Here is a 187554-nt window from a genome sequence, read left to right on the forward strand (position 1 = left end):
CACCCTTGGCACGGAAGCCTTCGAGTTGCGGGCTTTTCGCCGCCTGTTCGGCGTCGGCGCCGGAAATATAGTAGATCGCGTCCTGGCCTTCCTTCATGCGCTCGATGTAGTCCTTGAGCGACGTCCAACCGTCCTGGGCTGAAGACTTGAAGCGCGCGAGCTCAAGCAACCGGTCGCGGTTCTCGAAATCCTCATGGATGCCTTCTTTCAGCACCATGCCGAAGGTGTCCCAGAATTCCGCGTACTCTTCGGGCTTCTTGTCCGCTTTCTTCTTCAACTCACCGAGAATCCGTTTAACCAGTGCCTTGCGGATTTTCGCCACCGCCGGATTGTGTTGCAGCATTTCCCGGCTGACGTTGAGGTCGATGTCCTCGCTGTCGACAATGCCTTTGACGAAGCGCAGGTATCCCGGGATCAGTGCATCGCAATCATCGGTGATGAAGACCCGGTTCACATAGAGCTTCAAATGCCCCTTTCGTTCCGGATGGAACAGGTCGAACGGACGGCTCGACGGGACAAACAGAAGATTGGTGTAGCTGATCACCCCTTCGGCTTTGTTGTGCAGCGTCAACCACGGCTCATCGAAAGCCATGCCGACGTGGTGATAAAATTCGTTGTATTGTTCGTCGCTGATGTCTTTCTTGTCGCGGGTCCAAAGCGCTGATGCGCTGTTCAGCGTCTTGTCCTCATCGCCGTCCTTTGCCGCCTTCAAGACGACCGGTTGCGCGATATGGTCGGAATAGGTTTTCACGACGTTTTCAACGCGCGCCGCTTCCAGGAATTCCTTGGCATCTTTCTTAATGTGCACGATGACGTCCGTGCCGTGACCTTCGTGTTCGGCTTCTTCTATTTCAAATGCGCCGTGTCCATCGGACGTCCACCGCCAGGCTGCTTTTTCGCCGGCCTTGAGGCTGACAACCTCGACCTTGTCGGCAACCATGAACGAGGAATAAAAGCCGACGCCGAACTGACCGATCAGGGCCATCTTCGCGTCATCGCCACCTGCCTGGGCTTCCTTAAGACCTTCCATGAACGCTTGCGTGCCGGATTTGGCGATGGTGCCGAGCGAGTCGATCATGTCGTCCTTGCTCATGCCGATGCCGTTATCCGATACCGTAAGGGTCTTGGCTTTGGCGTCGATACGGATCGCAATCTCAAAGCCGTCACCTGACATCAGGTTCGGCTCGGTCAGCGCCCGGTAGCGCAGCTTGTCACAGGCATCGGATGCGTTCGAGATCAGCTCGCGCAGGAACACCTCTTTCTGGCTGTAAAGGGAATGGGCCACGATATCGAGAATCTTCCCGACTTCGGCCTGAAATGAATAGGTCTCTTTGCTCATGCTCTTAATCACCCCGTCTTAAAATTACCCGGTGCCACGCCGCCTCTCCCCCGAGACACACAGTCAAGACACCTGCCCCGATATGTGTCGGTTTTTTCGGCTTCGCAACCCCTTAAAAGGCTAAAATCCGGGCTTCAGGCGTCCTCGGGCGGCGCTGGATCGCCAACTTCGCGGACAGCTTTCATCAAGGCATCGATATCCAGGGGCTTTGTAAAGCCGCCGTTCGCACCGATCTTGACGGCGGCCCGGATGGCGTCCTCGCCGGGCATATTCCCCATGCCGGCTGAGACCGCGAAAATGATGCACTCCGAATTTTGCTCGCGAATTCTTTGAATGGCCTGAATACCGCCGATCCCTGGCATGAAAATATCCATGATGACAACGGCAAAATCGCCGTGCTCGGCAGCTTTCAGCACCTGCTCGGCGCGCATTGCCTCGACAACGTCATACCCTGCCTGGCGCAACGACCGGGCCATGGCGAGAAGTGAAAAATGGTCGTCGTCGACGACAAGAATACGCATGCCGTTCGTTCCCCTTTGAGCGCAGGTATCTTAACGTTCTCATCGTTCGCTGCAATCATCCTTAAACAAAACATCTGTCGGTGATCCGGGCTTGAAATCCGCCCCGCATCGCGCCAGTGTCGATACATGTCTACGGCTCTGCATGAACCGGGGTGGATCAGTGCCGTACTTGGCCCGACCAACACCGGGAAAACCCATTTTGCGATGGAGCGGATGCTTGGCCACGCGTCGGGCATCATCGGCTTCCCTCTCCGGCTTCTGGCGCGAGAAAACTACGACCGGGCCATCTCCATAAAAGGCAAGGATCGGGTCGCCTTGATCACCGGCGAGGAGAAAATCCTGCCGAAAAATGCCAAATGGTTTTTATGCACGGTCGAATCGATGCCGCTTGACCACGACGTCGCCTTTGTCGGCATAGATGAAATCCAGATGTGCGCTGACCCCGACCGGGGGCATATATTCACCGACAGACTGCTGCACGCACGCGGGCGCGAAGAAACCATGTTCATGGGCGCGGAAACCATCCGCCCGCTGCTCAGGTATCTTGTGCCCGAGGCCGAAATCGTCACCCGGCCCCGCTTTTCCGTCCTGACCCATGTCGGTCCTGCGAAGATCAACCGTCTGCCGGCACGCTCAGCCGTGGTCTCGTTTACCGCCTCGAATGTATATGCCATCGCCGAGTTGATCCGCCGCCAGCGCGGCGGCGCCGCCGTGGTGCTGGGCGCACTCAGCCCACGCACCCGCAATGCGCAAGTGGGCATGTATCAGTCCGGCGAGGTGGATTACCTTGTCGCCACGGACGCCATCGGCATGGGCCTGAATATGGACGTGGATCACGTCGCCTTTGCCGCGCTCAAGAAATTCGATGGCCGGCGGGTGCGCCATTTGACGGCCTCAGAACTGGCACAGGCAGCGGGCCGTGCCGGGCGCCATATGAATGACGGCACCTTCGGCACGACGGCGGATGCCGGCATCCTTGCAGACGAAATCGCCGAAAAGATCGAGGAACACCGCTTCGATGCGCTAGAGCATATATACTGGCGAAACACGGAACTTGATACATCATCTCTTGCCGCACTCAAGAACACTCTTAACCAGCGGCCGAACAAATCAGGCCTGCAACGGACCAGAACCGCCGATGACGAACTGATTTTCGACCGCCTGCGCAAGGAAGAAGACATTGCCGCCAAGGCCAAAGGCCACAAACGCGTGGCGCTGTTATGGGACGTCTGCCAGATTCCCGATTTCCGCGGCGTCATGAGCGATGCCCACGCCAGCCTCGCCATGTCGATCTACCGGCATCTGACATCGGGGGCCGAACGCCTGCCGCCGGACTGGATCGCCGCCAATGTCAAACGGCTGGAACGGACCGACGGGGATATCGATACGCTGATCGGGCGCATCGCCGGCATCCGGACCTGGACCTATGTCTCATTCCGCAATGACTGGGTGCTGGATGCCCAGCACTGGCAGGCCCGCACGCGTGCCATCGAGGACAAGCTTTCGGACGCCCTGCATGAACGCCTTACGCATCGCTTTGTCGACCGCAAAACCTCGGTTCTGATCGCCAAACTGAAAGACAATCCGGACCTTGTTGCCGCCGTGCGGAACAATGGCGAGGTGCTGATCGAAGGCGAACCTGTCGGGCGCCTACAAGGGTTGCGCTTTTATTTCGACGCCTTGATCGAAGGTGATGCCGGGCGCGCTGTCGCCAATGCGGCACACCGCGCAATCCGCCGCGAAATGACCCGTAAGGCCGCGACCATTATCGCTGCGGCCAACGACGCTTTTTCGCTGGAAGAGCCGGAAGACAATCATCTGCCGCGGATACTGTGCGAAGGTGATGAAATCGCGCGGCTGGTGAAAGGCAAATCCGATCTTCGCCCGGAACTGGTGGTCATCGCCGATGACGTGCTGGAAGCATCGGACCGCTCGGCCATTGAGCGCCGCCTACAGGATTGGCTGGACGGCGAAATCGCACAGGTATTTGCCCCCCTCTTCGCCATGCAGTCCGATCTGCTTAAGGGGGCGGCCCGTGGCCTGGGTTTCCAGTTGATGGAGGGGTTGGGCTCACTCAGGCGCAGCGATGCGGCTGAACAGATCGACGCCCTGGGCCGGGCCGACCGTAAGGTGTTGCGCGAACTCGGCGTCCGTATCGGCCGGGACATGGCGTATATCCCGGCACTTTTGAAACCCAATGCCATCCGCTGGCGCGCCCTGCTCTGGGCGTTGTCGAACGGATACCGCCATATTCCGCCGATCCCTCAGCCGGGACGCGCGTCTGTGCCGCTCCAGCGGCGCGACAATCGCGATTTCCTGGAAGCCTGTGGTTACCGGCCGCTGGGACCGCTTGCCGTCCGCATCGATATGGCCGAACGATTGACCTCGAAGGCCTGGTTGCTGGCGAAATCCGGCGCATTCGCTCCGACACCGGAATTGATCTCGCTGATCGGGGCCAATCTTGAACAGTTCCCGTCCGTGATGCAGGCAATCGGCTTCAAACGCACACAACGCAAGGCCGAAGACGGCTCCCCGGCGGACCTCTATCGCCCCATACGCGCCCGTGAAAGCGGCCGCAAGACACAGAAGCGCAAACCGAAAACAGACAAGCCATTGCCTGTGGCCGATCCGCACTCGCCGTTCGCCAAGCTTAAAGACCTTTCTTTCGGGAGCTGACATTGTCCGGAGGAACCATCCGCATCGACAAATGGCTATGGCATGCCCGTTTTTTCAAGACGCGGACCCTGGCGCAGAACTTCGTCACCGGCGGCAATGTCCGGGTCAATTCACAGCGGGTCGAAAAAGCCAATTACAGCGTCAAGCCGGGGGACGTGCTGACGTTCGTGCGTGGCTTTGTCCGGGTCGTCGAGATCGTTGCCCTGGCGGACAAGCGCGGTCCCGCAAGTGCCGCGCAAGCACTCTATAACGACATGTCGCCGCCACCGCCCAAAAAGGACGACCCGGACAGACCGGCCCCGGTCGCCAAGCGCGATAGCGGGGCCGGCCGGCCGACAAAACGAGAACGGCGTGATATCGACCGGCTCAGGGGAACCTAGGCAGTGACGTGATCAGGCGGCCTGATGCAGCCAGCGCACCTTCGTCATCTCAAACCTGAGAAACCCCGCGACATCGCGGAAACTGCCTTCCGTCTGCAGGAAACCCGCGCGTTCAAGAACTTTCACGGAGCGTATATTATGGTTCATGGCGATGGCCTGAACCTTGTCCAGCCCCTGCGTGTTGAATGCATCATCGAGCACAGCACGGACGGCCTCGATGCTGTAGCCGAGGTTCCAGTGCGTTTTACGAATGGTATAGCGGAGCGTATATCCCCCCGCATCCTCGCGGAACCATAGACCGCATTCACCGACGTCCTGATCGCCATCCGTCAGACGGACGTTCAGCATGCCGAATCCATCCTTGGCAAAAGTCGCCATATAACCATCGAAAAGATCCCGCGCCTGCAACCGGTTCATGGCCTTGGCATGGGTATTGGCCTTCAACAAAGGATCGCCGTGCATTTTCGCAAATGCCTCAAAGTCCGCTTCGCTATAGGGCCGAAGCGTCAACCGCTCCGTCATTAAGTTCGTCATTTCAATCGTCCTGCACTAGCGCCCGGGATTGTTCCCAGGCTGGTCGGGTTACGTCGAAGCGCAGCAGGCCTTCTATGCCCATATGCGCTGTTTCGCTTACGTACCCGCCTAATCGTCGCAGGATCGCCACAGCCCCCTTGTTTCTGGACTGCGTCACCGCCCAGAAAGACTTCACGTCCGTTTCCGTAAACAGCCAGGCTGTCACGGCTTCGTTCATTTCCGTACCGAACCCTTGGCCCCAGTATGACTGATGCAACAGAAACCGCATGGATACACCGGGCTTGTCGGGCCGATGCCAGAAACCACATTCGCCGACAAACGCGCCCGCCGACTTCTGCCGGACTGCAAAAAGGCTATGCCCGTCATTTTGCCACCCCTGCAGATACCGCTGGAAGGTTTCCGCCGCTTCTGACGCATTCAAGGGTTTCGAACCCTTCATGAAATCCATGACCACTGGATCGCTGTGTAATGCTGCCATCATTGGCGCATCCGTGGCGACATATGGTTTTAGTTCAAGGCGTTGCGTGCGGATTTCGACCATCATCATTCTCAAAACAAAAAACGCGGCGCCTACAAGCGCCGCGTTTCTAATGAAACCAGTTCGCCGAAGGCCTTAGCGGCCCCGTTCCACGTATTCGATGGCCGCCATCATTTCCTCGGCAAGATTAAGGTGCTTTCGCGCTTCCTCAATCTCATGTTCCGTGGCCGAGGCTACTTTTTCCTTGGCTTGTCGGAGTCGCTCTTCAGCATCCTGCCGATTGAGATCGTTAACGAGAACCGCCTCTTCCGCAAGCACGGTGCAACGTTCCGGCGAAACCTCGCAGAAACCACCAGCAACGAAGATTTCCTCGGTTACCTTGCCGCCCTCAAACACCTTGATGACACCCGGACGGACCGAGCAGATCAAAGGTGAGTGGTTCGGCAGGATACCGACGTCGCCTTCGGCGCCCGGCACGACAACCATCTCCACCGGCTCCGATTTAAGGAGCCGTGACGGTGAGACAAGTTCAAATTCGACCATTTCGGCCATTTGTCGCTCCTTCGGAAACGATTAAGCGGCTTCGGCAGCCATCTTTTTGGCTTTTTCGACGGCTTCTTCGATGGTGCCGACCATGTAGAAAGCCGATTCCGGCAGATGGTCGTAATCCCCTTCGACGATACCCTTAAAGCCTTTGATGGTGTCTTCGAGCGATACCAGAACACCCGGCGTACCGGTGAACACTTCGGCAACGTGGAACGGCTGCGACATGAAGCGCTGAATCTTGCGCGCCCGTGCAACGGTCAGTTTGTCGTCTTCCGAAAGTTCATCCATACCCAGAATGGCGATGATGTCCTGCAGGTTCTTGTAGGACTGCAGCGTTTGCTGAACCCTGGTCGCAACACCATAGTGCTCGTCACCGATGACCCGCGGGTCAAGGATACGCGAGTTACTATCCAAGGGATCAACCGCCGGATAGATGCCAAGCTCGGCAATCTGACGGCTAAGAACCGTGGTCGCATCAAGGTGCGCAAAGGACGTCGCCGGGGCCGGATCGGTCAAATCATCGGCCGGCACGTAAATGGCCTGCACGGACGTGATCGAACCCTTGTTGGTCGACGTGATCCGTTCCTGCATGTTCCCCATGTCGGTCGCCAGCGTAGGCTGATAACCCACAGCCGACGGGATGCGGCCGAGAAGCGCCGAAACCTCGGAACCAGCCTGGGTAAAGCGGAAGATGTTATCGACGAAGAACAGCACGTCCTGGCCTTCTTCATCGCGGAAATATTCGGCCTGGGTAAGACCGGTCAGCGCGACACGGGCACGGGCACCGGGCGGTTCGTTCATCTGACCGTAAACCAGCGCGGCCTTGGAGCCGTCACCTTCGAGGTCGATAACGCCGGATTCGATCATTTCGTGATAAAGGTCGTTCCCTTCGCGGGTACGTTCGCCAACGCCGGCAAACACGGAGTAACCACCGTGGCCTTTGGCGACGTTGTTGATCAATTCCATGATCAGAACCGTCTTGCCGACACCGGCACCACCGAACAGGCCGATCTTACCGCCCTTAGCGTAAGGTGCGATCAGGTCGACGACCTTGATGCCCGTGGTCAGAATTTCGGTTTCCGTCGACTGGTCGACAAACGCCGGGGCTTGAGCGTGGATCGGAGCCCGCTTTTTCGTTTTGACTTCACCGCGTTCGTCGATCGGCTCGCCGATGACGTTGATGATACGGCCGAGGCATTCCGGTCCGACCGGTACCGAGATCGCTTCACCGGTGTCGGTCGCTTCAAGGCCGCGCTGCAGACCTTCGGTCGAGTCCATTGCAATGGTACGAACCATGCTCTCACCAAGGTGCTGAGCCACTTCCAGAACCAGCAGCTTATCCTGGTTCTGGACGTGAAGCGCGTTCAGGATCGCCGGCAGTTCGCCTTCGAACTGCACGTCCACAACCGCGCCCATGACTTGGGTAATTTTACCGACGTTGTTTGCCATCGTTTAGCTCCGTTGCCTTACGGCCTCTGGGTTATCAGAGCGCTTCCGCGCCCGAGATGATTTCAATAAGTTCCTTGGTAATCACAGCCTGACGGGTCCGGTTATAGGTCATCGTCAGGTTATCGATCATATCGCCCGCATTTCGCGTTGCATTGTCCATAGCGGTCATTCGTGCGCCGTGTTCGGATGCCGAGCTCTCAAGAAGCGCCTGGAAGATCTGCGTCGCAATATTCCGCGGCAGCAGGTCTGCGAGGATTTCCTCTTCTTCAGGCTCGAAGATATAGACGGCACGTGCGCCACCAGCCTGCTTTTCTTCCTCACCCTCGTCGCCATTGTCTTCCATGGCGAACGGGATCAGTTGCTGCGGCGTAACGATCTGACTGATCGCCGACTTGAATTTGTTGAAGATGACGGTGCAGACGTCGAATTCATCCGCGTCGAACAGCTCCGTGATTTTTTCGGCAACTTCAACAGCTTCGTCGAATTCAACACCGCGACGGCCGATATCGGTGAAGCTCGCGATGATCTTATCGTCGAACTCACGACGCAGAAGGTCGCGGCTCTTGCGGCCGATTGTGATGATCTTGAATTCAGTACCGTTCCGAGCACATTCGCGCAGACGCCGACGCGTTTCACGGACGATTGTACCGTTGAAACCGCCGCACAGCCCGCGGTCGGATGCGCAAACCACATAGAGCTGACGGTTGCCACCGGTGCCCGCCAGTAATTTCGGCGCGCCTTCGGTATCACCGACGCTTTTTGCGATGGAAGTAAGAATGCGATGCATGCGCTCGGCATAGGGACGCGCCTGTTCGGCACCTTCCTGGGCACGGCGCAGCTTGGCAGCCGCAACCATCTTCATCGCGCTCGTGATCTTCTGCGTCTTCTTAACGCTCGAGATCCGGCCTTTCAGGTCCTTCAGATTAGCCATGTGGCGTCTACCCGGTCCTTATTCGTCAGCTTACGAGAAGTTCTTCGTGAACTCGTCGAGCATCTTGCTCAGTTTGTCCTTGGTATCATCGGAAAGCGCGCCTTCTTCACGGATCGCTTTCAGGATATCCTTACCCTTGTCACGGATTTCGTCGAGCCAGCGCTGTTCGAAATCGGTCACCTGGTTCAGATTGATACCATCGAGATAGCCTTCCACACCGGCGAAGATCGCAACAACCTGCTCTTCAACCGGCAGCGGCTGGTACTGGCGCTGCTTGAGAAGTTCGGTCAGACGCGAGCCACGCGCCAGAAGCTTCTGCGTCGATGCATCCAGATCGGAGGCGAACTGCGCGAAGGCTTCCATTTCACGGTACTGTGCCAGTTCAAGCTTGATCGAGCCGGCAACCTGCTTCATCGCCTTGATCTGTGCTGCAGAACCAACACGTGACACCGACAGACCGACGTTCACCGCCGGGCGGATGCCTTTGAAGAACAAGTCCGTTTCCAGGAAGATCTGACCATCGGTAATCGAGATAACGTTGGTCGGAATGTATGCCGACACGTCACCGGCCTGGGTTTCAATCACAGGCAGCGCCGTCAGAGAACCGGCACCGGCCGCATCGCCCATCTTAGCCGCGCGCTCGAGAAGGCGCGAGTGAAGATAGAAGACGTCGCCCGGATAAGCTTCACGACCCGGCGGACGGCGAAGCAAAAGCGACATCTGACGATAGGCAACCGCCTGTTTCGACAGATCGTCATAGAAGATAACCGCGTGCATGCCGTTGTCGCGGAAGTACTCACCCATGGCGCAACCGGCATACGGCGCCAGGAACTGCAACGGGGCCGGATCGGATGCTGTCGCGGCAACGACAACCGAGTATTCGAGAGCACCGAAGTCGGACAGCGTCTTGACCAGCTGAGCAACGGTCGAGCGCTTCTGACCAACGGCCACATAGATGCAGAAAAGTTTCTTGGAATCATCATCCGTCGCGTCGTTGATCGACTTTTGGTTCAGAATGGTGTCGATAATGACGGCGGTTTTACCGGTCTGGCGGTCCCCGATGATCAACTCGCGCTGACCACGACCGACCGGGATCAGCGAATCGATGGCTTTGAGGCCCGTCTGCATCGGTTCGTGCACCGACTTACGCGGGATGATGCCCGGCGCCTTGACTTCGACCAGTGCGCGCTCGGTGGAGTCGATTTCACCCTTGCCGTCGATCGGGTTGCCGAGTGCGTCGACAACACGGCCCAACAGGCCTTTGCCAACCGGCACGTCGACGATGTCGCCGGTCCGTTTGACGGTATCGCCTTCCTTGATCGTACGGTCATCGCCGAAAATAACGATACCGACGTTGTCGGTTTCGAGGTTCAGGGCCATCCCCTTGATGCCGCCAGGGAACTCGACGAGCTCGCCGGCCTGCACTTTGTCGAGACCATAAACGCGGGCGATGCCATCACCGACGGTCAGAACCTGACCGACTTCGGCGACTTCGGCTTCGTTCCCGAAGTCCTTGATCTGCTTCTTGAGGATATTGGAAATCTCTGCGGCTTTGATTTGCATCAGCCAATCCCTTTCATGGCGAGGCGCATTTTCTGCAGTTTGGTTTTTAATGAATTATCGACCATTCGCGATCCGACCCGGACAACAAGACCGCCAAGCAGTGTCTCGTCGACACGTTGATCAACCTGTACTTTGGAGCCGATCGCTTTCTTAAGCGCGTCTTCGATGCCGGTAAGCTGAGCTTCGGTCAAAGCCTTGGCGGAAACCACCTCGGCATTCACTTCACCCCGGCTTTCGGCCAGCAATGTCTGATACGCCTTGATCATGCCGGCAAGCGCGAACAAACGGCGGTTTTCCGCCACCACGCCGACAAAATTCTTCGTTAATGTCGAGAAGCCGGCCTGTTCGCATATCGCGTCCATGGCCTGGATCTGATTGTCACGAGAAATAACCGGCGATTTGATAAGACGGGCAAGATCGTCACTATCGTCGATCATCGCACGCAATTGCTGAAGATCATTAGCGACTTCATCGAGTTGCTTGTCGTATTCGGCCAACTCAAAGAGCGCCGTCGCATACCGACCTGACAACCCGGTCGCGCCCGAACTATCCGATGCCACCTGGGAAATCCCTCTCGTTAGGCCTTGTTTGGCCTGTTGTTTAGTGCTTCTGACGCGCCGTAGACCCGGCGTACGCCAATCCCACGACAATCCCCGGTTCCGCAAGGCAACCCTGCGAAAGCGGGGAACAGGTATCATACTGATTAAGGCTGCGCAACCCGGCTAAATACGGTTTTTTGCAGTGCAAAACCACTATTGTTTTCAATTGCTTATTATCTAAATTCCACAGCCGGTCCGGAAAAAATGCCGGGGGGACTAAAAAACCCGGAAATGCCCCTAGAAGAATGATACCGGATCGACGTCAATCTGGACACGTACTTTCCTTGCAATAGGCGCCCTATGCACCCAGTCACGGACCAAAGCCTGCGGATTGGCCCCTTTGGGCGCAGACAGCAAAAGGCGCCGCCGATGACGTCCGCGCAACAAGGCCAGAGGTGCCGGCGCGGGGCCCAGAACCCGAACCCCCTCTCCCCGTGGTGCGGCTCTGGCGAGATTCGCCGCCGACTGATCGACATCGGCTTCGTCGCGGCCGGAAACGATAAGCGCCACCAACCGGCCAAACGGCGGCATGTGCGCCGCTTCACGCGCGGCACTTTCGGCATCGATGAAGGCATCTCGATCGCCACAGGCCATCGCTTTCATGACCGCATGGTCCGGCATATAGGTCTGCAGAAACACCCGGCCTGGCCGTTCGCCGCGCCCGGCCCGCCCGGCAACCTGATAAAGCAGTTGAAAGGTTTTTTCAGCAGCCCGGAACTCGCCGCCGGAAAGACCAAGATCGGCATCGACAACGCCGACCAGCGTCAGCCCCGGAAAGTGATATCCTTTGGCAACGATCTGTGTGCCGATCACCAGATCTATATCCTTCTCTTCTATCAGGCGCACCAGTTCAGCCGCCTGTTTGGGTCCGTGCACCATATCGCTGGCGGCGATCACGGTCCGCACCTCGGGAAACAACAGTTGAATTTCTTCGGCTAGTCTCTCGACGCCCGGCCCGCAAGGCACCAGCGATTCCTTGTCCTCGCAGTTGGGGCAGGTTTCCGGGGGCTTGGTCTGGAATCCGCAATGATGACATTGCAACCGGCCGACCAGGCGGTGCTCGACCAGCCATGCCGTGCACCGCGGGCATTGCAGCCGATGCCCGCAGGTCCGGCACAGCGTCAGAGGTGCATAGCCGCGCCGGTTCAAAAACAGCATCGCCTGATCGCCTGCCTCGAAAGTCTCCGCCAGCGCCTCGGCCAGCATCGGCGACAACCAGCGGCCGCGTGCCGGGCCGTCCTTGCGCATATCGATCACCGAAACGCCGGCGAGTTCGGCGCCGCCATGCCGGGCGGGCAGGGTCACTTCCGAATACCGTCCGCGCTTGACGTTGGTGACGCTTTCGAGCGACGGCGTCGCCGATACCAGCACAATCGGAATATTTTCCAACTGCGCACGGACCACGGCCATGTCACGGGCATGATAGACGACGCCCTCTTCCTGCTTGAACGATGCGTCATGTTCCTCGTCGACGACGATCAGACCCAGTTCATGAAATGGCAGAAACAGTGCCGAGCGTGCGCCAACGACAACGCGGATATGCCCCTCGGCAACGGCGCGCCAGGTATCGCGGCGTTTCGCCATGGTCAGTTCCGAATGCCACATCGCAGGCGCGGTGCCGAAGCGGGCCTCGAAACGGGCCAGCCACTGCGCCCCCAATGCGATTTCGGGCAGCATCACAAGGACCTGCCTGCCCTGCGTCAGCGCCTTGGCCACGGCTTCGAAATAGACTTCCGTCTTGCCCGACCCCGGGACACCGTCGATCAGTGTGACGCCAAACCCGTCGCCGACGCCATCGCAGAGTGTCTGCGCCGCCGACGTCTGCTTTTCGCTGAGATCAACCCCCCGGCGCGCGGGTTGCGGGGTCGGCCAGTCACTGTCCGGGCTGACCTTGAGGGTCGCCAGTACACCCGCATCAGCAAGCCCCTTGATGACGGAAGCGCCGCAGCCCGCTTCGCGCGCAATATCGCCGACGGCGAGCGGCGGGCTTTCTTTCAGAAACGCGATCACCCGCTCGCGCGCCTTGGTCGTGCGGTATTCAGGTACGTGTGCCGCCAGGGCATACACCGTCGCGGGCTTTGGCGGGTCAAATGCATCGGGGACGCTTAAGGCCATTCTGAGCACCGCGCCTTGCGGATAGAGTGTGTATCTGGAAACCCAATCGACGAGTTGAACCAATGCCGGCGGCAACGGGGCCACATCGCGCCTGGCGATGACTTCACGTAGCTTGGCCGGATCGACATCACCGGTCCCCGCCCCCCAAATGACGCCGGTCGCCCGTCTTGATGCCAGTGGCACGTCAACGATGTCCCCGACCCGATAGACTTCGTCTTTGCTCACCAGATAGTCATATGGTCCGGCCAAAGGCAGTGGCAGCAGGACTGCAACCCTGGCCCCGCCTGCGAATTCAGCCGGCTCAATAATGCCGTCATTAACTTCTATGAAACGTTCATCGTGCATTCCTTATGTATTAAGGCGAAAGCAGCTATAATGAAACGATTCGCGTGTTAACGGCTTTCACTGGGAGAAGGCTATGAGTGTAAAGATCACCGACGTCCTGGATTCTGACGAAAGCGGCGTTGCGGCAATAAGCCCCGACGATGTCGCTTTATATCTGATGCACAATCCGACTTTCTTTATTGAGCATCCGGATGTTCTGGATTGCGTCGAACTGCCGGACAGGTTTGTCGCCGGTGGCGTGGTCGATTTTCAGCGCTATCAACTGCAGCGCCGCGAAAGCGAAATCGACGAACTCAGGACATGCGCACAGGATGTGATCGAAACCAGCCGATCCAACATGTCGATCCAGACACGAACCCATGCCTCCATCCTGGCCCTGCTTCACGCAAGCACCCTGGATCAGCTTTACCGCATTGTTTCCGACGACTTGCCCATACTGCTCGACGTCGATGTCGCCGCCGTCGGCTTCGAGCCATCTACACACGCCAATGTAACGGTTCTCAGTGAACATCTACGCACTCTGCCGCCGGGCACGGTCGACGCCATCGTTGGCGCCGATCAGGACGTCCAGTTGTATCGCGAGTTCTGGGACGACGGCGTCGTCTTCGGCAACGCAGCCGGCCTTGTGAAATCAGCCGCCATTGCACGGATCAAGCCGTCCGTCGCCATGCCGAACGGACTAATCGCGCTGGGCGCACGCGACAACACATTTGCCCCCGGTCAGGGGACCGAACTGTTTTCCTTCCTGGCGCGCATCATTGAAGCATCTGTGATGCGGCTTTCCGGCGATAAACCTTGATCGGACTGCCGGTCCAACCCGCCGTAGCGACGGTGCTTGAGGACTGGGTTTCGTGGCTGCGTCATGAACGCCGGCTGTCCGAACGCACGGTCGAAAGCTACAGCCACGACATCACGATTTTCATGCGATTCCTTGATCGTCATTTCGGCTATGCCCCCGGCATCGACGATCTGCGGGAAATGGGCCGCAGCGAGCTTTGGGCTTTTCAGGCCGAACGCCAGGCGGACGGGTTGACCCCGGTTTCCATGGCACGCGCCTTAAGCGCAATGAAAAGCCTGTTTTCGTTTCTCGACAAACGCGGCATCTGCACGAATACAGCCATCACCAATGCCGAGGCGCCAAGATTGCCGAAATCGGTACCGAAACCGATGAGCGTCGAAGATGCTTTTGAAACCCTGGACGCCGCCGAGGATATTGCCCGCGAACCATGGTACGGTAAACGTGACCGCGCCTTGTTCGCGCTGCTTTACGGGTGCGGACTACGGATCGGCGAGGCGATCTCGCTGAACCGGCGCGACGTCGCCGGACTGGAACGGATCGTCATCACCGGCAAGGGCAATAAACAGCGCGTTGTCCCGATGCTGAAAAGTGTCTCGCGCGAGATCGAAGCTTATCTTGCCATCTGCCCCCATGATGTCGGCGAGGACGGACCGTTGTTCGTCGGCGCACGCGGCAAACGGTTAAACCCGGCATTGGCGCAACGCACAATGCGCGGGGTGCGGGCTCTTCTTGGCCTGACGGAAACAGCGACACCGCATGCGCTCAGGCATAGCTTTGCAACGCACTTGCTGTCGGGCGGCGGCGACTTGCGCACCATTCAGGAACTGCTGGGGCATGCTTCGCTGTCGACAACGCAGCGCTATACGGAAGTCGACGGTGAGCGGCTATTGGAAGTGCACGCAGCGGCCCACCCCAGGGCGCGTCGCCGGACCTAGGACGCGAAGCGGAGCGCCGAGCGGTATAAAACAAGCCCGCTGCAGGCCAGACCGATCACCACCAGGATCGCCAGATCGTAACCGCCGGCTTCCCAAAGCAGGGACCCGGCGACCGGCGCCATCGCCCAGGACAGCAGATATGGCACCGCCATGGCCCCGCTGATCGCACCGAAGTTCCGAGATCCGAGAATTTCCCTGGTGATCACCGGGCGCATGATGCTGGTCACCCCATGGCCGCTGCCTTGCAGGATCACGAAGGCAACAACCAGCGCCGGAAAAGCCTGCGAGAAATAAAGCGCGGTGCCGGCACAGGCGACACCGACGAAGCACGCCGTTGTAATGCCGTGGCTTGAGACACGCCGTTCCGCCGCCATCATGGCGAGCCGGCCCGCAACCTGCATCGGCCCGATCATGGACGCCGTGATCACGGCGGCGTCCGCGGAAAGCCCGCGATCGGTCAGGATCGGCAGAATGTGATTGATGATTACCCCGTGGTTCCCGCCCAGAATGGCAAAACCGATAGCCAGCAGCCAGAATGCCGGTTTCCTGAGGACGTTACGGATGCTGAAAACGGGTTTCTCGACCCCGTCGTCATTTGCCGTCAGTACGGCATGTTCTTTTTGATATTCATTTTCCAGGAAGCGCGCCGCCGTCCAAACCAAAGGCACACCCACAAAGACCACAAGTCCCGCCAATGTCCATGCTGCGGCGTGCCAGCCGAAAGCATCGGCAATCGAATTGCTGAGCGGAAAGGACAGTGTGCCGGCAAGCCCGGCGACCAACGTGACGAGGGTAATATCACGGCGCGCCCTGTCACCCCTGGTTCGGGTAATCAACGAGAAGCAGGTCTCGTAAAGGCAACCGCCCAGACACGCCCCGACGCCGAGCCATATCAATCCGAAGACCCAGACCGAATTGGTGAACGGCAACAACGCAACCAGCATCGCGGCTGTCAGCGCAGCAAATGTCAGAACATGCGGGCCGCGTCCTTGATCGACAAGCCGTCCGGCAATCGGTGCGAACACGGCGGCCATCAGGATAGCGCCGGTAAAAGCTGCCGTGATCGACGTCTTCGGCCAGGCTTCGGCCGCTTCCCACTGCACCAGCAGCGCCGCAAAGATATAATATAAACCGGCCCAATAGATGGTTTCGCCGATCGCCAGGAAAATGATGGCGCGCCGCGCGGTCATCGCGATCTCCGTTCAGGGATTAGACGACGAGAAACTGATATCCGACACCCGCCAACGTACCGCCGCACAGTGCCAAGGCAATATAGAGGACAAAAACCGGACGTTTGACCAGCGCAAACACGGCGATGGCCGCAGGGATGCTGGTGATACCGCCCGACACGAGAAATGCCATCCCGGCACCCGGGCTGACGCCCATACCGAGCAATCCGTCAACCAGCGGCAGTGCGGCATAGCCGTTCAGGTACGCCGGAATGCCGACCAGAACCGCACTTGGAATAGCCCAGACACTTCCCGTACCGAGCACGCTTGCAATGGATTCGCCCGGAACATATGCCAGCATAAGGCTTTCAATAAAGAATGCGATGGTCAGCCATTTACCGAGAAACAGGCTTGTCGCGAGGCTTTCTTTGCCGAACGTTTTTGACCGGGCCGGTTCCGACCAGAACTTCCACACCACTTCCTTAGGCGAGCGCACGCTGGACGCACCACAACCGCCGTTACCAACACCGTCGCGTAACGGATTCGCCAGCCAACCGTTGCTTTGCAGACCCCAGGTCACATACCCGCCGATCAGGCCGATACCGACCGCAGCCGCCGTTTTGGCAATCGCGAAGGGTGTCCCCAGTGTCGCGGCGGTCAGAACGAACATCGACGGATCCATGACCGGCGATGCGAGCCAGAATGCCATCACGGCCGGCAACGGCACGCCCATCGACAGCAGCGCCGCGATCAGCGGGATAACACCGCACGAACAGAACGGCGACAGACCGCCAAAGAGTGCGGCAAAAACAATCATCACCCCGAGGTTTCCGGAAAAGACGTGCGCGATCAACCCATCCGCACCGCTCGCCTTGGCATAGGCCGCAAGCCCGATAGCGAGCGCCAGGAACGGGGCGATCTCAATCAGGGCCGACATCACGAACTTAAGCGTCGCGGGCACCTGTGCCGTATCCAAAAACGTGAGGGCGACGAACGCCAAACCGGCGACCGTCCACGCCATGTTGTTCTTGATCGCCGTCCGCGCACGCTCGAACGGTGACGCATCGGCTTTCGCCTTGGCGGGACCGCAGCACGATGCGGCGGGTTTGTTTTCTTCGATGTTGATTGCGCTGCTCTCGTTCATGCTGCGTCGTCCTTAGCCAAAGCGCCGCCAAGACCCTGGCAACAGTTATCCGTCAGAAAATCAACCAGTTCCCGCATCTGCCCGTAATCGGCCTTCGTCGTCAGAACACGGCCATCACGTTGCTGCTGCACCAACCCGGCGCGGGTCAGGGTTTGGATGTGGTGCGTCAGGGTCGAACCCGGCACACCGAGCGTCTCCTGCAACGCACCCACCGGCGCGCCCGCATCACCGGCACGCACCAAGGCGCGAAAGATCGCAAGGCGCGTTTCGTGCCCAAGGGCGGCAAAACAGTCAGCGGCGGTTGTTTCTTTCATGTCTGTCTTGTAGCACCAGCCAAACGCAAAAACAACTATATTTCTAGAATTATCGAAATATAATTTACATAAACAGGACTCACCCCCGTTACGGGTCGGACTCCAAGGATATAGGCAAATACGTACGGATTCCGGCATTCGCCGGCTTGACCTGTCCCGTCCTAAATATGAATAGACCGGCCGTCGACACCCATGGCCGCTTCCTTGACGGCTTCGGGCAGGCCCGGGTGACCGTGGCAAATCCGCGCGATGTCCTCGGCGGAACCGCCGAATTCCATGACGTTGACCACTTCCTGAATAAGGTCGCCGCCCTGCGGGCCGATGATGTGGCAGCCGAGCACACGGTCGGTCTTCGCATCGGCAAGGATCTTCACAAAGCCGTCCGCATCGCCGTTGCTGCGTGCGCGGGAGTTGGCTGAGAACGGAAACTTGCCGGATTTGTAGTCGACACCGTCATTTTTAAGCTGCTCTTCGGTCTTGCCGACGGCGGCCACTTCCGGATGCGTATAGACGATCCCTGGAATCGAGCCGTAATCGATATGCCCGGTCTGGCCTGACATGATCTCGGCGCAGACAACCCCTTCGTCCTCGGCCTTGTGCGCCAGCATGGCACCGCCGATGACATCGCCGATGGCGTAGATGCCTGGAACATTGGTCTGGAAATCCTCGTCGACCTTGACGAAACCGCGGTCGGTCATTTCGACGCCGACCTTGTCGAGACCGAGGCCTTCGACATATGGGCGGCGGCCGATAGCAACCAGCACGATATCCGCTTTCAGCGTTTCCTTTTTACCGCCTTCTGCCGGTTCCATGGTCAAGGTCACACCCGTCTTGTCTTTTTTGGCGCCGGTGACTTTGGTCTTGAACTTGAATTTGAGGCCCTGCTTTTCGAGGATGCGTTTCATCTGCTTGGACACTTCGCCGTCCATGCCCGGCAGCGCGACATCGAGGAACTCAACAACGGTCACTTCGGCACCGAGACGGCGCCAGACGGACCCAAGCTCGAGACCGATTACACCCGCGCCGATGACAACCATCGACTTCGGCACTTTTGGAAGCTCCAGCGCACCGGTCGAAGACACGATCTGCTTTTCGTCGATGTCCACGCCCTTGAGCGGCGTCGTTTCCGACCCGGTCGCGACGATGATGTTCTTCGTCGCCAGGGTCTGTTTCTTGGCGCCCTTGCCGGACGGTGTGACCGTCACTTCTCCGGCCTTGGTGATGACACCCGCGCCGACGATATAATCGATCTTGTTCTTCTTCATCAGGAACTCGATGCCGCCGGTCAGGTCGTCGACGACCTTGTCCTTGCGTGCCAGCATGGTTTTCAGATCGAGCGAGACCTGCGCCTTGATGCCGTGCGCGGCGAATTCGTGGCCCGCCATTTCGTAGTGATGCGAGGACTGCAACAGCGCCTTTGAAGGGATGCAGCCGACATTGAGGCACGTGCCGCCGAGCTTGCCGCGTTTCTCAACAACGGCCGTTTTCAAGCCGAGCTGCGCGGCGCGGATCGCCGCCACATAACCACCCGGCCCGCCACCGACGATCACTACGTCATAGGTATCGCTCATTTAACTACCCTCCAATTGGGTCTTTCAGCACAGCATTCTCAGCCGAAGCAGGTTCTGCACAAAAGGCTTAAACGTCCAGCATGATCCGCTGCGGATCCTCGATCAGATCCTTCATGCGAACCAGGAACGAGACCGCCTCACGACCGTCGACGATACGGTGATCGTAGCTCAGCGCCAGATACATCATCGGCCGGATTTCGATCTTGTCGCCGACCGCCATCGGGCGCTTCTGGATCTTATGCATCCCCAAAATCGCCGACTGCGGCACGTTGAGGATCGGCATCGAATTGAGCGATCCGAACACGCCGCCGTTGGAGATGGTGAACGTACCGCCCATCATATCGTCCATGCCGAGCTTGCCGTCACGCGCGCGGCGCCCGAAATCGGAAATCGTGCCTTCGATTTCGGCAAAGCGCATTTCGTCGGCGTTCTTGAGCACCGGCACGACAAGGCCCTGCGGCGTGCCGACGGCGACACCGATGTTGTAATAGTTCTTGTAGATCAGCTCTTCGCCGTAAATCTCGGCGTTGATCGCCGGCCATTCCTTGAGCGCGATACACGCGGCGCGGACGAAGAACGACATGAAACCGAGGCGAACGCCGTGCTTCTTCTCGAAGTTGTCCTTGTATTCGGCACGCAGTTCCATGGCGGCGCCCATGTCGACCTCGTTCCAGGTCGTCAGCATGGCGGCGGTGTTCTGTGCCTGCTTCAAGCGGCCGGCAATGACTTTGCGGAGCTTGGTCATGCGGACGCGTTCCTCGCGCGGGTCATCCGGACGCGGCGGCAGTTCGGATGACGGCGTGAAACCGAGGGACGATTGAGCCGCGCCACCCGCTGCCGGGGCGGCGCGACGCTTGGCGGTCCCAGCCGCAATCGCATCCATCACATCGCCCTTGGTCAGGCGGCCATCCGGGCCGGTCCCCTTGATCAGGGCCGGGTCGAGTTCGTTGTCGTCGACAAGCTTGCGCACCGCAGGTGACAGTGGCGGCCGGGCGGCCTGTGCAGGCGCGGGTGCCGGTGCAGGTGCAGGTGCAGGTGCGGCAGCGGGCGGCGGCGGCGATGCCGCAGGGGCAGCCTCCTTCGGTGCCGCGGCGGGTGCTTCCTGTTTCTTTTCCGGCTCAGGCGGCGGTGAAGCGGCAGCACCGGCAGCCCCTTCATCCAGGGTCCCCAGCACGGCGCCGACACCGACATCGGCGCCTTCCGCGGCAACGATGTCCTTGAGTGCACCGGCGGCGGGCGAGTTGACCTCGATCGTCACCTTGTCGGTTTCAAGTTCGCAGACGGCTTCGTCCTGCGCCACGGCATCACCCGGCTGCTTGAACCACTTGGCAACGGTTGCTTCGGTCACGGATTCACCGAGCGTCGGGACTTTGATTTCAACGGTCATGTGTCTTTTCCTTGATGCTTGATCCTGGATGTCCGCCTAGCGCTCAGCGCCGCGATTTGGATTTGGCCTGCGGTTTCTTAGCCACTGTTTTTTTAGCCTGTGGCTTCTTCGCCTGGGGTTTCTTCGCTTGGGGTTTCTTCGCCACCTTCGCCTTGGGCGCGGCTTTCTTTGCCGCAGTTTTTTTCGTCGCTGGCAGAGCCGATGACTTGACCTTGCGGCTGACGGCAACCCCGGGGGTGCCACGTTCAACCGTAATGGCCTCATCGACGAGGGCCGCCTGTTGTGCCAGGTGCTTTTTCGCAAGACCGGTTGCAGGGGCTGCGGCCGCCGTGCGTCCGGCATAACGGACAGTCGTCTCGCCGTGGCCCATTTTCACCAGATGCTCTTCCAGCGGTTCACGGATAAAGGTCCAGCTGCCCATATTCCGAGGCTCTTCCTGACACCATACTATTTTCGCATTCGGGAAACGTCTCAGCTCTTTTTCCAGCGCCTTTTCCGGATACGGATAAAGCTGCTCGACGCGCAGAACATATACATCCTTGATGCCACGCTTGTCGCGCTCTTCTGCGATGTCGTAGTAGACCTTGCCCGAACACAGCACGACCTGACGGATCTTGCTGTCGGCAACGAAGTCGCCTTCATCCCAAAGCACGCGATGGAAACTCGTCCCCTCACCCATTTCCGAAAGCTTGGAGACGGCGCTTTTGTGGCGCAGCAACGATTTCGGCGTCATCAACACAAGCGGTTTGCGGAAGTCACGATGAATCTGACGGCGCAACACGTGGAAATAGTTTGCCGGTGTCGTGCAGTTGCAGACCTGCATATTGTCCTCGGCGCAGAGCTGCAAATACCGCTCAAGACGAGCCGAGGAGTGTTCCGGCCCCTGCCCTTCATAACCGTGCGGCAGCAGCATGACGAGACCCGACATACGCAGCCACTTGGCTTCACCAGAACAAATGAACTGATCGATGATGACCTGTGCGCCGTTGGCGAAATCGCCGAACTGTGCTTCCCATAAAACCAGCATCCCCGGCTCGGCCAGCGAGTAGCCGTACTCAAAACCGAGCACGCCGGCTTCAGACAGCGGGCTGTTAAGTACCTCGTAAGGGGCTTGGCCGAAACGCAGATTGTTCAACGGCGTATGACGATCTTCATTCATTTGATCAATCAGCACGGAATGGCGCTGTGAGAACGTACCCCGCTCGCAATCCTGCCCCGACAAACGCACCGGATGACCTTCGAGCAGCAACGTACCGAAAGCCATTGCCTCGCCCGTTGCCCAGTCGATCCCTTCGCCGGTGTCGATCATTTTCTTCTTGGATTCGAGTTGGCGTGCGATCTTCGGATTCAGGTGAAAATTGTCCGGGACTCTGGTCAACCCGGCACCGACTTCGAGCAAACGGTCCAGCGGCACACCCGTTACGCCACGGCGGTCTTCACCCGATGCCACCGACATCCCGGCCCATGCACCGTCAAGCCAGTCGGCCTTATTGGCCTTGTAGCCGTTGGCGACCTCGAAATCTTCTTCCAGATGACTCTGGAAACCCGAAATTTCATTGTCGACTTCTTCCTGGGTCATGATGTTTTCACGAACCAGTTTCTGCGCATAGATTTCCCGTGTCGTCGGATGTGCGGCGATCTTCTTGTACATCAACGGCTGCGTGAACATCGGCTCATCGCCTTCGTTATGCCCGTGACGGCGATAACAGATCATGTCGATGACCGCGTCTTTCTTGAACTTCTGGCGGTATTCCGTCGCGATGCGGGCGACGTGAACGACGGCTTCGACATCGTCCGCATTAACATGGAAAATCGGTGCGGCGACGGTTTTTGCCACGTCCGAACAGTACGGCGACGAACGGGAGTGTTTCGGGTTCGTGGTGAAACCGATCTGGTTATTGATTACGATGTGAATGGTGCCGCCGGTCTTGTAACCACGCAGGTTTGAAAGATCGAGCGCTTCCGGCACCAGGCCCTGACCGGCAAAAGCCGCGTCCCCATGCAAAAGAAGCGCCATAACTTTTTCGCGTTCGCTGTCGTTTTTCTGGCGCTGCTTGGCCCGCACCTTCCCAAGGCAAACCGTATTTACACATTCAAGGTGCGACGGGTTGGCGGTCAGCGAAAGATGCACGGAACGACCATCGAAGACGCGGTCCGATGACGAACCCAAGTGATACTTCACATCGCCCGAACCTCCGACATCTTCTGGCTTGGTCGAGCCGCCCTGAAACTCGTGGAAAATCGCCTGAAACGGTTTCGACATGACGTTGGCAAGTACATTGAGACGACCGCGATGCGCCATCCCCAACACGATTTCCTCGATCCCGAGTTGAGAGCCGCGTTTGAAAATCTGCTCCATCGCGGGGACCAGGCTTTCGCCGCCATCGAGACCGAAACGCTTGGTTCCGGTGAATTTCTTGTCGAGGAATTTCTCGAAACCCTCTGTCTCGATGAGGCGGTTGAGGATCGCCTTTTTGCCCATCACGGTGAATTCCGGCTGATTGCGGATGCGCTCGATACGCTCCTGAATCCAGGATTTCTCATCGGGGTCTTGAATGTGCATGAACTCGACACCGATCGAGCCGCAGTAGGTTTGCTCCAGCACGGTCATGATGTCGCGCATGCTTGCCTGTTCGAGGCCGAGCACATAATTAATAAAAATCGGGCGGTCGAGATCCTTGTCCTGGAACCCGTAGGATTTAGGATCCAGTTCTGAATGCTCTTCGCGATCCTGCAATCCGAGCGGGTCAAGATTTGCACGGAGGTGGCCACGCACCCGATAGGCGCGGATCAACATGAGAGCACGGATACTATCGAGCGTGGCGTCGCGAACCTGACGACCGCTGGCCTGAGGCTGTGCCTGCTGCACTCGCTCGCCAGCGATTTGCTGACCGGCGCTCATTTGTTCGGAAAGGGTTTCCAGATCGCCGCGATTGAGGACACCGGAATCTGAAGGCGCCCAGGAAGCGCCGCGGCGTTCCGCCATCAGATCGCGGGCATCGTCTTCCAGCGACGCGAAAAAGTCCTGCCAGCTATGATCGACCGAGTGCGGATCGTCGAGATAGCGCTCGTATAGTTCAGCTACATAAACCTGATTGCCGGAAAAGAGAAACTGTGTCGGATCCATACCGTCCATGATGACTACGCCCGAAGGCGCCTCCCTTAAAGTTATCCCTTGGGTGGCAGACTGTTTTCCCGCCAGTGGTCCGTCGGCTGCGGCGTCATTGTCATAACCTCGACGCCATCCACCGCTTCGAAGCGATGCCAGCAATTGCGAGGCACGATGACAAACATACCGGCTTTCATTTCGAGGATATTCTCCTCGTCTTCCTGCAACACCGTCACCTGTGCGCTGCCCTTGACGATCTGTACCAATTCGTCACCGTTGGGGTGCCGCTCCCATGCGCTTGTTCCCTGAAAGCTGGCCGCGAAGACGCCACCTGTTTCCGTTTTCGCCAACGTATCGAAAGCCGCTTCGAAGGCCGGCCCCGAACTGGTCGGGGTCCGGTCCTTCATAACCGTCAGCGGCGCAAACGCCGCTTCGATATCGATGGCGTTCAACGGCATGCCAGCGTCATTTCCCGAGGGCTTTCAGCATCGTCTCCCCGATGCCCGCCGGGCTGTCGGTGACATGAATGCCGGCGGACTTCATGGCTTCGATCTTGTCGCCAGCGCCACCCTTGCCGCCAGAGATGATTGCACCGGCATGGCCCATACGGCGGCCCGGCGGCGCCGTAAGACCGGCGATGAAACCGACGACCGGCTTTTTGACCTTGCTGTCTTTCAGCAATTGCGCGCCGTCTTCCTCGGCGGAACCGCCGATTTCGCCGATCATGACAATGCTCTCGGTCTCGTCATCAGCCAGGAACAATTCCAGACAGTCGATAAAGTTAGTGCCGTTGACCGGATCACCGCCGATACCGATACACGTCGTCTGACCAAGTCCGACGGCTGTCGTCTGTGCGACCGCTTCATAGGTCAGCGTCCCAGAACGCGAAACGATGCCGACCGAACCCTTGCGGTGAATGTGCCCCGGCATAATGCCGATCTTGCATTCCTCGGGCGTAATGATACCCGGGCAGTTGGGACCGATCAGGCGCGTCGACGAATTCAACAGCGCGCGTTTGACACGCACCATGTCGAGAACCGGTATACCTTCCGTGATGCAGACGGCAAGCTCGACACCGGCATCTATGGCTTCGAGGATCGCATCAGCCGCAAACGGTGGCGGCACATAAATGACGGATACGTTCGCGCCCGTGGTATCCACGGCTTCGGCAACGGTATCGAAGACCGGCAGGTCAAGGTGCTTGGAACCGCCTTTACCCGGCGTAACACCGCCAACCATTTTCGTGCCGTAGGCAATCGCCTGTTCGGAGTGGAACGTCCCCTGTGCACCGGTGAAGCCCTGGCAGATGACCTTGGTTTGTTTATTGACGAGAACGGACATCAGGAGGCCTCCTTCACGGCTTTGACAATTTTCTCGGCAGCATCGCTGAGATTGTCGCCGGAGATGATGGGCAGGCCGCTGTCGGCCATGATCTGCTTACCCTTCTCGACGTTGGTGCCTTCGAGGCGAACGACGAGCGGCACCGATATATTGACTTCCTTGGCCGCCGCGACGACGCCTTCGGCGATCACGTCACAACGCATGATTCCGCCGAAGATGTTGACCAGAATGCCTTCGACGTTCGGATCGGCAAGAATGATCTTGAAGGCTTCGGTCACGCGTTCCTTGGTGGCACCACCGCCGACATCCAGGAAGTTGGCCGGCGAGCCGCCATAAAGCTGAATGATATCCATCGTCGCCATGGCCAGCCCGGCACCGTTGACCATGCAGCCGATGGTGCCGTCGAGCTTGATGTAGTTGAGCTCGTGCTTGGCCGCTTCCAGTTCGGCCGGGTCTTCCTCGTCCTCATCGCGCATATCGGCGACATCGGGATGACGATACAAAGCATTGTCATCGAAATTGACCTTGGCATCGAGGGCGATGACATCGCCAGACCCGGTCACGACCAGTGGGTTGATTTCAACCATCGAGCAGTCGAGGTCATTGAACGCCTGATACAGCGCCATGATGAACTTCGAAGCCGACTTGATCTGCGAACCTTCAAGGCCTAGGCCGAAAGCCAATTTGCGTGCATGGAACGGCATGATGCCCGTTGCCGGATCAACCGAAACCTTGATGATTTTCTCAGGCGTTGCATGGGCAACTTCTTCGATTTCCATGCCGCCTTCGGTCGACGCCATGATGGTCAGGCGCGATGTGTCACGGTCCAGCAGCATGCCCAGGTAAAGTTCACGAGCAATATCACAGCCTTCTTCAACATAAAGGCGCTTCACTTCCTTACCGGCCGGGCCTGTCTGTTTAGTTACAAGGACATGGCCCAGCATTTCTTCGGCATTGGCGCGAACTTCGTCAACGGATTTGGAAACGCGAACGCCGCCCTTGCCGTCGGGGTTGTCCTGAAACCGGCCTGCACCCCGACCGCCTGCGTGAATCTGCGATTTAACGACGCAAATACCACCACCCAGTTCTTCCGCCGCCTTGGCCGCCTCGTCAGCGGTATAGGCGACATGTCCCTTGGGCACGGCAACACCGTACTTGGCGAGTAATTGCTTACCCTGATACTCGTGAATATTCATTATTTATCCCCGGCTGATCCGCTCCCGGATCACTGGGAGCGGTGTTTCCTTTATGATCAGATTATTTCTTTTTTGCCGCTTTTTTGGCATCGGCTTTGATCTTTTTGACGACCGCAGCCAAATCCTCGACAGCCTTAACCGATTTCTTGAACATCGCCTTTTCAGACGCGTCCAGATTAATCTCAACGATGCGCTCGACCCCCTTGGCGCCGATCACCACCGGCACGCCGACGTAGATCCCCTTTACGCCGTATTCGCCCCTGAGGTATGCGGCACATGGCATCACACGTTTTTTGTCCTTGAGGTAGCTTTCCGCCATGGCAATCGCCGAAGACGCCGGTGCATAGAACGCGGAACCGGTTTTCAGCAACGCTACGATTTCACCGCCGCCCATACGGGTGCGCTGAACAATGTCGTCCACCTGCTTCTGCGTGATCCACTTCATCTTAATAAGATCAGGCAGCGGAATACCTGCAACGGTCGAATAGCGTATCGAAGGCACCATGGTATCGCCGTGGCCGCCCAGAACGAAGGCGGTGACATCTTCGACGGAAACGTTCATCGCTTCGGCAAGGAAATACTGGAACCGCGCACTGTCGAGAACGCCGGCCATGCCGACGACCTTGTTGTGCGGCAGCCCGCATGCATCACGCAGTACGCCGACCATGACGTCGAGCGGGTTGGTGATGCAAATGACGAATGCATTCGGTGCATACTTCTTGATACCGGCACCAACCTGTTCCATGACGCTGGTGTTGATTCCGATCAGATCGTCGCGGCTCATTCCCGGTTTGCGCGCGATACCGGCGGTAACGATGATGACATCGGCCCCCTTGATCGCAGAATAGTTCTTGGAACCCGACATCGCGCAGTCGAAGCCTTCAACCGGCGAACTTTCGGCAAGATCGAGAGCTTTGCCCTGCGGGATGCCATCGGCAATGTCGAATAGAACAACGTCACCAAGTTCCTTGAGCCCGACCAGATGTGCGAGCGTACCACCAATATTTCCCGCACCGATAAGTGCGATTTTATTTCTTGCCATGAATTCGTTCCCGTAGCTTTGCAAATGAGGTGAAACTGCCGCTTAGCGCGACCATTCCTAGGATTCGTAACGCCTTTACGGAAACAGGGCAAGGATAGAGCCGAATTTCGGACTTATCGGTCCATAATCAGGCAAAAGCTTTGTACTCGTATTGCTCGCCGACGAGAAATCTAATGAGCCTTCTTGACGTCCGATCGGGACAACCTTAGCCCGTAGCCCCGAGATGCCCCAAGGCGATATACTCCGGGGACTGCATTTCCATCAGTCGCGATACCGTGCGTTCAAATTCGAACGCGCCGTCGCCTTCGGTATAGAGTTCCGCCGGGGGCACGGCAGCCGAGCAGATAAAATTGACCTTGGCCTCATAAAGCGAATCGATCAGGGTCACGAAACGCTTGGCCTCATTCCGGTTCGACGGCCCCAGCTTCGGCACGTTGCGTAACAGCACAGTATGGAACCGCGATGCTATGGCCAAAAAATCCCCCGGCCCGAGCGGTTTCGCGCAAAGCTCGTCAAAATCGACAAAGGCAACACCTTCGGCTGTTTTGGAAATCTCGACGTCGCGCCCGTTAACATCCAGCGTGACGGGTCCCGCCTGGAAACCGACGGTCAGGCACTCGAAGTCCTGCTCAAGTTTCATATCGGCGACCGGCCCCGCGGGCGATAGGTAGGCATCCATCTTTTGCAGCCGCTCAAGCCGATAATCACGGGCTGCCTGCACTTCCAGAACATTCATCTTGTCGAGCAGGATATCGATAAACGGCAGAAAGCGATCACGCTGCAGGCCATCCTTGTAAAGGTCCTTCGGGTGGCGGTTCGACGTCGCAACAATAACCACGCCTTCGGCGAACAAGGCCTCGAACAGGCGGCCCAGTATCATCGCGTCGGCAATGTCGGTAACGTGAAATTCGTCGAAACAGAGCAGCCAGGCGCGTTCCGCAATAACCCGCGCCAACGGCGGCAGCGGATCCTTGGCATCCGAAACCTTCCCCGCCTTCTGAGCTTCGCGGAATGCATGAATACGCCGGTGCACCTCCTGCATGAAGGCATGGAAATGCACGCGTTGTTTGTTTGCGATGGAAACGTGATCGAAGAACAGATCCATGACCATCGACTTGCCGCGCCCGACTCCGCCCCACAGATAAAGTCCCTTGGGCGGTTTCTGTTTCTTGGCCCCGATTCCGAGTCGGGCGGCCCAGCCCTGCTTGCCCATCTGCTCGCTGTAACTGAGAAGATCCTCGCCAAGTGTGCTGAGCAGCGCCATGGCTCGGGCCTGAGCCGGGTCTGCATTGATCTTTCCGGACGAGACAAGATCCTGATAAGCACGCTGCGGTGATGTCATTGGCCGCTCGCCCCCCGCGCTTTTCTCAGGCGGCGCCGAGGGCGCTGGCGGGAGAGGCGTCAACAAACGCCTTTTCCATCTCGCGGCGAACCCGATAGGCCACACTGTCCTTTGGGGTTTCCACATCCGACCAGCAGATGACCGCATCTTTCGGTAACGGATGCTTGAGCGCGACCCCATGCGCCAATCCAATCGGCACGGCGTCCGCGGCACGGGAATCCGCCGCCGTCATCAAGCGGCCCCAGACCGTAAAACCGCCTTCGCCGTCGAGCATTTCGCCGCCATCCAGGTCACGCTTGGCAACGGCGACCACATCCCCTTTCCAATCGCGCGGCGCGCCGGTCGGCATATTCAATAGTCCCGCCCAGGCAACACTGACACCGAGTTCAAGCCCGATCAGGTGATACGGCCGGTACAGCGCCGAATATTTACCGCTTTGATCGGTCACCAGCCCATAGTCGGAGAAGCATCGCTGGACATAATCACTCGGCGCTTCGAACGTCACATAGACCCCCCAGCGGAGGTCATCGGGAATATCGATGCCTTCACGCGTGCGGCTGGAGACGACTTCAACCGTCCCCTTACGGTCAAGCACGCCGCCGGCACTGGACGGAATCAATTTGGCGGCCAGTTGCGCACGGCTGCACGGCGGGAACGTCAACCCACCTGCCGGCGCTTCCAGTTCACATGCGTTGGCAACGGCAGCCATCTCAATGGCCGATTTTGTGCCGTCCAGAAACGAATTGAACATTTTCGCATTCATCCCGCTGGCAGCGGCGCGTTCCGGCGTCAGGCCGTAATAGTCCCAGACCGTATCCGGCGTCGAAGCATGGAATTCCGGCATGTAAAGCGTGCCCTTGCCGGCACAGACCACCTCCAGACCGATTGAGCGTGCCCAGTCGACCTGCTCGGCAATCAACGACGGCTGATCGCCATACGCCAGTGAATAAACCACGCCGGCGGCATCGGCCTTGCGCTTCAGGAGCGGCCCTGCCAGCACATCGGCCTCGACATTGACCATGACGACATGGCGTCCGCGTTCGAATGCCGCCAGGGCATGCTTTATCCCAGCTTCCGGAACACCCGTCGCTTCGATCACGACATCCAACCCGCCGGCATTGATCAGCGCATCGCTGTCATCCGTCAGCCAGGTACTCCCCTTGGCTAGCGCCTTGGCGGCGGACGTTGCGTCAATCTGTTCTTTCGGCCAGCCGGTTTCGATTAAAGCCGCTTCGGCCCGCTTCAAATCAAGATCGGCGACCGCCATCAAATGCATGCCGGGCGTCAGCCTGACCTGTGACAGGAACATCGTGCCGAACTTACCGGCACCGATCAGGCCGACACGTAGCGGGCGGTCTTGTTGGACACGGACTTGCAACAAATGACTGAGATTCATCCGGCTCTCCTATGCGGGCGCAGACTGTAACATCCGATTTCACGGCTTGAAACACCGACAATACAGGGCCACCTTCGTTGTAATCGAACAAGGCGACGCCATGCATCAGATACTGTCAAACGAAGGAGTCATCCGGATCGGCGTTTTTGCCGGTGTTTTGATCGTCATGATGCTGCTGGAAGCCGTATTGCCCCGCCGCAACCGGACACTTGGCAGAAGCGTGCGCTGGCCCGCGAACCTCGGGATTGTCGTCGTAGATACGCTGATTGCCCGCCTGCTTATCCCGTTACCGCCTGCCGCCGTCGCACTTTGGGCCACGGAAAACGGCATCGGTCTGTTCAACATGACGGCGCTGCCGGCACTCCCGGTCATCGCTGTCTGCATCGTCTTTCTGGACTTCGCCATCTATGTCCAGCACGTCGTGTTTCATAAAGTGCCGATGTTGTGGCGCCTGCACCGCATGCATCACGCCGATACGGATTTTGATGTAACAACGGGAATCCGCTTTCACCCGATCGAAATAATCCTCTCACTGCTGATCAAGATTGCGCTCGTACTCGCGCTCGGCATACCGGCGGTGGCCGTGATTGTTTTCGAGGTTGTGCTGAACGCATCCGCGATGTTCAATCACGCCAACATGAAACTGCCGCTGTGGCTCGACCGCGCACTCAGAATCGTAATCGTCACTCCCGACATGCACCGCGTGCATCATTCCTGGCACCCCGAAGAAACCGACAGCAATTACGGCTTCTGCCTGTCGATCTGGGACCGGTTGTTCGCGACCTATACGCCTCAGCCGCGTGACGGCCATGACGGGATGGTCATCGGGCTGCATGGTTTCCGTGAAGACAGAGATCGTGGTTTGCTGGGGCTTTTAACGATACCGTTTCGCGGCTGAACCTGCTCAGCCGGCATTAAGAGCCCGCATCATCTTCGCCGTCTGCACATCGTCCTGATTTCCACTTTTTTCCAGTGCGCCGACAACCCCGGCGATGTCATCTGGCGAACGGTTCTGACTCATTTTGAGTTTGCACTCGGTCCGCAAGACCGGCATCTCGAATGCAATAATCCCCTTGATCTGACGGCCCAGCACACCCTCAGGCAATCTGCCCGTCGACCAGTTGCCGGTGGTATCATTTTCGAATGTCTCGACCAGCGTATCCAGTATCTCAATCGCGCCGGCATCATCGACCGCTTTCGGCATGCCGTGAAGATGCACGGCCGCGTAATTCCATGTCGGCACCAGCGCTTCGTTCGCATACCAGTTTGGCGAGATGTAGGCGTGCGGTCCGGAAAAGACGGCAACCGATGCCGTCCGGCCGTCGAAGCGCGCACCGTGCGGGTTGGCCTTGGCAACATGCCCGATAAGTCGTCCATACTCTCCACCGCCTTCGATCCACAGCATCGGCAGGTGCGATATATCCATATCGCCACCACCCGGTACTGCCGGCAGGGTTATCAGCATCCCGAAGGCATGCTCACCAGCAACCCGCTGTGCCAGTGCACTGTCGTCACTGGCAAAAAACCTGGGGATATACATCGCCGATACTCCAATCCGTCCCGATCCGACATTGCCCGCAATGCCGCTTGTACCTATATATGACAGCAGGACAGACAGCATCTAAAGCAGTTAAATGGTTCACGACAGGTCCGTTATCGGGTATCGACGGGGAGCCATTTCCAAGCAGGGGAGAACATTATGGACGAAGAAGTATTCAACATGCAGTTGAGGAAGTTCCTCAAGAATGTCGGCGTCACCTCGCAGCGCGAGATCGAGACCGCCGTACGTGCCGCCGTTGAAAACGGCACGCTTTCCGGCGATGAAGCCGTCGACGCGAAAGTAACCCTCTCCATCGAGAGTCTGGGCCTCTCGACCGATATAACGGGAAAAATCGAACTCAAGTAAGCCCACGAAAAATGGCGCCGAAATCCATCAGCGCCATTTCACCTTTTCCCGGCCTTAAGCGCCTGATCAGCGGCGCTGTACGAGGGCCTTTTTAATTTCCGCAATAGCCTTGCCCGGATTCAGATTTTTCGGACAGGTGTTGGTGCAGTTCATAATCGTGTGGCAACGGAAGAGCCGGTATGGATCGTCGAGATTGTCGAGACGCTTACCGGTCGCTTCGTCGCGCGAGTCCGCGATCCAGCGATAAGCCTGCAACAGGATCGCCGGGCCGAGGTAGCGGTCGCCATTCCACCAGTAGCTTGGGCAGGATGTCTGGCAGCAGAAACAGAGAATGCATTCCCACAGCCCGTCGAGCTTGTCGCGTTCTTCTGGGCTCTGCAGACGTTCGGTCGTCGGTGCCTGGGTATCGGCCTGCAACCAGGGCTCGATAGAACGATACTGCGCATATGGCACGTTGAGGTCGGGGACAAGATCCTTGACCACCGGCATATGCGGCAATGGATAGACTTTAACGTCGCCCTTGATTTCGTCGATCGATTTGGTGCACGCCAGCGTATTGGTGCCATCGATATTGAACGCGCACGATCCGCACACGCCTTCGCGGCAAGAACGCCGGAACGTCAGCGTCGGATCGATCTCGTTCTTGATCTTGATCAGCGCATCGAGAACCATCGGCCCGCATTTGTCGAGATCGACTTCATACGTGTCGATACGCGGCGTGGCATCGCCATCCGGATCCCAGCGATAGACACGGAAGGATTTGATGTTGGTTCCGCCGGAAGATTTGAAGGTCTTACCTTCGGTGATCTTCGAATTGGCCGGAAGTGTGAATTCAACCATATCTCAACCCTTCCTCAGTAGACCCGCGCCTTGGGCACGATATATTCAACTTCATCGGTCAGCGTATATTCATGGACCGGGCGATAGCTCAGTTTGCAGCCGCCGTCCTCGTCGATCCACGCCAGTGAATGCTTCATCCATTCCTTGTCGTCGCGATCCGGATGGTCCTCGTGTGCATGCGCACCGCGGCTTTCATGCCGTGCCTCGGCGCAATACATGGTCGAAACCGCATTCGGGACGAGGTTCGTCAGTTCCAGCGTTTCCACCAGATCGGAGTTCCAGATCAACGAGCGGTCGTGCACCTTGATGTCGGACAATTTCGCGGTCACGGCATCGAGCTTTTCGACCCCTTCCTTGAGCACCTCGGCCGTGCGGAACACGGCAGCATTGTTTTGCATGACACGTTGCAGTTCGTCGCGAATTTTCGCGGTCGGCGTATCGCCATCGGCATGACGCAACTTGTCGAATCGCGCTAGCGCCTTGTCCGCCGATGCCATGTTAAGTGGCGGCAACGTTCCGCCCGGCTTGACGATTTCCGCCGCGCGGATCGCCGCCGCACGACCGAACACGACCAGATCGAGGAGAGAGTTCGTCCCCAGGCGGTTAGCCCCGTGCACCGATGCCGACGCACATTCACCAATCGCCATGATCCCCGGATTGACCCGGTCCGGATCATCGTCGGTCGGTGAAACCACTTCGCCGCGATAGTTCGTCGGCACCCCGCCCATGTTGTAATGCACGGTCGGCAGCACCGGTATGGGATCCTTCGTCGCATCGACGCCCGAGAAGATCCGTGCCGTTTCGGTGATCCCCGGCAGGCGCTTGTTCAAAACATCGCCGCCCAGATGCTCGAGGTGCAGGAAGATGTGATCCGTCTGATCGCCGACACCGCGGCCTTCACGGATTTCAACGGTCATGGCACGGCTGACCACATCACGCGACGCCAGATCCTTGGCAGTCGGCGCATATCGCTCCATGAAACGTTCGCCCTTGGAATTTGTCAGGTACCCGCCTTCACCGCGCGCGCCTTCGGTAATCAGACAGCCGGCGCCGTAAATGCCGGTCGGATGGAACTGCACGAATTCCTGATCCTGCAGTGGAATGCCGGCACGCGCCGCCATGGCGTTACCGTCGCCGGTGCAGGTATGCGCCGACGTCGCCGAGAAGTAGGCACGGCCGTAACCGCCCGTCGCCAATACCGTCATGTGCGCCTGGAAACGGTGCATCTTCCCGTCATCGAGATTCCACGCCAAAACACCCTGGCAGGTGCCTTCTTCGTCCATGATCAGGTCGATGGCGAAATACTCGACAAAGAATTCAGCGTCGTTCTTGAGGGACTGTTGATACAGCGTGTGCAGGATGGCATGGCCGGTCCGGTCGGCAGCAGCACAGGCGCGCTGCACAGGCTTTTCACCGAAATTGGCCATGTGGCCGCCGAACGGGCGCTGGTAAATCTTGCCCTCATCCGTTCTGGAAAAAGGTACGCCGAAATGTTCCAACTCATAGATCGCCGGCACGGCTTCGCGGCACATATATTCGATAGCGTCCTGATCACCGAGCCAGTCGGCCCCCTTGACGGTGTCGTACATGTGCCATTTCCAGTTATCCTCGGCCATATTGCCAAGTGATGCACTGATGCCGCCCTGTGCCGCCACGGTATGCGAACGTGTCGGAAAGACCTTGGTGATGCACGCCGTCTTCAGGCCGGCAGCCGCCATGCCCAGCGTTGCGCGCAATCCCGCACCGCCGGCGCCGACGACGATAACGTCGTATTTGTGATCTACGATCTCGTATGATTGAGGCATCCGGACTAGCTCCCGAAGGTCAGGCGTATTACGGCGAACACGGCGCACGCGCCGATCAGATAAATGGCAAACTTGACGAGGATCAGCGAGGTCAGCTTGGCGGCTTCGCCATGCACGTAGTCCTCGATAATGACCTGCAATCCAAGTTGTGCGTGATAAAACATGGTGACGATCAGCAGGATCAGAAGCACCGGATTGTAGTGGCTGCCGACCCATGCCGTGAAGGTCGCAAGATCAGCGCCAACCACGCTCGATGCCGACAGCACGAACCAGATCACCAAAGGTACAAGTGCCATACCACTGACACGCTGCACCCAGAAATGGTGCGCCCCTTCGTGTGAAGCGCCGAGGCCGCGAACCCGGCTCAGTTGCGAACGCAGTTCCATGATCAGCCCCCCACGTAATAGGCAAGACAGAATGTGGCCAACGTCAGGATCACCGAAACGGCGATCACGGCAATGCCACTCATTTTCAGCTTATCAAGCTCGAATCCCCAGCCGGCATCCCATGCCAGATGGCGGATACCGTTTGCCAGATGATACCAAAGTGAAAAAACCACACCAAACAGAACCAGCCTGCCGAACCATGATCCCAGGATCGCCTGTGCGTTCGCAAATGCGTCCGGTCCATATGTCGCGGCCATCAACCAGTAGGTCAACAGCACAGCGCCACCGCACAGGGCAACCCCGGTGAGACGGTGGGTGATGGACAAAATGGAAGTGATCTGCGGCTTGTATACTTGAAGGTGCGGAGAAACGGGACGATTCCGGGTAGTCATTATGAATGCCTTTCTTTCGGCAGCGCGCACATCCGCGAGTTTTCAACCGGTTATTAAGTGGTACCTGCCACCTTCCGGCAAGTCAACTTTTCACGGTGCAATGCAGCATGTATTTGGTATTCCAATAAGGTGTCAGGGGGGTCAGAACCCGCCATTCCGGCAAAGAATGATAACTGTGTGGACAAACTGTGGATAGTTTGGGGAAAAAGCAGCATGTTTTACACAGGAATCTGACTTTACCCCCAACATTCCACGTAGCGATAGAAATCGATACGGCGCATTCTTAGCATGCACGCGAGTACATCGTCGCGATGCTGCCGGTTCGCCGGGAGTATCGGTCGCGGCAAAGGCGGGGGAACATCTGGTCCCGCGCCGGCGTCACGACGCCACTTGCTGCCTGCGGTCGGGCTTCGGTCCGCCGCTCCGTCCGTTCGCTGCCCAGGTGGGCGGATGGTGCGCAGATTGGTGACGTAGTGTCCGTTTGCAATCGGGATGCGCAAGCTTTCCGGGCGCGAGCGCGTAGAACGAGGCCGATCTCTGCCCAGGGTGCGGCCCCGCTTGAAGCGAGGACACGGTGTCTCATGGGCGAACGGAGCCTGGCCGGCTCCAAGAGGCGTCAGGTGCACTGATCCAGCAGTGCCGGGTGGAGGTTTCCCAGGACCGATACCGCTGACGCCTCTTTTATTATGTTCGCGTTTCTTCAGATGAAATCAGCCAGAAAAATCAGCCAGAAAAAATCAACGGGGCATCAGCACCCAGTAATCCAGATCGAGCACAACATGCGGCATGTACTTGCCGTCATCGCTCTTGAGCGGGAAATCGGCAGCCGGATGATCCTTGGTCGCCACGGTTCTGAGCCGCAACGCGCCAACATCGCTGCGCCCTTTGCATTCCGCCTTGTCCAGCACCTCGGACCAGGCAAACACCGTATCGCCTGCAAAGATCGGATTGGCATGTGAGCCGGCATTGATTGCGGCAATATGGAATGCATTGGCGAGACCATTGAAAGACAGGCCACGCGCGATGGATATCACATGTCCGCCGTAGACCAACCGCTTTCCGAACCGCCCCTGTGCCTGCGCATGCTGATTGAAGTGTACTTTGGCCGTGTTCTGATACAGCCGCGTCGCCAGCATATGCTCGGCATCCTCAACGGTATTGCCGTCAACATGATCGATCTTCTCGCCGACTTCATAAGCGCCCCAGAGATCGGCACTGCCGGAAAGCATCGTGTCATAGGCGCTGAAATCCGTCGCTGCCGGGACGACCAGATCAGCCGGCGCGACCTTATCGCTTAATTCGGGCACAACAGCACCCGGCGCCGGGCTTGCGGCATCGCGTTTGTTGACCATAACCCAGCGCTTGTAATCGACGACCGTGTCGCCGCGCTGGTTTGTAGCCACCGAACGCACATAAACAACACCGGTCTTGCCGTTCGAATTCTCTTTGAGGCCGATGACTTCCGAAGTGGTCTGGATTGTGTCACCTGCGTAAACCGGGACGCCGAATATACCTTCCGCGTAACCGAGGTTGGCAACTGCGTTCAGCGAAACCTCGGGCACCGTTTTGCCGAAGGCGATATGAAACGCCAGCAGATCGTCAACCGGCTGTGATGCATAACCCAGACTTCTTGCGAATTCTGCCGACGACTGAACCGCAAAACGTCCGCCGTAGAGACCTGTATAAAGTGCAATGTCCCCGTCCGTCACCGTGCGGGGGGTGGCATGTTCGAATATCCGCCCGATGCTGAAATCTTCGAAGAAATTTCCAGGGTTGGTTTTTCCGGCCATGTCAGGCATTCCCGCTGGCAATGGCATCGGCCAAGCTCAGCAAACGCTTGGCATCAGCGACGTGCAGATTTTCGATCAACTTCCCGTCGACAACAACAAGGCCCTTACCTTCCTTGGCGGCTTCGGCGTGCGCATCGATGATCTTGCGCGCCCAGGCGACTTCGGCTTCGGATGGCGCGAAAACTTCGTTCGCGGCTTCGATGGTTTTAGGGTGAATGAGTGTTTTCCCATCCATGCCCAGATCGCGTCCTTGTTCGCATGAAGCGCGAAAACCGGCATCGTCTGAAAGATCAAGGTGCACGCCGTCCAGGATCGCAATCCCGGCAGCCCGCGCCGCCAGCAGACAGTGCTCAAGTGAATACAGAAACGGCAGACGGTCCGGTGTATGTCGGCAGTTCAGATCCTTGGCAAGATCGGAGGTCCCCATGACAAGACAGCCGACACGCGCATGCGCGAAGGCTACTTCCTTGGCATTCAGGATGCCGAGCGGCGTTTCCATCATGCACCATATCGCCATGTCCGCGGGCGCGCCGGCCGCTTCGAGAATCTGGACCGCTTCCAGCACCATGGCTGCGGTTTCGACTTTCGGCAAAACCACCGCGTGGCATTTCATCGCCGCAACGGCAGCCACGTCATCCCTGCCCCATTCGGTATCGAACCCATTGGTGCGGACACAGATTTCCCGGCTGCCATAGCCACCTTCATCCAGCGCCGCCTTGATCAGACCCCTCGCATCGGCCTTGGATTCAGGGGCAACGGAATCCTCCAGGTCGAGGATCAGGCCATCTGCGGGAAGCTCCCGGCCTTTCTGCATGGCACGGGTATTGGACCCCGGCATATAAAGAACGGATCGTCTGGGACGGGTGGTTTTTTCAGTACTCACGGCGGTCTCCGGCATCGGTTATTGTGCAGCGCAATAAACTACAATTGTCCCAACTATAAAAGTCCTTCGCGCTGTGGCAAGCTCACCCGATGGATGTCATATCGCTTCAATCATGCGTTACAAGCGGCTATGTCGGTAATGCCGCCGCGATACCAACACTGGAAGCCACCGGGGTCACACCATGGGCCGTGGACAGTGTCCGCTATGCCCATCATCCCGGACATGGTCCCGTCACCCCCGAAGTACCGGCAACTTCCGCGCTCTCACGATCCCTCGCAGAGGCGATAAGCCATTGCACTCCCCCGGCATGCCTTTTGAGCGGATATCTGGTCAACGCGGAACAGGGGCGCATGCTCCTCGCGCAACTGCGCGAGGCACGGCACGACAACCGACTCGATGCCTATTATCTGGATCCGGTTTTCGGCGACGATGCCGAAGGCACTTACGTCGATCCGGCATTGATTTCTTTTTTCAGGGATGAAGCCTTACCGGAAAGCACCGTCTTGCTACCGAACCGTTACGAGCTTGTATCGCTTAGCGGTATGCCCGTCGATAACATTGATGAAGCGGTGAAAGCGGCCAGATCCCTCATCGAACGGGGTCCCGAACTGGTCTTTGTGTCCTCGATCCCGGCTCCGGACAGACAAGCTTGCAGGGCTTTGGCCAATGTTCTTGTCAACGGGAGAGAAGCCTGGTCCGTCACCGTTAAGAATCTTCCGCTCCACGCAAAAGGTACCGGCGACATGCTGAGCGCCGCTTTTTGCGGGCTGCATGCGCAAGGCCTCTCTCCTAGCCTGGCCATGACCAAGGCGGTGTCCATCGTCGACGCTGCGGCAACAGACGCGGCCAACCAAGGCACCATTGAGCTTGATCTACCCAAAATACTGAAATCATTTGCATTATCGGCAAAAGTGTCGCCCCCCGCATCCCCTCATCGAATCGCTTGAACAGTGATCCGCAAAATGGAAGCATACGTATGCTTGAGGGTATAAACAGAAACAGGCTAAAGCGTGTCGGACTATCTTCGTGATGTATCCATCATGTTGGCTGAAGATCAGGAATTTTCCGCTAATCTGATGCGTAAGATGCTGAGGGTCATCGGCTGTACGGATGTGCACGTTTTCGAAAACGGCGAAGATGCTTGGGAATATTACAAAAGTAATTCCGTCGATCTGGTCATCACGGACTGGCAGATGGCACCGATAAACGGGATCAAACTGACCCAGTTAATCCGCAAGAGCGAAGAAACCCCAAACCCCTTCGTTCCCATCATCATGGTCACCGCCTACCGTGAACGGGAGCATGTATTCAAGGCGCGCGACACAGGCGTTACCGAATACGTCGTCAAACCGGTTTCCCCAAAAGGCCTTTTCAGCCGGATTGAAGCCGTTATCGAACGGCCGCGCCGTTTTGTTCGTGTCGGCGAATTCTTCGGCCCCGACCGCCGCCGCCACAATAAGGAATTCGATGGAGAAGACCGTCGCGGGCATGACGCAAAACCCAAGGCAAAACCGGATGCCACGCCAGGCGGAACGGAAAAGAAACGTGACATGGAGCAGGATGAAATCAATCGGGCTTTCAATCCGAATGATGATTCCCGGACCGACGCCGACTGAACCTGGTGTTCACGTATGCTCAACGACCGTCTGAGCGATGCTTTCTCTGTTCTGGGCACCTGTAATGTCTGCTTTCGCGATCGCTTGATCACGAAGTGACAAAATGAAAGCATATGCGGGAACGGAGGGCGCGACAGTGTCTGAATTGAACGACTTGAACTCTTCGGACTATCTTCACGATGTATCCGTGATGATTGTCGACGATCAGAAATTTACCGCAAATATGCTGCGGCAAATGATCCGGGTGCTTGGGTGTATGGATATCCAGGTGTTTTCAAATGCCGACTCTGCCTGGACATTTTACAAACACAATAAGATCGACCTAATCATACTTGATTGGGAAATGTCGCCGGGCAACGGGTTAAAAATGACAAAACTGGTCCGCAGAAGCCCGGAAACGCCGAATGCCTTCGTGCCCATCATCATGGTCACTTCGTACCGCGACAAGGATCATGTTTTCAAAGCGCGCGACGCCGGAGTGACCGAATACGTCGTTAAGCCGGTGTCGCCGAAGGCCCTTTTCAGCCGCATCGAAGCCGTCATCGAACGCCCCCGGCGCTTTGTCCGCGTCGGTGAGTATTTCGGCCCCGACCGCCGTCGACACCATACTGCATATGACGGCGATGACCGCCGCGGGAAAGGGCCTCCACCGGATGCAGAAGCACAGGCGGTCGAAAAAAAACGCGACATGCAGCAAGATGAAATCAACAAGACCTTCAATCCGGACGACGATGTGCCCGACAAGACCCCGGATAGCGAGCCTGAAGAAAACTGACCGCACAGCAAAAACGCCCGCCGCAATCAGCGACAGGCGTTTTCCGCTTCGATATACCCTGCAATAAAAACTTACGCGGCGTCTTCCATATAGTGGCCGACCAGGGTCTCTGCGATCTGTACCGTGTTGAGTGCCGCACCCTTGCGCAGGTTGTCGGAAACAACCCACATGGAAAGCCCGTTATCGATCGTCGGGTCCATGCGGATACGGCTGACGTAAACATCGTCCTCGCCGGCACATTCCTGCGGCGTCACATAACCGCCGTCGACACGCTCGTCGAATACCGTCACGCCCGGCGCGGATTGCAGGGCGCGACGCGCTTCGGCCTCGTCGATCGGGCTATCGAATTCCAGATTCACGGCTTCACCATGACCGATAAACGACGGCACACGAACGCAGGTCGCATGCACACGGATGGAGGGATCGAGAATTTTCTTGGTCTCGACCACCATCTTCCACTCTTCCTTAGTCGACCCGTCATCCATGAACTTGTCGATATGCGGAATGCAGTTAAAGGCGATCTGCTTGGTGAATTTCTGGCGGTGCTGTTCAGCCGGCTGGTTCGTGTAGATGCCCTTGGTCTGGTTGAACAGTTCATCCATCCCAGCCTTGCCGGCGCCCGAAACCGACTGATAGGTCGACACTACGCAACGCGTGATATGCGCCAGATCGTGCAGCGGCTTCATCGCCGTTACCATCTGGATCGTCGAGCAGTTCGGGTTGGCGATAATGCCCTTGCGGACATAACCGGCGATGGCCTCAGGGTTCACTTCAGGCACGACCAGCGGCACATCTGGGTCCATGCGCCAATACGACGTATTGTCGATAACGACAGCACCGGCGGCGGCGGCTTTCGGGCTGTATTCAGCAGATACCGATGCCCCCGGCGACGACAGCACGATGTCCGTGCCCTTGAAGTCGAACTTGGCAAGGTCCTGACATTTGAGGACATCGTCCTCGCCGTAGCTGATCTCCGTTCCAACCGAACGCGATGACGCAAGCGCCACAACCTCGTCCGCCGGGAAACGGCGTTCCGCCATGATCTCCAGTAAGGCGCGGCCGACATTTCCGGTGGCACCGACAACTGCAACTTTGTAACCCATCTCGTTTTCTCCTTTGGGGTCTTCGTTTACCCCGCCAACAATCTCTTGGGTGCCGTCCACATAAGACTTCGGCCCGCGAGCGTTTCAGCGGGCCGTTTCATCAAAACACGAAAAAACCGCCCGCTAGTGCAGGGTTTTGGTCTTCTTCGTGGTGGTCTTCGCAAACAGCATTTAAAATTCCTCGTTCCGCCGGACATGCAATGCATAATCGCCTGTTGCTACCGGCCGAAATCGCGCGGAACATAACGCGAAGTAATGAATTACGCAAGTAGCATACTCTAATCCGGCAATAAGGATTGCTTATGATCATCCGATTTCTTGCTCTGATCCTGATCTGCCAATTGATCGGCGAAACCGTCAATGTCGCCACGGGAATCCCGGTGCCGGGGCCGGTGATCGGCATGGCAATCCTGTTTGCCGGGCTCCTGGTCCGCCGCGGCCTGCCGCAGGGTTTGAACGATACCGCAGGCGGACTGCTCAAGCATCTGGCTCTGCTGTTCGTGCCCGCCGGGGTCGGCGTGATGCTTCATGTGCCCAGGCTGGCCGACGAATGGTGGCCGGTGTTTCTGGCCATCGTACCGGGCACCCTGATCGCCATCGTCATTACGGCGCTGGTCATGGAGCGTCTCGGCCGTGCCACGTTGCGCCCGGAGGACAAGGTATGACCGCCCCCGACCTCGCCGAGATCTGGGTCTATCTGGCGCAGAAACCGCTGACCGGGCTGACCCTGACATTGTGTGCCTACGTCGCCGGGGATTGGCTGTATGAAAAAAGCGGCCGCCATCCACTTTTGAACCCGGTGCCCATCGCCATCGCCCTGATCGCGGCGCTGCTGTGGGCGACAGATATTCCCTACCGTGACTATTTCGAGGGTGCGCAGTTCGTTCATTTCCTGCTCGGCCCGGCAACGGTGGCGCTGGCGGTGCCGCTGTATCAGCAACTGGAAACCCTGAAAAAATCCGGTGCGGCCTTATTGGCCGGCGTGCTGATCGGCTCGGGCACCGCCGCGGGCTGCGCTTACGGTTTCGCCTGGATCGGCGGTGCCAGCATGGAAACGCTGCTCTCCATCGCGCCGAAATCCGTAACCGCACCGATCGCCATGGGCATTGCCGAGCAGCTGGGCGGCCTGCCGTCGCTGACGGCAGTGCTGGTCATTCTGACCGGGATTACCGGCGCCGTGCTGGGGCCACTGGTGCTGAACCTTGCAAGGATCAAGGACTGGCGCGCACGCGGACTCGCCATGGGGGTTGCCGCGCACGGCATCGGCACGTCGCGTGCGTTACAGGTTAACGCCGTCGCCGGGGCATTCGCCGGTCTCGCCATGGGGCTCAACGGTCTTGCCACGGCGATTCTGATCCCATTGATTTTTGCGTTGGTGTTCTGAAGCTTCAACCACCCTGAGCAAAACCGGCAAGTTCGTCCAGCCACAACGGGTCGGGCGCATAGAACAATTTGTGGCCGCCGTGGCCGGCCGGCAGCACCTTGTTCCTGTAAACCGCCTTGCCCACTTTCATGGCGTCATCGCAATCGCCGGCAACGGTGTCATCTTCAGCCCAGGCAATCAAAAACGTGCCTTCAACATCTTCGGCGTCGGTCTTAATGAACCTCTTGAGCCCGCGACGATGTTCCGACCCTGCCTTGCCGCAGCCCGCGAGCACCGCATAGTTGATGCCGGGCTCACCCAGCAGGGCTGACGTCAAAAGCGTGATCATGCCGCCCTTGGAATGTCCGGCAACGGTAATCTGATACGACGGCACGCCGGCACTCAGCAGGGTCTGCACCTGCTGCGCCAGACCTTTGGCGTAGCGCCCGGCGTTGGCGTGCTTCCGGGCCTCGCCGATGACGACAAAGCCCCGGGACTCCAACTCATCTAGAATGTCGTAATAGTGATAGGCCTCATAGGGACCCTGCCGCTCCACGTACAAGCCGTGCAGATAGAACATATAGCGCTTGGCCGGGTCGATCATGTCAGGCATGGGGCGGTCGGCGGCCTGAGCTGACGTGCTCATGCACACCAGCGCAACGCACAGCATACCGAACAAAAGACGCAACAGCATCGAAATCGTTCCTATCCAGAGTATGTGGAGATTATACGTCCGTTTCGGACTGCACAAAACACGCAAAGAAAAACCGGGGCATATCGGCCCCGGTTCATATTCTGGAGAGTTACAGAAATATTTAAGCCGCCAGCTTGTCCAGCTCATCGCAGATTTTTTCGCCCATCTGCTGCGTCGAGACCAGGGTCTTGCCGTCCTGCATGATGTCGCCGGTGCGATACCCCTGATCGAGCACATTGGCGCAGGCCTTCTCGACCATGTCCGCGTCCTCGCCCATGTCGAACGAATAGCGCAGGCACATCGCGAACGACAGCACCGTCGCCAGCGGGTTGGCCTTGCTTTCGCCGGCGATGTCGGGTGCGGAGCCGTGGACCGGTTCGTACAGCGCCTTGCGGCGACCGCTTTCATCGGCGGCACCGAGCGATGCCGACGGCAGCATGCCGAGCGAACCGGTCAGCATCGCCGCGCAATCGCTGAGCACATCGCCGAACAGGTTGTCGGTAACGATGACATCGAACTGCTTCGGGGCGCGCACGAGCTGCATGGCGCAGTTGTCGGCGTACATGTGCTCAAGCTCCACGCCCGGATAGTCCTTGCCGACCTCGGTCGCGATCTTGCGCCAGAACACACCGGTTTCCATGACGTTGGCTTTTTCGACCGAGTGCAGCTTTTTGCCGCGCTTCATGGCCAGGTCGAAGGCGGCGCGCACCACGCGCTCAACCTCGTCATGCGTATACGCGGTGGTATCGACGCAACGCTCGACGCCTTCATAGGTCTGCATGCCCTTGGGCTGGCCGAAGTAGGTGCCGGCCGTCAGTTCGCGGACGATCATGATGTCGAGACCGGCGACCAGTTCGTTCTTCAGCGACGACGCATCGGCCAGTGCCGGCATGCAGGTCGCGGGACGCAGGTTGGCGAACAGGTCCATTTCTTTTCTAAGGCGCAGCAGGCCCGCTTCAGGGCGCGCATCGCGTTCGACGTTGTCCCATTTCGGACCGCCGACGGCGCCCAGCATCACGGCATCGACATTCATGGCTTTGTCCATGGTGGCGTCGGCGAGCGCGGATTTATGCACATCGTAGGCGGCGCCACCAACCAGATCGTCCTCGATGTCGAACGAGACGTGACGGCGCTTGTCCATCCAGTCGACGACGCGCTTCACCTCACCCATCACCTCGGGACCGATCCCGTCGCCGGGCAGCATCAGCAGTTTCTTGTTGGCGGCCATTTTGTTTCCTCTTCCCTCTTTAACTTTACCTGTCATTCCCGCGCACGCGGGAACCGATGGCACCCGGCACGTCGTTCAGAACGGAGTCCCCACTTTTGCGGGGGATAATTACTCGGCAGCGGTCATGGCGCTGTTGAGCCATGCCTGACTGGTTTCTTTTTCTTTTTCATAGGTATCTATCTTGTCGCCGTTCTGCATGGTCAGACCGACATCGTCGAGGCCTTCGAGCAGGCATTTCTTCTTGAACGGATCAATTTCGAAATGAACCTCGCCACCATCAGGCCCGGTGATGACCTGGTTTTCCAGATCGACGGTGAGGGTCGCGTTGGCGCCGCGCTTGGCGTCGTCCATGACCTTTTCCCAATCTTCCTTGGGCAGCTTGATCGGCAGGATGCCGTTCTTGAAGCAGTTGTTATAGAAGATATCGGCAAAGCTCGGCGCGATGACGCACTTGATGCCGAAATCCAGGATCGCCCACGGCGCGTGTTCGCGTGACGACCCGCAGCCGAAGTTCTCATCGGCTACCAGGATCTGCGCCTTGCGGTACGCCGGCTGGTTAAGGACGAAATCCTCGACCTCGTTACCATCGTCGTCGTAACGCATTTCGTGGAACAGATGCTTGCCGAGACCACTGCGCTTGATGGTCTTCAGGAACTGCTTCGGGATCACCATGTCGGTGTCGATGTTGATCATGTCCATCGGCGCGGCAACGCTGGTCAGTTTATCGAACTTGTCCATTTTCGTTATCCTCTTCCCTAATCAGTCCAACTCGCGAACGTCGGTCAGATGACCGGTGATCGCGGCAGCGGCGGCCATCGCCGGGCTTACCAGATGAGTGCGGCCTTTCGGGCCCTGACGGCCCTTGAAGTTGCGGTTCGACGTCGACGCGCAACGCTCGCCCGGCTCCAGTTTGTCGGCGTTCATCGCCAGACACATGGAGCACCCCGGCTCACGCCATTCCCAACCGGCTTCGATGAGAATCTTGTCGAGACCTTCTTCCTCGGCCTGATCCTTAACCAACCCCGAGCCCGGTACCATCAGCGCGGTGACGCCATCGGCGACCTTGCGGCCCTTGGAAATGGCGGCGGCGGCACGGATGTCTTCGATCCGGCCGTTGGTGCAGGAACCGACGAAGACCTTGTCGACCTTGATGTCGGTGATCTTCATGCCGCCTTCGAGACCCATGTATTCAAGCGCCAGCTTGGCGGATTCCTGTTTCGCCGGATTTTCGAAATCTTCCGGACGCGGCACGGTGCCGGTGATCGGCGCGACGTCTTCCGGGCTGGTGCCCCAGGTAACCTGCGGCACGATTTCCGAAACGTCCAGTTCGACTTCCTTGTCGTAGACGGCGCCTTCGTCGCTGGGCAGCGTCTTCCAGTAAGAGACGGCAGCTTCCCAGGCGGCGCCTTTCGGCGACATCGGACGGCCCTTGAGGTATTCGAACGTGGTTTCGTCGGGAGCCACCAGACCGGCACGCGCGCCGCCTTCGATGGTCATGTTGCAGACCGTCATGCGGCCTTCCATCGACAGGTCGCGAATGGCCTGACCGGCGTATTCGATCACGTAACCCGTTCCGCCGGCGGTACCGATCTTGCCGATGATCGCCAACACCAGATCCTTCGCCGTGCAACCTTCGGGCAGCGCGCCGGTAACGGTGATGCGCATGTTTTTCAGCGGGCTTTGCAAAAGCGTCTGCGTCGCCAGCACGTGCTCGACTTCCGATGTCCCGATCCCGAACGCCAGCGCGCCGAAAGCGCCGTGCGTCGCGGTATGGCTGTCGCCGCAGACGACCGTGGTGCCGGGCAGGGTAAAGCCCTGTTCCGGACCGATGATGTGGACGATGCCCTGACGAACATCTGTTACGTCGAACAGCGGCACACCGAATTCCTTGCAGTTTTTCTGCAGGGTTTCGATCTGGATGCGGCTTTCCTCGTCCGCAATGTAGCCGCCGCGTTCCGTCGTCGACACGTTATGATCGGGAACCGCCAGCGTCAGGTCCGGACGGCGGACCTTGCGGCCGGTCGCGCGAAGGCCTTCGAACGCCTGCGGGCTGGTGACCTCGTGAGTCAGGTGCCTGTCGATATATAAAAGGCAGGTGCCGTCGTCCTGGACGTTGACCAGGTGACTATCCCAAATCTTGTCAAACAGCGTTCTCGGCTGCGCCATTGCTTCCTCCACATCGGTTCTGCCGCCGCCGGGAGACCCCGGCGGCAAAGGTGTCAGGGACCTTTAGGCCCCGGTTTCTTATTCGTCGCTGGTTGCAGGTGCTGCTGCGGCTTCGTCCTTGGCTTTTTTCGCTTCACGGGCCAGGGCGTCACGTGCGCTTTTCTCTTCCTTGGCGATCCGCTTTTCTTCGGCGGTCAGCTTGGCGGAGAAACCGTCGGTTTTCTCGGCGATACGTGCCGATTTACCCTGACGACCGCGCAGATAGTAAAGCTTGGCGCGGCGCACGTCACCACGGCGCACGACATCAATGCTGTCGATGCTGGGCGAATAGACCGGGAATACCCGCTCCACACCTTCGCCGTACGAAATCTTGCGGACCGTGAACGATTCGTTGAGGCCGCTGCCGTTACGCGCGATGCAGACCCCTTCGAACGCCTGTACACGCTCGCGCGTGCCTTCGACGACCTTCACGTTGACGCGGAGCGTATCGCCGGGGGCGAATGCCGGGACCTTACGGTCGGCGGCAAGACGGTCCTGCTGCTCCTTCTCGAGTTGTTCAATGATATTCATAGTTTGGTTTCCTTCTTGGCTTAAATATTGCCGCGCTCGTAGCGTTCCCACAAGTCGGGACGCCGCTCGCGCGTGATTTCCTCGGCCTGGGCATGACGCCAGGCGCGAACATTCTCATGATGACCGGACAGCAGGACGTCCGGGACACCCAGACCGCGCCAATCGCGCGGACGAGTGTAGTGCGGATATTCCAGCAAGCCGGTCTCGAAACTTTCCTCGTGAAGAGATTCCTCGGCGCCGATGACACCCGGCAGCAGCCGGACGCAGGCGTCAATCAGGGTCATCGCCGGCAACTCACCGCCGGACAGGACAAAATCACCGAGCGAGACTTCCTCGCCCGGATAGGCGTCCATGATGCGCGCATCGAACCCTTCAAAGCGCCCGGCAACGGCGATCAGGCCCGGACCTTCGGCAAGCGCGCGAACCCGTTCCTGAGTCAGCGGCCGGCCCCTCGGCGTCAGATAGACGAGCGCAAGGTCTTCATGTCCCTGCCGGGCGGCCTCGATGGCGCGGCCAAGCACATCGGCCCGCATCACCATTCCCGGTCCACCCCCGAACGGCACGTCATCGACGCTGGCGTGCTTGTCCTCGGCAAAGCTTCGGATATCAACCGCGTCCAGCGACCACAGACCCCGGTTCAGCGCCTGCCCTGTCAGGGACACGCCGAGCGGCCCCGGAAACATGTCCGGGAAGATGGTCAGCACGCGGGCGCGCCACATCTTATCTGCCTGTTGGTCGTTCACGTCGTTTCGTCCTCTACGCTTTCTTCTTCCTTGCCCGGCGGATCAAACAATCCATCCGGGGGATCGATCACCATCTTGCCGCCTTCGATGTCCACTTCCGGCACGGCTGCCCGTGTAAACGGGACCATGACATTGCCGGAAATCTCAACCACCGGACCGGCACCGAAATCGAAAACACCGATCACCTTTCCGATCACATCGCCAGAAACACTGACCGCTTTCAGCCCTTCCATGTCCGAGTGATAAAACTCGTCCTCGTCAGGCGCCGGCAGTTGATCTCGCTCGATGAACAGTTCCGTTCGTTTGAGCGCTTCCGCTGCCGTGCGGTCGTTGATCCCGTCGACCCTGGCCAGAACAACACCCTTTTGTGTGCCCGTGACCTTAAGATCGAACCGCCGTTCGCCCGTTTTATCGTAGAGCGGGCTGTATGCGCCGATTGCGGCCGGATCATCGGTGAAGCTCTTGATACGAACTTCGCCTTTGATGCCCCTGACCCCGACGATGATGCCGAGGCGGACGGGATTTTCCAGGCGCTGGTGCATGGCGGACGACATGGACCGGATCTGCGATCAGGCCTCCTCTTTCTTCTCTTCTTCAGCCGGGGCTTCCTCAGCAGCGGCTTCTTCAGCCGGGGCTTCCTCAGCCGCAGCTTCTTCAGCCGGGGCTTCTTCGGCGGCAGCTTCTTCAGCCGGCGCTTCCTCGGCGGCGACTTCAGCTTCCGTCGGCGCTTCGGCGGCAGCGGCAGCTTCAGCGGCAGCAGCTTTCTTGGCTTCGGCTTCGGCCATACGTTCTTGCGCTTTGGCTTTCGGCAGATGCTTTTTGGTCTGCTCGTGGATTACCGGGCGCTCGCCCATGTCCAGCACGGCCAGAAAGCGGGCAACACGGTCCGACGGCGTGGCGCCGACACCGAGCCAGTACTTTGCGCGGTCCTGATCCAGCTTGATCCGGTCCGGATGGTCCTTGGCCAGCATCGGGTTGTAGGAGCCGATACGCTCGATGAAGCGGCCGTCACGCGCACGGCGGGAATCGGCGACAACGATGCGGTAGTAAGGGCGCTTTTTTGCCCCGCCGCGGGAAAGTCGAATTTTCAATGACATGTGCTGTTTTGTCCTTCTCAGTAGTCGTTCAAATCGTCTGTTAAAAGTTTCGGTTATCGTTTCAACGGCGAAACCCCATCGGGAGCCTCGGCGTTATCTCATGCCGGGGGGCAGTCCGCCCCCCATCGGAGGAAAGCCGCCGCCGGGCAAGCCGCGCATCATGCCCGCCTTCCCCATCTTGCCGACCTTCTTCATCATCTGTGACATCTGCTTGTGCTGCTTCAGCACGCGGTTCACTTCCTGCACCGTGGTGCCGGAACCGGTGGCAATGCGCCGGCGGCGTGATCCGTTGAGAATTTTCGGATTGCGGCGTTCCTTCGGCGTCATCGCCAGAATGATTGCTTCCTGGTGCGCCAGCATCTTGTCGTCGACGTTGGCGGCTGCCATCTGCTGCTTAGCCTTGGCCGCCCCCGGCAACATACCGAGAATACCGTCGAGACTGCCCATCTGGCGGATCTTGCGGAACTGATCGACCATGTCTTCCAGCGTGAACTCGCCTTTCATCATCTTCTTGGCGAGCTTCTCGGCCTCTTCTTCCTCAACGACCTGCTGTGCTTTCTCGACCAGGCCGACAACATCGCCCATCCCGAGGATCGAGCCCGCGACACGGTTCGCATCAAAGGCATCGAGCGCATCCATTTTTTCGCCGGTACCCAGCAGCTTGATCGGCTTGCCGGTCACGGCACGCATCGACAGCGCTGCGCCACCGCGTGCATCGCCGTCGACACGGGTCAGCACGATACCGGAAATGCCGACTTTCTCGTCGAATTCGCTGGCCAGATTGACTGCGTCCTGACCGGTCATCGCATCAACGACCAAAAGCGTTTCCGCCGGCTTGGCCACATCACGGACCTGGCTTACTTCGCGCATCAATTCCTGATCGATATGCAGGCGGCCCGCGGTATCGAGAATGACGACGTCGTAACCTTCGGTACGCCCGGTATGCATTGCCCGCTTGGCAATGGCGACCGGTTGCTCACCAAAGATCGGTGACAACACGGTGACGTCGGTCTGCTGACCCAATTGCTGCAATTGCTGTTGCGCCGCCGGGCGGTAGATATCCAACGACGCCATCAGGACTTTCTTTTTGTCACGGTTGGTCAGCCTGAGGCCGATCTTCGCCGACGTGGTCGTTTTACCCGAGCCCTGCAAACCAACCATAAGAATACAGGCCGGCGGGCTGACATCGATCCTGAGTGCTTCCGGAACGGTGCCGCCCAGCATCTCGACCATATGGTCGTTGACAATTTTGACGACTTGTTGACCCGGCTGCACCGAGCGCAGAACTTCCTGCCCGACGGCCTTTTCACGGACACCGTCGATGAACGTCTTGACGACGGAAAGCGCGACGTCGGCTTCGAGCAGCGCGACACGAATGTCACGCAGTGCGGCATCAACGTCGGCTTCCTTCAACGCGCCCCGTTTTTTGAGGCCGTCGAATATGTCGCCAAGCTTGCTTTGCAGTCCGTCAAACATCGCAAAATTCCATAACTTGCGGATCGGCCAAAAGCCCACAACAGGTTACGCGCCAGTGCGCGAAACTCGCGGATTGGCGGCGCCCCTCAAGGCGTGGGTTTGGAATGACCCTGAAAACGGCGGCAAAATATGTGCAGGCGGCACGGAAGTCAAGCGTTCCGGCAGCCACCCGGTATCGCTTTCGTCAAAGCTCGGAGAACAGGATTCTGAGCTGATCCCGCTCTTTACCGTATTCTTCGGCTGACAGAATCTTGTCTATTGTCTTTCCGTTCGATGACAAAGGCAGCCGCAAGGCAATATAAAACGTACTATAGCCTTCGGCCAGCGGCACTTCGGTAAGGAAAGTATGCGGCTGCTTCGATGAAAAAACCTTGTTGTACTGATCCCAAATACACTGTGCGTATTCCGGCGGCGTCAAATCCATAACGGATTTACCGGAGAGATCGTAATGATGCAGGTTTGTGATCGCCGTCCCCCAGTATCTGTATATGAAATTAAGCGGCTCGTGCTGAACATCGACAACACAGATTCTGGGCAGCAGTTCAGGGGGTAATTCAAGCATATTGAATTCCGACCATGACGGCGCAATACCACCCGACTCGGACTTTTTCATCGACCAGTAATTACACGTTTTGCGTAAATCTATAAAAGAATGATCGTTTAAATCGAGTATTTTAAATTTGATATCCTGCAAGGATTCCAGACCCCGTTTACTGGCCGTCATGGCTTGGAGAAATAATCGCGATATTGGTCAACTAAAGCGAAGCTATATTAGAAGAACCTTATGATCCGTTAACTCGAGCGACCCTTTGACTTATGTTGACCATTGCTAGGCTTCATTGCACGTTTCAACGATGATTATCGAGCAACTCGACGATATCCTCCGGCCATTCGGTCTTTCTACCCGAGGTGCCCTTCATGCCGAAGCCCGCGAATCTATTCCGTCCAATATGGCCACATTGATCCTGATCGGCAACAAAGGACCTGATATGTGGCGCAGCTTTTCCGCGAATATACCGGAAGACCCCAACCCATTAGACACATGGACAAAACAAATACTCGTACAGGTTGCCAATAGCTTTGATGCCTTGGCGATCTATCCGTTCGAAGGTCCCCCGCATTATCCCTTTCAACGCTGGGCAATGATGGCCGACGACGTCGCGCAATCGCCGATCGGTCCATTGATCCATCCCGTTTACGGCATGTGGCATGCCTATCGCGCCGCATTCCTGTTCAAGGAGAGACTGGATATACCGGATGTCGCGCACACACCGTCCCCCTGCACAACCTGCGCTGACCAGCCATGCCTGAAAACCTGCCCGGTATCCGCCTTTCGCCCCGGCCAGTACGATGTCGCAGCTTGCCGGGACCATATAGCCAGTGAAGCCGGGCGGTCATGCCTTGAGAACGCCTGCCTGGCGCGCCGCGCCTGCCCGGTGGGGCGGGAGTACATATATCAACCGGCACAGGCCGCATTTCACATGCAGCATTTCCTGCGTGCCGGACAAAGCAGCGAATAACCAAAATCACCTTCGCTATGGACTTCAGGGGCCTGTCGGACCTATGTAAGGCCCTGAACACAAGCTTGAGCACAACCATGAACACGGAATTGCCATTTACGAAGATGCACGGTCTCGGGAACGACTTTGTCGTTATCGACGCGCGTGCGCGTGCCGTATCGTTCAATGATGCCCAGGCAAAACGAATTGCCGACCGTCACACCGGCGTCGGCTGCGACCAGTTCATCGTGCTGGAACCCGCCAGCAACGCCGATGCCGACGTCTTCATGCGTATCCGCAATCATGACGGCGGCGAGGTCGGTGCATGCGGCAATGCGACCCGCTGCATCGCCGATCAGTTGATGAATGAGATGGGGACGGACAAAGCCATCATCGAGACGCTGGCCGGCAATCTGCAGACCTGGCGCGCCGACGGCGGCCTTGTCACCGTCGACATGGGGCCGGTCAACACGGACTGGGGCGACATACCGCTGGCGCGCGAGATGGACACCCTGCATGTGGACCTGACGCAGGGCCCGCTCAACGATCCGGCCTGCGTCAACGTCGGCAACCCGCACACCAGCTTTTTCGTCGACGATGTGGATGCTGTCGATCTGCAAAAGCTCGGCCCCCTGATTGAGAGCGATCCGCTGTTTCCCGAACGCACGAACGTGCAGGTCGTACAGGTTCTGTCGGAAAGCAAGATCCGCGTCCGGGTCTGGGAGCGCGGCGCCGGCATGACACTGGCCAGCGGATCGAGCGCGTGTGCCACCGGCGTCAACGCGCACCGGCGCGGCCTGACCGGGCCGCGTGTCGAGGTCGAGCTTCTGGGCGGCACGCTCGTTGTCGAGCACACCGCCGAAGGCCGCGTTACACAGACCGGGCCGTTTGCAACCAGCTTCCAGGGCGTGATCTCGGCCGAATTGCTGGGAGATGCCTTATGAGCGGCGCCGAAGTCATCAGCATGGGCTGCCGCCTGAATGCATTCGAAAGCGAAGTGATCCGCGATCATGCCGGGCGCGCGCATCTGGACGATGCCATAATCGTCAACACCTGTGCCGTCACCGCCGAGGCCGAACGCCAGGCGCGGCAAACCATCCGCCGTGCCTATCGCAAGAATCCCGGCAAGAAGATCATCGTCACCGGTTGTGCCGCCCAGCTTGATCCTGCCGGGTTCGCCGCGATGCCCGAGGTCGCCCACGTGATCGGCAACGAGGAAAAGATGAAGGCCGAGACGTTTGCCGGCCTGAACGGCCATCCCGAAGTCCGTGTCGCCGACATCATGACGGTACGCGAAACGGCTTCGCATCTCGTCAAGGGCTTCGATGGACGTGCGCGCGCCTTCGTGCAGATTCAACAGGGCTGCGATCACCGCTGCACGTTCTGCATCATCCCGTTTGCACGCGGCAACAACCGCTCAGTGCCGCTGGGGGCCATCGTCGAGCAGACGCGGACGCTGGTGCGCGAAGGCTTCCGCGAAATTGTCCTGACCGGCGTCGACATCTGCTCGTATGGAAGCGACCTGCCGGGACAGCCGCGCCTCGGCGAAATCGTCAAGAGGCTACTGGTACAGGTGCCCGAACTGGAACGCCTGCGGCTCAGCTCGCTCGATCCCGCCGCCATGGATGATACACTGTTCGATGTGCTGGCGTCCGACCCCCGTCTGATGCCGCATCTGCACCTGAGTTTGCAGGCGATGGACGACATGGTGCTGAAACGCATGAAGCGCCGGCATTCCCGTGACGATGCCCTGCGCATTGCCGAGCGGGCGCGCAAAGCCCGTACCGATGTCGTGTTGGGCGGCGATTTTATCGCCGGCTTCCCGACCGAGACCGAAACCATGTTCGATAACACGCTCTGTGCGGTTCAGGACATGGGGCTGACACACCTGCATGTGTTTCCCTATTCGGAGCGCGACGGCACACCGGCGGCAAAAATGCCAGCAGTGCCAACCGGCGAACGCAAGGCCCGCGCCGAGCAACTGCGCCGCGTGGGAGAGACGCAGTTGGCCGAATTCCTGAAGATGCAGATCGGCCAGGAAGCGCAGGTTCTTGTTGAAAAGGACGGCCGCGGCCACACGCAACATTACGTCGCAGCCGCGATTATCGACGGCGCACAACCCGGCGAGATCGTCTCAGGGCGGGTTACCGGCGTGCACGAGAACGCGCTTCAGGTACAGCGTCTGTCATGAGCGACGGCGAACAGACAGGCTGGCTCGGCAGACTGCGCCGGGGCCTCGGCAAATCATCCGACAAAATCGCCGGTTCGATCACGTCCATCTTCCGCGCCCGGAAACTGGACCAGGCCGCACTCGACGAGTTGGAAGAAGCACTGATCACCGCGGATATCGGCGTTACCACGTCGGCCAAGCTGGTCAATGCCCTGGCAAAATCGAAATTCGACAAGGACGTCACCGACGAAGAAGTCCGCGAAGCGCTGGCCGAGGAAATGTCGGCAATCCTGGATCCCGTCGCCCGGCCGCTTGAAATAAATACCCAGCACCGACCGCACGTCATACTGGTCTGCGGCGTCAACGGCTCGGGCAAGACCACGACCATCGGCAAGCTCGCCAATCGCTTCAAGGCCGAAGGCAAGTCGGTGATGCTGGTCGCCGGGGATACCTTCCGCGCCGCCGCCGTCGAGCAACTCCAGATCTGGGGCGAACGTTCCGGCTGCCCCGTCATTTCCGGCAATCACGGCGCCGATGCCGCCGGTCTTGCCTATGGCGCACTGGAACAAGCCAAGGCGGACAATATCGAGGTCGTTTTGATCGATACGGCAGGCCGTCTGCAGAACCGCAAGGATCTGATGGCGGAGCTTGAAAAGATCATTCGCGTCATCAAGAAAATCGACGAAACGGCGCCGCACACCACCCTTCTAGTCATGGACAGCACCATCGGCCAGAACGCGCACAGCCAGGTCGAGACCTTCAAGGACATGGTCGATGTTTCTGGGCTGGTGATGACCAAACTCGACGGATCGGCCAAGGGCGGCGTCGTGATCGGTCTGGCCGAGAAATTTACCCTCCCCGTACATGCGGTCGGCGTCGGCGAGGGGATCGACGATCTGCGCCCGTTTGAGGCTCGCGCTTTTGCCCGCGCACTGATGGGGCTCTCCTGAAGGCATCCATTAGGGGGCGCTTGATTTCCACGCCAATGCCACCAACATGACGAACCGGGGCAAACGCCCATCCACATCCAGGGGGAGACACCAATATGCTATACGAGCTTCGCATCTATCATTGCGCACCGGGCCGCATGCCTGCGCTTCTGAACCGCTTCGAGGAAACGACGTTGGCCAAATGGGAACAGCATGGCATCCGTCAGGCCGGATTCTGGGTCCCCGAAATCGGCGACAACAATCACGATCTTTACTACATGCTGGCATGGGAATCGCTGGCCGAGCGCGAAGAAAAATGGAACGCCTTTATGACCGATCCTGAATGGATTGCTGCGCGTGCTGCAAGCGAGAAGGACGGGCCTATCCTCACAGGAATCTCCAACCACATCCTGAAGCCGACGGCATTTTCCTCGGTAAAGTAACGCCGCTTCAGGCGTCCGCGATTTCCGGATAGACGAACAGCGCCGGCGTGCCGCCGGTGTGCAAAAACACCACGGCACCCGCGCTGTCGAGCTTTCCCGACCGTGCATAATCGATCAGCCCGGCCATTGCCTTTCCGGTATAGACCGGATCGAGAAAAATCCCTTCCGATTGGGCCAGCAGGCGGACGGCATCCGCCATTTCCGGCGTCTCGGCACCATAGCCCGGCCCGACATAAGCCCCGTCACAGTTGACGTCAATGACATCGGCAAGGTCCGGTCTGTCGATAAAGCTGCAGACATCCGCAACAAGGGCGGCGACCTTTGCTTTCTGCGCCGCAGCCGCACGGCTGACACACATGCCAAGAACCGGAATTTCCAACCCGGCCAGCGCCAATCCTACCAGCAAACCGGCCTGCGTTCCGGCGCTGCCGCTGGCATGCACGATAAGCCCCGGATGGACACTCTGCGCCCTGAGTTGCGCCGCTAGTTCGAAGGCGCAGGCAACATAGCCGAGCGACCCCAGTGCGTTGGAGCCGCCGACCGGCACCACATACACCGTCTCGCCCGCTTGCGTCAGTTCATCCGCAAGTGTCGCCATGGCCGCATCCATGTCGGCGTCCTTGTCGATAAACCGCGGCACCACGCCAAACAGATGATCCAGCAATGCGTTGCCGTTGGTTTCATACAGTTCGTCGCTGCGCACGCGCTCAAGCACGCAGTGGCAGGCCATGCCGAGCCGACTTGCAGCGGCCGCTGTCTGACGCACATGATTGGACTGCGTACCGCCTGCCGTGACGATGACCGTGGCTTTCTTGGCGACTGCATCGGCCATCAGAAATTCGAGTTTTCGGACCTTGTTGCCGCCCAGCGCAAAGCCCGTGCAGTCGTCGCGCTTGATCCAGATATCGGGCCCGCCGAGGGACGCCGTTAAATTCGCAAGATGCTCCAGCGGTGTCGGCGCAAAGGCCAGCGGGACACGCGGATATTTGTCCAGAAGATCCCCCATCAGGGCGCTGTAACCGGCATATCGATGGGGCCTTCGGCACGGCTGTGCACGAATTGATCCACATAGTCATTGCCGCTGCCCATCATTTTACCGGCATCGCCATGCCAGATGATGCGTCCTTCATGCAGCATTGCGACCTTATCCCCAAGCCGCCCCGCGCCCGCCATATCGCTGTCGATGGAAATTGCCGTGCAGCCGATCTGGCGCACCAGGTCGAGAATAAGATCGTTGATAACGTTTGACATGATTGGATCGAGACCGGCCGTCGGCTCATCTAGCAGCAACAGCTCTGGGTCACCGAAAATGGCGCGGGCGATACCGACCCGCTTTTGCATGCCGCCGGACAGTTCCGCCGGCGACAAATCGGCGACGTCGGGGTCCAGCCCAACCATGACAAGCTTGTCGATGGCGGCGCTCTTGATCTCGGCGCGCTCGGTATCGCCGGCCTGCAAAGCCCGAAAGCCGATGTTTTCCCACGTTGTTAAACTGTCAAACAGGCCCGAGCGTTGAAACAACATGCCGGTCCGGGCAATGAAAGCATCACGCGCGGCGCCCCGGTAGCGTGCCGTGTCCTCTCCGCCGACGATGACCTTACCGGCATCGATGGGAATCAGCCCGAGGATACATTTCAGAAGCAATGTTTTCCCGGAACCGGACGTGCCGATCAGCACCAGGGATTCGCCCTGGGTGACGCTCATGTCGACGCCCTTCAGCACATGCTTGGGACCGAAGCTTTTCGTCAGGCCGGCAACGTCGATAAACGGCTGCGTCATACGATGCTTTCCCATTGGCCCGGATCGGGGGCCGTTTTAAACCATTCGGTTTCGCGTTCATAGGCCCGCCCGACCCGGTACAGCGTTGCTTCGTCAAACGGCCGCCCTATAAACTGCACGGATGACGGCAGTCCGGCTGCGGTGAAGCCGGTCGGCACGCTGAGCCCCGGCAGACCCAGGAAATTCACCGGTCGAGAACAGTGCCCGACCCGCTGCAACATGGCGGCGGCGTTCGGGCCGTCCTTCATGTCCGTTTCGGCAATGCTCGGCACGTCCATGACCATCATCGGCGTCATCAGGACATCAACCTTGCCGAATACCAATTCATTGAAATCCGCCAGCGCCCGGGTGCGCAGATTCAGCGCCTGAACGTATCGCGTCGCCGGCGTTGCAAAACCACCCGCGAACCGTGCGAATGTCTGTTTGCCATACTCATTCCCGCGCGTTTCCATCCACTGCTGATGCAAGGCCGCACCCTCGGTCGCTGTGATCAGACTTGTCAGGGCATTGGTATATTGAATGATGTCCGGCAGATCGACGTCGACGAACTCGGTGCCTGCCTTCTTCAACACTTCGACCGTGTCGGCGAAACGGCTGGACGGTTCCTCGTCCATGCCGTCCATGAAGTGGCTGTTCGGCAAGCCGATCTTCAAACCGGCGACGCCGTCTTCGATACCGGCGAGATAATCCGCTACCGGCACGTCTGCCGAAGACGCATCGTCCTGGTCGTATCCGGCGATCACGGAGAGCATCAGAGCGTTATCCGTCACTGTACGCGTCAGCGGTCCAATGGTATCGAGCGTATGCGACAACGGCATGGCACCGAAGCGACTGACGCGGCCCATGGTCACTTTCATACCGACGACGCCGCAACACGCAGCCGGAAGTCGCACTGAACCGCCGGTATCCGACCCAAGCGCTGCGAATGTCGCCCGTGCGGCAACGGACGCGCCGGACCCGCTCGACGAACCGCCGGTGACATGCGCCGGATTCCAGGGATTGCGTACATTCCCGGTTATTTCATTATGGCCCGTCACACCAAGCGCGAACTCGACCATATTGAGCCGCGCGATATCAAGCGCGCCGGCCTGATCCAGCCTGCTCAACGCCCCCGACAATACGTCCGGCATGAACCCCTTGCGAATGGCCGAGCCGCATTCGCTAAGCCGCCCCGGCCGGTAGAACATATCCTTGTGCGCCAGCGGCACGCCCCAAAGCGGCGTCGTCGCCGGATTGGCATCGGCCTCGGCGGCCTGTTTTAATGCTGCGTCCTCATCCATCCCTGCGACTAGGTTCAAAGGTTTGCCGCGCGCATGAAACCGCGCAATGGAGGCTTCCGTAACCTCGCGTGATGATACCTTGCCGGATTTCAAGGCGGCGGCGACATCAACCAAGGTCGCATCGCAGGGATTGGACGGGAAATCAGTCACAGTTCAGTTGCCGGGTCTGATCGCTGAGATTTCTTTGAGAAGCTTATAGTACTGCGCCGGTTCCGTATCGAACTCAAGGCCACCACCCGCTTTACGGAGTGTGTCCCCGATCGACGTGCCGGATCGTGACGGGTCCATGATCTCGCGGTCACCAAGGTCGACTGCCTGCACATTCTCCATCCAATAGCGGAACGCATCTTTATCGTTCATGGCTTCCTGATCCAGTTTCCCGATGCATCCTGAACATATTCGCCGGATGGCGCTCTGTTGATTGCCTTATCCGCGGCAAGTTTCTCAACGGTGTTGAGTGGGATGTTGTTCTTGCGGGCGATATCACGGTAAAGCTGACGGCGTTGAAGGTTCACGTCATTGACCAGTTGCGCAACACCGGGGGCGTTCTGCACGATGCCGATATAACCATCCAGTTTCTCGCCCACGTAACCCTGCGCTTGTGCCTGCTGAAGCGTCAGCGACTGCGCGGCGGCAGGTTCCGGGGCAAAAAGCCCAAGGACAAGCCCCGATAACAGGGCAAAGACGGCAATCATTCGATGTAATCTGTTCATGTCGATCACTTCCTAGAACAGGGCCGGATTGCTCGATAGAGCCTTATCCAGATCCTTTTCGACGCGGACCCGGACCTCGTGTTCGATCTTCACATTGAGATTGATGACAATGGGCTTGTCCGGGGCTTCAACCTTGACCCGGGGTTCACAGGCAATAAGCGGAAATGTGATTGATACCGTAGCGAGTACAGCACAAAGTTTACGGTACGACATCGGTCGCTCTCCGTCTGTTGGCTCCTCCTACGGCTTTCCGGAAGGACGCTGCACACGGTCCCGGATGTTTTCCGGAAGGTCTTGAATAACGCTAGCGCTTTGCAGCAAATCCCGCAAGGCTCCTTGCAAGGTGACATTCAACTCGATCCGCTTGCCGTCATACAGCGCCGGATTTGCGCCATTGATTTTAGCTTTTGCCGTGATGTCCCCGGACAGCGGCCCATCCAGCGACATCTGCAGATCGCTGTAGCGGAAATCCGATAGGGCACGCGACAACAGCTCAGCCATTTCACCACTCTGATGGAGGCTTTCAAGCGCCACTGCAGAGCGGAATTTGAGCACTCCGTTCCGGTCCGACCAGACCCGTGCATCGTCGATTACCGGGCCGTCTTCGCTGATACGGACCGGGATGCTACCGGCGAGCTTGCCTTCCGCCTCTAGTCCTTCGATAGCGATGCTACGGGCGAGATCCCCGGCATCGATGTTCTTAAGATTGGCGACAATGATATCCGGTGGACTGCTGAACGGAATGTCGAGGCCCTTGACCTCAAGCGACCCCCCGGCAACCGGCCAGACGGCATGATCGATGTGCAGCACGTCATTGCCCGGCAGGTCGAAACCGATCGTGCCGCCTGTGAGCGGCAAGCCCGCATCCAGCAGACCGACCGTGAGGGTTTGCAGGCCTTCGGTTCTGAGACCGGTCAAATCGGCAAACGCAATTTCACCATTGAGGCCGGCAATCTCCGCCGGTGCCGTGCCGAAGGCAATATCCTCAAGCGCAACTTTCGCCGTCGACGTCATTCGCGCACCGCTCCAGCCGAACCGGGCCTCGGCGCCAATCTTGCCGGCCACATCTGTGACCAGTCCCTTCAATACAGGAAATAACGCCTGCGGTTGCCGACCGTTTCGTGTGATTTCCCAAGCCGGGATATTCACCTGCACAGCGCCACGTTTATCCGCCATCCGATAACGAGCATCGATGTTCGCCCTCGGCCCGTCCATATAGCCTGCGTCTGCGGTGAGCGTAACGGCCGAAGGCTGGTATTGCCCCTTGCCCTCGAAGCCGACAGGCAGAAAGCGAATAGGGCGATGATGATCGACAAGATGCGCCGAGCCGATATCGACACGTGCGCCGAGCAGTCTATCCTTACCTTCAAGGCTGAGCGTTCCCGTAATGTCGGCAACGGCGATATCAGGCCCGTCTATTCTGACATCGCCCCCCATTGAGGCGAGCTTCGCCCACCAGGTGCCACGGCGCGCATCGAAGCTCGCGGTGCCTTCGAGCCGCGGCAGCGTCCCATTGATCGGATACGGACCGGCACCTTCAAGCGTGATCTCTGTGCTTTTGAGGACCGCGGCAAGATCAATTCGCCCGATGCCATCTTCGCCCAATGCCGCATGCAGCATTGGCATATTTCCGCCACGAGGACAAACCAGCATCGGTCCCGGTCTGAGCCTGGCGGCAAAAGCATCGATACGGGACGCGCGAAGCTCGATACAACTGTCCGGGTACAGGCGGAAACCATCCGCACCGAAACCGACATTCCCGGCTAACGAAACCTGCCCACCATCAATCGCTATATCGTCCTTCAGTTTACCGGCGAAACGCGCGTCGACCGAGGCTTCCATCTCCAGTTCCCGGAAGGGTCCGGATAAATGCACGCCAATCTGATCGGTAACGACCTCCAGCCCATCCAGGCGCAACTGCCAAGGATCGAAACGAAGCGCCAGATCCTCGAAAACGACGCCATCCGTGGTTGCCGGCCAGACTGTGCCGCCGGCATCGCCCGAAAACGGCAGCCAGTTATTATATATGCCGTCGAAGACAGCGCCCAGGCGCAACGGGTCTGCCGCAGTCGGCCCACCCGCCAGAAATGGAATGTCAGAGAGATTGCCGAGCGTGAGATCAAGCCGCCGCGCGCCCCCTTTATCCGGCAGGCCAAGATCAAAATGCATTCCCGCGACCGGGCGCAAACGCCAACCTTGTGTATCGATCCCAAGATCAAGCTTGCCGTCCAATGTCACGTTCACCCCGCCAGGCGAAGCCAACCCAAGATGCGTCAGATCGATCACACCTGAAACGCCATCTGTCGCCCGCACAGCACCGATGGAGAACTGTTCGGGCAATACCTGCATATCCCGCCTTGAACCCGTCACGTTGAAGCTCAGCGCACCGACAACATCAAGGGCAATCGGCAGCTTGTACGGCCCCTTGAGGCCATCGGTCGCGGCATCGCCGGAAATCAACAGTTTCGCTTCGGGATCGAAAATATCCTCCGTTTGGGCGCGAAGCTGCATGGTCAAACCCGTTCCCATGCCGCCGAGAAGAAAATCGACGGATGCCGCCTTGCCGTTGACCTCCCCTGTCAGATCGACATTGCCGATGTCGATACCGTCGATCCGTGCGCTCTGCACCGACAACGATCCGCCACCTACGAGCGCTCCTGCGATTTGCCCTCTGATATTGACCGCCCCCTGCATTTCCGCGAACGCCAGGCGGGCATCGCTCGACGCATTCTGAATATCGAGGATCAACTGAAGTTGATCCGCAGCGTCCAGAATCCCCCGCATGCGCCCACTGACCCGCGCTTCAGGATGCTGCAGGGCAAACTGGATGTTGGCATCAGTGCCGATCCCGTCGGTGACAAGCACCAGCCCCTCGACGGCGGCATCCACAGCACCTAGCGGCGTCGTTACCTTGAGCAAACCGGCGGACACCGCCACCGGCCCGAGGACACGGATTTTCTTTCCCTCGGTCGAAGTACGATCTTCGCTGAGGAACCTGTTGAGCACGCCTGCATCGACACCCCCGGCGCTCACCGAAAGCGGCAATTCCGGCTGGTCGATACTCAACCCGTCAATGATGCCCTGAACAAGCCGGCCCGGCGAATAGTCGATGCTGATTTTCCGCACGCGTATATTGCTGTCCGAACCGAGGTCAACACCGCCAATCACCGCCTGCGTCAGACCGACGGATTCAATGTTAAGTTTAGCCGCGGGAAATCCCTCGTCCGCCAGATAGCTGCGCGCCGCCCAGCCCACCAGCCAAGGCAGCGTCAAATACGACGCGGCGATAACAGCAGCGACAAAGGCAACGAAAATCAGTGACAGAGCGGCCCGGCTCATGTGTTCCGGCACTCACGTGCGATAAACGGCATCCGCCACCACCCCGTCAGAAGATGGATAGGTTGATCAAGCATTCGCGCATGCTCGTGGTAACTTTGCAGGCGGTCAAGCGTGAGGACTTTCAGATCTGAGATCAGATGCCTATGTATACTCTATGAACGAAGAAAATAGCATGCAGCATGTAACGCAAGCGGTGTTCGCATACTGGTTCGGCGGGCTTGATGAGGCCGCGGCTGAAACCGCTCAGCCGTTTTGGTTCAAATCGACGCCCGAAATCGATACTGAGATTCGCGCCCGGTTTCAGGATTTCCATCTCCGGGCGAAGCAGGGCGGATTCGACAACGACGCCGAAAGCGCGGATGATTTTCTCGCCATTATCATCATGCTGGATCAATTCCCCCGCAATATGTATCGCGGCACTGCACAGGCATTTGAAACCGACCCGCTGGCCAGGCAATGGGCCGCACGGGCTCTCGAAAAAGGCATGGATCAGCAGCAACCGGCGCCCAACCGGCGCATGTTCTTTTATCTGCCGTTTGAACATGCCGAAAACATGGCCGATCAGAACGAAGCTGTTCGGTTATTCGAGAAAATGGGTTACGATGAACTCACGGGTTATGCCAAGGCGCATCGCGATATAATCACAACGTATGGGCGGTTTCCGCACCGAAATGCCGTGCTTGGCCGCACATCGACCCCAGACGAGGAAGTCTACCTGAGCCAACCGGGGGCCGGCTTTTAAGTAAAGGAAGTTCAGAATATGCCCTCACTCAAGATCCTCAGAATATTTTGCGCAATCTCTTTTACGGCCACTCTTGGTGCGTGCACGTACAGTAAAATCGATACCGGCGTCTTCACGCAACCTGCCGAGCAGAACGGCCGCGTCATTGTCGAGACCTCCGCGTTTCAGAATATCGCACCGACACGGGTGAATTACGCGGATTCGCGCATCACCGAGGAATATGTACTTTATCGCGCCGCTGGCGGTCAGGCGGAAATCCTGTTCTCAGAAACCCTGCCCCGATTTAAAAACAGAACGGTGCTCGATTTCGACAAGCTGATCTCTAGCTCGGTCAAGATGTGGCGCTTTAATCAGGGGCAGCCGCTCGAATTCAGCGAAAGCTTCACCGTCGACAACGATTTTGCATCGTTCTGGGTGCAGCCGTACCGGCAAACCAAAACTGGACGTAACTGCGCCGGATTTTCGGCACGGTGGGATATCCGCATGGACGATCGCGATCTCCGGCCCAGCAAGATCATGTTCGGGTTCCATTGCGCCCCCAAGGGAACAGCTTTTGGCGCCGATGAAGCCCGGAAGCTCGTGCAAGCCATTCAGGTCCGGGGTATTTCGGTCCCGTTGCGGGTCGAATCCGTTTACGAACTCAACAGGAAGACACCGCCGCCATCAATAGACATCCAGACCATCAACCTTGTGTTGGCCCAGGATGGCGCCGGCGGCGGTATTGCCGGACTGCCGGAATTCCCTTTGCTTTTTTCCAGGGTCTATAACGACTTTGACGGTGGTGACTGCATAAACTGCTGAGTCGAGGCGATTAGTTGCCGAGGTCGATCCGTATCCGGATTTCGGGTTCCGCAACCCTGAACGCAGCTTCATTGAAAGATGGCGGACCGAAGAAGACCTTGGCGTCGTTAGAGAATCCGTAGTCTTCCAACGGGATGCCGAACAGGCCCTGATCGAAGTCATGGTTGCCGTTTTCATCGTGATAGACGGCAATTGCATAACGCCCGGGCTGCAGATCTCTAAACGAGACCTCAGCCCTGAGACCGGCAATACCGACCTGGGTCTCGGCCCGCATGCCGTCGGAATCGGGAAAAGCATCGGGATTGTCGTACAACGCGATATGCACATCGCCATTGTTGCTGGCGAGTCCCAGAATTTCGACATTCAGGGTCGCGGCGATGGCCGCATACGGCAACAAAGCTGTCAGGATAAATATCGGAATGCAGAGCCGTCCCATGACGGCGGCCCTCAAACGCGGATGTTCAGATAATAACCGCGCGGCGCACGCTGATCGAGCGGCAGCCCCTGATTGAGAAGGCCATTGAGGCGTTGCAGCCCGGCCTGCTCCTGCGGTGTCTGATTGTGTTCGAGAAAACGGGCACGTGACTGCACTTCCCGAACTTCCTCGGATTGATAATGCGAGCGTGCGGGCTTTGCTGCCCCCAGACCGCCACCACTTAGATTGATCCCATCCGTCATAGGATGGACGCTAGCGGGAAAAGGGTTAACGAGCGGTAAACTATGCGGCCTGACTTGGGAAAATCTGTGGATACTCCAGAAAAACCGGCTTTCCCGGATTACGGATGGCGCATGACCTCGAATTTCGGGCCGCCGCCTTCACGGTAGACATTCAGGGCCCATGTGATGCTGGGGAAAGCGATCTCGTCCCAGGGGATATCTGCCCAATCGAATAAGGCCGCCTCGATGCTTTCCGGGCCCGGGTCCAGTTCGGGGCTGATCATGGCCGCTTGATAGACCATGTATATCTGCGAAATCCTGGGAATTTCGAACATGCCCAGAAACGCACCGATATCGACATTTGCACCGGATTCCTCCATAACTTCGCGCCGCGCACCTTCATCAGTCGTTTCATTCAGTTCGAGATAACCGGCCGGTATCGTCCAGTATCCGATCCGCGGTGCAATAGCGCGGCGGCACAGGAGAATTTTGTCCTGCCAGGTGCAAACCGCCCCAGCGACGATGCGTGGATTATCGTAATGAATGAACCCGCAATCGACACAAACCATGCGTTCACGGTCATCGCCTTCGGGGATCTGACGGACCACCGGCCCCTGGGCCGCCGTAGCGGATATATTGTTGCTGTCTTGTGTATCGCTCATTGTTTTACCGGAAATTCCGCTGCCTGCCGATTATTCGTATGATATTTCGTCCAAATCGGGCGTCGACCCGGATCATACCGCGGGGCATATTGTCAGGAATAACAAATAGCTGCAAATGCGGCTGCGAAACCGGCATACGGGTGATATAAACGAGGTCCGAGACATTTTCACCGGTGTATTTCGCCCGTGAATAAGTGGATATGAAAGTTAACAATGGCGATCCACGCTGAGCGCGAAGACGAGGCAGATTTCGATACCGCCGCCAGCGGCTTGGGTGACCGCACGTTTTTGGGCGGCCTCAGTCTCGGTGCCCGCTCCTGGCTGTATTTCCTGGCTTGCCTCATCGCCGCCGCCGCCTTCGGTGCGCTCTATTATCATGTCGACCAGCGTCTCGATCAGGCGCTGCAAAATCTGCAGCGTGCTTCGCGGATTGATGAACTTTCCAATACCGTGGAACGCGGCACCTACAGCCTGCAGGCGCGACAGCGGAAATTCCTGCTGACCCGGGACACTGAAATCGCCGACGGATTCTCGGTCGACCTTGCTGATGTCTCTGCGGCGCTGGACGAGTTATTCAGCTTCCCCGAAGCGCAACCGCTGGCGCAACACGTAACCACCATCCGCGACGGCCTGGTGCAGTATGACCAGCAATTTCAGACATTCCTCAATGCCGAACGGGCAATCGGCAGCGATTCCGAAACGGGCCTCAGTGCGCAGCTGCGGCGCACATCTTCCGCGTTGCGCGCCGCGTTTCGCGAAAGCGGCAAAGCCAACCTGATCAACCAGGTTGAACGGATCGATCAACAAGGCGAGGAAACGATCCTGTCGGGATCCGTAAAAGGCGTCGATGAAATCCGCAAACGCTACGATGCACTGACCGAATTTGTCGGCGCTGCGGATATCGCAACCCCGCAAAAATCGCAAATCGATCAGCTTCTGAAGCAGCACGAAACGCAGATGCTCTCGATCATAAATGCGCGCTTTGAACTTTCCGATCAAACGCGCCGGTTCGAAGAACTGTTCGACTACTTCGTGCCAAGCCTGACGGGGCTTGCCGGATTCTCGGAACGGCTGCGGATTCAGGCCGCCGCCGAAGTACGCAACATGCAGTTGTTTGCCCGCTACACCATCCTCGGCGGATCGATGGCGATCATTCTTTGGCTGTTCTTTTTCGGCCTCGTGTTAATCAAGAGTCTAAGCGGCCCGGCGCGGCGGATCGCCGAAGCCACTGAACGCATTGCCCGGGGTGCCAGTCACATCACCGTGCCGGCGCAGGGCAACAAGGACGATTTCGGCCGGATTGCCCGGATGCTCGATGGTTGGGCCGACACCATTATCGAAGTGGATCAATTGCGCACAGATCTTGAGCGAACGCGCGAACGCCTGAGCGAGGCCATTGCCGATGCCGACAATGCATCGGAGCGCGCCTACACCGCCGAGCAAAGGGCCGAACGTGCGGAACGGGCCCTTGAAGAAGAGCCCATGAAAGCACTGCCGCCGCCAACGATGCCGGAACCCGTGCAGGAACCTGAAGCGGAAACCGAAACCGAAGCCGAAGCCGCGCCTGAACGTCCGCCTTACCGTCCGCGTGGCCGGCCGATCCCCGCACTCGAGTTGGGCGAAGATGTCCGTGGCGGCGCCATCTCGTCGGTCAGCCAGCAATTGCAGAACTTTACCCAATACGTGACCGCCGCCGCCAATGACGTTGAACGCACGGAAGCCCTGATCAAGGGCATCGACCAAATGACGTTCCTCGTGGATGACATTTCGGAACTGGTGATGACAATCCGCGACCAGAGCAACTTGCTGGCCTTTCGCTCACCCGGCAAGGAAGCGACGCGCGATGCTGGGCGCGATGGGGATGATACCCTGATCGCCTTTTCCGGAGACAAGCGAACATCGGAAGCGGAGCGCGTCTATGCGCAGCGTTTCGATCATCTCCGCGAAGCCACGGATCAGACGGAACGCACCGCGCATCGCATCAAGAACACCCTGGCCGAAGTCAGTGAAATCGCCCGCGAAATCGCTGAAACCGCTTCCCATCAGGCACTCGACGCGACGCACCGGCTACTCAACCAGTCGGAATATCTGCAAAATATGCTGGACGATATCCTGAGCCGGGTGCACCCCGCCAAGCCCGGTGCACTGTCCGAACAGCGCGCCCCCCGGCGCTCCAACGATGACCCGTTTGCCTAATCGGTCATGATGGCGGCGACGCCGGGCAGTTGCTTGCCTTCAATCCATTCCAGAAAAGCCCCGCCCGCGGCGGAAACATAGGAAAATCCTGCTTCCGCACCGGCGTTGGCCAAGGCCGAGACCGTATCGCCACCACCGGCGACCGACAGCAAATTGCCAGCCTTCGTCAGTTCGGCAACCGTTTTCGCCACGGCATTGGTCCCGGCATCGAAAGGATCTACTTCGAACGCACCCAGGGGACCATTCCACAACACCGTCTTCGCCGACTTCAGCCGCGTTTGCAGATCGGCAATGCTTTTTGGCCCGATGTCGAGGATCATCATGTCATCGGGAACTTCACTCAATTCCGCTTGGGTTGCTTTCGCACCCGTTTCAAAAGCCTCGGCAATGACGACATCCAACGGCAGCACGATTTCGCAGTTGGCGCTGGCGGCCATGTCGACGATGGCACGGGCTTCGTCGGCCATATCCTTTTCGCAAAGCGATTTGCCGATGCCGACACCATTGGCATACAGGAAGGTGTTGGCCATGCCGCCACCGATGACGATCTGGTCGACCTTTTCCGCAAGATGCCCCAGAACCGCCATCTTGGTTGAAACCTTGGCCCCGCCGACGACGGCGATGACCGGGTGTGCCGGTGTTTCGAGCGCATTGGCGAGAGCTTCGATTTCGGCCTGCATCAGACGCCCGGCAGCCGAAGGTAAATGATGCGTGATCCCCTCGGTCGAGGCATGCGCACGGTGTGCGACGGAAAAGGCATCCGAGACGAAGGCATCCCCGTTCGCGGCAAGCGCCTTGGCAAAGTCCGGGTCGTTCTTTTCCTCGCCGCCATGAAAGCGCAGGTTTTCCAGCATCACAAAACCGCCTGCCGGTGCGGCATCGATCGCCGCCTTGGCGGCATCGCCAATGCAGTCTGCGGCAAATGTAACGTTTTTACCGGAAAGCCCGGCCAGCGCATCGGCGACCGGTTGCAGGCTCATGTCCGCATGCACCGTACCCTTGGGGCGGCCGAAGTGCGACAGGATGACGACCTTGGCGCCCTTGTCCGCCAGTTCGTTCAATGTTTCGAGCGCCCGGTCGATGCGCGTGGTATCGGTGATTTTACCGTCCCGCATGGGGACGTTGAAATCGACGCGGACGAGAACCCGCTTACCGGCGACATCAAGATCATCAAGGGTTTTTAAATGAGCCATGGTTTCCTTCCCGGGGAGAATTGAAATCAGTTTCTGGTAGCGACGGCGCACCCGGCGGCAATCATCAGCGAACCGGCGCAACGGTTCATGTAGCGGACGGCACGCTCGGTACGAAACAGCCGGCGCACCTGCGTTGCCGCCAGGGCATAGGTGACGAGGACACAGATCAGCACCGTCAGGACGGTCGTCACAATGGCAACGCCTTCGCCAAACGTAAGGGTCTTCAGATCGGTGAAAGTCGGCAGAAAGCTCAGGTAAAAAATAATCACTTTCGGATTGCCGAGGGTCAGAAACAGCCCGCCCGCATAGCCACGGGCATGACTGCCTTTTGATAAGTTAGCAGCCTCGCCGGATTGGGTGGGAAGCACGGCCGGCTGCCGCCAGGCCTTGATCCCCAGATAGATCAGATAAGCGGCACCGGTCCAGCGAACGAAAATGAACAGCTCGCCCAGCATTCCAGCAATCATGGACAGGCCGAATATGGCAAACAGAACATAAACCAGATCGCCGCTGGCAATGCCCAGAATGAACGGCAGGGTTGAGCGGAATCCAAAAGCCACGCTGCGGGCCGCCGTCGCGATAACACCAGGGCCCGGCGCCGCCATCCAGACAAAGCTCGCAATCGCCAGCGCAAATATGACTGTAATGCTCATGTCAGCCCGTCTTCAGAGAGTTCAACACGCGGCGTTTATAAATGGCGATCACAGGCTTTTCCAGATATTCGCGTTTCAGTTGGCCTGAATCTCTTTCAGACGCTTTTTCGCCGCTTCGGCTTTTTCAGTCTCGCCCAGCACCTCGTAAGCGCGGATCAGCCGCTGCCAACCCGACGGATCGTTCGGATTTGCCTCAAGCTTCTCGGCCAGCCTCGCAACCATCGAGCGGATGAAGGCATTTTGTTCCTCACCCGTCATCTGCTGTGCGGCCTCGACGTCTTCACGCGTTGGTCCGGGCGGCGCGGGGCTTGTGCTTTGTGCGCCGGGTGCCGGCGCATTACCGGAACTCAAGGCGGGATTACCTGCGGCCAGTTTTCTGGCGTTTTCGCTCGGCTGTAGATCCGAAACGGCAAAGCCGCCATCTTCCGCGGCACGCTTGATCTGCGATCTAATAGCGCTCACGAAAGGCGCATCCTTGGGCTGGATCGCCAGCAGATCGGTCCAGATTTGCGCCGCCCCCAAAAGGTCGCCCCCCATGGCCTTGTCGAGACCGATGTAGAACCAGGGCTTGGGCAGCAGCGGGTTCTTTTCACGGGCTTCCAGAAAGTCCCCGAATATCTCCGGCGTGAAATTTCCGTCGCGTGCCATCAGCCGGGTTTCCGCCCAGTCCGCCAGCAATTCCGGATCTCGGCCGCTCAGTTCTACGGCACGTTGATACGCAGCGGCAGCGAGGCGCTGCTCGCCGAGCGTGCCGTAGGTTCTTGCCAGCAGTATCCAGCCATCCGCATCCCCGTCATTGGCACGAAGACGCGCTTCGAGCTGTGTCGCCAACTGCCGCATGGCATTGTTCTCGTCGCTGGCAGCCGCAGGGGCTTCCTTGAGATCGGTGCGTGCCGACATTGGGAAATCGGGCATACCCGGCGTACCGGTCTTCATATAAAGGCCAAGCGCAGCGAGCGGTACGATCAGGGCCGCGACGATGACCGTAAACCGTCCCTTGCCGGGTGCTGTCTCAACTGTTTCCTCGTTTTCCGCCGCATCGGCGGCGGCAAGCAGGCGGCGCTGGATTTCCAGACGCGCGGCATCGGCTTCCGCAACGGCGATCCGCCCCTCCGCCAGATCACGGTCCAGCTCGCTCAGTTGATCCTTGTAGACGGTGACGTCATATTCCGAGCGGCCCGCTAGCTGACGGGCTGCGCGAAACTGCGGCAAAAGCAGCGCCACCAACACAACAGCACTCAACAGTCCGGCAAATACCCAGAACGTCATGACTGATCCTCGTCGATCAATCGGGCAAGCTTCTGCTTCTCGGCCTCGCTCAATGCATTCGCCCCGGTGCCCGGTGAGACCTCACCTGTGCGGCGGCGGAAGAACAAAAAGATGGCAAACACACCGAATGCGATGATCACGCCCGGACCAAACCACAGCGCGTAGGTTTTCAGCTTGAACGGGGGATTGAGCAAAACGAAGTCGCCGTAACGCGACACCACGTAATCGATCACTTCGCGGTTGCTGTCCCCGGCAACAATCCGCTCACGGACCAGAACGCGCAGGTCGCGCGCCAGATCGGCATCGGAATCGTCGATGGACTGGTTCTGGCAAACCAGACAGCGAAGTTCCTTACCGACTTCTCGCGCGCGCGATTCCAGTGCCGGGTCCTTGAGAATTTCATCTGGTTGCACGGCAAGCGCCGGGACCGCCAGCAAGGCCAGAAATAATGCGGCGAGTACAAACCTCATCCGCCCTGCTCCCGCAGATGGGCAATTAACGGCTCCAACGTCCCATTCCACACTTCCTTGGTAATCGGACCGACATGTTTGTAACGGACGATCCCCTTTTTATCGACGACGAAGGTTTCCGGCGCGCCGGTAACGCCGAAAGAAATGGCGGCGATGGATCGCGGGTCGTCACCGGCCAGCGTATACGGATCGCCGTGGCGCCTGAGCCATGCAGGTCCTGCCTGACGATCCGGCTCGCGCCAGTCGATGGCGTGGATCGGCACCCAGCCGTTTTCCTTGATGGTCATCAGGAACGGATGCTCGACCCGGCACGCCACGCACCAGGATCCGAAGACATTGACCAGCGAGACATCGCCCTGCAGGTCCGTATTCTTGAGTCCTTTTTCATCGCGGCCCTCAAGACCCGGCAGATCGAAGGCAGGGACCGGCTTGCCTTCCAACATGCTCGGCAGTTTTTGCGGATCAAGGCCAAGACCGATGGCCAGGTAAACACCGATCAGCAGAAAACCGGCCAGCGGCAGAATATACAAAAATCGTTTCATGTTTTGACCGTCATTCCGCCGGTTGCGCGCCGGCGGGGACGCTCGAGCGTTTCGGCGCACCGATCCGGAAACGCCGGTCCGACAGCGACAGCGCGCCGCCGACGACCATGGTCAGTGCACCGATCCACATCCATACGACGAGCGGATTGAAATAGATCCGTGTCACGTACGAGCCGTCGGCATTGGCATCGCCGATGACGGCATACAGATCGCCCGACAGTAGCGTATATATCCCGGCTTCGGTCGTCGGCATCTGGCGCACCGTGTAGATACGCTTTTCCGGCGCCAGTTCGGCGATCAGCCTGCCGTCCTTCGTCACCGTGAAACGGCCTTCGGTAATCAGGTAATTCGGCCCCTCTTTTTCCTGAGCGCCATCGAAACGGAACTCATAACCCGACACATTCACTGTTTCGCCGGGCTGCATGCTTTGCACGCTTTCGACCTTCCACACCCCGGCGCCGGTAATCCCGAACACGGCCAGCGCCAGACCGAAGTGCGCCAGCGTCATGCCCCAGTTGGCGCGCGGCAAATTGCCCAAACGGCGCAGCGACTGACCGACGGGAACGCGGAACAGGCGCACCCGCTCGGCTAGTTCGATCAGCGTGCCGATGGCGAGCCATGAGCCGATGGCGACACCGACGATTCCCCACGGCGATGCGCCGCTCTGCCAAGACCAGGTGGCAATCGCCAGCGCCAGTGCCAGCGCCATGCCGAGCCACAAGGTTTTCAGCGCACGCAACAGATCGCCGCGCTTCCACGCCAGCAACGGGCCGATGGCCATCGCCGCGACCATCGGCGTCATCAAAGGAATGAAGACCGCGTTGAAGAACGGCGGCCCGACGGAAATCTTGTCCTGCCCGTCGGAAATCGCATCGATGAACAGAGGATAAAGCGTCCCCAGCAGAACCACGCCCGCCGCCGTTCCCATCAACAGGTTGTTCAGCAGCAGGGCCCCTTCACGCGAAATCGGCTGAAATAGCCCGGTGCTCTTCAGTTGCGGTGCGCGCCAGGCATAAAGCGTGAACGAGCCGCCGATGACGATCAGCAAAAGCACGAGAATAAAAACACCCCGCTCGGGATCGGTTGCGAACGCGTGCACCGAGGTCAGCACCCCGGAGCGCACCAGGAACGTGCCCAGCAGCGAGAACGAAAATGCGACGATGGCAAGGAAGATGGTCCAGGCCTTCATGGTGTCGCGTTTTTCAACGACGACACAGGAATGCAACAACGCGGTGCCGATCAGCCACGGCATGAACGATGCGTTTTCGACCGGATCCCAGAACCAGAAACCGCCCCAGCCGAGTTCATAGTATGCCCACCAGGAACCAAGCGCGATACCGCCGGTAAGGAAGCACCATGCCGCCAGCGTCCAGGGCCGCACCCAGCGCGCCCACGCGGCATCGACGCGGCCTTCGATCAACGCCGCAATGGCGAACGAAAACGCCATCGAAAAACCGACATAGCCTAGATAGAGCATCGGCGGATGAAACGCGAGGCCCGGATCCTGCAGCAGCGGATTCAGATCCTGGCCGTTGGCGGCCGGGGGAAACATCCGCTCGAACGGATTGGACGTCAGCAGGATAAACAGGTAGAAGCCGACCGCGATCAATGCCTGCACCGAAAGGGCACGCGCCTTGAGCGCTGGCGGCAGATACTTGCCGAACATGGCGACGGCGGCGCCGAAGATCGACAGGATCAGCACCCAAAGCAGCATTGAGCCTTCATGATTGCCCCACACACCGGAGACTTTATAAAGCATCGGTTTCGTGGAATGGGAATTCTGCACCACATTGACGAGCGAGAAATCCGACGTCACGTAGGCATGCGTAAGACAGCCGAAACTGACTGCGACAAGACAGAACTGTACCAGTGCCGAGTGATTGGCGAAGGCCATCCACGCAGCGTTGCCGCGCTGCGCGCCGATCAGCGGAATGACGCCCTGCGTGCAAGCCACCATCAGGGCCAGAATTAACGCGAAATGACCAAGTTCAGCGATCAATTGCCACTTCCTTTCCACTCGCCCGATTTCTTGAGCGCATCGGCGACTTCGGGCGGCATGTAGTTCTCGTCATGCTTAGCCAGCACTTCGTCGGCAACGAACACGCCGTTCACGATACGGCCTTCGCAGACCACACCCTGACCTTCCCGGAACAGGTCCGGTAAAATGCCGGTGTAGGACACGCTGACCGTTTCCGCCATATCGGTGATACGGAAAGTCACCGTCTCGCCGGCCGATTTGTCGACGCTGCCTTCCTCGACCAGACCGCCTAGACGAAACCGCCGGTCTTCGCCGATTTTTCCGGCAACAACATCGCTCGGGCTCTGGAAGAAGACGATATTTTCCTCGAACGCGCTCAGGACCAATGCCGCCGCTCCCCCCAATAGCAGCAGCGCGACAAGCACGAATGTCAGGCGTTTGTGTTTACGTTTCATCGGATTCCTTCGGCATCGCGGCTTCGACCCGCTGTAATTCTTCACGAGTTTTCCTGAGCGCGCGCAGGCTGACCGCGACCAAGCCGATCAGCAGAACGGCAGCAAGGACATAGCTCGGCCACACATATGCGCCATGTTTGGTCATGCTCAGAATACTGTCGGTGTTATTCATATCGTCAACCCTAACCTGCCGCCGCCTGCCGGTGGCGCAGTGCACGCACTCGGTTGGACATGAGTTCACAGCGGATGCGGATCAGCAACAACCAGAAATAATATAGCTGAAAAGCAGCTGCCATCAGGAATAGCGGCGTCAGCATATCGGGGTGGATCGTCGGTCCCTGCATGCGGAGCACACTGGACGGTTGATGCAGGGTGTTCCACCAGTCGACCGAGAACTTGATAATCGGCACGTTGACGAAGCCGACCAGCACCAGGATCGCCGAGGCCCGCGCGCCTCGCCCGGGCTCGTCGAAGGCATCGCGAAGCGCCATATAGCCCAGATACAGAAAGAAGAGCACCAGGACCGACGTCAGTCGCGCATCCCAGACCCACCAGGTGCCCCACATCGGTTTGCCCCAGAGCGACCCCGTAACCAGCGACAGGAACGTGAATGCCGCACCGATCGGTGCTGTCGCCTTGGCGGCGACATCGGCCAGGGCATGTTTCCAGATGAGGGCCACCGCCGCCGATACCGCCATGGCCGTATAACAAAACAACGCCATCCACGCCGCCGGCACATGGATGTACATAATCCGCACCGTATGCCCCTGCTGATAATCGACCGGGGATGCAAACAACGACAAATAAAGCCCGGCGGCAAAACAGATCAGCATCAGGCCTAGCAGCCACGGCTCGACACGGCGGCTCAGGCGCTGAAAACGGGTCGGGTTGGCGAAGTAATGCAGCATGTTATTTCCACGTTAATACTTTGGAGTTTATAGCACCTGTTTCCGACTATGCCACGGCTTCGCGTAGGGCTTGCGCAGTCGCCCAGGGCGTCAATGCCAGGGCCGCCAGAAGAACACCCCCCAGCAGCATGAGATTGGCCTTAGCACCTTCGCCGTACAGCACCGCATCGCCGGCGCCGGCAGCGAAAATCAGTACCGGGATAACCAGCGGCAGGATCAATAGCGACAACAATACCCCGCCACGCCGCGCCCCCAGGGTCAGTGCCGCGCCGATACTGCCGATCAGGCTGAGGACCGGTGTGCCGAGTAGCAGCGTCAGCAGCAGAACCGGCCAGATCTCACCCGGCACATTCATCATCACAAATAATAACGGCGCCGCGCAGATCAACGGCACGCCGGTCGTCAGCCAGTGCACCAAAACCTTGATGCACACCGCCACTTCAAGGGCGACCGGAGACAGCACGAGAAGTTCCAGCGAGCCGTCCTCGTAATCCCCCATGAACATGCGGTCCATCGACAGCATCGCCGCCAGCAGCGCCGCGACCCAGATCACGCCCGGGCCGATCCTGGCCAGCATGTTGGGTTCCGGCCCGACACCGAACGGAAACAGCACCACGGCAATCACGAAAAAGGCAATCACCATCAGGCTGTCGGCGCTTTGCCGCATGGCGAGACGCATTTCCCGGCGAAACAGGATCGAAACCGCGTTCATGCCGCCGCCCGCCGGGTCGCGGCAATTGTCAGTGTATCTGCTGTTGATAGGCCGAGATCGGTGTGCGTAGAAATCACCGCCATGCCACCCGCGCTCAAATGCGCTTCAATCAGGACCTTGAGCGCATCCGTCGTGTCGGCATCGAGCGCCGTTGTCGGCTCATCGAGCAACCACAACGCCGCACCGGATGTCAGCATGCGTGTCAGCGTCACACGGCGGCGCTGGCCCGCAGACAGATAGCGTGCCGGCAAATCCGCAAGATGGCCGATACCGAGCGCCGCCAGCGCATCCGTAGCCGGCATCGCGGTGCTACCTGAAATCTCGGCCCAGAAGGTGACGTTTTCCATCACGCTCAGCGCCGGTTTGACGGCATCGGCATGGCCGATATAGGCAAGTCTGCGGTTATGCTCGACAGGGTCGTCGCGAATGTCTGCCCCGTCCCATGAAATGCTTCCGCTAACGGGTCGCATCAGCCCGGCCATCAAACGCAGCAGAGTCGACTTGCCGGCACCGTTGGCGCCTTTCAGAATCAAGGCATGGCCGCTGGTCACGGCAAAGCCGGTGCCGCTGAGCACCAGCCGCTCGCCTCTTATGCATTCGATATCCTGGCCACTGAATTCCGACATTTCATCCTCTGAAAATGCCCGGAAAACGTACCCGATGGCCGGTACTAAGGAAAGACGGAGGCGCATGTCTGTGAAATTCACGTTGCATCAAAACAATGAAAATAAAACGGCCGGGTCGCTCCCTGGGGGAAGTCTGACCCGACCGGTTAGTTTCGGCGCTGAGCGCCGATAGGGGACCAGAGAGGGGGGTCTCTGGTGCATAGACGAGGAGGTCTATGATTACGAAATTAGACAAAGATTGTGGCGCTATTATGGCACCTAACATTACAAATTTGTTAGGTTGCCGGGCGTTGCTAAATAACTGACAAAACAGCCGGCAAAACAGCTGGCCAGCATTCGATTCGCACCGGCAGTTCAGTTCGCGCGGGCGTCCTCGATAACCTTGCCGTCATTCGGCAGCGATCCTGCCGCGACGCATTCACACACACCCTTGAGCTTGCAAACGTTCTGGATCGTCTGGTTGATGGCATCCACAAGGGCCGGACCGCTGTCAGCGGTCTCACACCTGACGGTCATCACGTCGCTCTTGCCGTCATGGGTAACAACGACGCGGGCGCGGGCGATTTCCGGATGGCGGCGAACGATTTCCGCAACCTGGGCCGGATGCACGAACATGCCTTTGACCTTGGTCGTCTGATCGGCGCGGCCCATCCAGCCACGAAGCCGCATGTTGGTGCGCCCGCACGGGCTTTGACCGCCCAGGAATTGCGATAGATCGCCGGTGGCGAAACGGATCAGCGGGATGTCTTCCCTGAGCACCGTCACCACCACTTCGCCGACCTCGCCTTCGGCGACAGGATCGCCGGTTCCGGGACGAACGATCTCGACGATATGGCGTTCATCGATAATCAAGCCTTCGCGTGCTTCGCTTTCATAGGCGATATTACCGATATCGGCCGAGGCATATACTTGGCCGCAATGAATGCCATGATCTTCAATTTCCTTGCGGAGCGCCGGCGGCAGCCCCTCGCCCGCGACACAGGCTTTCTTGAGACTGGACGCGTCCTTGCCGAGCTCCTCGGCTTTTTCGAGGATCATTTTCAAAAAGCTCGGCGTCCCGGCGTAGCCCGTCGGCTTGATGTCATGAACCGCCTGTACCTGTAGTTCGGTATTGCCGACACCGGCCGGGAACACGGCACAGCCCAGTGCATGGGCTCCGGCTTCCAGCATGACGCCGGCCGGCGTGAAATGATAGGCGAAGGTGTTGTGCATGATATCGCCGTTCCGAAAGCCGCTGGCAAAAAGCGCCCGCGCTGTCCCCCACCAGTCCTTGCCGAAGCCTTCGATATCATAAGTCGGCCCCGGCGACTGGAAGATACGCAGCATATGACCGGCAGGTACCGTCGTCATGCCGCCCAACGGGTCGCCTTCGGACTGTATGTTGACCAGCTCCGACTTACGCGTCACCGGCAGCTTGGCAAGCGCCGCACGATCGGTAATTTCCGAAGGGTCGATCTCTTTAAGCAGTGTCTGGTAGTAAGGTGCATTGTCGCGGGCGTTCTGGACATGCGCCGACAGCGCACCCAATAGAGCGGCTTCGCGTCGCCCCGGATCCCTGATCTCGAGATCGTCGTAGAATGGACCCTGGCTCATTTTTTTACCCGAGCCAGCGCTTGCGGCGGCGGTAATGCTTTACATCGCGGAAGCTTTTACGCCCGGACGTCGAAATGCCGAGGTAAAATTCCTTCACGTCCTCGTTTTCACGCAATGTACTTGCCGGCCCGTCCATAACGACACGTCCGTTTTCAAGGATATAGCCGTAGTCGGCGTATTTGAGGGCGATGTTGGTGTTTTGCTCTGCAAGCAGGATGCTGACACCTTCCTTCTTGTTCAGTTCGTTGACGATATCGAAGATTTCCTCGACCAGCTGTGGGGCAAGGCCCATCGACGGCTCGTCGAGCAGGATCATCTTCGGGTTCGACATAAGGGCCCGGCCAATGGCGCACATCTGCTGTTCACCGCCGGATGTATATCCGGCCTGTGACGTGCGGCGCTCCTTGAGCCTGGGGAAATATGCATAAACTTTTTCAAGCGACTGATTAATGGCGGCATTGCCGTCGGCGCGCGTATAGGCACCGGTCAGCAGGTTTTCCTCGATCGTCAAATGCTCGAAACAGTGACGGCCTTCCATGACCTGAATGACGCCGCGCTTCACCAGATCGTTCGGCGAGGATGCCTCGACTTTCTGTTCGTCATAGATAATGGAGCCTTTGGTCACTTCACCGCGTTCCGCGTGCAGGAGATTGGATATCGCCTTCAGCGTCGTCGTCTTACCGGCACCGTTGGCACCGAGAATGGCGACAATCTGTCCCTTCGGCACCTCAAGCGAGACGCCTTTGAGCACCAGAATCACGTGGTCGTAAATGACCTCGATATTATTTACGGCGAGGAGAATGCCGGCACCCTCGGGATCACTCCCGAGGGCACCAGCGGTATCCTCCACCACTTGGGCGGAACTGCTCATATTAATTGCAGGTCCGCGGCGTGATGTTGTTTTCTTTGGCAAAGTTCGCCGAGTCTTCTGCGATCAGTGCGTTAACAACGTCATGGTCCGGCTCATAAAAGTCGGAAACGAAGCTCCACTTCTTGGCTTTCGCATCCCATTGCTGGAGTGCGACCTTGCCTGGACCCTGGTGGTTTTCGCAGGAGATCTTGACCGGATAGGTGAAACCTTCAAGGCCAAGAACGGCAAGACGTTTAGCATCGACATTCAGCGCCTCAAAACCGTCGCGAACCTGTTCGCTTGTCGGCTCCTTGGTGTTGTGGATACGCATGGCTGTGCGGATCGCTTCTGAGGTCCACATAGCGGCAACGAGGCCACGGTTGTAGAGCACTTCGCCGATACGGTCGCGGTCACCACCGCCCATACCCTTGTCGTAGACAAACTTCTTGATGTCATCGTGCGCACGATAGTTATCACCGGCTGCATGGAAGGCACCCGACAGATAGCCATTGGCCGAAGCACCGGCCGGCAGCACGTCGTTTTCGGAACCCGACCACCAGACACCGATGAAATGATCCATCGGGAACCGGATCGATGCGGCTTCTTTGACGGCGACCTGGTTCATGACACCCCAGCCCCACATCAAGACCCAGTCCGGGCGTTCACGGCGAACCTGAAGCCAGGTGGCTTTCTGTTCCTGACCCGGGTGATCGACAGCGAGTAGTTGCAGCTCGAAACCATGTTTCTTGGACAGCTCTTCAAGGGTGCGGATCGGTTCTTTACCGTACGCCGAGTTGTGATAGACCAGCGCGATCTTCTTGCCCTTCAGCTTGTCCATGCCGCCTTCTTTTTCACCGATGTATTTGACGAAGACGGAAGCCTGATCCCAGTACGTGGCCGGGAAGTTGAAGATGTATGGGAACACTTTGCCGTTGGCAGCAGAGGTCCGGCCATACCCCATCGAGAACACCGGGATTTTATCTTCCGTGGCTTTCGGGATCAGCTGGTAGGTAATCCCGGTCGACAGCGGCTGATATGCAAGCGCGCCTGACGGTGGTGTCGCTTTGGTGTTCTCATAGCACTCGACACCTTGCTTGGTGTTGTAAGCGGTTTCGCACTCAAGATACTTGATCTTGACGCCTTCGATACCGCCATCGCGCTCGTTGAGCATCTTGTAGTAGTCACCATACCCGTTGGCGAACGGAATCCCATTCGGCGCATATGGACCGGTTCTGTAGACCGTGGCCGGGATCACCAGTTCATAGGCGTCCGCGACGGCAGCTGTCAGCGGCATTGCGACCGCAGCGACAGCAAGTGCTTTCGTCAGTAGTTTAAGTCTCATGTTAGCCTCCCTTTTGAGGTTGTTTTGGCGGCTTTGCCACCGGTTAAGCCCTTGGATGTAAATATGTTAACGCGAGTTCCTTGTTTTTGATAGGGGCCACATTAGTACGGGAATGGCCACTTTCGCAGTTTCTCCTTCAGAATTTGCCACAAGCGTGCCAAACCATGCGGCTCGACGATCAGGAAAAAGATAATCAGGGTACCAAGCAGCATCACTTCGGCATGCTTGGCCGCGCCAACGGCAAAACCCATGCCGTCGACCATGATGGTCTTCAGCGTGATCGGGATCAGCACCATGAACGCGGCCCCCATGAAGGAGCCCATGATGCTGCCTAGCCCACCGATAATGACGATGAACAGCACGAAGAACGACTGGTTGATGTCGAACGCCTCGGTCGGCTCGGCGGTCCCCAGCCAGACGTTGAAGTAAAGCGCCCCGGCAACACCGATGTAGAACGAACTGACGGCAAATGCGGTCAGCTTGGCTTCGAGGGGACGGATGCCGATCAGCTCGGCGGCGATGTCCATGTCGCGAATTGCCATCCAGCTGCGGCCGACTCGGCCACGAACGATGTTCTTCGCGGCCAATGCAAAGACCGTCACGAACGACAGGCAAAATAAATATCTGACGACCGGGCTCGCCTCCGGTCCGGTAACGAGGAAGCCGAATATCTCGCGCGGCGGTGACACGATCATGCCGGTCGGACTGTAGTTAAAGAACCAGCCGACCTTGTTGAACAGCCAAACCAGAAAAAACTGCGCCGCCAGCGTAGCGACAGCCAGATAAAAACCCTTGATCCTGAGCGACGGCAGACCGAAGACGACACCGACGAGCGCCGTAATGCCGCCCGACAGCAGGATTGCAACGATGAAATTCATTTCCGGAAACGAGGTGACCAACTTGTAGGACGCATAGGCGCCGACCGCCATGAACCCGCCGGTACCAAGTGACACCTGACCGCAATAGCCGGTCAGGATGTTCAAGCCGAGGGCCGCCAGCGCATAAACCAGGAAATGGATCAGGATCGCATTGGCCCAGTAGTCATTGATGAAAAACGGCACAACGACAAAGGCAACAATCAGAAACAGACCGATGAAGAAACGGTCCTGGGTGATCGTAAAGATCGCCTGATCGGCTTTGTAGCTGGTCTTGAACTGGCCTGCTTCACGGTAAAACATGGACGGTTACACCCTCTCGATGATTTTTTCGCCGAACAGGCCTTGCGGACGGATCAACAGGAACCCGAGCGCCAGCATGTAGGCAAACCAGTTTTCAATCGCACCGCCGACAAAAGGTCCGGCATATACTTCCGCAACCTTTTCGCCGACGCCGATAATCAAACCGCCGATAATAGCCCCCGGGACAGACGTAAAGCCGCCCAGGATCAGCACCGGCAATGCTTTAAGCGCGATCAACGACAGCGAGAACTGAATCCCCGACTTCGATCCCCACATGACGCCGGCGACCAGCGCCACAAAACCCGACACCGACCATACGATGACCCAGATTGTCCTGAGCGAAATGCCGACGCTGAGCGCCGCCTGGTGATCGTCGGCGACGGCGCGCAATGCGCGGCCAATACGTGTTTTCTGGAAGAAAATCGCTAAAACGATGACCATCACCGCAGCAACTCCCGCAGCGACGATTTCCAGCTTCTCGATATAAAGATTATGTGTATCGAGCAGATAATCCCATGCGCCCTGCGGCAAGCCAATATCGAGCGGCTTGACGTCGGAGCCGAACAGAACGTCGCCAAGACCTTCAAGGAAGTAGGCCAGACCGATGGTCGACATGAACAGGATAATCGGCTCCTGGTTGACGAGGTGGCGTAGCACCAGAAACTCAACCAGCCAGGCGACGATAACCATGACGCCCATGGTGGCGATGATGCCGAGCCAGACCGGCAGTACGAAACCGAACAGTTCGTAAAACCATCCGTCGGTGGCGATGAAGTCGTATAATGCCAGCCCGGCGAACAGCGCAAAAACGCCCTGCGCAAAATTGAAGATCCCGGAAGCCTTGAAGATCAGCACGAAGCCAAGTGCGACAAGCGAGTACATAACCCCCGCCATCAGGCCGCTGATCACCGTCTCGAGTAAAAACAGCATGTCTATACCGCCCTATGCTTCTTCGTCATCATGTGAGACACCGAGATAGGCGTCGATCACATCCTGGTTGGCGCGCACTTCGTCCGGCGTCCCGTCGGCAAGTTTCTTGCCGTAATCGAGAACGACCACGCGATCGGAAATATCCATAACAACACCCATGTCGTGCTCGATCAGAACGATCGTGGTGCCGAATTCATCGTTTACATCCAGGATAAAGCGGCACATGTCCTGCTTTTCCTCGATATTCATGCCGGCCATCGGCTCATCAAGCAAAAGCAGGTCCGGCTCGGCGGCCAGTGCCCGACCAAGCTCGACACGTTTTTGCAAACCGTACGGCAAGGTGCCGACGGCCGTCTTGCGGATCGCTTCGATTTCAAGGAAGTCGATCACCTTTTCGACCACGGCGCGGTGTTCCATCTCTTCCTTTTCCGCCGGGCCGAACCGTAGCGCCTGCCAGAAGATGCCCTTGTTCATCTTGGTGTTGCGCCCGGTCATGATGTTGTCGAGCGTCGACATCCCCTTGAACAGCGCGATGTTCTGGAACGTCCGGGCAATGCCTTCGCGCGCCGCTTCGCTCGGGCGCACCTGACGGCGGGTTTTCCCCTTGAACGTAATGGTTCCTTCCTGCGGGTGATAAAAGCCGTTGATGCAGTTCAGCATCGAGCTTTTACCGGCACCGTTCGGTCCGATGATCGCGAACACTTCATGCTCGTTGACGGAGAAGCTGATATTCGACAGTGCCTTGACCCCGCCGAACGACAACGAAATCTGATCTACAGCGAGGATCGTATCGCCGATTTTTCTTTCATGAGCCATTTTGATCGTCGCTTATTCCGCTGCCTGGGCTTGTTGGGGGTCGAAAATCTTCGCTTCGCGGATTTTCACATCGGCCTTGATTGTCCCGGTGCGGCCATCCTCGAACGTCACTGTTGCCTCGACCGGGCAGACATCCACGCCTGAATACAGTGCATTGATAAGATCGCCGTAACGTTCGGCAACCGTATTGCGGCGCACCTTGCGGGTCCGTGTCAGTTCCCCGTCATCGGCATCGAGAAGTTTGTGCAGGATCAGGAACCGTTTGATTTGCGACCCCGACAGTGCCGCATCTTCGGACAGGTCCTTGTTGACCTTGTCGACGCATTCGGCGACGAGATCGTACACCTCGTCACGCATCGCCAGATCGGTATAGCCCGAATATGCGAGACCGCGCCGTTCCGCCCAGTTGCCGACGGCTTCCAGATCGATATTGATGAAAGCCGCTGCGTAGTCTCTATCGTGACCAAACGCCACGGCTTCGGTAATAAACGGGAAGAACTTGAGTTTGTTCTCGAGGTATTTAGGCGCAAACATGGTGCCGCTGTTGAGCTTGCCGACATCCTTGGCACGGTCGATGATCTTGAGGTGCCCGTCGTTGTCAAAGAAACCGGCATCGCCGGTCATGACCCAGCCTTCGTCGTTCTTGGTATCGCGGGTCGCTTCGTCGTTTTTGTAGTAGGCGACGAAAACGCCGGGACTGCGGAACAGAACCTCGCCGTTGTCGGCGATCTTCAACTCGACATCAGTTGCCGGCGGGCCGACGGTGTCCGGTTTGACGTCGCCATCCACCTGCATGCAGATGAACACCGACGCTTCGGTCGAGCCGTAAAGCTGTTTGATGTTGACGCCCAGCGAGCGGAAGAAATCAAAGATGTCCGGGCCGATCGCCTCGCCCGCCGTATAGGCGAGGCGAAAGCGCGAAAAGCCCAACTCGTTTTTCAACGGGCCATAGACCAGGAACTCACCAAGCCCATATAGCAGACGGTCGATGAACGACACCCGCTTGCCATCGAGAATATTTGGACCAACCCGAAGCGCCACGTCCATGAAGTACTTATAAAGAAGCTGGTTGAGTTTCGAGGCGTCTTCCATGCGGATCGACACCTGGGTCAGGATATTTTCGAAAACCCGAGGCGGTGCGAAGAAATAAGTCGGACCGATTTCCTTGAGATCCAGCATAACGGTATCCGAACTTTCCGGACAACTGACGCAGAACCCGGCCACGTAGGACTGTGCATAGGAAAAAATATTGTCCCCGACCCACGCCATCGGCAGGTAGGCCAGCACTTCGTCCTTTTCGTCGAGCTTGTCCCACTTCACGCCGTTACGTGCGGTAATGATGAGGTTGTCGAAACTTAACATCACGCCCTTGGGGCGCCCTGTTGTGCCCGAGGTGTAAACCATAATGGCGATATCGTCGCCTTTACCCTTGGCGGCCTCGGCCTCAAACCAGCCCGGGTTTTCGGACAAGAACTTCCGCCCGGCTTCCATCAGGCTATCGAGCGAGCGGACGAACGGCTGGTCGTAATGACGCATGCCGCGCGGGTCCTTGTAGACAATTTCCTTGAGCTTCGGGCAGCGATCCATGACCTCAAGCAGCTTATCGGTCTGCTCTTGGTCCTCGACCACAGCGAAGCTGGCCTCGGCATGTTCGAGAACATACTGCATTTCGTCCGCGACCGCGTCCTGATACATCGGCACCGGCGTGCCGCCCAATGCCTGCGCCGCCGTCATCGCCCAGTAAAGCTGCGGCCGGTTGTCGCCGACGATGGCCAGGCTGTCGCCACGCTCAAATCCATATAGCTTGAGACCCGCCGCCATGGCGGCGATCTCGTCCTTGACCTCTTGCCAAGTCCAGGACTGCCATATCCCCAGATCTTTTTCGCGGATCGACGGTCGATCGCCGAAACGTCGCGCGTTATCAATCAGCAGTTTCGGAAACGTGTCGACGGCACCGCCAGCCGGTTTTGCGTCACCCATAATGTATCTCCCTGTGCATCCTCCGGTCTTTAGTTGCCGGAGTTCTGCTTTCTGTGAAAAGAGGTTTGCAAAAGTCCCACCCGTCGACAAGTCAAAAGATGGTGAGAGTGAGTACCCCGTCTCTTCAATTCGCGCCGCCCTGCTAAGCGAACACTGCGATTACGTTTACGTAAACGTTATTATTGTCACGCTTCGTACCCGCCCCCTTCCGTCGCGTCAAGGCTTGAGCGTTACATGGCATGGACAAAGCCGCGAAAATGTGGAGATTCCACTGCAAATACTCAACGCTTGTACGACCTAGGAGGGCCGCAACGTGTCAATCACCGGAAAAGACAGCCTTGGAACCCGCAGAACGCTTGAAGTTGGCGGTAAAAGCTATGACTACTTCAGTCTCGAAGCGGCCCAGGCCGCGGGGATCGGCGACATCTCAAGGCTGCCTTATTCCCTGAAAGTCGTGCTGGAAAACCTGGTGCGCCGGGAAAATGGCCGCACCGTCACCACCGACGACATCAAGGCCGTCGGCAAGTGGCTCGACACCCGCACCTCAGATCACGAAATCGCCTATCTGCCGGCGCGCGTGCTGATGCAGGATTTCACCGGCGTTCCCGCCGTGGTCGATCTGGCGTCGATGCGCGACGCGATGGTTTCCATGGGCGGCGATCCGGACAAGATCAATCCGTTGGCGCCGGTCGATCTGGTCATCGACCATTCGGTAATGATCGACGAGGCCGGCACCCCCGGCGCCTTCAAGCACAACGTCGAGCTTGAGTTCGAGCGCAACATGGAACGCTACGAGTTCCTGAAATGGGGCCAGCAGGCGTTCTCGAATTTCCGCGTCGTACCGCCGGGCACCGGCATCTGCCACCAGGTCAACCTGGAATACCTCTCCAAGGTGGTTTGGACCCGCGAAGACACCGACGGCAAGATGATCGCCTATCCGGACACGCTGGTCGGCACCGACAGCCACACGACGATGGTCAACGGCCTTGCCGTTCTCGGCTGGGGCGTCGGCGGCATCGAAGCCGAAGCCGTGATGCTCGGCCAGCCGGTCTCCATGCTGATCCCCGAAGTCGTCGGCTTCAAGATGCATGGCAAACTGGCCGAGGGCATGACCGCCACCGACCTGGTGCTGACCGCCGTCGAGATGCTCCGTAAACAGGGCGTGGTGTCGAAGTTCGTCGAGTTTTACGGCGACGGCCTCGACAACCTGTCGCTCGCCGATCAGGCGACCATCGCCAACATGGCCCCGGAATACGGCGCGACGTGCGGCTTCTTCCCGGTCAGCCCGGCGACGATCGACTACCTGAAACTCACCGGCCGCGAGGACGATACCGTGGCGCTGGTCGAGAAGTACTCCAAGCTGCAAGGCATGTGGCGCGAAGCCGGGTCGCCGGATCCGGTCTTTACCGACACGCTGGAACTCGACCTCGCGTCCGTCGAGCCGTCCATCGCCGGGCCGAAGCGTCCGCAGGACCGCATTCAGCTTTCGCTGGCCTCGAAAGCCTTCAAGGAAGGCTTCAAGACGCTGACCGGCCGTGATCAGGGCAAGTCGGCCGAAGTCGGCGATTACACCCTCGAAGACGGCGCCATCGTCATCGCCGCCATCACGAGCTGCACCAACACGTCGAACCCGGCGGTTCTCGTCGGCGCCGGTCTCGTCGCCAAGAAGGCGCACGCGTTGGGCATCAAGCCGAAGCCTTGGGTGAAGACGTCGTTCGCGCCGGGCTCGCAAGTGGTGCAGGAATACATGGACAAGGGCGGCCTGACCGAACACATGGACGCGGTCGGCTTCAACCTGGTCGGCTTCGGCTGCACGACGTGTATCGGTAACTCCGGTCCGCTGAAGCAGGAAATCGAAGAAGCGATCATGGAAAACGGCATCACGGTCGGCGCCGTGCTGTCCGGCAACCGTAACTTCGAAGGCCGCGTGCATCCGCTGTCGACGGCCAACTATCTGGCCTCGCCGCCGCTGGTCGTCGCCTATGCCATCGCCGGCAACATGAACGTCGACATCTATAACGATGCGCTGGCAGAAGATAAGGACGGCAATCCGGTCTATCTGAAAGACATCTGGCCGACCAACCAGGAAATTTCCGAGTACATGTCTAGCGTCATTTCCGCCGACATGTTCCGCGAGCGTTACGGTAACGTGTTCCAGGGCGACGATTACTGGCAGAAAATCTCCGTCACCGGCGGGCAGACCTACAAATGGTCGCCGGGCTCGACCTATGTGCAGCATCCGCCGTTCTTCGACCCGGCTGAAGCCGCCAGCGGCGAGCCGGCAGACTTCGTCGGTGCGCGGGCACTGGCCATCCTCGGCAACTCGGTGACCACCGACCACATCTCGCCGGCCGGCAACATCAAGAAGGAAAGCCCGGCGGGTGAATTCCTTCTCGAACACCAGGTCCGCCCGAACGAGTTCAACTCGTATGGCGCACGCCGCGGCAACCATGAAGTGATGATGCGCGGCACCTTCGCCAACATCCGCATCAAGAACGAAATGGCCCCGGGGACCGAAGGCGGCTGGACCACGCACCGCCCGAGCGGCGAGGTGATGTCGATCTATCACGCCGCGATGAAGTACAAGGAAGAAAGCGTGCCGCTGGTGGTCTTCGGCGGTGCTGAATACGGTACCGGTTCAAGCCGCGACTGGGCCGCCAAGGGCACGCGCCTTCTGGGCGTCAATGCGGTCATCGTCGAGAGCTTCGAGCGTATCCACCGCTCCAACCTTGTCGGCATGGGCGTTCTGCCGCTCGAATTCAAAGACGGCGTGACCCGTGAAACCCTCAAGCTCGACGGCACCGAAACCTTCGATCTGACCGGGATTGCGGACGGGATCAAGCCGGGCATGGACGTCACGCTCACCATCCATCGCGCAGACGGCTCGAGCGACGAAACGACGCTGCTGTGCCGTATCGATACCCTCGACGAGGTCGATTACTACCTCGCCGGCGGCATCCTGCAATACGTGCTGGTGAACCTGAACAAGAAAGCGGCGTAAAGGAAATCCCCGTCACCCCGGCGTAGGCCGGGGTGACGATATACGACAATGAAAGGGCGTCCCTCGGGGCGCCCTTTTGTTATTCGGGCGTCATGCACCCCTGAGTTCAGCCATATAAATATGATATTGACGTCATATTCATAAATTGATCAAAATGGCGCATGCATGCCACCAAAAATGCCCCGGTAGCGACGGATCTGAACTTCGGCCAGAATCTGATTGCCGAAAGCGCGCTGCACAGGAAAAGCGCGCGCACGCGTGCCTCGATCTGCCGCGCCGGGTGCGCGATCTTACGCGAGCGTTCGCTGACGGCGCTGACGGTCCATGACATTTGCGAAGAAGCCGGGCTCGCGCACGGCACCTTCTATATTTATTTCAGCGATCGTCAGGCATTCATCGCCGAGTTGCTGGAGCAGTTCGTGACGTTCGTGCAGGACGTGATGCACAGGGCTTCGCAGCAGGAGAATCACGATCCGATCCGTGCGGCGACAGCCACATACTGTCGCCTTTTCGCTGAAAATCCCGGCATGATGAAGTGCCTTATCTTCCATCTGAACGAATTCCCGGCGGCGCGTGACGCATTCCAGCGACTTAACCGCCAGTGGGTCGCAACCGTCGTCGCTGCCGCCGCCCGCCAGTTGGAGAAATCCACACGGGCCGGGCTTGTTTCCCATGATGAACTTGTGCGGCGCGCTTATGCGCTGGGCGGCATGATCGATCAGTACCTGGCGTCTCTTTACCTGAGCAACGACCCCGGGCTGAGCGACGTTTCGGGCGACATGGACCAAGTCGTCGATACGCTCACCCATATCTGGAAGCAGAGCCTGACGACATGATGGACGCAGCGGAAACGGCATCGCTTGCCGAACTCGGCACGTATCAGCAACAGGCCTGGCTGCGCCAGCGCCAACATCTGATCGCACATTCGGCATTTTACCAAAAGTTATGGCAAGGCCGGCCCCCGCCGACAAACCTGCAGGATCTGGTTGTGCTGCCGCTATCGGACAAATCACAGTTACGCACGGCACAGGCCGCGTTTCCGCCATTCGGCGATTACCTCGCGGTGCCACGGAAAGGCATCCGCCGCCTTCACCGCACGTCCGGCACCACTGGCCAGGCGATGAATCTTGCGCTCTCCGCACGCGACACCGAGATTACCGAAACCGTCGGTGCACGCGCGCAACGGGCAGCCGGACTGACGCCGGATCATACGGTCGTTCACTGCCTCAATTATCAGATGTGGATGGGCGGCGTGAGCGACCACATGACGCTTGAGCGCACCGGCGCAACGGTCGTGCCGTTCGGTGTCGGCGGCACCGAGCTTTTGATCCGCACCATCCGCGAGATCGGCATCGATGCGATTTCATGCACCCCGTCTTATCCGGCAGTCCTGGAACGTGTGATCGACGAACGGTTCCCCGGATTAAAGCCGGTGGACCTCGGTCTCAGGCTCGGGCTTTTCGGTGGCGAACCGGGATTGGACGACCCCGCTTTCCGCGCACGGTTACAAGAAACCTGGGGGATGGTGCCGCGCAATGCCAACTATGGGGTATCGGATGTGTTCTGCAATTTCGCCGCCCAATGCGCCTCGGACGAACGGCTGCATTTCCTGGCCGGTGACGTCCTTTTTCCCGAACTCATCGATCCCGACACAGAAGCCCCGCTCGACATGCGCGCCGGGCAGCGGGGAGAACTCGTGCTCACCCATCTGGAACGCGGCTGCCAGCCTCTGGTCCGGTTTCGAACCGGCGATATCATTGCCGTCGACGAAACCGCCCCCTGCTCGTGCGGCCGGACCGGCATGCGGTTCCGCGTTATCGGACGCAGTGACGACATGGTCGTGGTTCGCGGTCTCAATCTGTTTCCAAGCATGGTCGCCGCCGTCATCAGCAGCTTTACCGAACTTTCCGGCGACTACCGGATCGTCCTCGACACACCGCCGCCATACGATGTCCTGCCCGTGAACGTTGAGCTTGCGAAAGGGAAGCAGGGCGGCGCCGGCCTAGCGCACAGCGTCGAAGCCGCGATCAAGTCAGCGCTCGGCGCGACGGCGCGTGTCGAAGTGCTTGCGCCGAACAGCCTCGACATCACCGAGGGTAAAACCAAACGTGTCGTAAGGAATTACACATGACGACTTTTTGCTATGAAACAGTCCTCAGCACGCTGAATGAAAGCGGCGTCCGCACCATCTGCCTGAACCGCCCGGGCAGCCTCAACGCCATGAACCGCAAGCTGGTCGACGATGTGGCTCGGGCATTCGACGACGCCAACGCGGACGAGGCGACACGCAGCATCATCTTTACCGGTTCGGGCCGCGCGTTCTGTGCCGGTGACGACCGCAAGGAGCACGTCCATCCCGAAAACGAAGAGGACGCACGTACCGTGGTCGACGCAATCCAGCGGGCAACGCGCGCCATCGTGTTCGGCGAGAAGCCAGTGGTCGGCGCAATTAACGGCTGGGCCGTCGGCGGCGGATTTGAATGGGCGATCAACTGCGATTTTCCGATCTGGGGTGAAAGCGCAAAGGGCTTTTTCCCCGAGGTGTCGTTGAATGTCTTTGTCACCGGCGGCGTGACATCCTTGTTGCCGTCGCTGGTCGGTCTCAACAAGGCGCGGGAGATGCTTTTCCTCGGCGAGCAGTACAGTGCGCACGAACTGCTGGAAGCGGGCGTCGCCTGGCGGGTCGTCCCGGATGGCGAACTGATGGCGGAAGCGCACACTGTCGCCGCACGCCTGGCCGACTTGCCGCCGATGGCCGTCAGGGCGATGAAACGGGTTCTCAACCACGGCGCCGTAAACGATCTCGAACATGCGATGACGCTGGAGACCGATGCCACGGTCGCCGGTTTTCTGAGCGCCGAAACCACGGCGCGGATGACCGACTTCTAGCCCGGCCTGGCTTTACACACTCTGCCGTTTCAGCCACCACCGGCTGAGTTGCGAATACCCGAACAGGTACACGGCCGCGACGATATACGCGACGAACGTCCCCCAGCCGAGATCCAGCGCCGGCAGGCTGTACGCCGCCGTCACGCAGAACGACACCACGCCGCCCAAGCCCATCGGTACGTGCTTGAGAACGGCGGCGATTTCGTTGCCCGAATACGTGATGTGAATGACCAGGATCAGCGGGAACAGAGTGATCGGAAAAGCCGTCAGGATACCGGTCCATTGCTCGCCGATGTTGCCGGCGATACCTGTGATGATCATGATCGCCGCCGTCGCCATACCGGCGCGAAAAGCCATCACCCGCCAGCCGAACCGCACCCGCGCCATGATCGGCGTATTCGGCAGGTACGCCATCAGCTTCGAAGCACCGACGAGGCAGAGCGCGATCATCGGCACCGAATAAAACAGCGGCAACTGCGTGAAACTGACCAGCCAAGCGGCCGTCGCGTATCCGGCATTGGCCAGGAGCGAGGGCCACAGAACAGCGCGAATACCGCCGATGCCCTGCTTCGCGGCGACGGCGGCGTAGATATAGACGAACACCAGTGTTGTCACGAACCCGGGCACCATGTGATGTGCCGAACGAGCGGCGAAATCCGCGCCCTGTTCGGCGCCGGTGAACATGATCACCATGCCCGCCCCCAGCGGCAGCCCGGTCAAAAGTCCGGCGACGCGTGGCCCGGCCCGTTCGGCGATCAACGACAGCGCAACCACGATCGAAATCGAAATCACGATCTTGAGAATGAACAGGGTATCGATGAGCATCCGGGGCTGTTTTCCGCTGAAATCGTGAACCGTGCGCGATTGATAGCGGAATCGCGACGACAAGGAAACGCCGCACTCACCGGCTTGTGACTTGAGCGTGATTGCTAAAACCGCGTATCAGAAAGCATGACAAATATCGCATTCCCGAGATGGCACGCCATTCTCCCCACACTCATGGTGGCGCTGGTGCTGAGCCTGCAGGCAATCACCGTGCACGCCGACGATGAAAAATCCGGCGAAATGTTGACCGTTGTCGAGCTTTACACATCTCAGGGGTGCTCTTCGTGCCCGCCCGCCGACGCCTATCTCGGCAAACTCGCCGAACGCGACGACATCCTGGCGTTGTCGCTACACGTGGATTACTGGGACTACATCGGCTGGAAAGATCCCTATGCACTTCCCGCCAACACCACACGTCAACGGGCCTACGCGAAAAACCTGGGCATGGGGTACGTTTATACCCCGCAGATGGTCGTGCAGGGCATGGCCCACACCACCGGATCGAACAAGGGTGCCGTCGAACGCCTGATCAGCGACGTGCGTGGCGCCAAGCGGCTCGGTGTTTCAATCAAACATGCCGACGGCGGTCTCAGAATCGATATCCCCGAGGGCGTTTTCGACGGGGAAACGGCACGCATCTATGTCGCCGCCTATGACGCCCGGCATGAAAACGACGTAACGCGCGGCGAAAACTCGGGCCATAAGCTGGCGCATTACAATGTCGTGCGTGACATGGTTGAAATCGGCTCGTGGTCCGGCGATGCCGTGACCATGACCGTCACCGACCAAACCATCGAAATGGCTGGCCGCGACGGCTGCGCCGTACTGGTGCAATCGGTCAAGAACGGTCGCATTCTCGGCGCCGCCAGGATCGGCCTGACGCCGCACAGTTGAAGGGTTTATTTAATCCGTCACCCAGCACTTGTTTGGGAATTTGAGCCCGGATCAGGTCCGCGCTGGCGTTGAGCAGACCAACATCATTTCCGCCCGTGCCGGGCGATTTTCTCCGCCATCAGGCAGAGGATCTCGAACATCATGGTGACACCGACCAATGCGGTGTTGCCGGACGGGTCGAACGGCGGCGCGACTTCGACCACATCGCCGCCGACGATATCGATACCCGACAGCCCGCGCAGCATGCGCTGTGCATCGTGGGTCGAGAAGCCGCCGATTTCAGGCGTACCGGTGCCGGGCGCATAGACGGGATCAAGGCCGTCGACATCGAAGCTGACATAAGCCGGGCCATTCCCGACGACGCGCCGCGCTTCCTCGGCGACCTTGTCGGGGCCAAGATCGAAATATTCCTCGATCTCGATCACGCGGATGCCCTGGGCCAGTCCCCAGTCCTTGTCTTCGGGTGTGTAGAGCGAGCCCCGGATGCCGATCTGGATCGTCCGCTTCGGGTCCAGCAGACCTTCCTCGATGGCGCGGCGGAACGGTGTGCCGTGCGTGTATTTGTGGCCGCCGAAATACCTGTCCCAGGTGTCGGTATGGGCATCGAAGTGCACCATGCCGAGGGCGCCGCCCTTGGCGCCATCACCGACTATGCCGCGCATGATCGGCAGCGTGATCAGATGGTCGCCGCCCGCGGTCAACGGCATCACGCCCGCAGCCTGCAGGTCCGTATAGAACGCGCCGACACGCTCCAGGGTATCCAGCAGGTCGACCGGATTGACCGACGTATCGCCGAGATCGGCACAACTCGCCAGATGGAACGGCATGGTGCCGGTGACGTGATGCACGTTTCTGACCATGGTCGAAAGGTCGCGCAACTGCCGGGGGCCGTGCCGGGCGCCAGCGCGGTTGGTGGTGCCGCCGTCCCACGGCACACCGATGATACCGATATCGACCTCACCGGCCGCCGTTTCCAGATCGACATGCGGCAAGCGCATGAATGTCGGGATTCCGGCAAAACGTGGAACATCGGCACCGGATCGCGGCAGGTATTTCTTGTGCTTGTCGTCCATGATCGCTCCTTGTTTGAGCATACCCTAGCGGATCGGCCCGACATCGGAAATGGTCAAGCGCGCGTCATATCCGGGTCACATCAATGCCACGTTTACTCTGTATGCATTGTGCCGCGCCGGGGATGTTCCGGCATGAACCGGGAGTTCGCCATGACGAAATCATATCCGTTTCCAGCCCGGGCCGGCATCGAACCCCCGCTGGCCGATCTTCTTTGCGATCCAGTACTGCATGCTTTGCTGCGTTACGATAAACTGAGCATTGATGACGTGCGGGCCTGTATTGCCGATTGGCGCAATCGCCACCTTGTTACACTGCAAGGGATCCCGGTTGCGGCCTGAGCCGTGATTTTCCCGTGTGACGGTTGAACCGCGCCGCCACAATCCCCATACTTTGCTTGTTGAATAATGACTGACAAGGAGAGCCCGATCCATGGCCAGCGACAATCTTCACGCACCGCGTGAGCGCCTCAGCAAAGAAACCCTTCACCTTCACCACGCCATCGTCTCGTTGATGGAAGAAATGGAAGCCGTCGACTGGTACCGCCAGCGCGCCGACGACTGCGAGGACGAGGAACTCAAGGAAATCCTGCTGCACAATATGCGCGAGGAGATGGAACACGCCTGCATGGTATTGGAATGGCTGCGCCGCAATAACGAAGACTTCGCCAAGGAATTGAAAGAAAACCTCTTCAAGGAAGGTCCGATTTCCGGTCATCACGGCTGATCTGCGCCAAACGCAAGCACACCCTCCTGAAGCACGCTTCAGGAGATGGCTCCCCGTATCCGGCTAACACAAAAAAAACCCCCCGGGGACGAACCCCGGGGGCGAGTTTTAAACAGGGAGGCTTCACGTCTGGGAGACGCGAGGGGCCGGAGACCGGTCCCTCTATTCCGGGCAGGGCGCCCGGAAACTGGTTGAAACCCTTGGTGTTCAGCGTTTTCAGCGCGATCAACCGGTTTCGAATTCCGTCTTCATTGTTGCAACGCAACATCGAATACATGATTTATATAGGGAGGCCCTGTTTGAAAACCAGAGCCAAACAGGAATTGCAGCTATGCATTTGACGCATAGCTCAAAGGGCCGCGCTATCTCTTGATAGGCGCCAATTTTTCAAGAATGAAATCCCGAAAAGCGATGATTCTGGCTGAATCCCTGAGCTCTTCGGGGTAGACAAAATACATGTTCAGTTCCGGCCCCTGCAATTCCGGCAACACTTCGACCAGATTGCCGATTTCCCGGCCCATGTATTCCGGCAGCGCGCCGACACCAAGGCCACTTTGCACTGCACGCAGAATACCGTAGATCGAATTAACCCTGAGTACCGGTTTGCGCGGCGCTCCATCGCGAGCGTGTTCGTTCAAAAGCCAGTTAAGGTTTGCCGCCGGCGGCCGTGCATCATCGCCGTAAACAACGATCCGGTGTTTATCGAGGTCGCGGGCATTCTTCGGCATGCCGTTCTGCTGCAGATATTCCGGCGCCGCATAAACGCGGTAACGCAGCGTCATCAAGTGACGCTGAACAAGATCGGGCTGGGTCGGCGGGGTCAGACGGATCGCGACATCGGCCTGACGCATGGACAGATCCAGTTCGGTATCGGCAAGTACCAGCGAGACTTCGATATCCGGGTATCGGTTGACGAATTCCTTCATCCGCGATGCCAGAAACACCGAACCGAATGCGACCGTCGAGGAAATCTTCAGTGCACCCTGCGGCCGCTCCTTGTTCTCGGCCAGTTGCGCCTGAACCCTGGCCAACTGCGCAAAGACGGCGTGCGCGGTATCGAAAAGCGTTTCACCCTGCTCGGTCAGGATCAGCCCACGGGCGTGGCGGTGAAATAGCGGCGTGCCCAGGCTTTGTTCCAGCGCACTGACCTGACGGCTGACGGCAGACTGACTGAGATTGAGCGTTTCACCCGCATGGGTGAAGCTGCCGGCTTCGGCAACGGCATGGAACACCCTGAGTTTATCCCAATCGATCGGCACTTCAGCCCCCCGGCCCGTGGCCCTGTTGGCCGGTCATCGTTGACGGCCGTCCTATAGTAGCATCCGCTTCATTCGGCGGCGCGTGTTTCCTGATCCTCGGCCTCGGCGAGGAAACGTTCCGCCTCCAGGGCGGCCATGCATCCTGTCCCTGCAGCGGTAACGGCCTGACGGTAGATGCGGTCCTGAACGTCGCCGGCGGCGAACACACCTTTGACGCTTGTCTGTGCCGTTCCCGGCACCGTTTTGATGTAATTGTCCTCGTACATATCGAGCTTGCCCTGAAACAGCTTGGTGTTCGGGTCGTGGCCGATCGCGATGAACACACCGTCGACGGCAATATCCTGGGTCGCGCCGGTTTTCGTGTTCTTGAGCCGTGCACCCGTGACGCCCGGCGGATTCTGGCCGCCCAGCACTTCTTCAAGCTGGTGGTCCCAGATCACCTCGATCTTCTCATTCTTGAAAAGCCGGTCCTGCATAATTTTTTCGGCGCGCAATTCATCACGTCGGTGCACCAGATACACCTTGGCGGCATGATTCGTCAGATAAAGCGCTTCCTCGACAGCCGTATTGCCGCCACCGATCACCGCCACGTCCTTGCCGCGATAGAAAAACCCGTCGCAGGTCGCACAGGCGGATACACCGAAGCCCATATATTTCTGTTCGCTTTCAAGGCCGAGCCAGCGCGCACTGGCACCGGTGGCGATGATCAGCGTATCGCCGGTGTATACGTCGCCGCTGTCGCCGACCGCCTTGAACGGGCGCTGCGACAGATCCACCTCGACAATGGTGTCTTCGATCATCTCGGTGCCGACGTGCTTGGCCTGCTCGAACATCTGCTCCATCAGCCACGGCCCCTGAATGACTTCGGCGAAACCGGGATAGTTTTCCACTTCGGTGGTGATGGTGAGCTGCCCGCCCGGCTGAATGCCACGGACCAAAACCGGTTCAAGGCTTGCCCGGGCGGCATAGATCGCCGCCGTATATCCGGCCGCACCGGACCCGATGATCAGAACTTTGGTATGGCGGGGGTCGGACATGGCTCTCTCCTTAAGCGTAAGCAAACCGGCGATTGGAAGGCTTTCTAAATAAGCCGAACTGAACGGGGACGCAACGGATGGATGGTACAGGCGATGGCGATGCATGCCGAAGCAAGCGGACGCAATTTTGTTGCGCAAGATCATTGCGCAAATTACGCGAAAGATGATACGACATGATTCAAATTCACCGTCATCAAGGGAGCACCCCGGTGCAAAAGGTAAAGCTCGACGCCATCGATCTCCGGATTCTCCGCGATCTGCAGGATGACGGACGTATCACCAATGTTGATCTGGCGGCCCGCGCCGGGATTTCCGCCCCACCCTGCCTCAGACGCGTGCGCGCCCTCGAGGAAGCCGGCTTCATTCACGGCTATCACGCCGACATCGACGGCACACATATGGGCTACAAGGAAATGTTTTTCGCCCTGGTCGGTCTCGACAGCCAGTCGCAGACCGTCCTGAAAGGGTTCGAGGAACTGATGGCGGACTGGCCCGAGGTCCGCGAGTGCCACATGATCCGGGGCGGTGGCGATTTTCTGATCAAAGTCGTAGCCCGCGACAAGGAGCACCGCGACAAGCTGACCATGGGGATTACCTCCGCCGATCACGTCGATACGGTCACGACCCTTGAAACCATCCGCACATCGAAGAATCAGTCCGGCGTACCGATCGACCCGGATGCGGCGGTCGAGGAATAAGCTCGGACTACCTTCACCGTCATCCCCGCGAACGCGCGGTTATATCAGCCCTGGATCAGACCCAGCTGACTTCGCAGACTTCATAGGATTTACCGCCGCCGGGCGTCGCCACTTCGACAACGTCGCCGATGGTCTTGCCGATCAGCGCGCGCGCCAAGGGCGAGGTCACGGAAATTTTGCCGTCATCCAGATTGGCTTCGAGTTGGCCGACGATGCGGTACTTGGTTTCTTCGTCAGTATCGGTATCGGCGACCAGTACGGTCGCGCCGAAACGGACCGTGTCGCCGGACATTTCGGAGGTGTCAATGGCTTCTGCGCGGCTGGTCACATCTTCCAGCTCGGCGATCCGGCCTTCGATAAAGCCCTGCTTTTCACGCGCAGCGTGATACTCGGCGTTCTCCGACAGATCGCCGTGCTCGCGCGCCTCGGCAATCGCCTTGATCACCGCCGGCCGCTCTTCGGACTTAAGCCGTCTCAACTCCTGTTCGAGGGCCGCAAGGCCCTCACGCGTCATCGGCACACGTTCCATGTTTTCCCCGGCCGGAAACCGGCCCTCCTCAATATCTCCCCGAAACGTCAATGCCCCTGATCACCGAAAGGCGATCACCGGAGCGGTATCAATTAAGGGGAAGCCTAATACGAAGGATCAAAATAAGCCTGCAACGGCGCGACTGCAAGCCCGCCTGCACCACCCTCGGTAATGATGGCGGCAATCGCTTCGGCTGCGGCGAGCGCTGCGGTCATTGTCGTGTAGTGCGGCACATGGTTGGTCAGCGCGGTCCGGCGGATCGAATAGCTGTCGGCGATGGATCTCGCACCCTCGGTGGTGTTGATGACGAGCTGCACATCGCCGTTGGTCAGCGCATCGACGCAGTGCGGACGGCCTTCCAGGACCTTGTTGACCCGTGACGCCGGCACACCGTTGGCTTCAAGGAAACGTTGCGTGCCGCCGGTGGCGATAACCTCGAAGCCGATCCCGTGCAGGATACGCGCAATGGTCAGGGCCGTATCCTTGTCTGCGTCGCGAACGGAAATAAACACGCCGCCCGACATCGGCAACGCCATCCCTGCGCCCAGTTGCGACTTGGCGAAGGCGCGATGGAAATCCCTGTCGATGCCCATGACCTCGCCGGTCGATTTCATTTCCGGGCCGAGCAGCGTGTCGACACCCGGAAAGCGGGAGAACGGGAAGACCGCTTCCTTGACGGCAACGTGTTTCATGGAACCCAGCTTCGGCAGCGTGAAGGCAGAGAGTTTTTCCCCGGCCATCAGGCGCGCCGCGATCTTGGCAATCGGCACCCCTGTCGCCTTGGCGACAAACGGGACGGTGCGCGACGCACGCGGATTGACTTCAAGGATATAGATGTCCTGTTCCTTGACCGCGAACTGCACATTCATCAGCCCGACGACACCGAGTGCCTTGGCCAGAATCACGGCCTGACGCTCAAGCTCGGCGATGATGTCCTCGGAAAGCGAGAATGGCGGCAGCGAGCATGCGCTGTCGCCGGAGTGAATGCCCGCTTCCTCGATATGCTGCATGATCCCGGCAACATAGACATCGCTGCCATCGCAAAGCGCATCGACATCGACTTCGATGGCGTTCTGCAGATAGCTGTCGAGCAGCACCGGGCTTTTGCCGGAAACGACCACGGCTTCACGCATATAGCGTTCAAGTGCCGTGTCGTCGTGGACGATTTCCATGGCGCGCCCGCCGAGCACATAGCTGGGGCGGATCACCAGCGGATAACCGACGTCGTGCGCGACCTTCAGTGCCTCTTCCTGGGAACGGGCCAGACCGTTCGCCGGCTGGCGAAGCCCGGTCTTCTGCAACAGTGCCTGAAAACGCTCGCGGTCCTCGGCCAGATCGATGGCGTCGGGCGAGGTTCCCAAAATCGGAATGCCCGCGCTCTCAAGCGCGGCGGCGAGCTTCAGCGGGGTCTGCCCGCCGAGCTGCACGATGACGCCCTTCAAAGTCCCCTTGCGCTGTTCGACGCGCAACAGCTCGATCACGTCCTCGGCGGTCAGCGGCTCGAAGTACAATCGGTCCGACGTATCGTAATCGGTCGACACCGTCTCCGGGTTGCAGTTGACCATGATCGCCTCAAAACCGGCTTCCTTCATCGCGTAGGCCGCGTGCACGCAACAATAATCGAACTCGATGCCCTGGCCGATGCGGTTCGGTCCGCCGCCGAGGATGGCGACTTTCTCGCGCGCCGTTGGTTCGGCTTCGCATTCGGCGGGGTTGAGGCCGTCGCCCTCGTAACACGAATACATATAGGACGTCTGCGAGGCGAATTCGGCGGCACAGGTATCGACACGCTTGTAGACCGGCAGCACGCCGAGTGCGCGGCGCGCTTCGGTGACCGCGTCGACATCACCACCGGCAAGTTCCGCCAGACGCTCGTCGGAAAAGCCCTTTTTCTTGAGGCGCAGCAGCGCCTGCGGATCGTCCGGAATGCCGTCCCGGCGCACTTCTTCCTCGGCATCGACGATATGCTTGATGCGTTCCAGGAACCAGATGTCGTATTTGCTGGCACGCTGGATGTCTGCCAGCGGCATGCCGTGTCGTATGGCCTGGGCGATATAGCGGATGCGGTCCGGCCGCGCTTCGCTGAGCACCGCCTTGACGACATCGGTATCGATATTGCCGTCGGATTTGACCGCACCTTCGATCTCGATCTCGTTCATGCCGGTGAGCCCGGTCTCCATCGAGCGCAGCCCCTTTTGCAGGCTTTCCTCGAAGGTCCGCCCCATGGCCATCGCCTCGCCGACGGATTTCATCGACGTCGTCAGCAAAGCCGTCGTGCCGGGGAACTTCTCGAACGTGAAGCGCGGAATTTTCGTCACCACGTAATCGATGGTCGGCTCGAACGAAGCGGGCGTGACGCCGGTGATGTCGTTCTGCAACTCGTCCAGCGTGTAGCCGCAGGCCAGCTTGGCGGCGACCTTGGCGATCGGGAAGCCGGTCGCTTTCGATGCCAGCGCCGACGAACGGCTGACGCGCGGGTTCATTTCGATAACGACAAGGCGGCCGTCTTCCGGATTGACCGCGAACTGCACGTTCGAGCCGCCGGTATCGACGCCGATCTCGCGCAGCACGGCGATCGAGGCATCGCGCATGATCTGGTATTCCTTGTCGGTGAGCGTCAGCGCCGGGGCGACGGTGATGGAATCGCCGGTGTGCACGCCCATCGGGTCGACGTTTTCGATCGAACAGATGATGATGCAGTTGTCCGCATTGTCGCGGACGACCTCCATCTCGAATTCCTTCCAGCCCAGCACGCTTTCCTCGATCAACACCTGATTGATCGGCGATGCGGTGACGCCCGACGTCACGATCTGTTCGTATTCCTCGGTCGTGTAGGCGATGCCGCCGCCGGTACCGCCGAGCGTGAACGCAGGCCGGATCACCGCCGGCAGGCCGACGCTTTTCAGCGCTTCCATGGCTTTCTGTTTCGACGACGCGGCAAGCATCGTGACTTCCTTGATCTTGCCGTCGCGGTCGGGGATCTCGATCATCTCGTATTCGCCGGTGAAGACTTCCGATTTCGGCGTCCCCAGACCGATCTTGTCCATGGCGTCGCGGAACAGCAGCCGGTCTTCGGCCTTGGCGATGACATCGGCCTTGGCGCCGATCAACTCGACGCCGTATTTCTCGAGCGTGCCGCGCTCGGCCAGCGCCATCCCGGCGTTCAAGCCGGTCTGCCCGCCCATGGTCGGCAGCAGAGCGTCCGGGCGTTCCTTGGCGATGATGTTTTCCAGCACTTCCGGCGTGATCGGCTCGATATAGGTGGCATCGGCCATCGACGGGTCGGTCATGATGGTCGCCGGATTGGAGTTCACCAGGATCACCCGGTAGCCCTCTTCGCGGAGCGCCTTGCACGCCTGCGCGCCCGAGTAGTCGAACTCGCAGGCCTGACCGATAACGATCGGCCCGGCGCCGATGATCATGATGGATTTGATGTCTGTACGTTTGGGCATTTACGATTTCGCCTCGTCCATCAGCTTGGTGAAGCGCTCGAACAGGTAATGGCTGTCGGTCGGGCCGGGCGAGGCTTCGGGGTGATACTGCACCGAGAAGATCGGCTTGCCCTCGACGCGCACGCCTTCGTTCGAGCCGTCGAACAGCGAAACATGGCTTTCGACGACACCCGCCGGCAGGCTTTCGGTGTCGACCGCGAAGCCGTGGTTCTGGCTGGTGATCTCGACGCGGCCTGTAGCCAAGTCCTTGACCGGCTGGTTGCCGCCGCGATGGCCTTGATGCATTTTCACCGTCTGCGCGCCAAGTGCGCGCGACAGTAACTGGTGGCCGAGGCAGATGCCGAAGATCGGCTTGCCGCTGTCGATCAGCACTTTCAGCACCGGCACCGCGTATTCCCCCGTCGCCGCCGGATCGCCGGGGCCGTTGGACAGGAAGATGCCATCCGGCTCAAAGCTCAGGATATCTTCCGCGCTCGCCGTCGCCGGCACCACGGTGACGTTGCACCCGGCAGACGCCAGACAACGCAGGATGTTGCGCTTGATGCCGTAATCGATGGCGACGACGTTATATTTAGGGTCCTTCAGCGTGCCGTAGCCCTGACCGAGCACCCATTTCGTTTCGTCCCATTTATATGTCTGCTTGCAGGTTACCTCGATGGCGAGGTCCATGCCCTCAAGCCCCGGCCATGCCTTGGCCTTTTCGATCAGTGCCGGAATATCGAAGGTACCGTCGGGCGCGTGACAGATCACACCCGTCGGTGCGCCTGCGTCCCTGATCTTGCGGGTCAGGCTCCGCGTATCGACGCCCGAGATCCCCGGCAGGCCGTGTGACTTCAGCCACGCATCCAGATGCTGCGTCGCGCGCCAGTTGGCGGGCTCGGTGATGTCGGCCCTTAAAATACAACCCCGGGCGGCCGGGGTTATGGTTTCGATATCTTCGGGGTTCGTACCGACATTGCCGATATGCGGGAAGGTGAAGGTGATAATCTGCCCCGCGTAACTGGGGTCGGTCATGATTTCCTGATAGCCGGTGATGGAGGTATTGAAACAGACCTCGCCCACGGCTTCGGCGGCGGCGCCGACGCCCCGCCCCCAGAACAGGCTTCCGTCGGCCAGAACGATGACCGCTGTCGCCCCACTTGGGGCGCAGAAAGACTCCGCACCCTTGTGTTCGGGTGCAGCGGGTTCTACTTCATGTGTCACGATATTTGCCAGCCGGGGTCGGTTTAGACTGGCAGAGTAGATACGCAAAGCCCCCCGCCGCGTCAAGCGTTCAGGGCAATTATTTTATTCTTTTAAAATCAATGGGTTATAAAACTGAATCCGGTTGTCACGCGTGCCCCGATGCGATAACGTCCGGCCCTTCTGACCAATGAGGAGGAGATTCCATGCTCCGTCAGCAGTTGAACGACATGCTCAAGGACGCGATGCGCGCCAAGGAAGAGCGAAAAGTGTCAACGATCCGCCTGATCAACGCTGCCCTCAAGGACCGCGATATCCAGGCCCGATCCAAGGGAAACACCGATGGCATTGCCGACGAGGAAATCCTCGGCCTGATGCAATCCATGGTGAAACAGCGCCGCGACAGCATCGAAGCCTATTCCAAGGGCGGGCGTCCCGACCTGGCACAGCAGGAAGCCGAGGAAATCTGCTGCATTGAGAGCTTTCTGCCGCAGCAGCTTTCCGACGAGGAACAGACCGCTGCCGTTGCCGAGGCCGTTGCAAAAAGCGGCGCCGAAAGCATCAAGGACATGGGCAAGGTCATGGCGTACCTGAAGGAAAATTACGCCGGTCGCATGGATTTCTCGAAGGCCGCCGGCAAGGTCAAGGCAGAACTCGGCGTGTAATCCCCTCTCCCTTCACCCGTCGCCAATCCATTTGGTACGAACCAAAATGGAGAAGAGACTCACGGACGTCTCCTTTCTCATCGGAGAATAGATCGCCGCCTGTGGATAAGTACCGTTAACTTGGGATAACTGAGTGATTTTGCCAACACCGGCACTTCCAAGCATGCCCGCGCAGGAGTAGATTACGAGGTTCACAGCCGGAGCCGAAATTGAGCACCTTTACCCCCGAATTCCTCGACGAGATCAGAAGGCGTGTTTCCATCGCCGAGGTCGTCGGCCGCACGGTGCGCCTGAAGGAACGCGCACGTGGCGATTTCTGGGGCCTGTCGCCGTTCACCAACGAAAAAACGCCGTCCTTCCACGTCATGGAGGACAAGGGCTTCTATAAGTGCTTTTCGACGCAGAATTCAGGCGACGTGTTCACGTTCCTGATTGAGGTCGGCGGCATGAGTTTCCCCGAAGCGGTCGAACAACTCGCCGCCGAGGCCGGGCTGGAGATGCCGCAGAACACCCCCGAAGAGCGTCAGCGCTCTGAAAAGCGCAAGACCCTCGCCGACGTCAACGAACATGCGGCGGATTTCTTCGAAAAGATGCTGCGTATGCCGGAAGGCCGGGGCGCGCTTGAATACCTGAAAAGACGCGGACTTGACGATGCCACCATCAAAACGTGGCGGCTCGGCTTCGCACCTGATTCCCGGGGTGCACTGAAAGCCGCGCTGACGCGCGACGGCGTCGCCGAAGAACTGATGATCGAGGCCGGTCTGCTGCGGGTGCCCGACAACGGCGATCCGTATGACTGGTTCAGAGGCCGCGTCATGTTTCCGATCCAGGACCGGCGCGGCGGCGTCATCGCCTTTGGCGGCCGGATACTCGGCGATGGCGAGCCGAAATACCTCAATAGTCCTGAAACGCCGTTGTTCCAGAAGCGCCACGCGCTTTATGGCATGCATCTGGCCGGCGCGCCGGCCCGCAAGGCCGGGCGCATGATCGTCTGCGAAGGCTATATGGATGTCATCGGTCTGGCCCGCGCCGGTATCGACAATGCCGTGGCGCCGCTGGGCACGGCACTCACCGAAGATCAGTTGAGGGACCTGTGGCGCGTCGTCAGGGAACCCGTGATGTGCTTCGACGGCGACGTTGCGGGTCAGAAAGCCGCTTTCCGTGCCGCCGAGCGTGCGCTGCCGATCATGCAGGCGGGCCATGCGCTGCGCTTTGCGATCCTGCCTGCGGGCGAAGATCCCGACAGCCTCGTCGCCGCAAAGGGCCGGGGCGCATTCGATGAACTGCTGACAAATGCCCTGCCGCTCTCCGAGATGATATGGCGCGAAGTGACCGGCGGGCGCATGCCGCAAAGCCCCGAGGACCGCGCAGATGTGCAGCAAAAGCTGGATCAGCGTGCGCGCGACATCTCCGATGCCACGTTCCGGCGGCATTTTTCCGATTACTTCTCGCGCAAACTCTGGGGCGAACGGGGCACACAGCCGCAAAGCCGCGGTGGCGGCAAGTTCACGCCCCGCAAGGGCTTCGGAAAAACCAAGGTTGAAGGCGCCGTGATGGCGGACGCGCGCGCCGAAACCAGCGCCGCCACGCCCGCCGATACGCTGCGTGAACGGATTTTGTTGTCGACTCTGATCAACCATCCGGAAATCTTCGACGAGATCGAGGAACACCTTGGAATGCTTGAGTTTTCGACGGTCGAGCTTGACAACGTGCGCCAGCGGGTCTTAAACACCCTCGCCCGGCATGAAAGCCTTGACTCCGAGGAACTTCGAAACCACCTCTCGGAGGAAGGTCTCGTTGCCGAAATTGGCATGCTATTAAGCAAAAGCGTCTATATGCATGCCCGGTTCGCGCGCGCGGACAGTGACGTTAAAGAAGCCCTGGAAGGGTGGTTGGACACCTACCAGCGGCTGACCGCGAAAGACCATGACACAGAGTTGCGTCAGGCCGAAGCGGCGTTGGGGGAAGATACGACGGAAATGGCTTTTGGACGCATGAAAGCGTTGAAAGCCTAGTGATTTTGAGGTCGCCGGAGACCATCTTGGTACCGGGCGTTTAGGGGTTTTGTATATTGGCCAAAGCACAAGCGAGCGAAGCGCGTACCACGTCCGAGGAAAGTTCCGACAGCCCTCTGCTGGATACCCTGAATGCCGCCGTCAAGAAGATGGTCACCAAGGGCAAGGAACGCGGTTACGTCACCTATGACGAACTGAATGCCGCGCTGCCGCCCGAGGATGTCTCCTCCGAACAAATCGAAGACACCATGGCGATGCTGTCCGAAATGGGCATCAACGTGGTCGAGAACGAAGAACAGGAAGAAGCCGCCAACGACACCGCCTCGGAAGAAGAAGACGAAAAAACCGAGAAGTCTACCGCCGGCAACGTAGACGAGAGCGACCTTGGCCGCACCGATGATCCGGTGCGTATGTATTTGCGTGAAATGGGTTCGGTCGAACTGCTGTCGCGCGAAGGCGAAATCGCCATCGCCAAACGGATTGAAGCCGGCCGCGACATGATGATCGGCGGCATTTGCGAAAGCCCGCTGACGATCCAGGCCATTGTCCGCTGGCATGATGCGCTGGTTGCCGAGGAAATCCTGCTGCGCGAAATCGTCGATCTCGACGCGACGCTCGGCGGCGGCCCGGGGCAGGCGCCACAGGGCGGCACCGAGGAAGAAGACGAAGAAAGTGAAGACGGCGCTGAAACACCGGCCCTGAAAGCCGTTGAGGAAAAACCCGCCGAGAAAACCGAAGAGGCGCCGAAGAAAGCCAAGTCCGATGACGAGGACGGCGAGAAAAAGTCGGAAGACGGCGAAACCACCGACGACGATGACGATGAGGACGACGACGAGCAGAACAATATGTCGCTCGCTGCGCTTGAGGAAAAACTCAAGCCCGAAGTCATTGAAACATTCGAAGAGATCGCCAAAACCTACAAGAAATTCCAACGCCTGCAGATCACCCGCATGGAAGCCATGCAGGGTGTCGGCGAGTTCAAGGACTCCCAGGAAAAGCGCTACGTCAAACTGCGTCAGGAACTGATCGAGCTGATGGAAGGCGTTCATCTTAATAATGACCGCATCGAAGCCCTCGTCGATCAGCTTTACGGCCTCAACCAGCGTCTGGTGCGCCTTGAAGGCAAGCTGTTGCGCCTCGCCACCACGTCGCGTATCCGCCGCGAGGACTTCCTCGAGAATTATCGCGGCTTTGAGCTCGATCCCGACTGGATCAAACGCTGCAAGAAGATGCCGACCAAGAACTGGCAGCGCTTCGCCGAGAAGTACAAAGACGATGTGAAGGAAATCCGCGAGGAAGTCTCGAACGTGTCCGGCGCCGTCGGCCTGCCGATCGGCGAGTTCCGCCGCATCGTCGGCATCGTCCAGAAGGGTGAGCGCGAAGCCGCCAAGGCGAAAAAGGAAATGATCGAGGCCAACCTGCGTCTGGTGATCTCGATCGCCAAGAAATACACCAACCGCGGCCTGCAGTTCCTGGACCTGATTCAGGAAGGCAACATCGGCCTGATGAAGGCCGTCGACAAATTCGAATACCGCCGCGGCTACAAGTTCTCGACCTATGCGACGTGGTGGATCCGTCAGGCCATCACGCGCTCCATCGCCGATCAGGCGCGCACTATCCGTATTCCGGTGCACATGATCGAGACCATCAACAAGCTGGTCCGCACGTCACGCCAGATGTTGCACGAAATCGGCCGCGAGCCGACGCCGGAAGAACTGGCGACGAAGCTTTCGATGCCGCTGGAAAAAGTCCGCAAGGTTCTGAAGATCGCCAAGGAGCCGATCAGCCTCGAGACCCCGATCGGCGACGAGGAAGACAGCCATCTGGGCGATTTCATCGAGGACAAGCTGGCCGTGCAGCCGCTCGACGCCGCCATTCAGGCCAACCTGCGCGAAACCACGACGCGCGTGCTGGCGTCACTGACGCCGCGCGAGGAACGTGTGCTGCGCATGCGCTTCGGTATCGGCATGAACACCGATCACACGCTGGAAGAAGTCGGCCAGCAGTTCTCGGTAACTCGCGAACGAATCCGTCAGATCGAAGCCAAGGCGCTGCGCAAGCTCAAACATCCGTCGCGCTCACGAAAACTTAGAAGCTTCCTGGATTACTGATCGGAAAGGCCGAATTCGGTCTGTTCTCTGCCGCCAAAAAAGGGTAATCAGTTGACCCGCGCGGCCAACCACCGCGCCTTGGTGGGCCTGTAGCTCAACTGGTTAGAGCCGACGGCTCATAACCGTCTGGTTGCAGGTTCGAGTCCTGCCGGGCCCACCACTCTTTCCTCAAGATTTCTTCTCCACGGCTGACTGCCGCAATTACTGTATGGTTTCGGCGGTATTGCCGCGCAGAAAACGCCGGCGTTGGCGCAGGGGATTGTCGCCCGTGGCGCTGTGCCATGTGCAGCGGTTATCCCAAACCAGCGTATCGCCCATGCGCCACTGATGGCGCGCCTGATAGCGGGACTGTCCGCACCACTCATACACTTCGTCCAGCAAGGCGACGGCCTCTTCATCCGGCATGCCGAGTATCCCGACCGTATGGATGGGGTTGACGAAAATCGATTCACGTCCCGTTTCCGGATGGCGGCGGATGACCGGATGATTGATCAGCGGCTTATCCCGGTCAGCGGGATCCAGTCGGTTTTGCACGTCATTGCTGCGCCCCCCGAAGCGGAATGTGCCGCGTAAGCCCTGCAAACGTTCCTTGAGTTCAGCCGGCATCTCCTCCAGCGCCAGATACATATTGGCGAACAGCGTGTCGCCCCCCTCGTCCGGGATTTCCAGCGGGTGCAACATGGTCGCCTTTGCCGGAACTTCGAGATAACACATATCCGAATGCCAGCCGAGACCGCGGCGGGATTCGAATTCGTCGACCTCGCCCTCGGCGTTGAGATTAGTCATGACGATCAGCTCGTCGATTTCCGGATGCCGGTATTTCTTCGTCACATGAATCAACGGCGTGCCGAACACGCTTTCAAAGCGGACCATCTGTGCGGGTGTTAATTCCCGGTCCCGGAACACCAGCACACAGTGTTCCAGAAACGCCCGGTTGATGGCTTCGCGCGCATCCGCATCAAGCGGCTGCGAAATATCGATGCCCCGGACTTCGGCCAGCAGCGGTTCACCAAGCTTTACAATTTCCATCGTCATAACCTGCCATCGTCATAACCTGCCATCGTCATAACCTGCCATCGTCATAACCTGCCATCGTCATAACCTGTATGTATCAAGGATTTTGGCCGATCACCAGCGCCGGAAAGACCCACATTGCGGCTTAATTCGAAAAACGAACGCGCGTGCAGAGACAAGCATGGCGCCCACAATCACCGTCAATCCGGCAAGAGCATTCGGACATCTCCAGCAAACGGATCAAATTCAACCGAAAGACCGCTGCCGCCTGTTAGGGTCAGGGGTAGGTTGTCGTCGCCGTCGCCGAAGCGATGGAGCCACTGAAAAAGCCGTCGCTCTCCTTGGCTTTGACCGACCACTCATAATCATGCGAACCGCTCGGCGGGCAAGGGCTCTTATACGTGAAAGCCCCCGGCTGGATAACATCCTGCCCGGTATATTCGATGGTTCCCCCGCCATGAGCGTATGACGGTTTATCAAGGTCGGTCAGCGTAAACGACAGGAACTTGGTTCCCGCAGGCACGTTTTTCAGCGTGAACGTCGGGTTGGGAACGGTATTCGGATTCCCCGTCGTGCACAGCGGAATATCGCCCCATTCGAAGGCCAGGGAGAAATCATCCGCCGCCGCATGCTACACCCCTGTCAGGGATACCAGAACGCTCAAGACACCCAGAGTTTTAAGCATGTCGTGTCTCCTATACTTTGGTTTCTGGCCCATCGTTTCGCATATTCAATTCCCCTACAAGTATAATATCTTTAGCCTGAGCGGACGACACGGCCCGAAACACGAGGAACCCCCATGACCCATAACGATGCCTGTGATTTTTCCGGGCCGCTCCGGCTCCATCGCATTGACGCCTGGGCGTTCCGCATCGCCATCGAACGGCCGGTCGAAACATCGTTCGGCATCATGCGTAGCCGGCCCGCCGTATTCGTGCGACTGGAAGCCGACGACGGCAGCTTCGGCTTCGGCGAAATATGGTGCAACTTCCCCGCCTGCGGTGCCGAACACCGGGTCATGATGGCGATTGAGGAACTGGGCCCGCTGTTGACGGCCGGTGAGTTTACATCCCCGCAGCAGGCCTTTGCGGCGCTCAGCAGAAAAGTCCATGTACGCATTCTACAAACCGCCGAACCCGGCCCTTATAATCAGGCCATTGCCGGCATCGATATTGCGCTTTGGGATCTGGCGGCCCGCCGCGCAGGGAAGCCTGTGCGAACGTTCATCGATCCCGATGCGCAGGACCGGGTGCCGGTCTATGCCAGCGGCATTCACATCGGCATCGCGGAAAGCGTGATTGACGAAGCGCGGGCGACGGGCATCCGCAACTTCAAGGTCAAGGTCGGTTTCGACACAGCCCAGGACCTGGCGGCGCTGGCACGCATCGCGCCGATGATCGGAAACGACGAGCGGCTGTTTTCCGACGCCAATCAGGCGTGGGATCTCGATCAGGCGCTCGAATTCACCAAGGGCGCGGCGGATGCCGGGCTTGGCTGGCTGGAAGAGCCGCTTTTGGCCGACGCGCCGTTTGAAGACTGGCAACGCCTTGCAGCCGAAGGCGGCGTTGCGCTGGCCGCCGGCGAGAACATCACAGGGCTTGCGAACTTTGAAGCCGCCATTGACGGCGGCTACCTGAGATTTGTTCAACCGGACATGGCAAAATGGGGCGGCTTCAGCGCAAACCTGGATGTGGCGCGCGCGATCATCGCAGGCGGCCTGACCTACTGTCCGCATTACCTGGGCGGCGGCATCGGCTTGGTTGCCTCGGCGCATCTGCTGGCCGCCGTCGGCGGCGACGGCATTCTCGAAGTCGACACCAATCCCAACCCGCTGAGGGAGAGTATCCCCGGCACGGCGATCACGGACGGAGATGTCGTGATGACGGACGCGCCGGGTCTCGGCATCGACGAGATTCCCGGCGGTCTCATGGAACATGTGACCCTGCACCGGTACTGGCAGGACTGAACGCACGAAAAAGCGGATGACTATACGGCCATCCGCTTTCTTCAAGTCTGACGTTCATTATCGCATTCAGGCCGCGCTCTTGACCTCGCCCGCCTGCGCCTGGCCAAAGTGACGGACCGCAGCACCGACACCGGCACCCGGCTCGAACGGAATGCCGGTATCGTACATCGCCATCTCGGCACCGCCCAATGCCTGAAGCACCATAATCTCGTTAAGCCAGCCCAGATGACCGATCCGGAACACCTTGCCCGCGACCTTGCTCAGTCCGCCGCCGAGCGACAAGTCGTAGCGGTGGTACGCGGTCTTGATCACGTCATTGGCGTCAAACCCCTCCGGCACCACGACCGCCGTCACCGTGTCGGAATACCACTGCGGACCCTGTGCGCAATTCGTCAGCCCCCAGGCATCGACGGCAGCGCGAACGGCGCCGGCCAGGCGATGATGACGCCGTGCGACATTGTCCATGCCCTCATCCAGCAGCATGTCGATCGACGCTCTCAGACCGCGTAACAGCGTTGTCGCCGGCGTGTAGGGAAAATAGCCCTGCGCATTGGCCTTCAGCATATCGTCGAAATCGAAGAAGCATGCCGGCATGCCTGCGGTCTTCTTTGCTTCCAATGCCTTTTGGCTGACACCGACTATCGACAATCCCGTCGGCAGCATGAAACCTTTTTGCGAGCCCGATACCGCAACATCGACACCCCATTCCTGCATCCTGAATTCCAGCGAAGCGATGGTGCTGACGCCGTCGACAAACAAAAGCGCCGGATGGCCGAGACCGTCCAGAATACGCCGCACGCCGGCAACATCGCTGGTGACCCCGGTTGCGGTTTCGTTGTGACAGACCAGAACCGCCTTGATCTTGTGGTCCTTGTCCGCGGCAAGGTGCGCTTCGTATTCCTCAAGCGGCACCCCCTTGCCCCATTCTACATCGATGACGTCGACCGCGAGTCCGAAGCGTACACAAAGATCGACCCAAAGGTGCGAGAACTGCCCGAAGTCCGCCGCCAGCACGGTATCGCCGCACGACAGAGTATTAGTGACAGCCGCCTCCCAGCCACCGGTCCCCGATCCCGGAAACACCAGGACATGGCCTGTTTCGGTACGAAAAACCTTCTTCAGGTCTGCCAAAAGTGGCAGCGTGAAGTCGGGAAAATCCGGTGCGCGGTGATCTTCCAATGCGACATCCATCGCCTGTCGGATTTGAAACGGCATGTTGGTCGGGCCCGGGATGGCCAACCCTTTGAAACCTGGCATCTTGTTGTCTCCTCGAATGGACGGTTTGATGTTTTTTGTGGCAGTCCGCGCCTGTTCCTCAGGCGATTTACTGGTGATTGTTTTTCAACTGTGCATCGACGGTTTCGGCGATACGGGTGAATTCGGTGTTCTCCATGCCTAGAGATTTAGCGATGGCGCTGACCAGCAGATCGACGCGTTCAATGAACGGCGCACCGGCATCGATGGCACGCGCCGCCGATGACGGCTTCAGAAGATTTTCCGCTGCCTTGGCATATTTTTCGAACGGCACCGCATCGGCAAGGTCCGCACCGAGTTTTGCCGTCAAGGCATCGACGGCGGTATAGATTTCCCGTGAACGTTCGATATCAGTATGGACTGCATCGCGAATACTGATTGGGGCGGCATTGGTAATGCAGCGATAGTTGCCGGTCAGCAGCATGCTCCATTTGGCCAGCGGCACGAACAGCGAGCCGTAGACGCGAAGCTTGACGGGAACATCCTTTCCCTCGAGGCGCACCGCATCAATATCGGCTTCGAGCCGGTGCAGCATCTCGTTTTGCGCGACATCTCTGAACCGGGCGGCTTTGAAATTCGTCGGCAGACCGACGTGCAGGATGTTGGCGCCTTCTTCAGGTGGCCGAAATGCCTGCGGGTCGGGGCTGCATAGGGTCATCAGTTCGGGATCAAAACGGTCCCAGACACGCGAATTGGTGTAACTGCTTTCCAATGCACGAGTATCAAGACCATCGATCCGTTTCAGATAACTCAGCGGCGGCATGTTCATGATCGACAAGCACGGCACGCACGCATCCGCAATTCGCACCATCAGAGTCCAGATTTCATGCGCGGAATACTGCGGTTCCTGCATCGCCAGACAGACTAGGTCGTAGTCCTCGGGCTTGACCTGTTCCGGTGTCATAGCATCGAGATGCCCCGGCAGATCGCCGGAACGAATGGCCCGGTGCGCATCTTCGCCCTTCAATCTGATGCGAACTTCCGTGCCTTCGGTGTTGATCAACCGCGACGTTGCGCTACGGCAGACCAGCGTAACGTCATGACCCGCCATCAGCAGCTTTGTACCGAGCAGGGAGCCGTACGAGGCGCCGAGAATTAGAATTTTATAGGCCATGACCGCTCTCCTGGCTGTTTCCTCGACCGCACCGCGCGTTATCTGAGAACGCTGTCCGTGCGATATATCCCAATCGCGGCACTCTATTCGGGCGGCACGGGCGGGGCATTAGATTTCGTGTTTATGTGTTGATTGTATGAGTTACATTTTGTTATTTATGTTAAATTGTAAAATTTCCTTCATCAGGTGCTCCATGCGTATTCGCAAAACTCTGGTTGGCCCGAGGCTCCGTCAGCTCCGCCGCCAGCACAATCAAACCCAAGCGGAGATGGCCAAGGCGCTGGGGATATCCACGGCCTATGTCAATCTTCTGGAAAACAATCAGCGTTCGCTGTCCGTGCAGGTGCTGATGTCGCTTGCCGATGCCTACGGCGTCGACTGGCGCGACCTTATTAAGGATGAGGACTCGACCCTGCTGGCGGATCTTCGAAATGCCGTGCGCGATCCGGTGTTCGGCGAAGACCTGCCGGACCTGATGGAACTTCGCGCGGCCATCGACCATGCCCCCCGGCTGGTCAACCAGTTTCTGTTTTTATATCGTAGCCATCGCTCGGCGATCGATAAGCTGATGCATCTCGGTGGCGAACGCATGCCCGATAACTTGTTGACATCAGCGCCGGAGACGGTGATCCATGATTTTTTCCGTAATCATTCAAATTATTTCGCCGAACTTGAAAAAGCGGCCGAACAGCTCCGCATAGCCGAGCCGTGCGATGCCGACGACGTTTACGCCGTGCTCAAAGCGCGGCTGCTGAACGACCACGGCATTAAAGTCACCACCGCCGCCGTCGAAGACATGAACGATGCGCTGAGGATCTATTCCGCCGGCGATGCGACAGTGCGTCTTTCCGAGGCGCTGGACCATCAGAACCGAATTTTCCAACTCGCCCATATCCTGTGCCTCGTCGAATTGCCCGATGTGCTGCAACGGCTGACCGCTGACAGCGGCGTGCGCTCGCCCTCCAGCGTTGCCCGTTGCCAGGCCGAGTTGGCGAACTACTTCGCGGCGGCATTCCTGATGCCCTACAAACCGTTTCACAGAACCGCCGAAGAAACGCATTACGATGTCGATCGTATCGCCGCTGCCTTCGGGGTCTCCTTCGAACAGGTCTGCCATCGCCTGACGACCCTGCAACGCAAAGGCGCCAAGGGTGTCCCCTTCTTCTTTCTGCGCGTCGACAAGGCAGGCAACGTCACCAAGCGGTTCAATTCAACGTCCTTCAATCTCGCGGAATACGGCGGCGCATGTCCTGTGTGGAACATCCACACCTCGTTTCGAACACCGGGAGTCATCGTGCCGCAGTTCGTCGAACTGCCGGAGGGTGAGCGCTTCTTCACTATCAGCCGTACCACCGAACGCCCGGTGTTCAGCCGCGATACCCAGGACCGCCGCCTCGCCATCTCGCTCGGTTGTGAAATGAAGCACGCGCACCGTCTCGCCTATGCTGCGCCTTTCAATACCGACGACGGCGGCCTATTCAGCCCGATCGGCATCAACTGCCATCTTTGTCCACGTCATGCCTGCTCGCAGCGTGCGCACCAACCGTTACTGATGGAACTGCCGATTGATGCCAACCGCCGCGGCACCACGAGATACGAAAGCTGACGTCGCAATGCGGAGCATGGGCGGCCAGCATTTATGCCGATATCTCGTCACCTGATGCACTCCCTAAATCAGAAAAATCTTAATTAATAATGATTTTCACTTGCATTTAACAAATCCCTCCTCTACGAGTCAATTGAGAATGATTATTAATCTCATTTATGAGATTCCAAGGTCCATCAGAGGAGAGCGATCATGTGCGAAGCCTGCTCAAGCAACGGCAAATTCGCCGCCGCAAAGGCACAACGCCGCAAGATCTGGGAACTGAGCGATGGCTGGCATTGCTCGATCGTCGGCACCTGCCTGTCCCTCCGCGATCTTCGCGCACTCGGCCGTAAGCTCGATCTGGCCCCGAAACCGGGCTTCCCTGTCGATTACCAATTGCACGGTCACTTCGTCAGCCATGCGGCGAGCCGCAACAAGACATCCAAATTCCTGAATACCCTGCTCGACCGAAAGCATGCCACAGCGATCCGTAAGCTCGTGAAAACGGTTTGCCCCGCAGAGCTTACCCTTGCTTGGGAAGAAGCACTTGAAGCCGGCGATATCCCGGGGCCGTTCTGGGCCCTGATGAGCCACCCGGACACGCCGGCAAAACTGGCGGAACGGATGTTCGCCGATGTGCACATGCTGTCGCATCTGGTCGGTGCCTCGAATCGCGCCGACATCCGCCGTCTGGGTGAGCTTGAGAACGATCTTGCCCAGGCGCGCGAGGACCGCGACCGCGAGCGGCGTCATCATGCCGAGCGCATGGCCGAGAAATCCCGCACCATCGAATCCCTGGAAAAGAAGCTTGCTCAGGGCAACGCGAAGACGACGTCGATCCACATTGCAGACTTCGGCAGCGTGGAAAACGATCCGGCGGAAACGGATGCCCTTATCAACGAGGCCCGCATGCTCCGCAGCAGGCTCGCGGCACGCGAGCGCGAAATCGAAAAGATGAACGAGGTCATCGCCGTACTCCGCGACGAGGCACGTGACGTCGAGGATGCGCTCAGCACAATGCACCCGGACGAAAGGGACATGACCGATTCGAGCTGGTCATCGCCGGATCTGGCCGGCCGTTGCATCCTCTATGTCGGCGGCCGTCCACAATCTGTGAACCGCTACCGCCAGCTCTTACAGAACTGGAACGCTGAGTTCCTGCATCACGACGGCGGCCAGGAAAAATCCATCCATGAACTGGCCAGTGCCATCGCGCGGGCCGACACCGTTGTCTTTCCGTGCGACTGCGTCAGCCATGATGCCGTCTGCAACGTCAAGAAGCTGTGCCGGCAGTTGATGAAAACGTATGTGCCGCTCCGCACAAGCGGTCTGGCGCCGCTGATGGCCGCCCTCAATGCAAAAGCCGGCGTTGAAGAAACCGACACCAACGATAGCGCGCCGGCACCGGAGGACATGCCTCACGAACGGGTCCGCATGATCTAAAACGGCGCATGCCGCGCCACCCCCAAGAACGACCAACCGAAGAAAGACGAGGAGAACGAAAAGATGAAGCCTTTAACGCGCACATTCCTGGGAAGCGCGCTTTGCGTGAGTGTATTCACGCTCGTCCTGGCATCGCCTGCATCTGCCCAGGAACCGAAACTCGGCGACCTGATCAAGCTAATCGAAAAACAGCAGCAGCAGATCAATTCCCTGCGGTCCCGTCTTGAGGCGACGGAAGGCAAAGCCGAACAGGCCGCTGCCAAAGCCGATGAAGCCGCCGCCAAGCCGTCGATCCTCGACAAGGTAACGTTGGGCGGCGTTGCCGAGGTTGAGATGACCAATACCGAAGCCTACAGCGGTGCCGATACCAGCGACATCACCCTGGCCAAGGTCGAGTTCTTCGTCGATACCCAGCCGCACGAGTACCTCGCGACGCATGTGCAGATGCTCTACGAGGATGACGGCACAGAGACCATCTCTCTCGACGAGGCGTTTGCGACCCTCGGTAACACCGAACAGTTCCCGCTCTATCTGCAGGCCGGCAAATGGGCCGGTCCGTTCGGCGGTTTCGATACCGCCATGAGCACCGATCCGCTGACCAAGAATCTGGGTGAAACCAAGGAAGCCTCGATCCTTCTCGGTGCGGCGAAGGGTGGGTTCGCGCTGGAAGGGTTCATCTATAACGGCGACACCCAGAAAACCGGCGAAAGCAACAGGATCGATCAGTTCGGCTCCGCCCTCAGCTATGGCGGGGAAAACGGCGGCGTCGCCTTCAACGGCGGCATTGCCTACCTCAACAACATGGCGGATTCCGATGGCCTGACGACGGCGCTCGGCACTAATGCTACCGCTATCAACAGTTATGTCTCAGGGTTCGAGGCGCATGGCGATGTCACGTTCTCCGGCATGACGCTGCTGGGCGGATACATGACGGCCCTGAAATCCTTCCAGAGCGGCGAAGTCGCCTTTAACGGACAAGGTGCGAAGCCCGTCGCCTGGAACCTCGAAGCTGCCTACACGCTGCCGGTCATGGGCAAGGAAACGACCTTCGCCGCGACCGCACAGGGTACCAAGGAAGCACTCGCCCTGGGTCTGCCTGAAACCCGGTACGGCGCCGCCGTCACCGTCGCCATCGTCGATCATTTCTCGATCACCGGCGAATACCTGCATGACGAGGACTACGCGGTATCCGACGGCGGCACCGGCAACAGTGGCCACACGGCGACGCTGAAGCTTGCTGCCGAATACTGAGGTCCCAAAAAAGACAACTGAGGAAAATGACAATGTTCAGAAAACTTACCCTGGCGGCGACGGTGTTCCTGACACTGCCCGCCTCCGGCGCCCTGGCGTCGGACGCAAAAGCCATAGCCATGACTTACGCAGACATTGCGCACGCCATGTACGCAGACTCGCTGGCAACATCGGAAACACTGCGGAGCGCCGTCGGCAAACTCGCCGCAAGCCCCGGCGAGACGACACTGCTGGCGGCACGGGCGGCTTGGCTGGCGGCCCGCAAACCTTATCAGCAGACGGAGGGTTTCCGTTTCGCCAACCCGGCCGTTGATGACTGGGAAGGCAAGGTCAACGCCTGGCCGCTGGATGAGGGCCTGATCGATTACGTCGACGCCTCATACGGGACCAGCGCCGACGCCAACCCCTATTACACCGCCAACGTCATTGCGCACCCGAACCTGTCGATTGCCGGCAGGAATATCGATGCAAAGATGATCACCCCGGCGCTGTTGCGCGACACGCTTCAGGAACTTGACGGCATCGAAGCCAATGTCGCGACCGGCTATCACGCCATCGAATTCCTGCTTTGGGGGCAGGACCTGAACGGCACCGGCCCCGGTGCCGGCAAGCGTCCGGCGACGGATTTCGACAACGCGAACTGCACCGGCGGCAATTGCGATCGCCGCGTTCAGTACCTGACGGCGGCGACCGACCTTCTGGTCGATGATCTGGCGGGAATGGTCGCGAAATGGGCGGAAGGCGGCGAGGCACGCACCCGTGTGACCGACGACCCGGCACTGGCCATCAGCGCGGTCATTCAGGGGCTGGGCAGCCTTTCCTATGGCGAGTTGGCTGGCGAGCGCATCAAACTCGGCCTGATGCTGCATGACCCCGAAGAAGAACACGACTGCTTTTCCGACAACACCCACAACTCTCACTACTATGATCAGCTTGGGATGGTGGCGATTTATAACGGCCGTTATGTGCGCATTGACGGCAGTGTCGTCGAAGGTCCGGGCGTCGCTTCGCTGGTTGCCGCAAAGAATGCCTCTGTCGCCGCCATGATCGAAGGCGCGATGCAGAATGCGTCACAGAAAATGGCGATCATGAAAGCCAAAGCCGACAGCCGCACCATGGCTTATGACCAGATGCTGGGTGAAGGCAATGCCGAGGGCAACGCGATCATTCAGGCCGTTGTCGACGGTCTGGTGGCGCAGGCCAAGGCCATCGAGAAAGCGGCGCCGGCACTTGGCGTGCAGGCGCTTGCTTTGGAAAGATCGGACAGTCTCGATAATCCGAATGCTGTCTTTAAATAACAACTGGCGGGTACGGTGCGGGCAGCATGCTGTTCGCACCGCACATTCTCAAGAGAGCACGATATGACCCATACCCGAACATTCGCCAGTGCAGCGCTGGCGGCCCTGCTTCTGGCCACGACCGGCGCATATGCCGCCAACGAAGCCGAAATCCTGAAACCGGCGACGTCGTTCGCTGCCCCTGAGAAATTCGAAGCCATGTCTGCTGGCGCGGCAACGGTACGCCCGCGCGCCAATGCGGATGCCTTCTCGCAAAGCTCGGCGAACCTGACCCTTGAACAGGAAATGCGTTTCAAGATCGGTAACGGTTTCTTCAAGCGGCTGTGGGTTTCCGCCCCATCCTCGACGCAGTCCTCGGACGGGCTCGGCCCGCTGTTCAACGCGCGCTCCTGCCAGCGCTGCCACCTCAAGGACGGGCGCGGACATCCGCCGGAAAGCAACAATGCCCCCGCCGTTTCCATGTTTCTGCGTCTGTCGATTCCGCCCCGGGGCGACGCCGACAGGAAACTTTTGGACGAACACCGCGTCAATGTCATCAACGAGCCAACATACGGCGGGCAGTTTCAGGATTTCGCGGTCCAGGGCATCGACCCCGAAGGCCACATGCACATCACGTACACCGAACAGCACGTGAAACTCGCCGACGGCACCGTTATCAATTTGCGGAAACCCGAATACAGCGTCACCGATCTGAAATACGGGCCGATGCACCCCGACACCATGCTGTCGCCCCGGGTCGCGCCGCAGATGATCGGCCTCGGCCTGATCGAAATGATCGCGGCAGATGACATCCTCGCCCACGCCGATCCCGACGACGCCGATAATGACGGCATTTCCGGCCGCGCCAATCTGGTCTGGGACAATGAAAGCGGCAAGGTCGTGCTTGGCCGCTTTGGCTGGAAAGCCGGCAATCCGTCCATTCGCCAGCAGTCCGGCGGCGCTTTTGCCGGCGACATCGGTATTTCCAATCCAGAGGCAAGCCGGCCCTGGGGCGACTGTACTTTGGCGCAGACGCCCTGTCGCGAGGCACCGCACGGCGCGAGCGCGCAAGACAAGAACCTCGAGGCGGACGAGGACGTCCTGCAGCTTGTCACGCACTATTCCCGAAATCTGGCGGTGCCCATGCGTCGTGACGTCGGCAAGAAGGACGTGCTCAAAGGCAAGCGCATATTCTATGAAAGCGGCTGCATCTCGTGCCACATACCGAAATACATTACCCGAACGGAACCGTCCCGGCCCGAGCATTCGCACCAGTTGATCTGGCCATATACGGATCTTCTTTTGCACGACATGGGCGACGGCCTGGCCGACCATCGGCCCGAAGGCGCCGCCGACGGATACGAATGGCGCACGCCGCCGTTATGGGGCATTGGTTTGACGAAAACCGTCAGCGGGCATACGTATTTCCTGCATGACGGACGCGCGCGAAATCTTCTCGAAGCGATTCTGTGGCACGGTGGTGAGGCCGAAGCCGCAAAGAACAATGTTCGCGAACTGTCCGCCGAAGACCGCGACGCATTGATCAAATTTCTGGAGTCACTCTGATGGGCAAAAGCCTGATCACAGCTTTATTCTTCGGTGCCGTCCTGTTGCCGTCTCTGTCCGCTCAGGCCACTCAGCCCGATTACGCAGCGATACGCACAGCGATTTATAATAATCAGATTGAACCCGGGTATGCACATTTCGCGGAAAGGGCCCATGTGCTTGAATACGAGACCACAGTGCACTGCAAGAACATCCATGAAGCACCCGACATGCTGGCCATCCGCACAGCGTTTCACGACGCCATGGATGCCTGGCAGGCCGTACAGCATTTCCGCCACGGCGCAGTTGCCATGGACGACCGTCATGCACGGTTGCAGTTCTGGCCCGACAAGCGCGGCGTCACGGAACGGCATTTGCGGAAGCTTCTGGCGGAACCGGCCTCTCCCGGCCTTGCGCAGGGAATCGCCGGGGCCAGCGTTGCGTTGCAGGGCTTTCCGGCGCTGGAAAGGCTGCTGTTCGATGACGCACCGTTGTCCCAGCATCTTGTCGGCGGCGAAAAAGCGGTCCGTTGCCGGGTTGCCGAGGCGATCACGCACAATATCGCCGGCATTGCCGCCGTACTGAAGGCGGAAAGCGGCGGAACGGACGGAGACGCAAAGATCGACATCGCCAACACGGTGAACGATCTCGTCACTGCGCTGGAATTCATTCAATCCGTGAAATTAAAGCAGCCGGCCGGCACGAAACGCCCCCGGCCGTTGCAGCTTGAAAACTGGCTGAGCGGCCGCAGCCTGAAAAATGTCGAAGTCAACATCCGTGCATTGCGCGAGCTTTATAAACTGCTGTACGCCGATGCGCCGGATGACGATCCCCAACACAAGCTGATCCTCGATCAATTCGACGAAGCCGAGGACGCCATCCGCGCCATGGGGGAAAACGGCAAGGTGCTGTTGAGCGAAGAGCTCGGCCCGGTTCGCTTTCGCGCCCTGGCCGGAACGCTGGCATCGCTGCGCGAGTTGATTGCGGAAAGCCTGCCCGAAACCTTGCAGGTCAACCTCGGCTTCAACAATCTGGACGGCGATTGATTGAATGTCGAAATCAACCCTGAGCCCGCCTGTTTCCAGGCGCACCTTTACGGCGTCGATGCTGGCGCTCGGCTTCGGGGCATTCCTGCCCCGGACTGTCCGAGCCGCGGCAAATTCAGGTTTTCTTGCCACCGGCTATGACAAGCTCCGCGCCCAGCACATGGTTTCGCGGATCGGTCCGGACTTCGTCATCCGCTGGGACCTGCCCCTGCCGGGCCGCGGCCACGGCTCGACCGTGCGCCCGCATTCGAACGAGGGTCTTGTCGTCGCCCGCCGCCCCGGCAGGTTTGCCATCGTTTTCGATATTGATGAGGGGCGCGAACGCCACCGCCTGTCACCTGCCGCCGGGCGGCACTTTTATGGTCACGGCATCTACAGCCCCGACGGCAAGACGTTGTGGATGACGGAAAACAATTTCGACAACGGGCAAGGCGTGATCGGTGTTTACGATGCCGCCAACGGCTATGTCCGAACCGGCGAGTTCCCGAGCGGCGGAATCGGCCCGCATCAGTTACTTCTCACACCCGGCGGTCGCACGCTCGCGGTTGCCAACGGCGGCATCCTGACGCACCCCGACAATGGCAGGGAGAAGCTCAACATCGATACCATGCGGCCGTCACTTGCCTATATCGACGCCCGCAACGGCACGATCTCGAACCAAATCTTCTTCTCCAAAGACCGCCTGCAGAAACTCAGCATCCGCCATATCGCCCTGACCGCCGACGGCAGCGTCTGCGTCGGGTGCCAGGATCAGCTCAGCGACGGGCGGAAACTACCCCTCGTCTATCTCCACAACGGCCAAGACAGCCGCCTTGCCGCCCTGCCCATGCCGCAGAACATTCTGAGCCGTTTCAACGGCTATTGCGGATCGGTCGTTTTCGATACGCCGGGCCGCACACTTGCGGTCTCGTCGCCGAGGGGCGGCCTGGTCGGTTTCTGGCGGCTGCCCGATGGAAAATGGCAGGGCCATGTGGAACTGGCGGACGGTTGCGCTCTCGCCCCGTCAGCCGGCGGGATGGTGGTGTCCAGCGGCAACGGAACGATTGAGACCCTGAGCACCGCATTTCTGCCAATAAACGCCGAACGTCATGCGTTCCGCAGGTGGGACAATCACATGACGCCCATCGCCGGCTGATATGATGATGTAGCGGTCTCTGAAAGCCGACACCTGATCTAAGGTATCGCGCCCCGTCAGCCCGTGTGGCTGTACATCCGCCGCCCCGGCACCGGCATCTTCGCGCGTGCGATCACACCCGCGTCCGATACCGTAATGAACAGCTCGTCGTTGTTCACCCCACCGAAAGCCAGGTTCGTCGTGGTGCGGCCGATATGGCGGCAGTCGACGGTCAGGATGTCCTCGCCGTGTTCGTCAAAGGCATAAATCCGCCCCCGGCTGGCGTGACAGACATAAAGATTCCCGCGTTCGTCCAGCGCCATGCCGTCCGGCCCGATGACCCCCGCCGGCAGACGTGCGAACAGGCCGACCTTGTTCGGGCCTTCCGGATACAGCGGCACGCGCCAGACAGCAGCGGCACGAGTCATGGCGACGTACAGCACCTTGTCCTCGAGACCGGTGACGAGACCATTCGGGCTCGGCCCGTTCGAGATCAGGCGTTCCAGCACTTCGTTGCCGTCCGGGCGCACGCGATAGACGCGCCCGCTCGGGTCGTGCAGGCCGGTCGTGCCCTGATCGGTGAAATACAGCGTGCCGTCGGCGCCGAAGAACAAATCGTTGCAGCCCTTGAAGCCCTCGCTTCGGTTCGAACCGAAGCGATCACGCACATCGCCCGTCTTCGGATCGAGGATGATAATGCCGCGCTTATAATCGGCGATCTGGATGGTGCCGTCGGGCATCACCCGCAAGCCGTTCGGCCAGCCGCCGTAATCGGCCCCGACCGACCATTCCCCCGATGGCGTGACCCGGAAAATACGTCCCCACGGAATATCGACGCACCACAGATTACCGCCCCTGTCGAACGACGGTCCTTCAAGAAACGACGGCACGTCTGCGCCCGGCTTGTTGGCATTCACCCAGTCGGACGGCTGTCCGAAAACCCGATGCTCTTCAGGCATTGCCGAAAAAACTTCGGCGCGAATTTCTGTGACGCTCATGAATGCTTCTCCCTGTCGGCCGTTGTCAGGCGCTAGAAAACCCGCACCCGGGGACGAACGCAAGCCTCGAAATATGGCGCTACACTTCCTATCTTTCAGAAGAAGCAACCGTGGAGACCGCAGATGTCATGCCTCCATATCGACCGCCGCCGCTTTATGGGCCTTGCTGCCGCTGGTGCCGCACTTGGTGCGGGCGGCCTGCCGGCGTTCGCCGCCGGCCCTGACATCCTGACAAAACCGATCCCGCGCACGGGCGAGCGCATTCCCGCCATCGGCATGGGCACGTGGATCACGTTCAACGTCGGTGAAGACCGGCGCTTGCGCGATGCACGCACAAAGGTGCTGGCCCGATTCTTCGAGATGGGCGGCGGGATGATCGATTCCTCGCCCATGTACGGCTCGTCCGAGGAAGTGGTCGGCTATGCCCTGGAACAACTGAATACCCCGAGCACCCTGTTTTCGGCGACCAAGGTATGGACACCGTCAACCCTGCATGGCCGCGAGCAGATTGAAAACGCACGGCGGCTTTGGGGCGTACAGCGTTTCGATCTTTATCAGGTGCACAATCTGCTGAACTGGGAAGCACACCTAGAAACGCTGCGTGCGGAAAAGGTCGCCGGCCGGGTCCGCTACATCGGCATCACCACCTCGCACGGCATGCGGCACAGCGGCATGGAAGACATCATGAAAACGCAAGACATCGACTTCGTGCAGCTCACATACAATGCCGTCGACCGCGAGGCCGAAGACCGGCTTTTGCCGTTGGCCACCGAGCGAGGCATCGCCGTGATCTGCAACCGGCCGTACCGGCGCAAACAACTGATCGATTTCGTGCAGGATCACCCGTTGCCCGCATGGGCAGCGGACGCGGGTGCCGCCAACTGGCCCGAGTTCCTGCTGAAGTTCATCATTTCACACCCCGCTGTCACCTGCGCCATTCCCGCAACATCCAGCGTCGAACACATGAGCGAGAATATGAACGCCATGCGCGGGCCGCTGCCGGATACCAAAACGCGCCGGCGCATGGCCGACTATGTGGCAGGCTTATAGACCATGGACCGGCTGATCCCGTTTTCGCCTGATGTCTATGTCGGTATGTTCGGCCGCTACAACGAAACGTACTGGCCGGCCTTGCTCGTCGCCGTCGCTCTCGGCGGTGTCTTGCTGTATTGCCTGAAGCGCGCCGACAGTTCCGCCGGACGGATACTGGCCTTGATCGTCGGCACATTCTGGATCTGGACCGGCTGGGCATTTCATATTGAAACCTATGCCGATCTGAACTGGGCCGCCGTGCCGTTCGGCGTACTGTTCATTGTGCAAGGGTTGCTGAGCGTGCTTTGGGGGGGGCTGCTCGGGCGTTTCGAGATCATCGCCGGGCGCACCCGCTCGCACGAGATCGGTGTCGTGCTCCTGTTCGCCGCACTCGTCCTGCCCCCCCTGTTGACGTTCTTCATGCATATGCCGATCGAAACAACGCACGGTTTCGCCATCACACCGGCGACGGTCGCGCTGATCAACGTTGCCGTCCTGTTCACGGTGTATGGCCGGGCTTCGTTATGGCTGCTCGCCTGGCCGATGCTATGGAGTGCCTGGGATCTGGCGTCCGCCGCGACGATGGATCTCTGGCGCGATGCGGCCCTGCCTGCGCTGGCGCTGGCGGCGTCGGTGTTTCTGATCCTGTCGCGAACGCGCCGCTGAACACTTACAGGCGTTGCCTAATGCGGCCGAAAACGATATCACAACGCCAAATCCAGACACGTTTTCAAGGGGCAGACCGCAGATGGCCAGTTATCAGTATTCGTATGTCATGCAGGGCGTTTCCAAGACGTTCCCGGGCGGCAAGGAAATCCTCAAGAACATCACCCTTTCGTTTCTCCCGGACGCCAAGATCGGCGTACTCGGCCCGAACGGTGCCGGGAAATCGACACTGATGAAGATCATGGCCGGGATCGATACCGAATTCACCGGCGAAGCCTGGGCCGCCAAGGGCGTGCGCGTCGGTTATCTGGAACAGGAACCACACCTCGACCCGACCAAGACCGTCGGCGAAAACGTGACGGACGGCCTCGGCGGCGTGAAAGATCTGCTCGACCGCTTCAACGAAATCTCCGCCAAGTTCGCCGAACCGATGGACGACGATGAAATGAACGCCGTCATCGCCGAACAGGCCGAACTGCAGGAACAGATCGATGCCGTCGACGGCTGGGATCTGGACCGCACCGTCGAGATCGCCATGGACGCGCTTCGCTGCCCGCCCGCCGACAGTGCCGTCGACAAACTGTCGGGTGGCGAACGCCGCCGTGTCGCGCTGTGCCGGCTTCTGCTGCAAAAGCCGGAAATGCTGTTGCTCGATGAGCCGACCAACCACCTGGATGCGGAATCCGTGGCGTGGTTACAGCACCACCTTTCGGCCTATGCCGGGACCGTCGTCATGGTGACGCACGACCGTTATTTCCTCGATAACGTCACGGGCTGGATACTCGAAATCGACCGCGGCCGCGGCATTCCGTATGAAGGCAATTACTCGTCCTGGCTGGAACAGAAACAGAAACGCCTGGCCCAGGAAGAACGTGAAGAATCTGCCCGCCAGCGTACGCTGTCGGAAGAACTTGAATGGATTCGTCAGAGCCCCCGTGCCCGCCAAGCGAAGTCCAAGGCGCGTATCACCGCGTACGAGGATTTGCTGGCCAAGTCACAGGACATCGCACCGGGTTCGGCACAGATCGTCATACCCGCCGCGCCGCGTCTCGGCGGACTGGTGATAGAAGCCAGCGACCTTCGCAAGGGCTTCGGCAATCATCTTCTGATCGATGCCCTTTCATTCAAAATCCCGCCCGGCGCCATCGTTGGGATCATCGGGCCGAACGGTGCCGGCAAGACGACGCTGTTCAAGCTGATCACCGAGCAGGAAAAACCCGACGGCGGCGACATCCGCATCGGTGATACGGTCAAACTCGGCTATGTCGATCAGTCGCGGGATGCCTTGAACGACAACAAGACGGTGTGGGAGGAAATCTCCGGCGGTCTCGACGAGATCGACCTCGGCAAACGCAAGATGCAGTCCCGCGCCTATGTCGCACAGTTCAACTTCAAGGGCGGCGACCAGCAAAAGAAAGTCGGACAACTCTCAGGCGGTGAACGCAACCGCGTGCATCTGGCGAACATGCTCAAATCCGGCGCCAACGTCCTCATGCTCGATGAGCCGACCAACGATCTGGATATCGACACGCTGCGTGCGCTCGAAGAAGCCATCGCCGATTTCGCCGGCTGCGTACTGATCACGTCGCACGATCGCTGGTTCCTCGACCGTCTGGCGACGCACATTCTCGCCTTCGAAGGCGACAGCCACGTCGAATGGTTCGAGGGCAACTACGAGGATTACGAAGCCGACAAGAAACGTCGCCTCGGCGACGACGCACTCGAACCGCACCGCATCAAGTACAAGCCGCTGACGAGATAGGCTTTCTCGTCACCTTGGTGACAATCAGGGTTCCGGACATTTGGATTGACGCTTGCCGCGCTGAATTCAGGCAGGAACCTAAATTCGCGGAGGCAAGTGCGGGAATGACAGATCCGTTTATGCAACTGTCGCTACCCCCGGCTTCGCAACCGAAACACGGCGCGGCTTATTCAGGTACAAGCCGATCAGATGAAGTCCGGGCCGTGTATCCAGGTTACCAGTGAAAGCCTATTTCCTGACACCACCGGAGCCACGCAGTGCAGCGTATGCGCCGGGAACACGATCATCGCCCCCTGATCGACGGGGGCCTGAAAGGGATGCCCGTCGGCGTTCAGTTCGAGTTCGCCGCCCACATATTCTTCCGGATCGGTCAGCTGTACGGACAAGGTCAACTTGCGCCGCCCGGCGACAGCGCCACGGCCACGGTCGATATGCCAGTTGTAATAGTGACCGGGGCCGTAACACGCGAGCTGCAGCTGTTCTTCAAAACCGTCGATCACGTATCGGAAAACATCCCGGTTGGCGTCACCCGCCAAACGGGTCATGCGTTGCACCACCCATTCAAACGCGTCCTCTTCCGGCAACCACACGAGGGCCGACTGGCGCACTTTCTGGTCGAATCGTCCCGCGACCAACCCGCCCTCTTGAGCATCCAATTCCTGAAATGCAGCCTTTAGGCGTTCACATTCATAGCGTGAGAAAGCATCCTCGATGACGACCCAATGGCGCGGCGGTTTCCCGCCACCCGGACCGGGCGGAACCTGAGAAGCCGTTGTTGTTTGAGACATTCAAAGCGCCTGCATCAGCCTGCATCACTATTGCACACGCTTCCTATAGGCTCATTTGCAGAGCTTGGATAGATGGAAAGATGTGGGACGTATTCACGCAGGCGCCGCCGGGATTGCGCGATTGGATGTCTGCGCATTTTCGAGCAGGCGCGCGACCATCATTTTCGTCACATAGAGACCGAATTCCGGATTTTCAGCATACAGCTGGAGCGTTTTATCTTCGGTAATGCGCATCAGTTTACAGTCTGTCTCGCACTTGATTGTTTGTGTCCGGGTCTTGTCCGGCGCGAACATGGCGATCTCACCGACGAGCTGGCCGGCTTGTATCTGAAGATTGAGTTCCTCGATCCGCAATGTGCCATCCATCAGATAAAAAATGTCTCTCGCGTTGTCCCCACGCTGAAAGAGAAAGCTACCGACGCTTCGCTCGACCGGTGACATAAAAGGGAGCAACGATCCGGGATCAAAAGCCGAATGCGCCATTTCGTGCAGCCGCTTTCTAAGCATCACCGCCTGGTATAACCGGAACAGGTTCAGCGGCAACAGCGAACCATGCAGCAGGATGATATTCCCAAGCTCTGAATTGATCCCATAACCTAAGTACAAAGCATTGCCGGCAAGGGCGACGAGCCGAAGCGGTATGATCGTTTTCATCCAGAACGTGACAAACACTGCGCCTGAAGCGATGTACCCCAGAATTTCCAACCAACTCATTATTGTACCCTGCTTAAGTCTCTGTTCGACGCCGTTTATGTATACTGATTACTATATTATGCAAAGCCTGACACCCCACCCGAAAGGGTCTGCCGTGGTCCTTGAATTTAAAATAGTGCTAAGCCGTCGACGGCACTGTTAAAACCGCCTCCGGCGGCCTCTCCCGAGGCATAGGTATCCCGCTATCCTATTTTGGCGTGCTTTTGAGGGTATTGCGGCGCATCGTATAGAGCGTACTGGCGACGATGATCCCGGCACCTGACAGGGTCCAGACGGTCGGCGTCTCGGCAAAGAAAACGATCCCGATGATCCCGGCATAGAGCAGGCGTACGTATTCCATCGGCGCAATTGCCGCTGCCTCCCCGACCTTCAGAGCCTGGATGAACATCCATTGCATCAGCGACATCAACGAGCCGATCATGACGATAAAAATCATTTCATCGATGCTCGGCATGATCCACTGGATATAGGCCGGGATAGCCATGACAAGGGTAATAGTGACGGAATGAAAGACCAGGATGGTCGACGGTTTATCGATTTGTGACAGCTTGCGCAGAATGATCTGAACGGCGGACACGAACAGAGCCGAGGTGACCGCCATCAGGGCATAGATATTAATATTGTCCGGGTCGGGCCGGATGATCACCAGCACGCCGACAAAGCCGATGATGATGCTGGTCCACCGGCGCAGGCCGATGACCTCGTTCAGGAATATGATGGCCAGAATGGTGGTGAACAGGATGCGTGCAAAGGAAATCGCCGTCACTTCGGCGAGCGGCATGTTGACGACCGCGGAAAACCCTAGATACATGGCGAAGATCGAGAGCGACGCACGCAGGAAATGCATGCCATAAATGTTGGACTTGAACACCGTTGCACGGTTTTTGAAAATCACCGGAGAGATGATGATCAGTACCAGGATCTGACGCACGAACAGGATTTCTATGACCGGAATCGTCTGGCCCACCTGCTTGATCAGAGAAGACATGATCACGGAAACCAGTGACGCGATCAGAACGATGATCGAGCCGCGAATGTTGCCGGACAGCGCCTGCCAGCGTTGAAAATAGTTTTGCATATTGCGTCATTACTGCCGGATGCCGGCTCGAAACGAGCCGAACTGAAAATTGATTTACTGAATATCTCCCACAGATTTGAGGAACCGGCAACGGCCGGGAAAAATTCAGATCTTTTTGTCGCCTTACGCGGGCGTCTATTAACCCCACAATGCCGCTTCACTTTGGGCGTATCTAGAGCAAGCCGCCCGCGTGCTGCCGGGAGAGGTCTGGTATTGCTGAACGCAGCGCCCTGTATAGCTCGCATCCGCATCTAAGCGCTGAAGTGATGCATGGCTGAATCACCAAAATTCTGCTAAAATGTTCCTGTCAAAGCGGACGAGGCCCTTGCCATGGCCCGAAATCAGATACTCCCGGTGTTGATTCTTTCGGTTGCGTGTCTCTACACAGTCAAAGTCTCGGCACAGGTCCTTCCCGATACCGCCGCCAACCGGGCGCGGGGGGTGGTCGGGTGCGTGCAAAGCTCAAGCGGAATCACATGCGGCAACAGTGGCAGCCGCAGTGGCGGCGCAAGCGCCTATTACCAGCATCAGCAATTCATGAACCAGATGATGGCGAACACGATGCAGGGCCTGATGAGCAATTTCTGGGCCGGGTATCAACGGGGCCTTGAGCTGCGCCGGCGGCGGCAGGCGGCCCTCAACCTCAATAACGCGGGCATCGCCTATGCCAACAAGGGCAACTGGACGGCCGCCGTCAGCAGTTTCCAAAACGCGCTCGGGTATTCCGATGATCCCGTGATCCGCAAGAATCTGGCCTGGGCCGAGGACGAGCGCTCCGGCCGTGCCGAGGCGCGCCGCCAAGCGGAACGCGAACGTCACCAGCGGATCAATCAGATCATCGGCCGCCTGTCCGATAAGCTGAAGGCCCCGGCCACGGCACCGGCCGCCACAGGCGCGAAAAACGAGCTCGACTTTCTGACGCCGAAGGGAACCGCCTTTTTCGGCCAGGGTGGGGAGGCCCCGCCGCCGGTCGATTTACGCGACCAGACGCCCGATGAAAATGGCCTGGCGTTCATCCGGCCGGGTGGACAAGACGCCGCGCCAGCCCCACGCCCGAGCCCTGGCCCGGAACCCGATCCCGCACCCGGAGCGTCCAGAACCGGGGACCTTCAGGTGGCGAACAACGAAGGCGAGCTGCAATTCCTGTCCCCGGACGCGGTGATCGGCGACGTTCCTGCGGCGGCCCCCGCAAATGCTTCGGCACACCCGGACGCGGCAAGCCCCATGGCGGCCATGCTGCTCGATGCGCTGGCCTTCGGCGGCCGGGACTGGGACAAGAGCCGGGGCTATCTGCGCGGATTGCAAAAGCGCTATCCCAAAGACGAGAATATCTCGGACGCGATTGACGAACTCGACCGGATCCGCGCACTCACCAAAACCCACGACGACCGGCCGCCGCCGCCAACGCCTCATGTCGCCGAGCTCGAAGAGAAGGGTCGCCAACTGATCCGCGAAGGCAAATTCCTCGACGCGCGCGGCGTTCTGGGCCGCGCCTATTGGGAGGACCCTTCGCAAGCCGAAATCGGCGAGCTTCTGCAAGCGACTCATCTGATTTTGGTCAAAGAAGCCGATGCGTACAAAAACCAGGCCCGCGATGCCGTACGGCGCGGCAGTTACGCAGAAGCGGAAATGTTGCTGCGGGCAGCCGGAAAACGCGCACCCAATGACGGCGCGGTCCCGGTGCGACTCAGCGCGATCCGCACGTTCGATCCGCACGATGAAGCCATGATGCGCCTTGTATCCGGCCGCGAGAGCGACCTGCCGATCAAGCCCATGATGCTGGTGCGCGACGCCGACACGTTAACGGCAGCGCGGGACTACCCGGCGGCCCTGCAGAAGCTCGACGAGGCCGCCCGTTTAGCGCCGGACGACCGGGGTCTGCGCGCGCAATACTTCAAGACACGGGGGCTTCTCGACGCCGAGCAAAAGACGTTTGGTCAGGGCTACGCAAACCTTGAGCAGAACCATCCTTACGGCATTCGATCGGATAACGCGCCGAGGCAGGTCAGCGCCACGACCGCGCAACTGATCGATCATGCCGACAAGGCGCTACTGGCGGGCGACATACAGACCGCCATCGCCGACGCCCGCGAGGCGCAGATGTACGAACCCGGCAACGCCGGGCTTGTGGACTACATCAACTATCTTCAGGGATTGATGGATTTCTCATCGGCGCGATAGCCGCGTGCATGTCTAAATCAGCGGATCGGTATGCGGCGGCAATGCGCCCGGGATCTCGCACTTGTCATTGCCGGCGTTCCCCGACGCCTGCGACATCTTGCGAAACTCTTCGAGTTTGTCGTCAATGTACGTCTTATTGGTACTGAACGTCAGATAAAAGCCGTTGCCGCAACTGTCGGAGCCATTGCCTTCGCCGACGTCAACGGAAACCACGTGGCTCGTTCCCTCGCCGACGCGCCCGTCGTCGCACGTAATGTTGACGACATCCGTTTGCGAGCCATCGGGGTTGGCGTGGCTTTCGCCCTTGCAGGTCACGTCGGTTCCGTCGATCGCCAGACTGAATGTGCTGGTGCGGGCCGGTGGATTAGCCGTTCCGGCGCCGTGCACGACGAGACCGTGATCGTCGGAATGACCGGCAATCCACATCTGGCAGCCCCCCAGTGCAAGGAGGCTTATGATCGACAAACTTTTTATTCCGCGGCACACCGACATTGATGGAGAATCCAAAACCTGTGGTATAGTCGGATTATATCGAAAGGTGGGACAAGATGAACGCTTTTTGGATAGCCCTCCTTGTCGGCGTCTTCATTTTTGCTGCACCCGTCGAAGGCCGCGCGCAGTCGACGGCGCGTCCGCCAGCCGCAGAGGAAGCACTCAATCGCGGATTCGAGATGGCGCAGCGTGAACGCTGGTCACTTGCCATCCGCTATTTCGGGGACGCCCAGGAACTGGCCCCGTCCGACCCGATCATATTGTTCAACCTGGCCCTGGCGAACGACCGTGCAGCTGGCCGCCACATTATCGCGGCCGCCTGGTACCGTGCATACCTCGAAGCTGCGCCGAACGCCGCTAACGCGGCTAAAGTCCGGGCACGGGTCACGGACCTGGAAATCGACGTCGAGACGTTGATCGTCGACATGCTCGAAACGGTGCGGGCCGTCTCTCAGCAGTTGAACGCCCAGTCCAGAGCTGCCGCCACGTCGCAAATCATCGGCGCCCAAGCGGTCACCGGCAATCTGCAGCAGGCGTTGCTCGGCTTGGCGAGCCTCCAGCCCGGATCAAAGTCTGATTGGGCACGTGCCCGTGTCGCCGCCGCCCAAGCCAAAAAAGGCGACTTGGCTGCGGCAAAGTCCATCGCACGAGCGATCTCGCGTCTTCCCGTACGGCGCTGGACCCTCGCCGAAATCGCCGTGCACGAAGCCCTTCGGTCCGAGTTCGCGGCGGCCGTCCAGACAGCGGAAACCATCGGTGCGGGCGAAGAACAGGATTTCGCTTTTTCGCGCATTGCCGCCCTGCAAGCCGAAGCGGACGATCTGGCCGGCGCCGGGCAAACGGCCGAGAGAATATCGGAGGCCGCGGCTGCGCACCGGATCGCCGCCAATGCAGCAATCGCGGTCGCTTCATTTAAGGCCGGCCAACCGTGGCTGAAGGAAAAAGCCGCTGCAATACTTGACGAGGGCTTCGCCCAAGCCGGCACGATGGCGGATTCAACCCAGCGCCAGTTTGCCTTGCTCCAGATCGCCCGCGCACGGGCGTCGACCGGCGACATGAACGCGGCCCGCCAAACCGCCGCACTGATGATCGACGCGCGCTTCAAGCACCTTGCGGCGCAAACCATAGCCGAGGCGGAAGGCGACACCCGGACCGCCGCGATACACAAATGGTCGGCGCTCGCCCATCAAGCGATGGCCGCATCAACAATCCAGGATATCTCCGCTTTTCTAGAACGTGCCAAAGCGAGCCCGCCAAAGGAAGCCATCCAGATGATCACTGCGGCGATTGAAGCGTGGGCACTGTTAGCGCAAAAATTAAGAGGCTCCCGATAAGCGTATCGTTGCTCAGGAGATCGGCGTCGGTGTCGAACAGGAATCACCACCAAGCGGCGGGCTGTATTCTTGTGGCTCGAAGGGTACGGGCGATGGGGTTTGCGTCTGACCGGCCTCGGCGGCCACGGCACGTTCGCTGAGCGCGATCTCACAAAGTACGAAGACGGCAACGGCAAAACATAGATGCTTCACGGCACGATCCTCTCTCTATCAACGTCGAAACCTATGCTACGCCACATCTTTCAGAACGATCAAGCAGCAGCCGAACCTGTTCGGCACTGTTATCCGTGAACTCAACGCAAGCTGCAGAGGTTCGCGATCAGGGCCTGTTCTTTTTGCCTAAGCTCGGCGGCTATTTTATGGGCCAAATCCAGATCGGCGCTGCAACAAACCTGAACGACGTCAACGCACCCGGCACGCGCCTCACGCAGGACCGTCAACAAGGCATTCTCGATTATACGCGAAACATCGTCTGATTTATCGACATCGCTCCCCAGCGAAGTTAAAACTTCCTTCGCCGTCTCCTCGGCCATTTGCTTAATGGACATCACACCCTCCGTTGCACATAAATACCAAATATGAAAACTATCTGATGCACAGTATCACGCCGAAAGGGAAAACTGACAATTCTCTACCGGTCGGCGAACCGATCAACAGACAACGGACCATTTAGGTGCGCTGCGTATTTATATTCCGTTCCCAAATGTGCTAATTTCAGATCATGGCACAAAGGAATCAGGGAGCATGAATGTGCGCGACACTGTAATTTCTAATCTCGTTAGCGACCTCAAGACCGCAACAGCGGGCATCGGCGATCCTGCCGCCGCCATAGAACACGCTTCGCCGATTATTAAAAAAATGGCGGCCGATATCTCGTGGGTAAAACCGGAATACTATCTTTGCGATGAGGATCAGGGGTTCGGGATTACCATTCTCAATGAAGAGCCGGACCACGCGCTGCTTGTGCAGGTCATCTGCTGGCTCCCGGGGCGCGGTGTTGCGCCGCACGACCATCAGACCTGGGGCGTCGTGGTCGGCATCGACGGCGTCGAGGTCAATGTCGACTGGCGGCGGCGGGACGACGGATCCAAACCGGGCTTTGCCGATCTTGAGATCGCCAGGGAAACCGATGTCACCCGCGGCGCCCTTGTCAGTTTTCTGCCGGACGATATCCATGGTGTCAGAAATGACGGAGACGTCCCTTCACTGTCGCTGCATGTTTACGGCATTGCGCCCGCGAGTTTGAACCGCTCCGAATTCGATCCCATCAACAAAACGCAAAAGCCTTGCCCGCAACGCAAACGCACCATGGCGGACGCTTGATATCGGGAATTATTACATGAGCACCACGCATCTTGGATCGTGCCTTTGCGGCGCAGTTAAATTCGAAATCAAAGGCGACTTCAAACGCTTCTTCCTCTGTCATTGCCAGCGCTGCCGCAAGAGCACCGGGTCTGCGCACGCATCGAACCTGTTTTCATCGACGGCAGCCCTGACCTGGCTTTCGGGAGAAGACAATATCCATACCTACCGGATACCGGGCGCGCGGCACGCGAAAAGCTTCTGCACCGAATGCGGTGGCGCGCTGGCCCGCAAAACGCCGGACGGCAGCATGGTGATCGTGCCGGCCGGCAGCCTCGATACGCCGGTCGGTCTTCGTCCTGTCGGCCATATCTATTGCAAGGACCGGGCAAACTGGGACGATTGCCTGCACGACCTGCCCGAGTTCAACCAGCTGCCGAATTGAGCGGTCGTCCACAGCAGAGGTTTGACATGCGAAACATCACTCTCCCCGGTGGCGATCTGTTTCCGAAACTCGGCCTCGGCACATGGTACATGGGAGAATCGAAATCCCAGTTCGACCGTGAAGCCGCCGCCGTGCGGCACGCCATGGAACGCGGGATCCGCTTGATCGATACCGCGGAAATGTACGGCAACGGCGGTGCAGAAGAGGTTGTAGGTGCAGCGCTCGCAAGTGCCGGCATTCCGCGTGCGGACATCTTCATTGTCTCCAAGGTGCTGCCGAGCAACGCACATCATGATGATGTGATCCGCGCGTGCGAGCGCAGCCTTGTCCGGCTCGGCACCGACTATATTGACATGTACCTATTACACTGGCGCGGCGCGGCCCCGTTTCTGGAAACCATCGAGGCGTTCGAAGAGCTGCAATCAGCCGGGAAAATTCGCCACTTCGGCGTTTCGAATTTCGACAAACGCGACATGGAGGAATGGCTCTATTGCAAGGGCGGCAAGGCGTTGGCCTGCAATCAGATTCTTTACAACCTGAGCCGGCGCGGTCCGGAGTGGGATTTGCTGCCGTTCTGCCGTAACCACGGCGTGCCGGTGATGGCCTATTCACCGCTCGAGCAGGGGCGGCTTCAGGGAGATCCGGTGCTTGCCCGGATCGCCGCCAGATACGGCGTCAGCGATTTACAGATCGCCTTGGCCTGGGTGCTGGCACAGGACAATGTCATTGCAATCCCAAAGGCCGTCAACCATGCCCACATTGATCAGAACATGGCGGCGCTGGATATCGAGCTCGATGCCGAAGATCACGCGCTCCTGAACGCCGCGTTCGCACCGCCGGACGGGCCGTCGCATCTTGAGATGTTATAGCTTCCGCAGACGCCCCGCCTAGACTCTCCCACGATTGTGCACATCGAACATTTCTTCCCAAAGCTGGCTTTTCTGGGAGGCGAAATCGAAATGGGTGACGATGTTGGTGACGTTCTCGTTGTCCGAGGAAAGAGGCAGGCGGATACTTGGCACGATCAGCCTGCGCGCGTACCTGCGCGTTGCCGATGCATCCCATAAAAACGGCATCGGCTGGCGCGACTCGATGACGGTTTTATAGTCCGCCAGCACCTGCTCGCGCCGTCGCTCGTCCAGATACCCCATGTTAGTGTTCAACAACGATTGCCCGGTTCTGTCGAAGTACAGAACATCGGTAAGGCCCGTCCCCCAGAAGCGAAACGTGACATCGAAAGGGTCTGCCGATATATCGACGACATGGGTATATCTGATCAAGTCGGCGGGCAGGCTGATCATATCGAACTCTGCCCAATCGGGGGCAAAGCGTTCGCCCCTGATCGCATTCCAGTGGTCATAAATTTCCCGGCAATCACTGCCCATGATATCAGCGAGTGGTATATGGACGGAAGAGACGGCAACGCTTCCCAACGAGAATTTTTCCTGATCGTGGTCCGTCATCTTCGATCCTGATTTCATATTCGTTCATGGCACGTGCAACGGCGCCCTTGCCAGAGTAGCGCGATCCGGCAGCAACCTCATTACAAGTATAGCGGTTCATGCTGAATAGGGGGGTATATTACATCCCAAGGGTCGGCTTTTGGCCATCCCCCTATCAGAACGGCTCGTCCCCTTCCAGGCACATGCGGTGCAGGATGCGCCCTTCGGCGGGGTCATAATCCGTATGCGCGACATGCAGCAGGGCACGATTGTCCCAGACGACTAGATCGCCCGGCTGCCATCGGTGCCGATAAGTGACTTCCGGCGTCAGCACACGCGCCAGCAGATCGTTGGTGAACGCGCGGCTTTCGTCCTCGCCCCAACCTTCGAAGTGGGCCAGCTTGCCGGGATGGACGTAGATCGCCTTGTTCCCCGTCTCCGGGTGCGTACGGATAAAAGGGTGGACTTGCGGCGCGCCGAATTCGGTTCGCGCCTTGTCATCAACATAACCGACATCCTGTTCGATGCTGTTGACGGTTCTGAGCTTTGCCAGCGCCGCCTGCTCGTCCGGACTCAGTGACGCATAAGCCGCCTGCATGTTGGCGAAGCCGGTGTCGCCGCCTTCGCGCGGCAGTTTGACGGCATAAAGTGCTGTCATTTTCGGCGGCCGTGCATGATTGGTATGGTCGGTATGCCAGTCACGCGAGCCGATCGGCATGATCTTGCCGTCGTCCCGTTTGGTGTTGGCGACACGGCTGTCCAGCACGGCGATCTCAGGATGCGCCGGCATCAAAAGCTTGCTCAGGTGCTGGCGCATGGGGGCGCCGAAAATTCTCATGGCCTGCACATACTGCGCCGGGGTGAGGTCCTGTTCGCGGATCACCAAAACCAGACGATCACGCAATGCGACGCGCAGGGCGTCCGCGTCCGCCCCCGAAACACCCCCGGCCAGGTCGATGCCTTTTGCCTCAACGCCGAGTGCGCCGGGTATCGGTGTCAGATTGACAGACATTGATAAAGTTCCCTCCCTCGGAATTTTGTCTTCTATGCATTTTATATCACTTTCAATGCCTGCTATTAACATAGGAACTTAAATTTCGTTTTCATCCATCTGCCCGCGCACCGGGCGCACGAGAAAATTCATCAAGGAAAGTACATATTATGACGTACCGCGTTGGCATCATCGGATTGGGAATCATGGGCCAGCGCATGCTGGGCAATATGTCATTGCACGATGCGTTCGACGTGGTCTCCGTTTTCGATCCGCAGCAAGCCCTGCCCGACCTGGAATACGCGCCGAGCGCCGAAGCCCTGATCAACAATCCGGATACCGATCTCGTCTACATCGCCTGCCCGCCCGCGTATCATGCGGCATATGCGGTCGCGGCGGCCGAGGCCGGTAAACCGGTCTTCTGTGAAAAGCCCCTCGGCGTCGATATCGAACAGTCCCGCACCTTGGTCGAGACGATCGAGCGTATCGGCGCCCCCAACGCGGTCAATTTTTCCTTTGCCGCCAATCCGAGCCGGGCATTTCTGAAGCAGATGGCAGCCGACGGCGCTTTCGGCGCCATTGACGGCATCGATATCCGCCTGCATTTCGCATCCTGGCCGCGCGGCTGGCAGGAAGCGGCAGCATGGCTCGGCAAACGCCAGCAAGGCGGTTACGTACGCGAAGTGCTGTCGCACTTCATTTATTTGCTCGAAAGCGTCTTTGGAGCGGCAAGCCTTGGCAGATCCCTCGTCCGCTATCCGGATGGCCCTGCCGGGGATAGCGCCGAAAGCCATGTCCTGGCCGAACTGACGTGCAACGGCATCCCGGTTTCAGTCGCCGGCGGGGTCGGCGGTACCGGACCTGACCGGATTGAATTCACCGTCTGGGGACAAAAGCAATCCTGCCGGCTGGACGACTGGTACACGATATTCCTTTCCGACGGCGCCGGCTGGCATGCGGCAAACACCGGCATCGATGATCCGCGCCAGGTCGGCCGCATTCAGCAACTGGACCATCTTGCGCGGTTCATGCGCGCAGAGGATCATGAACTACCGGATTTCCGCGCCGCCCTTTCGGTACAACAAATCATCGAAAGTATCCTTAAAGGACACTAGACGACCTCAGGGCCTATAGCTCTTTGTGCATGACGAAATTCCGGATCGAAACACCATCCCTTACGACCGTTTGCGGTCTGATGACCACCCAGCCCTGCCGTTCAAAAAATGCGCGGGCAAGATGGCTGGCATCGGATGTCAGTCTTGAGAGACCGTTACTGGTGGCCTCGCATACAATCTCATCATAAAGCGCCTTCGCTACACCTTTCCCGATATACGCAGGTGCGACATAGGCAAGATCAATGTGTCCCACCGCAGTCATCGTCATAAAGCCGATAATGGCGCCATCCAATTCAGCGACAAACCCCGTTTGTGCCATAAGCCGGTCATGCCAACGGACGAGTTCCGGCACCTCGGGCGCCCAGGCTTGCCTTTGCGCGTCGTCATAGTATCCAGCCGCCCCCTGCCGGACGGCGCAGTAAAAAAGCTGCGCCGTGGCGGCGATGTCATCATCCTGAATTCTCCGTATCCGCATCTTCTTCACGATCCGTAAGCGCTCGTTATTCTAAACAGGCATCCCCGGGCAACCCCAGCCGACTATCCCCGACGATGTTAGTCGAATTCAAGGTGTGTATCTTTTATTTGCTCCTGATTTTAATTTGCAGAAAAACCGCACTCTGCTGTTTAAGGTTGCTCATGTCTCCCATTCTTGCAGCCATGCTGATCTTGGCTCGCGAAACTTCATTTCCCCTAGACATCAAACCGGGGAAATCCAATAGTTCCGCCAAGCAGAGCAATGGGCACAAGCGGATGACCGGGGTAAGACGGCGATGAGCGACTATGATTTCGATCTGTTTGTTATCGGGTCCGGTCCTGCCGGACAACGTGCGGCGGTACAGGCCGCCAAGCTCGGCAAGCGGGTCGGGCTTGCCGAACGCCAGGCTGTCGTCGGCGGCGTCTGTCTGAACACCGGCACCATCCCTTCGAAGACGCTCCGCGCCGCGACCATGCATCTGTCCGGGTATCATGAACGCAGCATCTACGGCTCGTCGTACAAGGTGAAACAGGAAATCACCATGGCCGACCTGCTGGGCCGCGCCAATCATGTTCGCCAGCTCGGCGTCGATGTTGCGCGCCATCAGATGCAGCGCAACGGCATTCAGATCATCGAGGCCTCGGCCTCGTTCATCGATCCGCATCGTATTTTGCTGACCCCCGTGGCCGGTGGTGCGCCCAGCGAGATCACAGCCGCCAACGTCGTCATCGGCGTCGGCACGACGACGACCCGTGACGACAGCATCGCCTTTGACGGCGAGCATATATTCACGAGCGACGATATCCTTGAGCTCAAAACCCTGCCGAAAAGCCTGACCGTGGTCGGTGCGGGTGTTATCGGCATCGAATACGCGACGATCTTCGCGACCCTCGGCGTGCGCGTCACCGTTGTCGACAAGCGCACCCGGCTGTTGCCGTTCGTCGACGAGGAAATCATCGACACCCTCGTCCACCTGATGCGCCAGGAGCGCGTGACCATGCGTCTCGGCGAAGGCGTCAGCGGCATGGAACTGACCGACGGCGATCAGGGCCAGGCGGTACATATCGCGCTCGAGAGCGGCAAGCACATCACCACGGAAACGGTGCTGTATTCCATCGGCCGCACCGGTGCTACCGAAACCCTCAATCTTGAAGCCGCCGGGCTTGCCACCGATGATCGCGGACGTATTCCCGTCAACGCCAATTACGAAACCGGTGTCGAGCATATTTACGCCGTTGGCGATGTTATCGGCTTTCCAAGTCTCGCCTCGACATCAATGGAACAGGGCCGCCTCGCTGCCTGTCATGCCTTTGGCGTCGAAGCGCACAGCTTTCCCGATCTATTGCCGTACGGGATTTATACAATTCCCGAGATTTCAGTCGTCGGACGCAACGAACAGGAGCTGACCGAGGCGGGGACACCCTACGAAGTCGGGCATGCCTCATACCGGGAAATTGCCCGCGGCCAGATCGTCGGCGATCAGGCGGGGCTTTTAAAGCTTATCTTCGACCCGGAGACACGCAAACTTCTGGGCGTTCATATCATCGGCGACGGCGCTTGCGAACTGATCCATATCGGCCAGGCGGTCATGTCGCTTGGCGGCACGATCGATTACCTGATCGATACGGTTTTCAATTATCCGACATTTGCGGAATGCTACAAAACCGCCGCCTTCGACGGCATCAACCGCCTCGGCTAGGTTCAGATCGAATCGGGACGCAACGTAAAAAGCCATCACGGATTCAGAGATTGTTTTGCTTCTCGCAGTTTTTAGATATTCTTTAGAAGCACTAAACAGTAATAGATTTTTTCTGAAGAAAGATCGCCCATGCTTGCGCCGCAAATCATGCCTGTAGCCTATATCAATGGCACCGCGGACGATTGCCGCGCACCCATAACATTAAGACTCATCGATTACTGGCGCGCGCGTATGCCTGAAGGCAATGGCCTCCCGCGGTTGCAAGATTTTGAACTCATGGATCTTTATGACATTGCGACATCGCTTGCCATAAAAGACGCAGTTGATGATGGCCGTGATTTCAAGAACCGGTTCTGGGGTAGCGACCTCACAATTGCGTTTGGCTTCGAAGGTTCCGGAAGACTGGTCAGTTCTTATGAACTCTCGAACATGCGCTACGCCGTCAGCCGCCGCTACGCATATGTTTACACAACCGGCACATCGTCAATGGCACGTGGCCATATATCCTGGATACCCGGCAAGGAATACCTCGCCTTTGAACTGGTGCACCTGCCGCTTTGGGGCACCGGGGACAGTATACAGCACATCATTTCTGCTTATCACTTCGGCTTTGAATTGCCTGAAAACGCCTCCCTTTAAATGCTCCACCGTTTCGTCTGAAGTTCACGAACGCGGATCAGCATTCAGCTTGGCAGCAAAAGTTTCTTCACGTGCGTTAATCGTGTCGACGATCTTGTTGTTGAAATGCGGATCGTTTTTGGCGAGCGTGAGAAAATCGTCTTTTTCCAGCATTAGAAGTCGGCAATCCGTTAAACAGTGCACACGCGCACGGCGCGGCGCTTCTTTGTGCAGCGCCATCTCGCCGAAGAAATCGCCATCCGTCAATTCGATAGTATGCCCGGGAAGTTCGACACCCACCTTGCCATAGACAATGAAATACATGGCATCGCCGATGTCTCCGCGCGAGAAGACCGTGCTGCCGGCCGGCATCCTGCGCGCCCTCAACAGCCGAATCAGCCGTTCCATTTCCTTCGGCGACAGATGCTGAAATGCCGGGACGTTGGCAACCATCCCGAAAGTAACCACGAAGTCGCGTTGATGGATATCGCGTGAAAAAGCCGATGCGACAATGCCGAGCGGCAGCGCGAACATACCCAGGCCGAACACCATCATCATGCCGCCAATGATCTTGCCGAATAGTGTAATCGGCACAACATCACCGTATCCGACTGTCGTCAAAGTCGCCAATCCCCACCACATCGCCGCAGGGATGCTTGAGAACTTCTCCGGCTGCACATCATGCTCAAAATGAAAGACCAGGGTCGAACAAAGAACCAACAAGCCCATCATAACCACCAGAGCCGCGCCAAGTGCGTGCCGCTCGGCAACCAGGACACGCGTCAGGGTATGCAATGCCGGAGAATATCTGGCCAGTTTCAGCAACCGCAACAGTCGGAAAATCCGTAAAACTCGCAAGTCCACCACCGGGAACAGTAGCGACAGGTAAACCGGTGCAATCGCCAGGAGATCGATCAATAAATACGGTCCCATCGCAAAGCGCAAACGACCGATAAAGGCGCCATGCCTGGCAACAGGTCCGTGCTCGACAGAGACCCAGATCCTGAGAAGGTACTCAAAGGTAAATATGCAGATCGTCAGCATTTCAAAAACCTGAAACCAATTTCCATAAACGGCGTGAATACTGGCTTCTGTCTCAAGAACCGCGGTGATGACATTGGAAACGATAAGGGCGACCATCAGCGCATCAAAAATCCGCGCCCCCTTGTCATCCGGATGGCCGGCTTCGATCAGAAGATATATCCGGTGGCGAAAACTCTTGAGTACGTTCGTCACGAGGTCACCTGTCCATTGATTTTGTTAATTTAACGCCACTGTATCACAGGCTTGTCCAGCCCCCGGATCGATTTTTCACGGTCGCTGGTGGTATTCTGGCTCGCATCCTCGGCCGATTATACGGTAGCAGAGCCCGGGCTGGCGTATTACCGTTTCTTCATAGCTGGCTATATTCCTTTAAGAAGGGCATCTGAATTGGCATCGTCCGCACCCGAGCAAACGCCGCCCGCATCTCATGAAACTGCTGCTGCACATATGGTGACAGGCTTTCCAACCGCGCATATGGACACGCCGGTCGATGCCGTTATCCATAAGCTCCGCGGCCGGAAATTCGCGTGCGCCGATACGATCTTTGTTACAGATAAGGACGGGCGGCTTGAAGGCATCGTCCGCATCAATGACCTGCTGTCCGATGGCTCCGCCCAGATCGGCGACATCATGGAAGCCGAGCATGACAGCGTTCCGGAAGACGCCGATCAGGAACAGATTGCAATGCTGGCAATCCGACTCAACATGATCGCGGTGCCTGTCGTAGATAAGGATGAACGCCTGATCGGCGTGGTCCCGCCCGAAGCCTTGTTCCGTATCTTGCGCCAGGAACATATGGAAGATCTGCAGCGTCTTGCCGGGATCAGCCTGCCTGAGCGCGGTGCCGAAGTGGCGCTTGACGCCTCGTTGTTCGACCGCTTTCGCCGCCGTATGCCCTGGCTGTTATTCGGACTTGCCGCATCGTCCATCATCACCTTCGTCATGGCCGGTTTCGAGGAAGCGATTTCCCACAACATTGCCGCCGCCTTCTTTGTTCCGGCACTGGTCTATATCGCCGGTGCCATCGGCACCCAGGCGGTTTCTGTTTCAGTGCGCGGGCTGTCGCGTGAGAATGTCCAGATTGGAAAGCTTTTGCGCGATGAACTGGTGATCGGCACCGGTGTCGGCGCAACCCTCGGCAGCCTCTCGGCGATTGCGGTGCAAGCCTCCTTCCAGCACAGCGCATTGTCCCTAGCAGTCGGCATGGCCGTGTTTGCCGGGGGCTTGATTTCCGCATTGGTCGGATTTGCCCTGCCCTGGATATTTCAACGCTTCGGGTCAGACCCCGCGCTCGGCAGCGGCCCCGTCTGCACCATCATTCAGGACGCTGCGAGCCTCTTCATCTATTTTCTGCTCATCAGCACATTCGTCATCTGAGGTCGATCTCACCCGGCCGCAACTTCAATGTCTTTCAGTGCGCCGAAATTCTCGGCATGCTTCTTCATATGACCGACATATATGCGCATCTTCAGGTCGCTGTGCAGGATATGGCCGACCAGCCACTGGTGCAGCAGTTCGGAAATTTCGCCGTGTAATCCGGCCAGTACTTCTTCATTGCTCTCTTTAAGATGCTCGATCACGTCTTCGAGTGTTTTGACCAACTCTTCGTGCTCGTGGTGATGCGCATCCGCATACGGAAAATCGATCAGATTCTGCAGTTGCTCCTCGCGGCCGAAATGCGTTTGCGTGTAGAACTTCAACGCATAGAGAATCTCCGTCGCCTCATCCTTGTCGAGACCATCGGACGCAAGTTTTTCAAAACGGTTGATGATTTCGATCAGGTGCCTGTGATCCTGATCGATCACACCGCCGTCGTCGATCGACATTTTTTCGCGCCATTCAATCATGCAAGCAATCTACGCGCTTTCGTATCCGCGTCAATCCGAACAGAAAATCCTGCGTGCTTCGCTTAATTCCTGAGCATCGAGTTTCTCCTCGAACTCCTCGACCAGGGCGGAAATTTCCCGTGCCAACGGATTGTCGGACATGACAATACCGATAAACTTTTCAATCACGGCGCGTTTGCTTTCCGGAACTTCTACAGTGACCTCGTGCAATTGCTCGGCAATTTCCGGGTCACGGTCTTCCCGCTCGCCCCGCAAATAAGGCACGTACTCCATATCGGTTTTCAAGATATGCTGGGAAAGCCATACCGAGAGAAACTTCGTCAGTTTTACGGGGTCTATGGTATCGGTCCCGGAACGATGGAGCTCCCGCAGCCATTTGACATTTCTTTGCATTGAACGATGCGTGCGCATATGCGCTTCCGTGTTCGGATACCCTGCCTGCTTCATGAAGTTCTCTTCTCGTTCGAAATGCTCGTGCACGTATGTCTCGAGACAGTCAATCGCCTGCTCGACATGGGCCGGGCTTTCCTGCTTCATAAGGGCCGCGGAAAGATTCTTGATTTCCTCGAACAGCGCCTTGTGATCGCGGTCGATCGCTTTGATACCTGTTTCGTATTTATCGGACCAGGTCGGTATATCGTGCTTCATATCGCTCTCCCCGTATTCTCCCGACATAGTCTATCGGCAAACATCTGCTTCCGGTTCACACAAGCATAAGGCGGCGCCCTGAAACAGCTGTGATTTATATCAATTCAACTTTTCACCGCGCAGCACTTTCTTGCGTACGTAACCGCATAAACCAGTAGACGCGGGAACGCGCCTTCCCCATGTTAGCCTCATGGACGCCATCGTGGCGCATGGGGGGCACATGTCCATCACACTTTCACGCCGGAAGCCGGCACCGATCCCAAACGCATATCCGGTGCCGGAATATCTTGCCGATGATAGCCTCCATGCCGTCTATGAAGATACCAAATCCGTTCTGCAGGTGCCGTGGATGGGGGTCGTCACCATGGCATTTGCACATTACCCGAATTTTTATGCAGCGCTGTGGGGCGGCTTGCGCGAACTGGCTTCAAGCCAGGAGTTCGCCGAAGCCTGCCGTGACCTGCGAAACCATGCCGAAACCAAAGTCTTGCAGCTTTCACCGTCGCCGCTGTTGCCCGTTCTGGACGATCTGGGATACGCAGTGCGCGAAATCGAGGATATTCGCGCCATGATCGAAGTGTTTTCACACGGCAACATGCCCTACCTGATGATCGCCACCGCAGCGAGATTGCTTTTGGAAGGGCATGAACTGAATGAAGGTGGAAGCATTTCGCCGATGACGGAGCGACACGGGCCGTCGCTCGACAGGTCCCTGACCCTGATCGAACCGCACCATGCCGATGCGCCAACGTTACGCGTCTACAATGACATCAAGGCAACCCTAGGCCTGCCATTCGTCAACACCGACTACCGTGCACTGGCGCGCTGGCCCAGTTATTTCACGCGGGCATGGAGCGACCTGGCACCGAAGGTCTTTTCAGCCGACTATGAACCGGTCGTAACGTCCGTGCACGATTTCGCCGTCAAACAGATGCAGGACCTGCCCAATTCGGGAAACCTCACTCCTGCCGCACTCAGGGAAGCCGCCGCCAGGGATGCCTCACTCGGCGAGGTTTGCGACGTGGTACGCCTGTTTCAATGGCTGCTGCCCGGCCTTATCGTCAATGTCGCCTATTTCCGCGCCCAGTTATAAACTGGCCCGCTCTAGATACCCCATCTTCCCTTCTGTCCAAATTCACGGATATGCTCTTCCTTGATCTTGTTGCGCTCGCGGCTCCAGTCGACGTATGTCGCAATCTGTGTGACATGCTCGCCGTCGTCGGAAAAAGGCATCCTGAGTGATGTCTGTACATATGCGAGACCGCCTTCACCCGCCTGCACCGTGTATTCGGAACCAATGGCCTCGTGATGCGTAACGACTTCCAGGTATTGTGCTGCGGTCATTTTCGCCGTGATTTTCGAACGGATGTTGGAAATCGACTGGCCGGTAAAATCAATACCGTGCATGTCGACGGATGCGGTCCCCCAGAACCTGTAAATGAAATCAAGCGGCTCGTACTTAACGTCAACAACCATAAAATAAGGAATTAACCTTACTGGCAATTGCAGCCAGTCCCACTCACGCCACATGGGTGAGTGGCGTTCGCCCTTCAGTCGCTGCCAGTATTCGTAACAGACTTGGTAATTCGGCTGATCGAACCTGATGGGGGAATGTCGAAGGTAATCTTCTTCCGGCATATATCCATCACCTCAATCGATTGATACAGGATTATTAACTCAGGCACAGGTATAATATCCGGCAGCGCTTCCTTCGTCGGCATTTATTCCTTCAGTGGCAAACAGACAAGAGCGACCGTGCCGCCGGTCCTTGCCGGCTCGAACCGCAATTCCGCGTTCAGTTTTTCACAGATATCGTTGACGATCATCAGTCCACGTCCCCAGCCCTTGTGTCCGTGGTAATGCGCCGTTGATAACTGATCCCCTTTACGCATGCGCACCAGCAAATCCGCAGGTATGCCGCAACCGGTATCCTGAATAACAAATATCATCGCCTCGTCATGATAACTGACCTCGCCCTTTACCTTGACCATCCCGCCCGCCGGCGTGAATTTGATGGCGTTGCTAATGAGGTTTGAAAATATCTGACTGAGCAGCAACGGGTCTGTCGATATCGCCGGAAAATTATCGGGGAAATCACAGACCAGCCCGACCCCACGCTCTGCGGCGAACGCGTTGAACGTGGCGGCAACATCCATTGCCAACTGCTTCGCGTCGACTTCTTGCTTTTTAATCACATGATTACCCGAAATGGCCTCATTCAGCACACGCTCGCATATGTGCATAAGACGTGTCGTCGCGGTTTTGACGGTATTGTTGTATTCAATGATTTTATCAAGGTCACAACCGGGCTTGAGCGAGGATTCAATCAACTGTGCATACCCGAGCATCGCATTCAGCGGCGTTTGAATTTCATGTGCAAAATCGCGGAGAGATACTTCCTTACCGGAATCCCCAACCGATTTCTGGTTTGGATCTTCATCATTCAATGGCTTTGACCGAATTTGGATATGGACAGAAGACTAACGAAGCATAAAGAGGCGGCGCTCTCAAGAATTGTCATCGACAAATATCTTCTGGACGGCAACGAATGTGATCCCCACCTATGACCCTAGACCGTATGACTGTCTGCGCAAACATACAGAGGGAGGAGTTAACAATGGATGACGTTTCGGCTTATGTGCCACCGAAAGTGTGGACATGGGACAAAGATAACGGCGGCAAATTCGCCTCGATCAACCGTCCGATTTCCGGCGCTACCCATGAAAAAGAGCTTCCCGTCGGCAAACACCCGATGCAGCTCTATTCCAAAGGCACGCCAAATGGCGTTAAGGTCACCATCATGCTCGAAGAGCTTCTGGCCAAGGGGCACAGCGGCGCCGAATACGATGCCTGGATGATCGAAATCGGAGACGGCGATCAGTTTTCCAGCGGCTTCGTCGAGGCCAATCCGAACTCCAAGATTCCCGCCATGATGGACCACAGCGGCGATACCCCGGTGCGGGTATTCGAATCCGGATCGATCCTGTTTTATCTGGCCGAAAAATTCGGCGAATTCCTGCCAACGGAAATTCCCGCACGTACGGAATGCATGAACTGGCTGTTTTGGCAGATGGGCAGCGCACCTTATCTGGGCGGCGGTTTTGGGCATTTCTATAACTATGCACCGCAAAAGTGGGAATACCCGATCAACAGGTTTTCCATGGAAGTCAAACGCCAGCTTGACGTCCTCGACAAGCATCTGGCGGAGAACCGCTACATGGCCGGTGACGAATATACCATCGCCGATATCGCCATCTGGCCGTGGTACGGTGTGTTGTGCCTGGGCGAACAATACGGCGATGCCGGCACGTTCCTGGAAGTACAGTCCTACAAGAACATGCAGCGCTGGACCCGGGAAATCGGCGTACGCGATGCCGTCAAACGCGGCCGCATGGTCAATCGTTCCAAGGACGACCCGGAGACCGAATTGCGCGAACGCCATGACGCTTCGGACTTCGACGGACGCACCGGGGTCGAAATCCCGTCGTAAGGCAAAGCGCTAGCGAGGCATCACCGGCTGCAGATACGGCGCGGTCGGCGCTTCGCCCTTTGCGAAAGGCCCAGCCACCTTGTTCGGGATCGCCGGCAGGCTCTTCAGATAGGCCGCCAGCGCATCCGCATCCGCGTCACTGAGCGACGCATAGGAGGGAAACGGCATGACTGGGACCAGTGCCCGGCCGTCAGGGCGCACGCCTGAACGGATCGCGGCGATGATCTCTTCCTTGCTCCATTGGCCGAGCCCGGTTTCGTCATCAGACGTCAGGTTCGGCGGGTAAAACACGCCGACACCCGGAATCATGAAACCGGTGTCCGATCCCGCCAGATATCGTGCCATGTCCGGCTTGCCGCTCAGCGCACCTGGGGTATGGCAACCGGTGCAATCCATGATCGATGCCAGATACTGACCGCGTTCCAGTACGCTTTCGGCGGCGGCGGGCTGTGCCGCGCCGGCAACGATGAAGCAGACAACCAACGCCCGCCAAAAGAACTTCCGCACCATTTGAATATTTCCTTCTCTGCCCGGCTGAGCGCCGATGGGGAACGTCGAAGCCTATCTTGGGCCGCTGTCAGCAGCAATCATATCAATGGCCCGGCTGGTAATCTTCAGCGTGTTTACGCAAAAGCTTGCAGAGCGCATCCGCGGCCGGACTTAAGGCACGCTCACGGGTCCGCACGATGCCGACGCTGCGTGTCAGATCGGCATCGCGGACAGGCAGCAGCCTGATGCCGCGCATGTCCAGCACCGACGACAGCATCTCGGTTACCAGACCGACCCCGAGGCCCTGCTTGATGAGCGAGAAGATGGTCACGGAATCGCGGGTTTGGAATGACGGGGCGAAGTCCATGCCGGCGGCTGCGAAGGTGCGGCGGAAAATCGCCCAGGCGGCGGATTCCGGCGGCATCGACATCAGTTTCTCGCCGGCAAGATCGGAAATACTGACACTCGACTGTTTTGCCAGCGGATGCGTATCGGGAACGGCAAGACGGAACACATCCTCCATCAACGGCTCGTAATCGAGGGTGTTGTCGATGCTGACATACGGCGTGACGGCGAAATCGACCTCGCCACGGTTGACGCGATCCAGCACCTGACCGAAGAAATCATCCAGAAGCACGACTTCGATTTCCGGCCAGCGGCGTTGAAATTCGCCGATCACCACCGGCAGGAAACCCGCCGCCACGGACGGCGAAGCGCCGACCACGACACTGCCGCGCTGCAGATGCTTTTCTTCACGGAATTCCTGCACCAGCGCCCGGGTTTCAACTACCATGCGCTCGACACGGCCGCGCAAGCGCTCGCCGGCATCGGTGATAACGACCCGCCGTGTGGTACGCTCGAAAAGCCTGACACCGAGAACCGCTTCCAGATGCTGAATGCGGGCCGAAACGCTGGGCTGGGAAATACCGAGGACCTGCGCGCTTTGACGGAAACTGCTGGTTTCCGCCACGGACAGGAATGCATCAAGGTCGGCAGGCGTTATATTGATCAGTGACATCTATTAATTGATACAACAACAGTATTTTTCTTTCAATGCCGTTGCCGTTAAATTGTCCAGACTACAGGGCAGACAAGGAACGCCGCAGATGAGCCTGATTGACGTCGATACCGCCGCCGGATGGTACGCCAAGGACTTGCACGACGATCGGCGCTGGGTGTTTTTCATCGATGCCGCCGCCCGTAAACAAATGACCGCCGCCGTCAAGAAAGCTTATGATCCGGACCGCCGCCTGTTCGACTACAGCCGCAGCGATTTCGACCTCGGACCGGCCTGGGAGACGATTGCCGCCGCGATCCGCGAAGCCTATCACGGCCGCGGCATCGCCCTGGTCAAGGGGCTGCCCCGCGAGGGTATCAGCGAACAGGAATTCGAATTGATGAACTGGGCGATCGGTCTCAATACCGGTGTCGCCCGTCCGCAAGGCAAGATGTCGCAATATATTTCGCCGGTCCGCGATGCCGGCACCGACTACCGTGCGTCGAACGGACGCGGTTATTCATCGAACGCCAAGCTCGATTTCCACACGGACGGCTGCGATATCGTTTCGCTGGCGTGTTACAATGCCGCCAAGTCGGGCGGACAGAGCATGATCTCGTCCAGCGTCACGGCACGCCGTATCCTGATTGAGGAGCACCCCGACCTGGCCGAAGTGGCGCATAGCGATACGTTCTGTTTCAGCCGCCAGAAGGAAGAGGCGCCGGATGAACACAAATTCTACCGCCAGCCGCTTTTCGACATTTGTGACGGCCGGCTGTTCGGTAAATGGAATCGCAACCGCGTCATGTCGGCGGCGAACAATATCGACGAGGTGCCGGCGCTGACGCCCGAACAACTTGCGACCGGCGAAGCGCTGGACGATATCCTGAGCCGCCCCGACGTGATGTTTACGATGTATCTGGAGCCGGGGGATCTGCAGCTTCTCAACAATCACGTGATGTTGCATTCTCGCACCGATTACGAAGATTTCGAAGAACCCGAAAAGAAGCGCATGCTGAGCCGCCTTTGGCTGGCACCGCCGGATTCCGTTCGCCTGCCCGACAGTTGGGGCGATTTCTTCCGCGCCGTCGAGCCCGGCACGGTGCGCGGCGGCATTCGCGGCCACCATCATGATGATGCCTGCCTTGCATTCGAGAAGCGCCAGGCCGAAAGTCTTGGGATGCGCATCGCTCCAGGTTGGGTCGAGCGGAAAATAGCCTAAGTCGGGAAACGCCAACATGACAAATACCAGGAAGCTGAGAGCACTCCTCGCCGAAAACGATATCGTACGTGCGCCGGGGGTTTATGACGGCATCACCGCGAAGCTTGTCGAACAGGCAGGGTTCCCCGCCGTCTACATGACCGGCGCCGGCACGTCGATGTCGCTGGGCTATCCGGATTTCGGTCTGGTGACGCAAACCGAGATGGTCGCCAATGCCGGCGTTATCGCGCGTACCGTCGCCGTCCCGGTCATCGCCGACGCCGACACCGGGTACGGCAACGAGCTGAATGTGACCCGCACAGTCAATGAATACGAACGCGCCGGCGTTGCCGCGATCCATATCGAGGATCAGGTCATGCCGAAACGCTGCGGTCACCTTGACGGCAAGGAGATCATTCCACTGGGCGAGTACGTCGCCAAAATCCGCGCTGCCGCCGCCGCCCGCATGGACCCTGACTTTGTCATCATCGCCAGGACCGATGCCAACGCCGTCACCGGATTCGAGGACGCCATTACACGCGCCAATGCGGCTCTCGCAAACGGTGCCGATGTCGCCTTTGTCGAAGCGGCACGAACCATGGAAGAACTGAAGGCGATCCCGGAACGGGTCAACGGCCCGTGCCTGCTCAATATCGTGGTCGGCGGCAAGACACCTGACCTCGACCTCGGCGAGGCCTGCGACATGGGCTATAAAATCGCCATCATGCCGTCATTGCTGACGGCGGCGATCATGGAAACCTGCGACCGCACACTGGCCGAGCTTAGGGAAACCGACCGCCCGGCGAGTGCCAGCAGTAAAATCAAGGTTGGAGACCGGTTTGAACGTTTCGGCGCCTCGGCATGGAATGAACTGCGTACAAAATTTCAGGATTCCGAAGCGGCGGAATAAACCATCCGAAATTGGCGTTATTTTTCCGGTTCGCCGAACGGCAGGGTCACGTAAACCTCGGTGCCTTTTCCGGTTGCGCTTGTAATCGAAAGTTGGCCGCCATGCGCGTCAACCAAAGACTTGACGATCGACAAGCCGAGCCCGGTCCCGCTTTTGGTCACATGAGCGTTAGGCTGCCCTTTGGAGAACGGCTCCGTAGCCCGGTGCAGAAAATCGCCGGGGATTCCGATACCGCTATCGGCGACACGAGCCTTCAGCATGTCACCCTCGGCCTGAACGGAAATACTGATGCGCCCTCCCTGCTCCGTGAACTTGACCGCATTGGCGAGGATATTGAGAAATATTTGCGCCACCGCCTTTCGGTCGGCATGAAGCGGCCCGATATCATCCGCCATATTCACAATCAGTTCGATATCACGGTCCGCGGCCTGCTGCTGAAAATTGCGGATACATTCGTCAAGTACGTCGCCGATATTGAAATGTTCCTTAAGCAGCGCTCGCTTGCCTGCCTCAATCGCGGCGACATCCAGGATATCGTTAACCAGACCCAGAAGGTGTTCGCCACTGCTGTGGATATCATTGGCGTATTCCCGGTAATTGTCCGTACCGAGCGGCCCGAAGAACTCACCGCGCAACATTTCGCTGAACCCTAGAATGGCATTCAGGGGCGTACGGAATTCATGGCTCATGGTGGCGATGAACTGCGACTTGGCGCGGTTCGCTTTCTCGGCCTCGTTGTAGGCATTCCGGGCCGCTTCCTCGGCCTTGAACAGTTCGGTCAGATCGACGCTCACCGAACCGACCTTGGTGATTTTACCATCCCGATCGTACACCGGAAATTTGGTTATGCTCAGGGTATGTAAATCGCCGTCGACGAAAAAGCGCTTTACCCGTCTGTTCACCAGCTTGCCCGATGTCAGGACGTCATCTTCTTGGGCGTTCATGACCAGGGCGTCCTCTTCGGACTGGAAGCCTGCGATCTGATCCGAGCGATGGCCGAGCATTTCATTGAAATCCCTGCCATACCAAGAGAGGTAAGTCGGGTTTGAACGTTCTATCGCATGGTTACTGTCCTTGATCAAAAGACCCACGGGTAGATTTTCGAAAATGGAATCGAGAATGTTTTCATTTTCCAGCAACGCCTCGGTCCTGACCTCCATGTTACGAAGCTGACGCGAGAACTGCAGCACCGTCAGAACCAGTCCGGCGAAGACCAGTAGCGCCGAAACCGAACACAGATACCAGTTCGCCGTCCGGTGCAGTTCCTCTGCAACCTTCATCGTAGCCGCCAGACCGTCCGTTCGCAATACGACGGTTATCGTATACAAATCGGCAGCATACAGCGCGGTAATGGTCCAAAGGCCGGCAAGGGTGCAGCCAACGCCGGTGGCCGCACCTGTACGCAGAATATCACTACGCCGCCTGTAAACGACAATGCTTGCGTAAATAGCGATGACGATCAGCAATACATCGATTGCGATCATCACCTCCCCGACCTCAAATGCAGTCCCGGTCATTGCATTTTTTACCCGCATTTGCCCAGATGCGGGGTCCCCTTCAAAACCGAGTATATATCCGATTTGGACAGGTTACAGTAGTTTTACAACGCAAACTCGACTTAAAATCACATCGAGCAAGGGCGCGCTTTTCCCGCTGGCGGGCAAATATTGACGGGTCTATTTCCCGGCATCTTTCCTGTAGGATACGCCCAACGCTTCCTCATAGACCTTGAGCATCGCGCTTTTCGGCTCATCGCCGTATCCCGCCGCAATGGCCGCCTTGTAGCTACCGATCATGGCTTTCACGACCGGCAATTGCGCGCCGGTATCGGCGGCCATGCGTTCGACGTTGACGATGTCTTTATAAGCGGCATTCAAGCTGAAATCGCTGTCGAACTTACCCTCCAGCATGCGCGGCACGAAATACTCAGAAGCGAAGCTGCGTGAACTGCCGCTCATGACAATTTCCGCAACCTGCTCGGGGTCGAGCCCGACGGCGACGGTCAGCGGCAGCACTTCCGCGAGTGCCGCGATGTTGACGTTATAGATGATATTGTTCAGCGCCTTCATCGCCTGACCGGTGCCGCGCGGACCGCAGTGAATAATCGCCGTACCGACATGCTCCAGATACGGCTTCACCTCTTCGAAGGCTTCGTCCGTGCCGCCGAACATCACCGTCAGAGTCCCGTCGCTGGCACGGAACGGCATCCCGGATATCGGGCAGTCCCAATAAGTGATGCCGTGCGCCGCCGCCTCGTCGGCGATGGCCAATGCATCGGTGCGGTCCAGCGTCGTCGTGTCGACGAGCGTCAGTGCATCGTTTCTGGAAGCATCGATACCGCTGACGATACCGTCGTCGCCGAAGATTGCCACACGTACTTCCGGCGCATACGGCAGGCACATGAAAATCAGATCGCATTTCGCCGCCATGTCGGCGGGCGAGGTGCTGGCCGTGGCACCGGCCTCGAGAAGTGGCCGCATTGCCCCTGCGTGGGTGTCGAAAACGAGCAGGGCGCCGTTCTTTTCCAGCATGTTGAGGGCCATGCCCGCGCCCATGCGGCCAAGGCCGATAAAGCCGATATTTCGCACCTGTTCCCTCCCGGATTTTTGACGATGAGAAAACCACTCTAGGCAGCGGACCGGAGCCGGACAATGAAGATCATGTGCTTACTGTGCAGAATCGCCACGCGGCTTGGCGCCCATTTCGGTGACGAAGGACGCCAGCGCGTCATAAGGCTGTGCGCCGACTATCCCGTGCCCTTCACTGACGAATGTCGGCACGCCTGTTACGCCATAGGCATGCGATTTCGACCAGTCGGCGTCGACTGCGTCTTTGAATGACCGCGTTCCGATCACGTCGCGAGCGGTTTCGACATCAAGGCCGGCCTTTTTCACCACATCGAGAATCACGTCCGGATCACCGATGTTGCGCCCGTCGACAAAATACGCCTCGAAGAACAGATCGTGGATCGCATCACCGCCCGGTTGCGTATCGGCCCAGGTGCCGACTTCCTGCGCGAGGCGGCTGTTGAAAGTATGCGTGCGGGGCTTGAAGGGCAGCCCTTCAGCCGCCATCAGTCCCTGCATGCGTTCGTTCTTTTCATCGATCCCGGCCTGATCGGTGCGGAACAGATCCATCAGCCGACGCCCTTCGGACGGCGTTTCCGGATGCAACGGGAAATGCACCAGGCGGACGTCGATATCGAATTTCTCCTTCAGCTTTTTGACACGGTTGTCGCCGAGGTAGCACCACGGACAGACATAGTCGGAAAAAACTTCAAGCGTGAGTGGTTCTGTCATGTTGTGCTTTCCAGTTGGTGTTCACGGAGTGCTCTGGAAGTCTGTCATAGATTTCCGGGCAATCCAAATAAGCGCAATAAATACCGTTTAAGTCCCCGGGCCGTGTCAGCGTACTAACGTCAATGCGGTAAAAATGCTATGATCCACACTGTCGGATTCGCAAGCAGAAGGCGTGATCGCGCCCAGGCATTTGGGAGTTTCAAAATGGCCCTTACTGACAAAAAGTCTGAGAACAAGGACACCTCCGATAACGATGTGGATATGGGCGATATCGTCCCGTCCGCCCTCAATGATTCAACCCATGCCGAAATCCGCTGCCTTTATGCGGAAAGCACTGAGACATTGCGGTTCGTAAAAAACCACCAGTGGCGCACCGTTGGCGCAACCCTGCTAACATTTCTCGGCCTGATCTTCATCGCCAACATCGTGGATGCCAATGTCGCCGTGACGCAGAAATTCATGGGCATCACGATCGTCCTGACGACAGCGGTGATCTTCACGCTGATCATTTATCAGTTCTGGATGCATAACGAGCAGCGCAAGATCGACGCCATGGGCGAACACATGTCGAGCCTGTTCCGCGACATCCGCGCTATCAAGTCGCCACGCGAAGGCAACCTGCATCGCTATACGCTTTTGATGTTTATGATCCTGACCGTCGTGCTCGGCGCCGTCGTCGTACACTTGGCGCTGCAACGAATCGCCATCGGCTGACCTCGTCACGCCGGATCGGGGACGATCCTCATTTGTCCGGATCGGGGACGATCCGGAGCGGCAGGATATCGCTGTCGACCGTGATGATGTTCGACGTGTCGCAGCGCACGCAGGCGCCGGCGTATGTTCCCGACGCGGTGAATGTGCAGACCTGAACGTTCTTGCCGTCGATTTTCGGCAGCGCGAACATCTCCTGATAAATGTGGTCACGCGCCTCGAAATTCCCCGCGGTTTCGTTGACCACCTTGTCGTCGGCATCGTAGATCGTGATGTTGTGGCCGCAGCGCCCGACAATCGGTTTCGCCACGTAACCCGTGGCGCGCAGGTCGTCATCCAGATCAAAGCTCGTCTTTAACAGATACGGGTGCTCCGGATACAGCATCCAAAGCACCGGCAGAATCGCCTTGTTTGACGGGATCAGCGTCCACAACGGCTCGAACACCATCACTTCCGGACGCAGCAGGACGTCGACCAGTCGCGGTGCCTGTGTGGCGCGGTCAATTGTCCGGTGCAGGCGCAGATTATCTTCGTCCTCGGAAATCTGATCGCGGATCTCATCCAGCGCGGTTTCCCAGGCCCATGTCTTCCACACCCAGTCGATGTGCCGCCCATCGGCATCGGAAACCTGCCCGTCGCTGCCCCATTTCAGGCTCGAAACCCCCTTGATGATAGTGCATGGGATACCCGCCGCATCGATGGCCGATTTCATGTATTGCGCGTGGTAGCTCTCCTCGAGGTCCCTGTCCTGCATGATATGCAGGAACGCCCCGGCGGCGGATTCCTTCCAGGCATCGACCAGTTCGCGGTGCAGCCTGAACCCGGCCGAACGGCCGTCATTGCAGCCGTAATGCTTTGCCCACAGTTCCTGCACCTTCCCTGTTTCCATGTGGCAGGACGCGGAATCGCAATTGTATTCGTAGACCTTGAGTCCCCTCGACGAGAGCGAGAAATCGAACCTCCCGGTGATCGTCTCGTTACGGCGGTTATCCCAACTCTGATGAATGCGCGGCCAGATCGCCGGCGGCAGATTGAAACGGCGCAGCAACGCGTCGTCCTGCAGGACGAAGCTCGTGGCATGCATGAACATGGCATGCAGTTCGTTGGTGGCACGCTTGATTTCCTGATTGGCGGATTCCGTCAGACACATATACTTGAAGCGGTCGGCATCGTCGCTCGCCAGCCGACTGCCCTGCATCGACTGGATGTAGGATGCCTCGTCCAGGTGCGCCGGATCGAGCCACCCTTCCCCGGTCTGCCCTTTGTTGGGGACTTCGCGCAATTGCAGATCGAACAATTTCGGGTCGACATCCTCAATCACCTCGGCATGGGTCGCGTCATCGGTCTGGATAACCCAGCCCATGATGCCCGCATCTTCATACGTACAGTCGATCCAGTACCCGCCGTCAGGCCCCAGGGTCACGGCAAGTTCGCGGGACCATGAATGGCCCTCCGGCCACAGCTTGTCCTCCACGTTCTGTTCGATGACGCGGATCTTGTCATCGAAGACTTCCGTCACCACGGCAACGTGACCGGTCTCGTGAAATTCGCCGCCTTCATTCCATATCAGGAGGCATCCGGGCACAGGCCGCTTCGCTGCGCCATTGACGAATGATTTCAAAGGCAGCTTGGAATTATCTGCGATAACCGTGACAAAGTGCAGCCGGAAGATGTCATAGGCCATGGCGATATCGTCGAAGACATAGCCCTTGTTGATGTATAGCCAGCGCCGGGCCAGCTCCACGCACTGCCATTTGTAGCCCATGAAGACACCGTCGACATAGCTGCGATATGCCTGACGGTTCGGCAGGTCGGTGCGGTCAGCACTCGGGTAATGGCTCGAATAGACGCCGACGCCGCCTTCGGCGACACCCAGCAACGTGCCGAACTTTTCACGATGAACGACGTCGAGATTACCCATGCCGCGCTTGTTGCTTTCACTGAGTCAACACTGCCGGCCGGGAAAATCCCGAACGGCAAGTGTGTTGGATTTTGTAACGAAAAAATGCCCGGATCCAGACACCGGGCTGCGCCTCATGTGTACCTGTTTCGGGTTTTGTTCAAGAGAATTTTTAGCTTGGGTGACGGGCTACAGCGGCGCCCTGCACGATATCGACCGGCCATGAAAACGGCCCAGGAAAAACCACAGTCCCGGCCCGGTTGCGTTAACCGGCCGGGACTGTGGGGGAACCGCTTACTGAATGCCGAGGATCTTTTCAGCCTCGCTGAGGGCCTTCATGGATTCAGCATGTTTACCGGCTTTATGCATGGCTTCACCCTTGGCACGCAACCCGGTTACCTTGCCCATTTGTGCTTTGGACAGGCTCGCGGATTTCAAGGCTTCGTCGATGGCTTTCATGTGTTTGGGGCAAGAGCTGGCAAAGGCAGGTGCGGACGCAACCATGATCAGGGCAGCGGCAGCGCAGGCAAGAATACGTGATTTCATGACTGATGTTCCTTGTTCAATAATCCGGATAAGCCGGCGGGATACTTGTTTCCGGCATGAAAAATCCGTGCCGGACATCTCCAATGCTCAATATTACTGCAACGCAGACACACGGGATAACGATTTGACCGTATGGCACATCACAAATTGTTGAACGAAGGCAATCCCCCATACGCGCGTGGATTGGCGGCAACCGCAATGGAAACAACGAAGCCGGATACACCGGAAGTTTGCAGCTAACACGCAGCTATTCAAGAACCCACTTGTACGTTAAAACGACGTATGATCACGTCTGACGATGCAAACTCACCCGCACCCGACACCGACCCGCCACTGTTACGCAACAGGGACTTCGTGCTGTTCGTACTGTGCCGGACCGGCAATTCCATGGGGGTCCACGCGCTGACGGTCGCCGTCGGGTGGCATGTCTATAAACTCAGCGGCGACCCCGTCAATCTCGGCCTGATCGGTCTGGCGCAGTTCGCCCCGGCCTTCATCCTGTTTTTACTGGCCGGCATGGCCGCCGACCGCTTCGAGCGGCGCAAGATCATCGTCTCTTGCAACATTATCCATGTCACCGCCGTGGCGATGCTGATTGCGCTGTTCAAATTCGATACCTTTGCCGTCATGCCGGTCCTATGGATATTGGTGCTGCATGGCGCGGCGCGTTCATTCTTCCATACCGCCAGCCAGGCGATCCTGCCGAACCTGGTCAGTCCCCGGCAATTTCCCCGCGCCGTGGCCTTTGCCAGTTCGGCGAACAAGGGCGCGCAGCTACTCGGCCCGTCGCTGGGTGGGTTGTTGATCGCGTGGCTGGATACCGGAGCCTATCAGGCAATACTTTTCGCGTTCGTCATATCCGGCTTCGCTGCGGTGTTGCTGGGCCGCAAGTTGCTTGTACACACACCCGAGCCGTTCAGCATGCTGACCGTCGTCGGCGGTTTTCATTATGTGTGGCAAAACAAGATCGTGCTCGGGGCGATTTCCATCGATCTGATGGCCGTACTATTCGGCGGCGTCATGGGGCTTTTGCCGGTATTCGCCAAGGACATCTTGCATGTCGGCCCGGACGGGCTGGGCCTGATGCGCGCCACGCCCGGCGCAGGATCGCTGATTGTCGGCCTGATCCTGACACAGATACCCACGCCCGGCCGCATGGGGCCGGCGCTGTTCATTTCCATCGCCTTTTTCGGCCTGTCGATTGTCGTCTTCAGCCTGTCGACCTGGTTCTGGCTGTCGATTGCGGCACTGGCGGTCTATGGCGCGGCCGACATGATCAGCGTCTATGTGCGCCAAACCCTGGTGCAGATCGCCACGCCCGATCACATGCGCGGCCGGGTCAGCGCCATCAATTCGGTGTCCATCAATGCTTCCAACGAACTCGGCGATTTCCGTGCCGGCATCATGGCCGGCGGCATCGGCACCGTCGGCGCGGTGCTTGTCGGCGGTGTCGCCACCATCGGCATCACGGCGTTGTGGTGGCGCCTGTTTCCGGCCATGGCCAGGATTGACCGGCTCGACCAGCATCGATGACACAAATGGTGCGCGATCGGATGGCGGCTGCAAATGGCTGTTGAAGACAGACAGACCCGGCCTGATCAGACCCGGCATGACCTGCAACGTCTGAAGAAAGCCGCAGGGCTGCTCGACACCTGGATCCGGGTGCCCGGGACGCGCCTCTCGTTTGGACTCGATGGTCTGCTCGGCCTGATCCCCGTGCTCGGCGACACAGTGACATTGCTGGCGGGACTTTGGATCGTCGCCGAAGCGCACCGCATCGGCGTCTCGAAACCGACGCTTGCGCGCATGCTGGCGAATGTCGGGATCGACTACGCCATCGGCGCCGTACCGGTCCTCGGCGATCTGTTCGATTTTTTCTGGAAAGCGAACCGCCGAAATGTGCGGTTACTGGAAAGGGAAGTCGAACGGCGTGAGCACCAGGCCTAAGGACAGGAGCTATATCCGTTCAGGAACAGGCGTGCGAAAAGCCGGAGCACGATTCATGCCGTGCCCCGTGACACAACTGGTCAGGCGTCGCCTTACTCGATGATCTCGAGATTTTCGGCGGCCATTTTGCCGCCCCGGCCTTCAACCAATTCGTAGCTGACCTTCTGGCCTTCGGTCAGACCTGCAAGACCCGATTGCTGGACGGCACTGATGTGCACGAAGGCATCTTTCGAGCCGTCTTCGGGCTCGATAAAGCCGTACCCTTTGGTCGGGTTGAACCATTTAACGGTTCCGTTTGCCATGATAATTCCCTTTCACGACATCAACTTTTTCGGAGCTGCAACCACTGCAGAACTCCTGGGTAACGTTCACTATGTCGGGAAGTAACTGGGCTCGCCGTGGAAACGGGTGGTCAGAAAAACTCACGACTGTGCACGTGCTGAAAATGATAGCGAATCCACAGCGATTCTCAATTGAATAATTGGTGAATGGCAAAACGGCAAGCTGAGTAAGGGTTACAGCCGCATTTCGCGTGCAACCGGAACGGCGCTTGCGGGCCTGCGATACCTGCCGGGGTGGCCGGCTCAGGTCGGATTGAGCTGGGCGGTTTTCTTGCGCAATTCCTCGAGAAGACCGGCGACGCTGCCGGTATTCTTGATGATCGAGGCGAATTCCTTTTGCAGGGTGATGCTCATGGACGCCCCCTCGACGACGACGTCGAGTACCTTGTAAATGTCGCCATGACGGCCGACGCGCCACAGCACGCTGATCGGTTGCGCGTCTACCCCTTCGGGGCGCTGTATTTCGGTGTGCACCGTGGCGCGGTTCTCGTCGACCGGGGTGGTCTTGAGGATATTGAGCTTTTCACCGGCGTAGTTCTGGAAACGGTCGACGTACATGGCGACCATCAGATCCTCGAACAGCTCCAGGAATTCTTTCCTCTCGTCTTCGTTGGCGCGGCGCCAGTTACGCCCGAGCGTCCACTTGCCGATGGCCTCGACGGCGAATTTTTCCTCGAACAAAGCCCGGAACGCCTGCACACGCGCCGGACGCTCCTTTGCCGGATCGGTCAAGGAGTCGACGGCTTCTTTTTCCAAAGCATGAATAAAGGCGACAGCACCTTCCTCAAGACCCGTGGCGTGAGCCGGCGGCGCGAAGGCGAAGAAAACGATGGCGGCAAGGGCATAAATTGAGCGTTGCATACTTCTTATGACTTTCAACTCACGGCTTTCCTGAAAGCTCTTTGTTGTCGGCGCTGTCTGCAAGATCAGGGAAATCAGACGGCGCTGAAGATACATCAGCTCCCGCTGCGTTGCCATTGCTAATCGCATCGTCGCGCGCTTGCCGGTAAAGGCTTCTGCTCGCAGCATAAAGATCGATTGCGTTCTTTTCCAGATCGTCTGTGAATTCCAGCAATCCGGCGCGCGCATGCAGTGCAGCCACGCCTGTGCGGGCATAGGTCAGTTCCTCGCGGCCGGTATTGGCGGTCCAGGCGTTAAACGGATCGACCAGAAAATCGACGATACGCCCTATCGCATCACGAGGATTTGATGGCCCCAGAACCGGCAGGATCACATAAGGTCCCGGCGCCGAGCCCCAGATCGCCAGGGTTTGCCCGAAATCCTCGTCATGTTTTTTGAGGCCGATTTCGTGGGCAAAATCGTTCAGACCGGCGATCCCGAACGTTGAGTTGAGGGAAAATCGCATCAACGTCGTCATCGCCCGCTTCATCTCGCCCTGCAGGAGATCGTTTACAAAAATCACCGGCGCGCGGAGATTGTCGATAGCCGCGCCGATGCGCTGGCGGACCCAAAGCGGCACCGCATCGCGGTACGCCCGTGCCGCCGGCTGGAACAGGGCCTTGTCGAGGCCCTTGTTGAAAGCGAACACGGAGCGGTTCAGCGGCTCAAATGGATCGTTTTCCGCCACATATTCCTTATAGGCTTCCGTATCGGTCTTCGCAGGCGGCGTTGCGCAGCCGGAAACGTAGAATAAACCTATAAACAGCAGATATATGCAGGGTCGTCGCATCACTGGGACTTTCGCCGGGTGGCCCTAATCAGCCCCTGCGTTGATCCCGGGACCGGCTTTTCACCGGTTTCCCTGGGTGTCAATTCCGCCCCGCTCATCCAGCGTTTCCGCCGTGCCGTCAGCAATGCCCGCCAAGCAAGGGCATCTACCCGTTTTCTCTGATAAACGCGTCCCACATCCACCTCGTCTTGTCACCGTTTCGCCGCTCAAGCGGCAACCCGAGCTGAGACTAGCGCCAGGATGGTTAACGATTGGTATCCGAAAGAATGAGGTAAACATGCCAATTTTCTATTGACATAAAGATATGTTTATATGTTTTATTCATTATTGATCTAAGGATGCCCATGAACCAGACCGTGCAACTTCTCAAAGCCCTCGCCGAACCGACACGGTTACGCATCGTCGCGCTGTGCCGCGCCGGCGGCGACCTTGCCGTCAGCGAGTTCGTGCGTATCCTCGGGCAGAGCCAGCCGCGCGTCTCGCGGCATCTGAAGCTACTGACCGAAGCCGGTGCGCTGGCACGAATTCCTGAAGGCAGTTGGGTATTCTACCGTATCAACGATGCCGGGCCGTCCCTGGGCGTCGTCAATGCCCTGATCGACAACATTCCCGAAGACGACATCACCTTTCAGCGCGACCGCGAGCGACTGGCCGCCGTCAAACGCGAACACGCCGAGGCGGCCGAGGCCTTTTTCAGCGCAAATGCCCGTGTCTGGGGTGAAATCCGCGACATGCATATCGATCAGAAAGAGGTCAACAAGGCCCTCGAACGCCTGTTCGGCGACCAGCCCAGAACCGCATTACTGGACATCGGCACCGGCACCGGCGACATGCTTTCCCTGTTCGCCCGGCGGATCGAACGCGGCGAGGGGATCGACATGTCGCGGGACATGCTCGCCGTGGCGCGGGCAACGCTGGAAGCCGAAGGCCTGTCGCATTGCCGTGTACGGCAGGGCGATCTGTATTCCCTGCCCTACGAGGGCGGCGAATTCGATACCGTCCTGATCCATCAGGTTCTGCATTATGTCGATGACGTAACCGCCGCCATTATCGAAGCCGCCCGCATGCTGTCACCGGGCGGGCGATTGCTGATCGCCGATTTCGCACCCCATGAAGTCGAGGAACTGCGCAGCAGTTATCAGCACCGCCGCCTCGGTTTTGCAGATTTCGATTTCGACAGCGCTTTCGCCGACGCGGGATTGAAACTGGACAGTATCGAGCATCTCAAGGGCGACCCCCTGACCGTCGTTATCTGGTCCGCCCACAAGGCGCACAGCAACACCGAAAAGGTTGCCGCACAATGATTCACCGTATCGACAAGGACGCGGCAAAGCCGGGTATCATGAACGTTTCACGCAGCGGCCGTCCGCCGTCACCGGCGATGATGATCGCGGCGCCGATGCCGGACGACGTTTCCGTCTCGTTCGAATTCTTCCCGCCGAAAACCGATGCAGCGGCGGAAACATTGTGGCAGGCCATCAAGCGCCTTGAGCCTTTGGGGCCTTCTTATGTATCCGTGACGTACGGTGCCGGCGGCACCACACGCGAGCGAACCCATGCCACCGTGACGCGCATTGCCGATGAAACCACCATGGCACCGGCCGCGCACCTGACTTGCGTCGGCGCCACCCGTGAAGAGGTCGACGAGGTTGCCAAATCGTATTGGGACGCAGGCGTCCGTCATATCGTCGCTCTGCGCGGCGACGCCGCCGCCGGCAGCGACAGCTACACGCCGCATCCGGGTGGCTATGCCTATGCGTCCGATCTGGTCAGCGGACTGAAAAAGGTCGCCGATTTCGAGATTTCTGTCGCCGCCTATCCGGAAACGCATCCCGAAGCCCTCAGCCCCGAAGCCGACCTCGACAATCTGAAGCGCAAGATCGATGCCGGTGCGACCCGCGCCATTACGCAGTTCTTCTTTGACCCCGATGTGTTCCTTCGTTTTCTCGACCGCGCCCGCTCGGCCGGCATCGCCATCCCGATCGTACCGGGCATCATCCCGGTCACGAATTTCCAGCAAACCGCGAAGTTCGCGGGCATGTGCGGCACCTATGTGCCGGACTGGATGCACGGCCTTTTCGACGGTCTGGACGAGGACCCCGAAACCCGCAAGCTCGTCGCCGCCGGCGTCTGTGCCGAGCAGTGCCGCGTCCTGCACGCCAACGGCATCAACGAGTTTCATTTCTACACCATGAACCGAGCCGATCTCTGCTATGCGATCTGTCACATCATGGGTGTCCGCAAGCCACTCGCCGCCTGACCGCAAAATAATAATAAACTGAAAGAAGCGATATGACCTGTTCCCACCCACACCACAACGTCCGTCTGGCAGCGCCTGTGGCGCATCGTATGGACGCCACGCCGACATCTCCGACGAACATGCCCGCCGTCCCGGCCGATGATCGCAGCAAGGAAATCAGACGGCTTCTTGAGAACCGCATTCTGGTGCTAGACGGCGCCATGGGCACGATGATTCAGTCCCATACCTTACACGAAAACGATTTCCGCGGACCGCGTTTCATCGACTGGCCAAGCGATCTGCAGGGCAACAACGACCTGCTGACCTTGACGCGTCCCGACGTCATCCGCGATATTCACCTGGGTTTTCTGCGTGCCGGCGCGGACATACTCGCCACCAACACGTTTAACGCCAACCGCATCTCGCAGGCCGATTACGGCATGGAGACGCTGTCGTATGAGCTGAACTATTTCGGCGCCTGCCTGGCCCGCGAAGCCGCAGATCAGGTAACCTCGGAAACGCCCGAACGCCCCCGTTTCGTCGCCGGCGCCCTGGGCCCGACCAACCGAACGGCGTCAATCTCGCCGGACGTCAACGACCCCGGTTACCGCAACGTCGACTTCGACCAGCTGGTCGGCATTTATGCCGAGGCGATCCGCGGTTTGACCGATGGTGGCGTCGACATCCTTTTGGTGGAAACGGTCTTCGACACGCTCAACGCCAAAGCCGCGATCTATGCCATCCTCAAGCATTTCGAAGAACATGGCCGCCGCTGGCCGGTCATGATATCCGGCACCATCACCGATGCATCGGGCCGCACGCTTTCCGGCCAGACCCCGGAAGCGTTCTGGCAGTCGGTCCGCCACGTCGATCCGCTCGCCATCGGATTTAACTGCGCGCTCGGCGTCGAGGAAATGCGCCCGCACATCAAGGCCGTCTCCGACATTGCCGATACGTTCGTCAGCGTCTATCCGAATGCCGGCCTGCCGAATGCCTTCGGCGGATACGACGATACGCCCGAACACATGGCCGAGCATCTGGGCGAGTTCGCCCGCTCAGGCCTGGTCAACATCGTCGGCGGCTGTTGCGGCACCACCCCGGATCATATCGAGGCGATCCGGACCGCCATTCAACATTATGAGCCCCGCACACTGCCGCAGCACGATCACACCATGTGCCTGTCGGGGCTGGAGCAGTTGCGTCTCGACGACGTTACCGGATTCGTCAACATCGGCGAGCGCACCAATGTCGCAGGTTCGATAAAATTCGCCGACCTTATTCGCGACGGTAAGTTTGCGGAAGCCGTCGACATCGCCCGTCAGCAGGTTATGAACGGCGCGCAGATCATCGACATCAACATGGACGATGCCATGCTCGACGGCGAAGAAGCGATGAGCACCTTCGTCAAGCTGATCGGTTCCGAACCCGATATCGCCCGCGTACCGGTAATGGTCGACAGTTCGAAGTGGGAAATCGTCGTTGCCGGGCTGAAATGCCTGCAGGGACGGTCGATCGTCAACTCGATCAGCCTCAAAGAAGGCGAAGCGGAGATGATCGAACGCGCGCTCGAAGCCAAACGCTTCGGCGCCGCCGTCGTGGTCATGGCCTTCGACGAAGACGGACAAGCGGACAGTTATGACCGCATGATCGAAATCTGCAAACGCAGCTACGCGGTGCTGACCGAAAAGGCCGGTTTTGCGCCGGAAGATATTGTCTTCGATCCGAATATTTTCCCGATCGCGACCGGCATCAAGGAGCACGACAATTTTTCTAAGGATTACATTCACGCCGTCGAAACGATCAAGAAAGAGCTGCCGCACGTAAAAACGTCCGGCGGTTTGTCGAACATGTCGTTTTCATTCCGCGGCAACAATGGCGTCCGCGAAGCCATGCATTCGGTGTTCCTCTATCATGCGACGCGTGCCGGGCTGGATATGGCGATTGTCAACGCCGGGCAGTTGGCCCTTTACGAAGACATTCCCGAAGACCTCCGCAACCGCGTCGAGGATGTGGTTCTGAACCGCCGCGAGGACGCCGCCGAAAGGCTTCTCGAAGTTGCCGATCAGGCGAAATCCGGCGCCAAGGCACGCGCCGAGGATCTGTCTTGGCGCGAGGAAAACGTTACCAGACGCCTCGAACACGCCCTCGTGCACGGCATCACCGAATACATCGTCGCGGATACCGAGGAGGCACGGCTGGAATCGGCGAAACCCCTCGACGTCATCGAGGGGCCGTTGATGGACGGCATGAACGTTGTCGGTGATCTGTTCGGGTCCGGGCGTATGTTTCTGCCGCAGGTCGTCAAATCTGCCCGCGTCATGAAGCAGGCGGTCGCACATCTCGAACCTTATCTGGAAGCCGACAAGAAGGCCGGCGAGACCAAAGGCAAGATCGTCATGGCCACTGTCAAAGGCGACGTGCACGACATCGGCAAGAATATCGTCGGCGTGGTACTGCAGTGTAACGGCTATGAAGTCATCGACCTTGGCGTCATGGTGCCGTACACGAAAATCATCGAAACAGCGCATCAAGAAAAGGCCGATATGATCGGACTGTCCGGCCTGATCACGCCGAGCCTCGAGGAAATGTGCACGGTGGCCCGCGAGATGCAGCGGGCAGGCCTAAAAATTCCGCTCTTGATCGGCGGCGCGACCACATCCAAGGCGCACACGGCGGTCAAGGTCACGCCGAATTACGAAAACCCCGTCATCCATGTTCTCGATGCTTCACGCGCGGTGGGCATTGCCAGCCGTTTGCTGAGCGATACCCGCAAAGACGCACTGGTCGAGGAAGTGGCACAGGAATATGAAGCGATCCGCGCCAAGCACGGCGGTCAGGACAGCGCGCGCAACATCATCGACATCGAAGACGCCCGCGCCAACCCGTTCCGCATCGACTGGGAAACCACGACACCCCCGGCACCGACTTTCACCGGCGTGAAGACGTTCGACGCTTATGATATTGGCGAACTTGTCGAACGAATCGACTGGACGCCTTTTTTCCGGACTTGGGATCTGTCTGGCACCTATCCGCGCATCATGGACGATGACATCATCGGCGAGGCGGCACGCGCCCTGAAGGCCGATGCGGACGAGATGATAAACACAATCGTCAGGGAAAAACGGCTCGAAGCCTACGCCGTGATCGGTTTCTGGCCGGCCAATGCGGTTGGCGACGATATCGAGGTTTATGGCCTCGACGGTGAAAATGCGCCGATTGCCACCATACACTGCCTGCGCCAGCAAATGCCGAAATCAGGCAAGCGCGCGAACATGTGCCTCGCCGATTTCGTCGCACCCAAGGAAACCGGCATCAAGGACTGGGTCGGGGCCTTTGCCGTGACCGCCGGAATTGGAGCCGACGCCTGGGCCAAGTCATTCGAGGACGCCGGTGACGATTATTCGGCGATCATGGTCAAGGCGTTGGCCGACAGGTTCGCCGAAGCCTTTGCCGAGCATATGCACGAACGCGTGCGCAAGGAATTCTGGGGCTATGCCGCCGACGAGCAACTGGATAACGACGCCCTGATCAAGGAAAGCTATGACGGCATCCGGCCCGCCCCCGGTTATCCGGCCTGCCCGGACCACACGGAAAAAGCCGCCCTCTTCGAATTGCTGAAGGCGCAGGAAAACGCCGGGATCGAACTGACGGAAAGTTTCGCCATGATGCCGGCGGCGGCGGTCTCGGGATACTATTTCTCGAATCCGGCAAGTGCATACTTCGGCATCGGCCGCATCGGCCCCGATCAGGTCGCCGATTATGCGAACCGGAAGGGCATGTCGCTTGAGGAAGCCGAACGCTGGCTGGCGCCAAACCTGGGCTATACGCCGAAGGTATAAGCGCCCTGCTCATCTGCCGCCTCACCGGTCAGTTATCCCACAACCGCCGCGTCATCCCAGCCTGCGTGGAGATGACAATTGTTTGACCGGCGCTGCATTGTTCAACAATCTGCTGAAGCCATATATATTGTCACCATGCGTATCCTTATCGCCCTGATCGTACCCGTCTTGCTGCTCACGGCCTGCGAAAGCAGCGACGGCAAACGCTCAAGCCTGGAAACGTTCTTCATGAACCTGGGGCAGATCGCCTACGATAGTGCCAGGGAATCCGTGCGGCCCGAAAAACCGAATTAAACACCGGGGGTTTCACCGCTGTCGGCGATTTTTGCGGCCCGTATGCGACGCTCCAGTTCCCTGCGTTCAAGATCGCGCCGGTCTTCTTCGCGGCGCTCCGCGCCGTCCCATCCCGGCACGTCGGCAGGGTCGGCCTGCATCCGGCGCCGCTCGGCGGTGCGGCGTTCGCGTTCGCGTCTTTCATCCTGACGCCGTTCATGATCGGCAAGGGCCTGCTCATCCATCGGCCAGAAATTGTCGATGGCATCGACCTCCCAGGCGGCATCCTGAATACGCCGTTCTTCATGGCGGCGCTCCTGGGCTGCGCGCCTGTCCTCCTGGCGGCGCTCCTGTCCGTCCCAGCCCAACACATCGGCCGCCGACTTAATCTCACGCCGGCGGTCGGGCTGGTCACGGCGGTCATCGCCACGGCGATCAGCATCGCTGCGTGCACCGGCATTCGGTTTGTCAGGATTAACGGCCATTACCGGAGTGTAACAGCTTCAGGTTGCCGCCGCGAAGGCTGAAATCAGTTCTCGGAAATCCGGCGGTAATAGTCGGGATCGAGCAGAACGCTTTCCGCCAATGTCCGCATACGGCTGTAATAGCCTTCCTGCACGACCTGGAAGTGCGGCATCGGGGCAACGGAACTGCCCCGTCCGGCTACGATCCAGACGGTTTTGGGGTCATCGGTCTTCACGAATTTGTCGCCGACCTCGATACCGCTTTTGTTTCTTCTGAGCACCGTCTTTTCTCTCCGTAACGGACAACATCGACAAACCTATCGATACGCTTTAGCTGGGCGAGTTTCAAGAAACTTAAATGCAGAATTCGATCACGACTTCTTGCGGGCGGCACGCTTCCCTGAGGTCCCAGATTTAGCCTTGGCCGGCGTTTTTTTACGTGCCGGAGCGGCTTTGGCTGCGCCCTTGCTCTTGCTCTGGCGGTCACCTTGGCCCGTCGCCTTGATCATCCCGTTGGCTTCCATCTGGGCAATCACACTGCGCATCTGTGCATAAAGCTGCACAAACCCCCGCACCGGCATTGCCAGGTGCCCTGAAACCACGGCCTCCGGGTTTTTCGGATCGCCGCCGGAGCGCTCGCTCGCCAACGATATCCTGGCAACATTGCCGCGGAGCGAGACACTCGCGGGCCGGTCCGCATAAATTTCCGGTGCGCTCGGGTTGTTGACGATTTTCGGTTTTTTATCCGCCATGACACACACTCCTCGATAATTTGGCAGATTATGCCCGTAACCTCGAAAGAACACCAAAAGAATACGACGCCGGGTGGGACAGGTCCCTGTCGCCCCCTTATACTCCGCGCCATGAATGACGAGCCCCTGACAACCCACGCCGGATTCGAGGATGCCCCCGCGCTTGTGGCCGGTTCCAGGCACGCGCTATGGCTGAGCCGTGACGGCGAAATCGAAACCTTGAGCCATCGCGCAACCCATGACCGGCTGCGCGCGGGTGTCATGCCGCTTGTCTGCCATCGCCGCCTGACGGCCTCTGCCGTCCGGGCCGGGGCCTTTCAAGCCTATGATATTCTTGAACTTTTTGCCTTCGTGCGGCCGGCCGTCTTTTGCTTGCCGACACCGGGCGGCGTCGCCCAGGCGCTTGATCTGGCACTCCCCGACGGGCCCGAGCAGACCGCGGCGATGCTGTTCACGGCGGCCGATATGCTGCTCGACGACCTGCATGAAGCGTCCCCCGAAGCCCGCGACATCGCCTGGAACATGACCCGCGCCGGCTGGCCATGGGGGGCGGCGGTGCTGGCCCGATTCGGCGGTTCCGATTCGCCGCATTCCTCGGCGCTCAGGGGGGCGATGCAGGTGTGGCGGCGGCTGCCCGACTGGGAAGACCGGCCACGCGAACTGCCGCCCGGAAATCTCGGCGTTGCGGCGGCGGAAACCCGGACCCGGCTCGGCATGTTATTGGGCCGCACCTCGGAACGCAGACCGCAACAGCAGCGCTACGCCGAGACCGTGACCGCCGCCTTTCAGCCCCGCAACAACGAAGATGAGCCCCATGTCGTTATCGCCGAAGCCGGCACCGGTATTGGCAAGACGCTCGGCTACGTCGCGCCGGCGAGCCTGTGGGCAGAACACAACGAAGCGCCGGTCTGGATCGCCACCTATACCCGTAATCTGCAGCGCCAGCTTGATACCGAACTGGACCGGCTATATCCGGATCAACAACTAAAACGTGAGCGAATCGTCGTCCGCAAGGGGCGCGAGAACTATATGTGTCTGCTCAACTACGAAGAGACACTGGGCCGCGCCGCGCTGGCACAGGGCCCCGACAGCATAGCGCTCGGCCTGATCGCCCGCTGGATTCGCACGACCCGCGACGGCGACATGGTCGGCGGCGATTTCCCGTCATGGCTGACGCACCTTTACGGGCGTGAAGTGACGACGGACCTGACCGACACCCGGGGCGAGTGCATCTATTCCGCCTGCCCGCACTATGGAAAATGCTTTATCGAGCATACCCAGCGGCGCGCGCGGCATGCCGATCTGGTGGTCGCCAACCATGCGCTGGTGCTGATCAACGCGGCGATGGCGACGGACAGCGAAAGCCGCCCGCTACGCTATGTCTTCGACGAGGCGCACCATCTGTTCAATGCCGCCGACAGTGCTTTTTCGGCGCACTTGTCGGGCATGGAAACCGCCGAACTCAGGCGCTGGCTGATCGGTGCCGAAGGCGGCAGCCGGTCCCGCTCGCGCGGCCTCAAGGCCCGGGTCGAAGAACTGATTTCCGGCAACGACGCCGCGGAAAGAGCTCTGGACGAGGCGCTGCACGGTGCGCGTGCCCTGGCCGGTCCCGGCTGGCACCAGCGCATCACCGACGCCCGCCCCGATGGCCCGACGGAAAAGTTTCTGGCGCTGGTGCGCCACCAGGTCTATGCCCGCGCCGGCGACGCCGACGGGCCGTATGATCTGGAAGCCGCACCGCACCCGGCGGTCGACGGGCTGGGCGAAGCCGCGCTGGCGCTCAGGGACGATCTGGGCGATATCCAGCGCCCGCTGGTCGAACTGATGACGGCACTGCACAGGACTCTCGCCGACGAGGCCGACTCTTTGGAAACCCAGACCCGCACGAAGATAGAAAGCGTCACCGCGTCGCTGGAACGCCGCGCCGTCGGGCAGTTGACGGCATGGCGGGCGATGCTTGAGGCCGTCGCCCACGAAACCCCGGAAGCGTTCGTCGACTGGTTCGGTATCCAACGCATCGCCGGGCGCGATCTGGACATCGGCTTTCATCGTCACTGGGTCGACCCGACCAAGCCGCTGGCGGAAGCCGTTTACAAACCGGCACACGGCATCGTCATCACGTCGGCGACACTGACCGACAAGACCGGCGATCCGGACAACGATTGGCAGGCCGCCGAAATCAGGACCGGTACCCGGCATCTCGGCGTCCGGCCGATCCTTGCCAGCGAGGCCTCGCCATTCGATCACGAAAAGCATTTGAAGGTACTCGTCGTCGGCGACGTCCGGAAGAACGACATGGAACAAACGGCGGCGGCGTATCGCGAGCTGTTCAAGGCATCGGAGGGAGGCGGGCTCGGCCTGTTCACGGCGATCTCGCGGCTGCGCGCGGTCGAGCAGCGCATCCGCGAACCGCTGGAGGATCACGGCATCCAGCTTCTGGCGCAACACGTCGACCCGCTGGATACGGGGACGCTGGTGGATATCTTCCGGGCCGAGGAGCATGCCTGCCTGCTCGGCACCGACGCGGTCCGCGACGGCGTCGACGTACCGGGGCGCTCGCTGAGACTGCTGATATTTGACCGCGTGCCGTGGCCGCGCCCGGACCTGCTGCACAAGGCGCGCCGCAAGGCCTTCGGCGGCAAGATCTATGACGAGATGCTGACCCGGCTCAAGCTTTCACAGGCGGTTGGCCGTCTGCTGCGCCGGGCATCGGACAGGGGGGTTTTCGTGATGCTGGACCGGCAGTTGCCGTCACGCCTCGAAACCGCGTTCCCGCCGAACGTCACCGTCGAGCGCGTCGGTATGAAGGACGCCATCGACATCACGCGGACGTTCCTGAACGAGAAGGATTAGCCGCGCGACAGCCCGAACAGGCGCACGAACAGCCCGCCCGCGAACAGCGCCGCCGCGACCCACAGCAGCGCCGGGTTATACACCGGCACATCGACGAACAGGCCCGCCGGCGTCTTCAGCGCACACAGATCGGCGGTCCAGTAAAAGCATTCGCGCGCCATCTGGAATTTGTCGCCGAGCACTTCGTGAAAGAACGCGATCCACCAGGCGGTGGCGACGGCAAACGCCGCCACGGAACAGGCGATCAGAAGATTTCCGGTTTTGACGATCATGGCATCCTCATTATTGCGAAACCTGCATCACCGGCGAGACGAACAGCACCGACAGGGTGATCACCGCCAGCAGCGTCGAAAACAGGATCGCCGCCGAGGTCCGCTGCACATAGACGTTGTAGTTCTGCGCCACGACGAAGCACAGCGCGCCCGCCGGCAGCGCCGCCATCAAAATCCCGACGGCCCGCCACAGCGGCTCCATATCGAAGACATACATAAAGAACACCCAGGTAATCGCCGGATGGATCAGCAGCTTGAACACGCTGAGCGCGCTGATCTCGGGAAAGCCATAGAACAGCGGCTTGCCGACCATGAACAGGCCGATCGAAAACAGCGCCGACGGCCCGGCCGCCGGGGCCAGGATGGAGCAGAACGTCTCAACGGAAGCCGGCAGCGGAATGCCGGTGAACGACCAGCCGATCCCCGCCAGCGACGAGATCATCAGCGGATTGCGGCCCAGGGACTTGGTCACTTCCCATGCCGCCTTGGCACCCTTTTCGCCGCGCAGGTCGGCTTCGATCAGCACCGCATAGAACGGGATCATGACGATCGTCTGGAACACGGTGGCGACGATGGCGGGCAGCGCACCTGCCTCGCCGAAGGCGACGATGCACAACGGAATGCCCATGTAGCCGGTGTTGCCGAAGATCGACACCATGCCGAACATCGACTGTTCGGCAAGCCGCGTTCTGAAGACGAACCGCGCGAAGAGAATCCCCATCACCGTGGTGATGATGCTGCCCGCGGCAAAGGCGCCCAGAAACGGCCAGTTGAAAATCTGCGCCGGAACGACGCGGGCCATGGAAAAGAACAGCAACACCGGCAAGGCCACGAAATAAACGAACTTGTTGAGCGCTTCCGAACTGGCCGGTCCGAGCACGCCGAAGCGCCCGCAGGCGTATCCCGTCAGGATAATCGCGAACACCGGCAAAACGACGTTGAAGATCGGTTCCATGAAGCTCCCTGGAATACGAACGGCACCCCGCCCCTTGAAGCGGACTCCCCCGATATCTAAGCTCCCGGGCCGGGCTTCACAAGCCGCACATTCACCGCTGAGGAGACAAACAGCCATGAGCACGCTTCAAGGACAAAGGATCGGCTTCATCGGTCTCGGGCTTATGGGCAAGCCGATGGCCCGCAATCTTGCCCGCGCGGGGGCGGAAATGTCGGTGCATAACCGCTCTCAGGCGTCCGTCGACGAACTGGTGGCCGAGGGCATGCACCGGGGCGGCACGCCCGCCGCGCTCGCCGAAACCTGCGCTATCGTGATCTGCATGCTGACCGACACCCCCGCCGTCGAGAAGGTGATGCTCGATGCGACGGACGGCATCGTCGCCGGGCTGACACCGGGCACGCTGGTGATCGATATGAGCACGACCAAGGTCCCCGCCACCCGCACCTTCGCAAAGGCCGTTGAAGACAAGGGCGGGCAGTACGTCGACGCCCCGGTGTCCGGCGGCACCATCGGCGCCGAGGGCGGCACGCTGACGATCATGGCCGGCGGCAGCGATGAAGCGTTCACCCGCGCCCGTCCCGTGCTTGAGGTGCTGGGACAGAAAATCACCCACGTCGGCGATGTCGGTGCGGGACAGGTCGCCAAGGCCGCCAATCAGGTTATCGTCGGCCTCAACATCGGTGCCGTCGCCGAGGCGCTGACGCTGGCGAAGCACGCCGGGGTCGACCCGGCCAGGGTCCGCGAAGCCCTTTCCGGCGGGTTCGCCGACTCCCGCGTTCTCGACGTACACGGCCAGCGCATGGTCGACGACACCTTCACCCCCGGCGCGCGGGCCACCGTGCAGCGCAAGGACATGGACCAGGCGCTGGAGCTTGCCAGTGAACTGGGCATCGCGTTGCCCGCCACCGCGCTCAGCCGCGATCTGTACGACAAGCTGATCGCCAACGGCGGCGGCGATCTCGACCATGCAGCGCTGATCAAGGCGATCGATCCGGACTGATTGCCCACCATGCGCGCCTGAAAGGACGTGATCGCCGATGCGTCCTCCCTTTGCGCAAAACACACAGAAGCCAATAAAACCGGCACCCTTTTAACGGGAAATTTTCTTGACTTAACGTCTAATATTTTTTAAAGTCGCTTCAAGTCCCGGGGACAAGTGTGTCTTTTCCCCGGGACTTTTTTGTTTTCCAACGACCACAACGACGCGAGCGCGCCCGGATTTTCCGGACGCGCTTTTTTCATGTCCGAACACAAAGGAGATTTCACATGGGCAGTTTCACCGCAACCACACCTCCCGCCAAAGGGGCAAGCACCGCCACCGGCAACGGGGCAAGTACCACCGCCGCCACGTCACATGCCGACCAGATACAGGGCGCACCGGCAGCACCGCTGCCGGCACCCGCCGCCCCTGTGGTCCCGGCATATACGCACGCGGATCAAATACAAGGTGCGGTCCCGCTGGAGGACGGCACCCTCTCCGGCGGACACCGCGAAGCGATCTCCTGGCCCGATCCGTCCGCCTCGCCGTGGCTGAATCCGCCCACGGCACCACTCAACGCTCTCGATCCCTTCGGCGGCCGCGGCACACAGCGGGATGGCGCATCCGCCGCCACGCCGCAACTGCCGCCCCCGCCGCCCTTGCCGGAACGACCCGCGCCAACACCCCGAGCAACACCGGGATTGGCCGGACGCACGGCAACGTCCGGGCAAACGCCGGTCTATGCGCCGAACGAGGCCGAGGGCGGCGGCAACAGCGCCGCAAGCGCCGCCTATGTGCAGCGCAAGAACGCCGACGCCGCCAAGATCGCCCGCACCGAAGCGCAGGTCGAACGGCGCCACGACGAGGCCCGCGAGAAGCAGCGCCGTGCCGAACGGAAAGCCGGTGAACGTGCCGCCCGCTGGCATGCCGAGGAAATGGCGGACGCGCAGAAGGACGCCACCCGCCGCCGCGAGCAGCTGGCCAAAACCGTTGCCACCAGAGTCCGTCAGTTGATGGAGCCGCAAGGCCATCCGGGGCTGTCCGACGATGCCGGGATCGCGCGTGCGGCGCGGCACGCCGACCTTTCCACCGAGGCCGCCGCCTCGAACGAGCGTCAGGTCTCAGCCTTGGGCCGGATCAGGGGTGTCGGCGACCTGCCGACGTATACCGCCGACGCCGCCGAGAACTATGGCGAGCAAGGTGTCCACGAGGTCGCCGATCTGATCCACCGCACGGCGAAGGCCGATCCCGATCAAGGCAAGGCGCTGCTCGAGCAGACCACGGCGCGCATCTCCGCCGCCAAGGCCGACCGCCTCAAGGCCACCGTCGCGAGCCTGGGCCTTGATGACGAGCCAGGGGCGGAAAGTGGTTCGAGTAATGAGCTTCAGGCTCAAAGCCAGCCGAACGGATCAGAATCAAAGAGGCCTCCTGAGGAAAAGGAAAATAACAAGGAAGAGGAAATCGAATGGAACGAGAAACCATCCGAACAGGTCTACGACGGGCGGAACGAGTTCAATGTCGATGGGCCGATAAAAATTGATCCGAGTTCAGTTACTCTCGGACTTGATGGATTAAAATATGAAGTCGATTGGTACACCCTCGACAAAAACGGAAACGTCGTACCTGAATGGAGGTCAAACGATTTTAAGCCTAAGGAAGGGACTGCTTCATCAATCTATGGATATAGTGGCAAGTCCGAAACTTACCATCCGCCCATTCCAAGTAAGCACGGTTATCGGGTCATCATTCGAGTCCCTCCCCAACACTCTTACAACGGAAATTCGACGGGTATACATCTCAATGTGTACTCGCCAAAAGGGACTCGCATGAATAAAATATCTAAATGATTGATCGGGTACGGGAATTCTTTGGCAAGCATCGGTGGCGGGCAATCATTTCACTCGCCACCATTGCTACAGTCAGCGCCACTATCTTTATTGCGCCGCCTAACGAGGTTGATCCAAACGACCTAAAACTGGCCGCGAATGTCCACTTCGCCTTTCGCTTTTATCCAAAGTACAACTACGCGGACTGTGTATTCGAAGCACGCATTAGAGATAAGCGCGATGCCAAGACCCAGGACAAGATTAGGATATCCCACATTTTCAAACAGTACATTCTCGCAAACGAACCCGAAACGGGGGCATTCGGTTTTAGTATTGGCGCAGGGTCCGCAGAGCGCATTGCCAAGTTCGAGTTTTGGGACAAATGCGACGAGGCCCCCGACATTATCGAGAGAGGGTTGCAGGCTGCTCAACGAGTTGCGCGATTTGAGTATTCACTCGTCAACGACCCTAAAATTCAGCAAGCAAGCCCCGATGAATTACCAGGGGTCTGGCTGGATAGTGCAGATTATGATCCTGAGTATTGGGCATTACGGAAAGATGTGACGAATTCATGCAACCCTGCGGACTGGCTCAAACTTGCGCGCGTCGAACTCACCAAAAACGAACTCGGTTTTATCCACCTAAGCTATCTTCACGCTTCATATGCCAGCCGCCTCGACACATCGAACACGGAAGCGCAGGCATTCTTATCCAAAATGTCAGATCGCGTAACTGAACCAAACAAGATTCTAGCTGAGAAAATCGTTCCCCGCGCGATTGAAGAATCTTCCTGCGGCAATTAATCCTTCTCCGAAAAATTTGCTTATCCTGAATTGCAATCAGGATAGGCCTGATCCACCGCACGGCGAAGGCCGATCCCGAACAGGGCAAGGCACTGCTCGAGCAGACCACGGCGCGCATCTCCGCCGCCAAGGCAGCGCGGCTCAAGCAAACCGTCGCGAGCCTGGGCATGGATGACGGCACAAAAATTGCCGGAGGGCGCGGCGACGCGACCCTGACCGGGGGCGCGGGTGATGATCGGGTATCACAACCCAACCCCGATAATAGGGGGCTATCACCCATCCAAGGTGACACGCCCCTTAGAGACAGTCATCAAGCTGTTATCGATGAATTACGTGAAGCGCTGGACAGTAATAAAAGAATGGCCGCCGATCAGGAGCGAGCATTACGCGACGGCATCGAAAACGCATTCGGGTACGATGAAGACTTGCGTGCGAACGCACATGCATTGATTGGCGCGGCGCGTTCCCCTGTTCCAAATGCGGACGATCTAATCGAACAGTCACGCGCAAGCGGGCCGAAGAATCGAAAGGACCTGCTCCATGACATGGAACAATTGTTGAAAGATCCGCACCGATTGAAGGCTCACCGGGACCTTGAGAAATACTACAAGGAGACCACTCAGGAAGACCGTGACAGCCGGGCAAAAGCGCGTGAACCGTATCGTGAAAGCATTGAATCAGGTATCAATGATTTTGTAGAGGCGGCAAGCAAGCTCGATACGGCACTTGGGGAACTCAAGACCTTCGGTCCCGCCGCTGAAAAAGGTGATGTAAATGCTCAGGCACTGGTTGCACGAGCACATGCCTCGGCGGCACAGTTTGCAAAAACGGTCCGCAATTAGGCAGAGCTTATACGTAATGCATCTATCGAATATCAACGTATACCAGCTAATCCACACCCGGAAATTGATCGCCGTGGTGCGATGCGTGACGAACTGACGGAAACCAAAACACGCAGATTAAAGGATGCAGCGTCAACAGCAGGGGCAGCTGCTGTGGGGGTTGGTGCAACTCTTGTCGCACCGGAGGGACTTGCCGCCCGCACCGCGCTCGGGGCTGCCGCCGCACTGCCGTCAGCTTCTGTTGCGTACATGCAAGGCTTTCGTGAGGAATCACGCGACGCCATAAGCAAGGCCGGTGTCGATGTCACGAATACCGAAGAGATGGAGCGTCTGGCACAGGACAAACCTGAAATTTTCAGAGATGTAGCAGACCGGGCATTGCAACGCGGTCTGGCCAATCTGGCCGGATCGCTGAGCGGCAATCTAAGCGCTGAAAAACTCGGTGAACTGATGGGGCTTGGGGTTGATCTGGCAACGGAGAGAGTATTACAGCGACCTAATGATTAACGTTATAAGTAATGGCTAATCGCAGGAGTGGTTTGCAAGCCACTCCTGCATTCCCTTCTGTCCAAGAATCTTCTCACTCTCTATTGTATATTTATCTAAAGCATTGATTGCTGAAGTGGCATATTGATAGCCATAACGTTCAGCTATAAACAGCCACTGGTAGGCGAGTGGAAAACTTTGTTCGGGCGTGTAGGTTTGAGCGTAAAGGGCCCCCAAGGAAAATTGTGCAAAAACATTACAATGTGATGCTGCATATTTATAAAGCTCAAAGGCTTTGTATTGATTTCTCTCAACGCCCTCGCCTAAGTCATACAAAACGCCAAGGTTCTGCATTCCAGACAGATGATATTGCAAAGAGGCTTTGGCCCAATACAACGCAGCTATACTTGAATCTTCGGGCACCCCTTCTCCACGGCGGTACAGCCGCCCGATCCGGAACTGCGCTTCGGCGTTGCCGGCTTCGGCGAGGGGCAGCCAGATGTCATAGGCCTTCTTGAAGTCACCCGCTTGATAAGCCGCGAAGCCTTCCTTGACGCGCAGATCATCGGCCCCAGGCTGGGTGTCGTCATACGTCGCCTTGAAGCGCTTCGTCGTCTGCTCTTTTGCAGGCGGCGCGGTCTCCAACGGCGTACCCGTCGGACCATCGGCGAGTGCCACACCAAAAGTCCCGGCGATCAGCACCGCCGCCAATAGAACGCCCAAAACTCTCGATCCGATCCGTCGCATAGCCATCATTCTACCCTCCCGCGTATCCGCCGCCAATGTTATGAGCGATATGCAAGGACCGGCGGGTTTTTTCCACCCACCGCCGCGAGCAGCTGGCCAAAACCGTTGCCACCCGGGTCCGTCAGTTGATGGAGCCGCAAGGCCATCCGGGGCTGTCCGACGATGCCGGGATCGCGCGTGCGGCGCGGCACGCCGACCTTTCCGCCGAGGCTGCCGCCTCGAATGACCGTCAGGTCTCAGCCTTGGGCCGGATCAGGGGTGTCGGCGATCTGCCGACGTATACCGCCGACGCCGCCGAGAACTATGGCGATCAAGGTGTCCACGAGGTCGCCGATCTGATTCACCGCACGGCGAAGGCCGATCCCGAACAGGGCAAGGCGCTGCTTGAGCAGACCACGGCGCGCATCTCCGCCGCCAAGGCAGCGCGGCTCAAGCAAACCGTCGCGAGCCTGGGCATGGATGACGGCACAAAAATTGCCGGAGGGCGCGGCGACGCGACCCTGACCGGGGGCGCGGCAGACGATGACAACACCGACTGGGACGAAGGCCTGTCTCCTTATGATCGCAACAAGCGGATGTTCCCCGGCTCTGAGGACGAGGACAAACCCAACACGCTCGAATACTTGAAGCGACAAGTCACTGATACCAACGCCTCGGTGACCCGCGACGTGCCGCCTTACAAGGCAGGCGATGTGCCCCCGCCGACGGCCAAGGGCAAGGCCAATTTCTACGTCCATCATCTGGACCTCGACCCAAAGTTGGCCGAGCGCATTAAGCCCGACGACATCGAAACGCTGCGCCTTCTGGAGCGCTTTCGGCAACTGGACGGTGACGGCACGAAAGCGCTGGAAAAGCGCCTTGGCGATCTGCGCGAACGCGATCCGCAACTGTTCAATGCGCTGAATGGCAAACGGGCTGTTGCACTTGCCAACCCGGGCCTTGAGTTGTGGTCCATGTCAGACAAGGAGCTTGAAGAGGCAACGGCAAGATTGCAGCAAACAAAGGGAGCAACTTCGGCAGCAAAGCTCTCAGGCGCAGCAGGCGCCACACTGAAAAATGCCATAAAAGGACGTTACCCGGATTTGACGTCAACGGGTGCCGACGTCCTCAAGGCGGCAGGGCTCGTGCCTTCCGATATCGAGAAGGCACTTAGGCTGTATGAGGCGGAACTGAACAGACGGCGAGACTGGAACGATCAGCGTTAGCGAAACGATTCGACAAGATGTTGAAATAGCGTTGGGTCGCTGCAAAAGCGGACCGGGACGAAAATATTCACGATGCCCGTTAGGAACGGAATATTGGGCATTTCGATATATTTTCCTGCTTCCTGGTCCGCCGGCGTCCAATCCGGATACTTTGCATCAAGACGCGCCATGTCACTCTCGGACAGTCTGCCCTTAAAATAGATATCGATTGTCGACTGAGCGGGCGCATAGCCCTGTTCGAGCGCATGTCTTGCCCATAAATATCCAGCATTAACGCTGCGGAATCCACCGAATCCATATATTAGGTCTTCGGCCACTTCTTTTTGAGACTTTAAATCACCATTCTGCCCTGCCTTCTCATACCAGTCGAAGGCGCGGCAATGATCGACGTGCAGCGGCGGCATCCCCCGGTCATAGAAATCGGCGAGAAGCGCCTGCGCCTCCACCTCGCCCTTCATCGCTCGTTGCGCAGTGAAGCGGATGACCGTTTCCCAATCACCGGCACCGGATGCGGCCATGGCCTGCTCGTCCGTCACCACGGGCGTCATGTAGGTTTCGACGTCCGGGTTCAGGTTTACCTCGGTGAACAGCACCATGTAGACGAGCAACAGCCCGGCGAACACCTTCCAGCGTCGGCGAAGCGCCTTCAAAACCCCGCGCAATCTTTCCCAGTCGATCATGTCCCGCATACTACCCTCCCGCGTATCCGCCGCCAATCATATGAGCGATATGCAAGGACCGGCGGGTTTTATGCCGCGTGGACCGCACCGGGTGTCCGGACCATAAACCCTTGAGACATTAGGGGTTTAAACAACCAGTTATGGCCATCGCCGGTTTTTTCAGGTACTAGGGATCACTCCAAACGTCTATACTCAGGTCGCAATGAAAATCTGTCTGATCCGCCCCTCCATCGTTGTCCCCGCCGGCAATCAGGTCGCTATGTTCACCCCGCCGCTGGGACTGGCTTACATCGCCGGGACACTCCGCGACGGCGGGTTCGATGTGCAGGTCATCGACGGCGTCGGTGAAGCGCTGGATCGCCGCCATCCGGTCGAAAACGACTGCTACATGTACGGCCTGACGCCGGAGGAAACCGTCGCGCAGATCGACGACGACGCGAAGATCATCGGCGTCGCCTTCGGTTTCTCGTTCGAATGGCCGGCGTGCCGCGATCTGACCAAGCTGGTCCGCGCACGGTTCCCAGATGCCTTGCTGATCGGCGGCGGCGAGCACGTCACCGCGGTCCCCGAGCAAAGCCTGCTCGAAAGTGCCCTCGACATCGGTATTCTCGGCGAGGGCGAGGAAACCGCGCTGATCGTCTGCAAGGCGTTCGAGGCCGGGACGCTCAATCCATCCGAAATCGCCGGGGCGGCGTATATCGACGGCGACGGCAACGCCATCGTCAACGAACGCCGGGCGCGCAAACGCGAGCTGGACGAAATCCCGCTGCCGGCATGGGACCTGATGCCGATCGGCAATTATATGGACCGGGGCTACGGCTTCGGCATCGACCGCGGCCGCTCAATGCCGGTACTGGCCAGCCGAGGCTGTCCGTATCAGTGCACGTTCTGTTCCAACCCGGCGATGTGGACGACGCGCTGGGTGGCGCGCGATCCGGACCTGTTGCTCGACGAAATGCAGATGTATCAGGAAAAGTACGGCGCGCAGAATTTCGATTTCTACGACCTGACGGCCATCGTCAAAAAGGCCTGGATCGTCGATTTCTGCAAAAAGATCGAAGAGCGCGGCATGAAGTTCACCTGGCAGTTGCCGAGCGGCACGCGCTCGGAAGCCATCGACGACGAGGTCGCGGCGTGGCTCTATAAATCCGGTTGCCGCAACCTGTCGTATTCGCCGGAAAGCGGCTCGCCGACGGTGCTCGAACGCATCAAGAAAAAGATCAAGACCGAGTCGGTTCTGGAATCCATCAGTTCCAGCTACCATCAGGGTATGAGCCTGAAGACCAATATCATGCTGGGCTTCCCAGGCGAGACCATGAAGGAAGTGCGCGAGACATATGCCTTCATCGCCAAAATGGCCATCGCAGGCGCCGATGACATCGCGGTATGGGCGTTTTCACCTTACCCGGGATCGGAGTTATTCCAGCAGATCAACGCATCGGGGCGGCTGAAACTCGACGACGCCTATTACGACAGCCTGCGGTCCTATGCCGACACGACGCGCACCGTTTCGTACAGCGAGAACTTCAGCGATGCGCAATTGAAAAGGCTGCGCTGGATCGGCGTTGCGATTTTTTATCTGACGTCGTGGGTGGCGCGACCGATCCGGCCGTTCAAGATCATCTGGCACGTCTTCACCGGCAAGCACGAAACCCGTTCGGAAATGGCGCTCGCCAATATCCTCAGACGCTTCAAGATGAGCGCAGGGAACTAAGTCCTAGCGGCCTGCCCAGTGGCCATCCGATCGCGGCCACTTCTTGACGATTTCCCATTTACCCGGCGCATCGCCGGTTTTCCTGAGCAGGTATGAAAACCCTTTCTCCGGCAGTTTCGTCCCAAGCACTTCATTAACGACCGGCTTTATGGAATGCACCAGTACATACGTCGGCTTCATCTTCTCGACCACCTGGGTAATGGCCGGTACCGAAAAATCGTGGTACGCCGCGAAGTATCCCAAAAATTCATTCCGCCGCTCTGCCAGCGCATAAAGCGTCAGAACACCTGATTCGCCTGTTCCGTTGGGGTCGAGGATCAAAAGCCGTCCACCGACCTGCATCAAATCTGGAAGTTCGCGCCCGACGGAACGGTAAAACGGCTTCGGGTGCTCCAGATCGAAACGCAGTTTTTCGGCAAAAATGAAGGGCGCCAGGAAAACAATGCAGAACAATACCTTGAGCACGGCTCCATGCAGTTGCCTGCCCGACATGTACTTACGCCACAGGGTTCCGGCCCCGTACGCCCCGAAGATGACGGCCATCAGTCCAAGATGGTGATTGTAGCGCCAGTAGGATGCGACCCTTAAAGCGTCATTCGCGCCGAACTGGGCGACGAAAATCAGATACAGAAATGCGTTATAGCCCAGGAAAGAAAAACCGATCAGCATCGCCAACCGGTCAAAACTGCCACGTACGCGATAGAACGCTATGCACGCAAACACCACGGCGACGCCCATCAGACCGAAATAGGCACTTTTTTTGCCGGCTACCACAAACATCTGTTTCAGGATCGGCCACAGAATATGCGTGTTCCAGGCATCAAAAGGTTGAAACAGGGCCTCGGCGTCATGCGGCAGGTTTACGGAAACGTGATACCGCCAGACCCCGTAAATCAGAACGGCCGGCAATACCATGCGCGGCAGCAATTTGACGAATGGGCCAATCGCCAGGCTGCGGTCGCGCAACACGACAAGGCATGCGCCGCCCAACAGCATCACGACGAGCACGAGATTGGACTGCTTGATATTGATCAGCACCGCCATCGCCATGCCGAACTGCCAGGCGAGGCTTCGTGCCTTTTCGTCATCCTGGCGCGACAATGCGTCGAGTATGAAATAGGCCAACACTGTGCCAACACCGACGGCGACCGAGGTACTGGCATCGGCATATGTGGTCATGATGACTTTTTGTACGAATGTCGGATTGAGCAGGGTAGCCGCCAGAACGGCAAATAATGCGCCGGTCCAGGTCAGCTTGCCTGCGTCCGGCATCGGGTTTTCCGTAGCGTCGCACCACATGCGGACAGCGCCGACACCGAAAACCAGCAAGAGCAGAATATTCAAGGTCGAGCCCGCTGCTTCGATCAGTTGGCCGGCCAGCATGTCGGCCATATACACCAGAAAAAGCCAGGCATAGGGGTAACCTGGGAAATAACCGCCTGAAACTTCACGGCCAAACGGGAACTGGTGCGCATCATAAATATATCGAGTGGTCGGCAGCCAGTGCGAGAATTCGTCCCATTCAGAAGCCATCCGCGCAGATGCAATCAGTAACAGCGGCGCACCCAGTAGCAAGACGCGCCAAAAACCGCCCGGCCCGATACGGTGCTCACGGATCACGAACCATACCATCGCCCCGCCGCCGAAGGCGGCCAAGAGCCAGAACATATAGTTGAAAGGGATACGGAAGAATACGTTGCCGACCGTAAATACCAGGACCGCCAACGCCCAACCACCAAACAGATCGGCTTCCGCCAGGCCATTACCGCGGTAGATAACCCGTCCCATCGCCGCAAGTCCCGCCAGAACCGCAATGGTACCGAAAATAACCGGCACCTGGCCGCTACCGCCGATGAAATAACCGACATAGGTCGTAAAATCTGGCATTGCATTCCTGTAGATTTTATTGGATTGGCTCGATGCCTCCCGTATACGTCAGCCCCATCTCCGGGACAACCCCGGAGCCATAACAAGCCCAAGAAAAAGGGGCGCTCCGAAGAGCGCCCCTTGATCGCTTGGCCTTGTAAGGCGTCGGATAGCAGGACTTAGAAGCCCATGCCGCCCATACCGCCCATGCCACCCATGCCACCCATGTCGGGGGCACCGCCACCGGCGGCGCCCTTGGGTTCGGGCTTGTCGGCGACCATGGCTTCGGTCGTGATCAGCAGGGCTGCGACGGAAGCCGCGTCCTGCAGCGCCGTGCGGACAACCTTGGCCGGATCGATAACGCCCGACTTGATCAGGTTTTCGTACTTGTCCGTCTGCGCGTTGTAACCGAAGGCAACGTCCTTCTGGTCGAGCAGCTTGCCGGCCACGACGGCGCCATCGGCACCCGCGTTCTCGGCGATCTGACGCAACGGCGCCTGCAGCGCACGGCGGACGATGTTCACACCGACCGTCTGGTCGGCGTTTTCGCCTTCCAGTTTGGCCAGCGCCTTGGTCGCGTACAGAAGCGCCGTGCCGCCACCGGCAACAATGCCTTCTTCAACCGCTGCGCGGGTCGCATGCAGCGCGTCGTCGACGCGGTCTTTCTTTTCTTTCACTTCCATCTCGGAACCGCCACCGACACGGATCACGGCAACACCGCCGGCGAGTTTCGCCAGACGTTCCTGCAGCTTCTCACGGTCGTAATCGGAGGTGGTTTCTTCGATCTGTGCGCGGATCTGCGAGCAGCGGCCTTCTATGTCTTTCTTCTTGCCGGTGCCTTCGACGATCGTCGTTTCTTCCTTGGTGATCGTCACCTTCTTGGCGCGGCCCATCATCTCGATGGTCACGTTTTCAAGCTTGATGCCGATGTCTTCGGAGATCACCTGACCGTTCGTCAGAACGGCGATGTCTTCGAGCATCGCTTTGCGGCGGTCACCGAAGCCAGGTGCTTTGACGGCAGCAACCTTGAGGCCACCGCGCAGCTTGTTGACGACCAGGGTCGCCAGCGCTTCGCCTTCGATGTCCTCGGCGATGATCATCAGCGGACGGCCCGACTGCACCACGGCTTCCAGAACCGGCAGCAACGGCTGCAGGCTGGACAGCTTCTTCTCGTGGATCAGGATGTACGGATCGTCGAGATCGCAGGTCATCTTGTCGGCGTTGGTGACGAAGTACGGGCTGGTGTAGCCGCGGTCGAACTGCATGCCTTCGACGACGTCGAGTTCTGAGTGCAGCGACTTGGCTTCTTCGACCGTGATCACGCCTTCGTTGCCGACGCGTTCCATCGCAGATGCGATCATGTCGCCGACTTCGCGGTCACCGTTCGCCGAGATCGTGCCGACCTGGGCGATTTCCTGGTTGGTCGAAACCTTTTTGGCACGCTTCTTCACATCGGCAACCACCGAGGCCACGGCGAGATCGATGCCGCGCTTCAGGTCCATCGGGTTCATCCCGGCAGCAACCGCCTTCACGCCTTCACGGACGATCGACTGGGCGAGAACCGTCGCCGTCGTGGTGCCGTCACCGGCTTCGTCATTGGTGCGCGATGCGACTTCCTTGATCATCTGCGCGCCCATGTTTTCGAATTTGTCGGAAAGCTCGATTTCTTTCGCAACCGTCACACCGTCCTTGGTGATACGCGGTGCACCGAACGATTTGTCGAGGACGACGTTGCGGCCCTTCGGACCCAGCGTCACCTTGACCGCGTTGGCCAGCGTGTCCACGCCCTTAAGCAGGCGGTCACGCGCATCGGCGGAAAACTTAACTTCTTTGGCTGACATT

Annotated in this window: 181 protein-coding genes, 1 tRNA gene and 1 pseudogene (1 of these 183 cut by a window edge); 70 read left to right on the top strand and 113 right to left on the bottom strand. The window is 58.8% G+C overall.

Features of this window, described 5'->3' with window-relative positions; translation table 11 throughout:
* A protein-coding gene (htpG, locus tag L2D14_17530; protein WNJ99651.1) for a molecular chaperone HtpG crosses the window boundary here: on the bottom strand, window positions 1-1339 show its 5' portion. 560 nt of this gene lie to the left of the window's left edge; 1339 of the gene's 1899 nt are visible here — the first part of the coding sequence; the start codon lies at window positions 1337-1339; its stop codon lies off the left edge, out of view.
* Between the two features lie 134 nt (window positions 1340-1473).
* Window positions 1474-1860, bottom strand: coding sequence for a response regulator (locus L2D14_17535; GenBank protein WNJ99652.1), 387 nt, complete (start codon window positions 1858-1860; stop codon window positions 1474-1476).
* Window positions 1861-1986: 126 nt separating this feature from the next.
* Between L2D14_17535 and L2D14_17540 the strand changes: the two genes are divergently transcribed.
* Window positions 1987-4536, top strand: a complete 2550-nt coding sequence (locus tag L2D14_17540) for a helicase-related protein (GenBank protein ID WNJ99653.1) — start codon at window positions 1987-1989, stop codon at window positions 4534-4536.
* Window positions 4537-4538: 2 nt separating this feature from the next.
* Window positions 4539-4916, top strand: coding sequence for an RNA-binding S4 domain-containing protein (locus L2D14_17545; protein WNJ99654.1), 378 nt, complete (start codon window positions 4539-4541; stop codon window positions 4914-4916).
* Between the two features lie 12 nt (window positions 4917-4928).
* Here the strand turns inward: L2D14_17545 and L2D14_17550 are convergent, their stop codons facing one another.
* The 8 genes from L2D14_17550 to L2D14_17585 all read right to left on the bottom strand — a co-directional run bounded on the left by L2D14_17550 (window position 4929) and on the right by L2D14_17585 (window position 13476).
* On the bottom strand, window positions 4929-5450 hold the full coding sequence (locus L2D14_17550) for a GNAT family N-acetyltransferase (GenBank protein WNJ99655.1): 522 nt from the start codon (window positions 5448-5450) through the stop codon (window positions 4929-4931).
* Between the two features lies 1 nt (window position 5451).
* Window positions 5452-5991 (bottom strand): GNAT family N-acetyltransferase, encoded by a 540-nt coding sequence (locus tag L2D14_17555; protein WNJ99656.1) that lies wholly within the window; start codon window positions 5989-5991, stop codon window positions 5452-5454.
* Between the two features lie 72 nt (window positions 5992-6063).
* Window positions 6064-6480, bottom strand: a complete 417-nt coding sequence (locus L2D14_17560; GenBank protein ID WNJ99657.1) for a F0F1 ATP synthase subunit epsilon — start codon at window positions 6478-6480, stop codon at window positions 6064-6066.
* Between the two features lie 21 nt (window positions 6481-6501).
* Entirely contained in the window at window positions 6502-7923 is a 1422-nt protein-coding gene (atpD, locus tag L2D14_17565; protein ID WNJ99658.1) for a F0F1 ATP synthase subunit beta, read from the bottom strand.
* Window positions 7924-7957: 34 nt separating this feature from the next.
* On the bottom strand, window positions 7958-8854 hold the full coding sequence (locus tag L2D14_17570; protein WNJ99659.1) for a F0F1 ATP synthase subunit gamma: 897 nt from the start codon (window positions 8852-8854) through the stop codon (window positions 7958-7960).
* Between the two features lie 30 nt (window positions 8855-8884).
* A complete protein-coding gene (atpA, locus tag L2D14_17575; protein ID WNJ99660.1) occupies window positions 8885-10417 on the bottom strand; it encodes a F0F1 ATP synthase subunit alpha in 1533 nt (510 codons plus the stop codon).
* Window positions 10417-10977: a F0F1 ATP synthase subunit delta gene (locus L2D14_17580; GenBank protein WNJ99661.1), complete on the bottom strand. Its 561-nt coding sequence runs from the start codon at window positions 10975-10977 to the stop codon at window positions 10417-10419. Before L2D14_17580 ends, atpA begins: the two co-directional genes overlap by 1 nt.
* A 276-nt stretch (window positions 10978-11253) precedes the next feature.
* Window positions 11254-13476, bottom strand: a complete 2223-nt coding sequence (locus L2D14_17585) for a primosomal protein N' (GenBank protein ID WNJ99662.1) — start codon at window positions 13474-13476, stop codon at window positions 11254-11256.
* 73 nt (window positions 13477-13549) lie between these two features.
* On the opposite strand from L2D14_17585, the gene L2D14_17590 reads away from it, so the two are divergent.
* Both L2D14_17590 and L2D14_17595 read left to right on the top strand, forming a co-directional pair.
* Window positions 13550-14275, top strand: coding sequence for a DUF484 family protein (locus L2D14_17590; GenBank protein WNJ99663.1), 726 nt, complete (start codon window positions 13550-13552; stop codon window positions 14273-14275).
* Window positions 14272-15210, top strand: coding sequence for a tyrosine recombinase XerC (locus tag L2D14_17595; protein WNJ99664.1), 939 nt, complete (start codon window positions 14272-14274; stop codon window positions 15208-15210). Before L2D14_17590 ends, L2D14_17595 begins: the two co-directional genes overlap by 4 nt.
* Here L2D14_17595 and L2D14_17600 read toward each other — a convergent pair.
* The 12 genes from L2D14_17600 to L2D14_17655 all read right to left on the bottom strand — a co-directional run bounded on the left by L2D14_17600 (window position 15207) and on the right by L2D14_17655 (window position 30221).
* Complete coding sequence (locus tag L2D14_17600; protein ID WNJ99665.1) at window positions 15207-16400, bottom strand: MFS transporter; 1194 nt, start codon at window positions 16398-16400, stop codon at window positions 15207-15209. The two genes, L2D14_17595 and L2D14_17600, sit on opposite strands and share 4 nt — an antisense overlap.
* A 19-nt stretch (window positions 16401-16419) precedes the next feature.
* On the bottom strand, window positions 16420-17523 hold the full coding sequence (locus tag L2D14_17605; protein ID WNJ99666.1) for a permease: 1104 nt from the start codon (window positions 17521-17523) through the stop codon (window positions 16420-16422).
* The gene (locus L2D14_17610; GenBank protein WNJ99667.1) at window positions 17520-17837 is read right to left on the bottom strand and encodes a metalloregulator ArsR/SmtB family transcription factor; all 318 of its coding nucleotides are present in this window, start codon (window positions 17835-17837) and stop codon (window positions 17520-17522) included. Before L2D14_17610 ends, L2D14_17605 begins: the two co-directional genes overlap by 4 nt.
* 161 nt (window positions 17838-17998) lie before the next feature.
* Complete coding sequence (gene lpdA, locus L2D14_17615) at window positions 17999-19408, bottom strand: dihydrolipoyl dehydrogenase (GenBank protein WNJ99668.1); 1410 nt, start codon at window positions 19406-19408, stop codon at window positions 17999-18001.
* 67 nt (window positions 19409-19475) lie between these two features.
* The gene (gene odhB, locus L2D14_17620) at window positions 19476-20795 is read right to left on the bottom strand and encodes a 2-oxoglutarate dehydrogenase complex dihydrolipoyllysine-residue succinyltransferase (protein ID WNJ99669.1); all 1320 of its coding nucleotides are present in this window, start codon (window positions 20793-20795) and stop codon (window positions 19476-19478) included.
* A 43-nt stretch (window positions 20796-20838) separates the two neighbouring features.
* On the bottom strand, window positions 20839-23931 hold the full coding sequence (locus L2D14_17625; GenBank protein ID WNJ99670.1) for a 2-oxoglutarate dehydrogenase E1 component: 3093 nt from the start codon (window positions 23929-23931) through the stop codon (window positions 20839-20841).
* Between the two features lie 32 nt (window positions 23932-23963).
* Window positions 23964-24362, bottom strand: a complete 399-nt coding sequence (locus L2D14_17630; protein ID WNJ99671.1) for a cupin domain-containing protein — start codon at window positions 24360-24362, stop codon at window positions 23964-23966.
* Between the two features lie 7 nt (window positions 24363-24369).
* On the bottom strand, window positions 24370-25245 hold the full coding sequence (gene sucD / locus L2D14_17635; GenBank protein ID WNJ99672.1) for a succinate--CoA ligase subunit alpha: 876 nt from the start codon (window positions 25243-25245) through the stop codon (window positions 24370-24372).
* Window positions 25245-26441 carry an ADP-forming succinate--CoA ligase subunit beta gene (gene sucC, locus L2D14_17640; GenBank protein ID WNJ99673.1) on the bottom strand — a complete coding sequence of 399 codons (1197 nt, stop codon included), beginning with the start codon at window positions 26439-26441 and terminating at the stop codon, window positions 25245-25247. Before sucC ends, sucD begins: the two co-directional genes overlap by 1 nt.
* Before the next feature lie 61 nt (window positions 26442-26502).
* The gene (gene mdh, locus L2D14_17645) at window positions 26503-27483 is read right to left on the bottom strand and encodes a malate dehydrogenase (protein WNJ99674.1); all 981 of its coding nucleotides are present in this window, start codon (window positions 27481-27483) and stop codon (window positions 26503-26505) included.
* 205 nt (window positions 27484-27688) lie between these two features.
* A complete protein-coding gene (gene zapE, locus L2D14_17650; GenBank protein WNJ99675.1) occupies window positions 27689-28825 on the bottom strand; it encodes a cell division protein ZapE in 1137 nt (378 codons plus the stop codon).
* Between the two features lie 25 nt (window positions 28826-28850).
* Window positions 28851-30221 (bottom strand): flagellar biosynthesis protein FlgA, encoded by a 1371-nt coding sequence (locus tag L2D14_17655; GenBank protein ID WNJ99676.1) that lies wholly within the window; start codon window positions 30219-30221, stop codon window positions 28851-28853.
* A gap of 100 nt (window positions 30222-30321) precedes the next feature.
* Here L2D14_17655 and L2D14_17660 point away from each other — a divergent pair, with 100 nt between their 5' ends.
* Window positions 30322-31119: a sterol desaturase family protein gene (locus L2D14_17660; protein WNJ99677.1), complete on the top strand. Its 798-nt coding sequence runs from the start codon at window positions 30322-30324 to the stop codon at window positions 31117-31119.
* 6 nt (window positions 31120-31125) lie between these two features.
* Here L2D14_17660 and L2D14_17665 read toward each other — a convergent pair whose 3' ends face one another.
* Window positions 31126-31761, bottom strand: a complete 636-nt coding sequence (locus L2D14_17665) for an FMN-binding negative transcriptional regulator (protein WNJ99678.1) — start codon at window positions 31759-31761, stop codon at window positions 31126-31128.
* 159 nt (window positions 31762-31920) lie between these two features.
* Between L2D14_17665 and L2D14_17670 the strand changes: the two genes are divergently transcribed.
* Window positions 31921-32127 (top strand): DUF6494 family protein, encoded by a 207-nt coding sequence (locus L2D14_17670; GenBank protein WNJ99679.1) that lies wholly within the window; start codon window positions 31921-31923, stop codon window positions 32125-32127.
* 66 nt (window positions 32128-32193) lie between these two features.
* Here the strand turns inward: L2D14_17670 and L2D14_17675 are convergent, their stop codons facing one another.
* From L2D14_17675 to L2D14_17700, 6 genes are all read right to left on the bottom strand, one after another.
* Complete coding sequence (locus tag L2D14_17675) at window positions 32194-32967, bottom strand: succinate dehydrogenase iron-sulfur subunit (protein ID WNJ99680.1); 774 nt, start codon at window positions 32965-32967, stop codon at window positions 32194-32196.
* A 14-nt stretch (window positions 32968-32981) separates the two neighbouring features.
* Complete coding sequence (gene sdhA / locus L2D14_17680; GenBank protein ID WNJ99681.1) at window positions 32982-34772, bottom strand: succinate dehydrogenase flavoprotein subunit; 1791 nt, start codon at window positions 34770-34772, stop codon at window positions 32982-32984.
* A gap of 5 nt (window positions 34773-34777) precedes the next feature.
* Complete coding sequence (gene sdhD, locus L2D14_17685; protein ID WNJ99682.1) at window positions 34778-35158, bottom strand: succinate dehydrogenase, hydrophobic membrane anchor protein; 381 nt, start codon at window positions 35156-35158, stop codon at window positions 34778-34780.
* 2 nt (window positions 35159-35160) lie between these two features.
* Window positions 35161-35550, bottom strand: a complete 390-nt coding sequence (sdhC, locus tag L2D14_17690; protein WNJ99683.1) for a succinate dehydrogenase, cytochrome b556 subunit — start codon at window positions 35548-35550, stop codon at window positions 35161-35163.
* A gap of 737 nt (window positions 35551-36287) precedes the next feature.
* A complete protein-coding gene (locus tag L2D14_17695; GenBank protein WNJ99684.1) occupies window positions 36288-37340 on the bottom strand; it encodes a MaoC family dehydratase in 1053 nt (350 codons plus the stop codon).
* 1 nt (window position 37341) lies between these two features.
* On the bottom strand, window positions 37342-38223 hold the full coding sequence (locus L2D14_17700; GenBank protein ID WNJ99685.1) for a CoA ester lyase: 882 nt from the start codon (window positions 38221-38223) through the stop codon (window positions 37342-37344).
* 89 nt (window positions 38224-38312) lie between these two features.
* Between L2D14_17700 and pdxY the strand changes: the two genes are divergently transcribed.
* The 3 genes from pdxY to L2D14_17715 all read left to right on the top strand — a co-directional run bounded on the left by pdxY (window position 38313) and on the right by L2D14_17715 (window position 40614).
* Entirely contained in the window at window positions 38313-39170 is an 858-nt protein-coding gene (pdxY, locus tag L2D14_17705) for a pyridoxal kinase (GenBank protein ID WNJ99686.1), read from the top strand.
* Between the two features lie 63 nt (window positions 39171-39233).
* Complete coding sequence (locus tag L2D14_17710) at window positions 39234-39839, top strand: response regulator (protein ID WNJ99687.1); 606 nt, start codon at window positions 39234-39236, stop codon at window positions 39837-39839.
* A 190-nt stretch (window positions 39840-40029) separates the two neighbouring features.
* Window positions 40030-40614 carry a response regulator gene (locus L2D14_17715; protein ID WNK01701.1) on the top strand — a complete coding sequence of 195 codons (585 nt, stop codon included), beginning with the start codon at window positions 40030-40032 and terminating at the stop codon, window positions 40612-40614.
* 71 nt (window positions 40615-40685) lie between these two features.
* Here the strand turns inward: L2D14_17715 and L2D14_17720 are convergent, their stop codons facing one another.
* The gene (locus L2D14_17720; GenBank protein ID WNJ99688.1) at window positions 40686-41717 is read right to left on the bottom strand and encodes an aspartate-semialdehyde dehydrogenase; all 1032 of its coding nucleotides are present in this window, start codon (window positions 41715-41717) and stop codon (window positions 40686-40688) included.
* Window positions 41718-42019: 302 nt separating this feature from the next.
* Here L2D14_17720 and L2D14_17725 point away from each other — a divergent pair, with 302 nt between their 5' ends.
* Both L2D14_17725 and L2D14_17730 read left to right on the top strand, forming a co-directional pair.
* Window positions 42020-42382: a CidA/LrgA family protein gene (locus L2D14_17725; GenBank protein WNJ99689.1), complete on the top strand. Its 363-nt coding sequence runs from the start codon at window positions 42020-42022 to the stop codon at window positions 42380-42382.
* Window positions 42379-43101: an LrgB family protein gene (locus L2D14_17730; GenBank protein ID WNJ99690.1), complete on the top strand. Its 723-nt coding sequence runs from the start codon at window positions 42379-42381 to the stop codon at window positions 43099-43101. Before L2D14_17725 ends, L2D14_17730 begins: the two co-directional genes overlap by 4 nt.
* A gap of 4 nt (window positions 43102-43105) precedes the next feature.
* On the opposite strand, the gene L2D14_17735 is transcribed toward L2D14_17730, so the two are convergent.
* The 10 genes and pseudogenes from L2D14_17735 to L2D14_17780 form a co-directional block, all read right to left on the bottom strand.
* Window positions 43106-43774 carry a hypothetical protein gene (locus L2D14_17735; GenBank protein ID WNJ99691.1) on the bottom strand — a complete coding sequence of 223 codons (669 nt, stop codon included), beginning with the start codon at window positions 43772-43774 and terminating at the stop codon, window positions 43106-43108.
* 121 nt (window positions 43775-43895) lie between these two features.
* Window positions 43896-45002 carry a 3-isopropylmalate dehydrogenase gene (gene leuB / locus L2D14_17740; GenBank protein WNJ99692.1) on the bottom strand — a complete coding sequence of 369 codons (1107 nt, stop codon included), beginning with the start codon at window positions 45000-45002 and terminating at the stop codon, window positions 43896-43898.
* 108 nt (window positions 45003-45110) lie between these two features.
* Complete coding sequence (leuD, locus tag L2D14_17745; protein WNJ99693.1) at window positions 45111-45740, bottom strand: 3-isopropylmalate dehydratase small subunit; 630 nt, start codon at window positions 45738-45740, stop codon at window positions 45111-45113.
* Between the two features lie 21 nt (window positions 45741-45761).
* The gene (gene leuC / locus L2D14_17750) at window positions 45762-47168 is read right to left on the bottom strand and encodes a 3-isopropylmalate dehydratase large subunit (protein ID WNJ99694.1); all 1407 of its coding nucleotides are present in this window, start codon (window positions 47166-47168) and stop codon (window positions 45762-45764) included.
* Between the two features lie 78 nt (window positions 47169-47246).
* On the bottom strand, window positions 47247-47738 hold the full coding sequence (rplS, locus tag L2D14_17755; protein ID WNJ99695.1) for a 50S ribosomal protein L19: 492 nt from the start codon (window positions 47736-47738) through the stop codon (window positions 47247-47249).
* Between the two features lie 20 nt (window positions 47739-47758).
* Window positions 47759-48457, bottom strand: coding sequence for a tRNA (guanosine(37)-N1)-methyltransferase TrmD (gene trmD / locus L2D14_17760; protein WNK01702.1), 699 nt, complete (start codon window positions 48455-48457; stop codon window positions 47759-47761).
* A 20-nt stretch (window positions 48458-48477) separates the two neighbouring features.
* Window positions 48478-49035 (bottom strand): ribosome maturation factor RimM, encoded by a 558-nt coding sequence (gene rimM, locus L2D14_17765; GenBank protein WNJ99696.1) that lies wholly within the window; start codon window positions 49033-49035, stop codon window positions 48478-48480.
* A gap of 174 nt (window positions 49036-49209) precedes the next feature.
* Window positions 49210-49578, bottom strand: a pseudogene (rpsP, locus tag L2D14_17770) (30S ribosomal protein S16).
* Window positions 49579-49671: 93 nt separating this feature from the next.
* Window positions 49672-51054 (bottom strand): signal recognition particle protein, encoded by a 1383-nt coding sequence (gene ffh, locus L2D14_17775; protein WNJ99697.1) that lies wholly within the window; start codon window positions 51052-51054, stop codon window positions 49672-49674.
* Window positions 51055-51238: 184 nt separating this feature from the next.
* Window positions 51239-51616, bottom strand: a complete 378-nt coding sequence (locus L2D14_17780) for a hypothetical protein (GenBank protein ID WNJ99698.1) — start codon at window positions 51614-51616, stop codon at window positions 51239-51241.
* A 292-nt stretch (window positions 51617-51908) separates the two neighbouring features.
* Here L2D14_17780 and L2D14_17785 point away from each other — a divergent pair, with 292 nt between their 5' ends.
* From L2D14_17785 to L2D14_17805, 5 genes are all read left to right on the top strand, one after another.
* Window positions 51909-52574, top strand: a complete 666-nt coding sequence (locus tag L2D14_17785) for a ferredoxin (GenBank protein ID WNJ99699.1) — start codon at window positions 51909-51911, stop codon at window positions 52572-52574.
* Window positions 52575-52651: 77 nt separating this feature from the next.
* Window positions 52652-53497 (top strand): diaminopimelate epimerase, encoded by an 846-nt coding sequence (gene dapF, locus L2D14_17790; protein WNJ99700.1) that lies wholly within the window; start codon window positions 52652-52654, stop codon window positions 53495-53497.
* Window positions 53494-54744 carry a tRNA (N(6)-L-threonylcarbamoyladenosine(37)-C(2))-methylthiotransferase MtaB gene (gene mtaB, locus L2D14_17795; protein ID WNJ99701.1) on the top strand — a complete coding sequence of 417 codons (1251 nt, stop codon included), beginning with the start codon at window positions 53494-53496 and terminating at the stop codon, window positions 54742-54744. Before dapF ends, mtaB begins: the two co-directional genes overlap by 4 nt.
* The gene (ftsY, locus tag L2D14_17800; GenBank protein WNJ99702.1) at window positions 54741-55673 is read left to right on the top strand and encodes a signal recognition particle-docking protein FtsY; all 933 of its coding nucleotides are present in this window, start codon (window positions 54741-54743) and stop codon (window positions 55671-55673) included. Before mtaB ends, ftsY begins: the two co-directional genes overlap by 4 nt.
* Before the next feature lie 95 nt (window positions 55674-55768).
* Window positions 55769-56095: an NIPSNAP family protein gene (locus tag L2D14_17805; protein ID WNJ99703.1), complete on the top strand. Its 327-nt coding sequence runs from the start codon at window positions 55769-55771 to the stop codon at window positions 56093-56095.
* A gap of 7 nt (window positions 56096-56102) precedes the next feature.
* Here the strand turns inward: L2D14_17805 and L2D14_17810 are convergent, their stop codons facing one another.
* From L2D14_17810 to L2D14_17840, 7 genes are read right to left on the bottom strand one after another with little or no spacing between them, the layout of a single operon-like run.
* Complete coding sequence (locus L2D14_17810) at window positions 56103-57101, bottom strand: D-cysteine desulfhydrase (protein ID WNJ99704.1); 999 nt, start codon at window positions 57099-57101, stop codon at window positions 56103-56105.
* The gene (locus L2D14_17815) at window positions 57101-57874 is read right to left on the bottom strand and encodes an ATP-binding cassette domain-containing protein (GenBank protein WNJ99705.1); all 774 of its coding nucleotides are present in this window, start codon (window positions 57872-57874) and stop codon (window positions 57101-57103) included. Before L2D14_17815 ends, L2D14_17810 begins: the two co-directional genes overlap by 1 nt.
* Entirely contained in the window at window positions 57871-59304 is a 1434-nt protein-coding gene (locus L2D14_17820) for an amidase (protein WNJ99706.1), read from the bottom strand. The genes L2D14_17815 and L2D14_17820 overlap by 4 nt, the downstream gene beginning before the upstream one ends.
* 3 nt (window positions 59305-59307) lie before the next feature.
* Window positions 59308-59514, bottom strand: coding sequence for a hypothetical protein (locus tag L2D14_17825; protein ID WNJ99707.1), 207 nt, complete (start codon window positions 59512-59514; stop codon window positions 59308-59310).
* The gene (locus L2D14_17830; GenBank protein ID WNJ99708.1) at window positions 59511-59867 is read right to left on the bottom strand and encodes a YdbL family protein; all 357 of its coding nucleotides are present in this window, start codon (window positions 59865-59867) and stop codon (window positions 59511-59513) included. Before L2D14_17830 ends, L2D14_17825 begins: the two co-directional genes overlap by 4 nt.
* Window positions 59868-59879: 12 nt before the next feature.
* Complete coding sequence (locus L2D14_17835) at window positions 59880-60080, bottom strand: YnbE family lipoprotein (GenBank protein ID WNJ99709.1); 201 nt, start codon at window positions 60078-60080, stop codon at window positions 59880-59882.
* 27 nt (window positions 60081-60107) lie between these two features.
* The gene (locus tag L2D14_17840) at window positions 60108-63206 is read right to left on the bottom strand and encodes a YdbH domain-containing protein (GenBank protein WNJ99710.1); all 3099 of its coding nucleotides are present in this window, start codon (window positions 63204-63206) and stop codon (window positions 60108-60110) included.
* 154 nt (window positions 63207-63360) lie between these two features.
* Between L2D14_17840 and L2D14_17845 the strand changes: the two genes are divergently transcribed.
* Together L2D14_17845 and L2D14_17850 are read left to right on the top strand one after the other, a co-directional pair.
* On the top strand, window positions 63361-63948 hold the full coding sequence (locus tag L2D14_17845; GenBank protein ID WNJ99711.1) for a DUF924 family protein: 588 nt from the start codon (window positions 63361-63363) through the stop codon (window positions 63946-63948).
* Window positions 63949-63966: 18 nt separating this feature from the next.
* On the top strand, window positions 63967-64749 hold the full coding sequence (locus tag L2D14_17850; GenBank protein WNJ99712.1) for a hypothetical protein: 783 nt from the start codon (window positions 63967-63969) through the stop codon (window positions 64747-64749).
* A 10-nt stretch (window positions 64750-64759) separates the two neighbouring features.
* Here the strand turns inward: L2D14_17850 and L2D14_17855 are convergent, their stop codons facing one another.
* The 3 genes from L2D14_17855 to L2D14_17865 all read right to left on the bottom strand — a co-directional run bounded on the left by L2D14_17855 (window position 64760) and on the right by L2D14_17865 (window position 66068).
* Window positions 64760-65185 carry a DUF2141 domain-containing protein gene (locus L2D14_17855; GenBank protein WNJ99713.1) on the bottom strand — a complete coding sequence of 142 codons (426 nt, stop codon included), beginning with the start codon at window positions 65183-65185 and terminating at the stop codon, window positions 64760-64762.
* Between the two features lie 11 nt (window positions 65186-65196).
* Window positions 65197-65427 carry a hypothetical protein gene (locus tag L2D14_17860; protein ID WNJ99714.1) on the bottom strand — a complete coding sequence of 77 codons (231 nt, stop codon included), beginning with the start codon at window positions 65425-65427 and terminating at the stop codon, window positions 65197-65199.
* 98 nt (window positions 65428-65525) lie between these two features.
* Window positions 65526-66068, bottom strand: coding sequence for an NUDIX hydrolase (locus L2D14_17865; protein WNJ99715.1), 543 nt, complete (start codon window positions 66066-66068; stop codon window positions 65526-65528).
* 213 nt (window positions 66069-66281) lie between these two features.
* Here L2D14_17865 and L2D14_17870 point away from each other — a divergent pair, with 213 nt between their 5' ends.
* Window positions 66282-68264, top strand: a complete 1983-nt coding sequence (locus tag L2D14_17870) for a hypothetical protein (GenBank protein WNJ99716.1) — start codon at window positions 66282-66284, stop codon at window positions 68262-68264.
* On the opposite strand, the gene L2D14_17875 is transcribed toward L2D14_17870, so the two are convergent.
* The 18 genes from L2D14_17875 to L2D14_17960 all read right to left on the bottom strand — a co-directional run bounded on the left by L2D14_17875 (window position 68261) and on the right by L2D14_17960 (window position 85759).
* On the bottom strand, window positions 68261-69457 hold the full coding sequence (locus tag L2D14_17875) for a phosphoglycerate kinase (protein WNJ99717.1): 1197 nt from the start codon (window positions 69455-69457) through the stop codon (window positions 68261-68263). The genes L2D14_17870 and L2D14_17875 overlap by 4 nt on opposite strands.
* A gap of 26 nt (window positions 69458-69483) precedes the next feature.
* Window positions 69484-70110 (bottom strand): LysE family translocator, encoded by a 627-nt coding sequence (locus L2D14_17880; protein ID WNJ99718.1) that lies wholly within the window; start codon window positions 70108-70110, stop codon window positions 69484-69486.
* 75 nt (window positions 70111-70185) lie between these two features.
* On the bottom strand, window positions 70186-71379 hold the full coding sequence (gene ccmI / locus L2D14_17885) for a c-type cytochrome biogenesis protein CcmI (protein WNJ99719.1): 1194 nt from the start codon (window positions 71377-71379) through the stop codon (window positions 70186-70188).
* The gene (locus L2D14_17890) at window positions 71376-71849 is read right to left on the bottom strand and encodes a cytochrome c-type biogenesis protein (GenBank protein WNJ99720.1); all 474 of its coding nucleotides are present in this window, start codon (window positions 71847-71849) and stop codon (window positions 71376-71378) included. The genes ccmI and L2D14_17890 overlap by 4 nt, the downstream gene beginning before the upstream one ends.
* Window positions 71846-72391 carry a DsbE family thiol:disulfide interchange protein gene (locus tag L2D14_17895; protein ID WNJ99721.1) on the bottom strand — a complete coding sequence of 182 codons (546 nt, stop codon included), beginning with the start codon at window positions 72389-72391 and terminating at the stop codon, window positions 71846-71848. Before L2D14_17895 ends, L2D14_17890 begins: the two co-directional genes overlap by 4 nt.
* Window positions 72392-72401: 10 nt before the next feature.
* Window positions 72402-74390 (bottom strand): heme lyase CcmF/NrfE family subunit, encoded by a 1989-nt coding sequence (locus tag L2D14_17900; protein ID WNJ99722.1) that lies wholly within the window; start codon window positions 74388-74390, stop codon window positions 72402-72404.
* On the bottom strand, window positions 74387-74824 hold the full coding sequence (ccmE, locus tag L2D14_17905) for a cytochrome c maturation protein CcmE (protein WNJ99723.1): 438 nt from the start codon (window positions 74822-74824) through the stop codon (window positions 74387-74389). The genes L2D14_17900 and ccmE overlap by 4 nt, the downstream gene beginning before the upstream one ends.
* A complete protein-coding gene (gene ccmD / locus L2D14_17910; protein WNJ99724.1) occupies window positions 74814-74996 on the bottom strand; it encodes a heme exporter protein CcmD in 183 nt (60 codons plus the stop codon). The genes ccmE and ccmD overlap by 11 nt, the downstream gene beginning before the upstream one ends.
* 10 nt (window positions 74997-75006) lie before the next feature.
* Window positions 75007-75729 (bottom strand): heme ABC transporter permease, encoded by a 723-nt coding sequence (locus tag L2D14_17915; protein ID WNK01703.1) that lies wholly within the window; start codon window positions 75727-75729, stop codon window positions 75007-75009.
* Window positions 75730-75778: 49 nt separating this feature from the next.
* The gene (ccmB, locus tag L2D14_17920) at window positions 75779-76444 is read right to left on the bottom strand and encodes a heme exporter protein CcmB (protein WNJ99725.1); all 666 of its coding nucleotides are present in this window, start codon (window positions 76442-76444) and stop codon (window positions 75779-75781) included.
* Complete coding sequence (ccmA, locus tag L2D14_17925; GenBank protein WNJ99726.1) at window positions 76441-77070, bottom strand: heme ABC exporter ATP-binding protein CcmA; 630 nt, start codon at window positions 77068-77070, stop codon at window positions 76441-76443. The genes ccmB and ccmA overlap by 4 nt, the downstream gene beginning before the upstream one ends.
* 354 nt (window positions 77071-77424) lie before the next feature.
* Complete coding sequence (locus L2D14_17930) at window positions 77425-78663, bottom strand: AMP-binding protein (GenBank protein ID WNJ99727.1); 1239 nt, start codon at window positions 78661-78663, stop codon at window positions 77425-77427.
* 4 nt (window positions 78664-78667) lie between these two features.
* A complete protein-coding gene (locus L2D14_17935) occupies window positions 78668-79534 on the bottom strand; it encodes an ABC transporter ATP-binding protein (GenBank protein WNJ99728.1) in 867 nt (288 codons plus the stop codon).
* A 1-nt stretch (window position 79535) separates the two neighbouring features.
* Entirely contained in the window at window positions 79536-80855 is a 1320-nt protein-coding gene (locus L2D14_17940) for an ABC transporter substrate-binding protein (GenBank protein WNJ99729.1), read from the bottom strand.
* A 101-nt stretch (window positions 80856-80956) separates the two neighbouring features.
* On the bottom strand, window positions 80957-82033 hold the full coding sequence (locus L2D14_17945) for a branched-chain amino acid ABC transporter permease (protein WNJ99730.1): 1077 nt from the start codon (window positions 82031-82033) through the stop codon (window positions 80957-80959).
* Window positions 82034-82039: 6 nt separating this feature from the next.
* Window positions 82040-82963 (bottom strand): branched-chain amino acid ABC transporter permease, encoded by a 924-nt coding sequence (locus L2D14_17950; protein WNJ99731.1) that lies wholly within the window; start codon window positions 82961-82963, stop codon window positions 82040-82042.
* A gap of 12 nt (window positions 82964-82975) precedes the next feature.
* Window positions 82976-83779 (bottom strand): ABC transporter ATP-binding protein, encoded by an 804-nt coding sequence (locus L2D14_17955; GenBank protein WNJ99732.1) that lies wholly within the window; start codon window positions 83777-83779, stop codon window positions 82976-82978.
* Window positions 83780-83791: 12 nt separating this feature from the next.
* On the bottom strand, window positions 83792-85759 hold the full coding sequence (locus L2D14_17960) for an AMP-binding protein (GenBank protein ID WNJ99733.1): 1968 nt from the start codon (window positions 85757-85759) through the stop codon (window positions 83792-83794).
* A gap of 313 nt (window positions 85760-86072) precedes the next feature.
* On the opposite strand from L2D14_17960, the gene acnA reads away from it, so the two are divergent.
* The 4 genes from acnA (at window position 86073) to L2D14_17980 (ending at window position 91649) form a co-directional block, all read left to right on the top strand.
* Complete coding sequence (gene acnA, locus L2D14_17965) at window positions 86073-88760, top strand: aconitate hydratase AcnA (protein ID WNJ99734.1); 2688 nt, start codon at window positions 86073-86075, stop codon at window positions 88758-88760.
* Window positions 88761-88921: 161 nt separating this feature from the next.
* A complete protein-coding gene (locus L2D14_17970) occupies window positions 88922-89596 on the top strand; it encodes a TetR/AcrR family transcriptional regulator (GenBank protein ID WNJ99735.1) in 675 nt (224 codons plus the stop codon).
* The gene (locus L2D14_17975; protein ID WNJ99736.1) at window positions 89593-90891 is read left to right on the top strand and encodes a hypothetical protein; all 1299 of its coding nucleotides are present in this window, start codon (window positions 89593-89595) and stop codon (window positions 90889-90891) included. The genes L2D14_17970 and L2D14_17975 overlap by 4 nt, the downstream gene beginning before the upstream one ends.
* On the top strand, window positions 90888-91649 hold the full coding sequence (locus L2D14_17980; GenBank protein ID WNJ99737.1) for an enoyl-CoA hydratase/isomerase family protein: 762 nt from the start codon (window positions 90888-90890) through the stop codon (window positions 91647-91649). The genes L2D14_17975 and L2D14_17980 overlap by 4 nt, the downstream gene beginning before the upstream one ends.
* Window positions 91650-91661: 12 nt before the next feature.
* Here L2D14_17980 and L2D14_17985 read toward each other — a convergent pair whose 3' ends face one another.
* The gene (locus L2D14_17985; GenBank protein WNJ99738.1) at window positions 91662-92474 is read right to left on the bottom strand and encodes a hypothetical protein; all 813 of its coding nucleotides are present in this window, start codon (window positions 92472-92474) and stop codon (window positions 91662-91664) included.
* A gap of 126 nt (window positions 92475-92600) precedes the next feature.
* Here L2D14_17985 and L2D14_17990 point away from each other — a divergent pair, with 126 nt between their 5' ends.
* A complete protein-coding gene (locus tag L2D14_17990) occupies window positions 92601-93368 on the top strand; it encodes a DUF1223 domain-containing protein (GenBank protein ID WNJ99739.1) in 768 nt (255 codons plus the stop codon).
* Between the two features lie 83 nt (window positions 93369-93451).
* Here the strand turns inward: L2D14_17990 and L2D14_17995 are convergent, their stop codons facing one another.
* Window positions 93452-94441, bottom strand: a complete 990-nt coding sequence (locus L2D14_17995; GenBank protein ID WNJ99740.1) for an agmatinase — start codon at window positions 94439-94441, stop codon at window positions 93452-93454.
* 150 nt (window positions 94442-94591) lie between these two features.
* On the opposite strand from L2D14_17995, the gene L2D14_18000 reads away from it, so the two are divergent.
* Window positions 94592-94780 (top strand): hypothetical protein, encoded by a 189-nt coding sequence (locus tag L2D14_18000; protein ID WNJ99741.1) that lies wholly within the window; start codon window positions 94592-94594, stop codon window positions 94778-94780.
* Between the two features lie 91 nt (window positions 94781-94871).
* Complete coding sequence (locus L2D14_18005) at window positions 94872-95165, top strand: ferritin (GenBank protein ID WNJ99742.1); 294 nt, start codon at window positions 94872-94874, stop codon at window positions 95163-95165.
* Window positions 95166-95527: 362 nt separating this feature from the next.
* Here L2D14_18005 and L2D14_18010 read toward each other — a convergent pair whose 3' ends face one another.
* Both L2D14_18010 and trxB read right to left on the bottom strand, forming a co-directional pair.
* Window positions 95528-96418, bottom strand: coding sequence for a LysR family transcriptional regulator (locus tag L2D14_18010; GenBank protein ID WNK01704.1), 891 nt, complete (start codon window positions 96416-96418; stop codon window positions 95528-95530).
* 74 nt (window positions 96419-96492) lie between these two features.
* A complete protein-coding gene (gene trxB, locus L2D14_18015) occupies window positions 96493-97461 on the bottom strand; it encodes a thioredoxin-disulfide reductase (GenBank protein ID WNJ99743.1) in 969 nt (322 codons plus the stop codon).
* 209 nt (window positions 97462-97670) lie between these two features.
* On the opposite strand from trxB, the gene L2D14_18020 reads away from it, so the two are divergent.
* Window positions 97671-98159: an Lrp/AsnC family transcriptional regulator gene (locus tag L2D14_18020; protein WNJ99744.1), complete on the top strand. Its 489-nt coding sequence runs from the start codon at window positions 97671-97673 to the stop codon at window positions 98157-98159.
* A gap of 55 nt (window positions 98160-98214) precedes the next feature.
* Here the strand turns inward: L2D14_18020 and greA are convergent, their stop codons facing one another.
* The 3 genes from greA to carA form a co-directional block, all read right to left on the bottom strand.
* Entirely contained in the window at window positions 98215-98688 is a 474-nt protein-coding gene (gene greA / locus L2D14_18025; protein ID WNJ99745.1) for a transcription elongation factor GreA, read from the bottom strand.
* A gap of 104 nt (window positions 98689-98792) precedes the next feature.
* Complete coding sequence (gene carB / locus L2D14_18030; protein WNJ99746.1) at window positions 98793-102140, bottom strand: carbamoyl-phosphate synthase large subunit; 3348 nt, start codon at window positions 102138-102140, stop codon at window positions 98793-98795.
* Window positions 102141-103343, bottom strand: a complete 1203-nt coding sequence (gene carA / locus L2D14_18035) for a glutamine-hydrolyzing carbamoyl-phosphate synthase small subunit (protein ID WNJ99747.1) — start codon at window positions 103341-103343, stop codon at window positions 102141-102143.
* Window positions 103344-103528: 185 nt separating this feature from the next.
* On the opposite strand from carA, the gene L2D14_18040 reads away from it, so the two are divergent.
* The 4 genes from L2D14_18040 (at window position 103529) to L2D14_18055 (ending at window position 108273) form a co-directional block, all read left to right on the top strand.
* Window positions 103529-103987 carry a GatB/YqeY domain-containing protein gene (locus tag L2D14_18040; protein ID WNJ99748.1) on the top strand — a complete coding sequence of 153 codons (459 nt, stop codon included), beginning with the start codon at window positions 103529-103531 and terminating at the stop codon, window positions 103985-103987.
* A gap of 209 nt (window positions 103988-104196) precedes the next feature.
* A complete protein-coding gene (gene dnaG / locus L2D14_18045) occupies window positions 104197-106002 on the top strand; it encodes a DNA primase (protein ID WNJ99749.1) in 1806 nt (601 codons plus the stop codon).
* Window positions 106003-106058: 56 nt separating this feature from the next.
* Complete coding sequence (gene rpoD / locus L2D14_18050; protein WNJ99750.1) at window positions 106059-108113, top strand: RNA polymerase sigma factor RpoD; 2055 nt, start codon at window positions 106059-106061, stop codon at window positions 108111-108113.
* An 83-nt stretch (window positions 108114-108196) separates the two neighbouring features.
* Window positions 108197-108273 (top strand) — tRNA-Ile (locus L2D14_18055).
* Between the two features lie 41 nt (window positions 108274-108314).
* Here L2D14_18055 and L2D14_18060 read toward each other — a convergent pair.
* A complete protein-coding gene (locus tag L2D14_18060) occupies window positions 108315-109142 on the bottom strand; it encodes a TauD/TfdA family dioxygenase (protein WNJ99751.1) in 828 nt (275 codons plus the stop codon).
* Window positions 109143-109404: 262 nt separating this feature from the next.
* Window positions 109405-109734, bottom strand: coding sequence for a YbhB/YbcL family Raf kinase inhibitor-like protein (locus L2D14_18065; protein ID WNK01705.1), 330 nt, complete (start codon window positions 109732-109734; stop codon window positions 109405-109407).
* 192 nt (window positions 109735-109926) lie between these two features.
* Between L2D14_18065 and L2D14_18070 the strand changes: the two genes are divergently transcribed.
* Window positions 109927-111093 (top strand): mandelate racemase/muconate lactonizing enzyme family protein, encoded by a 1167-nt coding sequence (locus L2D14_18070; protein ID WNJ99752.1) that lies wholly within the window; start codon window positions 109927-109929, stop codon window positions 111091-111093.
* 66 nt (window positions 111094-111159) lie between these two features.
* Here the strand turns inward: L2D14_18070 and L2D14_18075 are convergent, their stop codons facing one another.
* Window positions 111160-112350 carry an aminotransferase class V-fold PLP-dependent enzyme gene (locus L2D14_18075; protein WNJ99753.1) on the bottom strand — a complete coding sequence of 397 codons (1191 nt, stop codon included), beginning with the start codon at window positions 112348-112350 and terminating at the stop codon, window positions 111160-111162.
* Window positions 112351-112417: 67 nt separating this feature from the next.
* The gene (locus tag L2D14_18080; GenBank protein WNJ99754.1) at window positions 112418-113461 is read right to left on the bottom strand and encodes a 2-dehydropantoate 2-reductase N-terminal domain-containing protein; all 1044 of its coding nucleotides are present in this window, start codon (window positions 113459-113461) and stop codon (window positions 112418-112420) included.
* Between the two features lie 193 nt (window positions 113462-113654).
* On the opposite strand from L2D14_18080, the gene L2D14_18085 reads away from it, so the two are divergent.
* The 7 genes from L2D14_18085 to L2D14_18115 all read left to right on the top strand — a co-directional run bounded on the left by L2D14_18085 (window position 113655) and on the right by L2D14_18115 (window position 122746).
* Window positions 113655-115067, top strand: a complete 1413-nt coding sequence (locus tag L2D14_18085) for a short-chain fatty acyl-CoA regulator family protein (GenBank protein WNJ99755.1) — start codon at window positions 113655-113657, stop codon at window positions 115065-115067.
* Window positions 115068-115259: 192 nt separating this feature from the next.
* The gene (locus tag L2D14_18090) at window positions 115260-116492 is read left to right on the top strand and encodes a DUF2325 domain-containing protein (protein ID WNJ99756.1); all 1233 of its coding nucleotides are present in this window, start codon (window positions 115260-115262) and stop codon (window positions 116490-116492) included.
* 63 nt (window positions 116493-116555) lie between these two features.
* Complete coding sequence (locus L2D14_18095) at window positions 116556-117743, top strand: LbtU family siderophore porin (GenBank protein WNJ99757.1); 1188 nt, start codon at window positions 116556-116558, stop codon at window positions 117741-117743.
* A 32-nt stretch (window positions 117744-117775) separates the two neighbouring features.
* Window positions 117776-119041, top strand: a complete 1266-nt coding sequence (locus L2D14_18100; GenBank protein ID WNJ99758.1) for an imelysin family protein — start codon at window positions 117776-117778, stop codon at window positions 119039-119041.
* Between the two features lie 63 nt (window positions 119042-119104).
* Window positions 119105-120586: a di-heme oxidoredictase family protein gene (locus tag L2D14_18105; protein ID WNJ99759.1), complete on the top strand. Its 1482-nt coding sequence runs from the start codon at window positions 119105-119107 to the stop codon at window positions 120584-120586.
* Window positions 120586-121611: an imelysin family protein gene (locus L2D14_18110; protein WNJ99760.1), complete on the top strand. Its 1026-nt coding sequence runs from the start codon at window positions 120586-120588 to the stop codon at window positions 121609-121611. Before L2D14_18105 ends, L2D14_18110 begins: the two co-directional genes overlap by 1 nt.
* A 4-nt stretch (window positions 121612-121615) precedes the next feature.
* Window positions 121616-122746 (top strand): DUF1513 domain-containing protein, encoded by a 1131-nt coding sequence (locus L2D14_18115; GenBank protein WNJ99761.1) that lies wholly within the window; start codon window positions 121616-121618, stop codon window positions 122744-122746.
* Window positions 122747-122802: 56 nt separating this feature from the next.
* Here L2D14_18115 and L2D14_18120 read toward each other — a convergent pair whose 3' ends face one another.
* The gene (locus L2D14_18120; GenBank protein WNJ99762.1) at window positions 122803-123723 is read right to left on the bottom strand and encodes an SMP-30/gluconolactonase/LRE family protein; all 921 of its coding nucleotides are present in this window, start codon (window positions 123721-123723) and stop codon (window positions 122803-122805) included.
* A 123-nt stretch (window positions 123724-123846) separates the two neighbouring features.
* On the opposite strand from L2D14_18120, the gene L2D14_18125 reads away from it, so the two are divergent.
* The 3 genes from L2D14_18125 to ettA all read left to right on the top strand — a co-directional run bounded on the left by L2D14_18125 (window position 123847) and on the right by ettA (window position 127183).
* Entirely contained in the window at window positions 123847-124773 is a 927-nt protein-coding gene (locus L2D14_18125) for an aldo/keto reductase (GenBank protein WNJ99763.1), read from the top strand.
* 3 nt (window positions 124774-124776) lie between these two features.
* Window positions 124777-125421, top strand: coding sequence for a DUF6064 family protein (locus L2D14_18130; protein WNJ99764.1), 645 nt, complete (start codon window positions 124777-124779; stop codon window positions 125419-125421).
* An 82-nt stretch (window positions 125422-125503) separates the two neighbouring features.
* Window positions 125504-127183: an energy-dependent translational throttle protein EttA gene (gene ettA / locus L2D14_18135; GenBank protein WNJ99765.1), complete on the top strand. Its 1680-nt coding sequence runs from the start codon at window positions 125504-125506 to the stop codon at window positions 127181-127183.
* A gap of 185 nt (window positions 127184-127368) precedes the next feature.
* Here the strand turns inward: ettA and L2D14_18140 are convergent, their stop codons facing one another.
* From L2D14_18140 to L2D14_18150, 3 genes are all read right to left on the bottom strand, one after another.
* On the bottom strand, window positions 127369-127971 hold the full coding sequence (locus L2D14_18140) for a 2OG-Fe(II) oxygenase (protein WNJ99766.1): 603 nt from the start codon (window positions 127969-127971) through the stop codon (window positions 127369-127371).
* A gap of 93 nt (window positions 127972-128064) precedes the next feature.
* Complete coding sequence (locus L2D14_18145) at window positions 128065-128685, bottom strand: cyclic nucleotide-binding domain-containing protein (GenBank protein WNJ99767.1); 621 nt, start codon at window positions 128683-128685, stop codon at window positions 128065-128067.
* 187 nt (window positions 128686-128872) lie between these two features.
* Entirely contained in the window at window positions 128873-129763 is an 891-nt protein-coding gene (locus L2D14_18150) for a DMT family transporter (protein WNJ99768.1), read from the bottom strand.
* A gap of 453 nt (window positions 129764-130216) precedes the next feature.
* Here L2D14_18150 and L2D14_18155 point away from each other — a divergent pair, with 453 nt between their 5' ends.
* The gene (locus tag L2D14_18155) at window positions 130217-131944 is read left to right on the top strand and encodes a hypothetical protein (protein WNJ99769.1); all 1728 of its coding nucleotides are present in this window, start codon (window positions 130217-130219) and stop codon (window positions 131942-131944) included.
* Window positions 131945-131956: 12 nt separating this feature from the next.
* Here L2D14_18155 and L2D14_18160 read toward each other — a convergent pair whose 3' ends face one another.
* Entirely contained in the window at window positions 131957-132409 is a 453-nt protein-coding gene (locus L2D14_18160) for a hypothetical protein (GenBank protein ID WNJ99770.1), read from the bottom strand.
* An 83-nt stretch (window positions 132410-132492) separates the two neighbouring features.
* On the opposite strand from L2D14_18160, the gene L2D14_18165 reads away from it, so the two are divergent.
* Window positions 132493-133770, top strand: coding sequence for a hypothetical protein (locus tag L2D14_18165; GenBank protein WNJ99771.1), 1278 nt, complete (start codon window positions 132493-132495; stop codon window positions 133768-133770).
* 12 nt (window positions 133771-133782) lie between these two features.
* Here the strand turns inward: L2D14_18165 and L2D14_18170 are convergent, their stop codons facing one another.
* Window positions 133783-133962, bottom strand: coding sequence for a hypothetical protein (locus L2D14_18170; GenBank protein WNJ99772.1), 180 nt, complete (start codon window positions 133960-133962; stop codon window positions 133783-133785).
* Between the two features lie 101 nt (window positions 133963-134063).
* Window positions 134064-134318, bottom strand: a complete 255-nt coding sequence (locus L2D14_18175) for a hypothetical protein (protein ID WNJ99773.1) — start codon at window positions 134316-134318, stop codon at window positions 134064-134066.
* Window positions 134319-134520: 202 nt separating this feature from the next.
* Between L2D14_18175 and L2D14_18180 the strand changes: the two genes are divergently transcribed.
* From L2D14_18180 to L2D14_18190, 3 genes are read left to right on the top strand one after another with little or no spacing between them, the layout of a single operon-like run.
* Entirely contained in the window at window positions 134521-135093 is a 573-nt protein-coding gene (locus L2D14_18180) for a cysteine dioxygenase family protein (protein WNJ99774.1), read from the top strand.
* Between the two features lie 16 nt (window positions 135094-135109).
* Entirely contained in the window at window positions 135110-135517 is a 408-nt protein-coding gene (locus L2D14_18185) for a GFA family protein (protein WNJ99775.1), read from the top strand.
* A 26-nt stretch (window positions 135518-135543) separates the two neighbouring features.
* Window positions 135544-136386: an aldo/keto reductase gene (locus tag L2D14_18190; protein ID WNJ99776.1), complete on the top strand. Its 843-nt coding sequence runs from the start codon at window positions 135544-135546 to the stop codon at window positions 136384-136386.
* Between the two features lie 18 nt (window positions 136387-136404).
* On the opposite strand, the gene L2D14_18195 is transcribed toward L2D14_18190, so the two are convergent.
* Window positions 136405-136980 carry a PAS domain-containing protein gene (locus tag L2D14_18195; protein ID WNJ99777.1) on the bottom strand — a complete coding sequence of 192 codons (576 nt, stop codon included), beginning with the start codon at window positions 136978-136980 and terminating at the stop codon, window positions 136405-136407.
* Between the two features lie 154 nt (window positions 136981-137134).
* Window positions 137135-137971, bottom strand: a complete 837-nt coding sequence (locus L2D14_18200) for a TauD/TfdA family dioxygenase (GenBank protein WNJ99778.1) — start codon at window positions 137969-137971, stop codon at window positions 137135-137137.
* Window positions 137972-138120: 149 nt separating this feature from the next.
* Here L2D14_18200 and L2D14_18205 point away from each other — a divergent pair, with 149 nt between their 5' ends.
* Window positions 138121-139065, top strand: a complete 945-nt coding sequence (locus L2D14_18205; GenBank protein ID WNJ99779.1) for a Gfo/Idh/MocA family oxidoreductase — start codon at window positions 138121-138123, stop codon at window positions 139063-139065.
* 13 nt (window positions 139066-139078) lie between these two features.
* Here the strand turns inward: L2D14_18205 and L2D14_18210 are convergent, their stop codons facing one another.
* A complete protein-coding gene (locus L2D14_18210) occupies window positions 139079-139540 on the bottom strand; it encodes a GNAT family N-acetyltransferase (GenBank protein ID WNK01706.1) in 462 nt (153 codons plus the stop codon).
* Between the two features lie 295 nt (window positions 139541-139835).
* Between L2D14_18210 and sthA the strand changes: the two genes are divergently transcribed.
* Together sthA and L2D14_18220 are read left to right on the top strand one after the other, a co-directional pair.
* Window positions 139836-141239: a Si-specific NAD(P)(+) transhydrogenase gene (gene sthA / locus L2D14_18215; GenBank protein ID WNJ99780.1), complete on the top strand. Its 1404-nt coding sequence runs from the start codon at window positions 139836-139838 to the stop codon at window positions 141237-141239.
* 129 nt (window positions 141240-141368) lie between these two features.
* A complete protein-coding gene (locus tag L2D14_18220) occupies window positions 141369-141878 on the top strand; it encodes a hypothetical protein (GenBank protein WNJ99781.1) in 510 nt (169 codons plus the stop codon).
* A 24-nt stretch (window positions 141879-141902) separates the two neighbouring features.
* On the opposite strand, the gene L2D14_18225 is transcribed toward L2D14_18220, so the two are convergent.
* Entirely contained in the window at window positions 141903-143093 is a 1191-nt protein-coding gene (locus L2D14_18225; GenBank protein WNJ99782.1) for a cyclic nucleotide-gated ion channel, read from the bottom strand.
* Between the two features lie 195 nt (window positions 143094-143288).
* Here L2D14_18225 and L2D14_18230 point away from each other — a divergent pair, with 195 nt between their 5' ends.
* Window positions 143289-144278 (top strand): magnesium transporter, encoded by a 990-nt coding sequence (locus tag L2D14_18230; protein WNJ99783.1) that lies wholly within the window; start codon window positions 143289-143291, stop codon window positions 144276-144278.
* An 8-nt stretch (window positions 144279-144286) separates the two neighbouring features.
* Here L2D14_18230 and L2D14_18235 read toward each other — a convergent pair whose 3' ends face one another.
* Both L2D14_18235 and L2D14_18240 read right to left on the bottom strand, forming a co-directional pair.
* Complete coding sequence (locus L2D14_18235) at window positions 144287-144748, bottom strand: hemerythrin family protein (protein ID WNJ99784.1); 462 nt, start codon at window positions 144746-144748, stop codon at window positions 144287-144289.
* Window positions 144749-144778: 30 nt separating this feature from the next.
* The gene (locus L2D14_18240) at window positions 144779-145396 is read right to left on the bottom strand and encodes a bacteriohemerythrin (GenBank protein WNJ99785.1); all 618 of its coding nucleotides are present in this window, start codon (window positions 145394-145396) and stop codon (window positions 144779-144781) included.
* A 220-nt stretch (window positions 145397-145616) separates the two neighbouring features.
* Between L2D14_18240 and L2D14_18245 the strand changes: the two genes are divergently transcribed.
* Window positions 145617-146489, top strand: a complete 873-nt coding sequence (locus L2D14_18245) for a halocarboxylic acid dehydrogenase DehI family protein (GenBank protein WNJ99786.1) — start codon at window positions 145617-145619, stop codon at window positions 146487-146489.
* A gap of 11 nt (window positions 146490-146500) precedes the next feature.
* Here the strand turns inward: L2D14_18245 and L2D14_18250 are convergent, their stop codons facing one another.
* Both L2D14_18250 and L2D14_18255 read right to left on the bottom strand, forming a co-directional pair.
* Window positions 146501-147034 (bottom strand): PAS domain-containing protein, encoded by a 534-nt coding sequence (locus tag L2D14_18250; GenBank protein ID WNJ99787.1) that lies wholly within the window; start codon window positions 147032-147034, stop codon window positions 146501-146503.
* 83 nt (window positions 147035-147117) lie between these two features.
* Window positions 147118-147843, bottom strand: a complete 726-nt coding sequence (locus tag L2D14_18255; protein ID WNJ99788.1) for a HAMP domain-containing sensor histidine kinase — start codon at window positions 147841-147843, stop codon at window positions 147118-147120.
* Window positions 147844-148013: 170 nt separating this feature from the next.
* On the opposite strand from L2D14_18255, the gene yghU reads away from it, so the two are divergent.
* Window positions 148014-148886, top strand: coding sequence for a glutathione-dependent disulfide-bond oxidoreductase (yghU, locus tag L2D14_18260; GenBank protein ID WNJ99789.1), 873 nt, complete (start codon window positions 148014-148016; stop codon window positions 148884-148886).
* Between the two features lie 9 nt (window positions 148887-148895).
* Here the strand turns inward: yghU and L2D14_18265 are convergent, their stop codons facing one another.
* Both L2D14_18265 and L2D14_18270 read right to left on the bottom strand, forming a co-directional pair.
* Window positions 148896-149396, bottom strand: a complete 501-nt coding sequence (locus tag L2D14_18265; protein WNJ99790.1) for a c-type cytochrome — start codon at window positions 149394-149396, stop codon at window positions 148896-148898.
* Window positions 149397-149478: 82 nt separating this feature from the next.
* Complete coding sequence (locus L2D14_18270; protein ID WNJ99791.1) at window positions 149479-150393, bottom strand: LysR family transcriptional regulator; 915 nt, start codon at window positions 150391-150393, stop codon at window positions 149479-149481.
* An 88-nt stretch (window positions 150394-150481) separates the two neighbouring features.
* Between L2D14_18270 and L2D14_18275 the strand changes: the two genes are divergently transcribed.
* Window positions 150482-151594: a TauD/TfdA family dioxygenase gene (locus tag L2D14_18275; protein WNJ99792.1), complete on the top strand. Its 1113-nt coding sequence runs from the start codon at window positions 150482-150484 to the stop codon at window positions 151592-151594.
* 16 nt (window positions 151595-151610) lie between these two features.
* On the top strand, window positions 151611-152483 hold the full coding sequence (locus L2D14_18280) for an isocitrate lyase/PEP mutase family protein (protein WNJ99793.1): 873 nt from the start codon (window positions 151611-151613) through the stop codon (window positions 152481-152483).
* Window positions 152484-152500: 17 nt separating this feature from the next.
* Here the strand turns inward: L2D14_18280 and L2D14_18285 are convergent, their stop codons facing one another.
* From L2D14_18285 to L2D14_18295, 3 genes are all read right to left on the bottom strand, one after another.
* Window positions 152501-154000 carry an ATP-binding protein gene (locus L2D14_18285; protein WNJ99794.1) on the bottom strand — a complete coding sequence of 500 codons (1500 nt, stop codon included), beginning with the start codon at window positions 153998-154000 and terminating at the stop codon, window positions 152501-152503.
* Window positions 154001-154159: 159 nt separating this feature from the next.
* Window positions 154160-155071 carry an NAD(P)-dependent oxidoreductase gene (locus L2D14_18290; protein WNJ99795.1) on the bottom strand — a complete coding sequence of 304 codons (912 nt, stop codon included), beginning with the start codon at window positions 155069-155071 and terminating at the stop codon, window positions 154160-154162.
* A gap of 78 nt (window positions 155072-155149) precedes the next feature.
* Window positions 155150-155782, bottom strand: a complete 633-nt coding sequence (locus L2D14_18295; protein ID WNJ99796.1) for a DsbA family oxidoreductase — start codon at window positions 155780-155782, stop codon at window positions 155150-155152.
* 204 nt (window positions 155783-155986) lie between these two features.
* Between L2D14_18295 and L2D14_18300 the strand changes: the two genes are divergently transcribed.
* Window positions 155987-156496 (top strand): hypothetical protein, encoded by a 510-nt coding sequence (locus tag L2D14_18300; GenBank protein WNJ99797.1) that lies wholly within the window; start codon window positions 155987-155989, stop codon window positions 156494-156496.
* 28 nt (window positions 156497-156524) lie between these two features.
* Here the strand turns inward: L2D14_18300 and gss are convergent, their stop codons facing one another.
* Entirely contained in the window at window positions 156525-158414 is a 1890-nt protein-coding gene (gene gss, locus L2D14_18305; GenBank protein WNJ99798.1) for a bifunctional glutathionylspermidine amidase/synthase, read from the bottom strand.
* A 273-nt stretch (window positions 158415-158687) separates the two neighbouring features.
* Window positions 158688-158939, bottom strand: a complete 252-nt coding sequence (locus L2D14_18310; GenBank protein ID WNJ99799.1) for a hypothetical protein — start codon at window positions 158937-158939, stop codon at window positions 158688-158690.
* 282 nt (window positions 158940-159221) lie between these two features.
* Here L2D14_18310 and L2D14_18315 point away from each other — a divergent pair, with 282 nt between their 5' ends.
* Both L2D14_18315 and L2D14_18320 read left to right on the top strand, forming a co-directional pair.
* Window positions 159222-160472: an MFS transporter gene (locus L2D14_18315; GenBank protein WNJ99800.1), complete on the top strand. Its 1251-nt coding sequence runs from the start codon at window positions 159222-159224 to the stop codon at window positions 160470-160472.
* Between the two features lie 33 nt (window positions 160473-160505).
* The gene (locus tag L2D14_18320; GenBank protein ID WNJ99801.1) at window positions 160506-160886 is read left to right on the top strand and encodes a DUF4112 domain-containing protein; all 381 of its coding nucleotides are present in this window, start codon (window positions 160506-160508) and stop codon (window positions 160884-160886) included.
* Between the two features lie 92 nt (window positions 160887-160978).
* Here the strand turns inward: L2D14_18320 and L2D14_18325 are convergent, their stop codons facing one another.
* The 3 genes from L2D14_18325 to L2D14_18335 all read right to left on the bottom strand — a co-directional run bounded on the left by L2D14_18325 (window position 160979) and on the right by L2D14_18335 (window position 162917).
* Complete coding sequence (locus tag L2D14_18325) at window positions 160979-161188, bottom strand: cold-shock protein (GenBank protein WNJ99802.1); 210 nt, start codon at window positions 161186-161188, stop codon at window positions 160979-160981.
* Window positions 161189-161470: 282 nt separating this feature from the next.
* Window positions 161471-162088 carry an ABC transporter substrate-binding protein gene (locus L2D14_18330; GenBank protein WNJ99803.1) on the bottom strand — a complete coding sequence of 206 codons (618 nt, stop codon included), beginning with the start codon at window positions 162086-162088 and terminating at the stop codon, window positions 161471-161473.
* A 19-nt stretch (window positions 162089-162107) separates the two neighbouring features.
* Window positions 162108-162917: a VacJ family lipoprotein gene (locus tag L2D14_18335; protein ID WNJ99804.1), complete on the bottom strand. Its 810-nt coding sequence runs from the start codon at window positions 162915-162917 to the stop codon at window positions 162108-162110.
* Between the two features lie 356 nt (window positions 162918-163273).
* On the opposite strand from L2D14_18335, the gene L2D14_18340 reads away from it, so the two are divergent.
* The 4 genes from L2D14_18340 to L2D14_18355 all read left to right on the top strand — a co-directional run bounded on the left by L2D14_18340 (window position 163274) and on the right by L2D14_18355 (window position 169289).
* Window positions 163274-164221 (top strand): metalloregulator ArsR/SmtB family transcription factor, encoded by a 948-nt coding sequence (locus tag L2D14_18340; GenBank protein ID WNJ99805.1) that lies wholly within the window; start codon window positions 163274-163276, stop codon window positions 164219-164221.
* A 77-nt stretch (window positions 164222-164298) separates the two neighbouring features.
* Complete coding sequence (metF, locus tag L2D14_18345) at window positions 164299-165177, top strand: methylenetetrahydrofolate reductase (protein WNK01707.1); 879 nt, start codon at window positions 164299-164301, stop codon at window positions 165175-165177.
* A gap of 32 nt (window positions 165178-165209) precedes the next feature.
* The gene (metH, locus tag L2D14_18350) at window positions 165210-168995 is read left to right on the top strand and encodes a methionine synthase (GenBank protein ID WNJ99806.1); all 3786 of its coding nucleotides are present in this window, start codon (window positions 165210-165212) and stop codon (window positions 168993-168995) included.
* 135 nt (window positions 168996-169130) lie between these two features.
* On the top strand, window positions 169131-169289 hold the full coding sequence (locus L2D14_18355) for a hypothetical protein (GenBank protein WNJ99807.1): 159 nt from the start codon (window positions 169131-169133) through the stop codon (window positions 169287-169289).
* Here the strand turns inward: L2D14_18355 and L2D14_18360 are convergent.
* From L2D14_18360 to L2D14_18370, 3 genes are all read right to left on the bottom strand, one after another.
* The gene (locus tag L2D14_18360; GenBank protein WNJ99808.1) at window positions 169286-169753 is read right to left on the bottom strand and encodes a hypothetical protein; all 468 of its coding nucleotides are present in this window, start codon (window positions 169751-169753) and stop codon (window positions 169286-169288) included. The two genes, L2D14_18355 and L2D14_18360, sit on opposite strands and share 4 nt — an antisense overlap.
* A 44-nt stretch (window positions 169754-169797) precedes the next feature.
* On the bottom strand, window positions 169798-170013 hold the full coding sequence (locus L2D14_18365) for a hypothetical protein (protein WNJ99809.1): 216 nt from the start codon (window positions 170011-170013) through the stop codon (window positions 169798-169800).
* 90 nt (window positions 170014-170103) lie between these two features.
* Window positions 170104-170484, bottom strand: a complete 381-nt coding sequence (locus L2D14_18370) for a hypothetical protein (protein ID WNJ99810.1) — start codon at window positions 170482-170484, stop codon at window positions 170104-170106.
* A 111-nt stretch (window positions 170485-170595) separates the two neighbouring features.
* Between L2D14_18370 and L2D14_18375 the strand changes: the two genes are divergently transcribed.
* Window positions 170596-173337 carry an ATP-dependent DNA helicase gene (locus L2D14_18375; GenBank protein ID WNJ99811.1) on the top strand — a complete coding sequence of 914 codons (2742 nt, stop codon included), beginning with the start codon at window positions 170596-170598 and terminating at the stop codon, window positions 173335-173337.
* Here L2D14_18375 and L2D14_18380 read toward each other — a convergent pair.
* Both L2D14_18380 and L2D14_18385 read right to left on the bottom strand, forming a co-directional pair.
* Window positions 173334-173609 (bottom strand): hypothetical protein, encoded by a 276-nt coding sequence (locus tag L2D14_18380; protein ID WNJ99812.1) that lies wholly within the window; start codon window positions 173607-173609, stop codon window positions 173334-173336. The genes L2D14_18375 and L2D14_18380 overlap by 4 nt on opposite strands.
* A 10-nt stretch (window positions 173610-173619) precedes the next feature.
* The gene (locus L2D14_18385; GenBank protein ID WNJ99813.1) at window positions 173620-174564 is read right to left on the bottom strand and encodes an AEC family transporter; all 945 of its coding nucleotides are present in this window, start codon (window positions 174562-174564) and stop codon (window positions 173620-173622) included.
* On the opposite strand from L2D14_18385, the gene L2D14_18390 reads away from it, so the two are divergent.
* From L2D14_18390 to L2D14_18410, 5 genes are all read left to right on the top strand, one after another.
* Entirely contained in the window at window positions 174563-175564 is a 1002-nt protein-coding gene (locus tag L2D14_18390; GenBank protein ID WNJ99814.1) for an NAD(P)-dependent oxidoreductase, read from the top strand. The genes L2D14_18385 and L2D14_18390 overlap by 2 nt on opposite strands.
* 266 nt (window positions 175565-175830) lie before the next feature.
* Window positions 175831-177390 (top strand): hypothetical protein, encoded by a 1560-nt coding sequence (locus L2D14_18395; protein ID WNJ99815.1) that lies wholly within the window; start codon window positions 175831-175833, stop codon window positions 177388-177390.
* Entirely contained in the window at window positions 177387-178172 is a 786-nt protein-coding gene (locus L2D14_18400) for a hypothetical protein (GenBank protein WNJ99816.1), read from the top strand. Before L2D14_18395 ends, L2D14_18400 begins: the two co-directional genes overlap by 4 nt.
* Before the next feature lie 167 nt (window positions 178173-178339).
* Window positions 178340-179014, top strand: coding sequence for a hypothetical protein (locus tag L2D14_18405; protein ID WNJ99817.1), 675 nt, complete (start codon window positions 178340-178342; stop codon window positions 179012-179014).
* 81 nt (window positions 179015-179095) lie between these two features.
* On the top strand, window positions 179096-179521 hold the full coding sequence (locus L2D14_18410) for a hypothetical protein (GenBank protein ID WNJ99818.1): 426 nt from the start codon (window positions 179096-179098) through the stop codon (window positions 179519-179521).
* A gap of 15 nt (window positions 179522-179536) precedes the next feature.
* Here the strand turns inward: L2D14_18410 and L2D14_18415 are convergent, their stop codons facing one another.
* The gene (locus L2D14_18415) at window positions 179537-180256 is read right to left on the bottom strand and encodes a tetratricopeptide repeat protein (GenBank protein WNJ99819.1); all 720 of its coding nucleotides are present in this window, start codon (window positions 180254-180256) and stop codon (window positions 179537-179539) included.
* 116 nt (window positions 180257-180372) lie between these two features.
* On the opposite strand from L2D14_18415, the gene L2D14_18420 reads away from it, so the two are divergent.
* Window positions 180373-181452 (top strand): hypothetical protein, encoded by a 1080-nt coding sequence (locus tag L2D14_18420; GenBank protein WNJ99820.1) that lies wholly within the window; start codon window positions 180373-180375, stop codon window positions 181450-181452.
* Here the strand turns inward: L2D14_18420 and L2D14_18425 are convergent.
* A complete protein-coding gene (locus L2D14_18425; GenBank protein ID WNJ99821.1) occupies window positions 181449-182141 on the bottom strand; it encodes a hypothetical protein in 693 nt (230 codons plus the stop codon). The two genes, L2D14_18420 and L2D14_18425, sit on opposite strands and share 4 nt — an antisense overlap.
* A 193-nt stretch (window positions 182142-182334) precedes the next feature.
* On the opposite strand from L2D14_18425, the gene L2D14_18430 reads away from it, so the two are divergent.
* A complete protein-coding gene (locus L2D14_18430; GenBank protein ID WNJ99822.1) occupies window positions 182335-183846 on the top strand; it encodes a radical SAM protein in 1512 nt (503 codons plus the stop codon).
* Between the two features lie 3 nt (window positions 183847-183849).
* Here the strand turns inward: L2D14_18430 and L2D14_18435 are convergent, their stop codons facing one another.
* Both L2D14_18435 and groL read right to left on the bottom strand, forming a co-directional pair.
* Entirely contained in the window at window positions 183850-185733 is a 1884-nt protein-coding gene (locus tag L2D14_18435; GenBank protein WNJ99823.1) for a hypothetical protein, read from the bottom strand.
* Between the two features lie 158 nt (window positions 185734-185891).
* The gene (gene groL / locus L2D14_18440) at window positions 185892-187553 is read right to left on the bottom strand and encodes a chaperonin GroEL (GenBank protein ID WNJ99824.1); all 1662 of its coding nucleotides are present in this window, start codon (window positions 187551-187553) and stop codon (window positions 185892-185894) included.
* Window position 187554: the final 1 nt, after the last annotated feature.

The organism is Thalassospiraceae bacterium LMO-JJ14 (assembly GCA_021555105.2).
GTDB lineage: Bacteria > Pseudomonadota > Alphaproteobacteria > Rhodospirillales > Casp-alpha2 > UBA4479.

What these genes read in the sequence shown, in the direction of transcription:
- L2D14_17535 (WNJ99652.1), bottom strand. Translation starts at nt 1,860, where the DNA reads ATGCGTATTCTTGTCGTCGACGACGACCATTTTTCACTTCTCGCCATG.
- L2D14_17540 (WNJ99653.1), top strand. Translation starts at nt 1,987, where the DNA reads ATGTCTACGGCTCTGCATGAACCGGGGTGGATCAGTGCCGTACTTGGC.
- L2D14_17550 (WNJ99655.1), bottom strand. Translation starts at nt 5,450, where the DNA reads ATGACGAACTTAATGACGGAGCGGTTGACGCTTCGGCCCTATAGCGAA.
- L2D14_17555 (WNJ99656.1), bottom strand. Translation starts at nt 5,991, where the DNA reads ATGGTCGAAATCCGCACGCAACGCCTTGAACTAAAACCATATGTCGCC.
- L2D14_17560 (WNJ99657.1), bottom strand. Translation starts at nt 6,480, where the DNA reads ATGGCCGAAATGGTCGAATTTGAACTTGTCTCACCGTCACGGCTCCTT.
- atpD (WNJ99658.1), bottom strand. Translation starts at nt 7,923, where the DNA reads ATGGCAAACAACGTCGGTAAAATTACCCAAGTCATGGGCGCGGTTGTG.
- L2D14_17570 (WNJ99659.1), bottom strand. Translation starts at nt 8,854, where the DNA reads ATGGCTAATCTGAAGGACCTGAAAGGCCGGATCTCGAGCGTTAAGAAG.
- atpA (WNJ99660.1), bottom strand. Translation starts at nt 10,417, where the DNA reads ATGCAAATCAAAGCCGCAGAGATTTCCAATATCCTCAAGAAGCAGATC.
- L2D14_17585 (WNJ99662.1), bottom strand. Translation starts at nt 13,476, where the DNA reads ATGCACGATGAACGTTTCATAGAAGTTAATGACGGCATTATTGAGCCG.
- L2D14_17590 (WNJ99663.1), top strand. Translation starts at nt 13,550, where the DNA reads ATGAGTGTAAAGATCACCGACGTCCTGGATTCTGACGAAAGCGGCGTT.
- L2D14_17600 (WNJ99665.1), bottom strand. Translation starts at nt 16,400, where the DNA reads ATGACCGCGCGGCGCGCCATCATTTTCCTGGCGATCGGCGAAACCATC.
- L2D14_17605 (WNJ99666.1), bottom strand. Translation starts at nt 17,523, where the DNA reads ATGAACGAGAGCAGCGCAATCAACATCGAAGAAAACAAACCCGCCGCA.
- L2D14_17610 (WNJ99667.1), bottom strand. Translation starts at nt 17,837, where the DNA reads ATGAAAGAAACAACCGCCGCTGACTGTTTTGCCGCCCTTGGGCACGAA.
- lpdA (WNJ99668.1), bottom strand. Translation starts at nt 19,408, where the DNA reads ATGAGCGATACCTATGACGTAGTGATCGTCGGTGGCGGGCCGGGTGGT.
- odhB (WNJ99669.1), bottom strand. Translation starts at nt 20,795, where the DNA reads ATGACCGTTGAAATCAAAGTCCCGACGCTCGGTGAATCCGTGACCGAA.
- L2D14_17625 (WNJ99670.1), bottom strand. Translation starts at nt 23,931, where the DNA reads ATGGACGGTATGGATCCGACACAGTTTCTCTTTTCCGGCAATCAGGTT.
- L2D14_17630 (WNJ99671.1), bottom strand. Translation starts at nt 24,362, where the DNA reads ATGCCGTTGAACGCCATCGATATCGAAGCGGCGTTTGCGCCGCTGACG.
- sucD (WNJ99672.1), bottom strand. Translation starts at nt 25,245, where the DNA reads ATGTCCGTTCTCGTCAATAAACAAACCAAGGTCATCTGCCAGGGCTTC.
- sucC (WNJ99673.1), bottom strand. Translation starts at nt 26,441, where the DNA reads ATGAATATTCACGAGTATCAGGGTAAGCAATTACTCGCCAAGTACGGT.
- mdh (WNJ99674.1), bottom strand. Translation starts at nt 27,483, where the DNA reads ATGGCAAGAAATAAAATCGCACTTATCGGTGCGGGAAATATTGGTGGT.
- zapE (WNJ99675.1), bottom strand. Translation starts at nt 28,825, where the DNA reads ATGACATCACCGCAGCGTGCTTATCAGGATCTTGTCTCGTCCGGAAAG.
- L2D14_17655 (WNJ99676.1), bottom strand. Translation starts at nt 30,221, where the DNA reads ATGAATCTCAGTCATTTGTTGCAAGTCCGTGTCCAACAAGACCGCCCG.
- L2D14_17660 (WNJ99677.1), top strand. Translation starts at nt 30,322, where the DNA reads ATGCATCAGATACTGTCAAACGAAGGAGTCATCCGGATCGGCGTTTTT.
- L2D14_17665 (WNJ99678.1), bottom strand. Translation starts at nt 31,761, where the DNA reads ATGTATATCCCCAGGTTTTTTGCCAGTGACGACAGTGCACTGGCACAG.
- L2D14_17670 (WNJ99679.1), top strand. Translation starts at nt 31,921, where the DNA reads ATGGACGAAGAAGTATTCAACATGCAGTTGAGGAAGTTCCTCAAGAAT.
- L2D14_17675 (WNJ99680.1), bottom strand. Translation starts at nt 32,967, where the DNA reads ATGGTTGAATTCACACTTCCGGCCAATTCGAAGATCACCGAAGGTAAG.
- sdhA (WNJ99681.1), bottom strand. Translation starts at nt 34,772, where the DNA reads ATGCCTCAATCATACGAGATCGTAGATCACAAATACGACGTTATCGTC.
- sdhD (WNJ99682.1), bottom strand. Translation starts at nt 35,158, where the DNA reads ATGGAACTGCGTTCGCAACTGAGCCGGGTTCGCGGCCTCGGCGCTTCA.
- sdhC (WNJ99683.1), bottom strand. Translation starts at nt 35,550, where the DNA reads ATGACTACCCGGAATCGTCCCGTTTCTCCGCACCTTCAAGTATACAAG.
- L2D14_17695 (WNJ99684.1), bottom strand. Translation starts at nt 37,340, where the DNA reads ATGGCCGGAAAAACCAACCCTGGAAATTTCTTCGAAGATTTCAGCATC.
- pdxY (WNJ99686.1), top strand. Translation starts at nt 38,313, where the DNA reads ATGGATGTCATATCGCTTCAATCATGCGTTACAAGCGGCTATGTCGGT.
- L2D14_17715 (WNK01701.1), top strand. Translation starts at nt 40,030, where the DNA reads ATGATTGTCGACGATCAGAAATTTACCGCAAATATGCTGCGGCAAATG.
- L2D14_17720 (WNJ99688.1), bottom strand. Translation starts at nt 41,717, where the DNA reads ATGGGTTACAAAGTTGCAGTTGTCGGTGCCACCGGAAATGTCGGCCGC.
- L2D14_17725 (WNJ99689.1), top strand. Translation starts at nt 42,020, where the DNA reads ATGATCATCCGATTTCTTGCTCTGATCCTGATCTGCCAATTGATCGGC.
- L2D14_17730 (WNJ99690.1), top strand. Translation starts at nt 42,379, where the DNA reads ATGACCGCCCCCGACCTCGCCGAGATCTGGGTCTATCTGGCGCAGAAA.
- L2D14_17735 (WNJ99691.1), bottom strand. Translation starts at nt 43,774, where the DNA reads ATGCTGTTGCGTCTTTTGTTCGGTATGCTGTGCGTTGCGCTGGTGTGC.
- leuB (WNJ99692.1), bottom strand. Translation starts at nt 45,002, where the DNA reads ATGGCCGCCAACAAGAAACTGCTGATGCTGCCCGGCGACGGGATCGGT.
- leuD (WNJ99693.1), bottom strand. Translation starts at nt 45,740, where the DNA reads ATGGACAAGTTCGATAAACTGACCAGCGTTGCCGCGCCGATGGACATG.
- leuC (WNJ99694.1), bottom strand. Translation starts at nt 47,168, where the DNA reads ATGGCGCAGCCGAGAACGCTGTTTGACAAGATTTGGGATAGTCACCTG.
- rplS (WNJ99695.1), bottom strand. Translation starts at nt 47,738, where the DNA reads ATGAATATCATTGAACAACTCGAGAAGGAGCAGCAGGACCGTCTTGCC.
- trmD (WNK01702.1), bottom strand. Translation starts at nt 48,457, where the DNA reads ATGTGGCGCGCCCGCGTGCTGACCATCTTCCCGGACATGTTTCCGGGG.
- rimM (WNJ99696.1), bottom strand. Translation starts at nt 49,035, where the DNA reads ATGTCGTCCGCCATGCACCAGCGCCTGGAAAATCCCGTCCGCCTCGGC.
- ffh (WNJ99697.1), bottom strand. Translation starts at nt 51,054, where the DNA reads ATGTTTGACGGACTGCAAAGCAAGCTTGGCGACATATTCGACGGCCTC.
- L2D14_17780 (WNJ99698.1), bottom strand. Translation starts at nt 51,616, where the DNA reads ATGCTTGAATTACCCCCTGAACTGCTGCCCAGAATCTGTGTTGTCGAT.
- L2D14_17785 (WNJ99699.1), top strand. Translation starts at nt 51,909, where the DNA reads ATGATTATCGAGCAACTCGACGATATCCTCCGGCCATTCGGTCTTTCT.
- dapF (WNJ99700.1), top strand. Translation starts at nt 52,652, where the DNA reads ATGAACACGGAATTGCCATTTACGAAGATGCACGGTCTCGGGAACGAC.
- mtaB (WNJ99701.1), top strand. Translation starts at nt 53,494, where the DNA reads ATGAGCGGCGCCGAAGTCATCAGCATGGGCTGCCGCCTGAATGCATTC.
- ftsY (WNJ99702.1), top strand. Translation starts at nt 54,741, where the DNA reads ATGAGCGACGGCGAACAGACAGGCTGGCTCGGCAGACTGCGCCGGGGC.
- L2D14_17805 (WNJ99703.1), top strand. Translation starts at nt 55,769, where the DNA reads ATGCTATACGAGCTTCGCATCTATCATTGCGCACCGGGCCGCATGCCT.
- L2D14_17810 (WNJ99704.1), bottom strand. Translation starts at nt 57,101, where the DNA reads ATGGGGGATCTTCTGGACAAATATCCGCGTGTCCCGCTGGCCTTTGCG.
- L2D14_17815 (WNJ99705.1), bottom strand. Translation starts at nt 57,874, where the DNA reads ATGACGCAGCCGTTTATCGACGTTGCCGGCCTGACGAAAAGCTTCGGT.
- L2D14_17825 (WNJ99707.1), bottom strand. Translation starts at nt 59,514, where the DNA reads ATGAACGATAAAGATGCGTTCCGCTATTGGATGGAGAATGTGCAGGCA.
- L2D14_17830 (WNJ99708.1), bottom strand. Translation starts at nt 59,867, where the DNA reads ATGAACAGATTACATCGAATGATTGCCGTCTTTGCCCTGTTATCGGGG.
- L2D14_17835 (WNJ99709.1), bottom strand. Translation starts at nt 60,080, where the DNA reads ATGTCGTACCGTAAACTTTGTGCTGTACTCGCTACGGTATCAATCACA.
- L2D14_17840 (WNJ99710.1), bottom strand. Translation starts at nt 63,206, where the DNA reads ATGAGCCGGGCCGCTCTGTCACTGATTTTCGTTGCCTTTGTCGCTGCT.
- L2D14_17845 (WNJ99711.1), top strand. Translation starts at nt 63,361, where the DNA reads ATGAACGAAGAAAATAGCATGCAGCATGTAACGCAAGCGGTGTTCGCA.
- L2D14_17850 (WNJ99712.1), top strand. Translation starts at nt 63,967, where the DNA reads ATGCCCTCACTCAAGATCCTCAGAATATTTTGCGCAATCTCTTTTACG.
- L2D14_17855 (WNJ99713.1), bottom strand. Translation starts at nt 65,185, where the DNA reads ATGGGACGGCTCTGCATTCCGATATTTATCCTGACAGCTTTGTTGCCG.
- L2D14_17860 (WNJ99714.1), bottom strand. Translation starts at nt 65,427, where the DNA reads ATGACGGATGGGATCAATCTAAGTGGTGGCGGTCTGGGGGCAGCAAAG.
- L2D14_17865 (WNJ99715.1), bottom strand. Translation starts at nt 66,068, where the DNA reads ATGAGCGATACACAAGACAGCAACAATATATCCGCTACGGCGGCCCAG.
- L2D14_17870 (WNJ99716.1), top strand. Translation starts at nt 66,282, where the DNA reads ATGGCGATCCACGCTGAGCGCGAAGACGAGGCAGATTTCGATACCGCC.
- L2D14_17875 (WNJ99717.1), bottom strand. Translation starts at nt 69,457, where the DNA reads ATGGCTCATTTAAAAACCCTTGATGATCTTGATGTCGCCGGTAAGCGG.
- L2D14_17880 (WNJ99718.1), bottom strand. Translation starts at nt 70,110, where the DNA reads ATGAGCATTACAGTCATATTTGCGCTGGCGATTGCGAGCTTTGTCTGG.
- ccmI (WNJ99719.1), bottom strand. Translation starts at nt 71,379, where the DNA reads ATGACGTTCTGGGTATTTGCCGGACTGTTGAGTGCTGTTGTGTTGGTG.
- L2D14_17890 (WNJ99720.1), bottom strand. Translation starts at nt 71,849, where the DNA reads ATGAGGTTTGTACTCGCCGCATTATTTCTGGCCTTGCTGGCGGTCCCG.
- L2D14_17895 (WNJ99721.1), bottom strand. Translation starts at nt 72,391, where the DNA reads ATGAAACGATTTTTGTATATTCTGCCGCTGGCCGGTTTTCTGCTGATC.
- ccmE (WNJ99723.1), bottom strand. Translation starts at nt 74,824, where the DNA reads ATGAAACGTAAACACAAACGCCTGACATTCGTGCTTGTCGCGCTGCTG.
- ccmD (WNJ99724.1), bottom strand. Translation starts at nt 74,996, where the DNA reads ATGAATAACACCGACAGTATTCTGAGCATGACCAAACATGGCGCATAT.
- ccmB (WNJ99725.1), bottom strand. Translation starts at nt 76,444, where the DNA reads ATGAACGCGGTTTCGATCCTGTTTCGCCGGGAAATGCGTCTCGCCATG.
- ccmA (WNJ99726.1), bottom strand. Translation starts at nt 77,070, where the DNA reads ATGTCGGAATTCAGTGGCCAGGATATCGAATGCATAAGAGGCGAGCGG.
- L2D14_17930 (WNJ99727.1), bottom strand. Translation starts at nt 78,663, where the DNA reads ATGAGCCAGGGTCCATTCTACGACGATCTCGAGATCAGGGATCCGGGG.
- L2D14_17935 (WNJ99728.1), bottom strand. Translation starts at nt 79,534, where the DNA reads ATGAGCAGTTCCGCCCAAGTGGTGGAGGATACCGCTGGTGCCCTCGGG.
- L2D14_17940 (WNJ99729.1), bottom strand. Translation starts at nt 80,855, where the DNA reads ATGAGACTTAAACTACTGACGAAAGCACTTGCTGTCGCTGCGGTCGCA.
- L2D14_17945 (WNJ99730.1), bottom strand. Translation starts at nt 82,033, where the DNA reads ATGTTTTACCGTGAAGCAGGCCAGTTCAAGACCAGCTACAAAGCCGAT.
- L2D14_17950 (WNJ99731.1), bottom strand. Translation starts at nt 82,963, where the DNA reads ATGCTGTTTTTACTCGAGACGGTGATCAGCGGCCTGATGGCGGGGGTT.
- L2D14_17955 (WNJ99732.1), bottom strand. Translation starts at nt 83,779, where the DNA reads ATGGCTCATGAAAGAAAAATCGGCGATACGATCCTCGCTGTAGATCAG.
- L2D14_17960 (WNJ99733.1), bottom strand. Translation starts at nt 85,759, where the DNA reads ATGGGTGACGCAAAACCGGCTGGCGGTGCCGTCGACACGTTTCCGAAA.
- L2D14_17970 (WNJ99735.1), top strand. Translation starts at nt 88,922, where the DNA reads ATGCATGCCACCAAAAATGCCCCGGTAGCGACGGATCTGAACTTCGGC.
- L2D14_17975 (WNJ99736.1), top strand. Translation starts at nt 89,593, where the DNA reads ATGATGGACGCAGCGGAAACGGCATCGCTTGCCGAACTCGGCACGTAT.
- L2D14_17980 (WNJ99737.1), top strand. Translation starts at nt 90,888, where the DNA reads ATGACGACTTTTTGCTATGAAACAGTCCTCAGCACGCTGAATGAAAGC.
- L2D14_17985 (WNJ99738.1), bottom strand. Translation starts at nt 92,474, where the DNA reads ATGCTCATCGATACCCTGTTCATTCTCAAGATCGTGATTTCGATTTCG.
- L2D14_17990 (WNJ99739.1), top strand. Translation starts at nt 92,601, where the DNA reads ATGACAAATATCGCATTCCCGAGATGGCACGCCATTCTCCCCACACTC.
- L2D14_17995 (WNJ99740.1), bottom strand. Translation starts at nt 94,441, where the DNA reads ATGGACGACAAGCACAAGAAATACCTGCCGCGATCCGGTGCCGATGTT.
- L2D14_18000 (WNJ99741.1), top strand. Translation starts at nt 94,592, where the DNA reads ATGACGAAATCATATCCGTTTCCAGCCCGGGCCGGCATCGAACCCCCG.
- L2D14_18005 (WNJ99742.1), top strand. Translation starts at nt 94,872, where the DNA reads ATGGCCAGCGACAATCTTCACGCACCGCGTGAGCGCCTCAGCAAAGAA.
- trxB (WNJ99743.1), bottom strand. Translation starts at nt 97,461, where the DNA reads ATGTCCGACCCCCGCCATACCAAAGTTCTGATCATCGGGTCCGGTGCG.
- greA (WNJ99745.1), bottom strand. Translation starts at nt 98,688, where the DNA reads ATGGAACGTGTGCCGATGACGCGTGAGGGCCTTGCGGCCCTCGAACAG.
- carB (WNJ99746.1), bottom strand. Translation starts at nt 102,140, where the DNA reads ATGCCCAAACGTACAGACATCAAATCCATCATGATCATCGGCGCCGGG.
- L2D14_18040 (WNJ99748.1), top strand. Translation starts at nt 103,529, where the DNA reads ATGCTCCGTCAGCAGTTGAACGACATGCTCAAGGACGCGATGCGCGCC.
- L2D14_18060 (WNJ99751.1), bottom strand. Translation starts at nt 109,142, where the DNA reads ATGGAAATTGTAAAGCTTGGTGAACCGCTGCTGGCCGAAGTCCGGGGC.
- L2D14_18070 (WNJ99752.1), top strand. Translation starts at nt 109,927, where the DNA reads ATGACCCATAACGATGCCTGTGATTTTTCCGGGCCGCTCCGGCTCCAT.
- L2D14_18075 (WNJ99753.1), bottom strand. Translation starts at nt 112,350, where the DNA reads ATGCCAGGTTTCAAAGGGTTGGCCATCCCGGGCCCGACCAACATGCCG.
- L2D14_18080 (WNJ99754.1), bottom strand. Translation starts at nt 113,461, where the DNA reads ATGGCCTATAAAATTCTAATTCTCGGCGCCTCGTACGGCTCCCTGCTC.
- L2D14_18085 (WNJ99755.1), top strand. Translation starts at nt 113,655, where the DNA reads ATGCGTATTCGCAAAACTCTGGTTGGCCCGAGGCTCCGTCAGCTCCGC.
- L2D14_18090 (WNJ99756.1), top strand. Translation starts at nt 115,260, where the DNA reads ATGTGCGAAGCCTGCTCAAGCAACGGCAAATTCGCCGCCGCAAAGGCA.
- L2D14_18095 (WNJ99757.1), top strand. Translation starts at nt 116,556, where the DNA reads ATGAAGCCTTTAACGCGCACATTCCTGGGAAGCGCGCTTTGCGTGAGT.
- L2D14_18100 (WNJ99758.1), top strand. Translation starts at nt 117,776, where the DNA reads ATGTTCAGAAAACTTACCCTGGCGGCGACGGTGTTCCTGACACTGCCC.
- L2D14_18105 (WNJ99759.1), top strand. Translation starts at nt 119,105, where the DNA reads ATGACCCATACCCGAACATTCGCCAGTGCAGCGCTGGCGGCCCTGCTT.
- L2D14_18110 (WNJ99760.1), top strand. Translation starts at nt 120,586, where the DNA reads ATGGGCAAAAGCCTGATCACAGCTTTATTCTTCGGTGCCGTCCTGTTG.
- L2D14_18115 (WNJ99761.1), top strand. Translation starts at nt 121,616, where the DNA reads ATGTCGAAATCAACCCTGAGCCCGCCTGTTTCCAGGCGCACCTTTACG.
- L2D14_18120 (WNJ99762.1), bottom strand. Translation starts at nt 123,723, where the DNA reads ATGAGCGTCACAGAAATTCGCGCCGAAGTTTTTTCGGCAATGCCTGAA.
- L2D14_18125 (WNJ99763.1), top strand. Translation starts at nt 123,847, where the DNA reads ATGTCATGCCTCCATATCGACCGCCGCCGCTTTATGGGCCTTGCTGCC.
- L2D14_18130 (WNJ99764.1), top strand. Translation starts at nt 124,777, where the DNA reads ATGGACCGGCTGATCCCGTTTTCGCCTGATGTCTATGTCGGTATGTTC.
- ettA (WNJ99765.1), top strand. Translation starts at nt 125,504, where the DNA reads ATGGCCAGTTATCAGTATTCGTATGTCATGCAGGGCGTTTCCAAGACG.
- L2D14_18140 (WNJ99766.1), bottom strand. Translation starts at nt 127,971, where the DNA reads ATGTCTCAAACAACAACGGCTTCTCAGGTTCCGCCCGGTCCGGGTGGC.
- L2D14_18145 (WNJ99767.1), bottom strand. Translation starts at nt 128,685, where the DNA reads ATGAGTTGGTTGGAAATTCTGGGGTACATCGCTTCAGGCGCAGTGTTT.
- L2D14_18150 (WNJ99768.1), bottom strand. Translation starts at nt 129,763, where the DNA reads ATGCAAAACTATTTTCAACGCTGGCAGGCGCTGTCCGGCAACATTCGC.
- L2D14_18165 (WNJ99771.1), top strand. Translation starts at nt 132,493, where the DNA reads ATGAACGCTTTTTGGATAGCCCTCCTTGTCGGCGTCTTCATTTTTGCT.
- L2D14_18175 (WNJ99773.1), bottom strand. Translation starts at nt 134,318, where the DNA reads ATGTCCATTAAGCAAATGGCCGAGGAGACGGCGAAGGAAGTTTTAACT.
- L2D14_18185 (WNJ99775.1), top strand. Translation starts at nt 135,110, where the DNA reads ATGAGCACCACGCATCTTGGATCGTGCCTTTGCGGCGCAGTTAAATTC.
- L2D14_18190 (WNJ99776.1), top strand. Translation starts at nt 135,544, where the DNA reads ATGCGAAACATCACTCTCCCCGGTGGCGATCTGTTTCCGAAACTCGGC.
- L2D14_18195 (WNJ99777.1), bottom strand. Translation starts at nt 136,980, where the DNA reads ATGACGGACCACGATCAGGAAAAATTCTCGTTGGGAAGCGTTGCCGTC.
- L2D14_18200 (WNJ99778.1), bottom strand. Translation starts at nt 137,971, where the DNA reads ATGTCTGTCAATCTGACACCGATACCCGGCGCACTCGGCGTTGAGGCA.
- L2D14_18205 (WNJ99779.1), top strand. Translation starts at nt 138,121, where the DNA reads ATGACGTACCGCGTTGGCATCATCGGATTGGGAATCATGGGCCAGCGC.
- L2D14_18210 (WNK01706.1), bottom strand. Translation starts at nt 139,540, where the DNA reads ATGCGGATACGGAGAATTCAGGATGATGACATCGCCGCCACGGCGCAG.
- sthA (WNJ99780.1), top strand. Translation starts at nt 139,836, where the DNA reads ATGAGCGACTATGATTTCGATCTGTTTGTTATCGGGTCCGGTCCTGCC.
- L2D14_18220 (WNJ99781.1), top strand. Translation starts at nt 141,369, where the DNA reads ATGCTTGCGCCGCAAATCATGCCTGTAGCCTATATCAATGGCACCGCG.
- L2D14_18235 (WNJ99784.1), bottom strand. Translation starts at nt 144,748, where the DNA reads ATGATTGAATGGCGCGAAAAAATGTCGATCGACGACGGCGGTGTGATC.
- L2D14_18240 (WNJ99785.1), bottom strand. Translation starts at nt 145,396, where the DNA reads ATGAAGCACGATATACCGACCTGGTCCGATAAATACGAAACAGGTATC.
- L2D14_18245 (WNJ99786.1), top strand. Translation starts at nt 145,617, where the DNA reads ATGTCCATCACACTTTCACGCCGGAAGCCGGCACCGATCCCAAACGCA.
- L2D14_18250 (WNJ99787.1), bottom strand. Translation starts at nt 147,034, where the DNA reads ATGCCGGAAGAAGATTACCTTCGACATTCCCCCATCAGGTTCGATCAG.
- yghU (WNJ99789.1), top strand. Translation starts at nt 148,014, where the DNA reads ATGGATGACGTTTCGGCTTATGTGCCACCGAAAGTGTGGACATGGGAC.
- L2D14_18265 (WNJ99790.1), bottom strand. Translation starts at nt 149,396, where the DNA reads ATGGTGCGGAAGTTCTTTTGGCGGGCGTTGGTTGTCTGCTTCATCGTT.
- L2D14_18270 (WNJ99791.1), bottom strand. Translation starts at nt 150,393, where the DNA reads ATGTCACTGATCAATATAACGCCTGCCGACCTTGATGCATTCCTGTCC.
- L2D14_18275 (WNJ99792.1), top strand. Translation starts at nt 150,482, where the DNA reads ATGAGCCTGATTGACGTCGATACCGCCGCCGGATGGTACGCCAAGGAC.
- L2D14_18280 (WNJ99793.1), top strand. Translation starts at nt 151,611, where the DNA reads ATGACAAATACCAGGAAGCTGAGAGCACTCCTCGCCGAAAACGATATC.
- L2D14_18285 (WNJ99794.1), bottom strand. Translation starts at nt 154,000, where the DNA reads ATGACCGGGACTGCATTTGAGGTCGGGGAGGTGATGATCGCAATCGAT.
- L2D14_18295 (WNJ99796.1), bottom strand. Translation starts at nt 155,782, where the DNA reads ATGACAGAACCACTCACGCTTGAAGTTTTTTCCGACTATGTCTGTCCG.
- L2D14_18300 (WNJ99797.1), top strand. Translation starts at nt 155,987, where the DNA reads ATGGCCCTTACTGACAAAAAGTCTGAGAACAAGGACACCTCCGATAAC.
- gss (WNJ99798.1), bottom strand. Translation starts at nt 158,414, where the DNA reads ATGGGTAATCTCGACGTCGTTCATCGTGAAAAGTTCGGCACGTTGCTG.
- L2D14_18310 (WNJ99799.1), bottom strand. Translation starts at nt 158,939, where the DNA reads ATGAAATCACGTATTCTTGCCTGCGCTGCCGCTGCCCTGATCATGGTT.
- L2D14_18315 (WNJ99800.1), top strand. Translation starts at nt 159,222, where the DNA reads ATGATCACGTCTGACGATGCAAACTCACCCGCACCCGACACCGACCCG.
- L2D14_18320 (WNJ99801.1), top strand. Translation starts at nt 160,506, where the DNA reads ATGGCTGTTGAAGACAGACAGACCCGGCCTGATCAGACCCGGCATGAC.
- L2D14_18325 (WNJ99802.1), bottom strand. Translation starts at nt 161,188, where the DNA reads ATGGCAAACGGAACCGTTAAATGGTTCAACCCGACCAAAGGGTACGGC.
- L2D14_18330 (WNJ99803.1), bottom strand. Translation starts at nt 162,088, where the DNA reads ATGCAACGCTCAATTTATGCCCTTGCCGCCATCGTTTTCTTCGCCTTC.
- L2D14_18335 (WNJ99804.1), bottom strand. Translation starts at nt 162,917, where the DNA reads ATGCGACGACCCTGCATATATCTGCTGTTTATAGGTTTATTCTACGTT.
- metF (WNK01707.1), top strand. Translation starts at nt 164,299, where the DNA reads ATGATGATCGCGGCGCCGATGCCGGACGACGTTTCCGTCTCGTTCGAA.
- metH (WNJ99806.1), top strand. Translation starts at nt 165,210, where the DNA reads ATGACCTGTTCCCACCCACACCACAACGTCCGTCTGGCAGCGCCTGTG.
- L2D14_18355 (WNJ99807.1), top strand. Translation starts at nt 169,131, where the DNA reads ATGCGTATCCTTATCGCCCTGATCGTACCCGTCTTGCTGCTCACGGCC.
- L2D14_18360 (WNJ99808.1), bottom strand. Translation starts at nt 169,753, where the DNA reads ATGGCCGTTAATCCTGACAAACCGAATGCCGGTGCACGCAGCGATGCT.
- L2D14_18370 (WNJ99810.1), bottom strand. Translation starts at nt 170,484, where the DNA reads ATGGCGGATAAAAAACCGAAAATCGTCAACAACCCGAGCGCACCGGAA.
- L2D14_18375 (WNJ99811.1), top strand. Translation starts at nt 170,596, where the DNA reads ATGAATGACGAGCCCCTGACAACCCACGCCGGATTCGAGGATGCCCCC.
- L2D14_18380 (WNJ99812.1), bottom strand. Translation starts at nt 173,609, where the DNA reads ATGATCGTCAAAACCGGAAATCTTCTGATCGCCTGTTCCGTGGCGGCG.
- L2D14_18390 (WNJ99814.1), top strand. Translation starts at nt 174,563, where the DNA reads ATGAAGCTCCCTGGAATACGAACGGCACCCCGCCCCTTGAAGCGGACT.
- L2D14_18385 (WNJ99813.1), bottom strand. Translation starts at nt 174,564, where the DNA reads ATGGAACCGATCTTCAACGTCGTTTTGCCGGTGTTCGCGATTATCCTG.
- L2D14_18395 (WNJ99815.1), top strand. Translation starts at nt 175,831, where the DNA reads ATGGGCAGTTTCACCGCAACCACACCTCCCGCCAAAGGGGCAAGCACC.
- L2D14_18400 (WNJ99816.1), top strand. Translation starts at nt 177,387, where the DNA reads ATGATTGATCGGGTACGGGAATTCTTTGGCAAGCATCGGTGGCGGGCA.
- L2D14_18405 (WNJ99817.1), top strand. Translation starts at nt 178,340, where the DNA reads ATGGATGACGGCACAAAAATTGCCGGAGGGCGCGGCGACGCGACCCTG.
- L2D14_18410 (WNJ99818.1), top strand. Translation starts at nt 179,096, where the DNA reads ATGCGTGACGAACTGACGGAAACCAAAACACGCAGATTAAAGGATGCA.
- L2D14_18415 (WNJ99819.1), bottom strand. Translation starts at nt 180,256, where the DNA reads ATGATGGCTATGCGACGGATCGGATCGAGAGTTTTGGGCGTTCTATTG.
- L2D14_18425 (WNJ99821.1), bottom strand. Translation starts at nt 182,141, where the DNA reads ATGCGGGACATGATCGACTGGGAAAGATTGCGCGGGGTTTTGAAGGCG.
- L2D14_18430 (WNJ99822.1), top strand. Translation starts at nt 182,335, where the DNA reads ATGAAAATCTGTCTGATCCGCCCCTCCATCGTTGTCCCCGCCGGCAAT.
- L2D14_18435 (WNJ99823.1), bottom strand. Translation starts at nt 185,733, where the DNA reads ATGCCAGATTTTACGACCTATGTCGGTTATTTCATCGGCGGTAGCGGC.
- groL (WNJ99824.1), bottom strand. Translation starts at nt 187,553, where the DNA reads ATGTCAGCCAAAGAAGTTAAGTTTTCCGCCGATGCGCGTGACCGCCTG.